General features: G+C 71.1%; 209 protein-coding genes, 1 tRNA gene and 4 pseudogenes (2 of these 214 running past the window's edge). 112 read left to right on the top strand and 102 right to left on the bottom strand.

Annotated features, from left to right (window positions below):
* On the bottom strand, nucleotides 1-358 hold the 5' end (the start) of the coding sequence (locus V1457_RS22795; RefSeq protein WP_200072563.1) for a LysR family substrate-binding domain-containing protein. Its footprint begins 395 nt before the window's first position; the window shows 358 of its 753 coding nt (coding positions 1-358); its start codon is at nucleotides 356-358; the stop codon falls past the left edge of the window.
* A 73-nt stretch (nucleotides 359-431) separates the two neighbouring features.
* On the opposite strand from V1457_RS22795, the gene V1457_RS22790 reads away from it, so the two are divergent.
* Nucleotides 432-833: a DUF5997 family protein gene (locus V1457_RS22790; RefSeq protein ID WP_200072562.1), complete on the top strand. Its 402-nt coding sequence runs from the start codon at nucleotides 432-434 to the stop codon at nucleotides 831-833.
* A 96-nt stretch (nucleotides 834-929) separates the two neighbouring features.
* Here V1457_RS22790 and dctA read toward each other — a convergent pair whose 3' ends face one another.
* Complete coding sequence (gene dctA, locus V1457_RS22785; RefSeq protein ID WP_338596661.1) at nucleotides 930-2384, bottom strand: C4-dicarboxylate transporter DctA; 1455 nt, start codon at nucleotides 2382-2384, stop codon at nucleotides 930-932.
* Nucleotides 2385-2573: 189 nt separating this feature from the next.
* On the opposite strand from dctA, the gene V1457_RS22780 reads away from it, so the two are divergent.
* The 3 genes from V1457_RS22780 to V1457_RS22770 all read left to right on the top strand — a co-directional run bounded on the left by V1457_RS22780 (nucleotide 2574) and on the right by V1457_RS22770 (nucleotide 6863).
* Entirely contained in the window at nucleotides 2574-3497 is a 924-nt protein-coding gene (locus V1457_RS22780) for a LysR family transcriptional regulator (RefSeq protein ID WP_338596659.1), read from the top strand.
* Nucleotides 3498-3584: 87 nt separating this feature from the next.
* A complete protein-coding gene (locus tag V1457_RS22775) occupies nucleotides 3585-4667 on the top strand; it encodes a tartrate dehydrogenase (RefSeq protein WP_200072559.1) in 1083 nt (360 codons plus the stop codon).
* A 198-nt stretch (nucleotides 4668-4865) separates the two neighbouring features.
* Nucleotides 4866-6863: an OPT family oligopeptide transporter gene (locus tag V1457_RS22770; protein WP_338596657.1), complete on the top strand. Its 1998-nt coding sequence runs from the start codon at nucleotides 4866-4868 to the stop codon at nucleotides 6861-6863.
* A 129-nt stretch (nucleotides 6864-6992) separates the two neighbouring features.
* Here V1457_RS22770 and V1457_RS22765 read toward each other — a convergent pair whose 3' ends face one another.
* On the bottom strand, nucleotides 6993-7304 hold the full coding sequence (locus tag V1457_RS22765; RefSeq protein ID WP_200072557.1) for a maleylpyruvate isomerase family mycothiol-dependent enzyme: 312 nt from the start codon (nucleotides 7302-7304) through the stop codon (nucleotides 6993-6995).
* 171 nt (nucleotides 7305-7475) lie between these two features.
* Between V1457_RS22765 and V1457_RS22760 the strand changes: the two genes are divergently transcribed.
* Nucleotides 7476-7940 carry a nitroreductase/quinone reductase family protein gene (locus V1457_RS22760; RefSeq protein ID WP_338596653.1) on the top strand — a complete coding sequence of 155 codons (465 nt, stop codon included), beginning with the start codon at nucleotides 7476-7478 and terminating at the stop codon, nucleotides 7938-7940.
* On the opposite strand, the gene V1457_RS22755 is transcribed toward V1457_RS22760, so the two are convergent.
* Nucleotides 7927-8646, bottom strand: coding sequence for a cyclopropane-fatty-acyl-phospholipid synthase family protein (locus V1457_RS22755; protein WP_200072555.1), 720 nt, complete (start codon nucleotides 8644-8646; stop codon nucleotides 7927-7929). The genes V1457_RS22760 and V1457_RS22755 overlap by 14 nt on opposite strands.
* Nucleotides 8647-8770: 124 nt before the next feature.
* On the opposite strand from V1457_RS22755, the gene V1457_RS22750 reads away from it, so the two are divergent.
* Together V1457_RS22750 and V1457_RS22745 are read left to right on the top strand one after the other, a co-directional pair.
* Complete coding sequence (locus tag V1457_RS22750; RefSeq protein WP_338596651.1) at nucleotides 8771-8980, top strand: hypothetical protein; 210 nt, start codon at nucleotides 8771-8773, stop codon at nucleotides 8978-8980.
* 341 nt (nucleotides 8981-9321) lie between these two features.
* Nucleotides 9322-9993, top strand: coding sequence for a haloacid dehalogenase type II (locus tag V1457_RS22745; protein WP_338596649.1), 672 nt, complete (start codon nucleotides 9322-9324; stop codon nucleotides 9991-9993).
* A 13-nt stretch (nucleotides 9994-10006) separates the two neighbouring features.
* On the opposite strand, the gene V1457_RS22740 is transcribed toward V1457_RS22745, so the two are convergent.
* Entirely contained in the window at nucleotides 10007-10294 is a 288-nt protein-coding gene (locus tag V1457_RS22740; RefSeq protein WP_338596647.1) for a hypothetical protein, read from the bottom strand.
* 266 nt (nucleotides 10295-10560) lie between these two features.
* On the opposite strand from V1457_RS22740, the gene V1457_RS22735 reads away from it, so the two are divergent.
* Entirely contained in the window at nucleotides 10561-12180 is a 1620-nt protein-coding gene (locus tag V1457_RS22735; protein ID WP_338596646.1) for an LCP family protein, read from the top strand.
* 106 nt (nucleotides 12181-12286) lie between these two features.
* On the opposite strand, the gene V1457_RS22730 is transcribed toward V1457_RS22735, so the two are convergent.
* Nucleotides 12287-15109 carry an aconitate hydratase gene (locus V1457_RS22730; RefSeq protein WP_407074712.1) on the bottom strand — a complete coding sequence of 941 codons (2823 nt, stop codon included), beginning with the start codon at nucleotides 15107-15109 and terminating at the stop codon, nucleotides 12287-12289.
* Between the two features lie 434 nt (nucleotides 15110-15543).
* Here V1457_RS22730 and V1457_RS22725 point away from each other — a divergent pair, with 434 nt between their 5' ends.
* Both V1457_RS22725 and V1457_RS22720 read left to right on the top strand, forming a co-directional pair.
* Complete coding sequence (locus V1457_RS22725; protein WP_200072551.1) at nucleotides 15544-16485, top strand: MIP/aquaporin family protein; 942 nt, start codon at nucleotides 15544-15546, stop codon at nucleotides 16483-16485.
* A 60-nt stretch (nucleotides 16486-16545) separates the two neighbouring features.
* A complete protein-coding gene (locus V1457_RS22720) occupies nucleotides 16546-17493 on the top strand; it encodes an EamA family transporter (protein ID WP_338596643.1) in 948 nt (315 codons plus the stop codon).
* Between the two features lie 558 nt (nucleotides 17494-18051).
* On the opposite strand, the gene V1457_RS22715 is transcribed toward V1457_RS22720, so the two are convergent.
* A complete protein-coding gene (locus V1457_RS22715) occupies nucleotides 18052-22545 on the bottom strand; it encodes a cation-translocating P-type ATPase (protein ID WP_338596641.1) in 4494 nt (1497 codons plus the stop codon).
* Nucleotides 22546-22598: 53 nt separating this feature from the next.
* Here V1457_RS22715 and V1457_RS22710 point away from each other — a divergent pair, with 53 nt between their 5' ends.
* Nucleotides 22599-22802: a hypothetical protein gene (locus V1457_RS22710; RefSeq protein WP_338596639.1), complete on the top strand. Its 204-nt coding sequence runs from the start codon at nucleotides 22599-22601 to the stop codon at nucleotides 22800-22802.
* On the opposite strand, the gene V1457_RS22705 is transcribed toward V1457_RS22710, so the two are convergent.
* The gene (locus tag V1457_RS22705; protein WP_200072548.1) at nucleotides 22778-23029 is read right to left on the bottom strand and encodes a hypothetical protein; all 252 of its coding nucleotides are present in this window, start codon (nucleotides 23027-23029) and stop codon (nucleotides 22778-22780) included. The genes V1457_RS22710 and V1457_RS22705 overlap by 25 nt on opposite strands.
* On the opposite strand from V1457_RS22705, the gene V1457_RS22700 reads away from it, so the two are divergent.
* Nucleotides 23010-23357 (top strand): hypothetical protein, encoded by a 348-nt coding sequence (locus tag V1457_RS22700; RefSeq protein WP_200072547.1) that lies wholly within the window; start codon nucleotides 23010-23012, stop codon nucleotides 23355-23357. The two genes, V1457_RS22705 and V1457_RS22700, sit on opposite strands and share 20 nt — an antisense overlap.
* Before the next feature lie 126 nt (nucleotides 23358-23483).
* Here V1457_RS22700 and V1457_RS22695 read toward each other — a convergent pair whose 3' ends face one another.
* From V1457_RS22695 to V1457_RS22670, 6 genes are all read right to left on the bottom strand, one after another.
* Nucleotides 23484-24179 carry a sirohydrochlorin chelatase gene (locus V1457_RS22695; RefSeq protein ID WP_338596636.1) on the bottom strand — a complete coding sequence of 232 codons (696 nt, stop codon included), beginning with the start codon at nucleotides 24177-24179 and terminating at the stop codon, nucleotides 23484-23486.
* A gap of 77 nt (nucleotides 24180-24256) precedes the next feature.
* Nucleotides 24257-24580 (bottom strand): nitrite reductase small subunit NirD, encoded by a 324-nt coding sequence (gene nirD, locus V1457_RS22690; RefSeq protein ID WP_200072545.1) that lies wholly within the window; start codon nucleotides 24578-24580, stop codon nucleotides 24257-24259.
* Entirely contained in the window at nucleotides 24577-27102 is a 2526-nt protein-coding gene (gene nirB / locus V1457_RS22685; protein WP_338596633.1) for a nitrite reductase large subunit NirB, read from the bottom strand. Before nirB ends, nirD begins: the two co-directional genes overlap by 4 nt.
* The gene (locus tag V1457_RS22680; RefSeq protein WP_338596631.1) at nucleotides 27099-28505 is read right to left on the bottom strand and encodes an FAD-dependent oxidoreductase; all 1407 of its coding nucleotides are present in this window, start codon (nucleotides 28503-28505) and stop codon (nucleotides 27099-27101) included. Before V1457_RS22680 ends, nirB begins: the two co-directional genes overlap by 4 nt.
* The gene (locus tag V1457_RS22675) at nucleotides 28502-30610 is read right to left on the bottom strand and encodes a molybdopterin oxidoreductase family protein (RefSeq protein ID WP_338596629.1); all 2109 of its coding nucleotides are present in this window, start codon (nucleotides 30608-30610) and stop codon (nucleotides 28502-28504) included. The genes V1457_RS22680 and V1457_RS22675 overlap by 4 nt, the downstream gene beginning before the upstream one ends.
* A complete protein-coding gene (locus V1457_RS22670) occupies nucleotides 30603-31973 on the bottom strand; it encodes a nitrate/nitrite transporter (protein ID WP_338596627.1) in 1371 nt (456 codons plus the stop codon). Before V1457_RS22670 ends, V1457_RS22675 begins: the two co-directional genes overlap by 8 nt.
* 166 nt (nucleotides 31974-32139) lie before the next feature.
* Between V1457_RS22670 and V1457_RS22665 the strand changes: the two genes are divergently transcribed.
* The 3 genes from V1457_RS22665 to V1457_RS22655 all read left to right on the top strand — a co-directional run bounded on the left by V1457_RS22665 (nucleotide 32140) and on the right by V1457_RS22655 (nucleotide 35158).
* Nucleotides 32140-32964 (top strand): Sir2 family NAD-dependent protein deacetylase, encoded by an 825-nt coding sequence (locus V1457_RS22665; protein ID WP_307850245.1) that lies wholly within the window; start codon nucleotides 32140-32142, stop codon nucleotides 32962-32964.
* A 252-nt stretch (nucleotides 32965-33216) separates the two neighbouring features.
* Nucleotides 33217-34557, top strand: a complete 1341-nt coding sequence (locus V1457_RS22660) for an NlpC/P60 family protein (RefSeq protein WP_338596624.1) — start codon at nucleotides 33217-33219, stop codon at nucleotides 34555-34557.
* A 49-nt stretch (nucleotides 34558-34606) separates the two neighbouring features.
* Complete coding sequence (locus V1457_RS22655; protein ID WP_338596623.1) at nucleotides 34607-35158, top strand: molybdenum cofactor guanylyltransferase; 552 nt, start codon at nucleotides 34607-34609, stop codon at nucleotides 35156-35158.
* An 88-nt stretch (nucleotides 35159-35246) separates the two neighbouring features.
* Here the strand turns inward: V1457_RS22655 and V1457_RS22650 are convergent, their stop codons facing one another.
* Complete coding sequence (locus V1457_RS22650) at nucleotides 35247-36326, bottom strand: MerR family transcriptional regulator (RefSeq protein WP_338596622.1); 1080 nt, start codon at nucleotides 36324-36326, stop codon at nucleotides 35247-35249.
* Nucleotides 36327-36691: 365 nt separating this feature from the next.
* Between V1457_RS22650 and V1457_RS22645 the strand changes: the two genes are divergently transcribed.
* The 5 genes from V1457_RS22645 (at nucleotide 36692) to V1457_RS22625 (ending at nucleotide 41344) form a co-directional block, all read left to right on the top strand.
* Nucleotides 36692-37795 carry a MoxR family ATPase gene (locus V1457_RS22645; RefSeq protein WP_200072537.1) on the top strand — a complete coding sequence of 368 codons (1104 nt, stop codon included), beginning with the start codon at nucleotides 36692-36694 and terminating at the stop codon, nucleotides 37793-37795.
* A 14-nt stretch (nucleotides 37796-37809) separates the two neighbouring features.
* Nucleotides 37810-38793: a DUF58 domain-containing protein gene (locus V1457_RS22640; protein ID WP_338596621.1), complete on the top strand. Its 984-nt coding sequence runs from the start codon at nucleotides 37810-37812 to the stop codon at nucleotides 38791-38793.
* Nucleotides 38793-39773 carry a VWA domain-containing protein gene (locus V1457_RS22635; RefSeq protein ID WP_200072535.1) on the top strand — a complete coding sequence of 327 codons (981 nt, stop codon included), beginning with the start codon at nucleotides 38793-38795 and terminating at the stop codon, nucleotides 39771-39773. Before V1457_RS22640 ends, V1457_RS22635 begins: the two co-directional genes overlap by 1 nt.
* 39 nt (nucleotides 39774-39812) lie before the next feature.
* Nucleotides 39813-40403, top strand: coding sequence for a class I SAM-dependent methyltransferase (locus V1457_RS22630; protein ID WP_200072534.1), 591 nt, complete (start codon nucleotides 39813-39815; stop codon nucleotides 40401-40403).
* A gap of 218 nt (nucleotides 40404-40621) precedes the next feature.
* A complete protein-coding gene (locus V1457_RS22625) occupies nucleotides 40622-41344 on the top strand; it encodes an MgtC/SapB family protein (protein ID WP_200072533.1) in 723 nt (240 codons plus the stop codon).
* A 124-nt stretch (nucleotides 41345-41468) separates the two neighbouring features.
* Here the strand turns inward: V1457_RS22625 and V1457_RS22620 are convergent, their stop codons facing one another.
* Nucleotides 41469-44357 (bottom strand): FAD-linked oxidase C-terminal domain-containing protein, encoded by a 2889-nt coding sequence (locus V1457_RS22620; RefSeq protein ID WP_338596617.1) that lies wholly within the window; start codon nucleotides 44355-44357, stop codon nucleotides 41469-41471.
* Between the two features lie 328 nt (nucleotides 44358-44685).
* On the opposite strand from V1457_RS22620, the gene fabG reads away from it, so the two are divergent.
* From fabG to V1457_RS22605, 3 genes are all read left to right on the top strand, one after another.
* On the top strand, nucleotides 44686-45390 hold the full coding sequence (fabG, locus tag V1457_RS22615) for a 3-oxoacyl-ACP reductase FabG (protein ID WP_200072531.1): 705 nt from the start codon (nucleotides 44686-44688) through the stop codon (nucleotides 45388-45390).
* Between the two features lie 118 nt (nucleotides 45391-45508).
* Nucleotides 45509-46276, top strand: a complete 768-nt coding sequence (fabI, locus tag V1457_RS22610) for an enoyl-ACP reductase FabI (RefSeq protein ID WP_200072530.1) — start codon at nucleotides 45509-45511, stop codon at nucleotides 46274-46276.
* A 69-nt stretch (nucleotides 46277-46345) separates the two neighbouring features.
* Nucleotides 46346-47374: a ferrochelatase gene (locus V1457_RS22605; protein WP_338596615.1), complete on the top strand. Its 1029-nt coding sequence runs from the start codon at nucleotides 46346-46348 to the stop codon at nucleotides 47372-47374.
* Between the two features lie 4 nt (nucleotides 47375-47378).
* Here V1457_RS22605 and V1457_RS22600 read toward each other — a convergent pair whose 3' ends face one another.
* Nucleotides 47379-48005, bottom strand: coding sequence for a TetR/AcrR family transcriptional regulator (locus V1457_RS22600; protein ID WP_338596613.1), 627 nt, complete (start codon nucleotides 48003-48005; stop codon nucleotides 47379-47381).
* Nucleotides 48006-48129: 124 nt separating this feature from the next.
* Between V1457_RS22600 and V1457_RS22595 the strand changes: the two genes are divergently transcribed.
* Entirely contained in the window at nucleotides 48130-48954 is an 825-nt protein-coding gene (locus tag V1457_RS22595; protein WP_200072527.1) for an oxygenase MpaB family protein, read from the top strand.
* A 15-nt stretch (nucleotides 48955-48969) separates the two neighbouring features.
* Here V1457_RS22595 and V1457_RS22590 read toward each other — a convergent pair whose 3' ends face one another.
* Complete coding sequence (locus V1457_RS22590) at nucleotides 48970-49743, bottom strand: hypothetical protein (RefSeq protein ID WP_295148075.1); 774 nt, start codon at nucleotides 49741-49743, stop codon at nucleotides 48970-48972.
* Between the two features lie 147 nt (nucleotides 49744-49890).
* Between V1457_RS22590 and V1457_RS22585 the strand changes: the two genes are divergently transcribed.
* From V1457_RS22585 to V1457_RS22575, 3 genes are all read left to right on the top strand, one after another.
* Nucleotides 49891-50700 (top strand): DUF3097 domain-containing protein, encoded by an 810-nt coding sequence (locus V1457_RS22585; RefSeq protein ID WP_338605079.1) that lies wholly within the window; start codon nucleotides 49891-49893, stop codon nucleotides 50698-50700.
* An 83-nt stretch (nucleotides 50701-50783) separates the two neighbouring features.
* Nucleotides 50784-51212 (top strand): NfeD family protein, encoded by a 429-nt coding sequence (locus V1457_RS22580; protein WP_200072526.1) that lies wholly within the window; start codon nucleotides 50784-50786, stop codon nucleotides 51210-51212.
* A 14-nt stretch (nucleotides 51213-51226) separates the two neighbouring features.
* The gene (locus V1457_RS22575; RefSeq protein WP_200072525.1) at nucleotides 51227-52447 is read left to right on the top strand and encodes an SPFH domain-containing protein; all 1221 of its coding nucleotides are present in this window, start codon (nucleotides 51227-51229) and stop codon (nucleotides 52445-52447) included.
* 276 nt (nucleotides 52448-52723) lie between these two features.
* Here V1457_RS22575 and V1457_RS22570 read toward each other — a convergent pair whose 3' ends face one another.
* Nucleotides 52724-53410, bottom strand: coding sequence for a GntR family transcriptional regulator (locus tag V1457_RS22570; RefSeq protein ID WP_295149781.1), 687 nt, complete (start codon nucleotides 53408-53410; stop codon nucleotides 52724-52726).
* Nucleotides 53411-53503: 93 nt separating this feature from the next.
* Between V1457_RS22570 and V1457_RS22565 the strand changes: the two genes are divergently transcribed.
* Both V1457_RS22565 and V1457_RS22560 read left to right on the top strand, forming a co-directional pair.
* A complete protein-coding gene (locus tag V1457_RS22565) occupies nucleotides 53504-54781 on the top strand; it encodes an MFS transporter (protein WP_338596610.1) in 1278 nt (425 codons plus the stop codon).
* A 189-nt stretch (nucleotides 54782-54970) separates the two neighbouring features.
* Entirely contained in the window at nucleotides 54971-56407 is a 1437-nt protein-coding gene (locus V1457_RS22560) for an aldehyde dehydrogenase family protein (protein WP_200072522.1), read from the top strand.
* Between the two features lie 232 nt (nucleotides 56408-56639).
* On the opposite strand, the gene V1457_RS22555 is transcribed toward V1457_RS22560, so the two are convergent.
* Nucleotides 56640-57536, bottom strand: coding sequence for a LysR family transcriptional regulator (locus tag V1457_RS22555; protein ID WP_200072521.1), 897 nt, complete (start codon nucleotides 57534-57536; stop codon nucleotides 56640-56642).
* 114 nt (nucleotides 57537-57650) lie between these two features.
* On the opposite strand from V1457_RS22555, the gene V1457_RS22550 reads away from it, so the two are divergent.
* On the top strand, nucleotides 57651-58649 hold the full coding sequence (locus V1457_RS22550; RefSeq protein ID WP_338596607.1) for a putative sulfate exporter family transporter: 999 nt from the start codon (nucleotides 57651-57653) through the stop codon (nucleotides 58647-58649).
* A 2-nt stretch (nucleotides 58650-58651) separates the two neighbouring features.
* Here V1457_RS22550 and V1457_RS22545 read toward each other — a convergent pair whose 3' ends face one another.
* Both V1457_RS22545 and V1457_RS22540 read right to left on the bottom strand, forming a co-directional pair.
* On the bottom strand, nucleotides 58652-60088 hold the full coding sequence (locus V1457_RS22545; protein WP_338596605.1) for an amidase: 1437 nt from the start codon (nucleotides 60086-60088) through the stop codon (nucleotides 58652-58654).
* Nucleotides 60085-61092 carry a D-2-hydroxyacid dehydrogenase gene (locus V1457_RS22540; protein WP_338596604.1) on the bottom strand — a complete coding sequence of 336 codons (1008 nt, stop codon included), beginning with the start codon at nucleotides 61090-61092 and terminating at the stop codon, nucleotides 60085-60087. Before V1457_RS22540 ends, V1457_RS22545 begins: the two co-directional genes overlap by 4 nt.
* Before the next feature lie 270 nt (nucleotides 61093-61362).
* Between V1457_RS22540 and V1457_RS22535 the strand changes: the two genes are divergently transcribed.
* From V1457_RS22535 to V1457_RS22520, 4 genes are all read left to right on the top strand, one after another.
* The gene (locus tag V1457_RS22535) at nucleotides 61363-61857 is read left to right on the top strand and encodes a DUF3830 family protein (protein ID WP_338596602.1); all 495 of its coding nucleotides are present in this window, start codon (nucleotides 61363-61365) and stop codon (nucleotides 61855-61857) included.
* Between the two features lie 13 nt (nucleotides 61858-61870).
* On the top strand, nucleotides 61871-62629 hold the full coding sequence (locus V1457_RS22530) for an Asp/Glu racemase (RefSeq protein WP_338596600.1): 759 nt from the start codon (nucleotides 61871-61873) through the stop codon (nucleotides 62627-62629).
* Nucleotides 62630-62773: 144 nt separating this feature from the next.
* Nucleotides 62774-63535 (top strand): maleate cis-trans isomerase, encoded by a 762-nt coding sequence (locus V1457_RS22525; protein WP_338596598.1) that lies wholly within the window; start codon nucleotides 62774-62776, stop codon nucleotides 63533-63535.
* A gap of 19 nt (nucleotides 63536-63554) precedes the next feature.
* On the top strand, nucleotides 63555-64262 hold the full coding sequence (locus tag V1457_RS22520) for a GntR family transcriptional regulator (protein WP_307850244.1): 708 nt from the start codon (nucleotides 63555-63557) through the stop codon (nucleotides 64260-64262).
* 66 nt (nucleotides 64263-64328) lie between these two features.
* On the opposite strand, the gene V1457_RS22515 is transcribed toward V1457_RS22520, so the two are convergent.
* Complete coding sequence (locus tag V1457_RS22515) at nucleotides 64329-65477, bottom strand: glycerol dehydrogenase (protein WP_338596595.1); 1149 nt, start codon at nucleotides 65475-65477, stop codon at nucleotides 64329-64331.
* 264 nt (nucleotides 65478-65741) lie between these two features.
* On the bottom strand, nucleotides 65742-67235 hold the full coding sequence (locus V1457_RS22510) for an NAD-dependent succinate-semialdehyde dehydrogenase (RefSeq protein WP_200072513.1): 1494 nt from the start codon (nucleotides 67233-67235) through the stop codon (nucleotides 65742-65744).
* Nucleotides 67236-67362: 127 nt separating this feature from the next.
* Between V1457_RS22510 and V1457_RS22505 the strand changes: the two genes are divergently transcribed.
* Nucleotides 67363-68619 carry an aminotransferase class III-fold pyridoxal phosphate-dependent enzyme gene (locus tag V1457_RS22505; protein WP_338596593.1) on the top strand — a complete coding sequence of 419 codons (1257 nt, stop codon included), beginning with the start codon at nucleotides 67363-67365 and terminating at the stop codon, nucleotides 68617-68619.
* A 257-nt stretch (nucleotides 68620-68876) separates the two neighbouring features.
* Nucleotides 68877-69989, top strand: a complete 1113-nt coding sequence (locus V1457_RS22500; protein ID WP_200072511.1) for an LCP family protein — start codon at nucleotides 68877-68879, stop codon at nucleotides 69987-69989.
* A gap of 59 nt (nucleotides 69990-70048) precedes the next feature.
* Here the strand turns inward: V1457_RS22500 and V1457_RS22495 are convergent, their stop codons facing one another.
* On the bottom strand, nucleotides 70049-70849 hold the full coding sequence (locus V1457_RS22495; protein WP_407074793.1) for a lysozyme: 801 nt from the start codon (nucleotides 70847-70849) through the stop codon (nucleotides 70049-70051).
* 233 nt (nucleotides 70850-71082) lie between these two features.
* Between V1457_RS22495 and V1457_RS22490 the strand changes: the two genes are divergently transcribed.
* From V1457_RS22490 to V1457_RS22475, 4 genes are all read left to right on the top strand, one after another.
* On the top strand, nucleotides 71083-72861 hold the full coding sequence (locus tag V1457_RS22490; protein ID WP_338596589.1) for an ABC-ATPase domain-containing protein: 1779 nt from the start codon (nucleotides 71083-71085) through the stop codon (nucleotides 72859-72861).
* 74 nt (nucleotides 72862-72935) lie between these two features.
* A complete protein-coding gene (locus tag V1457_RS22485) occupies nucleotides 72936-73613 on the top strand; it encodes a phosphoribosyltransferase (protein WP_200072508.1) in 678 nt (225 codons plus the stop codon).
* A gap of 363 nt (nucleotides 73614-73976) precedes the next feature.
* A complete protein-coding gene (locus V1457_RS22480) occupies nucleotides 73977-74255 on the top strand; it encodes a hypothetical protein (RefSeq protein ID WP_338596586.1) in 279 nt (92 codons plus the stop codon).
* 112 nt (nucleotides 74256-74367) lie between these two features.
* Nucleotides 74368-75546 (top strand): GNAT family N-acetyltransferase, encoded by a 1179-nt coding sequence (locus V1457_RS22475; protein ID WP_338596584.1) that lies wholly within the window; start codon nucleotides 74368-74370, stop codon nucleotides 75544-75546.
* A gap of 78 nt (nucleotides 75547-75624) precedes the next feature.
* On the opposite strand, the gene V1457_RS22470 is transcribed toward V1457_RS22475, so the two are convergent.
* Complete coding sequence (locus V1457_RS22470; RefSeq protein ID WP_338596582.1) at nucleotides 75625-75810, bottom strand: hypothetical protein; 186 nt, start codon at nucleotides 75808-75810, stop codon at nucleotides 75625-75627.
* A gap of 128 nt (nucleotides 75811-75938) precedes the next feature.
* Here V1457_RS22470 and V1457_RS22465 point away from each other — a divergent pair, with 128 nt between their 5' ends.
* From V1457_RS22465 to V1457_RS22415, 11 genes are all read left to right on the top strand, one after another.
* On the top strand, nucleotides 75939-77360 hold the full coding sequence (locus tag V1457_RS22465; RefSeq protein WP_338596580.1) for an MFS transporter: 1422 nt from the start codon (nucleotides 75939-75941) through the stop codon (nucleotides 77358-77360).
* 57 nt (nucleotides 77361-77417) lie between these two features.
* A complete protein-coding gene (locus tag V1457_RS22460) occupies nucleotides 77418-79823 on the top strand; it encodes an ATP-dependent Clp protease ATP-binding subunit (RefSeq protein WP_200072504.1) in 2406 nt (801 codons plus the stop codon).
* A gap of 110 nt (nucleotides 79824-79933) precedes the next feature.
* Nucleotides 79934-80998 (top strand): ATP-NAD kinase family protein, encoded by a 1065-nt coding sequence (locus V1457_RS22455; protein ID WP_200072503.1) that lies wholly within the window; start codon nucleotides 79934-79936, stop codon nucleotides 80996-80998.
* 13 nt (nucleotides 80999-81011) lie between these two features.
* Nucleotides 81012-82007, top strand: a complete 996-nt coding sequence (locus V1457_RS22450) for a thiamine pyrophosphate-dependent dehydrogenase E1 component subunit alpha (RefSeq protein WP_338596577.1) — start codon at nucleotides 81012-81014, stop codon at nucleotides 82005-82007.
* Between the two features lie 13 nt (nucleotides 82008-82020).
* Nucleotides 82021-83043: an alpha-ketoacid dehydrogenase subunit beta gene (locus tag V1457_RS22445; protein WP_200072501.1), complete on the top strand. Its 1023-nt coding sequence runs from the start codon at nucleotides 82021-82023 to the stop codon at nucleotides 83041-83043.
* Nucleotides 83040-84134, top strand: a complete 1095-nt coding sequence (locus tag V1457_RS22440; RefSeq protein WP_200072500.1) for an acetoin dehydrogenase dihydrolipoyllysine-residue acetyltransferase subunit — start codon at nucleotides 83040-83042, stop codon at nucleotides 84132-84134. Before V1457_RS22445 ends, V1457_RS22440 begins: the two co-directional genes overlap by 4 nt.
* Nucleotides 84135-84359: 225 nt before the next feature.
* Nucleotides 84360-85619 carry a GAF domain-containing protein gene (locus tag V1457_RS22435; RefSeq protein WP_307850242.1) on the top strand — a complete coding sequence of 420 codons (1260 nt, stop codon included), beginning with the start codon at nucleotides 84360-84362 and terminating at the stop codon, nucleotides 85617-85619.
* A gap of 149 nt (nucleotides 85620-85768) precedes the next feature.
* Nucleotides 85769-86404: a DUF5701 family protein gene (locus V1457_RS22430; protein WP_338596575.1), complete on the top strand. Its 636-nt coding sequence runs from the start codon at nucleotides 85769-85771 to the stop codon at nucleotides 86402-86404.
* A gap of 102 nt (nucleotides 86405-86506) precedes the next feature.
* The gene (locus V1457_RS22425) at nucleotides 86507-88465 is read left to right on the top strand and encodes an aconitate hydratase (RefSeq protein ID WP_338596574.1); all 1959 of its coding nucleotides are present in this window, start codon (nucleotides 86507-86509) and stop codon (nucleotides 88463-88465) included.
* A 226-nt stretch (nucleotides 88466-88691) separates the two neighbouring features.
* A complete protein-coding gene (locus tag V1457_RS22420; protein WP_295143478.1) occupies nucleotides 88692-89180 on the top strand; it encodes an STAS domain-containing protein in 489 nt (162 codons plus the stop codon).
* 100 nt (nucleotides 89181-89280) lie between these two features.
* Nucleotides 89281-90144 (top strand): SAM-dependent methyltransferase, encoded by an 864-nt coding sequence (locus V1457_RS22415; RefSeq protein ID WP_338596573.1) that lies wholly within the window; start codon nucleotides 89281-89283, stop codon nucleotides 90142-90144.
* Nucleotides 90145-90242: 98 nt separating this feature from the next.
* On the opposite strand, the gene V1457_RS22410 is transcribed toward V1457_RS22415, so the two are convergent.
* A complete protein-coding gene (locus V1457_RS22410) occupies nucleotides 90243-90752 on the bottom strand; it encodes a GNAT family N-acetyltransferase (protein ID WP_295143482.1) in 510 nt (169 codons plus the stop codon).
* Nucleotides 90753-90991: 239 nt separating this feature from the next.
* Between V1457_RS22410 and V1457_RS22405 the strand changes: the two genes are divergently transcribed.
* Complete coding sequence (locus tag V1457_RS22405; protein ID WP_338605077.1) at nucleotides 90992-91495, top strand: gamma carbonic anhydrase family protein; 504 nt, start codon at nucleotides 90992-90994, stop codon at nucleotides 91493-91495.
* Between the two features lie 578 nt (nucleotides 91496-92073).
* On the opposite strand, the gene V1457_RS22400 is transcribed toward V1457_RS22405, so the two are convergent.
* Entirely contained in the window at nucleotides 92074-92337 is a 264-nt protein-coding gene (locus V1457_RS22400) for a Prokaryotic metallothionein (RefSeq protein WP_200072496.1), read from the bottom strand.
* A 180-nt stretch (nucleotides 92338-92517) separates the two neighbouring features.
* Between V1457_RS22400 and V1457_RS22395 the strand changes: the two genes are divergently transcribed.
* A complete protein-coding gene (locus tag V1457_RS22395) occupies nucleotides 92518-95544 on the top strand; it encodes a glycoside hydrolase family 38 C-terminal domain-containing protein (protein WP_338596569.1) in 3027 nt (1008 codons plus the stop codon).
* Here V1457_RS22395 and V1457_RS22390 read toward each other — a convergent pair.
* Both V1457_RS22390 and V1457_RS22385 read right to left on the bottom strand, forming a co-directional pair.
* A complete protein-coding gene (locus V1457_RS22390) occupies nucleotides 95541-96755 on the bottom strand; it encodes an amidohydrolase family protein (RefSeq protein ID WP_338596567.1) in 1215 nt (404 codons plus the stop codon). The two genes, V1457_RS22395 and V1457_RS22390, sit on opposite strands and share 4 nt — an antisense overlap.
* A 418-nt stretch (nucleotides 96756-97173) precedes the next feature.
* Nucleotides 97174-98301 (bottom strand): N-acetylmuramoyl-L-alanine amidase, encoded by a 1128-nt coding sequence (locus V1457_RS22385; protein WP_338596565.1) that lies wholly within the window; start codon nucleotides 98299-98301, stop codon nucleotides 97174-97176.
* 156 nt (nucleotides 98302-98457) lie between these two features.
* Here V1457_RS22385 and V1457_RS22380 point away from each other — a divergent pair, with 156 nt between their 5' ends.
* On the top strand, nucleotides 98458-99261 hold the full coding sequence (locus tag V1457_RS22380; RefSeq protein WP_338596563.1) for an NAD(P)-dependent oxidoreductase: 804 nt from the start codon (nucleotides 98458-98460) through the stop codon (nucleotides 99259-99261).
* Nucleotides 99262-99365: 104 nt separating this feature from the next.
* The gene (locus V1457_RS22375) at nucleotides 99366-99674 is read left to right on the top strand and encodes a DUF6221 family protein (protein ID WP_295145402.1); all 309 of its coding nucleotides are present in this window, start codon (nucleotides 99366-99368) and stop codon (nucleotides 99672-99674) included.
* 7 nt (nucleotides 99675-99681) lie between these two features.
* Here the strand turns inward: V1457_RS22375 and V1457_RS22370 are convergent, their stop codons facing one another.
* A complete protein-coding gene (locus V1457_RS22370; protein WP_295145399.1) occupies nucleotides 99682-99933 on the bottom strand; it encodes a DUF3040 domain-containing protein in 252 nt (83 codons plus the stop codon).
* Between the two features lie 100 nt (nucleotides 99934-100033).
* On the opposite strand from V1457_RS22370, the gene V1457_RS22365 reads away from it, so the two are divergent.
* Complete coding sequence (locus tag V1457_RS22365; RefSeq protein ID WP_338596561.1) at nucleotides 100034-101170, top strand: hypothetical protein; 1137 nt, start codon at nucleotides 100034-100036, stop codon at nucleotides 101168-101170.
* 71 nt (nucleotides 101171-101241) lie between these two features.
* On the opposite strand, the gene V1457_RS22360 is transcribed toward V1457_RS22365, so the two are convergent.
* Entirely contained in the window at nucleotides 101242-102228 is a 987-nt protein-coding gene (locus V1457_RS22360; RefSeq protein WP_200072489.1) for a malate dehydrogenase, read from the bottom strand.
* A 41-nt stretch (nucleotides 102229-102269) separates the two neighbouring features.
* Here V1457_RS22360 and V1457_RS22355 point away from each other — a divergent pair.
* Nucleotides 102270-102761: pseudogene (locus V1457_RS22355) on the top strand (hypothetical protein); the annotation flags it as partial.
* Nucleotides 102762-102849: 88 nt separating this feature from the next.
* Nucleotides 102850-103020, top strand: a complete 171-nt coding sequence (locus tag V1457_RS22350) for a DUF4180 domain-containing protein (RefSeq protein ID WP_338596558.1) — start codon at nucleotides 102850-102852, stop codon at nucleotides 103018-103020.
* A gap of 250 nt (nucleotides 103021-103270) precedes the next feature.
* On the opposite strand, the gene V1457_RS22345 is transcribed toward V1457_RS22350, so the two are convergent.
* Nucleotides 103271-103543 carry a hypothetical protein gene (locus V1457_RS22345; protein ID WP_338596556.1) on the bottom strand — a complete coding sequence of 91 codons (273 nt, stop codon included), beginning with the start codon at nucleotides 103541-103543 and terminating at the stop codon, nucleotides 103271-103273.
* A gap of 39 nt (nucleotides 103544-103582) precedes the next feature.
* A complete protein-coding gene (locus V1457_RS22340; protein ID WP_338596554.1) occupies nucleotides 103583-104182 on the bottom strand; it encodes a TetR/AcrR family transcriptional regulator C-terminal ligand-binding domain-containing protein in 600 nt (199 codons plus the stop codon).
* Between the two features lie 85 nt (nucleotides 104183-104267).
* Between V1457_RS22340 and V1457_RS22335 the strand changes: the two genes are divergently transcribed.
* On the top strand, nucleotides 104268-104801 hold the full coding sequence (locus tag V1457_RS22335) for a pyridoxamine 5'-phosphate oxidase family protein (RefSeq protein ID WP_338596552.1): 534 nt from the start codon (nucleotides 104268-104270) through the stop codon (nucleotides 104799-104801).
* A gap of 48 nt (nucleotides 104802-104849) precedes the next feature.
* Here V1457_RS22335 and V1457_RS22330 read toward each other — a convergent pair whose 3' ends face one another.
* Nucleotides 104850-105056 carry a hypothetical protein gene (locus V1457_RS22330; RefSeq protein WP_338596550.1) on the bottom strand — a complete coding sequence of 69 codons (207 nt, stop codon included), beginning with the start codon at nucleotides 105054-105056 and terminating at the stop codon, nucleotides 104850-104852.
* 221 nt (nucleotides 105057-105277) lie between these two features.
* Between V1457_RS22330 and V1457_RS22325 the strand changes: the two genes are divergently transcribed.
* Nucleotides 105278-106000 carry a 3-keto-5-aminohexanoate cleavage protein gene (locus tag V1457_RS22325; RefSeq protein ID WP_338596548.1) on the top strand — a complete coding sequence of 241 codons (723 nt, stop codon included), beginning with the start codon at nucleotides 105278-105280 and terminating at the stop codon, nucleotides 105998-106000.
* Between the two features lie 5 nt (nucleotides 106001-106005).
* On the opposite strand, the gene V1457_RS22320 is transcribed toward V1457_RS22325, so the two are convergent.
* Nucleotides 106006-106422, bottom strand: coding sequence for a hypothetical protein (locus tag V1457_RS22320; protein ID WP_338596546.1), 417 nt, complete (start codon nucleotides 106420-106422; stop codon nucleotides 106006-106008).
* Nucleotides 106423-107252: 830 nt separating this feature from the next.
* Between V1457_RS22320 and V1457_RS22315 the strand changes: the two genes are divergently transcribed.
* The gene (locus V1457_RS22315) at nucleotides 107253-108179 is read left to right on the top strand and encodes an RNA polymerase sigma-70 factor (protein WP_338596544.1); all 927 of its coding nucleotides are present in this window, start codon (nucleotides 107253-107255) and stop codon (nucleotides 108177-108179) included.
* A 27-nt stretch (nucleotides 108180-108206) separates the two neighbouring features.
* Nucleotides 108207-109319 carry an NAD(P)/FAD-dependent oxidoreductase gene (locus tag V1457_RS22310; RefSeq protein ID WP_200072483.1) on the top strand — a complete coding sequence of 371 codons (1113 nt, stop codon included), beginning with the start codon at nucleotides 108207-108209 and terminating at the stop codon, nucleotides 109317-109319.
* A 112-nt stretch (nucleotides 109320-109431) separates the two neighbouring features.
* On the opposite strand, the gene thrS is transcribed toward V1457_RS22310, so the two are convergent.
* From thrS to V1457_RS22295, 4 genes and pseudogenes are all read right to left on the bottom strand, one after another.
* Entirely contained in the window at nucleotides 109432-110697 is a 1266-nt protein-coding gene (gene thrS, locus V1457_RS22305; protein WP_338596541.1) for a threonine--tRNA ligase, read from the bottom strand.
* 253 nt (nucleotides 110698-110950) lie between these two features.
* Entirely contained in the window at nucleotides 110951-111460 is a 510-nt protein-coding gene (locus tag V1457_RS22300; RefSeq protein ID WP_295151039.1) for a DinB family protein, read from the bottom strand.
* A 172-nt stretch (nucleotides 111461-111632) separates the two neighbouring features.
* A pseudogene (locus V1457_RS30660) lies at nucleotides 111633-111988 on the bottom strand (VOC family protein).
* A 90-nt stretch (nucleotides 111989-112078) separates the two neighbouring features.
* Nucleotides 112079-113173, bottom strand: coding sequence for a questin oxidase family protein (locus V1457_RS22295; protein WP_338596539.1), 1095 nt, complete (start codon nucleotides 113171-113173; stop codon nucleotides 112079-112081).
* Between the two features lie 155 nt (nucleotides 113174-113328).
* Between V1457_RS22295 and V1457_RS22290 the strand changes: the two genes are divergently transcribed.
* Together V1457_RS22290 and V1457_RS22285 are read left to right on the top strand one after the other, a co-directional pair.
* A complete protein-coding gene (locus V1457_RS22290; RefSeq protein ID WP_338596537.1) occupies nucleotides 113329-116535 on the top strand; it encodes a UvrD-helicase domain-containing protein in 3207 nt (1068 codons plus the stop codon).
* Nucleotides 116536-116654: 119 nt separating this feature from the next.
* Nucleotides 116655-117587 carry an MBL fold metallo-hydrolase gene (locus tag V1457_RS22285; RefSeq protein WP_338596535.1) on the top strand — a complete coding sequence of 311 codons (933 nt, stop codon included), beginning with the start codon at nucleotides 116655-116657 and terminating at the stop codon, nucleotides 117585-117587.
* Nucleotides 117588-117657: 70 nt separating this feature from the next.
* Here V1457_RS22285 and V1457_RS22280 read toward each other — a convergent pair whose 3' ends face one another.
* On the bottom strand, nucleotides 117658-118464 hold the full coding sequence (locus V1457_RS22280) for an AraC family transcriptional regulator (RefSeq protein WP_295140444.1): 807 nt from the start codon (nucleotides 118462-118464) through the stop codon (nucleotides 117658-117660).
* Between the two features lie 113 nt (nucleotides 118465-118577).
* Between V1457_RS22280 and V1457_RS22275 the strand changes: the two genes are divergently transcribed.
* On the top strand, nucleotides 118578-118922 hold the full coding sequence (locus V1457_RS22275) for a DUF2000 domain-containing protein (protein WP_338596532.1): 345 nt from the start codon (nucleotides 118578-118580) through the stop codon (nucleotides 118920-118922).
* A 5-nt stretch (nucleotides 118923-118927) separates the two neighbouring features.
* Here the strand turns inward: V1457_RS22275 and V1457_RS22270 are convergent, their stop codons facing one another.
* The 4 genes and pseudogenes from V1457_RS22270 to V1457_RS22255 form a co-directional block, all read right to left on the bottom strand.
* Complete coding sequence (locus V1457_RS22270; RefSeq protein WP_338596530.1) at nucleotides 118928-119986, bottom strand: glycosyltransferase; 1059 nt, start codon at nucleotides 119984-119986, stop codon at nucleotides 118928-118930.
* 79 nt (nucleotides 119987-120065) lie between these two features.
* Nucleotides 120066-120134, bottom strand: a pseudogene (locus V1457_RS22265) (hypothetical protein); the annotation flags it as partial.
* Nucleotides 120135-120171: 37 nt separating this feature from the next.
* Nucleotides 120172-120402, bottom strand: coding sequence for a hypothetical protein (locus tag V1457_RS22260; protein ID WP_338596529.1), 231 nt, complete (start codon nucleotides 120400-120402; stop codon nucleotides 120172-120174).
* Nucleotides 120403-120577: 175 nt separating this feature from the next.
* On the bottom strand, nucleotides 120578-122206 hold the full coding sequence (locus V1457_RS22255; protein WP_338596527.1) for a helix-turn-helix domain-containing protein: 1629 nt from the start codon (nucleotides 122204-122206) through the stop codon (nucleotides 120578-120580).
* Between the two features lie 155 nt (nucleotides 122207-122361).
* On the opposite strand from V1457_RS22255, the gene V1457_RS22250 reads away from it, so the two are divergent.
* Complete coding sequence (locus V1457_RS22250) at nucleotides 122362-123540, top strand: LLM class flavin-dependent oxidoreductase (protein WP_295148712.1); 1179 nt, start codon at nucleotides 122362-122364, stop codon at nucleotides 123538-123540.
* 31 nt (nucleotides 123541-123571) lie between these two features.
* Nucleotides 123572-124621, top strand: a complete 1050-nt coding sequence (locus tag V1457_RS22245) for a 2,3-butanediol dehydrogenase (RefSeq protein ID WP_338596524.1) — start codon at nucleotides 123572-123574, stop codon at nucleotides 124619-124621.
* Nucleotides 124622-124629: 8 nt separating this feature from the next.
* Here the strand turns inward: V1457_RS22245 and V1457_RS22240 are convergent, their stop codons facing one another.
* Nucleotides 124630-125568, bottom strand: coding sequence for an AraC family transcriptional regulator (locus V1457_RS22240; RefSeq protein WP_295150306.1), 939 nt, complete (start codon nucleotides 125566-125568; stop codon nucleotides 124630-124632).
* 82 nt (nucleotides 125569-125650) lie between these two features.
* Here V1457_RS22240 and V1457_RS22235 point away from each other — a divergent pair, with 82 nt between their 5' ends.
* Both V1457_RS22235 and V1457_RS22230 read left to right on the top strand, forming a co-directional pair.
* Nucleotides 125651-126079 carry a pyridoxamine 5'-phosphate oxidase family protein gene (locus tag V1457_RS22235; RefSeq protein WP_338596520.1) on the top strand — a complete coding sequence of 143 codons (429 nt, stop codon included), beginning with the start codon at nucleotides 125651-125653 and terminating at the stop codon, nucleotides 126077-126079.
* Nucleotides 126080-126258: 179 nt separating this feature from the next.
* Complete coding sequence (locus V1457_RS22230; RefSeq protein ID WP_338596518.1) at nucleotides 126259-126783, top strand: GNAT family N-acetyltransferase; 525 nt, start codon at nucleotides 126259-126261, stop codon at nucleotides 126781-126783.
* A 98-nt stretch (nucleotides 126784-126881) separates the two neighbouring features.
* On the opposite strand, the pseudogene V1457_RS22225 reads toward V1457_RS22230, so the two are convergent.
* Both V1457_RS22225 and V1457_RS22220 read right to left on the bottom strand, forming a co-directional pair.
* Nucleotides 126882-127388: pseudogene (locus V1457_RS22225) on the bottom strand (SAM-dependent methyltransferase); the annotation flags it as partial.
* Nucleotides 127389-127426: 38 nt separating this feature from the next.
* A complete protein-coding gene (locus V1457_RS22220; protein ID WP_295138858.1) occupies nucleotides 127427-127822 on the bottom strand; it encodes a PaaI family thioesterase in 396 nt (131 codons plus the stop codon).
* An 89-nt stretch (nucleotides 127823-127911) separates the two neighbouring features.
* On the opposite strand from V1457_RS22220, the gene V1457_RS22215 reads away from it, so the two are divergent.
* Nucleotides 127912-128382: a helix-turn-helix domain-containing protein gene (locus tag V1457_RS22215; RefSeq protein ID WP_338596515.1), complete on the top strand. Its 471-nt coding sequence runs from the start codon at nucleotides 127912-127914 to the stop codon at nucleotides 128380-128382.
* Nucleotides 128379-128564 carry a hypothetical protein gene (locus V1457_RS22210; RefSeq protein ID WP_295138864.1) on the top strand — a complete coding sequence of 62 codons (186 nt, stop codon included), beginning with the start codon at nucleotides 128379-128381 and terminating at the stop codon, nucleotides 128562-128564. The genes V1457_RS22215 and V1457_RS22210 overlap by 4 nt, the downstream gene beginning before the upstream one ends.
* 75 nt (nucleotides 128565-128639) lie before the next feature.
* Here the strand turns inward: V1457_RS22210 and V1457_RS22205 are convergent, their stop codons facing one another.
* Nucleotides 128640-129278 (bottom strand): class I SAM-dependent methyltransferase, encoded by a 639-nt coding sequence (locus V1457_RS22205; protein WP_338596513.1) that lies wholly within the window; start codon nucleotides 129276-129278, stop codon nucleotides 128640-128642.
* Nucleotides 129279-129518: 240 nt separating this feature from the next.
* Between V1457_RS22205 and V1457_RS22200 the strand changes: the two genes are divergently transcribed.
* Both V1457_RS22200 and V1457_RS22195 read left to right on the top strand, forming a co-directional pair.
* Complete coding sequence (locus V1457_RS22200) at nucleotides 129519-129974, top strand: GNAT family N-acetyltransferase (RefSeq protein WP_295150098.1); 456 nt, start codon at nucleotides 129519-129521, stop codon at nucleotides 129972-129974.
* Between the two features lie 121 nt (nucleotides 129975-130095).
* Nucleotides 130096-130860 (top strand): sulfite exporter TauE/SafE family protein, encoded by a 765-nt coding sequence (locus V1457_RS22195; RefSeq protein ID WP_200072463.1) that lies wholly within the window; start codon nucleotides 130096-130098, stop codon nucleotides 130858-130860.
* 49 nt (nucleotides 130861-130909) lie between these two features.
* On the opposite strand, the gene V1457_RS22190 is transcribed toward V1457_RS22195, so the two are convergent.
* Nucleotides 130910-132103 carry a tyrosine-type recombinase/integrase gene (locus V1457_RS22190; RefSeq protein ID WP_200072462.1) on the bottom strand — a complete coding sequence of 398 codons (1194 nt, stop codon included), beginning with the start codon at nucleotides 132101-132103 and terminating at the stop codon, nucleotides 130910-130912.
* A 238-nt stretch (nucleotides 132104-132341) separates the two neighbouring features.
* Between V1457_RS22190 and V1457_RS22185 the strand changes: the two genes are divergently transcribed.
* Nucleotides 132342-133562, top strand: coding sequence for a hypothetical protein (locus tag V1457_RS22185; protein ID WP_338596508.1), 1221 nt, complete (start codon nucleotides 132342-132344; stop codon nucleotides 133560-133562).
* Nucleotides 133563-133780: 218 nt separating this feature from the next.
* On the opposite strand, the gene V1457_RS22180 is transcribed toward V1457_RS22185, so the two are convergent.
* Nucleotides 133781-134728 carry a TIGR03564 family F420-dependent LLM class oxidoreductase gene (locus tag V1457_RS22180; RefSeq protein WP_407074710.1) on the bottom strand — a complete coding sequence of 316 codons (948 nt, stop codon included), beginning with the start codon at nucleotides 134726-134728 and terminating at the stop codon, nucleotides 133781-133783.
* An 82-nt stretch (nucleotides 134729-134810) separates the two neighbouring features.
* Between V1457_RS22180 and V1457_RS22175 the strand changes: the two genes are divergently transcribed.
* A complete protein-coding gene (locus V1457_RS22175; RefSeq protein ID WP_338596506.1) occupies nucleotides 134811-135377 on the top strand; it encodes a helix-turn-helix domain-containing protein in 567 nt (188 codons plus the stop codon).
* Between the two features lie 103 nt (nucleotides 135378-135480).
* Here the strand turns inward: V1457_RS22175 and V1457_RS22170 are convergent, their stop codons facing one another.
* Complete coding sequence (locus tag V1457_RS22170; RefSeq protein WP_338596504.1) at nucleotides 135481-136188, bottom strand: FCD domain-containing protein; 708 nt, start codon at nucleotides 136186-136188, stop codon at nucleotides 135481-135483.
* A gap of 149 nt (nucleotides 136189-136337) precedes the next feature.
* Here V1457_RS22170 and V1457_RS22165 point away from each other — a divergent pair, with 149 nt between their 5' ends.
* Genes V1457_RS22165 through V1457_RS22155 form a run of 3 tightly spaced genes read left to right on the top strand, consistent with a single transcriptional unit; the run spans nucleotide 136338 to nucleotide 139251 of the window.
* Nucleotides 136338-137105, top strand: coding sequence for a (Fe-S)-binding protein (locus V1457_RS22165; protein ID WP_338596502.1), 768 nt, complete (start codon nucleotides 136338-136340; stop codon nucleotides 137103-137105).
* Nucleotides 137102-138628 (top strand): LutB/LldF family L-lactate oxidation iron-sulfur protein, encoded by a 1527-nt coding sequence (locus V1457_RS22160; RefSeq protein ID WP_338596500.1) that lies wholly within the window; start codon nucleotides 137102-137104, stop codon nucleotides 138626-138628. The genes V1457_RS22165 and V1457_RS22160 overlap by 4 nt, the downstream gene beginning before the upstream one ends.
* Nucleotides 138625-139251 carry an LUD domain-containing protein gene (locus V1457_RS22155; RefSeq protein ID WP_200072456.1) on the top strand — a complete coding sequence of 209 codons (627 nt, stop codon included), beginning with the start codon at nucleotides 138625-138627 and terminating at the stop codon, nucleotides 139249-139251. The genes V1457_RS22160 and V1457_RS22155 overlap by 4 nt, the downstream gene beginning before the upstream one ends.
* A 125-nt stretch (nucleotides 139252-139376) precedes the next feature.
* Here the strand turns inward: V1457_RS22155 and V1457_RS22150 are convergent, their stop codons facing one another.
* From V1457_RS22150 to V1457_RS22135, 4 genes are all read right to left on the bottom strand, one after another.
* On the bottom strand, nucleotides 139377-139925 hold the full coding sequence (locus V1457_RS22150; protein ID WP_200072455.1) for a GNAT family N-acetyltransferase: 549 nt from the start codon (nucleotides 139923-139925) through the stop codon (nucleotides 139377-139379).
* Between the two features lie 101 nt (nucleotides 139926-140026).
* Nucleotides 140027-143215, bottom strand: coding sequence for a carboxyl transferase domain-containing protein (locus tag V1457_RS22145; protein ID WP_338596497.1), 3189 nt, complete (start codon nucleotides 143213-143215; stop codon nucleotides 140027-140029).
* Nucleotides 143216-143353: 138 nt separating this feature from the next.
* The gene (locus V1457_RS22140; RefSeq protein WP_338596495.1) at nucleotides 143354-143968 is read right to left on the bottom strand and encodes a TetR/AcrR family transcriptional regulator; all 615 of its coding nucleotides are present in this window, start codon (nucleotides 143966-143968) and stop codon (nucleotides 143354-143356) included.
* Entirely contained in the window at nucleotides 143968-144816 is an 849-nt protein-coding gene (locus tag V1457_RS22135) for an oxidoreductase (protein ID WP_200072452.1), read from the bottom strand. Before V1457_RS22135 ends, V1457_RS22140 begins: the two co-directional genes overlap by 1 nt.
* A 221-nt stretch (nucleotides 144817-145037) precedes the next feature.
* Between V1457_RS22135 and V1457_RS22130 the strand changes: the two genes are divergently transcribed.
* Nucleotides 145038-145676, top strand: coding sequence for an HD domain-containing protein (locus V1457_RS22130; RefSeq protein WP_200072451.1), 639 nt, complete (start codon nucleotides 145038-145040; stop codon nucleotides 145674-145676).
* 18 nt (nucleotides 145677-145694) lie between these two features.
* Here the strand turns inward: V1457_RS22130 and V1457_RS22125 are convergent, their stop codons facing one another.
* Nucleotides 145695-146465: an exonuclease domain-containing protein gene (locus tag V1457_RS22125; protein ID WP_338596492.1), complete on the bottom strand. Its 771-nt coding sequence runs from the start codon at nucleotides 146463-146465 to the stop codon at nucleotides 145695-145697.
* 113 nt (nucleotides 146466-146578) lie between these two features.
* On the bottom strand, nucleotides 146579-147172 hold the full coding sequence (locus V1457_RS22120) for a pyridoxamine 5'-phosphate oxidase family protein (RefSeq protein WP_338596490.1): 594 nt from the start codon (nucleotides 147170-147172) through the stop codon (nucleotides 146579-146581).
* Nucleotides 147173-147302: 130 nt separating this feature from the next.
* On the opposite strand from V1457_RS22120, the gene V1457_RS22115 reads away from it, so the two are divergent.
* A complete protein-coding gene (locus V1457_RS22115; RefSeq protein WP_338596488.1) occupies nucleotides 147303-147950 on the top strand; it encodes a DUF899 domain-containing protein in 648 nt (215 codons plus the stop codon).
* On the opposite strand, the gene V1457_RS22110 is transcribed toward V1457_RS22115, so the two are convergent.
* Complete coding sequence (locus tag V1457_RS22110; protein WP_338596486.1) at nucleotides 147951-148442, bottom strand: DUF1992 domain-containing protein; 492 nt, start codon at nucleotides 148440-148442, stop codon at nucleotides 147951-147953.
* A gap of 227 nt (nucleotides 148443-148669) precedes the next feature.
* Entirely contained in the window at nucleotides 148670-149248 is a 579-nt protein-coding gene (locus V1457_RS22105; RefSeq protein ID WP_200072446.1) for an isochorismatase family protein, read from the bottom strand.
* 438 nt (nucleotides 149249-149686) lie between these two features.
* Here V1457_RS22105 and V1457_RS22100 point away from each other — a divergent pair, with 438 nt between their 5' ends.
* The 6 genes from V1457_RS22100 (at nucleotide 149687) to V1457_RS22075 (ending at nucleotide 154322) form a co-directional block, all read left to right on the top strand.
* A complete protein-coding gene (locus V1457_RS22100; RefSeq protein WP_338596484.1) occupies nucleotides 149687-150259 on the top strand; it encodes a hypothetical protein in 573 nt (190 codons plus the stop codon).
* Between the two features lie 23 nt (nucleotides 150260-150282).
* Nucleotides 150283-151134, top strand: coding sequence for a putative protein N(5)-glutamine methyltransferase (locus tag V1457_RS22095; protein WP_338596483.1), 852 nt, complete (start codon nucleotides 150283-150285; stop codon nucleotides 151132-151134).
* A gap of 151 nt (nucleotides 151135-151285) precedes the next feature.
* Entirely contained in the window at nucleotides 151286-152347 is a 1062-nt protein-coding gene (locus tag V1457_RS22090) for a s-methyl-5-thioribose-1-phosphate isomerase (protein ID WP_338596481.1), read from the top strand.
* Nucleotides 152344-153060: an acireductone synthase gene (gene mtnC, locus V1457_RS22085; RefSeq protein ID WP_338596479.1), complete on the top strand. Its 717-nt coding sequence runs from the start codon at nucleotides 152344-152346 to the stop codon at nucleotides 153058-153060. Before V1457_RS22090 ends, mtnC begins: the two co-directional genes overlap by 4 nt.
* Nucleotides 153057-153698 (top strand): methylthioribulose 1-phosphate dehydratase, encoded by a 642-nt coding sequence (gene mtnB, locus V1457_RS22080; protein ID WP_338596478.1) that lies wholly within the window; start codon nucleotides 153057-153059, stop codon nucleotides 153696-153698. Before mtnC ends, mtnB begins: the two co-directional genes overlap by 4 nt.
* Nucleotides 153699-153746: 48 nt before the next feature.
* Nucleotides 153747-154322, top strand: coding sequence for a cupin (locus tag V1457_RS22075; protein WP_338596476.1), 576 nt, complete (start codon nucleotides 153747-153749; stop codon nucleotides 154320-154322).
* Nucleotides 154323-154506: 184 nt separating this feature from the next.
* Here V1457_RS22075 and V1457_RS22070 read toward each other — a convergent pair whose 3' ends face one another.
* Complete coding sequence (locus tag V1457_RS22070) at nucleotides 154507-155643, bottom strand: NADH:flavin oxidoreductase (RefSeq protein WP_200072442.1); 1137 nt, start codon at nucleotides 155641-155643, stop codon at nucleotides 154507-154509.
* A gap of 177 nt (nucleotides 155644-155820) precedes the next feature.
* Here V1457_RS22070 and V1457_RS22065 point away from each other — a divergent pair, with 177 nt between their 5' ends.
* Nucleotides 155821-156153, top strand: coding sequence for a helix-turn-helix transcriptional regulator (locus V1457_RS22065; RefSeq protein WP_233628138.1), 333 nt, complete (start codon nucleotides 155821-155823; stop codon nucleotides 156151-156153).
* A gap of 287 nt (nucleotides 156154-156440) precedes the next feature.
* On the opposite strand, the gene V1457_RS22060 is transcribed toward V1457_RS22065, so the two are convergent.
* A complete protein-coding gene (locus V1457_RS22060) occupies nucleotides 156441-157622 on the bottom strand; it encodes a macrolide family glycosyltransferase (protein ID WP_338596473.1) in 1182 nt (393 codons plus the stop codon).
* 278 nt (nucleotides 157623-157900) lie between these two features.
* Here V1457_RS22060 and V1457_RS22055 point away from each other — a divergent pair, with 278 nt between their 5' ends.
* The 3 genes from V1457_RS22055 to V1457_RS22045 all read left to right on the top strand — a co-directional run bounded on the left by V1457_RS22055 (nucleotide 157901) and on the right by V1457_RS22045 (nucleotide 160261).
* Nucleotides 157901-158749, top strand: a complete 849-nt coding sequence (locus V1457_RS22055) for an alpha/beta fold hydrolase (RefSeq protein ID WP_200072440.1) — start codon at nucleotides 157901-157903, stop codon at nucleotides 158747-158749.
* Nucleotides 158750-158812: 63 nt separating this feature from the next.
* The gene (locus V1457_RS22050) at nucleotides 158813-159790 is read left to right on the top strand and encodes an NAD-dependent epimerase/dehydratase family protein (protein ID WP_338596471.1); all 978 of its coding nucleotides are present in this window, start codon (nucleotides 158813-158815) and stop codon (nucleotides 159788-159790) included.
* Between the two features lie 303 nt (nucleotides 159791-160093).
* The gene (locus V1457_RS22045) at nucleotides 160094-160261 is read left to right on the top strand and encodes a hypothetical protein (protein WP_338596470.1); all 168 of its coding nucleotides are present in this window, start codon (nucleotides 160094-160096) and stop codon (nucleotides 160259-160261) included.
* On the opposite strand, the gene V1457_RS22040 is transcribed toward V1457_RS22045, so the two are convergent.
* From V1457_RS22040 to V1457_RS22030, 3 genes are all read right to left on the bottom strand, one after another.
* Nucleotides 160258-161115, bottom strand: coding sequence for an SDR family NAD(P)-dependent oxidoreductase (locus V1457_RS22040; protein ID WP_338596469.1), 858 nt, complete (start codon nucleotides 161113-161115; stop codon nucleotides 160258-160260). The genes V1457_RS22045 and V1457_RS22040 overlap by 4 nt on opposite strands.
* Nucleotides 161116-161165: 50 nt before the next feature.
* Nucleotides 161166-162557, bottom strand: coding sequence for a cytochrome P450 (locus V1457_RS22035; RefSeq protein WP_338596468.1), 1392 nt, complete (start codon nucleotides 162555-162557; stop codon nucleotides 161166-161168).
* A 404-nt stretch (nucleotides 162558-162961) separates the two neighbouring features.
* On the bottom strand, nucleotides 162962-163660 hold the full coding sequence (locus V1457_RS22030; protein ID WP_338605071.1) for a class I SAM-dependent methyltransferase: 699 nt from the start codon (nucleotides 163658-163660) through the stop codon (nucleotides 162962-162964).
* Nucleotides 163661-164106: 446 nt separating this feature from the next.
* Between V1457_RS22030 and V1457_RS22025 the strand changes: the two genes are divergently transcribed.
* Entirely contained in the window at nucleotides 164107-164733 is a 627-nt protein-coding gene (locus tag V1457_RS22025) for a TetR/AcrR family transcriptional regulator (protein WP_338596466.1), read from the top strand.
* Nucleotides 164734-164789: 56 nt separating this feature from the next.
* Here V1457_RS22025 and map read toward each other — a convergent pair whose 3' ends face one another.
* The 6 genes from map to V1457_RS21995 all read right to left on the bottom strand — a co-directional run bounded on the left by map (nucleotide 164790) and on the right by V1457_RS21995 (nucleotide 169943).
* Nucleotides 164790-165557 (bottom strand): type I methionyl aminopeptidase, encoded by a 768-nt coding sequence (map, locus tag V1457_RS22020; protein WP_338605069.1) that lies wholly within the window; start codon nucleotides 165555-165557, stop codon nucleotides 164790-164792.
* A 32-nt stretch (nucleotides 165558-165589) separates the two neighbouring features.
* The gene (locus V1457_RS22015) at nucleotides 165590-166777 is read right to left on the bottom strand and encodes an RtcB family protein (protein ID WP_338596464.1); all 1188 of its coding nucleotides are present in this window, start codon (nucleotides 166775-166777) and stop codon (nucleotides 165590-165592) included.
* 255 nt (nucleotides 166778-167032) lie between these two features.
* On the bottom strand, nucleotides 167033-167476 hold the full coding sequence (locus V1457_RS22010) for a DUF6314 family protein (RefSeq protein ID WP_200072431.1): 444 nt from the start codon (nucleotides 167474-167476) through the stop codon (nucleotides 167033-167035).
* Complete coding sequence (locus V1457_RS22005) at nucleotides 167473-168177, bottom strand: histidine phosphatase family protein (RefSeq protein ID WP_338596462.1); 705 nt, start codon at nucleotides 168175-168177, stop codon at nucleotides 167473-167475. Before V1457_RS22005 ends, V1457_RS22010 begins: the two co-directional genes overlap by 4 nt.
* Before the next feature lie 105 nt (nucleotides 168178-168282).
* Nucleotides 168283-169131, bottom strand: coding sequence for an undecaprenyl-diphosphate phosphatase (locus V1457_RS22000; RefSeq protein WP_307850234.1), 849 nt, complete (start codon nucleotides 169129-169131; stop codon nucleotides 168283-168285).
* Between the two features lie 161 nt (nucleotides 169132-169292).
* The gene (locus tag V1457_RS21995; protein ID WP_338596460.1) at nucleotides 169293-169943 is read right to left on the bottom strand and encodes a TRIC cation channel family protein; all 651 of its coding nucleotides are present in this window, start codon (nucleotides 169941-169943) and stop codon (nucleotides 169293-169295) included.
* Nucleotides 169944-170193: 250 nt separating this feature from the next.
* On the opposite strand from V1457_RS21995, the gene V1457_RS21990 reads away from it, so the two are divergent.
* Together V1457_RS21990 and V1457_RS21985 are read left to right on the top strand one after the other, a co-directional pair.
* Entirely contained in the window at nucleotides 170194-171162 is a 969-nt protein-coding gene (locus tag V1457_RS21990; RefSeq protein WP_338596458.1) for a hypothetical protein, read from the top strand.
* Between the two features lie 50 nt (nucleotides 171163-171212).
* Nucleotides 171213-171434 carry a DUF5703 family protein gene (locus V1457_RS21985; protein WP_200072602.1) on the top strand — a complete coding sequence of 74 codons (222 nt, stop codon included), beginning with the start codon at nucleotides 171213-171215 and terminating at the stop codon, nucleotides 171432-171434.
* Nucleotides 171435-171465: 31 nt separating this feature from the next.
* On the opposite strand, the gene V1457_RS21980 is transcribed toward V1457_RS21985, so the two are convergent.
* Complete coding sequence (locus tag V1457_RS21980; RefSeq protein WP_338596456.1) at nucleotides 171466-172512, bottom strand: lipoyl protein ligase domain-containing protein; 1047 nt, start codon at nucleotides 172510-172512, stop codon at nucleotides 171466-171468.
* A 126-nt stretch (nucleotides 172513-172638) separates the two neighbouring features.
* On the opposite strand from V1457_RS21980, the gene V1457_RS21975 reads away from it, so the two are divergent.
* A complete protein-coding gene (locus V1457_RS21975) occupies nucleotides 172639-174192 on the top strand; it encodes a D-aminoacylase (protein ID WP_338596455.1) in 1554 nt (517 codons plus the stop codon).
* A gap of 210 nt (nucleotides 174193-174402) precedes the next feature.
* Nucleotides 174403-174570, top strand: a complete 168-nt coding sequence (locus tag V1457_RS21970; RefSeq protein WP_200072425.1) for a hypothetical protein — start codon at nucleotides 174403-174405, stop codon at nucleotides 174568-174570.
* Nucleotides 174571-174992: 422 nt separating this feature from the next.
* On the opposite strand, the gene V1457_RS21965 is transcribed toward V1457_RS21970, so the two are convergent.
* On the bottom strand, nucleotides 174993-175733 hold the full coding sequence (locus V1457_RS21965; protein WP_200072424.1) for a TetR family transcriptional regulator: 741 nt from the start codon (nucleotides 175731-175733) through the stop codon (nucleotides 174993-174995).
* A gap of 127 nt (nucleotides 175734-175860) precedes the next feature.
* Here V1457_RS21965 and V1457_RS21960 point away from each other — a divergent pair, with 127 nt between their 5' ends.
* Nucleotides 175861-177018 (top strand): acyl-CoA dehydrogenase, encoded by a 1158-nt coding sequence (locus V1457_RS21960; protein WP_200072423.1) that lies wholly within the window; start codon nucleotides 175861-175863, stop codon nucleotides 177016-177018.
* Between the two features lie 153 nt (nucleotides 177019-177171).
* A complete protein-coding gene (locus V1457_RS21955; protein WP_200072422.1) occupies nucleotides 177172-177615 on the top strand; it encodes a DoxX family protein in 444 nt (147 codons plus the stop codon).
* A 51-nt stretch (nucleotides 177616-177666) separates the two neighbouring features.
* Here the strand turns inward: V1457_RS21955 and V1457_RS21950 are convergent, their stop codons facing one another.
* On the bottom strand, nucleotides 177667-178146 hold the full coding sequence (locus V1457_RS21950) for a YkvA family protein (RefSeq protein ID WP_338596452.1): 480 nt from the start codon (nucleotides 178144-178146) through the stop codon (nucleotides 177667-177669).
* Nucleotides 178147-178257: 111 nt separating this feature from the next.
* Here V1457_RS21950 and murJ point away from each other — a divergent pair, with 111 nt between their 5' ends.
* Entirely contained in the window at nucleotides 178258-179886 is a 1629-nt protein-coding gene (murJ, locus tag V1457_RS21945) for a murein biosynthesis integral membrane protein MurJ (RefSeq protein WP_338596450.1), read from the top strand.
* Nucleotides 179887-179898: 12 nt separating this feature from the next.
* Here murJ and V1457_RS21940 read toward each other — a convergent pair whose 3' ends face one another.
* From V1457_RS21940 to V1457_RS21895, 10 genes are all read right to left on the bottom strand, one after another.
* Nucleotides 179899-180606: a glutamine amidotransferase gene (locus V1457_RS21940; protein ID WP_338596448.1), complete on the bottom strand. Its 708-nt coding sequence runs from the start codon at nucleotides 180604-180606 to the stop codon at nucleotides 179899-179901.
* On the bottom strand, nucleotides 180603-182021 hold the full coding sequence (locus V1457_RS21935) for a MurT ligase domain-containing protein (protein ID WP_338596446.1): 1419 nt from the start codon (nucleotides 182019-182021) through the stop codon (nucleotides 180603-180605). Before V1457_RS21935 ends, V1457_RS21940 begins: the two co-directional genes overlap by 4 nt.
* A gap of 53 nt (nucleotides 182022-182074) precedes the next feature.
* On the bottom strand, nucleotides 182075-182272 hold the full coding sequence (locus V1457_RS21930) for a hypothetical protein (RefSeq protein ID WP_200072417.1): 198 nt from the start codon (nucleotides 182270-182272) through the stop codon (nucleotides 182075-182077).
* Nucleotides 182273-182760: 488 nt separating this feature from the next.
* Complete coding sequence (locus V1457_RS21925; RefSeq protein ID WP_338596443.1) at nucleotides 182761-185058, bottom strand: ABC transporter permease; 2298 nt, start codon at nucleotides 185056-185058, stop codon at nucleotides 182761-182763.
* 121 nt (nucleotides 185059-185179) lie between these two features.
* Nucleotides 185180-185869 carry an ABC transporter ATP-binding protein gene (locus V1457_RS21920; RefSeq protein ID WP_200072415.1) on the bottom strand — a complete coding sequence of 230 codons (690 nt, stop codon included), beginning with the start codon at nucleotides 185867-185869 and terminating at the stop codon, nucleotides 185180-185182.
* A 169-nt stretch (nucleotides 185870-186038) separates the two neighbouring features.
* Nucleotides 186039-186218 (bottom strand): hypothetical protein, encoded by a 180-nt coding sequence (locus V1457_RS21915; RefSeq protein ID WP_338596439.1) that lies wholly within the window; start codon nucleotides 186216-186218, stop codon nucleotides 186039-186041.
* Nucleotides 186219-186280: 62 nt separating this feature from the next.
* A complete protein-coding gene (gene nrfD / locus V1457_RS21910) occupies nucleotides 186281-187234 on the bottom strand; it encodes an NrfD/PsrC family molybdoenzyme membrane anchor subunit (protein ID WP_338596437.1) in 954 nt (317 codons plus the stop codon).
* A complete protein-coding gene (locus V1457_RS21905; protein WP_200072414.1) occupies nucleotides 187231-188142 on the bottom strand; it encodes a 4Fe-4S dicluster domain-containing protein in 912 nt (303 codons plus the stop codon). The genes nrfD and V1457_RS21905 overlap by 4 nt, the downstream gene beginning before the upstream one ends.
* A gap of 5 nt (nucleotides 188143-188147) precedes the next feature.
* Nucleotides 188148-191564 (bottom strand): formate dehydrogenase, encoded by a 3417-nt coding sequence (gene fdh / locus V1457_RS21900; RefSeq protein WP_338596433.1) that lies wholly within the window; start codon nucleotides 191562-191564, stop codon nucleotides 188148-188150.
* Between the two features lie 112 nt (nucleotides 191565-191676).
* Entirely contained in the window at nucleotides 191677-193341 is a 1665-nt protein-coding gene (locus V1457_RS21895; protein ID WP_338596431.1) for an MFS transporter, read from the bottom strand.
* A gap of 121 nt (nucleotides 193342-193462) precedes the next feature.
* On the opposite strand from V1457_RS21895, the gene V1457_RS21890 reads away from it, so the two are divergent.
* Nucleotides 193463-194149 carry a TetR family transcriptional regulator gene (locus V1457_RS21890; protein ID WP_338596429.1) on the top strand — a complete coding sequence of 229 codons (687 nt, stop codon included), beginning with the start codon at nucleotides 193463-193465 and terminating at the stop codon, nucleotides 194147-194149.
* Between the two features lie 173 nt (nucleotides 194150-194322).
* Here V1457_RS21890 and selD read toward each other — a convergent pair whose 3' ends face one another.
* Nucleotides 194323-195324 (bottom strand): selenide, water dikinase SelD, encoded by a 1002-nt coding sequence (gene selD, locus V1457_RS21885; RefSeq protein ID WP_338596428.1) that lies wholly within the window; start codon nucleotides 195322-195324, stop codon nucleotides 194323-194325.
* 90 nt (nucleotides 195325-195414) lie between these two features.
* Between selD and V1457_RS21880 the strand changes: the two genes are divergently transcribed.
* Nucleotides 195415-195507 (top strand) — tRNA-Sec (locus V1457_RS21880).
* 37 nt (nucleotides 195508-195544) lie between these two features.
* Here V1457_RS21880 and V1457_RS21875 read toward each other — a convergent pair.
* Both V1457_RS21875 and V1457_RS21870 read right to left on the bottom strand, forming a co-directional pair.
* Nucleotides 195545-196612, bottom strand: coding sequence for a tartrate dehydrogenase (locus V1457_RS21875; RefSeq protein ID WP_338596427.1), 1068 nt, complete (start codon nucleotides 196610-196612; stop codon nucleotides 195545-195547).
* Nucleotides 196613-196682: 70 nt separating this feature from the next.
* On the bottom strand, nucleotides 196683-197597 hold the full coding sequence (locus V1457_RS21870; protein WP_338596426.1) for a LysR family transcriptional regulator: 915 nt from the start codon (nucleotides 197595-197597) through the stop codon (nucleotides 196683-196685).
* A gap of 206 nt (nucleotides 197598-197803) precedes the next feature.
* Between V1457_RS21870 and V1457_RS21865 the strand changes: the two genes are divergently transcribed.
* Nucleotides 197804-199276, top strand: a complete 1473-nt coding sequence (locus tag V1457_RS21865) for a gluconate permease (protein ID WP_338596424.1) — start codon at nucleotides 197804-197806, stop codon at nucleotides 199274-199276.
* 284 nt (nucleotides 199277-199560) lie between these two features.
* On the opposite strand, the gene V1457_RS21860 is transcribed toward V1457_RS21865, so the two are convergent.
* The 5 genes from V1457_RS21860 to V1457_RS21840 form a co-directional block, all read right to left on the bottom strand.
* Entirely contained in the window at nucleotides 199561-199911 is a 351-nt protein-coding gene (locus V1457_RS21860; RefSeq protein ID WP_200073384.1) for a DUF4288 domain-containing protein, read from the bottom strand.
* A gap of 113 nt (nucleotides 199912-200024) precedes the next feature.
* On the bottom strand, nucleotides 200025-200342 hold the full coding sequence (locus V1457_RS21855) for a hypothetical protein (RefSeq protein ID WP_200073383.1): 318 nt from the start codon (nucleotides 200340-200342) through the stop codon (nucleotides 200025-200027).
* Nucleotides 200343-200970: 628 nt separating this feature from the next.
* Nucleotides 200971-201483, bottom strand: coding sequence for an aldehyde dehydrogenase family protein (locus V1457_RS21850; RefSeq protein ID WP_338596422.1), 513 nt, complete (start codon nucleotides 201481-201483; stop codon nucleotides 200971-200973).
* Between the two features lie 31 nt (nucleotides 201484-201514).
* Complete coding sequence (locus V1457_RS21845; protein WP_233628509.1) at nucleotides 201515-202711, bottom strand: amidohydrolase family protein; 1197 nt, start codon at nucleotides 202709-202711, stop codon at nucleotides 201515-201517.
* A gap of 26 nt (nucleotides 202712-202737) precedes the next feature.
* Nucleotides 202738-203814, bottom strand: coding sequence for an MAB_1171c family putative transporter (locus tag V1457_RS21840; protein ID WP_338596420.1), 1077 nt, complete (start codon nucleotides 203812-203814; stop codon nucleotides 202738-202740).
* Between the two features lie 289 nt (nucleotides 203815-204103).
* Here V1457_RS21840 and V1457_RS21835 point away from each other — a divergent pair, with 289 nt between their 5' ends.
* On the top strand, nucleotides 204104-204535 hold the full coding sequence (locus tag V1457_RS21835) for a nitroreductase family deazaflavin-dependent oxidoreductase (protein ID WP_338596419.1): 432 nt from the start codon (nucleotides 204104-204106) through the stop codon (nucleotides 204533-204535).
* 135 nt (nucleotides 204536-204670) lie between these two features.
* Here the strand turns inward: V1457_RS21835 and V1457_RS21830 are convergent, their stop codons facing one another.
* From V1457_RS21830 to V1457_RS21820, 3 genes are all read right to left on the bottom strand, one after another.
* Nucleotides 204671-205531: a dihydrodipicolinate synthase family protein gene (locus tag V1457_RS21830; RefSeq protein ID WP_295138796.1), complete on the bottom strand. Its 861-nt coding sequence runs from the start codon at nucleotides 205529-205531 to the stop codon at nucleotides 204671-204673.
* Nucleotides 205532-205814: 283 nt separating this feature from the next.
* A complete protein-coding gene (locus V1457_RS21825; protein WP_338596418.1) occupies nucleotides 205815-206828 on the bottom strand; it encodes a methyltransferase in 1014 nt (337 codons plus the stop codon).
* Nucleotides 206829-207188: 360 nt separating this feature from the next.
* Nucleotides 207189-209543, bottom strand: coding sequence for an acetyl-CoA acetyltransferase (locus tag V1457_RS21820; protein WP_338596417.1), 2355 nt, complete (start codon nucleotides 209541-209543; stop codon nucleotides 207189-207191).
* Between the two features lie 209 nt (nucleotides 209544-209752).
* Here V1457_RS21820 and V1457_RS21815 point away from each other — a divergent pair, with 209 nt between their 5' ends.
* From V1457_RS21815 to V1457_RS21805, 3 genes are read left to right on the top strand one after another with little or no spacing between them, the layout of a single operon-like run.
* Nucleotides 209753-210391, top strand: coding sequence for an MmpS family transport accessory protein (locus tag V1457_RS21815; protein ID WP_338596415.1), 639 nt, complete (start codon nucleotides 209753-209755; stop codon nucleotides 210389-210391).
* Nucleotides 210298-210978 carry an HAD-IA family hydrolase gene (locus V1457_RS21810; RefSeq protein ID WP_338596413.1) on the top strand — a complete coding sequence of 227 codons (681 nt, stop codon included), beginning with the start codon at nucleotides 210298-210300 and terminating at the stop codon, nucleotides 210976-210978. The genes V1457_RS21815 and V1457_RS21810 overlap by 94 nt, the downstream gene beginning before the upstream one ends.
* Nucleotides 210979-210997: 19 nt before the next feature.
* Nucleotides 210998-211411 (top strand): DUF5313 family protein, encoded by a 414-nt coding sequence (locus V1457_RS21805; RefSeq protein ID WP_200073374.1) that lies wholly within the window; start codon nucleotides 210998-211000, stop codon nucleotides 211409-211411.
* Between the two features lie 52 nt (nucleotides 211412-211463).
* Here the strand turns inward: V1457_RS21805 and V1457_RS21800 are convergent, their stop codons facing one another.
* The 3 genes from V1457_RS21800 to V1457_RS21790 all read right to left on the bottom strand — a co-directional run bounded on the left by V1457_RS21800 (nucleotide 211464) and on the right by V1457_RS21790 (nucleotide 215946).
* Nucleotides 211464-212225 carry an enoyl-CoA hydratase-related protein gene (locus V1457_RS21800; protein WP_295148093.1) on the bottom strand — a complete coding sequence of 254 codons (762 nt, stop codon included), beginning with the start codon at nucleotides 212223-212225 and terminating at the stop codon, nucleotides 211464-211466.
* Nucleotides 212226-212473: 248 nt separating this feature from the next.
* Nucleotides 212474-214156 (bottom strand): hypothetical protein, encoded by a 1683-nt coding sequence (locus tag V1457_RS21795; RefSeq protein WP_338596409.1) that lies wholly within the window; start codon nucleotides 214154-214156, stop codon nucleotides 212474-212476.
* Nucleotides 214153-215946 (bottom strand): NAD(P)/FAD-dependent oxidoreductase, encoded by a 1794-nt coding sequence (locus V1457_RS21790; protein WP_338596407.1) that lies wholly within the window; start codon nucleotides 215944-215946, stop codon nucleotides 214153-214155. The genes V1457_RS21795 and V1457_RS21790 overlap by 4 nt, the downstream gene beginning before the upstream one ends.
* A gap of 436 nt (nucleotides 215947-216382) precedes the next feature.
* Between V1457_RS21790 and V1457_RS21785 the strand changes: the two genes are divergently transcribed.
* From V1457_RS21785 to V1457_RS21775, 3 genes are all read left to right on the top strand, one after another.
* Nucleotides 216383-217306 (top strand): ABC transporter substrate-binding protein, encoded by a 924-nt coding sequence (locus V1457_RS21785; RefSeq protein ID WP_200073371.1) that lies wholly within the window; start codon nucleotides 216383-216385, stop codon nucleotides 217304-217306.
* The gene (locus tag V1457_RS21780; RefSeq protein ID WP_338596406.1) at nucleotides 217303-218097 is read left to right on the top strand and encodes a methyltransferase domain-containing protein; all 795 of its coding nucleotides are present in this window, start codon (nucleotides 217303-217305) and stop codon (nucleotides 218095-218097) included. Before V1457_RS21785 ends, V1457_RS21780 begins: the two co-directional genes overlap by 4 nt.
* A 123-nt stretch (nucleotides 218098-218220) precedes the next feature.
* On the top strand, nucleotides 218221-219006 hold the full coding sequence (locus V1457_RS21775; protein WP_338596404.1) for an alpha/beta fold hydrolase: 786 nt from the start codon (nucleotides 218221-218223) through the stop codon (nucleotides 219004-219006).
* 42 nt (nucleotides 219007-219048) lie between these two features.
* Here V1457_RS21775 and V1457_RS21770 read toward each other — a convergent pair whose 3' ends face one another.
* Together V1457_RS21770 and V1457_RS21765 are read right to left on the bottom strand one after the other, a co-directional pair.
* The gene (locus V1457_RS21770; RefSeq protein WP_338596403.1) at nucleotides 219049-219708 is read right to left on the bottom strand and encodes a response regulator; all 660 of its coding nucleotides are present in this window, start codon (nucleotides 219706-219708) and stop codon (nucleotides 219049-219051) included.
* Nucleotides 219705-221405 (bottom strand): sensor histidine kinase, encoded by a 1701-nt coding sequence (locus tag V1457_RS21765; protein WP_338596401.1) that lies wholly within the window; start codon nucleotides 221403-221405, stop codon nucleotides 219705-219707. The genes V1457_RS21770 and V1457_RS21765 overlap by 4 nt, the downstream gene beginning before the upstream one ends.
* Before the next feature lie 190 nt (nucleotides 221406-221595).
* Between V1457_RS21765 and V1457_RS21760 the strand changes: the two genes are divergently transcribed.
* Nucleotides 221596-222984: a citrate:proton symporter gene (locus V1457_RS21760; protein WP_338596399.1), complete on the top strand. Its 1389-nt coding sequence runs from the start codon at nucleotides 221596-221598 to the stop codon at nucleotides 222982-222984.
* A gap of 78 nt (nucleotides 222985-223062) precedes the next feature.
* On the opposite strand, the gene V1457_RS21755 is transcribed toward V1457_RS21760, so the two are convergent.
* On the bottom strand, nucleotides 223063-223371 hold the full coding sequence (locus V1457_RS21755; protein ID WP_200073366.1) for a hypothetical protein: 309 nt from the start codon (nucleotides 223369-223371) through the stop codon (nucleotides 223063-223065).
* 577 nt (nucleotides 223372-223948) lie between these two features.
* On the opposite strand from V1457_RS21755, the gene V1457_RS21750 reads away from it, so the two are divergent.
* The 3 genes from V1457_RS21750 to V1457_RS21740 all read left to right on the top strand — a co-directional run bounded on the left by V1457_RS21750 (nucleotide 223949) and on the right by V1457_RS21740 (nucleotide 227472).
* Entirely contained in the window at nucleotides 223949-225244 is a 1296-nt protein-coding gene (locus V1457_RS21750) for a hypothetical protein (protein ID WP_200073365.1), read from the top strand.
* Between the two features lie 365 nt (nucleotides 225245-225609).
* Nucleotides 225610-226005, top strand: a complete 396-nt coding sequence (locus tag V1457_RS21745; protein ID WP_200073364.1) for a hypothetical protein — start codon at nucleotides 225610-225612, stop codon at nucleotides 226003-226005.
* A 144-nt stretch (nucleotides 226006-226149) separates the two neighbouring features.
* A complete protein-coding gene (locus V1457_RS21740; RefSeq protein WP_233628487.1) occupies nucleotides 226150-227472 on the top strand; it encodes a hypothetical protein in 1323 nt (440 codons plus the stop codon).
* A 161-nt stretch (nucleotides 227473-227633) separates the two neighbouring features.
* Here the strand turns inward: V1457_RS21740 and V1457_RS21735 are convergent, their stop codons facing one another.
* Nucleotides 227634-228134, bottom strand: partial view of an ATP-dependent Clp protease ATP-binding subunit gene (locus V1457_RS21735; RefSeq protein ID WP_200073363.1) — the end only. 1872 nt of this gene lie beyond the right edge of the window; 501 of the gene's 2373 nt are visible here — the last part of the coding sequence; the start codon falls outside the window, past its right edge; the stop codon is at nucleotides 227634-227636.

The following is a 228134-nucleotide window of genomic DNA, read 5'->3' as shown; positions in this document are numbered from 1 at the left end:
CGGGCCGTCCGGGCGGTTGCTCCCAATCGAGTGTGTCGTCGTGGGGATGCAGCAGGATCTCGTCCGCCAGGTCCGCGGGACCGACCTCGTCGGCCGCGGTCACCACGTGGTCCTTGGGCGTGACCACCACGGTCGTCTCGGTGTAGAGCGGGATCGCGTGCAGGCCGGTCTTGTCGATCGGCAGCCGCAGCAGGACCGCGTCGGCTTCGCGTTCGCGCACCATGCCGTCGGCGCCGGCAGCGGGGACCTGGACGAGGTGCAGCGGCACCCCGGGCACCCGTTCCTGCCACTTGCGCACCCACTTGTCGGGCGTCACGCCCGGAACGTAGGCGAGCGTGAAAGACGCGTCGGCTGCCACACCGCCAGGCTACCGGCCGCCGTCTTCCGGGCGTCGGTGCCGGGGCCGGTCGCCCGGCCGATACCCTGGGGGCATGACGTCGCGCAAGACCAGCCAGACGATGAAGCCCGCCACCGCCGCGAAGAAGCTCAGCGTCTACCTCGAAGCCACGCCCGCGGAGTTCCAGGAGGGCGTGGTCTCGCGCGACGAGCTCAACGCGCTGCAGGCCGACCCGCCCGAGTGGTTGCAGGAACTGCGCCGCGACGGCCCGCACCCGCGGCAGGTCGTGGCGGCGCGGCTGGGCGTTTCGATCGGTGCTCTCGCGCGGGGCGGGATCACCGAGCCGCTGACCACCGAGCAGATCAAGGCGTTGAAGGCGGAAATGCCGGAGTGGCTCGAGCACGAGCGCGCCAACCAGGCCGAGGTCCGCAAGGAAGCCGCCCGCCAGAAGGAGAAGGCCGCCCAGCAGGCGAATCCCGCGCAGCGTCGGCGCTAGCAGTCCTGAGCCGAGCTGATCCCGCGTTGCCGGGCGAAGCGCACTCGCCGCTCGCGGACCACATCGGACGGTCTTGATCAGCAAGCCGCGCGGGTATCAGCGCGCCGCTGCACCGGGGAGTTCCGCCTCCGATTCGCGCGGCGCACCGGGTGCCGGGGCCGCGACCGGCTCCGCGGTGTCCTCGGCGGCCATCGCGTCGGCGCGCTCGGCGGAATTGCGGTCGGCCAGCACGCGCCGCGCGCGATCCAGGTCGAGGTTGCCGTCCCATTTCGCGATGGCCAGCGTCGCGACGGCGTTGCCGTAGAAGTTCACCAGCGCGCGGCACTCGGACATGAACTTGTCGATGCCGAAGATCAGCATGATGCCCGCGGCGGGCACCGTGCCGATGGTGGACAGCGTCGCGGTCAGCGCGATGAAGCCGCCTCCGGCGACGCCCGCGGCGCCTTTGGAGGTCAACAGCATGATCGCGAGCAGGCCGAGCTGCTGGCCGATGCTCAGCGGGGTGTCGGTGGCCTGGGCGATGTAGAGCGTGGCCAGCGACAGGTAGATCGCCGCACCGTCCAGGTTGAAGCTGTACCCGGTGGGCACCACCAGGCCCACGGTCGCGCGTTCGGCGCCCATGAACGTCATCTTGCGCATCAGGCCCGGCAGCGCGGGCTCGGCGGTCGAGGTCCCGAGCACCAGGAAGAACTCGTCCTTGAGGTAGCGCAGCAGCGCGAAGATGTTCAGCCGGACGTAGGCGGCGAGGAACCCGCCGAGCACGACGAGCACGAACACGATCGAAGTTGCGTAGAACAACGCGATCAACGAGCCGAGACTGCTCAAAGTGGACAGTCCGAACGCGCCGACGGCGTAGGCCATCGCGCCGAAAGCGCCCAGCGGCGCGGCTTTCATCACGAAGCTCAGCACCTTGAACACGACTTCGGTGAGCCGGTTGACCCCGGCCACGATCGGCTCGCCGACCGCGCCGACCGCCTTGATCGCGATGCCGAACAGCACCGCCAGGAAGATGATCTGCAGGATGTCGCCCTCGACGAACGCGCCGAAGAAGCTCTCCGGCACGAGCTGGGTGAACACGTCCCACCAGTGCCGGCCTTCGCCCTGCTCGACGTACTGCTGCGCGGTCCCGGAAGCCTGGATCTTGGCGGGATCGGCGTGCACGCCTTCGCCGAGGCGCGCGATGTTGATGGCCACCAGGCCGATCAGCAGCGCGACGATGGTGCCGACCTGGAAGTAGGTGAGCGCTTTCAGACCGGTCATGCCGACCTTGCGCAGATCGGCGACGTTGGCGATGCCGCCGATGATCGTCAGGAACACGATCGGCCCGATGAGCATCTTCATCGCCGCGATGAAGGTGGTGCCGATCGGCTGCATGGCCGAACCGATGTCGGGCCACAGCCAGCCGACCAGGACGCCGATGACGATCGCGGCGAGCACCTGCACGTACAGCTGGCGGTACCAGCGCCTCGGCCCTGGCCGGTGCTGGTCCGTCCGGTGCTGGTCCGGCCGCTGTCGGGCGGGGTCCGGTTCGGCCGGTGCGGTATGCGCCATTGCATTCTCCTGCACGTCGAGGGATCGCGGGTGGCGCGGCGGTTGGCGGCGGGACGACCCCGGGGAAACGTGCGATCACGGTGCAGCCGGGGGCCGCGGCGCGTCCAAGAGTAAGTTGCTAACCGACTCATAGGCTCCGCCGATGAAAGCCGCCGACGAACGCACTGCCAGGGAAAACGGAGGTCGTGCATGGACACCCGGCAGCTGGAGTACTTCCTCGCGGTCGTCGACCACGGCGGATTCGGACGCGCCGCCGAGGCGCTGCACCTGGCGCAACCCTCGCTGTCGCAGGCGATCGCGGGCCTGGAGCGCGAACTCGGCGTGCCGCTGTTCCACCGGGTGGGCCGCGGAGTGGTGATCAGCGACGCCGGGACGGAACTGGTCGGCCCGGCCCGTCAGGTGCTGCGCGACCTGCGCACCGCCCGCTCCGCGGTGGACTCGGTGCGCGGCCTGCTGCGCGGCAGGGTGGAGCTGGCCACCATGCCGTCGCCCGGTGTGGAACCGCTGGGCACGCTGACCCGGTCGTTCTCCCGCGAGCATCCCGGTGTGACCGTCGGCGCCGAGGCCGCGTTCACCCCGGACGAGGTGGTGGCGCAGATCCGCAACGGCGTCTGCGAACTCGGCCTGATCGGCGCGCCCGAGGTGCCGCGGCCGCCCGGGGTGCAGGTGCACGAGCTGGAATCGCAGGAATTCTTCCTCGTCGGTGCCGGTGACGTCGAATTCCCCGAAGGCGACCCGGTTTCGCCGTCCGCGCTGGCCGGCGCGCGCATGATCGTGTCCCCGCCGGGAAGCCTCATGCGGCGGATCGTCGACGACGTGCTCGCCGCGGGCGTGGACCTGCGGATCGCCGCGGAGGTCGCGCACCGCACCTCGGTCCTGCCGCTGGTGCTGCAAGGCGTCGGCCTGGCCGTGCTGCCCGCCGGGTGGGTACCGCTGGCGCGGCGCGCGGGCGCGCGGATCGCCCGCATCGAGCACTCCGCCCAGCTGCACATCGCACTGGTCAGCCGTACGGCTGCGCTGACGCCGACCGCGAGCGCTTTCCTCGCGGTGGCGCGCGGTCATCGCCCGGCGGATTACCTGGCTCAGATCGCCTCGGATAGCCGCTGCCTATGAATCGGATCGCGAACGCGTGTTGGACGCTGCTCGGCTGAGCGGGCTTGACTCGGTGCACCACGAAAACCGGACCCGGGAGCCGCACCGATGTCATCCACCCGCACGTTCCGCATCGCCGCGATCCCCGCCGACGGGGTGGGAGCCGAGGTCGTGGCGGCCGGGCGCACCGTTCTCGACGCGATGGCGCAGGATTCCGGCGGCGCGTTTGCCTTCGATTGGACCGAGTTCGACTGGGGCTGCGAGTACTACACCAGGACCGGCCGGATGATGGCCGAGGACGGTCTGGAGCAGCTGGCCGGCTTTGACGCGATCTACTTCGGCGCGGTCGGCTGGCCGTCGGTGCCGGATCACACCAGTCTGTGGGGGTTGCGGCTGAACATCTGCCAGAACTTCGACCAGTGGGCGAACATCCGTCCGGTCCGGTTCCACCGCGGCATCACGTCGCCGCTGCGCAAGGCCGATGAGTCCGAGTTGGACTGGGTTGTGGTGCGGGAGAACAGCGAGGGCGAGTACGCCGGGCTGGGCGGGCGCAACCTGTCCGGCCGGGGGGCGGGCAACGAGGTTGCGTTGCAGACCGCGTTGTTCACCGAGCGCGGGTGCGAGCGGATCATCCGGTTCGCCTTCGACCTCGCGCGGACCCGTACTCGCAAGAAGGTCTCTTCGGTGACCAAGAGCAATGCCCAGCAGTACGGCATGGTGCTGTGGGACGAGATCTTTGAACGGGTCGCGGGCGATTATCCCGATGTGGAGACCGAGAGCGTGCTGGTCGATGCGATGGCGGCGAAGTTCGTGCTGAATCCGGAAGAACTCTCCGTCGTGGTCGCGTCGAATCTCAACGCGGACATCCTGTCCGACCTCGGTTCGGCGTTGGCGGGCAGTCTCGGTCTGGCCGCGAGCGCGAACCTCAACCCGGACCGCCGGTTCCCGTCGATGTTCGAGCCGGTGCACGGTTCCGCGCCGGACATCGCCGGGCAGGGGCTGGCGAACCCGGCAGGTGCCATCGGCAGCGCCGCGCTCATGCTGGAGCACTTCGGGCTCGCCGCCGAGGCGGCGCGGCTGAACGCGGCGATCGAGGCGACCGCGGCCGCAGGCGTGCGCACGCCCGACGTCGGCGGCACCGCCAAGACCGGCGACGTCACCGGAGCGATCCTGGAACACCTCCGCCGCTGACGGCTGGTTCGAGAAGCCCCCGGCGATTCGGCCGCTTCGTCCGCAATGCCCATATTATGGGAAATCCGCGGGTAACGGCTCGGTGCAAACTCGGTGTGGACCACGCCGCCCGTAGATAGGTTCAGCTCCCGTACAACATCCGAGAGCGGACCGAATGGCGGCAGCATGAAGCCGACGAGTACGGATCACGAACCTTACGTGCCCGCGAGCTCGAGCCCGCGGGAGATCACCGCCAAGGCCGTCGTGCTCGGCATCGTGCTGGCGGCGGTCCTCGCCGGGGCCAACGCCTACCTCGGGCTCAAGGTCGGGCTGACCGTGTCCGCCTCGATCCCGGCGGCGGTGATCTCGATGGCGGTGCTGCGGATGCTGCGCGGCGCCACCGTGGTGGAGAACAACATCGTGCAGACCGCGGCATCGGCCGGTGAGGCGCTGGCCGCGGGAGTGATCTTCACGCTGCCCGCGCTGGTGCTGCTGGGCTACTGGAACGGATTCCCGTTCCTGCCGGTGGCCACGATCGCGTTGTGCGGCGGCGTGCTCGGCGTGCTGTTCACCGTGCCGCTGCGGCGCGCGCTCATCGTCGAGAAACCGTTGCGGTTCCCCGAAGGCGTGGCCACCGCCGAAGTGCTCAAAGCGGGGCAGCGCGGTGGGCGCAGCGCCCGCTACATCACGATCGCCGGTCTCGCGGGCGCGTTGCTGAAGTTCGCGCAGACCGGGCTGGGCATCGCGTCCGGCACCGTCACCGGGGCGGTGAAAGCCGGTGGCGTGGTCATCGGCCTCGGCAGCGAGCTCGGCGTCGCGTTGCTGGGCGTCGGCTACATCGTGGGCCTGAACATCGCCGTTCTCGTCTTCGCGGGCGGTGCGCTGGCCTGGTTCGCGGGAATCCCGCTGTACATGGCGCTGGCGGATCCCGTTGCGCTGCAAGGGGTCGTCGGCGACGCCACCGGTTTCGACGCGGCGGAGGCCGTGTGGGACGAGCAGATCCGGTACCTCGGCGTCGGCGCGATGGCCGTGGGCGGAGTGTGGGCGCTGCTGTCGGTCGTGCGGCCGATGGTGACCAGCATCCGCTCGTCGATCAGCGCGGTCCGCGCCGCGCGCAGCGGCGAAGGCACCGATGTGCCGCGCACCGAACGCGACATCCCGGCGAACTGGCTCGGCTACGGCACGCTCGTGATGGCGGCGCCGGTGCTGCTGGTGTTCCTGTTCGTGGTGGACCGTTCGCGGCTGGAGATCGGCAGCGGCGTGTTCGCCGGGACGCTCGCCTTCGGCCTGGTTTTCGCGCTGCTGGCCGGGTTCGTGTTCTCGTCGGTTTCCGGGTACATGACCGGGCTGGTCGGTTCGTCGAACAATCCAGTGTCCGGCGTGACCGTGCTGACGCTGCTGACGAGTTCGCTGGTGCTGCTGGGCATCCTCGGCACCCAGATCGATTTCGGCGCCGACGAGGCCAAGGCGACCATAGGCGCAGCCACGGCGGTGCTGATCTCCGGCGTGGTCAGCTGCGCGGCGGCGATCGCCGGGGACAACCTGCACGACCTCAAGACCGGGCGGTTGCTCGGCGCGACGCCGTTCAAGCAGCAGATCATGCTGATCGTGGGCGTCGTGGTCTCCGCGCTGTGCATCGCGCCGATCCTGTCGGTGCTCTACGCGGCCTACGGGATGGGCAACTCGTTCCCGCGATCCGGCATGGACCCGTCGCAAGCGTTGCAGGCGCCGCAGGCGGCGCTGATGAGTTCCATCGGCGAGGGCGTTTTCGGCGGCGGGCTGCCCTGGGCGATGATCGCCGGGGGCGGCGTGCTGGCCGTGCTGCTGATCGTGGCCGACCAGGTTCTCCAGCGCCGCGAGGCGTCGTTCCGGATGCCCGTGCTCGCCGTCGCCGTCGGGTTGTACCTGCCGCTGGAGCTGTCGGTGCCGATCTTCGTGGGCGGCGTGATCGCCCATCTCGTCGCTCGCCGCAAGCGTGGCGCGGACAACGGTCCGGGAGTCCTGTTCGCCTCCGGGCTGATCACCGGTGAGGCGCTGGTGGGCATCGTGCTCGCCATTCCGTTCGCCATCGCGCAGAGTTCGGACGTGTTCGCGGTCGCGCCGTCGGCGCTCGGGATGTCCGAGGGTGCGTTCACCGTTCTCACGAACACGTTGGGGATCGCGGCGTTCCTGTTCTTCGTGGTGTGGCTGTACCGCACCGCGCGCAAGGAGGAATAGCCCGCGGGCCCGGCAGAAACCCGCTGTCCATTGAGGACTCGTAGCCCGTGCGCCGGGCTCAGCCCGGCGGAGGCGGGGCAGGACCAGGCCGCGGATCCCGGAAGACGTGGAAGGTGTCGATCACGACGTCTACGGCCTGCGCATCCTGATCGCCGATGACGCCCTCACCCCTGCAGGAACCGCGCGCTGGGCACGGTGAGCTTGGTCGTCGCTGAGCAGGTCGGCTGCCGCAGGGTCCAAGGCACCAGGCGCAACGGTCGCCTCACCGCGCAGAATGCCGGTGAACAAGCGGTGCCCGAGGACCATGTGGTTGACCAAGTCGCGGACCTCCCACTCCGGGCAGGGCGTGGGGTTGTTCCACTCGCCCGGTCCGACGCCGTCGATCAGGTCGGCGACGGTGCCGAGGACGGCTCTGAGGTCTTCGACGGGCACCGCTGTCATCAGAGTCCCTCCACAAGGGCCGGTGAGTCGGGTTGGCCGGACGGTACCGGAACGTCCGCGTGCGTCGGGCGCAGCCGCCGCGCGATCACGGTCCGAATCGGATCGCCCACCGTCGGCACTACCCGGCGCAGTTCGCATTTGGGACATGGGACAGTGGTCGGCATGAAGCCGATGTCCAAAGTGGCCCGGAAGCTCGGCAGGCAACCGTGGTTCGCCGCGCTGGGGAAGAAGCTGGTGCCGCTCGACCTCGCGATGCAGCAGCGCACCGGCGGGCGGGTCAGCCTGGCGAAGCTGGCGGGGCAGTCGTCGCTGGTGCTGAGCACCACCGGCCGCCGCAGCGGGAAGGTCCGGCAGGTGCCGCTGCAGTACGTGCCGCACGGCGACGAGTTCGTGCTGATCGGCTCGAACTGGGGCGGCGAGAAGCACCCCGGCTGGTCGGCGAACCTGCTGGCGAATCCGGAGGCGAGCGTGCGCGTGGACACGCGGGAAATCCCGGTGCGCGCCAGGCTGATCACCGGCGCGGAGCGCGAGCGCCTGTGGCGCGACGTGATCACCGCGGCCTGGCCGGCCTACGACGACTACGCGGCTCGCGCGCCGCACCGCGAGCTGCGGGTGTTCGTGCTCAGCCCGCGCTGACCTTCTTGGCGCCGAGCACGATCGTCCAGCCCAGCTCGCCGCGGTGGCTCAGGTAGTCGTTGCGGAATCGCCGCGAATCGGCCAGCACCGAATCCCGCTCCGGATGCTCCGGGTTGCGCTTCGCCCAGTCGAGCACGTTCTTCCAGTGCTGCGACTCGTAGCGGTCCCAATCGTCGGTGCTGGCCGAGACGAGCCCGGTGACCTCGAAGTCGAGTTCCTCGGCGATGTGCACCAGCTCGGACAGCGAGGGCAACTCGTCGCCGGCGGAGTCGTCCAGCGAATGCAGCTCGCCGATCGCGAGCCTGCCGCCATCGGCCAGCGCGCCCGCCAGCCACTCCAGCGCCTGCCGGTAGCCGCCGAACGCGAAGCTCGCGCCGAGGCAGCTGCCGACCGTGCTCGCGCCCGGCTCCGGCTCGAACTCCGCGGCAGGGCCGAGCACGGTGCGCAGCCGCTGGCGCACCCCGGCGGCCGCCGCGCGCTGTTCGGCGGCCGCGGTGAAATCCGCGTTGATCTCCAGGCCGACGACGTCGGCTCCGAGCTTGGCCAGCTCCACCGCCCAGAAACCGCGCCCGGATCCGACGTCCAGCACCCGGTCGCCCGCGCCGATCTCCAAGTGCTCGGCGACTTCGCCGAGCTTCGCCGGGCTGGTGGGGTTCTGCACCTCGTGCCCGGACTCGGCGATGGCGACGTATTCGGTTTCGTTCATCGGCGATCACTGTAACGGACCGCGCACACCGGTTTTGCGCGATGCCGACCGGATGGCGCCTGGGCGCGGCCGCGCTGCCGCGGAAAAGTTGCGGGCAGCTGTGGTGGACTCGACAGGAGGCCAGATGACCCCTGCGCGCGCACGTCGAAGCGGTGCCGCGAGGAGGTTCCCGCGGACCGGCCGGTTCCGGCCCCCGCCGCGGATGGGCGAATGCCCGCAAGGGGGCGAGCACGTGCTGATGCCGAAGCAAGGCGGCGGGATGGTGTGCATCAAGTGCAACGAAGAATGGGGCTGCGACGGCGAACACGACACCGGCAGGCACGATCCGCCGTGACGGCTTCCGGCGGGAAACAGACCGCGCTGCTCGTTTTTCGCGGACCGATGAGTCGTTCACTCGAATTCCGGGAACCTGATCGGGTTACGAATTCCGCCAAGTGGCGCGAAATCGGTTCGCAACGGCCGACCCCGGTGCGAGCGGGGCGCGGCAGGCCGCCCGAGCACGAGATGACCGAGTTCCCCAGCTCCACACCGGCGGGCACCGCGACCTGATTCCCGAGTCCGCCCGGACTCTGCGAGGCTGCGCGAGGCAACGACGATCCTGCGCCGCCGTAACGACCCTGCGCCGTGCCGACGCGGTAACGGCTCTGGCGGCGATGACATGAAAGGACCCGGGACGTGGCGGACCTGGACTGGGCGGTGTTCGACCTCAACGGCACGCTGCTCGACCCGGCGGCGCTCAGCGCCGCGCTGCCCGCGCCGTGCAACGGCGAACAGGCGGGCCTGGACCTGCTCGACGAGACCGTGCAGCGGGCGATGGTCGACACGCTCGTCGGCCAGTACCTGCCGTTCGCGGACTACCTGCGGTCCGCCGTGACGCGGCGGTTGCAGCTGGCCGGGCTCACCGCCGAATCCGGCGTCGTGCAGGCAGCGGTCGAAACCGCAGGCCGGATGCCGCCCTACCCGGAAGTGCCGGACGCGCTGGCGCTGCTGCGCGAGGCCGGGCTGCGGATCGCCACGGTCACCAACAGCACCACCGCGACCGCCGAAGCCGCGCTGGAAGCCGCCGGGCTGCGCGAGCGCTTCGACGTGGTCACCGGAAGCGACCGGCCGCGTGCCTACAAACCCGCGCCGGAGGTCTACCGAAGCGGTCTGGAAAGGATCGGGACCGATGCGTCCCGTGCGGTGATGATCGCCTCGCACGGTTGGGACCTGCACGGTGCGAAAGCCTCCGGCATGGCCACCGCATGGGTTGCACGCAAGGAGCGGCTGTTCCTCGGCTCGTTGAGCGAACCGGACTTCACCGGCTCCGACGTGCTCGACGCCTGCCGCGCCATCACCCGCGCCTGAACGCGCGAGGCGGTCACTCGCCCGTACCCGCCGGGCACGGCGCTTCGGGCATCCCCACCAGGCAGCGCAGGCACGGCATCCCCCAAGGCCGGTCGGCGACCTCGGCGACGTCGGCCGGGATCACCTGGCCACACGCGGTCGTCCAATATGCGGCGTCGTCGGTGCCGGGCTCGGTCAGCGCCAGGTGAGCTTGCCTGCGCGATTCACCGACCACTCCGGGCTGGTAGCGGACCGCGATCGGCCGCCCCTCCCGCGCGGGCAGCTCTCCGCTGGAGTGAGCATCCTCCGAATCGTCGGACATGGTTCACCTCCGGGGGCTGCGACGCGGCCGGTGACCGCGAGTGACGTGAAATCCGTGATTCCGCTACCGAGCAGGGTAACGACCGCCGCCACTCGCCCGCGGGTGGTCGGGCCGATCGGCGACTTCCACCGCCGAGCGTGACCGCACGCCGCCGATCGTCCCGAATTCGGCCCGATGACCGGCATCGCGGACGCCGGCGGCACACGGCTGAACGGAGCAGTCGCGGCTAGTCTCACCAGCGGTCACCGGGGTCTAGGGGGTGAATCGTGGCGGAGGATCCGCGCGATTACGACGCACCGCAGCTGCCGCGCCGATCACGTGCCGTGATCGCCGGTCGGGTTGGTTTCGCGTTGCTGTCGGTGCTGGTGCTGGCGGTCACCGGGTACGGATGGGCGAACTACGGCGAACTGCGCTGGGCGCTGAGCACCAGTTCCGCCACCGACGGCGCGGCCGCCGACGGGGCCACCGACATCCTGCTGGTCGGGCTGGACAGCCGCACCGACTCGCAGGGCAGGCCGCTGCCGGACGACGTGCTGCGGCGGCTGCGCGCGGGCGACAACCCGGCGAACCTCACCGACACGCTGATGCTGGTGCACATCCCGTCGAACGGCGCGGGCGCCACCGCCATGTCGCTGCCGCGCGACACCTACACCAGCATTCCCGGCCACGGCGAGCACAAGATCAATTCGGCGTACGGGCGCGGCAAGAGCCAGGCCGCGGAGGCGCTCACCGGTGTCGCCGATCCCGCTGAGCGGGAGCGCCGGGCCGCCGACGCAGGCCGCAGGACCCTCACCGACACCGTGCAGCAGTTGACCGGCGTGCAGGTCGACCACTACGCCGAAGTGAACCTGCTCGGCTTCGCCCAGCTCACCGAGGCGATCGGCGGCGTGCCGGTGTGCCTGCGCGAGGCCGTGCACGACCCGTACTCCGGTGCCGACTTCCGCGCCGGGCACCAGCTGATCTCGGGTGCGCAGGCGCTGTCGTTCGTGCGGCAGCGGCACGGACTGCCTCGTGGTGACCTGGACCGGATGGTGCGCCAGCAGGCGTTCCTCGCCGGGTTCGTGCGCACCGCGACCTCCGGTGGGTTGCTGGCCCAGCCCGCCAAGCTCGGCGGGCTGATCGACTCGGCGCGGCGTTCGATCGTGCTGGACCGGGACTGGGACCTGCTCGCGTTCGCGCAGCGGATGCAAGGGCTCGCGGCCGGGGACGTGGCGTTCTCCACGATCCCGATCCAGGACGCCGCCTACGACACCCCGGACGGGGAGGCGGTGCGGGTGGATCCGCTGGAGGTGAGCCGCGCCGTGCACCACGCGGCGCACGGCAGGCCGGCGCCCGCGCAGGAAACAGGGGAGTCCGGCCAGGAAACGGGAGAGACGGCGCAGGAAACGGGAGAGGCCCCCACCGGCGCCGCCGAGACCACCGGCGAAGGCGCGAGTACTCCCGAAACCGGCGAGGGCAGTGCGCCCACGACCGGTGAGACCGGCGGTCGCGAGACGCAAACCGGCGAGCAGGGCACCGCCGAAACCGGAACCGGATCGCCCGGCACTGGCGCACCGGGCACGGCCGAAACCGGATCGGCCGAGACCGGAACCGGCGAAACCACCGGACGCGCCCCCGCGACCAGCGAGCACCCGGCGAGCACGGCGACCGGCCGGACCACGCCCCAGACGACGCCCCGGACGACGTCGGAGTACTCAGCCGAACCGGAGACGAGCGACTCGCAGCAGTCCACCGGCGAAACCTCCGCGCCGCAGCCGCAGACCGAAGCGACGAGCGCCGGGACCGAGCCGACGAGCCCCGATCCGACCAGCCCCGATCCGACCGGCCCAGCACAGCCGGTCCCGCCCGATGCCCTCAACGCGGGCGGCCTCACCTGCGTGAACTGACCGCCCCGACGCAAGAAGCCGGACCGCGGCACGGCGCAAGACGGCCCCGGCGCGCTTGTGGCGCACCGGGGCCGTCGTACGTTACCTGCCGGATCGGCAGGTGCCTTCAGGAGCGGATCATGTTCCGCAGCACGTACTGCAGGATGCCGCCGTTGCGGTAGTAGTCCGCCTCACCGGGGGTGTCGATGCGCACCGGCGCCTCGAACTCCACGGTGGACCCGTCGGCCTTGGTGGCCACGACGTGCACCGCGGCAGGAGTCTCGCCCTCGTTGAGCTTGGTGATGCCGGAGAGGTCGAAGGTCTCGGTACCGTCCAGGCCCAGCGACTTCGCCGTGGAACCGGCCGGGAACTGCAGCGGGATGACGCCCATGCCGATCAGGTTCGAGCGGTGGATCCGCTCGAAGGACTCGGCGATGACCGCCTGCACGCCCAGCAGCCGGGTGCCCTTGGCGGCCCAGTCGCGGGAGGAACCGGAGCCGTACTCCTTGCCGCCCAGCACGACCAGCGGCGTGCCCTCCGCGGCGTAGTTCTGCGCGGCGTCGTAGATGAACGCCTGCGGCCCGCCGTCCTGCGTGAAGTCGCGGGTGTAGCCGCCCTGCACGTCGTCCAGCAGCAGGTTGCGCAGCCGGATGTTGGCGAAGGTCCCGCGGATCATCACCTCGTGGTTGCCGCGGCGCGAGCCGTAGGAGTTGAAGTCCTTGCGGTCGATGCCGTGCTCGCTGAGGTACTTGCCCGCGGGCGAGTCCGGCTTGATCGCACCGGCCGGGGAGATGTGGTCGGTGGTGACCGAGTCGCCCAGCAGCGCCAGCACGCGCGCACCGGAGATGTCCGAGACCGGCTCCGGCTCCATGCCCATGCCCTCGAAGTACGGGGGCTTGCGCACGTAGGTGGATTCGGTGTCCCACTCGAAGGTCTCGCCCTCGGGCGTGGGCAGCGAGCGCCAGCGCTCGTCCCCGGCGAACACGTCGGAGTAGTCCTTGGTGAACATCTCCTGGGTGATCGCGGAGTCCATGACCTCCTGGATCTCCTTGGGCGAGGGCCAGATGTCGCGCAGGAACACCGGCTTGCCCTCGGTGTCGTGGCCCAGCGGGTCGGTCTCGAAGTCGAAGTCCATCGAGCCCGCCAGCGCGTAGGCGATCACCAGCGGCGGCGAGGCCAGGTAGTTCATCTTGACGTCGGGGTTGATCCGGCCCTCGAAGTTGCGGTTGCCGGACAGCACCGAGGTGACCGCGAGGTCGTTCTGCTGGATCGCCGCGGAGATCTCCTCCGGCAGCGGCCCGGAGTTGCCGATGCAGGTGGTGCAGCCGTAGCCGACCAGGTGGTAGCCCAGCTTCTCCAGGTACGGCCAGAGCCCGGCCTTCTCGTAGTAGTCGGTGACGACCTGCGAGCCCGGGGCCATCGAGGTCTTCACCCACGGCTTGCGGGTCAGGCCCTTGTCCACGGCGTTGCGCGCCAGCAGCGCGGCACCCAGCATCACCGACGGGTTCGAGGTGTTCGTGCAGGAGGTGATCGAGGCGATCACCACGGCACCGTGGTCGAGCTCGAACTCGCCCAGCTCGTCCGAGGACACCTTGATCGGGTTGGTGGAGCGGCCGGAGGCGCCGTCGGCGGCCGAGGCCAGCTTCGGCTTGTCGCCTTCGCCGCGGTGGGTCACCGAGACCGGGTCGCTGGCCGGGAAGGACTCCTCGCCGGCTTCGTCCAGCGCGGCGTCATCGGCGTTCTGGACCTGCACGTAGTCGGTCAGCGACTTGCGGAACGACGGCTTGGCGTCGGAGACCTCGATGCGGTCCTGCGGGCGCTTCGGGCCGGCGATCGAGGGCACGACCGACGAGAGGTCCAGCTCCAGCAGCTCGGAGTACTGCGGCTCGTGGTCCGGATCGTGCCAGAGTCCCTGCTCCTTGGCGTAGGACTCGACCAGGTCGACCTGCTCGGCGGGGCGGCCGGTGAGCTTGAGGTAGCGGATCGTCTCCTCGTCGATCGGGAAGATCGCCGCGGTGGAGCCGAACTCCGGGCTCATGTTGCCGATGGTGGCGCGGTTGGCCAGCGGCACCGAGGCCACGCCGGAGCCGTAGAACTCGACGAACTTGCCCACCACGCCGTGCTCGCGCAGCATCTGCGTGATCGTGAGCACCACGTCGGTGGCGGTCGCACCCGGCGGGATCTCGCCGGTGAGCTTGAAGCCCACCACCTTCGGGATGAGCATCGACACCGGCTGGCCCAGCATCGCGGCCTCGGCCTCGATGCCGCCGACGCCCCAGCCCAGCACGCCCAGGCCGTTGACCATCGTGGTGTGCGAGTCGGTGCCCACGCAGGTGTCCGGGTAGGCCTGGCCGTTGCGGCTCATGATCGAGCGGGCCAGGTGCTCGATGTTCACCTGGTGCACGATGCCGGTGCCGGGCGGGACGACCTTGAACTCGTCGAAGGCGCCCTGGCCCCAGCGCAGGAACTGGTAGCGCTCCTTGTTGCGGCCGTACTCGAACTCGACGTTGCGCTCGAAGGCGTCCGGCTTGCCGAACACGTCGATGATCACCGAGTGGTCGATGACCAGTTCCGCGGGCGCCAGCGGGTTCACCTTCGAGGTGTCGCCGCCCAGCTCGGAGACCGCTTCGCGCATGGTGGCGAGGTCGACCACGCAGGGCACGCCGGTGAAGTCCTGCATGATCACCCGCGCGGGGGTGAACTGGATCTCGGTCGAAGGCTCGGCCTCGGGATCCCAGTCCGCGAGCGCGCGCACGTGCTCGGCGGTGATGTTCGCACCGTCCTCGGTGCGCAGCAGGTTCTCCAGCAGGATCTTGAGGCTGTAGGGCAGCCGTTGCGCACCGGCGACCGCGCTGAGCCGGAACACCTCGTAAGAGGCGTCACCGACGTTCAGCGTGCCGCGGGCGCCGAAGCTGTCCTTGCTCGCAGGTGCAGTCACGTTCAACTCCATGTCGCGACGGGCGCAAGTCAGTTCGGGAACGACCGGGAGTCTCGCGCACGTCGGCCGAGCGTGCGCGCAGCCCCTCGGGTCGCGTGCCAGTAACAGTACGCTTGTCCTGTAAATGGCTTCAAGGCCGGGTCGCGGAAGATCGCGGCGATGTGCCGGGTGCGCAAATACCCGCCGTTTTCGCAGGTGTGACCTGTGGCACCGGGGCCAGCGGTCGGGTGCACCGGAGCCGGCGCGCCGCGCCCACCGCGGGAGGGCGCGGTCCTGATCGCACAACTGTTTCCGAAGTTCGCTCACGGCGAATTCCCGCGGCGCCCGTTCGCGGAACCCGGCGGAGGAATCCGCCGCGACCTACAATCCCGGCGGGACCAGCTGCCGAAAAGATCTGCCCGACCTGCGGATGCCGACGAACTCCGCGCCCGGGCTAGGGGGACGGAATGGCTGAGCGGGCGGACGACTCGGTATCCGAAAGCGGTTCGGAAAGCGGCCGATCGGCGCGCGGCGGTTCGGAAAACCGGCGCCGCGGATACGGTTCCGGGCTCAGCGGCGAATTGCTCGCCGAGTTCCTCGGGACTTTCGTGCTGATCCTGCTGGGGTGCGGCGCGGTGGCGGTGGCCGTTGCCGGGCTGCCCGGCTCCGGCAGGCAAGCGGACGCCTTCGGCGCCGCGAACTGGCTGATCGTCGCGTGGGGCTGGGGTTTCGGCGTGGTCTTCGGCGTCTACGTCGCCGGGGGCGTCAGCGGCGCGCACATCAACCCGGCCGTCACCCTGGCCTTCGCCGCACGGCGCGGCTTCCCCTGGCGCAAGGTGGTTCCGTACTGGGTCGCGCAGCTGGTCGGAGCTTTCCTCGCCGCCGCGCTCGTCTACGCCTCCTACAGCTGGGCCATCGACGCGTTCAACGCCAAGGAGGGCCTGCCGCGTGAGCAGTCGCTGGACACGTTCGCCATTTTCGCGACTTTCCCCGCCGAGTACTTCGGTTCCTCGTGGTGGGGTCCGCTGCTGGACCAGATCATCGGCACGGCGATTCTGGTGGGGTTGATCTTCGCGCTCATCGACAAGCGCAACTCCGCGCCGCTGGGGAACATGGGACCATTCCTGATCGGCATGGTCGTCACCGTCATCGGAATGTCGTTCGGTGTGAACGCCGGCTACGCGATCAACCCCGCCCGCGATTTCGGCCCGCGGTTGTGGACGTTCCTGACCGGCTGGGGCGATCTCGCGCTGCCCGGCAGCTACGAGTCGTTCTCCTGGTACTTCTGGATTCCGATCGCCGGGCCGCTGATCGGCGGCGTCGCCGGGGCGCTGATCTACGACTTCTGCATCGGCCGCGTGCTCGACGCCCGCGAGACCGCGCCCGAACCCGGCCGGGCAGGCGACTGAGGCGGCAGCGAACGCGGAAAACCCCGGAACGGTCCCGGGACCGCGTGTTTGGATGCTCGGATGCGCAGCTTCACCCAGCACGCCGGTTCCGCCGGGCTGCTCGCCGCGGTCGCGTCCGCGTTCTGCTTCGGCGGTTCGGGACCGTTCGCGAAACCGCTGATCACCGCGGGTTTCACCCCGCTGCAAGTGGCCTGGATCAGGCTCGCGGGCGGAGCGCTGCTGATGCTGCCGTTCGCGTTCCGGCACGTGTCCGCGCTGCGGCGCGCACCGTGGCTGCTGCTCGGGTACGGCCTGTTCGCCATCGCCGGGGTGCAGACGAGCTACTTCGCGGCCATCGCCTCGATCCCGGTCGCGGTGGCGCTGCTGGTCGAGTTCCTCGGGCCGGTGCTGGTGCTCGGCTGGATCAGGTTCGTGCGGCGGCGCCCGGTGACCCGGCGGGCCGCGGGCGGTATCGGGCTCGCGCTGGCCGGGCTGGCGTGCGTGGTCGAGATCGGCGCGGGGATGCGGTTCGACGCGCTCGGACTGCTGCTCGCGCTCGTGGCCGCAGGCTGCCAGGCCGCTTATTTCCTGTTGTCGGATTCCTCGGCCGAGATCGACCCGCGGGCACTTGCCTCCTACGGGCTGCTGATCGGCGCGGCGGTGGTCACCGTGCTGGCGCGGCCGTGGGAGATGGATTGGGCGCTGCTGGCCGGGTCGGTCGAACTGGCCGGTGCCGCGCTGCCCGCCGCCTTGGCGGCGGCCTGGATGGTCCTGGTGAGCACCGTGCTGGCGTACCTCACCGGCATCGTCGCGGTGCGGAGGTTGTCCCCGCCGGTGGCAGGCGCCGTGGCGTTCCTGGAACCGGTGGTCGCCACGCTGCTCGCGTGGCTGCTGCTCGGGGAGCGGCTCGGGCCGTGGCAGCTGGCCGGGGGAGCGTTGATCCTGGCCGGCGCGTACGTGGCGCAACGTGCGGCGCCGGCGGAGGCGGAAACCCCGCTGGTGCCCGAGAGCGGTTCATCTGCCCGCTGACGCGCCGGTTTCAGCGCCCGCAGCGGGCTCGGTGCTGATCAGCCGTGACCGGTCGGTGCGGCCGCGCTCAGGCCGCCGCGCGGGAGCGGGCCACGCGCGTGAAGGCGTTCTTGGCCAAGTGGACGATGAGACCTTCCAGGAGGGCCACGGCCACCCCGGTCAGCAGGTTCGCCAGGAAGTTCATGGTCAGCGTGCTTTCTGCCGTGTCCAGCTCGTACGCCCCGACGGTGCCGTTCCGGAGTGAGGACGAGGTGGGTGCCGGGTGACGAGCGGGTAAAACGACCGGGAATATTGTCGTTACCGCAGCTCAGCACGCCCTCACGTGGGTGAAGGTGCGGCCGCAGAGCCCCGCGGCCCTGGCGTTCCGATGACGCCCGCCCGCGCAACGGTTGCACCGAGGTGAAGAACCCCTTCGACCAACCTAGCCGGGCGAAGAGGTCCTTCACTCGCAAGCGGCGCTGCACGATGCTCTTGCACCGAGTGCGCACACCACATCCGGGGTGATCACGAACCACCACCGGCGTGGTGATCACTGGTCCGGGCGGGCCGTCGGCGCGCTCACACCCTCGCCGGTTCGCTCGGTTCCACCACGCCTTCCACGACGCGCGGAGACTCGTCCAGGGAGCCCGGTTGCACCACGGACTCCGACGGCGCACCGGGCAGCGCCGGTGCCTGCGAGGCGCCGTCTGCACCGTCGTCCCCGGGCCAGTGCTGCCAAGCCACCACCCCTGCGGTGCTCGCCATCGCCGCCCCGAGCGCGATCAGCCACTGGTGCGGCAGCAGCGGCCTGCTGCCGAAGAACTGGCTCACCCCCGGCACCTGCACGACCCCGAGCAGGATCAGCAGCGAAACCGCGCCGGAGGCCAGCACCAGCGGTGTGCGGCCGCGCACCGCCAGTGTCTGCGCCAGCTGCGCGGACACCAGCGCCACCAGCCCCGTCGTCTGCGCCTGCCCAGGTGTGGAGACCGGGCGGGCCAGCGCCCACGCCAAGCCGGCCGCGGTCGCCGTACCCACCGCCCGCACGTACACGTCGCGGGTCAACGCCTTGCCCAGGGAAGCCTCCGGTCCCTCGGCGAGCAGCTTCTCCGGCGTCGCGTGCGGCGGCGGGCGCACCGCGATGGCGATCGCGGGCAACACGTCGGTGAGCATGTTGACCACCAGCAGCTGCCGCGCGTTGAGCGCGGCACCGGAGCCGAGGAAACCCGATCCCACCGCGTACCCGATCTCGCCGAGGTTGCCGCCGAGCAGCATCGACAGCGCGTCGTGCACCGAGGCCCACATGCCCCGGCCTTCCACGATGCCGTCGGTGATCGTCTCGATCCGGTCGTCGGCCACCACCAGGTCCGCGGACTCCCGCGCCGCCGGGGTGGCCCGCGAGCCCAGCGCGATGCCGACGTGCGCGAGCTTGATCGCGGGCACGTCGTTGGCCCCGTCCCCGGTCATCGCCACGGTGCGCCCGTCGGCGCGCAGCAGCCGCACGATCCGCGCCTTCTGCGCCGGGCTGACCCGCGCGAACACCGAGACCTGCGGCAGCGCGGCCGCGAGCTGCTCGTCGTCGAGCTCGTCGAGCTGCCCGCCGCCGAGCACCCAGCGCTCGCCCAGCATCCCGAGCTCGGCGGCGATCGCCTCCGCGGTGCTCGGGTGATCGCCGGTGATCATGATGACGCCGACGCCCGCCCGTTGCAGCCTGCCGACCGCCTCGGCCGCGGTCGGGTGCACTGGATCGGCGAGTCCCAGCAGTCCGACCAGTTCCAGATCGTCCACATCGGAATCGTCCAATTCGGACCCGGATTCGTCCTGTTCGGACTTCTCGGCGACCGCGAGCAGCCGGTATCCGCGCAGTGCCAGGCGTTCGATCTCGTCCTCGACTTCGGCGCGCGCGGCCACGTCGAACGGCAGGTCCCCGTCCGCGCAGCGCCACCGCGTGCAGCGCTCGAGCACGACTTCGGGCGCGCCCTTGACGTGCAGCGCGGTGCCGTCCCGGCCGCGCGTGCGAGTGGCGTGGTAGCTGCGGGCGGGCTCGAACGGAAGGTCCGCGAGCACGTCGCGCCCGTTCGGATCGATGCCTGCGTTGACCGCACCCTCCAGCACCGCGCGGTCGGTGGGATGCGGCAGCGGCTGGTCCGGATCGGGCTGCGGATTCGCCCGCACCGCGATCTCGACCACGCGGCGCCGGGTTCCGTCCAGCGCGTCCGGAGCGCTGCTGTGCCTGCCGTCCGAGACCTGGCCGAGGCTGATCCGGCCCTGGGTGAGCGTGCCGGTCTTGTCGAAGCACAGCGCGTCCACCCGCCCGAGCGCTTCGATCGTGGCGGGGCTGCGCACCAGCACCCCGCGCTGGGACAACCGGCGTGCAGCGGCGAGTTCGGCGAGCGTGGCCACGAACGGCAAGCCTTCCGGCACCGCGGCCACGGCCAGGCCGACGGCGCGGCCGATGGTCTGCGCGAGCGGGATTCCGCGCAGCAGGTCGGCCACCAGCAGCACGCCGCCCGCGCCGATCGACAGCGGCAGGATCTGCTGCGTCAGCTCGGCCAGCCGTGCCTCCACGCCGCCTGCGCTGCCGACCTCGCCGCCGTTCTCGTGCGTCGTGCGGCCGATCTCGGTGGTGGTCCCGGTCGCGACCACGACCGCGGTGGCGGTACCGGTGGCCACGGTGGTGCCCTGGTAGACCATGCTGGTGCGATCGCCGAGCGCGGCCGCCGTGGTCGCCTCCGGTGTCTTGACCACCAGGTTGGACTCGCCGGTGAGGCTGGATTCGTCGATCTCCAGGAACTCCGCGGACAGCACCCGGCAGTCGGCGGGCACGCCGTCGCCGGATTGCAGCTCGACCACGTCGCCGGGCACCAGCTGGTCGGCGGGCACGGTGGTCGTCTCGCCGTCGCGGTACACCCGCGCGGGCAGCTGCCCGGCGTCGAGCAGCCGCGCCAGCTCGCGGTCGGTGGCCACCCGCTGCACGCCGTCCACGAGCGCGCTGACGCCGAGCACGCCGGCGATCAGCACCGCGTCGATCACCGATCCGAGCCCGGCGGAGACCACCGCGCCGGCGAACAGCACCGGCGTCATCGGGTTCACCAGCCCTTCCAGCGTCGCCGAGAGCACGCCGGTGTCTTCCGGGCCCGCCTCGCGCGGCTGGCCGCGGCGCAACCGGCGGGCCGCGACGGAGCTGAGCCCGTCGACCGAACTCGACAGCATCCCCAGCACCGCCTTGCCCGGCAGCGCGTGCCACGGGGTGCGCTGCCGTGGCGCCGGCGGTGGCCGGTTGCCCGCCTGCAACCCGGCGAGCGTGCCGGTGCCCAGCGCGAAGATCGTGGCGGCCTGCACCGGCATGGACGCGCGCGCCGGGGCGCCCAGCGACGGGCCGAGCGCGCCGAACAGCACGCCCAGGCAGGATCCGCCGACGGACAACGCGGCTGCGTGCTTGCTGGCGGTGCGCGCCTCGGTGACTGCCGAGAGCAGCGCGTGCGCCTCCGCCCGGTTCGGGCACAGCGCGTCCGCGCCCCACGGCGCGGGCCGTTCGGATTCGGGGACACCGATGCCGACGTCGGCGGCGGCGAGTGCGGTGTGCCCGCGGGCGGACAGCAGCGCCACCACGTGCCCGTCCTGCTGCAACCTGCGCACCGACTCTGCGAGCCGGTTGCCGCCGTGCACGGCGTCGTCGACGGCGAGCCGGTGGTCGAGGCGGCTGCCGATGCCCGCCAGCACCACCGAACCCGCGCAACGCCCCGCTTCCACGAGCGCTTCTGCCAGCGGATCCAGTTCGGTGACGACCACGACGACCGCTACCGGCTCCGATTCGTGGCTCAGCATCAACAAGTTCGCTCCGTGCTCGCGGTGTTCGCGCACCGCGTCCCGCAACCGGTCCGGCAGCGAAGGCCGACCGAGCGGGGCGCAGGACCATGCGCCGCGGGTGTGCCGCGCCTTGGGCTGCTCCGGGTCGACGAGTTCACCGGCGCGGGCGAACAGCCGCGTCTGGTCGGCGTCGGTGTCCAGCGGCAGTACCTCTTCGACCACGTGCCGTCCGGTCAGCAGCGCGGGCGCGTCGAGCACGACGGTGTCCACCCGGTCCATCCGGCGCAGCGCCCGCGGCTCCAGCACGACCGTGCCGCGTTCGGAGATGGCGGTGGTGAGCTGCGCTGCGAACGCCTCCCGGCCGGTTCTGGCCGGTCGCGGCACTCCGGCGAGCATCGTCGCCTGCGCGCGCTGGTCGTTGCGGGTGGCGGCCAGCACCGTGCCGTAGCCGCCGAGGGCGAAGGTGCCGGAGAGGTTCGAGACGTGCTCCACCGGACCGTTCGGCAGTTCGGCCGGGCGCGGTTCGAGTTCCAGCGCCTCCGCCTCGTGCACGCCCGGGAGACCGGCATTGGCCTCTTCCCAACGGCGCCACGCCTGACCGCGCGCGATCGTCTCCCGCGAGGTGCAGAACCGGCCGGCCAGGTCGGTGAACACCGACAGCGGATTCTGCGACAGCCCTTGGGTGAGCGCGCCGCCGACGGTGAGCGCGGTTTCGGTGGCGTCCCGGCCGAGCGCGCGCTCGGCCCCGTTGTGCAACCACGGAACCGAGTCGACCAGCGAGACCGCGGTCGGCACCAGCGGTGACGCGGGCCGCAGCGGCAGCATGCCGGCGACCGCCGAATAGCCCAGCCCGAGCACGCTCATGCCCAGTGCGCCCACGTCGCGAACCAGCGCTCCCGCGTCGCCGGGGTGCGCCATGCCGCCGGGGGCGCGCCCGAGCTCGGTGAGGTCGTGCTCGTCCTCGACCTGCGAGACCACTTCGCCGAGGTCGGCGGGATCGATCTCCGGCTCGTGCTGCACGACCACGCGGCCGAGCACGGCGTTCACCTCGACCCCGCGCACTCCGTCCAAATCGGACAGACGGTTGCGCAGCTCGCGGTTGGCCTGCTCGGTTCCTGGCCGGTGCAGCCCGCGCACCTCGAGGTGCGTGCGGTCGGCACCGGAGTACGTTCGCTGGCTCGCCGGAGCGGTACCGAGGGTGCGCACCGCGTCGACCACCTGCCCGGTGGTTTCGGCGGCCAGCGACAGCAGCTTGCCGAACGGCATCGATTGCCTTCCTGGAATGTCGGGAATGAGCGCGCGGCGGCGAAGAATCGCGCGTGAACGTGCGGGCCGCGGAAGGGGTCGCCGGGCTCGTGCTCGCCGTGTGCGGCGCGGGGTCAGCCGGGGTCGGGTGGCGCCACCCGCGCGAAGCGGCCGAGCAGGGGGATTCGTCCGGCGGGATCGCCGGGGCGGGGCGGCCGTCCTGCCGCCCGCGCCTCGGCCGGAATGCGTCCGGTCAGGACCGCTGGGCGCTGCCCTGACCGCCTTGGCCGCTGGTGACGACCGCGGTGCCGACGCCGATGGCCAGCGCGACGGGCCATTCGAGCAGGCTCAGCGCGGTTCCTGCGGCCAGGCCGCCGTAGAACAGCGCCTGCTTCGGCGTGGGCAGTTGCGAACGGACGGTCTCGGCAGCGGAGGCGAAGTCCTCGCGGCCCGGCAGCTGCACGTCCGGCCGGTGGAACTCCGCGGTGACGAAGGGCAGGTTCACGGTCGCGCCGTGCGACTGCGCCGAGCTCGACGCGCCACCGGATCCGCTGCGCGCGGACGTCGAGGTCTGGGTGCCGGTGCGTCCGCTGCCGGACTGGCTGCGCGCCGACGGCGACGAGGTCTGGGTGCGGGAGCGCCCGCTGCCGGTGGTTTGCCCGCGGGTTCGCGTGCTGGAAGCGCTGGAGCTTGACGTTCGTGAAGCGCCCGAACTCGACGTGCCGGTGCGCCGCCCCTGCGTCCCGCTACGGGACGTGCTCCGGCTCGGTGCCGAACGCCCTCCGGAACTGGCTGCGGTGGTCATGAGCCCTCCAGAACGAAGATGTCGTTGAGAAACGTCCAGCGTACGGGAGGTTGAACAAGGAATGAATCGAACAAGGAGTGAAAAGCACGATCGTGTTCTGCCCGGCCGCGCATTGCTGCGCACGGTCACGGCGACGGCGTGCGCGCCGCGGTCGTCAGGCGGCGAAGGAATCCCGGCACGCCGCGCTGTGCCGCCGCACGACGAGGTCGATGACGCGCGGGTGCGCACCGATGGGTTCGGCAACCGCGTGCACCGGTAGTTCGTTGAGCTTGCGGTGGAACAGTCCGGGCGCCAGCAGGTACGGCGCGATGAAACCCGCGCGTCCGTCCGCGCACAGGTCCGCGGTCAGCGGCGCGGCTGTCGTGACGAAACTCGGGTGCAGCCACTGCCCGCACAGCCGCCCGAGCAGGTTCGCCGCGGTACGCACGTCGGCGAGCGCACCTTCGTCGGAGGAGCCCGCGGCGGACAACAGCACCTGTTCGCCCGGGCGCCAACCGGCTCCGAGGAGCCGGTCGAGCATCGCCTCCGCGAGTTCCGGACTCGGACCCAGCGACGCGGTCACCGCGACATCGCCGGTGCGGCCGACCTCGGCGATCTGCGCGGGCAGATCCGTGCGCACGTGGTAGCCGGACGCCAGGAACGCGGGCAGCACCACCACGGGGCCGTGCAGCGCACCCAGCGCCTCGGCCACGGTGGGGCCGATGACGTCGACGTAGGCGACGTGCACCGGAACGCTCGCGCGGTCGGCGACCGCCGCCGCGATGCGTTCGACGACGACGGGACCGGCGGGGTCGCGGGTTCCGTGCGCGACGAGCAGCAGGGGAGGTGTGGCTTTCATGCTTGCGCGCATCCGTGCGCGTCCTTCATCGGTGCCGGCAACCGGCGGGAACCGATGCCGGTCGTAGCCCGGTGCGTTCGTCCGCGCAGTCACGGGACTGCGATCTCCACCATCTCGTCGCGCAGCCGCACCCGGTAGGTCGGCAGCTTCGCCGCGGGCTCGTCCAGGCATTCGCCGGTGCGCAGCGAGTAGACCTGCTTGAGCAGCGGCGAGGCCACCGTCGGTTCGCCGCCGCGGTCACCGACGATGCCGCGGCTGATCACACCCGCTCCGCAGAGCGGATCGACGCCGCCGACCGCGAACAGCTCGTCGTCGGTGGTGCGGAACACCGCGACCGGATAGCCGCCGAGCAGCGCGGGAACACCGCAGGCGGGCGGCACCGCGCTCAACGGGCAGATGGATTGCCAGCTCATGCGGAGACCTCCTCGGCCCCGGCGCGCGCGGACGGCATCGGCAGCGCCACCGGACCGGGCCGGACCCGGCCGCGTTCCTCGGTGAAGCTGATCGTCGGATCCGGCGTTCCGGGGGCGTTGACGAACGAGACGAAGCGGGACAACTTCGCCGGGTCTTGCAGCACCCCGGCCCATTCGTCGGTGTAGCCGGCGACGTGCTCGGCCATCGCGGCCTCCAGTTCCGCGGCGATGCCCAGGGAGTCGCCGACCACCACCGCGCGGAGGTGCTCGATCCCGCCGTCCATGGCCTCGATCCACGCGGCGGTGCGCTGCAACCGGTCGGCGGTGCGCACGTAGAACATCAGGAACCGGTCGACGAACCGCACCAGCGTCTCGTCGTCGAGGTCGGCGGCCAGCAGTCCGGCGTGCCGCGGGGCGAACCCGCCGTTGCCGCCGACGTAGAGGTTCCAGCCGGTTTCGGTGGCGATGACGCCGAAGTCCTTCGAACGCGCCTCCGCGCACTCCCGCGCGCAGCCGGACACCCCGGCCTTGACCTTGTGCGGCGAGCGCAGCCCGCGGTAGCGCAGCTCCAGCCGGATCGCCATCGCCACCGAGTCCTGCACCCCGTAGCGGCACCAGTCGTCGCCGACGCAGGACTTCACCGTGCGCAGCGCCTTGCCGTAGGCGTGCCCGGACTCGAAACCGGCCTCGACCAGCCGCCGCCAGATCTGCGGCAGCTGCTCCACCCGCGCACCGAACAGGTCGATCCGCTGCCCACCGGTGATCTTGGTGTAGAGCCCGAACGCGCGGGCCACCTCGCCGAGCACGATCAGCTTCTCCGGCGTGATCTCCCCGCCGGGCACCCGCGGAACCACCGAGTAGCTGCCGTTGCGCTGCATGTTCGCCAAGAACCGGTCGTTGGTGTCCTGCAGCCCGGCCTGCTCGCCTTCGAGGATGTGCCCGTTGCCGAGGCTGGCCAGGATCGAGGCCACCGCGGGTTTGCAGATGTCGCAGCCGTGCCCGGTGCCGTGCTTGCCGATCAGCTCGGAGAACGTGCCGATGCCGGTGGCGCGGACGATCTCGAACAGTTCGGCGCGGGATCGCCCGAAGTGCTCGCACAGCGCATCGGAGGTCGCCACGCCGCATTCGGCGAGCAGGTTCTTCAGCATCGGCACGCAGGAGCCGCAGCTGGTGCCCGCCTTGGTGCAGCCCTTGACGCCCGCCACATCGGTCAGCGACTCGCCGGTGATGGCGCCGGTGATGTCCGCTTTGGACACGTTGTTGCAGGAGCAGACGAGCGCATCGCCGGGCAGCGCTGCGGCGTCCGCACCCGAGCCCGCGGGCAGCAGCAGTTGCTCCGGCGGAGCCGGTAGTTCCCGCCCGATCAGCGGACGCAGCGCCGCGTACGCGCTCGCATCGCCCACCAGCACCCCGCCGAGCAGCGTCGAGGCGTCGTCGCTGAGCACCAGCTTCGCGTAGGTGCCCGCGGCGTTGTTGGCGTAGACGACCTCCAGCGCGCCCGCGTTGCTCCCGTGCGCGTCGCCGAAGCTGGCCACGTCGACGCCGAGCAGTTTGAGCTTCGTCGACATGTCGGCGCCGGGGAACGGGTCGTCGCCCAGCTCCAGCAGCTGGGCCACGACGACCTCGGCCATGCTGTAGCCGGGCGCGACCAGGCCGTAGCAACGGCCTTCGACCGCCGCGCACTCGCCGACCGCCCAGATGCGCTCGTCGCTGGTGCGGCAGCGGTCGTCGACGAGCACGCCGCCGCGATGGGCGCGGTCCAGCCCGGCCGGCTCGGCGAGTTCGTCGCGCGGGCGGATCCCGGCGGAGAACACGACCAGGTCCGTCTCCACCGAGGTCCCGTCGGACAGCGTCACCCCGGCTACCCGGCCGTCCGGCCCGGCGTCGATGGACTGCGTGGCGACGTCGCAGTGCAACTCGAGCCCGAGGTCCCCGACGAGCTTGGCGAGCACCTGTCCGCCGCCTTCGTCGACCTGCATCGGCATCAGCCGCGGCGCCATCTCCACCACGTGCGGGCGCATGCCCAGCAGCCGCAAGGCGTTGGCCGCTTCCAGCCCGAGCAGACCGCCGCCGATGACCACGCCGGGCCGGTCGGGGACCGCTTCGTCCCGGATGGCGTCCAGATCGTCGAGCGTGCGGTACACGTGGCAGCCGGCCAGCTGGTGCCCGGGCACCGGCGGCACGAACGGGCGCGAGCCGGTGGCCAGCACCAGCGCGTCGTAGCCGAGCTGTGCACCGCCGGTGGTGGTCACCGTCCGCTCCGCGCGGTCGATGCGCGCGGCGCCGCAGTCCAGTCGCAGCTCGACGGCCGGATCGGTGCGGAAGTCCGGCCCGGCCAGGCTCAGGTCCGCGGCGCTCTTGCCGTCCAAGTAGGACGACAGCGCCACCCGGTCATAAGCGGCGTGCGGCTCCTCGGCCAGCACCACCACCCGCCAGGTACCCGCCGCATCGCGGGCGCGCAGGTCTTGCACGAGGCGGTGGCCGACCATTCCGTGGCCGATCACGACAAGGGTCCGGGTCATGCCGCTCCCTCCTGTTCGGTCGAGGTCTCCAGCAAGGCGCCGCAGAGCCGGCGCACCTCGTCGCCGCAGCCGCCGCAGCCGGTGGTCGCCCTGGTCGCCCGCGCGAGCGCGCCGGCGTCGCGAGCACCGTCGTGGAAGGCCCGCACGAGGCGGTTCTTGGTGACGTTGTTGCAGCGGCAGAGCACCGCGTCGTCGGCGAGTTCGGCGGGTGCGGACCGCTCGGGCGCGCCGCCGCCCAGCAGCAGTCCCAGCCGGTCCGCGGGCACGGGCAGGTCGCGCTCGTGCAGCTGGCCGATCGCGGCACCGGCCTGCGGGAACCCGATCAGCACGGCACCGGCGACCCGGTCCCGGCGCAGCGCGAGCTTCGCGTACCGGCCGCGCGCCGGATCGGCCACGGTCACCAGCTCCACATCGGTCCGCGAACCGTCCAAACTGGACGCCGCGCCGATGGCGGACAGGTCGATGCCGCGAGCCTTCAGCCGGGTCACGCTGCCTGCGGGCGCATAACGCGCGTGCCCGCCGGTGAGCACCTGCGCGAGCACGTCCGCCTGCTCCCAAGCGGGCGCGATCAGCCCCGGCACCAGCCCGTCGTGCTCGGCGCAGTCGCCGATCGCGTGCACGTGCGGGTCGGTGGTGCGCATCCGGTCGTCCACGAGCACGCCGCGCCCGACCGCGAGCCCGGCCGTGCCCGCCGTGTCCGTCTCCGGCTGCACCCCGGTGCACAGCACGAGCGCGTCGGCTCGCAGCACCCGGCCGTCGTCGAGCACGAGTTCGCCGGGCCGGTAGGTCACCGCGCGACGGCCCAGCTCGGTGGCCACGCCCATACCTCGCAGGTGCTCCGCGAGCAGTTCGCCACCGGCGGCATCGAGCTGGCGGTCCATCGGATGCGGCTGCGGGTGCACGAGCGTGACGTCGATGCCGCGGCCTTGGAGCCCGCGCGCGGTCTCGACTCCGAGCACTCCGCCGCCGAGCACGACCGCGCGCTGCGCGTCACCGGCGATCCGTTCGCAATCGGCCAGCGTGCGCAGCGTCGTCACGCCGTCCGCGAGTCCGCCGTTCCTGCTCCGCACCCCGGCAATCCCCGGCACGGTCGCCCGCGCTCCGGTGGCCAGCACGAGCTCGTCGTAGCGGTGCACCACGCCGGTGGTGGTGCGCACCAGCCGCCGCGCCGGATCGATGGCGGTGGCGGTCACGCCCAGCCGCACTTGCGCTTCGGACTCCGGCAGCGTGACCGAGTCCGGACTGAGCGTCCCGTCCAGCACCGAGGCCAGCAGCACCCGGTTGTACGCGGGACGCGGCTCCTGGCCCAGCACGGTGATCGGCCCGTGGTGCCCGTGGTGGCGCAGCCGCTCCACCAGTCGGTGCGCGGCCGGACCGTTCCCGATGACCAGCACGTGGCTCACGCGGGCACCTCCTCGGCAGCCGTGATCCCGGGCGGCGGGTGCGGGCCGATCCGCACCGCGGCGACCTTGAACTCCGGCATCCGGCTGCGCGGGTCCAGCGCCGGGTTGGTGAGCAGGTTCGCGCGGCCATCGCCCGGGAAGTGGAACGGCAGGAACACGGTGTCGGTGCGCATCGACGCGACCAGCCGCACGCGCGCAACCACTTCGCCGCGCGCGGAGGTCACCACCGCCAGAGCGCCCGCGCGCAGCCCGGCGCGTTCTGCGGTGTCCGGATGGACCTCGACGAACGCCTCCGGTGCCGCTGCGTCGAGTTCGGCGACCCGGCGGGTCTGCGCACCGGATTGGTACTGCGCCAGCTCGCGGCCGGTGGTGGCCAGCAGCGGGAACTCCGCGCGCACCGACTCGGCCGCGGCGCGGTGCTCGACCGCTGCGAACCGCGCCCGCCCGTCGGGGTGGGCGAAGCCGTGCAGGAACAGCCGCGGCGTGCCGGGATGAGCGGTCCCGTCCGGGCCTTCCGCCGGGCACGGCCAGTACAGCGCCTCGGTGTCGAGGCGTTCGTAGTCGATACCGGAGTAGTCGGCCTTGCCGCCTGCGGAGGCGCGCCGCAGCTCCTCGAACACTTCGCGCGGTGCAGTGGGGTAGCGCTGCGCCGGTTCGCCCAGCCGCCGCGCCAGCCCGTGCAGCACTTCGAGGTCGGAGCGGACGTGCCCGGGCGGGTTCTGCAACCGGCGGCGGCGCAACACGCGGCCTTCGAGGTTGGTCATGGTGCCGTCCTCCTCGGCCCACTGCGTCACCGGCAGCACCACGTCGGCCATCCGCGCGGTCTCCGACGGCACGAAGTCCGCCACCACCAAGAAGTCCAAACTGGACAGACGTGCGGTGATGTGCGCGGCGTGCGGCGCGGAAACGGCCGGGTTCGAGCCGAACACCAGCATCGCGCGGGGGCCGTGCGGGGTGCCGAGCCCGTTGAGCAGCTCGTAGGCGCTGCTGCCCGGTCCCGGCAGGGTCTCCGGCGGCACGCCCCAGATCCGGGAGACGTGTTCGCGAGCGGCCTCGTCGGTGATCATCCGGTAGCCCGGCAGCTGATCGGCCTTCTGCCCGTGTTCCCGGCCGCCCTGCCCGTTGCCCTGTCCGGTCAGGCAGCCGTAGCCGCTGCCTTCGCGGCCCGGCAGGCCCAGCGCCAGGGACAGGTTGATGAATGCGGCGACGGTGTCGGTGCCCTTGCTGTGCTGCTCGGCGCCGCGGCCGGTGAGCACGTAGGCCCGCTCGGCCCGCGCCAGCATCCGCACCGCCGCGCGTTGCGCGCCCACCGGCACGCCGGTGACCCGTTCGACCCGCTCCGGCCACCACGTCATCGCCCGTTGCCGAGCCGCGTCGAAACCGCTGGTGCGCTCGCGTACGTAGCCGTCGTCGTACCAGCCGTCGACGACCGCGATGTGCAGCAGACCCAGCGCCAGCGCGAGATCCGTGCCCGGTGCGGGTTGCAGGTGCAGCGCGGCGCGCTCGGCCGTGGCGGTGCGCCGCGGGTCGATCACGACCAGGTCCGGCCGGGCGAGGTGCTGCATCAGCGGCGGCATCGTCTCCGCCGGGTTCGCACCGGCCAGCAGCACCGCGTCCGCCGCGCCCAGGTCGGTCACCGGGAACGGCAGCCCGCGGTCCAGCCCGAACGCGGCGTTGCCCGCAGCCGCGGCCGAGGACATGCAGAACCGCCCGTTGTAGTCGATCCGGCTGGTGCCCAGCGCCAGCCGGGCGAACTTCCCGAGCAGGTAAGCCTTCTCGTTGGTCAGCCCGCCGCCGCCGAACACGGCCACCGCGTCCGGGCCGTGTTCGGCGCGCAATCCCAGCAGCCGATCGGCGACGGTTCCCAGCGCCGTGTCCCAGTCCGCGGCTACGAGTTCCCCGCCACGGCGGACCATCGGATGCACCAGGCGGTCCGGAATGTCCAACAGGGACGCCGCGGTCCAGCCCTTCTGGCACAACCCGCCCCGATTCACCGGGAAGTCCGTCGGAACCACGGTCACGCCCGCGCGTTCGCGGGTGAGCCGGGTTCCGCACTGCAAGGCGCAATAGGGGCAGTGGGTGGCGACGGTGCGCGGCTCAGGCACTGGTGACCCCTTCGGCGACCGGTTCCCGGCGCGTCGCCACCCGGCCGGGCGCCGGGCGCAGGTACACCGCCCAGGTCAGGACCAGGCACAGCACGTAGAACGCGAGGAACGTCAGCAGCGCGGCGTTCCCGTTGGCCGCGGACCCGCCGAACGAGGCGCGGAAGGTCAGGTTGATGAACACCCCGCCCAGCGCGCCGACCGCACCGGCCACCCCCATCAACGCGCCCGAAAGCCGCCTGGCCTGCGCGAACGCGTCCGGGGTGGCGGAAAGCGCCGCCCGCGCGGTGAAGATCCCCGGGATCATCTTGTACACCGATCCGTTGCCGACCCCGGTCAGCACGAACAGCGCGATGAACGCGGTCAGGTACAGCGGGAACGAACCCGACCCGGAAGCCACCAGCAGCACCCCGGTCGCGACCGCCATGGCCAGGAAGTTCCAGAACGTCACCCGCGCTCCGCCGAAGCGGTCCGACATCCGCCCGCCCAGCGGTCGCGCCAGCGAACCCAGCAGCGGTCCCAGGAACGTCCAGGTCGCCGCCTGCAGCGGGCTGGAACCGAACTCGTTCTGCAGCACCAGCCCGAACGCGAAGCCGTAGCCGATGAACGACCCGAAGGTGCCGACGTACAGCAGCGAGATCCACCAGGCGTGCCGGTCTCGCACCACTTCCAGCTGCGCGCCGGGCGCGGCCACGACCGCGTCGACGTTGTCCATCCGCACTGCCGCCAGCAGGGCGGCCAGCACGATCAGCGGCAGGTACACCCCGGCCACCAGTGCGGGGGAGGTGTTCCCGGCCAGCGCGACCACCAGCAGCCCGACCAGTTGGACGACCGCGACGCCGATGTTGCCGCCGCCCGCGTTCAACCCCAGCGCCCAGCCCTGCGCGCGCTGCGGGAAGAACGCGGTGATGTTGGTCATCGACGAGGCGAAGTTCCCGCCGCCCACGCCGGTCAGCGCGCCCAGCACCAGGAACACCCACAGCTCGGTGCCCGGCTGCTGCACGAAGTAGGCCGTCGACGCCGTCGGCACCAGCAGCGCGGCGGTCGAGACGACCGTCCAATTGCGACCGCCGAACCGCGTCACCGCGTAGCTGTACGGCAGCCGCAGCAGCGCTCCCACCAGCGTCGGCACCGTGGTCAGCAGGAACTTCTCGGAGGCGGTGAATCCCAGTCCGATGGCCGGCGACATGAACAGCACCATGACCGACCAGATGCTCCACACCGAGAATCCGATGTGCTCGGACAGGATCGACAGCCGCAGGTTCCGGCGGGCCACGCGCCTGCCGGTGCGCTCCCAGAAGACCGCGTCCTCGGGATCCCAGCCGTCGATCCACCGGCCGGGTCGGGTGTGCGGGGCGGCGGGCACATCGGCTCCTCTCGTCGGGCTGGCCAGACGTTAGGAAGCCGGTGTTTCACCGCTGCTCTTCGCGAGTTACCACCGGGAAAACGACCTTCGCAGGCCCGCGCGGCCGCAGTGCGCTGCGAATCCGCCCGGCATACGGGTGAGCTGGGACACGTGGCACGGTGGGGATGTGCCAGCACGCGGAAGTTCCGAAGCCCTCGAGCGCGCCCGCGCCCTGTTCGCCGGGGCGCGGCGGATCACCGCGTTGACCGGGGCCGGGCTTTCCACCGCCTCCGGCATCCCGGACTTCCGCGGTCCGAACGGGGTGTGGACGCGGGACCCGGAGGCGCAGCGGCTCAGCGACATCAACTGCTACGTCGCCGATCCGGAGGTGCGCAGGAAGGCGTGGCGCAGCCGCGCCGAGCATCCGGCGTGGAGCGCGGAGCCGAACGCCGCGCACCGCGCGTTCACCGACCTCGCCGCCCAGCAGCGGTTGCGCACGGTGCTGACCCAGAACATCGACGGGCTGCACCAGAGCGCCGGGCTGGACTCCGGTTCGGTGCTGGAACTGCACGGTTCGGTTTTCGGCGTGGTGTGCCTGGATTGCGGCTCGACCGGCACGATGCGCGCCGCGCTGCAACGGGTCGCCGCGGGCGAGCCGGACCCGCCGTGCAACTCCTGCGGCGGCATCCTGAAGTCCAGCACGATCTCCTTCGGGCAAGCCCTGGACGCGGACGTGATCCGGTCCGCGCAGCGGGCGGCGCTGGACTGCGACCTGTTCCTGACCGCGGGCACCTCGCTGACCGTGCAGCCCGCCGCTGGGCTCGCCGAACTGGCCGTGCGGGCCGGGGCGGACTTGGTGGTCTGCAACGCAGAGCCCACTCCCTATGACGAGCTGGCCGCGGCCGTGCTGCGCGAGCCGCTGGTCGAGGTGCTGCCGGAACTGGTCGCCGTCCCCGCCACCGGCTCCGACGAGCCGCTGAGCACTTGGGGCGACCCCGGCACCTGGAGCTGAGCCCGCTCCGCTGCCCGCCCGGGCGGCTCGCCCGCGAAATTTTTGTTGGCAAGTCACGTGCCGGCGATCCGCGCTGCGCACAAGATCATTACCACCGCCGTGGTGTGCATGTTGTGCCGCAAGAGGTGCAAGTTACGAATTGCGAGCTTTGAGGTCGCATCGCAGAGTTGCTTCCGTCCTGTGCGCCGAATGGCGCAATGCCTGCAAGGCCGAACGGTCCAACGAGCCGTCGGCGACAGGAGGTGACGGCTCGTGCGGCGATCCCGACAGCTTTCCGGCGGGCTCCTGCTGGCTGCGCTGGTGGCGGTGAGCTGCCCTCCGGTCGCGGGCAGCACGCCGCCGCCCCCGCGACCGGACGAAGGCGACCTGCAGGCGCAGCGCGAGCTCGCCGGGGACCGGGCCGGCCAGGTGGGTGCGCTGACCCAGCGGCTCGCCGAAGCCGAGACCCGCCTCGACGAACTCGGGGCCGGCGTCGAAGTCGCGATGGAAGAGGCCAACAAGGCCCGCGTCGACATGACCCGCGCCGAACGCGCGCACAGCCGCGCCGAGCAGCTGGCGCACGGCGCCGGGGATCAAGCCACCGCCGCTGCCACCGAGGTCGAGCGCCAGCGGGAGCGGCTCGACCGTTTCGCCGCGGGCAGCTACCGCCAGGGCAGCCGCATCGGCTCGCTGACCGCCTTCGCGGGCGCGCGTGGTCCGGAAGAGCTGCTCAACCGCGCCGAACTGCTGGACATCGTCAGCCGCGATCAGCTCGACGTCCTCGACGACCTCGAACGCGCCCGCATCGAGCGGGTCAACAAGGACTCGCTGGCCCGCCAGGCGTTGCAGGACGCCGCGGCCAAGCGCGCTGCGGCCGACGCCGCGCGCGGCCGGGCCGAAGCCGCGCAGAGCGCCGCCATCGCCGCGCGCGCTGGGCAGGCCGGTAGCGCACAACGGCTCGCAGCCGAACGCGACGGCGCGCAGGCCGAACTGCGGCAGGCCCGCTCCACGGTGCAGGGCATGGAGGGCCAGAAGGACCGCTACCAGGAATGGCTCGACGCCCGCGAGGCCGAGCAGCAGGCGCAGGCGCAAGCCCAGCAGGCCGCACAGGCCGCGCAGGCGGCGTCCCGGCCGGCGCCCACCGGGGACTCCGGTGGCTCGGATGATTCCGACGACTCCGACGACGCGGCGCCAGCCGGGGTCGAGACCGTCGTGCAGCGGGCGATGTCCCAGCTCGGGATGCCGTACGCATGGGGCGGCGGCGACGAGGACGGACCGACGCAAGGCATCCGGGACGGGGGAGTGGCCGACTCCTACGGCGACTACCGCAAGACCGGCTTCGACTGCTCGGGCCTGATGGTCTACGCATTCGCCGCGGCCGGTGTGGAGCTCGACCACTACAGCGGCTACCAGTACAAGGCGGGCGAGCAGGTTTCGCTGTCGTCGATGCAGCGCGGCGACATGCTGTTCTGGCGCAGCAGCGGCAGCGTCCACCACGTGGCGCTGTACCTGGGCAACGGCAAGATGGTGGAAGCGCCGTACTCCGGCTCGCAGGTGCGTGTCGCGCCTGTGCGCTACGACGGGATCGCGCCTTACGCGGTGCGCATGTTCTGAATCCGGGCCGGCCCGGCGGCGGTGGAACCGGTGCGATAAGGATCGCTGCGTGACGAACGGATTCGCTGCGGTGGTGCTCGCGGGCGGCGAGGCCAAGCGGCTCGGCGGCGTGGACAAACTCGCTCTGCGGGTCGGTGGCTGCACGTTGCTGGATCGCACGCTGGCGGCGGTGGGCGGAGCCGAGCCGATCGTCATCGTCGGACCGGAACGGCCGGTGGCGGTGCCGGTCCGATGGGCTCGGGAGGACCCTCCGCGCAGCGGACCGCTGGCCGGTTTGCACGCGGGTCTGCGGGAAGTCCCGCGCGAGGTCGGGCTGGTGGCCGTCGTGGCCGCCGACCACCCCGGCCTGACCGCCTCGACGATCGACCGGCTGCGCGCGGCCGTGCGCGATGCGGGCGCGGTACTGATCGACTCGGACGATCGTCCACAGTGGCTGCTGGGGGTGTGGCGGGCCGAGGCGCTGCGCGAGCACATGCCGGCGGAAGTGGTGAACCGCCCGGTCCGCGACCTGCTGGCCCAGCTCGAACCGGCCCGCGTGCCCGCCACCGGCACCGAAGCATCCGATGTGGACACCCCGGACGACTACCGCCGCCTCACCTAGATCACCGGTGCGCAAGACCCACAGCGACGGCGGCCTGGCCGACTGCGATTCCTCGCAGAGGGGCCGTTCAACGTTGCTCGGCTCCGCGTCACGCGCGGGCAGTCGCGTCGACGACCGAGCAGGAGACGTTGTCCGGCGCCCCCGCCGAACGCACCAGCTCGACCAATCGGTCCGCGGCTTGCTGGGAAGTGCCGTTGCTGCCGAGCGCGCGGGAGATCTCCTGCTCGTCGAGCACGCTGGTGAGCCCGTCCGAGCAGAGCAGGTAGCGATCGCCCGCCCGGGCTTCGCGCAGGTGCATGTCCGGTTCCGCCGTGCCTTCGTGCTCCAACGCGCGCAGCAACATCGCACGTTGCGGATGTGCCGCGGCCTCTTCCACGGTCAGCTTCCCCTCGTCGACAAGCGACTGCACGAAGCTGTGGTCGTGGGTGAGCCGGGTCAGCTCCGCACCCCGCAGCAGGTACGCCCGCGAGTCCCCGACGTGCGCCAGCGCGAAGCGCACGCCTGACCACAGCATCGCCGTCAAGGTCGTACCCGCGCCCTGCGCGGCGATGTCGGACTTGGTGAACTCGCGCACCGCAGCGCGCGCATTGCGCACCGCGTCGCTGAGCGCGCCCAGAGGATCCTCGGCAGGGCCTTGCCGCTCGAGCCGTTCGAGTGCGTCGAGCGCGGCCGAGCTCGCGGCACGGCCCAAGCCCTGCGCGCCGAAACCATCGGCCACCGCGAACAGGCGGTCGCCCGCGAGCACCGCGTCCTGGTTGCTGTCGCGCACCAGTCCGATGTCGGTGCTCGCGGAGCCGCGCACCTCGAGTTCCCGCACTGCGTCCGTCATGGTCGCGTCCTTCCTGGACAGTTGGTCGATGAGGGATGCGGCTGCTTCGCGGCGGGCCGCAGTGTCGGCTTCGACCTGCCGCCAGTACGAAGCGACCTCCGCCGCGGCGGCTTCCGACGGCAGGGCCAGCACCACCCGGATCCGTTCCAGCGGCATCCCCAGCACGCGCAATCGGACGATGAGCTTCGCCGTGGCGAGCTGGCAGCGGTCGTAGGAGCGGTAGCCGGTCCGCGGATCAACGTCGGCCGGGGCCAGCAGGCCCAGGTCGTCGTAGAGCCGCAGCGCTTTCGGGCTCAAACCCGATTCCTGCGCGAACGCACCGATGCTCAACCTGCGCACGATTCCCCTCCGCATCGCGGGCGATCTGCCCGATGACCTCGACGGTGCTCCCTGCCCCGAGGTCAAGGTCAAACCCCATTCCGGAGCCGCGCGCAGCATTTCGATGACTTTGTAACTTCAGTGCCGAGTGAAATTATGCCGAGCCGGCGAAACCACAACGACGCACCGAGCGCCGAGCGCTTCACAACGCTCATACCGGCTGCGAGGTTGACTGGTCGCCGGTGCGGCGCCCCCTCGCGCGGACGTGGCGGGCGCGTGCCAAGATCGGCCGGCGGGCGACGCGGAAACCGGGCTCCCGGTGCCGGTTGGGGAACCGGTGCGCTGCGCGGCCGGTGCGAGGACAAGCGCGAACGGAAGGTGCCGAAGTGACCGAGGCCGGCGAGGGCGGCGCGACCGAGGCAGGGACGCCCGCGGAGCAGGTGAACACCCCGGCCCGGGACGCGCAGCTGCTGGAACGCACCGTCTTCGAGGTCAAGCGGATCATCGTCGGGCAGGACCGGCTCGTGGAGCGGGTGCTGGTCGGCCTGCTCGCCAAGGGCCACATCCTGCTCGAAGGCGTGCCCGGTGTGGCCAAGACGCTCGCGGTGGAGACCTTCGCCAACGTCGTCGGCGGCTCGTTCTCCCGGTTGCAGTTCACCCCCGACCTGGTGCCCGCCGACATCCTCGGCACCCGGATCTACCGGCAGGGCAGCGAGCGGTTCGACGTCGAACTCGGCCCGGTGCTGGCCAACTTCGTGCTCGCCGACGAGATCAACCGCGCGCCCGCGAAGGTGCAGTCGGCGCTGCTGGAGGTCATGGCGGAGCGGCACGTCTCGATCGGTGGGCAGAGCTTCCCGATGCCGCAGCCGTTCCTGGTGCTGGCCACCCAGAACCCGATCGAGAACGAGGGCGTCTACCCGCTGCCGGAGGCGCAGCGCGACCGGTTCCTGTTCAAGCTCCAGGTCGAGTACCCGACCGCGGAGGAGGAACGCGAGATCGTCTACCGGATGGGCGTCGCTTCTCCGGAGCCGAACCCGGTGCTCGACCCGGCCGCGCTGACCCGGTTGCAGGAGGTCGCCGCGCAGGTGTTCGTGCACCACGCGCTGGTGGACTACGTGGTGCGGCTGGTGCTGGCCACGCGGCAGCCGAACGATCACGGGCTGTCCGACATCGCGGGCTGGGTGTCCTACGGGGCCTCGCCGCGCGCCAGCCTCGGCGTGGTGTCGGCGTCGCGGGCGTTGGCGCTGGTGCGCGGGCGGGATTACGTGCTGCCGCAAGATGTGGTGGACGTGGTGCCGGACGTGTTCCGGCACCGGCTGGTGCTGTCCTACGACGCGCTGGCCGACGGCGTGCCGGTCGACCACATCATCAACCGGGTGTTGCAGACGGTGCCGCTGCCGCAAGTCTCGGCCCGTTCGCAGGCAGGCCAGCCGCAGCCGCAGGCGGGCGGTTACGGGCACGCCGCGGCCGGTTCGCCGCAGTACCCGTGACGGGGCAGGACCCGATGACCGAGCAGCCCGGCGTGCCGCAAGGCGAGCGGCGCCCTTCGCGGGATTCCGGCGACGAGCGCCCCTCGTGGGCTCCGCCCGCGCTGGACGAGCCGCGGATGCAGTCCGCGCTGCGTTCGCTGGAGCTGACCGTGCGCGGCCGCCTGGACGGTCTGCTGCAGGGCAATCACCTCGGCCTGGTGCCCGGTCCGGGAACCGAGCCGGGCGAGGCCCGGACCTACCAGCCCGGCGACGACGTGCGCCGGATGGACTGGGCGGTGACCGCGCGGATGGCCGAGCCGCACATCCGCCAGACCGAGGCCGACCGCGAGCTGGAGACCTGGGTGGCGCTGGACCTCTCGGCCAGCTTGGACTTCGGCTCCGCGGCTTGCGACAAGCGGGAACTCGCGATCGCGGCGCTTGCCGCGGTCACCCATCTGACCAGCGGTGGTGGCAACCGGATCGGCACCGTGCTCGACAACGGTTCCGGGCACGTCCGGCTGCCCGCGCGCGGAGGTCTCGCGCATTCGCGGGCGATGCTGAAGAAGGTCGCCGAGACGCCGCGCGCGCAGGCGGGCACGCGCGGGGATCTGAACGCGTTGCTCGAGTCGTTGCGGCGGCCGCCGCGCAGGCGCGGGCTCGCCGTGGTGATCTCGGATTTCGTCGGTGGCCTCGATTGGCAGCGCGCGCTGCGCGGGTTGAGCGCGCGGCACTCGCTGCTGGCGATCGAGGTGCTGGATCCGCGCGACATCGAGTTGCCGGACGTGGGCACGGTGGTGCTGTCGGACCCGGAGACCGGCAAGCAGCGGGAGGTGCGTACGACTCCGGTGCTGCGCAAGGAATTCGCCGCGGCGGCCGCGGCGCATCGCGAGGAGGTGGCCGCGGCGCTGCGGCGCGCGGGTTGCGCGCACCTGGTGCTGCGGACGGATTCGGATTGGATCGCTGACATCGTTCGGTTCGTGATGGCCCGCAAACGCGGCTGGTCCGGGGGAGCGGCCTGATGAGCTTGTGGGGTTTCGCTTCGCCCTGGTGGTTCTTGCTGCTGCTGGTGCTGGCCGCGCTGGTCGCCGGGTACGTGTGGGTGCAGCGGCGTGCGCGCAAGGAGACGTTGCGGTTCAGCAACCTGGAGCTGTTGGACCGGGTGGCGCCGAAGCGGCAGGGCTGGTTCAAGCACGCGCCGCCCGCGTTGCTGGGCGTGGCGGTGCTGGTGCTGACGATCGCGCTGGCGGGGCCGACTTCGGAGCAGCGCATTCCGCGCAATCGCGCGACGGTGATGCTGACCGTGGACGTGTCGCTGTCGATGATGGCCAAGGACGTCGAGCCGAGCCGCTTGGAGGCGGCGAAGATCGCGGCCAAGGAGTTCGCGGACAAGCTCACCCCCGGCATCAACCTGGGCTTGGTGTCGTTCGCGGGCACCGCGACGGTGATGACGATGCCCACGACCGACCGGACCAGCGTGAAGCAGGCGATCGACAACCTGACGCTGTCCGAGGCCACGGCCACCGGCGACGGGATCAACGCCTCGATGTCGGCGATCGACTCGTTCGGCAAGATGGTCGGCGGCCCGGAGGGTGCGCCGCCTGCGCGGATCGTGCTGATGGCCGATGGCGGGCAGACGATCCCGCGGGACCTGGACGCGCCGCGCGGGGCTTACACCAAGGCGGGCGAGGCGAAGAAGGCGAACATCCCGATCACCACGATCTCGTTCGGCACCCGGCACGGCACCATCGACATCGAGGGCCAGCCGCAGCCGGTGGACGTCGACGACGAGGCGATGGAGGAGATCGCGGGCCTGTCCGGCGGGGAGTTCCACAAGGCCGCCAGCGCCGAGCAGTTGCGCCGGGTCTACGCGACGCTGGGCGAGCAGATCGGCTACGAGATCAAGCACACAGACGCCAGCAAGCCGTGGTTGGTGCTGGGTACGCTCACCGCGATCGTCGCGGCCGCGTTGGCGCTGCTGTTCGGCAGGCGGTTGCCGTGAGCCGCGGCGTGCTCCGCAGGTTCGAGCACGGGAGTGGACGTGAGCGTTGCCGCAGGCGCGGGGGAGTTCCTGCGTGAGTTCGTGAAGTCTCCGACCACCACGGCCGCGGTGGGTCCGAGTTCGCGGTACCTGACCCGCGACATGGTCGCGCCGGTGCCTGCGTCGGGTGATCCGGTGGTGGTGGAGCTCGGGCCGGGCACGGGTGCGTTCACCGAGGCGATCCAGCAGCGGTTGGGCGGCCGGGGCAGGCACCTGGCGGTGGAGCTCAACCAGCGGTGGGCGGACTCGCTGGATGCCCGATTCGGCGATGTGGAGGTCGTGCGCGGGGACGCGCGGCAGCTTCCGGAGTTGCTCTCGGAGCGGGGACTGCGGGCGGATGTGGTGGTCAGCGGCCTGCCGTGGGTGGCGCACACGCCGAAGGACGGGGTTCCGCTGATCCGGCTCGTGGCGGATTCGCTGACCGAGCAGGGCGCGTTCACGCAGTTCGCCTACACGTGGACGCAGTGGGCGGCACCGGCACGGCGCCAGCACGCGGATCTGCGGGCGGTGTTCGAGGAGACCGTGGTCAGCCGGACGGTGTGGCGCAACGTCCCGCCCGCGCTGGTGTACTTGGCGCGGCGGCCGAGGTGAGGTCGCGCGGTGTCGAGTTGAGTCGGTCGATTCGGGGTGCGTCGCGGTAGTCCGCTGTCGTCCCGAATGTCGCTGGTGTCTCGAGCACCACTGCGCTCTCAGCACTCGCTCATCTCCCGGTCGCGGCCGTCTGCGCGGAAGTGCGCTGAGAACGGCATAACCGCTGGTAGTCGATCTCACCAATGCCGGGACGGTCCACTGTGCGCTACGTTCGCGGGGTGGCGGACGAGGTGATCACGGGCTTGCGGGAGCTGCCGCTGCTGGTCGAGCTGGGCTCCGCGCTGGTGCTGTCCAGTTTGGTCGGACTCGAACGCGAGCTGCGCGCGAAAAGCGCCGGGCTGCGCACGCACACCCTGGTCGGGGTGGGGGCGGCGCTGTTCATGCTGGTGTCGAAGTACGGCTTCGGGGACGTGCTGGAGTTCGACAAGGTCTCGTTCGACCCGTCCCGGGTGGCCGCGCAGATCGTCTCCGGCATCGGGTTCATCGGTGCCGGTTTGATCTTCGTGCGCCGCGACGTGGTGCGCGGGCTGACCACGGCGGCGACGGTGTGGCTGGTCGCCGCGATCGGCACGGCCTGCGGCAGCGGGTTGCTGCTGCTGGGGACCGCGACGACGGCGGTGCATTTCCTGGTCGCGGTGGGCTATCCGCGGGTGTTGCGACTGATGCGCAGCGCGTTGCGCGAGCCCCAAGTGGTGCGCATCGGCTACCTGGACGGATACGGGGTGCTGCGCAACGTGCTGACGTTGTGCACCAGTCGCGGCTGGAAGGTGCTGGACCTGCAGGTGGAGCGGGAGGACACCGACGCCGACGAGCAGCGAACGGCGGTCGTGGCGGTGCACCTCCAGGGCAAGCAGCCGGTGGCGGACCTGGTCAACGACCTCACCGAACTGGACGGCGTGCTGCACGCCTCGGCCGCGGATTCGGCGGACAGCGGGATCTAGGCGTCGGTCGCGGCCGGAGGCCAGTCGCGGATGGGTGCGGAGATCAGCCGACGTTTTCGCCGTCGGAGGCGACGATCCGGCTCGGGTGGCGCTGGAACGGCCACCCGAGCCGCGAGATCCCGGGTCAGTCGAGCGCTCGGCGGACCAGGGTCGCCAGGTGGACCGGTTCGGTTTCGGTGGCTTGGCGGATCTGCAGGCGGCAGCTGAACCCGTCGGCGACGACCTCGGTCCCCGGTTCGGCCTGCCGCACGGCGGGCAGCAGTGCTTGTTCGGCGCAAGCCATCGACACGTCGTAGTGCCCGCGCTCGAAGCCGAAGTTGCCCGCGAGCCCGCAGCAGCCGGCGTCGAGCACCTGCGCATCGGTGCCGGTGGCGGCCAGCGCCGAGCGGTCGGCGTCGAAGCCGAGTTCGGAGTACTGGTGGCAGTGCTGCTGCACCAGTGCTTTGCCGTCACCGGAACGTTCCCACCGCGACCGCGTGGGTTCGACGTGCTCGGCGAAGGTTTCGGTGGCTTCCGCCAGCGCCCGCACGTCCGGATCCTCTGGTGCGAGTTCGAGCGCGTCGTTGCGCAGGAATGCGGTGCAGCTGGGTTCGAGGCCGACGACCGGCAGGCCGGAGCGGACCTGCGGGCGCAGCAGCCGCGCGGTGCGGCGCACCACGCGGCGGGCGATGTCGAGCTGGCCGGTGGATGCCCACGTCAGTCCACAGCAGACCTGCGAGCGCGGGATTTCCACGGCCGATCCGAGTTTTTCCAGCGCCAGCACCGCATCCCGGCCGATGTGCGGGTCGAAGTGGTTGGTGAAGGTGTCGGGGAACAGCACGACCCGGTCACCGCCCGCGGGCCGGTGTTCGCGTTGCCGCCACCACGAGCGCAGGGTGCGCCCGGCCAGTGCGGGCATGTCGCGTTCGGCCGCGATGCCGCCGATCCGCTTGATCAGCGACGCGATCGGTCCACTGAGGACGCGGTTGGCCGCGCCGGGCGCGTACTGGCCGAGCGCGAGCCACAGCGGCAGGAAACCCATCGAGTAGTGCGCGGCCGGGCGCACGCGCCCGCGGTAGTGCTGGTGCAGGAACTCGGCCTTGTAGGTGGCCATGTCGACGCCGACGGGGCAGTCGGTCTTGCAGCCCTTGCAGGACAGGCACAGGTCGAGTGCGTCGTGCACTTCTTCGGAGCGCCAGCCGCCTTTGATCAGCGAGCCGTTGAGCATCTCGAACAGCAGGTGCGCGCGCCCGCGGGTGGAGTGCTTCTCCTCCTTGGTGGCCCGGTAGCTCGGACACATCACCCCACCTGTGGTGTTGAGGCATTTGCCCATGCCGACGCAGCGCCGCGACGCCGGGGCGAGGTCGCCGTCGTCGGCGTGCAGCGCCAGCGTGGTGCGGGTGGGGATGTTCGGCGGCGCGACCAGCAGCCGCAGGTCGGAGTCCAGCGGCCGGGGCCGCACGATTTGGCCCGGGTTGAGCAGGTCGTCGGGGTCGAAGGCGAACTTGAACCGCTCGAACGCGCCGATCACCTCCGCCGGGTACATCCGCGCCAGCAACTCGGAGCGGGCCTGCCCGTCGCCGTGTTCGCCGGAGACCGAGCCGCCGTGGGAGACGACGAGGTCAGCGGCGGCCTCCATGAACTCCCGGTAGTTCTGCGCACCGCCGCCGGTGAGCAGATCGAAGTCGATGCGCACGTGGATGCAGCCGTCGCCGTAGTGGCCGTAGGTCACGCCCTTGCGCCCGTGGCGCTCCAGCAGCTGGTCGAACTCGCGCAGGTAGCTGCCGAGGTGTTCGGGCGGCACGGCGGCGTCCTCCCAGCCCGACCAGCGTTCGGACCCGTCGGACATGCGGGTGGAATAGCCCGAGCCCTCCTCGCGGATCTTCCACAGCGCGCCCATCCGGGCCGGGTCGGTGTGCACGACCGACTCGGCCCGCGAGCCCATGGCGCTGCGCACCTTCTCGGCGGCGGCTTCGGCTTCGCCGGGCTCGGCGCCGCCGACTTCGACCAGCAGCCAGCTTCGCCCGCCCGGCAGCAGCCGCAGCGCGGGGGATTCCGGGTTGCGGGCGCGGACCACGTCGACCAGCTCGGCGCTGAGCCCTTCGATCGCCAGCGCGCCCAGCCCGCGCAGCCGGGTCACCTGGTCGGCCGCGGCGTAGCTGTCGTCGAACCCGAGCACGATCATCGTGCGCACCGCGGGAGTTTCGGCGAGGTCGACGGTCGCGCCGAGCACCGTGGCGCAGGAGCCTTCGGTGCCGACCAGCGCGCGGGCGAGGTGGAAACCGTTCTCCGGCAGCAGCTGGTCCAGGTTGTAACCGGAGACCCGGCGGGTCAGGTCCGGGAACGAGCCGCGCACCAGCTCACCGGTTTCGTCGCGCAGGTTCCGCAGCTGCTGGTAGAGCCGCCCGACGCGGTCGCCGCGAGCGCAGAGCGCGTCCAGTTCGGCCGGTGCGGTAGGGCCGACTTGCAGCCGCGTCCCGTCGGAGAGCAGCACGTCCAGCGACCGCACGTTGTCGACGGTCTTGCCCCAGGCGACCGAGTGCGTGCCGCAGGAGTTGTTGCCGATCATCCCGCCGAGCGTGCAGCGGCTGTGCGTCGACGGGTCCGGGCCGAACGCCAGCCCGTGCGGTTTCGCCGCAGCCTGCAGGGTGTCGAGCACGACGCCGGGTTCGACCGTGGCGGTGCGGGCCTGCGGGTCGATCTCGGAGATCCGGTTCATGTGCCGGGCGAAGTCCAGCACCAGGCCGGAGCCGCAGGCGTTGCCCGCGATGCTGGTGCCCGCACCGCGGCCGGTGATCGGCACGCCGTGCTCGCGGGCGAGCGCGACCGTGGCGGCGACGTCGTCGGCGTGGCGCGGGTAGACCACGCCGACCGGCACGCGCCGGTAGTTGGAGGCGTCGGTGGAGTACAGCGCGCGGGTTCCGGGGTCGAACCGTGCCTGCCCGTCGAGCGCGCCGCGCAGTTCGGCGGCGAAGTCCTGCGGAAGGTGAGTGGTGGTGGGCTGGGCGGTCGCCCTGTCCGGGGTGGCGGTCATCGCGGGTGCTCCTGGCCGGCTCGGTGGGAACGCGGGTTCGGGATGTCTCCCACGCACCGTAGGTGTTCGCTGCGGCGTGCAGTGTCCGCTGGGCCGCGCGGCGCGCGGTGGCTATGGGCAGCGTCCCGCGCGGTGTCCGTCCGGCAGCGCTGCGCGCGGTGTCATCGGCGGCGCTGCGCGCGGTGTCCATTGTCGGCGCGGCACGAGGAGACGTTCCGTCTTCTGTGCGGAGTGGATGGAGGGGCGCCGGTGGTGAACCGATAATGTCGCGGCCGTTGAGGCGGGCCGCGGCGCCCGCCGGGCGAGGCTTTTCGGGAGGAGATCCACAGTGGGACGGTCCGTACTGGTGACCGGAGGCAACCGCGGCATCGGGCTGGCGATCGCCCGTGCGTTCCAGGCCGCGGGTGACGAGGTGGCGGTCACCCACCGCGGATCGGGTGCGCCGGAGGGTCTGCGCGGGGTGCAGTGCGACGTCACCGACGCCGAGCAGGTCGCGGCGGCCTTCGACGAGGTCGAGCAGGCCCAGGGCAAGGTCGAGGTGCTGGTTTCCAACGCCGGGATCACCGACGACGGGCTGCTGCTGCGGATGGGCGAGGACCAGTTCGGGCGGGTGCTCGACGCGAACCTCGCTGGCTCGTACCGGGTGGCCAAGCGGGCGGCGAGCAGCATGTTGCGGCTGCGCCGCGGCCGGATGATCTTCGTGTCCTCGGTGGTGGGCCTGTCCGGTGGCGCCGGGCAGGCGAACTACGCGGCGAGCAAAGCGGGCCTGGTGGGCCTGGCGCGGTCGGTGGCGCGCGAGCTCGGTTCGCGCTCGATCACCGCGAACGTGGTCGCTCCCGGGTTCGTGACCACCGACATGACCGACGAGCTCTCCGAGGAGCGCAAGAAGGAGATCTTCGCCCAGATCCCGCTGGCCCGGTTCGCCGCCCCGGAGGAGGTCGCCGGTGCGGTGACCTGGCTGGCTTCGGAGTCCGCGGCCTACGTGACCGGCGCGGTCATCCCGGTCGACGGCGGTGCCGGGATGGGGCACTGACCAACGGCGGATTCTTGCCGCCGCGCCCGGGGCTCGGCGGCCGGTTCCCACCCCGCGCCAGCGGGCCACAACCTTCACCGCCCGCGCCAGCGGGCCACAATCATCGCGGAGGAAGCACGTGAGCGGATTGCTCGAAGGCAAGCGGATCCTGATCACCGGCGTGATCACCGACGCGTCGATCGCGTTCCACGCCGCCAAGACCGCCCAGGAACAGGGCGCCGAGGTGGTGCTGACCGGTTTCGGCCGGTTGAGCCTGGTCGAGCGCATCGCGGGCAGGCTGCCGAAGCCCGCCCCGGTGCTGGAGCTCGACGTCACCAACGCCGAACACCTCGACACCCTGGCCGAGCGGGTGCGCGAGCACCTGCCCGCGTTGGACGGGGTGCTGCACTCGATCGCCTACGCGCCGCCGTCCTGCCTGGGCGGGGATTTCCTGGAGGCGCCGTGGGAGGACGTCGCCACCGGTGTGCAGATCTCGGCGTACTCGCTGAAGTCGCTGACCACCGCGACGCTGCCGCTGCTGACCGCGGGCTCCGGGATCGTGGGCATGGACTTCGACGCGCGCGTGGCGTGGCCCGGCTACGACTGGATGGGCGTGGCCAAGGCGGCGCTGGAGTCGACCAACCGCTACCTGGCCCGCGAGGTCGGTCCGCGCGGGGTGCGGGTGAACCTGGTTTCGGCCGGGCCGGTGCGCACGATGGCGGCCAAGTCCATTCCGGACTTCGCCACGCTGGAGGACAAGTGGGGCGAGCGCGCTCCGCTGGGCTGGGACATGACGGACCCGGAGCCGGTCGCGCGCACGATCTGCGCGGCGCTGTCGGACTGGCTGCCGACCACCACCGGCTCGATGATCATGGCCGACGGTGGTTACCACGCTCTCGGCGGCTGAGCCGGTGCCACGCGCGCGCACGCCCCACCCGCGTGCGCGCGCGTTCCGGCGCCGCGCCATCATGGTCGGGTGAGCTTTGATGCGCTGCTGTTCCTGTCGTTCGGCGGGCCGGAGGGCCCGGAAGAGGTCCGCCCGTTCCTCGAGAACGTCACCAGAGGCAGGGGAGTGCCGCCGGAACGGCTCGACGAGGTCGCCGAGCACTACCACCACTTCGGCGGGGTCTCGCCGATCAACCGGCTCAATCGCGAGATGATGGCCGCGCTGCAGGACGAGCTGCGCGCCGAGGGCCGGGACGTGCCGATCTACTGGGGCAACCGCAACTGGCATCCGATGATCGAGGACACCGTCGCGCAGCTGGCCGACGACGGAGTGCGCAGAGCGCTGGTGTTCGCGACCTCGGCGTGGGGCGGGTACTCGGGCTGCAAGCAGTACCACGAGGACATCGCGCGGGCCCGCGAGTCGGTCGGCCAGCGCGCACCCGATCTGGTCAAGATCCGGCAGTTCTTCGACCACCCGCTGTTCATCGAGGCCAACGCCGACGCGGTCCGCCGGGCGCTGGCCGAGCTGGCCGACCCGGACGCGCGACTGGTGTTCACCGCGCACTCGATCCCGCTGCGCGCCGATCACGCGCCCGGCCCGGACGGGCGCCCGGAGTGGTACTCGCGGCAGGTGCACGAGGCCGCCCGGCTGGTCGCCGAGGCCGCGGAGGTGGACGCCTACGACGTGGTGTGGCAGTCGCGGTCCGGGCCGCCGCAGGTGCCGTGGCTGGAGCCGGACGTGGTCGATCACATCGAGGAGTTGCACGGCAAGGGCGTCGGCTCGGTGGTGCTCAGCCCCATCGGATTCGTCTCCGACCACCTCGAAGTGGTCTGGGATCTCGACAACGAGGCCGCGGAGAAGGCCGCCGAGCTGGGCATGGGTTTCCGCCGCGCTGCTACGGCCGGCGACGATCCGCGGTTCGCGAAGATGATCGTGGAGCTGCTGGCCGAGCACGCCGACGAGGTGCGCCCGCGCAAGCTGTCGCTGATGCCCGCCGCGGGTTGCGGTGTCAACGGCGAAACGTGCGCGCCGGGCTGCTGCGTGCCGGAGCCGGCCTGAGCGTTCACGGCTGCTGGGAGCGCGCTCCCAGGGCGAGGAAGATCTCCGTGCAGTGCTCGACGAGTTCCTCGCGGCTCATCGCCAGGGTGCCGTCCAGCCACGTCGTCAGCGTCTGCGCTAGTCCGCCGACGACGAACTGCGTGGACAGTTCCAGGTCGGGGCTGTCAGCCAGCCCGTAGAAGTCCTTCGCCTGCCCGCCGAGCAGGCCGGCGAACAGCGCGGTGGAGTTCTTGCGCCGCTGGGCGAGCGTGGTGCTGGTCTTGGTGTCGAACAGCAGCCTGCCGCGGCGGGGGTCGTCGGCGATGGTGCGCACGATGGTGCTCAACCCGGCGTGCGTTTTGGCCCGCGCGTCCACCGGTGCCGCTGCGACGGCTTCCAGCGCGCTGTCCGCCAGGTCGCGGATGACCTGGTCGTAGACGGCCTCGGCCAGCGCGTCGCGGTCGCTGAAGCTCTCGTAGAAGTAGCGCGCGGCCAGTCCGGCTTGCTTGCACACGCCGCGCACGGTCAGCGCGCCCTCGGCTCCTGGCGTGCCGAGCAGCTCCAGGCCGGCGGCCATGATCTGCTCGCGGCGCTCGGCCTTGCGGTGGTCGCCTTCGACGCCGCCGTAGACCCGCAGGGGAGAGGGGTTCATGCCCGCCATCTTGGCATCGCGGGCGCAGCGGCGGCGCAACCCTTGACAGCGCGGCGGGAGATCGCTTCCATATCTGCTAACGGGCGTTAGCAGAGTTTGCCGCCCGGTCGTCAAGGAGGGACCGATGACAGCTCCCGTCGAATCCCGGGCGCGCGAGGACGAACTGATCCTCGGCGCCGGGCTGCTCGCAGGCGGCGCGAACGTGATCATGCAGCTCGCCCGTCCCGGTGTCGGCTACGGCGTGGTGGAGAGCAAGGTCGAAAGCGGCAACATCTTCAAGCACCCGGTCAAGCGCACCCGCACCACGCTGACCTACCTCGCCGTCGCCACCATGGGCACCGACGAGGAACGCAAGCAGTTCCGCCGCGCGACGAACCGCTCGCACGCGCAGGTGCGCTCCGGCCCGGACAGCCCGGTGAGCTACAACGCCTTCGACAAGAACCTGCAGCTGTGGGTCGCGGCCTGCCTGTACCGGGGCGTGGAGGACACCTACAACCTGCTCATCGGCGAGCTCGCCGACGACGAGATCGACGAGCTCTACCGGCGCGCCATCACGCTGGGCACCACGCTGCAAGTCACCGAGGACATGTGGCCGCCGAACCGGAAGGCGTTCGAGGAGTACTGGAACGACGCCTTGGACCAGGTGCACGTCGACGACACCGTGCGCGCGTACCTGCACCAGATCGCGGTGCTCGGGTTCATGCCGCGCTGGGTGAGCCTGCCGCTGGGCGGGTTCAACAAGTTCATCACCACCGGTTTCCTGCCGCCGCGGTTCCGGGAGGAGATGCGGCTGCCGTGGACCGACCGCGATCAGCGCCGCTTCGAGCGGATGATGCGCCGCCTCGGCGCGGTGGTGCGCAGGCTGCCGCCGGTGCTGCGGAAGTTCCCGTTCAACTACTACCTGTGGGACGTGCGTCGGCGGATCAAGGCCGGAAAACCCCTGGTGTGATCCGGGGAGGTGGTCTCAGTGCTTGTCCGCGCTCTCGGCCACGACCCGCACCATCTCGGCCACCGACGCGCGGCGCGCAGCCCGCACCGAATCGAACAGCGGCTTGAGCGCCTCGGTCCGGGCGCGCGTCGCCGATGCCGACAACGCTCCGCCGGGCGCGTCGTCGGTGGCCACCCACAGGATCGCCTCGACCTCGGACGCCCGCTGCAGGATCCGCAGCGGGCGTTGCGGGACGGTCTGCGGCCAGGGCGGGCTCGGGCGGTCGGCTACGGTCTCGGCGATCTCCTCGCGCACGCCGGGACGGTGCTTGGCGATGTCCAGGTCGACCAGCGTGCTGGCGGCCTCGCGCATCGCCGAGGACATGCCGTGCTCGGCCTCGCCGATCGGCAGGTGCTCGGCCGGGGGCAGCTCGCCGGTCGAGTGCACGCTCCAGCGCAGAATTCCTTCCGCGATCGTTTCCGGGACCAGCCCGAGCCCGACGTCCGGCAGCACCGCGGCTTCCCCGCGCCGTAACGCGTGCTTCGCGAACGCGCTCGCCCCGCCCAGGCCGCGCACGTCACCGGAGACCGGCAGCGCCAGTTCGCCGCCTGCCGCGCCCGCTCTGCGCAACGCCGCGAGCAGCATCGCCGGGCCTGCCGGGACGTCCTGCGGGCCGGGCAGTTCCAGCTGCGCGGCCAGCTCGTCGTCGGCGGCGCGCACTTCCTGCGACTCGCCCCAGATCTGCAAGGCGTCGAGCACGTCGTCCGAGGCGGCCGCACCGTGCAGCCAGGCGGAAGTCCAGACGACCATCGTTGCGCTTGGGCATGGCACGGTATTCAAGATACGAGACCGCGCGGGTTCTCGTGCGGCCCGGGGGAGGCGAATGTGGGCCGCGTCGCCGACATTCCCGGGCGAGTCCGCAGCACCTCGCAGGACCCGATCAGTACGGTGATCGTCGTGCGTTCGGTCAATTACGGCAAGGATGTGCTCGCCGGCGGGCGGAAGCGGCGCGAAGTCCCGCAGATTCCCGCCGAACCCGGCCTCGTGGTCGAGGACCCGGCCAGCGGGTTCTGCGGCGCGGTCATCCGGGCCGACAAGCGCGAGGTGCTGCTGGAGGACCGGCACGGCGCTCGCCGGGTCTTCCCGATGCGCCCGGCCGCTTTCCTGCACGAAGGCAAACCCGCCACGCTCGTACCGGCCCCTTCCGGGCCCGCCGAGGCCGCACCGGCTCGCTCGGCTTCCGGGTCCAGGCGGGTCGAAGGCCTGCGCGCCCGGCAGGCCCGCGGCAGCCGGATCTGGGTGGAAGGGCTGCACGACGCGGAGCTGGTCGAACGGGTGTGGGGCCACGACCTGCGGGTCGAGGGCGTGGTGGTCGAACCGCTGCACGGCGTCGACGATCTGCCCGGGCTGCTGGCCGAGTTCGAGCCCGCCGCGGGCAGGCGGGTCGGGGTGCTGGTGGACCACCTGGTCCCGGGCAGCAAGGAGTCCCGCCTCGTCGAAGGCATCACCGACCCGAACGTGCTGATCACCGGCCATCCGTACGTGGACGTGTGGGAGGCGGTGCAGCCCGCCGCGCTCGGCATCGCGCAGTGGCCGCAGGTGCCGCGCGGGCAGGACTGGAAGCAGGGCGTGTGCGACGCGCTCGGCTGGGGCGAACCCGCCGAAGGCTGGCGCCGGGTGCTCTCCGGTGTCTCCGGATTCCGGGACCTGCAGGCGCCGCTGCTGGGTGCGGTGGAACAGCTGATCGACTTCGTCACCGCCGAGTGAGGGCCGCGACGCGGCGGATCACGCGTTGATCACTTCGGAGTAATCCTGCCACCAGGGCGGTCCGGTTCTGCCACCATGAACGCATGGTCCCGGTGCTGTGGCTGATCGTCGGATTTCTGCTGATCGCCGCGGAAGTGCTGTCCGGGGACTTCGTCCTGGCGATGCTGGGCGCGGCCGCGCTGGGGACGGCGGGCGCCGCGGCGCTGGGAGCTCCGCTGTGGGTCGACGCGCTGGTGTTCGCCGCGCTGTCGGCCGGACTGGTCGCCGGTGTGCGACCGGCGCTGAAGCGCCGCTTCCAGGTCGAGCAGGAGCTGAAGACGAACGTCGAGGCATTGGTCGGCAAACGCGCCACCGTGCTCGAACCGGTCGATCACCAGGGCGGCCGGGTGCGCATCGACGGCGCCGTGTGGTCGGCCCGCACGGCCGAAGACGAGCAGGTGCTGCAGACCGGCGCGACGGTGCTGGTCGTGGAGATCTCCGGGGCCACCGCGGTGGTTTCGGCACAACCTTGAGCTGGAGGATTCAGGTGGGTCCTGGATTGATCGTGCTGGTGGTCGTCGTACTGCTGGTCATCGTGGTGCTGGTGAAGTCGGTGCTGGTGGTGCCGCAGGCGCAGGCGTCGGTGGTCGAGCGGCTCGGCCGGTTCCGGACCGTGGCCGCGCCGGGGCTGAACTTCCTGATGCCGTTCCTGGACCGGGTGCGGGCCCGGATCGATCTGCGCGAGCAGGTGGTGTCGTTCCCGCCGCAGCCGGTGATCACCCAGGACAACCTGACGGTGTCCATCGACACCGTCGTCTACTTCCAGGTCACCGATTCGCGCGCGGCGGTCTACGAGATCTCCAACTACATCGTCGGCGTGGAGCAGCTGACCACCACGACGCTGCGCAACGTCGTCGGCGGGATGAGCCTGGAGGAGACGCTGACCTCCCGCGACCAGATCAACACCCAGCTGCGCGGGGTGCTCGACGAGGAGACCGGGCGCTGGGGCATCCGGGTCGCGCGGGTGGAGCTCAAGGCCATCGACCCGCCGCCGTCGATCAAGGACTCGATGGAGAAGCAGATGCGCGCCGACCGGGAGAAGCGCGCGATGATCCTCAACGCCGAAGGCGAGCGGGAGTCGGCGATCAAGACCGCCGAAGGCCAGAAGCAGTCCCAGATCCTGGCCGCCGAGGGCGCCAAGCAGGCGTCCATCCTGGATGCCGAGGGGGAGCGGCAGTCCAGCATCCTGCGTGCGCAGGGCGATCGGGCCGGTCGCTACCTGCAGGCCCAGGGCCAGGCGAAGTCGATCGAGAAGGTCTTCGCCGCGGTCAAGCGCGGCAAGCCCACTCCGGAACTGCTGGCTTACCAGTACCTGCAGACCCTGCCGCAGATGGCGCAGGGCGACGCGAACAAGGTGTGGGTGGTGCCCAGCGACTTCAACAAGTCGCTGGAGGGCTTCGCGCGGATGCTCGGCGCGCCCGGCGAGGACGGCACCTTCCGCTACGAGCCGCCGGCCGAGGAACCGCCCGCAGGCGCTCCGGAGGACGAGGAGGAGTCGGTGGCCGGCTGGTTCGACACCTCCACGAATCCGGAGGTCGCCGAAGCGGTCCGGGCGGCCGAGGAAGTGGCCCGCAAGGAGGTGCCCAGCGCCTCGGCGCCGGGCAACACCGGGCAGGGCGGCGCGTTGTCCGGTCCGGAGGCCGCGCGGGCGCTGGGCAGGCCCGGTGGTCTCGACGAGCCGCCCGCGGGCGGCAACCCACCCGCCTGACCGGCGTCTCCGGGCTCGGTGCGCATCGGTGATCGAGGTGCGGTGAGCGGCTGAGCAGATTTCGTGGGGGCGGTGCTCGTTCTCGCACCGCCCCCACGCTTTGCACTTTCCAAGTCGAAACATATAGATGTTTCAGTGCAAGCCGAAATTAACACCAGCAATCAGCTCGCGTCGGCCACCTGGTCCAGACAAACCGCTGCAGACCAACGCGACCTGGTGGAGTCCGCCTAAAGACCCTCGGGAAGGGGCGGAGGTGGGCCGATCAGTTGTGTCGGGTCACTGCGGCGGTTCGAGCATGGGTCCGCCCGCCACGCCGAGGACGCGCACGACGTCCAGCAGGTGCTCGCGCAGCCGGGTCTTCGCGGTCTCGGCGTCGCCGTCCCTGATCGCCTCGGCGACCCCGCTGTGCTGGTGCGTGATCAGCGGACGCCGGTCCTGGGTGCGGGCGGTGGCGGTGATCCGCAGCTGCCGGTCGCGCAGCGCGTTGTAGAGGTCGTCGACCACCGGGTTCGCCGCAGCGGCGACCAGCAGGGCGTGGAAGTCGCGGTCCGCCTCGTGCATCTCGGCATCGCTGAGCCCGCGGGCGTCGCAGGCCGGGTGCGTGGTGAGTTCGCGGCCGACCGTGGCCATCGCGTCGAGACCCTGTGCGGCGAGCTTGTCGATCGCGAAGGTCTCCATGGCCAGCCGGGCTTCCAGGAGTGCACGTGCTTCGGTCGGGGTCACCGGCACCACCAGCGCGCCGCGCTTCGGATACAACCGCAGGAACCCCTCGGTCTGCAAGCGCAGGAACGCCTCGCGCACGGGTGTGCGCGACATCGTCAGCGCGGTGGCCACTTCGCCTTCGGACAGCAGATGCCCGTCCGGATAGGAGCCGTCGAGCAGACCGGCTTTGACGTGCTGGTAGGCGCGATCGGCGGCCGGTGTTTCCGCGGCGCCCGCTGCGGCCTGGGTGGTATGGGGCACGGGCTCCTGTGGTGTTGCGCTCGACACGAGGACATCGTACTGATCCCAACTTGTATCTAACATGCATACGAGATTTGGGGAGGTGCGTTACCAGTGACGGCCGAGGTGGTCGAAGACCGAACCGAGCGCTCAGCCGCACCAGCCACGGCGCCGCGTGGCGCATGGCTGGTGTGGGGCGTGGGCGCTGCGTGCTACTTCGTGGCGTTGTTCCACCGGGCGAGCCTGGGGGTGGCCGCACCGGACGCGCTGGTGCGCTTCTCCGCGGGTCCTGCGGTGCTGGCACTGTTCACCGCGCTGCAGCTCGGGGTGTACCTGGTGCTGCAGGTGCCGTCGGGTCTGCTTGCCGACCGTCTCGGGCCGCGTCGAGTGATCACCGGCGGGGTGGTCGCGCTCGCGGTCGGGTCCGCCGTCTTCGCGATCAGCGGCTCGATCGTCGGCGGGATCGCCGGCCGGGTGCTCATCGGCATCGGCGACGCGTTCATGTTCACCAACGTGCTGCGGTTGGCCGCGCAGTGGTTCCCGGCCAACCGCTACGGGCGGATCGCGGCGCTGACCGGGTTGATCGGCGGGCTCGGCCAGGTGGTCTCCACAGTCCCGCTGACTTCGGCGTTGCACGGGCTGGGCTGGCTGACGACGTTCCTCGGTGCTGCGGGTTTGACCGCGGTGCTGGCGGTGGTGGCGGTCGCGGTTATCCGGGATCGGCCGCGTGGCCTGGTCGAGGAGGACGCCGCCAGGCACGAGCGGATCGCAGGCACGTTGCGCGCGGTCGTGGCCCAGCGCGGCACGCGGAACTCGTTCTTCGCGCACTTCGTGCTCATGGGCCAGTTCTTGACGGTGACCACGTTGTGGGGTGCGCCGTGGCTGACCTCGGCGCAGGGCTTTTCCGGCGGTGCGGCCGGACGTCTGCTGTTGCTGTGCGCGGTCGGGTTCATCGTCGGCTCGCTGGTGGCAGGGCAGTGGGTGGCCGGTCGTGATCAGCGCCGTGAGCGGTACACGCTGGCGGTGTCGCTGCTGGTGGCAGTCGCCTGGGCGCTGGTGATCGGGTGGCCCGGTGCGCTGCCGCTGCCGGTGTTGGTGTGCGTGCTGGCCGTGATGGGCTTCTGCGGTGGTGGGGCGATGCTCGCCTTCGACGGCGCGGGATCGGCCAACGCCGCGCATCGCTCGGGCGCTGCCTCCGGCGTGGTGAACATGGGCGGTTTCCTGGCCGCGGTGCTGACCCAGCTGGTGGTCGGCTGGGTGCTGGAGGCGGTCGGATCGCCTGCTGCGACGGCGTACCGCTGGGCGTTCGTGCCGGTGCTGGTGTTGTTGCTGTTGGGCGCTGCCGGGCAGTGGGTGTACCGCGGGCGGTTCGGCGCGATCTCCCGGCGTTGAACGCGCTGTCTCTGAGCTCCTTCTGCGTAGGCGGCCGCTCGCCGGGTTGCGGCGGAAGCGGCTGACACCGCTTGCAAAGCCGGCACCAGAGCCGTTCGTAGGTCCCGAGGCGGGCACTGACACCCCTGGGGCCGCCGGTGCCGGATAGGGTCGCTGGATCGGCCGGCATCGTCGCCCAGGGGAGGTTTCGTGACCACGACGCTGGAACTGCAGAACTTCGTCGGCGGGGAGCGCGTCGGCACGGTTTCGGGTGCGACGTTGCCGCTGGTCGATCCGAGCTCGGGGGAGGAGTACGGCACTTCCCCGTTGACCCGCTGGACCGACGTCGACGAGGTGATGCGCACCGCCGGCGCGGCCGCGCGGAGCTGGACGCAGACCACGCCCGGGCAGCGGCAGCGGATGTTGCTGCGGATCGCGGAGGCCCTCGAGGAGCGGTCCGAGGAACTGGTGGTGGCCGAGTGCCGCAACACCGGCAAACCGTGGGCGGTGGTCCGCGAGCAGGAGTTGCCGCAGGCGATCGACCTGCTGCGGTTCTACGCGGCGGCCGCGCGGGTTCAGGAGGCCGGTGCGGCCGGGGAGTACGAGCCCGGGCACACCTCGTTCGCCAGGCGCGAGCCGATCGGGGTGTGCGCGCAGGTCACGTCGTGGACGCACCCGTTGCTGCTGGCGGTGGCGCGGATCGCTCCCGCGCTTGCTGCGGGTAACACGGTGGTGCTCAAGCCCGCCGAGACCACGCCGGTCAGCGCGTCGCTGCTGGCCGGGATCGCCGGAGAGGTGCTGCCGCCCGGCGTGTTGAACCTGATCTGCGGCGACCGCGACAGCGGCCGGGCGATGGTGGCCCACGAGGCGCCGGGGATGTTCTCGATCACCGGCACGGTCCGCTCCGGCATGGAGGTCGCGGCCTCCGCGGCCGCCGATCTCAAGCGCGCGCACCTGCAGCTGGGCGGCAAGGCCCCGGCGGTGGTGTTCGACGATGCCGATGTCGAGCGCGCGGCGCGGGGCATTGCGCGGGCCGCGTTCGGCGACGCGGGGCAGAGCTGCACCGCTGCGAGCCGGGTGCTGGCCGGGCCTGGTGTGCACGACGAGCTGGTGGCCGCGCTCGCGGAGCAGGCGGCCGCGTTGCGCCCGGGGCCGCCGCAGGACCTCGATGCCGCGTTCGGCCCGCTGAACAGTTCCGGACAGCTGGACCTGGTCGCCGAGCACGTCGAGCGGTTGCCGGAGCACGCCCGGGTGGTCGCAGGCGGCAGGCGCAAGGGCGGTCGCGGCTACTTCCACGAGGCCACCGTCGTGGCCGGGATGCAGCAGGAGGACGAGCTGGTGCAGCACGAGGTGCTGGGCCCGCTGCTGACGGTGCAGCGCTTCACCGATGAGGCCGAGGCGGTGGCGTTGGCCAACGGAGTGCGCTACGGGCTGGTCGCCAGCGTCTGGACGCGGGAGCACGCGCGGGCGATGCGGATGTCGCAGGCGTTGCAGGCGGGCACGGTGTGGATCAACGCGCACCGGCCGCTGGTCGCCGAGATGCCGCACAGCGGGTTCAAGCATTCCGCGTCGGCGCGCGATTTCGGCCGTTTCGGCCTGGAGGAGTACACCCGCATCAAGCACGTGATGTCCCAAGTGGACGAGTGAGGTCCGGCTCGCGGGCATTCCCCGTTCTGTCCGTGCCGCACCGACGCCGACACGTGGAAGTGCATTGCGGATAGTTCTGCTGGCGTCGCGGAACGGGCGCGGCGGGCTGTCGTGCGAGGCTTGCGGGCGGGTCGCGCGATGCGTGGTGGTGGCGATCGTTGCGGGCATGACTCCACCATGCCGCCGTCGAACGCGAGTTCGCATCACTGGATCGAGTGGATCTCGGTGCTCGTCAGCTCCGGTGCAGCGCGACCGACAGCAGGGCCGCCGCGGGGCCGGTGAGCCGCCGCCCGGCCTGCCAGACCGCGTGCAGCGGCCGCGTCAGATCCAGCCCGGTGACCGGTGCTTCCACGACCAGACCCGCGTCGAGGTCGGTGCCCACCGCCATCATGCTGAGCACGGCAGGCCCGGCTCCGGCCACCACGCTGTTGCGGACCGCGGTGGTCGAGTGCAGTTCCAGCAGCGGCTCGGCGGGTGTGACCGAGGCCGTCGCCAGTGCGCGGTCGAGCGTTTCGCGGGTGCCCGAGCCGGTCTCCCGGACGATCAGCGGCGTGCCCGCGAGCTCCGCGGCGTCCAGTGGCCGCCGCAGCCGCGCCCACGGGTGCGACGTCGGAACCACCACGGCCAGCCGGTCCTGGCTGAGGTAGCGCACCGAAACACCCTCGGGCACTTCGGGTGATTCGAGGAAACCGAGGTCGGCGCGCCCGTGCCGGACGGCGTCGGTGACCGCTGCGGAGTTGGCGCTGTCGAGTTCCATGCGCAGTCCGGTGAAGGCGTTGCGCAGTTCGCCGACCCAGCGCGGTGCGAGGTAGTCGGCGATGGTCATGCTCGCGGCGACCCGAAGCCGTTGCTCGTGCTTCGCGTGCAGGGTCCGCACGCCGGTCAGCAGCGCGTCGACGTCGGTGAGCACGTGCCGGGCCCATCCGGCGACGGTGGCTCCGGCGTGGGTGAGGGTGGCACCTCGTTTGGTGCGTTCCAGCAGGTGCAGGCCGAGGCCGCGTTCCAGGCCGCTGAGCCGTTTGCTCGCGGAAGGCTGGCTGATCCGCAATTCGGTGGCGGCGGCGCCGATGCTGCCGAGCTCGTCGACGAGCACCAGCAGCCGCAAGGACGGCAGGTCGGGTTCGGTCATGGTGCCTTCCTGGGTAGCACGGCGCCGAGTTCGCCTCGGTCATGCATTGCGGCTATGACGACCTCTCCTGCTCACGGCTACAGCTGGGGCGCCGCGGGCGCAAGGCTCGTGCCCATGCAGCTTGCGCGAGAAGATCGAACCGGCCGGCCCTGGCAGCAGTTGCTGCCGGGGCTGGCGTTGACCGCCGCGGCGACCGCGCTGTCCTGGATGCTGGCCTCGGCGGTGTCCTGGGTGAGTCCGCTGACCGCGGCGGTGGTGCTCGGTGTTCTGGTGGGGAACGTTCCGGTGCCTGCGTCGGTGCGTCCCGGTCTGCGCTGGGCTACGCGGGTTCTGCTGCGGGTGGGTGTGGTCCTGCTGGGCGTGCAGCTCGCGGTCGGTCAAGTGCTGCACCTGGGGGCGGCGACCTTGGTCGTTGTGGTGGTGGCCGTGGTCGTCACCTACGTGGGAACGGTGGCGTTCGGTCGGCTGCTCGTGGTCTCGCGCGGATTGTCGGTGCTGGTGGCGACCGGGTTTTCGATCTGCGGCGCTTCGGCGATCATGGCTGTGGAAGGAGTCGTGGACCGCGACGACGAGGACGTTGCCACCAGCGTCGCGATGGTGACCGTGTTCGGTGGGGCCGCGATGGCGCTGTTGCCGTCACTGGCGGCGATGCTCGGGTGGGCCCCGGCCGAGTACGGCCGGATCGCCGGCGGCAGCGTGCACGAGGTCGCGCAGGTCGTGGCCGCGGCGTCGCCGGTGGGCACGGCTGCGGTCGCGGTGGCGGTGGTGGTCAAGCTCAGCCGGGTGGTGCTGCTGGCGCCGCTGGTGGCGTTGCTGAGCCAGACCCGGCGAATCCGCGCCCGATCGGGCGAGCGCCCGCCGGTGCTGCCGTGGTTCGTGACCGGATTCCTGCTCGCGATGCTGGTGCGCAGCACCGGCCTGCTGCCCGCCGCTGCGCTCGCGGGAGCGCAGCAGGTCACGACCGTGTTGATGGCCGGTTCGCTGTTCGCGCTCGGCACTTCGATGCGGCTGGCCGCGCTGGCGCGCACCGGCCCGAAGGCGCTGGTGCTGGGCGCGGCCTCGACCGCACTGATCACCGGCGTGACCATCGCCGGGGTGTTGGTGACGGCCTGAGCTCAGCGTCGCGGGCGGCTCCACGGCCGGGCCTGCTCGAACGCCCGCGACGCGCGCAGCACGCGGCCGTCGCCGTGCCGCGGGCCGACGATCTGCAGCCCGATCGGCAGCCCGTCCGAGGTGAACCCGCACGGCACGCTCGAAGCCGGTTGCTGGGTCATGTTGAACGGGTAGGTGAACGGCGTCCACCCGGTCCAGCGCGGCGAGTCCGAACCTGCCGGTGCCTCCAGCCCGGCCTCGAACGGCGGGATTCCGACCGTGGGGGTCAGCAGCAGGTCGTAGGTCTCGTGGAAGGCGCCCATGCGCTGGCCGAGGGCCATGCGCGTGTTGGTGGCTTCCAGGTAGTCCTGGGCGGAGTAGGTGAGCCCTTGTTCGACGATCTCCCGCAGTCCGGGGTCGAGCAGCTGCCGCTGCCGCTCGTCGAGGTGCTCGACGGACTTGGCCGCACCGGCGAACCACAGCACGTGGAAGTCGGCGACCGGGTCGCTGAAGCCGGGGTCGGCACGTTCGACGGTGGCGCCGAGTTCGGTGAACACCTCGGCGGCCCGCGCGACCGCTTCGGCCACCTCCGGGTCGGCGTGGGCGAACCCCAGATCGGGGCTGAAGGCGATCCGCAGTCCCCGCACGCCGTCGTCGAGCCCGTCGAGGAACGACCCGGCCGGCTGCGCCAGCGCGGACCAGTCGCGGCTGTCCGGCCCGGTCAGCACGTCGAGCATCAGCGCGGTCTCGGTGACGGTGGTGGTCATCGGCCCGGCGTGCGCCAGGGTTCCGAACGGGCTGGCCGGGTAGTGCGGGATGAGCCCGTAGGTGGGTTTGATCGTGAAGATGCCGCAGAACGCCGCCGGGATGCGCACCGAGCCGCCGCCGTCGGTGCCGATCGCCAGCGGCGCCATGCCCAGCGCGACCGCCGCGGCCGCGCCGCCGCTGGAACCTCCCGGCGTGCGCGCGGTGTCCCACGGATTGCGGGTGATGCCGCTCAAGGTGTTGTCGGTGACGCCTTTCCAGGCCAGTTCGGGCGTGGTGGTCTTGCCGACGAACACCGCGTTGTGCTCGCGCAGCCGCGCGACGGTGGGCGCGTCGACGGTCCAGCTCTGCGCGGGCTCGACGGTGCGGGAGCCGCGCAGCGTGGGCCAGTCCTTGGTCAGGAAGATGTCCTTGATCGAGGTGGGCACGCCGTCGAGCGCGCCGTCTGGTTCGCCGCGTGCCCAGCGGGCTTCGGAGGCGCGGGCCTGCTGCAGCGCGCGCTCGCGGTCGACGAGGCAGAAGGCGTTGACGGCCTGGTCGGCTTCGGCGATGCGGGCCAGGGTGGCTTCGGTCGCTTCGACGGGGGACAGCTCGCCGGTGTGGAAGCGGGCGAGTAGCTCGGTGGCGGTCAGATCGGCCGCGGAAACCGGGGTGGCGGTTGTCGCTGATGCCGCTGCTTCGGGGGTCGAGGTCATCGATCGCGCTCCGTTCCGCTGGTCTGGCCGCCGGCATTGCCGGGGCCGCTGACATAACCGCGTTGCTTGTCCACCACGTTGCGCAGCGGGCCACCTGCGGCGTAGCTGCGCAGGTTCTCCCGGAACAGCTGCACGAGTTCCTCGGTCCAGCCGACGGTGTCGCCGGACATGTGCGGTGAGACCAGCACGTTCGGCATCTCCCACAGCGGCGAGTCCTGCGGCAGCGGTTCGGTGTCGAACACGTCGAGCGCAGCGCCACCGAGCCGGCCTGCTTCGAGCGCTTCGACGAGGTCGGGTTGCACGACGAGTTCGCCGCGGCCGACGTTGATCAGCCGCGCGGTGGGTTTGCACCGGGCGAGGGCGTCGGCGTCGATGAGCCCGTGGGTCTGTTCGGTCAGCGGCGCGGCCAGCACCAGGTAGTCGACGTCGCCGAGGGCGAGGTCGGCGGAGGCTTGCACGGTGCCGAAGTCGGGGTCGTCGTCGCGGGCCACGCGGCCCGCTCCGGACACGCGCAGCCCCGCGGCGGAGAGCTGGGTGGCGATGGCGCGGCCGATCGGCCCGGTGCCCACGACCAGCGCGTGCTTGCCCGCGATGCGTTCGGTTTCGCGGTGCCGCCATTGCTTGCGGTCTTGCAGCCGGACGCTGGTGTGCAGGTCTTTGGCGAACGACAGCACCGTGGCCAGCACGTATTCGGCCATCGGCTGGTCGAACACGCCGCGGGAGTTGGTCACCGCGACCGCGGACTCCAGCATCTGCGGGAACAGCAGCCGGTCCACTCCGGCGCTGGCGGCGTGCACCCAGCGCAGCGCGTCGGCGCGGGCGAAGGATTCGGCGACCGCGTCGGAGCGGAAGTCCCACACGAACAGCACATCGGCGCCCGGCAGAGCGGCGGGCAGTTCGGGCTCGGTGGCGTAGCGGACCGAGGCGATCTGTTCGATCCGGTCCATCACCGGGGGCGGGGTGCCCCCGTGCAGTACGACGACGGTCGGCGGGTGCTGGGTCATGAGCTGCCTTCGGAGTGGGCGGGGAGTGGGCGGCGCGTCGTCGCAGGCCGGGCCGTGCGGTACCGGGGATTGACACGCTAGAAAGCACTCGTAGGATTGTCAACAATCCGCAGGTACCCCGCCGGGCGGCGCCCGGCTGCGGTGGCACGTCTCCGGCCCGATGCAGGGCACGGCGTGGTCCCCATCGGCGGTGAGCCGAGTCAGGTGGGCGCGAGCCGAGACATGCGGAGACCCATGCACTCGCACCCTCACCGAAACGGAATTTCACCGATGCCCAGGTACCTGTCGATCACGCTGGAAAAGCGTGGCGTGTCCTGCGTCGCGGAGCTGCTGGACAAGGACGCACCCCGCACCTGCGAGGCCGTGTGGCAGGCGTTGCCGCAGGCCGGGCCGGTGCACCACGCGAAGTACGCGCGCAACGAGATCTACACGATGGTCCCGCGCTTCGCCGAGCGGGAGCCGGGCCAGGAGAACCCGACGGTCACGCCGATCCCTGGTGACCTGGTGTACTTCTCCTTCGACAGCGGGATGCTCGACCGCGAGTTCAAGCAGGAGAAGGACATCGACGAGCTGCCCGGCGTGATCGACCTGGCGATCTTCTACGGCCGCAACAACCTGCTGCTCAACGGCGATGTCGGCTGGGTGCCGGGCAACGTCTACGGCGCCATCGTGGAGAACCTGGGGCCGTTCGCGGAGGCGTGCAACGACGTGTGGCGTTCGGGCAGCGTCGGTGAGCGCCTGCGCTACGAACGCCACTCGGCCTGAGGCGGGCGGCCACATGCCGGACGACTTCCTCGGGGCGGTGTCCGGTCCGGCGCCGCAGCGCGGCGTGGGCGTGGTCGCCCCGTTCGACCTGGCGATGGATCGCGAGCTGTGGCGCTGGGTGCCGGACGAGGTCACGTTGTACCTGACGCGCACGGCGTTCGTGCCGGTGCCGATGACGGTGGAGATGGCTTCGCTGATCTCCGACGAGGCAGCGGTGCATTCGGCCACCCGCGACCTGCTCTCACCGGAGCCGGAGGTGGTGGCCTACGCATGTGCATCGGGCAGCTTCGTCGACGGCGCGGCCGGGGAGCGCAATCTGATCACGGTGATGCGTGAGGCCGGTGCGCCCGCCGCGGTGACCACCTCCGGTGCGCTGGTGCAGGCGCTGCACGCGCTGGGCACCCGGCGCATCGCCATCGCCACCCCGTACGTGGAGAACGTGACCGAGCGGCTGGTGGGTTTCCTCGGCGAGCACGACATCGAGGTGGTCACCAGCGTCGGTCTGGGGCTGCTGGGCCAGATCTGGAAGGTCAACTACCGCCAGGTGGTCGACATCGTGCGCTCGGCGGACCGCCCGGAGGCCGATGCGATGTTCATCAGCTGCACGAACCTGCCGACCTACGACATCATCGGGCCCTTGGAGCAGGAGCTGGGCAAGCCGGTGCTCACGGCCAACCAAGTCACGATGTGGGGCGCGTTGCGCGCGATCGGGATGCCCGCGGTCGCTCCGCAGCAGCGCCTGGTGCAGGCCCTGGACGAGTCCGCGGCCTGAAACCGGTTACGAAAGCATTTCCGCTATTGGGAGCGGCATCGGACCGTGCGGTAACATTGTCGACAATCGACCGCAGGTCCGGTGCCGTTTCGGCGGAGGCGGTGCTCGCCGTCCCCGCCGGACGAGTCAAGGAGGGAGCTGCCGGTGCCGATCACCGCAGGGATTCTCTACCCCGGATACAGCGCCGAAGACGACTACCCCGCACTGGAGCGGATCTTCGGTGACCAGGTCCGGTTGCCGCTGGTGCACACGCTGATGCGGGAGGACGCTCACCGGGTGGACGCGCTGCTGGACGTGGGTTCGTCCGAGGTGCTCGCCGAGGGAGCCCGGGAGTTGCTGGCGCACGGGGTGGACGCGGTGATCTGGGCCTGCACCAGCGGCAGTTTCGTCTTCGGCTGGGACGGTGCGCGCGACCAGGTCGAGAAGTTGCAAGCCGTGACCGGCTTGCCGACCTCCAGCACCTCGTTCGCGTTCGTGCACGCCGCGGCGCGGCTCGGGCTGGGGCGGGTCGCGGTCGCGGCGACCTATCCGTCGGATGTCGCCGACCGGTTCGCCGATTTCCTGGCGCACGGCGGCGTCGAGGTGACCCGGCTGTCCAGCCGCGGCATCGTCACCGCCGCCGAGGTGGGCACGCTGGGCCGCGAGCAGGTGCTGGAGTTCGCCGCGGCCAACGACGACCCGACGGCGCAGGCGCTGCTGATGCCGGACACCGCGCTGCACACCGCGGCGTGGCTGGACGAGCTCGAGCAGCGCATCGGCAAGCCGGTGCTGACCGCCAACCAGGTCAGCGCGTGGGAGGTCTTGCGGTTGGCCGGGGACAAAGGACCGCACGAGGGCCTGGGCACCCTGTTCCGGCAGTCCGGGACGACGGCGCAGCAGTGGGGAGCCGGCCCGGTTTCGAGCTGATGCGAGGAGATGATGTGAGGTGCTCGGTGTCGACGAGCAGAACCAGCACGGCGAGTTAGAGCCGGTGCAGCGCAAATCCACTGCCGCGATCGTGGCCGACCAGCTGCGCTCGGCGATCATGTACGGCTCGCTGCCGCCGGGCACGCAGATGGGCGAAGCGGAGCTGTCCTCGCGGCTGGGTGTGAGCCGCGGCCCGCTGCGCGAGGCGATGCAGCGCCTGGTGCAGGAAGGCCTGCTGCACAGCGAGCCGCACCGGGGATTGTTCGTCACGACGTTGGACGCCGACGACGTGGCCGACATCTACCTGGGGCGGCTGGCCGTGGAGCGGGCGGCCTGCGAGCGGATCATCCGCAAGCACCGGGTGGAGGCGGTCGCGGAGCTGACCGCGGCGCAGGCGCGGATCGTCTCGGCCGCCGGGCGCGGCGACGCGATCGAGCTCAGCGACGCCGACCAGGAGTTCCACGAGACGCTGGTGCGCGTGTCCGGCAGCCCGCGGCTGCAGCGGATGGCGCAGACGCTGCTGGTGGAAAAGCGGATGTGCCTGACCGCGCTGCAGGACAAGTACACCGCCGACGCCCAGACCCTGGTCGACGAGCACAAGGGGCTCGTCGACGCGATCGAGGACGGGGACGAGGTGCTGCTGCTGCAGCGGCTGGAGGCGCACATGAACGACGCGCTGGAACGCCTCAACGCCTACACCCCGCACCTGTCCGACGCCGCGCACTGATCCCGCGCGGCCAGGGCCCGACGAGCGGTCGCCGCCCGTCGGCGACCGCTGGCCGCGCGCGGTCGGTCAGTGCTGGTGTGCGACCGGCTCGGGCAGTCCCTTGTCGGCGCGCACGGCGCGGCCGGTGACCTCGACGGCCTTGAGCGCGTCCACGACCTCGGTGACGGTGACCGGGAACGGCAGGTTGTGGATCGTCTCGGCCGGGTCGGTGGCGGCTTCCGCGACGGTGCGCAGCACCGAGTCCTCCGCACCCGCCAGGCCGACCTCGGTCAGCGTCGTCGGCAGGCCCACCCGGGTGGTGAACTCGACGAAGTCGTTGATCTCCGCGGTCGGGCGGCCTTCCAGGATCAGCTGGGTGATCGAGCCGATGTTGACCTTCTGGCCGTGCGCGAGGCCGTGGGTGTGCTCGACGGCGGTGAGCCCGTCGTGCACCGCGTGCGCCGCGGCCAGCCCGCCGGATTCGAACCCGAGCCCGGACAGCAGCGTGTTGGCTTCCACGACCGCCTCCACGGCCGGGGTGACGAGGTTGCTCTGCACCGCGTGCACCGCGGGCAGCGCCGATTCCCACAGGATGTCCCAGGACAGCTTCGCCAGTGCCCGCCCGGCGCCGGTGGCCTGCCCACCGGCCATCGTCGCGGCGTTGGACTGCTCGACCGCGCGCGCCTCGATCCAGGTGGCCAGCGCGTCGCCGATGCCTGCGACGAGGAACCGCGCCGGGGCGTTCGCGGCCAGCTGGGTGTCGACCAGCACCAGCGCGGGGTTGCGGTCGTAGAAGCGGTAGGCCTCGAACGCGCCCTCGGCGGTGTAGACGACCGACAGCGCCGAGCACGGAGCGTCGGTGGAGGCGACCGTGGGCACGCTGACCGTGGGCAGGCCGGTGTCGTCGCCCGCGGCCTTGGCGGTGTCGATCGGTGCGCCGCCGCCGACCCCGACGATCGCGTCGGCGCCCTGCTCGCGCAGCACCTCGGCAACGCGGCGGCTCTCCGCGGCGGTGGGCACACCGTTGAAGCGCTCGAAGACCACCGGCAGCCCGGCCTCGCCGAAGGACTTGGTGATCGTGGTCTCGGTCAGCTCGCGGACGATGTCATCGGCCAGCACCACGGGCCGGTTGCCGAGCTTGGCCACGTTGGCTCCCAGCGATTGCAGTGCGCCGCGGCCTTGCACGTAGCGGCCTGGGGAGATCATCGTGCGCAGCGCCGCCGGTGTCTCGGTCATCGGATCGTCCCTCCTGCGTGGACGCCCCGGGCGGGACCGCGGGGTCCGTCGCGGGGCGGGTGCGCGCCGGGCGGCGGACGAGCCGTCGCGGCCGGGCGCACCTGTATCGGTTGACCCGTCAATTTTGATCGCGCACGCCCATTCGGAGCAATCAGGACTCCACATGCTGACAACGACGGTTGCGCGCACCGCTGTTCGGCCCTCACGACGGTGCCCCGCACGTCGCAACGTGCGGGGCACCGGTTTCTGCGCGGGAAGCGGCGGTCACAGACCGCCGATGGCGATGTACTTGGTCTCCAGGAACTCGTCGATGCCGACCTTGCCGCCTTCGCGGCCCAGCCCGGACGCCTTGACCCCGCCGAACGGTGCCGCCGGGTTGCTGACCATGCCCTGGTTGAGCCCGACCATGCCGGTCTCCAGCTGCTCCGACACGCGCAGCGCGCGCTGGATGTCGCGGGTGTAGAGGTAGGCGACCAGGCCGTACTCGGTGTTGTTGGCCTCGCGCAGCGCGGTCTGCTCGTCGGTGAAGGTGCTGATCGGCGCGACCGGGCCGAAGATCTCCTCGGAGGTCATCCGCGCCTGCAACGGCACGTTCTTGAGCACCGTGGGCTGGTAGAAGTAGCCCTCGCCGTCGCCGCGGGAGGCGCCGAGCTCGACCTGCGCACCGCGGCCGACCGCGTCGCTGACCAGCTCGTCGACCTTGTCCAGCTGGGCGGAGTCGATCAGCGGGCCGACCTCGACGTCGTCGGTGACCCCGCGCCCGATCCGCAGCGCGGCCATCCGGTCGGTGAGCTTGCGGGCGAACTCGTCGGCGACGTCGGCGTGCACGTAGAACCGGTTGGCCGCGGTGCACGCCTCGCCGATGTTGCGCATCTTCGCCAGCATCGCCCCGTCGACCGCGGCGTCGATGTCGGCGTCGTCGAACACCAGGAACGGGGCGTTGCCGCCGAGTTCCATGGACACCTTCAGCACCTGCTCGGCGGACTGCTCGATGAGCTTGCGGCCCACCGAGGTGGAGCCGGTGAACGAGAGCTTGCGGGCGCGGCCGTCGCGGATCATCGGCTCCATCACCGAGCCGGCGCCGCGGGCGGTGACCACGTTGAGCACGCCCTCGGGCAGCCCGGCCTCGTTGAGGATGTCGGCCAGCGCCAGCATCGACAGCGGCGTCTGGTGCGCGGGTTTGATCACCGAGGTGCAGCCGGCCGCGATCGCCGGGCCGATCTTGCGGGTGCCCATCGCCATCGGGAAGTTCCAGGGGGTGATCAGCAGCGCCGGGCCGACCGGCTGGCGGGTGACCAGGAACCGGCCCTTGCCGTTCGGGGCCACCGCGTAGTCGCCGTCGATGCGCACGGCCTCTTCGGCGAACCAGCGGAAGAACTCCGCGGCGTAGGTGATCTCGGCGCGGGACTCGATCAGCGGCTTGCCCATCTCCAGGGTCATCAGCAGCGAGAGGTCCTCGTGCCGCTCGGTGATCAGTTCCCACGCGCGGCGCAGGATCTCGCCGCGTTCGCGCGGCGGGTGGGCGGCCCAGCCGGACTGGGCGTCGTGCGCGGCCGCGAGCGCGGCCAGCCCGTCCTCGGGGGTGGCGTCGGCGACCGAGCACAGCGCCCGGCCGGTGGAGGGATCTTCGACCTCGTAGCTGCGGTCACCGCTGGCCCCGCGCCACTTGCCGCCGATGAGCAGCTGTTTCGGAGCGGCCTCGACGACGCGGGCCTCTCGGGTCTCGGTGCTGGCAGGCGTGCTGCTGGTGGTGCTCATCGCTTCAGCGGACCTTCCATTTCGGCGGGTGGACAGGACGCAGCCGTGATGGTTGCATGTCGAGCTAGATTGTCAACAATCCTACAGTCGGGACATCACAGCCGACACGACAGCTTTGGAGTCGATCATGGCTGAGCTCTCGCCGGTGTTGCAGCAGGCGACACCCGTGCTGGCCGCCCGCGGGGAGGGCGTCTACCTCTACGACGAGGACGACCGCCGCTACCTCGACTTCACCGCGGGGATCGGGGTGACCAGCACCGGGCACTGCCACCCGCGCGTGGTGGAAGCTGCGCAGCGCCAGGTGGGAACCCTGATCCACGGCCAGTACACGACAGTCATGCATCGGCCGCTACTCCAGCTGACCGAGCGGCTCGGCGAGGTGCTGCCCGCCGGGCTGGACCGGATGTTCTACCTCAACTCCGGCAGCGAGGCCGTCGAAGCCTCGGTGCGGCTGGCCCGGCAGGCCACCGGGCGGCAGAACATCATCGCCTTCGAAGGCGGCTTCCACGGCCGCACCATGGGCGCGGGTTCGCTGACCAGCTCCGGGGTGAAGGTGCGCGCCGGGATCGGCCCGATGATGCCGGGCGTGGCGTTCACCCCGTTCCCGGAGACCTACCGGCACGGCTGGTCCGAGTCGGAGGCGGTGGCCTTCGCGCTGCGCGAGCTGGACCAGCTGCTGGTCACCGTGACCTCCCCGAAGGACACCGCCGCGATCATCATCGAGCCGGTGCTCGGCGAAGGCGGTTACATCCCGGCGCCCGCGGAGTTCCTCGAAGGGCTGCGCGAACGCGCCGACCGGCACGGGATCCTGCTGATCGCCGACGAGGTGCAGACCGGGGTGGGCCGCACCGGGAAGTTCTGGGGACACCAGCACTCCACCATCGAACCCGACGTGCTGATCACCGCCAAGGGGTTGGCCAGCGGTTTCCCGCTCTCGGGCATCGCGGCCTCCGCGGAGCTGATGAGCAAGGCGTGGCCGGGTTCGCAGGGCGGCACCTACGGCGGCAACGCGGTGGCCGCGGCCGCGGCGATCGCCACCCTCGACGTGGTGCGCGAGAACGACCTCGTCGGCAACGCCGCCGAGCAGGGCGCCCGGTTGCAGGAAGGGCTGCGCAAGGTCGCCGCCGAGCACCCGGTGATCGGCGAGGTGCGCGGGCGCGGGCTCATGGTCGGCAACGAGTTCACCACCTCCGACGGGGCCCCGGACACCGCGACCGCCACGCGGGCGCACGCCGCCGCGGCCGAGCGCGGGCTGCTGTTGCTGACCTGCGGCCCGCGCGGCAACGTCGTGCGGATGATCCCGCCGCTGATCGTCAATTCCGAACAGGTCGACGAGGCGGTGCGACTGTGGTCGGAGGCGGTCTCGGCGGCGGTTTCCGGCTGAACGGACCGGTTGCGAACGGGGTGCGGCAGTCTCGCCGCACCCCGTTTTCGCGTCCCGGCGCCGCTGTTGGAGCGGGAAAACCCGACCATCGGCTGGCCGCCGTGCGTGTCGGCTCGGTAACTGCGCCGGTGCGCAGCAGAGTGGTTTCCATACCGTTCCGATAGCGGTGTGCCACGCCCGTGCGGGCTTCTGGGATGCTGCACGGCGAAGGTCGGCACCGAGCGTGCCGGTGAGTCGACTCCGCAGGTGTGAAGGTCATGAGTGATTGGTCGGCGAATCCAGGCCGGCGACCGCAGCAAGGCGGTTACGACTACTACCGGGGTGCCCGCAACCGGCAGGGCGGTGCCGCGCCTCCGCAGCCGCCGCGGCCTCCCGAAGGCGGGCGTCCGGCCGGTCCGCCACCGCCGCGGCGCAAACGGGCGAACTGGCCCCGGCGCATCGGCATCACGCTGCTGGTGCTGGTGCTGATCGTGGTCGGCTTCGGCATCTACGTCGACAGCGTGCTGCAGCGCACGCCCGCGCTGGACTATCCGAACCGGATCGCCGACACGCCCGGCACGAACTGGCTGCTGGTGGGCTCGGACAGCCGCGAAGGGCTCGACGAATCGCAGCGCGAGGAACTCTCGGCCGGTGACGCGGCCGGGCGCCGCACCGACTCGATGATGCTGGTGCACATCCCCTCCGGCGGCGGCAAACCGGCGCTGATCAGCCTGCCCCGCGACTCCTACGTGTCGATCCCCGGGCACGGCAAGGACAAGCTCAACGCCGCGTTCTCCGAGGGCGGGCCGAAGCTGCTGGCCCAGACCGTGGAGACGGCCACCGACGTGCACATCGACCACTACGCCGAGATCGGTTTCGGCGGGTTCTCCGAGCTGGTCGACGCCGTCGGCGGGGTCGACATGAACCTGGAAAAGCCGATGGACGACGAGAAGGCCAACGCGCACCTTCCCGCCGGGCCGCAGGAACTCAACGGTGCGCAGGCGCTGGCGTTCGTGCGGGCCCGCTACTCGCTGTCCGGTGGTGACCTGGAACGCGCGGAGAACCAGCGCAAGCTGCTGGGCGCGCTGGTGGACAAGGCGATGGGGCCGGGCACGCTGCTCAACCCGTTCCGGTTGGTGCCGCTGGCCAACGCCGCGGGCACCACGTTCCTGCTCGACGAGGGCGGCCACGTCTGGCACCTGTTCTGGCTGACCAAGGCGCTCGGCGACGTCAGCAGCGGTGAGGGCATCACCACGAGCGTGCCCTTCGGTGACTTCGGCAGGTCCTCCAGCGGCCAGTCGGTGATCAAGTGGGACTCCGAGGACGCCTCGCGGATGTTCGAGGCCATCGCCAAGAGCGAACCGATCCCGCCGGACCTCATCGAGAAGTGAGCCGAACATGCGACGGGGGGACCGGTTTTCCGGTCCCCCCGTTCGTCGTTGCGCTGCTGTCAGAGGGTGAAGCGCTCCAGCTGGGCCGCGTCACCGTTGAACGAGTTCTGATCGCCGGGGAAGATCCCGGAGTTGGCGAACTGCCAGATCGCCTGGAAGTCCCAACCGGCCGGCAGCGGTCCCATCTCCGGGGCGAACCGCGCGAGCCACAGCGGGTTGTTCGCGCCGAAGTCCGGGTTCGCGCCGGTGCAGCGGTCCCACCAGCGGGTCGTGGTGTAGATCGCGGGGTAGCGGCCGGTGCGCAGCTTGTAGGTGTTGCTGAACTCGGCGATCCAGTCCGACATCTGCTGCGGCGCCATGCCGTAGCAGATCTCGCCGTAGGGGTTGTCCTCGATGTCCAGCGCGCCGGGCAGGGTGCGCCCGTCGGGCAGCCACCCGCCGCCGTGGTCGATGAAGTAGTTCGCCTGCGCCGCGCCGCTGGCGCGGTCCGGCAGCGCGAAGTGGTAGGCGCCGCGGTCCATGCCCACCGACGCCGCACCGTCGTACTGCTGACTGAAGGAGTCGCTGATGAACCCGGTTCCTTCGGTCGCTTTGACGTAGCTGAACCGGGCGCCGTCGGCCCACGCCTTCGCCCAGTCCACCGCGCCCTGGTGCCCGCTGACGTCCATCCCGGCCACGCCTCCGGCACGGGGCGCTGCGCTGCGCGGCACGCCTTCGGTGGCCGAGCGGCCGATGCTGTAGCCGGCCCACGCGCCTTCGCGGCCGGGGTCGGGGTGGTTCGCCGGGCGAGCCGCGGCGGTTCCGGGGACAGTGGTCAACACGGCTGCGCTGAGCAGAGTCACCAGGCCGTGGGAGAGCAGTGCCGTGGTTCGGGGCCGGCGGCTGCGGGGGACTGGCACGACGGTTCGCCTCCTTGACACTGGCGGCTTTGCACCTTCGGTGGTCGTGTGCACATAGCGTGCGAGATCATGCGCGCAGGGAGAATAACCGCGTGATCGGTTGCATGCCCGAGCGCGATTGCACATCGATGTGCACGGCTCGCATCGCGGCCCCGAGTTGGATAATCCCGATGCCTTCGGGTACGTCTCGGGACATGGCACAACGAACGAGCGGACCGGGCGGGCCGCGGCGCCGCCCCGATCAAGCCCCGGGCAGGAGGGGCGAGCAAGGCCCGAAACGCGGCGGTCCCGCTGGGCACAAGGGACCGCGCGATGCCGGTGGGCTCCGCTCGGCGTTGCGGGACATGCACGGCGCCAGCTACGGGCGGTACAAATCGCTGTCCGGGCAGTGGCGCTTCGACGGGTTCACCCTGGAGATCCAGAAGGTCCAGCCGGACCCGTACGCGCCGGCCAGCCGCTGCGAAGTGCGAGTGGACGCCGAGACCGCGGAGCTTCCCAAGGAGCTGTGGCGCACGCCGGTGCGCGCCCGCGCGCTGGCCGGTTTCCTGGTGCGCGCGGCGCACCGCAGGCTGCGCGACAGCGGCCTGCGCGTCGACGCCGGTCGCCAGCAGGTCCTCGATCGCAGCTCCTGCCAGGTCGTCGACGGTGCGGTGCGGCTGCGCCTGGGCATCGACCTGCCCGGCAAGGGCCGCAGCATCGACGGCCGCGCTGCGGAGAAGTCGCTGTGCGAGGACCTGCCGGACATGGTCGAGCACGCGCTGCGCCATGCCACCGCCGATCGGGCGCGGATGACCGAGTTCGTCGAGTCGGTCGAGGACACCGACGCGCTGCGGGAGGCACTGCCCGCGCGCGGACTGGTCGCCTTCGTCGCCGACGGCGCGATCCTGCCGCGGCGCAGCGGCGTCGACGAGCGCCCGCTGTCGGATGCCGTGGCCTTCGAGTCACCGGCGTCGATGCGGGTCGACATCGAGGTCCCCAACCGCGGTGTCGTGTCCGGCATGGGCATCCCGGACGGGATCACGCTCATCGTCGGCGGCGGGTTCCACGGCAAGTCGACGCTGTTGCGGGCGCTGGAGAACGGCATCTACGACCACGTGCCCGGTGACGGTCGCGAGCTCGTGGTCTGCCGGGAGGACACGGTCAAGGTCCGCGCCGAGGACGGTCGCCGGGTGCACCGGGTGGATGTGAGCCCGTTCGTCAGCCACTTGCCCACCGGCGCCGACACCACGGACTTCTCCACCGACAACGCCTCGGGATCGACCTCGCAGGCGGCGTCGATCGTGGAATCGGTGGAGGCCGGTGCCGGGGTGCTGCTGCTGGACGAGGACACCGCGGCGACGAACCTGATGATCCGCGATGCGCGGATGCAGGCGCTGGTGGCCAAGGAGTCCGAGCCGCTGACGCCGTTCCTGGATTTGATCCGGCCGCTCTCGCGCGAGCGGGGTGTGTCGACGGTGCTGGTCATGGGCGGTTCCGGGGACTACATGGACGTCGCCGACCAGGTGTTGATGATGGACGCCTACCGGGCTCGGGAGGTCACCGGCCAGGCCAAGGCGCTGGCGGCGAATCCGACCGGCCGCAACCGGGAGGCCGAGGGGTTCCCGGCGGTGCGCCGGCGCGTGCCGGATCCGCGGTCGATCCCGGTGGACCGGCCGAAGGTGCGCTCCCGCGGCACCGATGCGCTCACGCTGGGCGATTCCACTGTGGAGCTGCGCGCGGTGGAGCAGATCGTCGACCCCGCGCAGGTCACCGGGATCGGGTTGGCGCTGGTGACCTGCGCGCGTTCCGGATTGCTGGACGGCTCGCGCACGGTGGCCGAGGTGCTCGACGGTTACAGCGCCGAGGTCGTCGAGCGGGGCGTGGCCGCCGTCGACGAGCGCTACGTCGGCGACTTCGCGGTGCCGCGGCGCTTCGAACTCGCCGCGGCGTTGAACCGGCTGCGCGCGCTGCGGGTGGGCGCGTTCCGCGACTGATCCGCCAGGTTTGTCCCGGCCCGGCTCGGGGGCACCTTGTGGGTGAGCGGAGTCTCGTCGCGAGGAGGCCCACGATGCCGGGCATCGGCGCGCGGACCGAGAGCTACCGGGACCGCAGGCACGCCGGCCGGGTGCTGGCCGGGAAGGTGACCGAGCGGAACCTGGCCGATCCGGTGGTGCTGGGGCTGGCCCGCGGCGGCGTACCGGTCGCCGCTGAAGTGGCGCGTGCGCTGGCGGCACCGCTGCGGGTCACCGTGGCCCGCAAGATCGGCGCGCCGGGCCAGCCGGAGCTGGCGCTGGGCGCGGTGACCGCGCACGGCCCGGCCACCTACGACGAGCGGTTGCTGCGCACCTTCCACCTGGAGCAGGCCGAGCTGGCGCAGGACCGCGAGCGGGAGCGCGCCGAGGCCCGAAGCCGCGAGGAACGGTTCGGCCAAGGTGCGCCACCGCGGCTGACCGGCCGGGACGTGGTGCTGGTCGACGACGGTCTGGCCACCGGCGCGACCGCCCGTGCGGCGCTGCGCATGATCCGGGAGTCGGACCCGCGCAGCATCCTGCTGGCCGTGCCGGTCGGCGCCCCGGACGCGGTCAAGGCGTTGCGCCAGGAGGCCGACGAGGTGCTGTGCGTGCTGCAGCCGGTGGATTTCGCCGCGGTGGGGCAGTGGTACGGCACTTTCCGGGAGACCACTGACGAGGAGATCCTGCGGATCCTCGGCGAGGTGGATGCCGGGCGGGGAACGTCCGGCGGCTAGGCCGCTGAAGAACCCGAGGGACAAGTTCGTCGACTCGCGTTTCTAACTGTTAATTGCCTCGCTGATTTCAGTGTCGCCCGAAATCAAGCCTCCGGCATCACGCCCGACTTCGAACCTCACGAGAAAAAGCAACGAAGCGAGAGTGCGCAATGCGCAACGGAGTGGGGAGGTTGTGCGGGAATCGGGTGTTCTTGACCACCGCTCGGCGATCTTCTACCTCGATCGTGTGGCCCACACCGCCCGAGTCGGGTTGGCTGAGCGGTTATGAGCCGCTCCGATGACGCCGCTGCGCAGTCCGCTCCACCGCGGCCTTCCACGGCCGATCGATCACGCGGCACCGATGGCGGTGCCTACACCGCGGAGGTGGCCGAGCAAGTGGGGCAAGCGGCGCTGCAACTCGGCGCGCGGCTGCGCGATCCGGGCGTACCGCACTCCGTCTCCGAGATCGAACAGGTCACCCGCGGCTTCGCCACCACCGTCGACGGGATGGCCGAAGGACTGGCGGGCGTCAACGACTGGCTGCGAGCGGCCGGGCACGCGGGTGCGCTGACCGGGCACGCCGGCGCGGTCGGCGACCGCCTGGCGCACGTCGGCCGGGAACTGGCTCGGCTGGCCGAAGCGGTCGCCGCCGCTGAGCGGTGAGCCGGCGAAAAATCGATCGCGGCGCAGCGGCGGGTGCACTACACAGTGCCCGGTGCGCGAACCGTATCCGCTGCGCCCGGTGACCGAGGCCGAATTCGCCCCGTGAACGCGCATGATCGCCGACACCTACGGCGCCGACCGCTGCGAGCAGGAGATCACCGGCCAGCGCGCCGCCACCGAACTGGACCGCACGCTGGCCGCGTTCGACTCCGGGACGCCGATCGCGGGTGCCTCGATCTACCGGCGCGCGCTGACCGGGCCCGGTGCGGTGCTGCCGGTGGCCGGGATCGCCTCGGTCGGTGTGGCACCCACTCATCGTCGTCGGGGCATTCTGACCTCGATCATGCGGAGGCAGTTCACTGAACTGCACGAGCAGCGGCGGGAGCCGGTCGCCGTGCTGCGGCCGTCCGAAGCCGGCATCTACGGGCGCTACGGCTACGGGCCCGCGACGCGCGGCGATCAGATCCGTTGCCTGCGGCGTTCGATGGTGTTCCGGGACGGGGTGGATTCCGGGTGCGGTCAGGTCCGGTTGTGCCATCGCGAGCAGGCCCGAGCCCGGATCGAAGAGGTCTACGAGCGGGCGAGCGCCGCTACGGTCGGCTGGCCGCGAAGGACCCGGGCGCATTGGGACGTCCGGCTCTTCGACCAGCCGCAGGCCCGCGCCGCTGCGAGCACCCTTCGGTTCGCGCTGCATCACGAGCCGGACGGCGAGGTCAGCGGATATGTCCTCTACCGGCACGCCGTTGATCCGGACGCATCCGCGGTGGTGCAGGTGGTGGAGCTCGCGGCGGTCTCGCGGCAGGCGCACGCCGCGTTGTGGCGATTCCTCGCCGGGATCGATCTGGTGCGCTGGATCGACTGCGAGGTCGCGGTGGACGACCCGCTGCCGCACCTGCTGGTGGATCCGCGGGCCGTGGTTTCCGCGCCGGTCGATCGGTTGTGGGTCCGGCTCGTCGACGTCGATCGCGCTCTCGGCGCGCGCCGGTATGCGGTGCCGCTGGATGTGGTGCTGGAGGTGACCGACCGGTTCTGCCCGTGGAACGAGGGGCGGTACCGGCTGCGGGCCGGGACGGACGGGGTCGCGTGCACGCGCACCGAAGATCCGGCCGACCTGCGGATGAGCAGCGCCGAGCTGGCCGCGGCGTTCCTTGGTGGCACCAGACTGGTTTCGCTCGGTGCCGCCGGACTGGTCGAAGAGCGCAGCCCTGGTGCGTTGCGGCTCACCTCGGCTGCTTTCGCCTGGGACCGGGAGCCGTTCTATCCGGGCGGTTGGGCCTTCCCGCTGTACTGAGGCCGTCTGCTGCGATCTCGTTCCGGAAAGGCACCGGGATCGCGCCCACCCGCGTGGATGGGCGCGATCCCGGCTCTCTCAGCCCGGTTCGTCGCCGGGTTCGGGTGGTTCGGGGCGCAGCGACTCCCGATCGTCGTCGGCGGGCGGTTCGGCGTCGAGCGCCTCTTCGGCACGAGTGGGGTGATCCCCCTGCAGCAGGCCCTGCATCTCCTTCTCCAAGGCGTCGTCCTGCCCGGGCCCGTGCTTGTCGCTGCCGCGTTGCATCGGTCCTCCTTTCCGGGGGTGTGCCCGGCCCCTACCCGCACGAGGCTGCGTTGAATCACGGGCGGCCGTGGTCCGCGATCCCGAGCGATTTTGAAGTTAGCGAATCTAACGAACTAGGCTGAGCGGATGTGACCTCCGTCCGCAGCTCCACCACCCAGCGCCTGCCCCGGGCGTTCGTGTTCACCATCGCGTTCGGTTCGGTGCTGCAGGCGCTCAACGCCTCCACGATGGCCGTGGCGATGGTCGACATCCGCGACGACTTCGACGCCGGAGCGGCGGCTTCCTGGCTGATCTCCGGGTTGTACCTGGCCACCGCGGTCGGCTCGCCCACGGCTGGCCGGCTGGCCGACCGGGCCGGGCCGCGGCGGGTTTTCCTGGTGTCGCTGGCGATCACCGTGCTCACCTCGCTGCTGGCGCCGCTGGCGCCGGACCTGGGCTGGCTGATCGCGTTCCGGATGCTGCTGGGGCTGGGCACGTGCGCGGCGTTCCCGTCCGGGGTGGCGATGCTGCGGGCCGAGGCGGATCGCCGCGGCATGGCGCTGCCCGCCGATGCGCTCAGCGCGCTGGCCATCGCCGGGCAGGTGATGATCGCGTTCGGACCGGTGTTCGGCGGGGTGCTGGTGTCGTGGTGGGGCTGGCAGGCGATCTTCCTGGTGAACGTGCCGCTGGGGCTCGCGGTGGCCGTGCTGGCGTGGATTCACCTGCCCGCCGACCAGCCGCGGGAGGCCACCGCGGAATCTCCGCGCGCGGTGCTGCGCAGCTTGGACCTGCCGGGGGCGGGGCTGTTCATCGGCTGCATCGCGGTGCTGATGGTGTTCTTGCTGTCGCTGGCCGGCAGCCCCACCTGGTGGTTGCTGGGAGTGCTGGCGGTGCTGGCGACCGGGTTCGCGGTGCTGGAGTCGCGCGTGGCGCGGCCGTTCGTGGACGTGCGGATGCTGGCGCGGAATCGCCCGTTGACCCGCACCTATCTGCGCACGGCGCTGACCTATGTCGCGTTCTACGTGGTCTTCTACGGCTATCCGATGTGGTTGCAGGGCGCGCGGGGGTTCAGCGCGGATCAGGCCGGGCTGGTGGTGCTGCCGATCGCGCTGGTGGCGATGGCCTCGGTCGCACTGGCCGGACGGATGATCGGCGGCTCCGGCTATCGGCCGGTGCTGGTGATCGGTTCGGTGGCGCTGGCGGCAGGCGGGGCGGGCCTGGCCGTGACGCAGTCGAGCAGCGGTCTGGTGCTGCTGCTGGCGGTCGCGGCGGTGCTGGGGGTGCCGAACGGGTTCAACAACATCGGCAACCAGGCCGCGATGTACCGCCAGGCCGAGGCCGGGGACGCGGGCATGGCCTCCGGGCTGTACCGCACGTCGCAGTACGTGGGGGCGAACATCGCCGCGGCCGTGATCGAACTCGGCTTCGCCGGGCCTGCGGCTGATGCCGGGCTGCACCGGCTGGGTACGGTCGTGGTCGTGATCAGCGCGGCGCTGCTGGTGGGCGCGCTGCTGGAATGGCTGGCCGGTCGTCGCCGCGGCGGGCGCATGCCGCATGCTGGAGAGTGTTGATCACAATGACGGTTTGACGCGGGCACGGCCGATGCCCGCCGGTGTGGAGGTGAGCCGGTGGACCGGGGCAGTGTCGGTGATTCCTCCGCCGCCTTCGATTCGCTGCTCAACAGCCTGGTCGAGGGCGGTGGGGCGCAGCGGCAGGCCGGTGCGGGCTCGCCGGGGCTGGGCCTGTCGAACCTGCTGGATCCCGAGGCGCACGACGTGGTCTCGAAGGCGATCCGGGCGACGGTGGACTGGGGCAGCCGCGAGCTCGACAGCACGCACCTGCTGTGGGCGGTCACGCAGGTGCGCCCGACCGCGGAGATGCTGGCGGATTCGGGCGTGCGGGTCGAGGACCTGGCGACCGGGGTGCGCACGGTGGCGGGCACCGTCGACGCCGTCGCCGGCGGGTCGCGCCGGTCGCCGGTGCTGTCGTCGTCGGCGCGGCGGGCGCTGCTGGGGGCGCACCAGGCCGCGCTGGGGGAGGGCGTGGAGGTCGTCGGTGCCCGGCACGTGCTGCTGGGGCTGGCGAAGGAACCGGAGTCGGTGGCCGGGCGCGCGCTGGCGCGGGCGATGGAGCAGGGCGAGCGGCCGCGGGGCCGCGCGCCGGTGCTGGGCGCGACGCCGAAGCTCGACGAGTTCGGGCTGGACATGACCGAACTGGCCCGCGACGGCAGGCTCGACCCGGTCATCGGCCGCGGCGAGGAGATCGACCAGGCCGTGGAGGTGCTGGGGCGGCGCTCGAAGAACAATCCGGTGTTCGTCGGCGACCCGGGCGTGGGCAAGACGGCGCTGGTGGAGGGCCTGGCGCAGCGCATCGTGGATCGGCAGGTGCCGTGGCCGCTGGCGGGCAAGCGGCTGGTGTCGCTGGATCTGGCGGGCATGGTCGCGGGCGCGAAGTTCCGCGGGGAGTTCGAGCAGCGGTTCCGCGACGTGCTCACCGAGCTGCGCACGCACCGCGACGAGGTCGTGGTGTTCATCGACGAGCTGCACAGCATCGTCGGCGCCGGTGCCGGTGAGGGTTCGATGGACGCGGGCACCATGCTCAAGCCCGCGCTGGCCCGCGGTGAGCTGCACCTGATCGGTGCGACCACGGTGGAGGAGTACCGCAAGCACGTGGACAAGGACCCGGCGCTGGAGCGCCGGTTCCAGCCGATCGCGGTGCCGGAGCCGTCGGTGCCGGAGACGGTCGCGGTGCTGCGCGGTGTCTCGCGCAAGTACCAGCACCATCACCGGGTGCGGGTCGCAGAGGAGGCGCTGGAGGCGGCCGCGCAGCTTTCGGACCGCTACCTGACCGAGCGGTTCCTGCCGGACAAGGCGGTGGATCTGCTGGATCAGGCGTGCTCGCGGGTGCGGATGCAGCGTGGCACGCACAAGGGGGCGGACTCGCACAAAGGGGCGGGCGCAGGCAAGGCGACGGGCTGGTCACCGGAGCCGCTGGTGGCTGCCGCCGACGTGGCCGAGGTGGTCGCGCGGCGCACCGGCATCCCGGTCGCGGACGTGTCGGTGGCCGACCGGCGCAGGCTGCTGGATCTGGAGCAGCGGCTGCGGGAGCGGGTCGTCGGCCAGGACGCGGCGGTGCGGTCGGTGGCCGAGGCGGTGCGCCGCGCCCGCGCGGGACTGGCCGACCCGGAGCGGCCGATCGGGAGCTTCCTGTTCCTGGGCCCGACCGGGGTGGGCAAGACCGAGTTGGCGCGGGCGCTGGCGCGGGCGTTGTTCGGCGATGCCGAGCGGATGGTGCGCTTCGACATGGGGGAGTTCCAGGACAAGCACACCGTCTCGCGGCTGATCGGCGCGCCGCCCGGTTATGTCGGCTACGGCGAGGCGGGGCAGTTGACCGAGCGGGTTCGGCGCCAGCCGTATTCGGTGGTGCTGCTCGACGAGGTGGAAAAGGCCCATCCGGACGTGTTCAACACGTTGCTGCAGGTGCTGGATGCGGGCCGGTTGACCGATTCACAGGGCCGCGCGGTGGATTTCCGGCACACCGTGCTCATCATGACCTCGAACCTGGGTTCCGAGCGGGTGCTCGACGCGGGCGGGGACGCCGCGGAGGTCGCTGCTGCGTTGCAGGAGGAGTTGCGCGGGTTCTTCCGCCCGGAGTTCCTCAACCGGGTCGACGAGGTGACGGTGTTCCGCGGGCTGGGCGAGGCGGAGTTGTCCGAGATCGCCTCGTTGCTGCTGGAGCGCACTTCGGCGCAGCTGGCCGCGCAAGGGGTGCGGCTGGAGGTGAGCCCGTCGGCGGTGTCGTGGCTGTGCGAGCGCGGTTCGGCGCGGGAGTTCGGGGCGCGGCCGCTGCGGCGGGTGATCCAGCGCGAACTCGACACCCGGCTGGCCTCGCTGCTGCTGGAGGGCTCGCTCTCGGAGGGCAGCGAGGTGCTGGTGGAGGTCCTCGGCGGCGAGTTGTCGCTGCACGTGTCCTCGGCGCGGGACGGCGCGGCCGGCGGCCGCCACGCCGCACCTGCGCAGCGCACCCCGGGGTGACCGCCTGAACGGGTGAGAGGGGTGCTGCAACCCCTTGCAACCCTTCCTTCGCGACCGCCCGCGGCCGGACAGTGGTTCGCGTCACGCCGTGCGGTTCGAGGAGGAACGCGGTGGCCGACGCGGTCGCAGGCATCGTCGCCAACCCGCTGTCCGGGCGGGATGTTCGCCGGTTGGTGGCGCGCGCGTCGGTGTTCCCGACCGCGGAGAAGGCGAACATGGTGCAGCGCTTGCTCTCGGCGTTGCATTCGGCCGGGGTGGATCGTGCGCTGGTTTCGACCGATCTCGGCGGTATTTCCGCTGAGGTGCTGCGCGCGGGGCGCCGGTTGCGGCCGGGCCGGGACGCGCCGTGGCCGGATGTGCGGTTCTGCGAGCAGGATCGGCTCACCGAGACCGCCGCGGACACCGTCACCGCCGTGCGGGCGATGGTCGAGGCCGGTGCCGGGGTCGTGATCTGCCTGGGCGGGGACGGTACGGCGCGGGTCGCCGCCGGGGCGTGCGGGCAGGTTCCGCTGCTGGCGTTGTCGACCGGCACCAACAACGTGTTCCCGCAGTTGCGCGAGGCGACGGTCGCGGGCTTGGCGGCGGGACTGGTCGCCACCGGCGCGGTCGATGCCGAGGCGGTGACCCGAAGGGCGAGTGTGCTGCGGGTGCGGGCCGGGAACCGTTGTGAGCCTGCGCTGGTGGATGTGGCGGTCTCGCAGGCCGGGCGGGTGGGGGCTCGTGCGGTGTGGGATCCCGCGGAGCTCTCGGAGTTGTTCTGCACCTTCGCCGAACCGGACGCGGTGGGTCTGTCCAGTGTGGCCGGGTTGCTGGCGCCGAGCGCCCGCTCGGATCCGGACGGGGTGGCGTTGCGGCTGGATCCCGCGGCCGAGTGCGTGGTGCGGGCGCCGCTGGCGCCGGGCCTGGTGCGCGAGGTCGGCGTGGCCTCCTGCCGTCGGCTGGCCGAGGGCGAGACGGTGCCGATCACCGCCTCGCGCGGGGTGATCGCGGTGGACGGGGAACGGGAAGTGGAGTTCGGCCCGCGCACCGCGCCGACGGTGACGTTGAGCGCGGACGGGCCGCGGTGCGTGGACGTGCGCGCGGTGCTGGCGCGCGCGTCGGCCGAGGGGTTGCTGCGCGGTGGCGCGGCCAAGGATTCCGGGACGCGCCCGGTCGCGGGCGCGCACGAGTTGTGAAGGAGATGCGGCGATGACCGACACCATGGCCGAACCCGCTCCGGACGCGTTGGACGAAGCGGGGCTGCTGCGGGCGTATCGCACGATGCGCACCATCCGCGCGTTCGAGGATCGGGTGCACGACGAGTTCGCGACCGGCGACATCCCGGGTTTCGTGCACCTCTACGCCGGTGAGGAGGCTTCGGCGACCGGGGTGTGCAGCCACCTCGACGACCGGGACTCGATCGCCAGCACGCACCGCGGGCACGGGCACTGCATCGCCAAGGGCGTGGACCCGAAGTCGATGATGGCCGAGATCTTCGGCCGCTCCACCGGCACGTGCAACGGCAAGGGCGGCTCGATGCACATCGCGGACCTGAGCAAGGGAATGCTCGGGGCCAACGGCATCGTCGGCGGCGGCCCGCCGCTGATCTGCGGCACCGCGCTGGCGGGCAAGCTGGCCGGCAACGGCGCGGTCAGCGTCGCGTTCTTCGGTGACGGCGCCAGCAACCAGGGCACCACGCTGGAGGCGATGAACCTCGCGTCGGTGTGGAACCTGCCCGCGCTGTTCGTGGCCGAGAACAACGGCTACGCCGAGGCGACCGCCAGTGGCTGGTCGGTGTCCTCGGACAACATCGCCGATCGCGCCGCCGGGTTCGGGATGCCCGGGGTGATCGTGGACGGGTTCGACTTCTTCGCGGTGCACGAGGCCGCCGCCGAGGCCGTGGCGCGGGCGCGCGAGGGCGGCGGGCCGACGCTGCTGGAAGTGAAGTTCACCCGCTACTACGGGCACTTCGAAGGCGACGGGCAGGCGTACCGGGCCGGTGAGGTCGCCGAGGCGAAGAAGCACTCCGACTGCCTGCTGCGGTTCCGCGAGCACGTGCTCGGCCAGGCCCTGCTGGCCGGATCGGAACTTGACGCGGTGGATTCCGAGGTGGCGGCCCTGATCGAGGACTCGGTCACCGCGGCCCGCTCGGCGCCGAAACCGACCGCGGCGGAGCTGACCACCGACGTCTACGTCTCGTTCTGAAGGAGGCCCGGGCATGGCACGCACGATCAACTACCGCGAAGCGATCAGCGAGGCGTTGCTGCAGGAGATGCGCCGCGACGAGCGGGTCGTGGTGATGGGCGAGGACAACGCAGGTGGCGCGGGCGCGCCGGGCGCCGACGACGCCTGGGGCGGAGTGATGGGGGTGACCAAGGGGCTGTTCGACCAGTTCCCCGGCCGGGTGCTGGACACCCCGATCACCGAGTCGGCGTTCGTCGGTGCCGCGATCGGCGCGGCCACCCGCGGGCTGCGGCCGGTGGCGGAGCTGATGTTCATCGACTTCCTGGGCGTGTGCTTCGACCAGATCTACAACCAGGCGGCGAAGTTCCGCTACATGTTCGGCGGCAAGGCGGTCACGCCGGTGACCATCCGCACCATGTACGGCGCCGGGCTGCGCGCGGCGGCGCAGCACTCCCAGGCGCTGTACTCGATCTTCACCCACATCCCGGGGTTGAAGGTGGCGGTGCCGTCCTCGCCGTACGACGCCAAGGGGTTGATGACCGCGGCGATCCGCGACGACGACCCGGTGATCTTCTGCGAGCACAAGGCGATGTACGAGGTCTCCGGTGAGGTGCCGGAGGACAGCTACGCGCTGCCGTTCGGCGAAGCGAACGTCGTGCGCGAGGGCGAGGACGTCACGGTGGTGGCGATCGGGCGGATGGTGCAGGTCGCCGAGCAGGCCGCCGACCAGCTCGCGGGCGACGGCATCTCCTGCGACGTGCTGGATCCGCGCACGATCAGCCCGCTGGACACCGACACGATCTTAGAGAGCGTGGAGTCCACCGGCCGGCTGGTGGTGGTCGACGAGGCCACGCCGCGCTGCAGCGTGGCCGCCGACATCTCCGCGACGGTGGCCAAGGAGGCGTTCGGGGCGTTGCGGGCGCCGATCGAGATGGTCACCGCCCCGCACACGCCGGTGCCGTTCAGCGACGCGCTGGAAGACCTCTACGTCCCGGACGCGCAGCGGGTCGCCAACGCCGTCAAAACCACCGCGAGCTACGAGGGGAGCCGTGCATGAGCGAGATCCAGCGGGTGGTCATGCCCAAGTGGGGCCTGTCGATGAGCCAGGGCAAGATCACCGAGTGGCTGGTGGCCGAGGGCGATTCGGTCCGCGACGGCATGGACCTCGCCGAGATCGAAACCGACAAGATCGCAGGCACTTTGGAGTCCACTCAGGACGGTGTGCTGCGCGCGATCGTGGCCGAGGCCGGCCAGGACGTGCCGGTCAGCGGCACGATCGCGATCGTGGCCCCGGCCGAGGTCGGCGCCGAGGAGATCGACGCGGCGGTCACCGAGGCGCGTGAGCAGCTGGCGTCCGGGGAGGTCGCCGAGGAGACCGGGCCGCGCATCGACACCGTCGAGGTCGGCGGCCGCAAGATCGCCGCGGCCGTGCTCGGGGACGCACCCGAGCCGGTGGTGCTGGTGCACGGCTACGGCGGCGACAAGAACTCGTGGCTGTTCGTGCAGGAGCCGCTCTCGGCGCGGGCCACGGTGCACGCGATCGACCTGCCCGGGCACGGCGAGTCGGTCAAGGACGTCGGCGATGCCGGGCTGTCCACGCTGGCCGATGTGGTGCTGGGCTACCTGGACGCGCGCGGCATCGGCAGTGCGCACGTGGTCGGGCATTCGCTCGGCGGGGCGGTGGCCGCGCAGCTCGCGGCCACCGCGGGGCAGCGGGTCAGTTCGCTGACACTGGTCGCCCCGGCCGGGTTCACCGCCGGCATCGACGCGGAGTTCCTGCGCTCGTTCGCGGCGGCCAACTCGCGGCGCGAGCTCAAACCGCAGGTGGCGAAGCTGTTCGCGGACCCGGAGCAGGTCACCCGGCGGCTGGTCGACGACCTGCTGAAGTACAAGCGCCTCGACGGGGTCACCGCGGCGCTGGAGGCGCTGCAGGCCACGCTGCTCGACGGTGACAGCCAGGCCATCGACACCGCCGGGCTGCTGGCTTCGGTGCAGGCACCGGTCACGGTGCTGTGGGGCCGCGACGACGCGATCCTGCCGGTGCCGCAACAGGATTCGGTGCGGGTGGTCGACGCGGCCGGGCACATGCTGCACATGGAAAACCCGGGCGAAGTCCGCGACGCCGTGCTGGCGCACCTGCCGGGCTGAGCAATCCGCACTCGGGGCCCGGCCGCTTCCCCGCGGCCGGGCCCCGCTGCTGCGCGGCCGGGAACACGTCGACAACGCGAAACACCAGCCGACGCGCTCAAGGCCACGCGCACCGGCTGGTTCGGTGCGTAGCCGGGCGACCGGGCACCGAAGTGAAAGCCCGCGCACGGTTTACCGCCGCGGTGTGGCGCAGCACACTGGGGCGAATGCGTGAGGAGCGAACCCGTGCGCACTGACGAGAGCACCGACGCCTTGGAAACCGCCGTCCCGGCAGGTGCCGACCCCCGGGGCTATGCCCGCGAACTAGCTCGGATGCACGCCGACGCGTTCTCCGGCAGCCGCCCGCGACGCCGCCCCCGCCGGGTGATCGGCAATTCCTGGAAGCGGCTGCTGGGCGCGGGCATGGACCCCGACCGTGCGCGGCAGGTGCGGCTGCTCGACGAAGGCGAGCTGACCCTGCGCCGCGAACGGTTCCGGCTGCCGGAGCTGCTGGAAACGCTGCGGGCGAGTCTGGCCGCGATCGCCGAGCAGTCGGCCACGATCATGGTGCTGGCCGACGGCGACGGGCGGGTGCTGTGGCGCGAGGGCAGCCCGCAGGTGCGCAAGCAGGCCGACCGGCTCGGCTTCGTGCCCGGCTCGGACTGGGCCGAGCGCACCGTGGGCACCAACGCGATCGGCACCGCGCTGGTGGTGCGCCACCCGGTGCAGGTGTATTCGGCCGAGCACTTCCTGCGCAGCCACCACCCGTGGACGTGTGCGGCCGCGCCGGTGCGCGATCCGCGCGACGGCGGTGTGCTGGGGGTGGTGGACCTGAGCGGCCCGATCCGCACGGTGCACCCGAGCACGCTGGCGCTGGCCACGACGGCGGCGAAGCTGGCCGAGTCCGAACTCGGCCGGGCCCACCGCGCCGAGCTGGAGCGGTTGCGCGCGGTGGCGGTGCCCGCGCTGGCCGGGGCGGGCGGTAAAGCTCTGGTCACCGACCCGCACGGGTGGGTCGCGGCCGCCGGCGGCGTCGCCCCGGTGGAGCGGGTGCTGCTGCCGAACGACCCGGGGCAGCGCACCTGGCTGCCCGCGTTCGGCGCGTGCGCGTGCGAACCGGTGCCCGGTGGCTGGCTGATCCGCCTGGAACCGGACGCCGCGGCCGGCCCCGCGGAGGCGAAGCTTGATCTGCGCGCACCGCACCGGCCGCTGCTGCGGCTCGACGGCCCGAGCGGCAGCTGGGACCAGCCGCTGACGCCGCGCCACGCCGAGATCCTCTACCTGCTGGCGCGGCATCCGCGGGGCCGGTCGGCGGCCGAGCTGGCCGCGGACCTGTTCGGCGACGCCGAGCGCACCGTGACGATCCGCGCGGAGATGTCCCGGCTGCGGCGGCACTTCGCGGGCGTGCTGGCGCACCGGCCGTACCGGTTCACCGTCGAGGTGCAGGTGCTGCTGCCCGATGACGGGGTGGCGCTGCCTGGGTCGGTGGCACCGGGATTGCGCTGAGGCGCTCTGCGGCAGGATCCGGGCCACATGACTCGGGGGCGCAAGGGCTCGGCGGTAGTGGGGTGGGCGCTGCAAATCCGTTCTGCGGGGAACTCGGTCGCGCGCCGGTTCGTTGTCGCCCAGTCCGGCCGTCCACGGAGGTGTGCCCAGTGCCCGAAGTGTACCCAGTGCCCGAGCTGCCCGATCTCGCCCGCCAAGCCGACCGGTTGATCGACTTCGGCGTGCACGAACTCGCCGGCGTGTCCGCAGCACGACTACGCGCAGCCGCCGCGCCCGAAGTGCCCGGTTCGCTGCTGGTGCTGCCCGCCGCACCGATCTCCAAGCTGGCGCCGCTGGTGGAACTCGGCGGCAAGCACGGCTTCGTGGTCACCGACATGTCCGATGTGGACGAATTCGCCCCGATCCCCTCGGTGCGGCTGCCCGACTCGCCCGCCTACCGCATCGAAACCCCCGACCGCGGCGACGACCTGGCCGAATACAGCCCGAACGAGGCGTTGCCGATGATCGAAGCCGCGGGCCGCACACCACTCACGCTGGCGGAAGGCCTGCACTGGCTGCTGCAGTGCCCGGACGTGCTCGAACGCAACCACTGCTTCATGACCATCGCCTCGCGCAAGCACCGACTCCGCGGTTCGCCGGACGCGCGGACCCCGGCGATCTGGATCAGCAACGGCACTGGCCGCGACGGTGCGGCCAACCGCGACGCGCCGAAGGTCGGGTGGTGCTGGGCCGGCAACCGGCACACCTGGCTCGGCTTCGCCAGCGCCGCGGGCCGCAGCGGCTGACCCGCCGCCGCGGCACAGATCGTTTCGAGCCACCACGGCCGGGGTAGGCCGCAGGCGACCGCCGGTTAGGGAAACGCACCCGGTCGTGAAGGAGGTCCGGCGATGCCGCGGACGCTGGCGCACAAGCTGATCGCCTCGCACCTGCTCGACGGCGAGATGACCCCGGGTTCGGAGATCGCGCTGCGCATCGATCAGACGCTGACCCAGGACGCCACGGGCACGCTGGTGATGCAGGAGCTGGAGTCGCTCGGGCTCACGCGGGCGCGAACCGAGGTCAGCGTCCAGTACGTCGATCACAACCTGCTCCAAGCCGACGAGAAGAACGCCGAGGACCACGAGTTCCTGCGCTCGGCTTGCCGCCGCTACGGGTTGTGGTTCTCGAAACCGGGCAACGGGGTGTCGCACCCGACGCACATGCAGCGCTTCGGCGAACCCGGCAAGACGATGGTCGGGTCCGATTCGCACACGTGCGCGGCCGGGTCGCTGGGGATGCTAGCGATCGGTGTGGGCGGTCTGGAGGTGGCGATGGCCATCGCCGGTGAGCCGCTGCGGGTGCGGATGCCCGAGGTCTGGGGTGTGCGGCTGACCGGCGAACTGCCGCCGTGGGTTTCGGCCAAGGACGTGGTGCTGGAGATGCTGCGGCGGCACTCGGTCTCCGGCGGCGCGGGCCGCATCATCGAGTACCACGGTCCCGGCCTCGCGGATCTTTCGGCGATGGACCGGCACGTCATCGCGAACATGGGCGCCGAGCTGGGTGCCACGACCACGGTGTTCCCGGCCGATGAGGCGGTGCGGAAGTTCCTGCGCGGCGAGGACCGCGAGCACGCCTTCACCGAGTGGCGGGCCGACGAGGGCGCGGACTACGACGTCACCGACGAGATCGACCTCTCGGCGCTGGAACCGCTGATCGCGCGCCCGTCCGCGCCGGACAACGTGGTGCCGGTGCGCGAGGTCGCGGGCACCGACGTGCGCCAGGTGGTGATCGGCTCGTCGGCGAATCCGGGGCTGCGGGACTTCGCGATCGCCGCGCGCATGGTGCAGGGGCGCCAGACCCGCCCGGAGGTCAGCTTCGACGTGAATCCGACTTCGCGGGAGATCCTGGAGGATCTGACCCGCATCGGCGGCACCTTCGAGTTGATCTCCTCGGGCGCGCGGATCCACCAGTCCGGGTGCATGGGTTGCATCGGCATGGGCCAGGCCCCGGCGGTGGGGCAGAACTCGCTGCGCACGTTCCCGCGCAACTTCCCCGGCCGATCCGGCACGCGGGAGGATTCGGTGTGGTTGTGCTCGCCGGAGACCGCGGCCGCGGCCGCGCTGGAGGGGGCGATCACCGATCCGCGGGAGCTGGCCGCGCGGCTCGGGCTGGACCCGAAGGTCGAGTTGCCCGAGCACGCGTCGGTGAACACCTCGATGCTGGTGGAACCGCCGCCGCAGCAGGAGGCCGAGCAGGTCGAGCCGGTGAAGGGCCCGAACATCTCCGCGCTGCCGCAACTGGATCCGCTGCCGCAGCGGATCGCGGCGCCGGTGCTGCTGGTGGCCGGGGACAACGTCTCCACCGACGAGATCTCCCCGGCCGGGGCGCGGGCGCTGCCGTTGCGCTCGAACATCCCGGCGCTTTCGGAGTTCACCTTCACCCGCCTCGACGAGACCTATCCGCAGCGGGCCGCCGAGACGGGCACGCACGTGGTGGTCGGCGGCGACAACTACGGGCAGGGTTCTTCGCGCGAGCACGCCGCGATCACGCCGCGCCATCTCGGGCTGCGGGTGGTGCTGGCGAAGTCGTTCGCGCGGATCCACTGGCAGAACCTGATCAATTTCGGGATCTTGCCGCTGCGGTTCGCCGACCCCGGCGACTACGACTCGATCTGCGCAGGCGACGTGCTGGTGCTCGAGGACCTGCCGGGGCAGCTGCGCGGCGGCGGCGACATCACCATCGGTAACGACACTCGCGGTAACACGATCACCGCACGTCATAGCCTGTCCGAGCGACAAGTGCAGGCCGTACTTGCCGGGGGAGTCATCTCCATGCTCGCCGACTCGCCCTCCGTCGTCACACGTTAGTGGCAACGCTTGTAGCGCTCGGACTAGCGCTCCTACGGTAGGTACCGCGGCCCGGCAGCCGGCCGCGGACGCACCCGTGACCAGCATCGACGGTCTCGAGCAGGGTTGCTTCCGCGCCCACGGCCGACCGCCCTCACGGCTTCGTCCAGGCCCATCCGGCCCGGTCACCCGGTGCTGCCCGGGTGAGCGCGCCGCGACGGCACAAGCGCCCAGGGAGGCAACGTTGATGCGCACTGACAGCGGCAACAGCGAGCTTGCCGGCGACCAGCGGCGCGTTCGGTCCACGGCCGCCCAGCGAGGCGCCATCGTCGCACCGCGGGAAGCGAGCGAGCCGATCACCGGGTCTCCCGCGCACACCCGGGCGCTGCGGCTGAGCGTGCTGCGCCCCGACCCGGGAGTGGTGGTCGTGCGGATGCGCGGGGAGATCGACCTGGCCGCCGTGCCGCGCCTGACCGAGCTGATCCGGCAACGGCTGACCGCGGCGGTGCTGCGGGCGATCGTGCTGGACCTCTCGGAGGTGACCTTCTTCAACACCGCCGGGCTGGACATGCTGCTGCACGCCCAGCGCCGCACCGAATGCAAGCAGATCCCGATGTTCGTGGTCCCGGGCACCGGCCCGGTGGCGCGGATGATGCGCCTGACCGGCCTGACCGACCGGTTCATCTCCCGCGAGACCACCGCCGAAGCCGTCACCGAACTCCGCCGCAGGTGCTGAACCAGCCCTCGCGGCTGAACCTGAACTTTCGGTTCGATCGTGCACGTGGCGTGGCCGAGTTCACGATGACCGCGCCGGGGTCCCGAGTAGGTTCGTCAGCATGGACGACGAGGGGCCCAGCCGGACAGCGCTCGCGACCGCTTACGCCCGTGCTTTTCACCAGATCGCCGACCGGCCCCGCATCCTCACCGACCCGCTCGCGGCGCGTCTGCTCGGCGTGACCGCCGATGAGCTGGCCGAGCTGCCCGAGCCCACCGAGGATCGCCCCGGTAGCGGCGCGATCTACCGGCCGCGCCGCTTGTTCTTCGCCGCTCGCGCCCGCTTCGCCGAAGACCGGGTGGCCGCGGCCGTGGCTGCGGGCGTGCGGCAGGTCGTGATCCTCGGCGCCGGCCTGGACACCTTCGCCTACCGCAATCCGCACCCGGGCCTGCGCGTGTTCGAGGTGGACCACCCGGCCACCCAAGCGTGGAAACGCCAACGCCTCGCGGCGGCCGGCATCGACCACCCCGGGACGTTGACCTTCGCGCCGGTCGACTTCGAAACCCAAGCGCTGGCAACGGAATTGGACGCCGCCGGATTCAGCCGGTCCGATGCGGCCGTGTTCGTGTGGCTCGGTGTGGTCTTCTACCTGACCCCGGAGACCGCTCGCGCCACCCTCGAATACATCGCCGGGCAGGCCCGTCCGGCCGAGGTGGTTTTCGATTACCTGCAGCCGGCAAGCACCGACGAGGACGGCGCGCAGCTGCGGGAGCGGGCGAATCGATCGGCCGCTGCCGGCGAACCCTGGTTCAGCTACTTCACACCAGACGGCATCGCCGCGCAGTTGCGTTCCCTCGGCCTCACCGAGGTCCATGATCACTCCGCCGCAGAACTCATCACCGGTTACCTCGATGGCTCCGCGGAATTCGTGGGCGAACCGCCCCAGGCGCTGCGCGCCAGCCGCATACTGCGGGCGAGCCACTGAGACTTCCCCAGCGGCACACCTGGGTTGGGCAGCGCGCTGGCCTTCGCATCGCCGCGGAGGCGCGAACGATTCCGCCGTGCTGCTTTCCGGTCGGCGCATCAGTGCAACGCACGACGCATCGCCACCCGCCGCTCCGCGGCGAGTCCGCGCCGCGCCTCCTCCCGCGTCAGCTCGGCGAGACCGGCGGTGCACCGCGATGCGGGCAGCTCCCGGAATCCCAGCCGTGCGTAGTACGGCGCGTTCCACGGGACGTCCCCGAACGTCGTCAAGGTCAGCGCGGCTGCGCCTTGGGCGCGGGCTGCTTCGGCGACGTGCTCGATCAGCGCCGCGCCGATGCGCCGCCGCGCGTGCGCGGGGTGCACGCTGATCTGCTCGATGTGCACGGCGTCGTCGAGCGGCGCGGTCACCACGAACGCCACCGGTGCCGCGGCGGCGGCCACCCGCACATCGCCGCGGTGGTGTGCGGCCGTCAACCGGGGCAGCGGCAGCGGGTCGTCGTCGGCGACCCAGGCCATGCCGATCTCGCGGAAGCACTCCCCGGAAGCGATCTCGATACCCGGCAGCAGCGCCAGCTCGTCGGCGTGTGCCCGGCGGATGTCGATGTCCACGGTGCCAGTGTCGCTGATCGCGCCGGGGCAGGTCTTCAGGATTTCTCGCAGGCACCGCGAAGTTCGCGGTCACCCGCGGGAGCAGCTGGGCTCGCGCACCGGCGGTGGCGATCTTCGCTGCGCGTGCGGATACGGTGCTGCGGGAAACGACCGGCGCGGGTGTCCGCGCCAGCTTGGGAGGTGCCGTGAACCCGCCAGCATCCACCGGCGACGCCGCCGGCGAGGTCCGCATCGTCGCCATGGAGGGCCATCGGCCCGAGATCGCCGAGGACGCGTGGGCCGCGCCGGGCAGCACGCTGATCGGCCGCGTGCGGCTGCACGCCGGAGCGAACGTCTGGTACGGCGCGGTGCTGCGCGGTGACAACGAGGACATCACCGTCGGCGATGGCAGCAACGTCCAGGACGGCTGCGTCGTGCACGCCGATCCGGGCTTTCCGGCCACGGTCGGTGCGGGCGTGACGGTCGGGCATCGCGCGGTGCTGCACGGCTGCACGGTCGGTGATCACAGCCTGGTCGGCATGGGTTCGGTGGTGCTCAACGGCGCCGTGATCGGCGAGAACAGCCTGATCGCGGCGGGGGCGGTGGTGCTGGAAGGCACCGAGGTTCCGCCGGGCTCGCTAGTGGCGGGCACGCCGGGCAAGGTGCGCCGGGAGCTGACCGATGACGAGAAGGCGGGGCTGCGCCTGTCGGCCGAGCACTACCTCGGCAACGCCGCGCGACACCGCGAGGCGCTGGAAGGCTGAGCGCGGCGAACGCGGGCCTGTGCGGCAAGGCTCTGTGAAAACCGAAGTGCCGTGGCCCCGCTGCGGGGACCACGGCACATTCAGCAAGCCCGTTGTAATGGAGCCCGGGTCTTACTTGGGGTGGCGTCAGACCGTGCTCGCCGGCGCTCGAACCGCCGCAAGCGGTCGGTGGCCGGTCCGCGACCCGGTTTGTTGCGCCACGTTCAGTCGTTGTGGACTGACGAACAGAGCCTTCAGCTCTGACCGCGACGGGCGGCCGAGCTCATGCTCGCGGAGTGCGGGTGCCGCATCACGGTGCGGGCCCGACCCATCTCGCGATTCATGCCACCCAGCCAACGAACCAGACCTGCCATTTCGGCATCCCTTCACTACGTAGTGGTCCAGCCGCCACACCTGCCGATCCCCTTGCGGACCGGCGTGTCCAAGGGGTCAACGAGGTGTGCCACTTGGGTAATCGCCACTGGTCGGGGCGTTATTTCACCGACTACGTCACACCTCGATAACGAACACGGTCTGCGGTTTGATCCGGCGGCGAAACCACGGGTGAAACGATGCAATCTAGACAGCGGGTAGTTCCGTCATGACACTGGGTGCGCACCGACGGCGTCCCGGATTTCGCTGACCATCGACATGCCCGACTCCCGCGCGCAGTGCGCGCAGCAGAAGAACCGGCCGTTGACCTCCGCACCGTGTCCGAGGATCCGGCACCCGCAGTGCTCGCATTGCGGCGCCAACCGCTGCGCGGCGCACTCGAACGAGTCGAAGGTGTGCACGCCGCCGCCGACGGTGTGCACCTCGAAGCTCATCCAGTAGTCGTTACCGCAGGTCTCGCAGGTCGCCATTGCTTCCTCCGCATGTCGTTCACCTCTGGGGAAGGCACCAGGATGCGGGCGCGCCCATCCCCCGGCAACCCGGCGCAGAACGTCGTGACCTGCACTGACGGGCCGGTTGCGCGATCGGTGGATCCCGCGAGCACCGGCGCTGTGCGAGGCTGATCGACACTGCCGACCGGAGGGGATCGCATGTACGACGATCGCGCCGTGGTGCAACGACGCTTCGAGCGGGTGCTGGTCGAGCGGCTGCGCCCGGCGATCCACCCCCGTTCGGTGCCGCTGGATGCCGCGGTCTGGCACGTGCCGGGGGAGCCGGTGGCGGTCGAGGAGGCGTTGCGCGCCGATTACGCCCCCGCCGCGGTCGGGCAGCCGTGGGGACCGCCGTGGAGCACGACGTGGTTTCGGTTGTCCGGCACCGTCCCGCAGGCCTGGGCCGGTGCCGCGGTCGAGGCGGTGGTCGACCTCGGTTTCGACATCGACCGGCCCGGTTTCCAGTGCGAAGGGCTCGTGCACACCGCCGAGGGCGTGCCGATCAAGGGTCTCAACCCGCGCAACGCCCACATCCCGCTGCGCGGCGAGCAGGCCGGGCACCGGCAGGTGTGGTTCGTCGAGGCCGCCGCGAACCCGCTGATCCTCGGCGATCACGACTTCCGCCCGACCGGGCTCGGTGATCCGCCGCCGTGGCTGGGCGGGCGCGCGGACGGTGCCGCGCTGTACCGGCTGGCGCGGGCGGACCTGGCGGTGCGCGACGAGGCGGTGGCCGGGCTGGTGGCCGATGCGGAAGTGCTCGATCAGCTCATGCGGCAGTTGCCCGCGGATTCCCCGCGGCGCGGCGAGATACTGCGCGCCTTGGAGCGGATGCTCGACCGGCTCGACCTGCACGACGTCGCCGCTACCGCACCGGCCGCGCGCGGCGAGCTCGCCGAGGTGCTGGCCCGGCCCGCGCACGCCAGCGCGCACGTGATCTCCGCGGTCGGGCACGCCCACATCGACTCGGCGTGGCTGTGGCCGTTGCGGGAAACGGTCCGCAAGATCGCCCGCACCGTCGCCAACGTCACCGACCTGATGCGCGAGCACCCGCAGTTGCGCTTCGCCATGTCGCAGGCCCAGCAGCTGGCGTGGCTGGAAACCCATCAGCCCGCGCTGTTCGAGCGGGTGCGCGAGCAGGTGCGGGCCGGACGGTTCGTGCCGGTCGGCGGCATGTGGGTGGAGTCGGACACCAACATGCCCGGCGGGGAGGCGCTGGCGCGGCAGTTCGCCCACGGCAAGCGGTTCTTCCTGGAGAAGTTCGGGGTGGAGACCGAGGAGGTGTGGCTGCCGGATTCGTTCGGCTACAGCGCGGCGCTGCCGCAGCTGGTGCGGCTGTCGGGCTCGCGGTGGTTTCTGACCCAGAAGATCTCCTGGAACCAGACCAACAAGTTCCCGCACCACACCTTCTGGTGGGAAGGCATCGACGGCACGCGGGTGTTCACCCACTTCCCGCCCGCCGACACCTACAACGCCGAGCTTTCCGGCGCCGAACTCGCCCACGCCAGCAGCAACTTCGCCGAGCACGGTTTCGCCACCCGCTCGCTGGTGCCGTTCGGGCACGGTGACGGCGGGGGCGGGCCGACCCGGGAGATGATCGAGCGCGCCTACCGCACCGCCGAGCTGGAAGGTTCCCCGAAGGTGCGGCTGGAATCCCCTGCGGAGTTCTTCACCGCCGCCGAAGCCGACCACCGCGGCCCCGCGGTGTGGTCCGGCGAGCTGTACCTGGAGCTGCACCGCGGCACCTACACCTCGCAGGCCCGCACCAAGCAGGGCAACCGGCGCTGCGAGCACCTGCTGCGCGAGGCCGAGCTGTGGTGCGCGACCGCGGCGATCCGCCTGGGCAGCGACCACCCGTACGAACGGCTCGACGAGTTGTGGAAGACGGTGCTGCTGCACCAGTTCCACGACATCCTGCCGGGCTCGTCGATCGCGTGGGTGCACCGCGAGGCCGAGGCGACCTATCAGCGGGTGATCGGCGAGCTGACCGAGCTGATCACCGCCGCGCAGCGGGAACTGGCCGCGGGCGGCGGGGGAGAAGTGGTGTTCAACGCCGCCCCGCACGAACGCGACGGGGTGCCCGCGCTCGGCGCAGGCCCGGTCGACGGGCGCGCGGCCAGCACCGCCACCGAACGACCGGACGGTGCGCTGGTGCTGGACAACGGTCTGCTGCGGGTCACGCTCGACGAGCGCGGACTGCTGAGCTCGGTGCTGGATCTGGAATCCGGCCGGGAAGCGCTGGCCGCGGGCGCGGCAGGCAACCTGCTGCAGCTGCACCCGGATCACCCCAATGCCTGGGACGCGTGGGACGTCGACGAGTTCTACCGGCACCGGGTCCGCGACCTCACCGAGGTCGACCGCGTCGAACTCGACGGCACCACGGCAGTGGTGGCCCGCAGTTTCGGGGACTCCGCGGTGATCCAGCGGGTGAGCCTGCGGGGACGCACCGTCGAGGTGGACACCGACGTGGACTGGCACGAATCCGAGAAGCTGCTCAAAGCGGCCTTCCCGCTGGACGTGCACGCCGATCGCTCGGCCGCCGAGACGCAGTTCGGGCACGTGCACCGGCCCACGCACGCCAACACCTCGTGGGACGCGGCGAAGTTCGAGATCTGCGCGCACCGGTGGCTGCACGTCGGCGAAACCGGCTACGGGCACGCCGTGGTCAACGACTCCACCTACGGCCACGAAGCCACCCGATCGACCGGGCCGGAGGCAGCCACGACGACCACGGTGCGGCTGTCACTGCTGCGGGCGCCGCGGTTCCCGGACCCGGAAACCGACCACGGACGGCATCGGCTGCGCTACGGGCTCGTGGTGGGCGCGGACATCGCCGAGGCGGTGCGGGAGGGCTACCGCATCAACCTGCCCGCGCGGGCCGTGGCGGGCGGGAACAGCGTGCCACCGCTGGTGACGGTGGACTCCGCGGCAGTGGTGATCGAATCGGTGAAGCTGGCCGATGACCGCTCCGGCGACGTGCTGGTGCGGATGTACGAGTCCCTGGGCGGGCGCGCGGCGGCCACGGTGCGCCCGTCGTTCCCGGTGGCTTCGGCAACGCGCACCGACCTGCTGGAACGACCGCTGCAGGACGCCGGCCCGGAAGACCTGCTGTCCGGCCCGCTGCGGCTGCGGCCGTTCGAGATCGTCACCGTGCGGCTCACCCCGGCCGCCGACCGGCGAGAACGCTAGCCGCGCACGAGCACCCCGTGCTGCACGACGGTGCGGATGTTGTCCGGGTCGGCCAGCACCCCGATGTCGGCCAATGGGTCACCGTCGAGCACCACCAGATCGGCCAGCGCTCCCGCGCGCAGCGTCCCGAGCCGCCCGGGCATGCCGATCAGCTCGGCGGCGGTGCTGGTGGCCGAACGGATGATCTCCAGCGGCGGCTGGACCTCGCCGCGAATCCGGAATTCCTGGTTCTGGTGCCGGTGCATCCCGCCGAGCAGATCGGTCCCGTAGGCGATCCGCACGCCACCGCGGTGCGCCAGCTCCAGCGCCGCCAGACCGGCGTCGAGGACCTCGTCGACTTTCCGCCAGCTCTGCTGCGGCAGGCCGAAATCGCGGCCTTCGGCCTGCAACGCCCAGTAGGTCACCAGGGTCGGCACCAGGAACGCCTCGTGCTCGAGGAATTCGGCGATGTTGTCCGCACCGATGAGGTTGCCGTGCTCGATGGAACGGATGCCCGCTTGCAGGGCGCGGCTGACCGACCGGCCGGTGTAGGCGTGCGCTGCGACGTAGCGGTTCGCGGCTGCGGCTTCCTCGGCGATGGCGCGCAGCTCGCCGGTCGAATACTGGGTGGAGTCGATGCGGTCGGTCGGCGAGGCCACTCCGCCGCCCGCCATCACTTTGATGTGGTGCGCGCCCTTGCGCAGCTCGTCGCGGGCCGCGGCGCGCACCGCGTCCACGCCGTCGGCGATCCGCCCGAGCCCGGCGCAGCACGAGTGCCCGTCGTGCACCCGGGTGCCGCGCGGGCGGGTGTCGCCGTGCCCGCCGGTCTGGCTCAGCGCCTTGCCGCAGAACATCAGCCGCGGCCCGCGGACCAGACCTTCTGCCTGCGCATCGGCCAGCCCGAAATCGGCGCCCGAAGCGTCCCGGACGGTGGTGAAGCCGCGGTCGAGCATCCGCCCCATGATCTGCGCGGCGTGCGCGGCGGCGTAGGACGGCGACCATGACGGCAGCGCACCGAGATCGGCGGTGGCGGCGGTGACGTGCACGTGTGCGTCGATCAGCCCGGGCAGGACGGTCGCGCCGGCCAGGTCCACGACCCGCGCGCCCTCCGGCGCGGTCAGGCCGCGGCCGGTTTCGGCGATGCGGCCGTCCGCGCACAGCAGGTCGCCTTCGGTGTAGTCGCCGGATTCGACGTCGAGCAGGTTGCCGCAGCGCAGGAGCAGGTCGGTCACGGGTTCGCATCCCTCCGGAGGTCTCGAGATGCCGGGGGAGTCCGGCCCGGTGCGTCCGCATCGTGGTGCGACGCCGTCCGACCATGCCCGATCGCGCCCTGCCGCGTCCAAGCAGCCGCATAGCTGATCGGGCAGCGCCGCGAGAACGGAATGCGCAATTCCGCCTTTCCGGCTTTTCGCGGTAGCCCCGGTTTCAGCCCGAAGAGCTATTGTCGCGGTCCGATTCCGGAATGAATGATGGGTCCCGTTCTTGGGGGGCGCTGAAACACCTGGGGATGCGGTTCAAGGACACCCACTACGGTTTCGTCCGCGACGACCTGCTCTCGGACCGGGGGAGCTACACCCCCTGCTGAGGCGCTGGAACGCACCGCGCGGTGCTGCCCGGGCCGACTCGCCCGGGCGGCACCGCCGCGTGCGATCACTGCAACAACCGCAGCCACGTCGCCTCATCGAGCACTCCATCGGCCGGGAGCCCGTGCGCGGCCTGCACATCCCGCACCGTTGCGCGCGTGCGAGCACCGAACCGCGTTTCCTGCCCGGTGTGGTGACCTTGCGCGGTCAGCAGCACCTGCGCGGCACGCACCGCCTGCCCAGAACTGTCGACCGCCAACACCGGCGCCAGCGCCGCCCAAGCCGTGCCACCGAACACACCGTGCTCGGCCACACGGGTGCCCGAGCACGCAGCACCGGTCAAACCGCGGTCGCGCAGGAACCGCGCGGCGGCCTGCTGAGTCGCAGCGCCGAACACCCCGTCCACCGGAACGTCCCCGGCACCGCGAGCGCGCAGCAGCAGTTGCGCGGCGGTGACTCGCGGCCCGGCCGCGCCAGGTTGCAGCAACGGCCACACCAGCGGCGCCACCGCGGGACGCCCCGTGCGCGCGGCCACGGCGCTGCGCAGCTCGGGCAGTTTGGCGTAGAGCTCGTCACCGGGGCAGTCGGTGGACATGAAGTCCCGGTGCCCGTAGATCTCACCGGCCTCGATGCCGTACTGCGCGACCATGTAGGCGCACAGCTCGGTCAACGATTCGAACAACGCACCCGGCACCGACGCGCTGGTGTAGGTGCCCTCGTTCTCGATGCCCAGCGCCACCGAATTCTGCTCACCGGCGTGCGCACCCACCACGTGCTGATCACCGGCCTGCAGCGCCGCGAGGCTCTTGTGCCTGCCCTCGAGCCGATGACCGCCGCGGGTGTTGGTGAAGTTCTGCCCGGTGTCGCTCCACCCGTTGGAATCCATGTGGAAGTCCTGGATCTGGCGGGCCAGCTCGAAAGCGTGCGACTGCGAGGTGTCGGAACTGTTGGCGGTCGCGGTGTGATGCACGATGATCTTGTTCGGCTTGCTGTCGAGGACCTCGATGCTCCCGTCGGCCGAGCGGGCGTCCCAATCCGACGTTCCCGAGATCGACGGAGCCGCCACCGGCAACCCCGCCCCAGCAGCAGGCGGCTCGTTAGCGGACAGCGCGGTAGCGGGCAGGGCAGTGCTAGCGGTAACGGCCAACGTCCCGGTCAGCAGGGTGCGCCGGGGCACAGCGGGGATGCGTGGCATGGTGTTCCCTCCCAGTGGACGCCGCGATCGGCGAAGATCGCGGCTGAACCTAGGAAGCAGAGCCTGCCCGCCAGAACCCCGCCCACGTGAATTCCTGGCTAAAACCCGCCAGCTCCAAATTGCGACATCACCGGGGAAGCACCTGCGGAGGAACCCATGCTCATCGCGATCACCGGAGCGAACGGAGTGGTGGGCCGCGCGGTCACCCGCGAACTCGCCCACGCCGGCCACCACGTGCGCGCCATCGACAAAACCCCCGGCACCGCCACCGTGCTCGCCGACGCCTGCGACCACGACGACCTGTCCGCGGCCGTGGACGGCGCCGACGCCATCGTGCACCTGGCCGGCCTGCGCTCCCCGCACGTCGCCGACCCGGCCACCGTGCACCACACCAACGTCGTGGCCAGCTACAACGCCCTGACCATCGCGGCCGAACACGGCATCACCAAGATCTGCACCGCCTCCAGCATCAACGCCGTCGGCGGCGCCTACAGCCGCCGCGCCCACTACGACTACTTCCCGGTCGACGAGCGGCACCCGACCTACAACGAAGACCCCTACAGCCTGTCGAAATGGATCGCCGAAGCCCAAGCCGACAGCCTCGCCCGCCGCCACCCCGAACTGAGCATCGCCAGCCTGCGCCTGCACGGCGTGACCACCGACCGCCGCAGCGCCATCGCCGACCGCCCCGGCCCCGACATGGTCATCAACCACCTCTGGGGCTACGTCCGCGGCGACGCCGTCGGACAAGCCGTCCTCGCCGCACTGCACCCCGACTGGCACGGCCACGAGATCATCAACATCGTCGCCGCCGACACCATCTCCGAAACACCCTCGGCACAACTGGCCGCCCAGCACTGGCCACACGTACCGCTGCGCACCGACCTGCCCGGCAACCGCGGCTTCTACGACTGCGGCAAAGCCCACCGGCTGCTCGGCTGGAGCCACCCCGAACCGTGAACCCGAACCGTGCGCACCGCGTCACGAACCGAGCACACAGCGGTCCCAGCCAGGACAGGCCGCAACACCGCGGCACCGGCGAAAAGCACCGTGGCGGGGGCAGGATGAACCGCTTCGCCGAATTCCTCCGGCGACAGATCAACATCGATCTGGAACTGCTGCGCTGGAAGCGCGAAGACGAGGAATCCGGAACCGCGAAACGCTGCGACCTCAGCGTCCACCGCGGCTTCCGCGAATGCGAACTCAAAACCCGCCTGCTGCGGGTGCACCAGCAATGCGGCTCCGGCGACGGACCCTGCGACCAACTCGGACAGGTCTACCCGCCCGAAGACGAACGCGGCTGCGCCACCCGCGCCCTGCTCGGCCTGCCCTACGCCGACCGCCCCGGATACCGCCCCCGCTGGCGCCCGTGAACCGCACTCACGCCACCAGCCGCCACCCGCGCAAACTCAGCAACAACGCCGCCAACACCCCGGTGAGCAGGAAACCCGCCACCTCACCGAGCAACATGCACAACACCGCGAGCACCGCCGAAACGATCCCCAGCACCAGCCGAACCCGCGACCGCCCAGGCAGCTCCGCCTGCCGCAACCGATCCGCGAATTCGGGGTCCTGCATGCTCAACCCCTTCTCGATCTGCTCGATGCGGCGACGCTCGTCCCTGGGCAGCATCGCTTACCTCCTCACCTCGTTTCGGCCGCACCACGGCTACCCGGCCGCCGCAGATCCCTACACCGCAAAAACCACTCGCGCCGCCGGATAGCGTGCAGCCATGAGCGACGAATCCGTGCTCGTCAACTTCGTCTACTGCCACCCGGTCGGCCACGCCGTCGAAGCACTCCAGTACTGCCTCGGCTACCGCCGGGCCGACCCGCAACGCCGCATCGGCCTCGTACTCAGCGCCGACACCGCCGTCGACCTCGCACACCGGTGCAGCCACATCGACGAGCTGTACACAGTGGACCTCGACGTGTTCACCCCACCCGCAGCCGGAATCGCCGCACACATCCCGCGCGACTGGGACTGGGTCATCGACGACCCCCGCGGACACCAAACCTGGCAGCACGAACTGTTCCCCGGCCTGCGCGAGTACTACCGGCAAAGCAGCGAGCACTTCCGCGCCCGCAACGCGCACACCGTCATCGGCGCACCACAACCGGCCTACCAACCCGGAAACCGGCTGCACCTCAACCCGTCCGCCGACGCGCACGACTGGGCCCGCCACCAACTCCCCGAAATCGACGAACCCACCATCGCCGTACTGCCCGGCGGCAGCGCCCAACGCTGGCGCTACCCAACGACGACCGCATGGCGACGCATCCTGCGCACCCTCACCGACAGGTGGCCACACGCCCGCATCTGCCTACTGGGCAAACACACCGAAGACGGCCGCAGCACCACCGGATTCAGCACCGCCGAATACGACGCCCTCGCCGCCGAAGCACCCAGCACCACCTGGGCCGTCGACGTCGGACTCGACCGGCAACTGGCCGCACTGCAACGCTGCGACCTGCTGCTGTCGCCGCACACCGGATTCGGATTCGCCGCCATGGCCGCCGGAACACCCTGGCTCGTCCTGGCAGGCAACGACTGGGCCGAGTACTACTTCAACCCCGGCGTCCCGTTCTACTCCGTACTACCCGACATCGACCGCTACCCCTGCTACCTCATGCTCGGCAACCAGCCCGACCCCGTCGACGACGAAGGACCCCGCGCACCCTCGATGTGCGCCGACCGCATCACCGAAGACCTACCCGAACTGCTCCGCGGCGCCGAATGGCTCTGCAGCGGCCACGCCGACTTCGACACCGCCATGCGCCACCACGTCACCCGCGCCGCCGAACTGTTCGGACACCGCCACGAACTCATGTTCTCCGTCGACGACCTGCACGTGCCCTACCTGCCCTGAACACCCACCGCACACAAAAGGGGCCGCGTCCCCGCAAGGACACGGCCCCTCCTGGAGCGAAAACCGCGAACTCAGACCAAACCGAGACCGCGCACCGTCTCGCGCTCCTCGGACAGCTCCGCCACCGAAGCGTCGATCCGCTCGCGGGAGAACTCGTCGATCTCCAAGCCCTGCACGATCTCGAACCGGCCACCCCGCGCGGTCACCGGGAACGACGAGATCAACCCCTCCGGCACGCCATAAGACCCGTCGGAGACCACACCCGCCGACGTCCAGTCACCCTCGGCGGTCCCGTTGACCCACGTGTGCACGTGATCGATCGCCGCGTTCGCCGCCGACGCCGCCGACGACGCACCCCGCGCCTCGATGATCGCCGCACCCCGCTTGGCCACCGTCGGAATGAACTCGTCCGCCAACCACGCGCGCTCCACCTGCTCAGCGGCGATCTTGCCGCCCACCTCGGCGTGGAACAGATCCGGGTACTGCGTCGCGGAGTGGTTGCCCCACACCGCCAGCCTGCGGATATCGGTCACCGACGTGCCCAGCTTCTTCGCCAGCTGCGTCAACGCCCGGTTGTGATCCAGCCGCATCATCGCCGTGAACCGCTCGGCGGGCACGTCCGGCGCGTGCGACTGCGCGATCAGCGCATTGGTGTTGGCCGGGTTGCCCACCACCAGCACCTTCACGTCATCAGCGGCACCCGCGTTGATCGCCTCGCCCTGCGGCTTGAAGATGCCGCCGTTGGCCTCCAGCAGGTCACCGCGCTCCATGCCCTTCGTGCGCGGCCGCGCACCGACCAGCAGGCCCACGTTCGTGCCCTGGAACGCGGCCTTGGCGTCATCGAAGACGTCCACGCTCTGCAGCAGCGGGAACGCGCAGTCGTCGAGTTCCATCGCGGTGCCCTCGGCGGCCTGCACCGCCTGCGGGATCTCCAGCAAGCGCAGCTTGATCGGGGTGTCGGACCCGATGAGCTGCCCCGAAGCGATCCGGAACAGCAGCGCGTAGCCGATCTGGCCAGCGGCACCGGTGACGGTGACGGTGACGGGCGCGTTGGTCATAGGAGGTGTCTTTCCTGCTCGCCGGACGATTACCGACCGCGATGCTATCCGGCACCCGAGCCACCGCACGCGAGCCCGCCACGGATCACAACCCGCACCCCGCCGGACCGATTCAGCCCAGCCCCCGCGACCACCGGCCCCGAGCACGCCCGGCCGAGCCGTCCGCGACCGGAAGCGCATCGAGACCGCCTCTCCGGAAACTGCGCACCCGGCACCCGCTCGCACGCACGCGCCAACGTCTCCGACGAACCACCCGCCGCGCGCACCCGACCCAGCCCCCGAAGCCAAGCGGGCCGAGCGGAGGCGAGCCACCGAATTTCAGGCGACCTCGGGAACCGACGAAAAAGCGACTGCACCGGCCGCCTGCGCCGATCTACCGTGAACCGCCACGGCAACAACGCACCTGCTCCGGGAAGGCACCGACGATGTCCGACACGTTGCAAGAACGCTCCGGTGCCCAGGTGCTCGTCTGCGACCCGGCCGGACCACCGGTGACCACCGAACAAGACGCGCTCGACCTCATCGGCGCGACCTACTTCGGCGGCGACACCGTGGCCGTGCCCGCCCAGCGCCTCGACGAACGCTTTCTTCACCCTGGAAACCGGCCTCGCCGGCGCCATCATGCAGAAGTTCACCAGCTACGGAGTGCGCCTGGCGATCATCGGCGACATCACCCCGCACCTGGCGGCCAGCTCCGCCCTGCGCGCCCTCGTCCGCGAATCCAACCGCGCCAGGCACGTGTGGTTCCTCCCGGACCTCGACGCGCTCGACGAGCGCCTGCAGGCGAACTGAACCCGGGCAGGGGGAGTGCGGTCCCGTCTCGACCTCAAAGTCCACTATGGACTTGCCGTGCAGCAGCGCCGAAGCACCGAGCTGCACACCGACGACGTTGGCAGACATGCTCCCAGCGCTCACCAGACCAACAGCACGGGAACTCGCGGCGGACCCAGCGGCACGCGCGGCGATCACAGACGGCAGAACCCACCAACCAGCCTCGCTGAGCCGTTCCCAGCAGCTCGCAGATCACCCGCCCGCCGCGATGTCAGCGCTCCCGCCCGGCCAAATACGCCGCGCCATGCTCGGACAACCGATACGACTGACCCGAGCGCTGCACCAACCCCAACTCCGCCAGCCCCCAGGCCTGCGACTTCACGCGCGAGACCGGACGACCCACCTCACGCGCCAGCTCGGCGGCCCGCACCCCGGGACGGTCACGCACCGACTCCAGCAGCCACCGCGTCCACGGCCCGCGCGCCGAATCCACGTCCCAACTCGCCAACTGCCGGTCGATCCGCACCCGTTCCCGCTGCTGCACACGCCCACGCTAACCCCGCCCGCAGCACCCGAGGACGCTTTACCGCCCGGCACCACGTACCGAGGCGCCGGTCAAAAGGCTCTCCGCCAACCGCTCGGCCACCGTCCGGTCCAACGGGGAATGCCCGATCAGAAGCCGATACCACAACATCCCGTACGCCTGATCAACGACAAGATCCAGGTCCGCGTCTGCGACGAGCTCGCCGCGCCGCCTGCCCCGCTCCAGCAACGTCCCTAACTCGGCACGCCGCCTCGCCGTGAACTCCGCAACCGCCACTTCGAGGTGCGGATCATCCTGCGCATCGGCCATGACCCGCTGCAACACGCGCCGGTTCGGCGGCTCGGCCGCTGCCTGGAAAGTGTCAGCCAGGAACACCGCCAGGTCCGCACGGACGGAGCCGGTGTCGGGAATGTGTGCCAGGGATTCCGCCTGCTGCGCCAGCGCCTCGGCCAACACCGCCCCCCTGGACGGCCACCAGCGGTAGATCGTCTGCTTACCAACCCCCGCAGCCTGCGCGATCGCGCCCATGCCGAACTGCTCACCACGCTCAACAAGGGCAAGAGCCGCGCGCAAGATCGCGGCGCGGGCCGCCTCATTGCGTCGACGCCCCGTGTGCGGGCGAGCGCGCTGATCCTCCACCGTCCAACCATAAGACATTGACGAGACTACTCGTCTCGATATGCTCAACCGCACGGCTCGACATCGACGGGGAGAGGAACACCGGATGGCGAACTGGTCGCACAACGTGGACGATATCTTCGCCGGTGACCAAGCCACCGCACTCGCATACGCGACGCCCGCAGGCGGTGTCGTATGCACGCCGGTGACGAACTTCGGCCAACGCGACCGCAGCACGGCAACGATCATCGTCAATAGCTCGATCGGCATGCCGGGCAAACTCGAACGAATCCGGCGGAACCCGAAGGTCGCCCTCGCCTTCCACACCCGGGCCCACGGATTCAGCGACCGCGTGGAATACGTGCTCGTGCAGGGGACCGCCTCGCTGTCACCTCCCATACCCGACTATCCGTCCACACTGGACAGCTGGGAGGACTTCGACGGACCACGGCCCACCGCACCACTCTGGAAGCACTGGCTGCGCGTGTACTACACACGAGTGGAAATCCGGATCGCCGTGGAACGCATCGCGGTGTGGCCGGACCTCAATTGCACCGGCGAGCCCCAGATTCACGGCACACCCACGCCAGCCGAACGACCACCCGCGCAACGACCGCCCGCCAACGGGACCCGGCCCTGAGTCGACCACCGGAAAACCGCCCGGAACGCCGCTGGACTACCCAACGTTTTACTGGGCTGGATCGACGCGGACGAGTACCCCTTCGTCGTCCCCGCGGGCATCACAGGCACCGATCACGCAGGAATCCTGCTGACCACCCCGGAAGGCACGGTCCCGCCAGGAGGACGCCGCGCCGGACTCACCGCGCACTCCTTCACCCGCCACGTCCTCGGTCAGCACCAGCAGATCAACACCGGCTGGCTCCAAACCGAACACGACACGGTCCGCTACGCACCGCACACCCGATCCGGACATCGGATTCCGCCCTCGCCGCTGCTGTACCGCCTCGCAGTCGGATACGGGACTCGACGCGGACTGCGCGCACAGAAGAAGCAACAACCCACCGACCGGCAGCGATGATCACGACACGCCACCGGCACGGCAACGACCCGGCGCACCGAATACCCCGCACCGACCGATCACGCCACAATCGGGACATGCTGCAGGCCTGCCTCAACGGCGCCCGATCCCCGCGCGAGCACCACCACCTGCCGGTGCGCCCCGAACAACTCGCCACCGCCGCGGCGGCCTCCATCGGCGCCGGAGCCACCGACCTGCACCTGCATCCCAAACACCCGGACGGCACCGACACCGTCGAACCGCACATCGTCGCCGCAGCCCTGCGCGCCGTCCGCGCCGCGGTGCCCGGCACCACGCTGGGCGTGCCCACCGGCGCTTGGACCGCGCCCGACCCGCGCGACCGGATCGCCGCCATCAACGGCTGGACCGTGCTTCCCGACCACGCCTCGGTCAACTGGCACGAAGCCGGTGCCGACGACATCGCCCGCGCGCTGCTCGATCGCGGAATCGCCGTCGAAGCGGGCATCTTCTCCGGCACCGACGCGCACGAGAACTTCAACCGCTCACCACTGCGCGATCGCGTGCTGCGCGTGCTGGCCATCGTCACCGACCCCACCCACCGCGGCGCCCGCAAGACCGCCACCGCACTGCTCGAACGCATCGGGAACCCGCAGGCGCCGGTCCTGCTGCACGGCTCGGCGGCAGGCACCTGGCCGGTGCTCAACCTCGCCGTCGAACGTGGTCTCGACACCCGCATCGGCCTCGAAGACACGCTGCAACTTCCGGACGGCGAGATCACTTCGGACAACGCGGCACTGGTCACCGCTGCGGTCGCGCTGCGCAACGCCCGCCGACGCTGAACCAGTCATCCGCTGCCTGGACCCGACTGGATCCCACCCGGTTCGCGGGCAGGGGAGAGGGCGTTGAAAACGCGCTCGCGGAGCAGCTCGTAGTGCTCGTTCATCCGTTTCAGCGGACCGCGGGTGATCGTCGTACCGGGGCCGACGATCTCGTGCGCCGCGAACTGCTCGCGGGTCAGGTCGAGTTCGACGCCGCCGGGCAGCAAGTTCCACCAGTGGTAGTCGACCCATTCGCCGTTGATGCGCACCTCACCACGCATGAGATGACCGCTGAACAAGTCGTGCAACACCAGTGCGGTCACGCCGCATTGGCCGCGCGCGGGGTTGGCGGGGGACCAATGCGGCAGGTCTTCGGGAGCGCAGGTGTCCGCACCCCATGCCGCTCGGACCCGCTGTTCCACGTCGATCAACGTCCACGTCATGTGCCATGTGTACTCCGGCTCACCGACAGCGGTGCCGGCAGCGAGCGGTAGTGGCAGCCGGGGAAGCGGGTGCGGCGACCCGCGATAACTCTTACTTAACATAATGTAGATTATCGGCGTTTTGCCGACCTGCGAGAACATGGCGAGAGGGGCTGCGAACGGCCGTTCGGGACGGGCTGAACGTTCGCGTGCGCGGCGGGCCGGTGCACCGAGCGGCGCGCGAGCACGAGCGCTCGTGCGGATGGGCTCGGTCGGCGCAGCGGCCGCACGCCGTGCGGCGGCCGGTGAGCATGTCCGCGGCAGGCCCGCTCCATGCGGCCTGCGACGCTTCCGGCGTTCGAGCGGTCGGCGCTCTCCTTGCGGCGAGGCCGCCACCTCTCCCTAATAACGTCACCGTGACGGTATTACGAAGACGGAGACTCGCAGCTCAACGAGGCGATGGACACCCACAGCTCGAAGTCGATCTTGCCGGCCGGACGATGCCGGCTTCGAGCACGAGCTGCGCACCGGGCCGCAACTGCCGCGGGACGAGCGCCGACGAGCCGATCCGGGCGAACCGATGCCGCCGACGCGCCATCCCCTGGCACTGAGGCGCCGGCAACCGGAACCGTTTCCCCATTTGATGGATAATGAACGTTATCCATCAAACTGAGCTCTTCCGCGCGGCCGCGGCGATCAGCGGCACTGCCCGGAACGTCGCTACGACGGACCGAGGCCGAGGCCGCTCAACCGCGCACCTATACCTCGCACTGCCAGGCGCCCGGCGTGGCTTCGACCACTACCCCGCTACCAGCGTCGACGCCCCGGCTCGACGATGACAAATTTGCCGAATGAGTCAGGACGACCCGGTCGCCGAGTTCTCCGCGCACCGCGCACGCCTGTTCGGCCTGGCGTACCGGTTGCTCGGTTCGGCGGCCGATGCCGAGGACATCGTGCAGGAGGCGTTCCTGCGCTGGTCAGGCGCCGATCGCGCGGTGATCGCGGCACCTGGCGCGTGGTTGGCCAAGGCGGTGACGAACCTGTGCCTGAACCAGCTGAGCTCGGCGCGGGTCCGGCGCGAGCAGTACGTGGGCCCGTGGTTGCCGGAGCCGGTGAGCGTCGCCGATGGTTCGCTCGGCCCGATGGAGTCGGTGCAGCAGCGCGAGTCCGTGTCGATGGCGTTCTTGGCGCTGCTCGAACAGCTCACGCCGATGGAGCGGGCGGTGTTCGTGCTGCGCGAAGCGTTCGGTTACGACCACCGCTCGATCGCGGAGACGTTGGAGTGTTCGCAGGCCAATTCGCGGCAGGTGCATCGCAGAGCCGCGCTGCGGCTGCAGGACTCACGTGCGCGTTTCGAGCCGGACCGCGCCGCGCAGCAGCGGTTGGTCGAACGGTTCTTGGCGGCGGCGCGGGACGGTGACCTCGCGAGGTTGGAGCGGTTGCTCGCCGCGGACGTGGTGTCCTGGTCCGATGGTGGCGGCAAGGCCAGTGCCGCGCGGCATCCGGTCGCCGGTGGCGCGCGGGTCGCGAGGCTGATTGCCGGGCTGTTGCGGAAAGCGCCCGACGAGGTCGCGGTCCGGGTGCGCGAGGTCAACGGCGGGCCCGCGTTGGTGGTGTGCTCCGGCGCCGATCTGCTGCTGGTGATGCTGCCGCAGGTGACCGGTGGGCGGATCAGCGCGCTGCGGAGCATCACCAATCCCGACAAGCTCCGGTTCCTCGACCGCCAGCTCGCGGCCGCGGTGTCACACCACGGCGGCCTGTCCGGTCTGAGCGGGTGAGGACCCCATCGACCGGGAAGGAGCACCATGAGCGCGAAGGTGGTCATCATCGGAGCCGGCTACGCGGGGGTGAGCGCGGCCAAGCGGCTGGCTCGCAGCAGTGCGCAGGTCACGATCGTCAATCCCCGTGCGGAGTTCGTCGAGCGGATCCGCCTGCACCAGCTGCTGGCGGGTAACCGGGCCGCGACGCTGCCGTTGGCGCGGTTGCTGCCCGGTTCGACGACGTTCGTGCGGGATTCGGCGGAGTCGATCGACGCCGAGCAGCGCACGGTGACGCTCGGCAGCGGGCGGGTGCTCGATTTCGACTACCTCGTCCACGCGGTCGGCAGCCGCAGTCCGCTCGAGGTCATTCCCGGGGCGGCGGAGCACGCGGTGGGCGTGGGCGAGCTGGAGGACGTGGTCGACGCGCGGCGGCGGTTGCAGGCGTTGTCCGGCGGTTCGTCGATCAGCGTCGTCGGTGGCGGGTTGACCGGTGTCGAGGTGGCGGCCGAGCTCGCCGAGTCCGGTGCGCACGCGGTGCGGCTGATCACTGACGAACCGCTCGCGGCGAGCGTCAGCGGCAAGGGGCGCGATTACCTCCGCGCGCACCTCGGGCGGCTCGGCGTCGAGGTCGTGGAGAACACGGCGGTGAACGCGGTTCGCGCGTCGGAGGTGGAGCTGGCGGGAGGTCGCGTCCTCGGCAGCGATCTGACGGTGGTCGCGGCGATGTTCGTTGCTCCCCCGCTTGCTCGGGACAGCGGCCTGGACACCGATCACGACGGCGCGCTACGGGTGGACCGGTCGTTGGTCAGCACCGGCAGCCGCGCTGTGGTGGGTGCCGGTGACGCATCCCGGATCACTGCTGCGCCGCTGCGGATGAGCTGCCAGGCGGCGATTCCGCTCGGCGTACATGCCGCGGAAACGGTGCTGCATTCGATCCACGGGACGGTGCCGAGGCCGGTGCGCCCCAAGTTCACCGGGCAGTGCATCAGCTTGGGGCGGCACGCGGCGTTGTGGCAGCAGGCGAGCCTGTCGGACGTTCCGGTGCCGACGATCGTGACGGGGAAGGCGGCTGCGGTCGTCAAGGAGAGGATTTGCGCGTCCACGGTGCGGCTCGGGTTGAATCCGCGGATCAAGCCCACCTACAGCTGGTCGTGGTGAGGATCGGGGTTTCCGGTCGTTACGGCCGGCCGCGACGTGCGGGGCTGTGATCGAGGGTTCCGGTCATCGCCGAGTCCGAGTTTGGGGCTGGGTTACCGAGTTTGGGGCTGGGTTACGAAGCCTGCGGTCGCGGCCAGTTCACGATCGGGGTGCGGTCGCGGTGGCTGCTTCGGAGCGCTTCGACGAACCGGTCCCGGCTGACCGGTCCGTCGAAGCCGGAGCGGATGTCGGTGACCTGGACCTGGTGGCGGTCGGCTTCGGTCGCGCCGAGCACGGCCATGACGCTGTCGCGGCGTTGCCTGCTGGCGCGGATGCGCGCTCCTAGTGATCCTTCGGGTTCCAGGCGGGGGCGGAGTCCGGCCGCGGTGAGGGCGTCGACCAGTTCTCGGGCGGCGCTGTCCTGGGCGGGTCCTACCGGCATGACGCATGCCTGCACCGGAGCCAGCCACAGCGGCAGCCGGCCCTGGTGGCGTTCCAGCAGTGCGGCGACCACGCGTTCCATGGAGCCGACGGTGCCGCGGTGGATCATCAGGACTGGTTGTCGCGATCCGTCTGCGGCGTCGTAGGTGAGGTCGAAGCGGCCGGGCTGGTTGAAGTCGAGCTGCACGGTGGCGATGGTGTCGTCGTGTCCGTGTCCGTTGCGGACTTGCAGGTCGAGTTTCGGGCCGTAGAAGGCCGCTTCGCCTTCGACCTCGATCAGGTCGAGGCCGTGGCTGGGGAGGTCGACCGCGTGGGCGGCTTCGCGCAGCGATTGCTCGGCGTGCTGCCATTGCTCGGTTTCGCCGAGGAACGCCGGGGTGGCGTCTCGCCGGGACAGGCGCACGTAGTCGACTCGCAGTCCCATGATTTCTTGGGCGCGCAGCGCGGATCGCAGCGCGCGGGCTGCTTCGGCCGCGACTTGGTCGGGGCGGCAGAAGACGTGGGTGTCGTCGAGGTTGATCTGGCGCACCCGGCCGAGTCCGGACAGCACGCCGGTTCGTTCGGCGCGGAACATCGGGGCGAGTTCGTTGTACCGGATCGGTAGCTGCCGGTAGGAGTGCCGGGAGGCGGCGTAGATGAGCGCGTGGTGGGGGCAGTTCGCCGGTCGCAGCACGAGTTCGTCGCCGCCGACGCGCATCGGCGGGAACATGTCGTCGGCGAACTTTCCCCAGTGTCCGGACCTCTCGAACAAGGAGCGTTTGGCCAGGACCGGTGAGTGGACGCCTTGGCATCCGTCCGCTTGTGCGATGTCGCGGGCGAGGCGTTCGAGTTCGTCCCGGATGGCCGAGCCGTTGGGAAGCCACAACGGGAGTCCGGCGCCGATTTCCGGGTCGGTGGTGAAGATGTCCAGGTGCCGGTTGAGGTCGCGGTGATCCGGTGCGGCGTCTTGCTGGTTCACGGAGGTCTCCTGGTTCGGAGTACCCGGAGTCGTGAACCGGGATATGACGGAGCCCCGGAGCACAGCTCCGGGGCTCGTTGTCGTTGTCGATGCGACTCGTCAGCGCCGGAGTGGATCCGGCGTGGTCGTGTGCTGGGCAAGTCGCATGTGGGCAGTGTAGAGCATGTTGTGCGCGGGCTGGTGGCGCTCGGCAGTGCGTGGAGGGTCGGTGATCAGTGGTTTCGGCCTGTTACCGGCCAAGGGCCGTTCTTGCTCAGGCGCCCACGCGCCCGTCCACGCCCTCGCGCAGAAGATCCGCGTGGCCGTTGTGGCGGCCGTACTCCAGGAGCACGTGCACCAGCACCATCCGCAGCGAGACGTTCTCGCCCCATCTCGGCTGATATCCGGCATCGTCCAGGGACGCCGCCTCGCGCTCGATGCGGCGTGAGTTCTCGACCTCGGCTTCCCAGGCCGAGAACGCCTCGTGCCTGGTCGACTCACTGGCGTCGTAGGCCGCCTGGAAGTCGATCTCGGTGCTCCAAACCATCGGCGCGTTGTTGTCGTCGAACACTCGGCGGAACCACGCGCGCTCGACCTCCGCCATGTGGCGCACCAAGCTGAGCAGCGAAAGCGTCGATGGTGGCATCGACTGCTGCCGCAGTTCCTCATCGGTGAGCCCGTCGCACTTCATCCCGAGGGTGGCACGGTGGTAGTCGAGGAACGCCCGCAGCGTGTCGCGTTCACTGCCTGTCTTGGGCGGCCCGATGCGGTTGTCGCTGGTCACTTGCCCGTACTCCTCGTCTGTGCCTGGTGAACGGCCAGTATCAGCTTCGGTGGCGAAGATATCCAGGTGCCGGTTGTGGTCACGGTGATCCGGTCCAGAGCATGGCGTGCGCGGGCTGGTGCGATTCGGCCGAGCAGTGCGGGCGAGCTCGGTGATCAGCAGCTTCTGCTTGTTACCGGGCCGGTAGCAAGCAGAACTCGTTGCCAGACGGGTCGGTGTGGATGCGCCACGGTAGTTCTCCCCGAGCGGGGCGGAATTCGCGGCCGCCGCGTTCGGCGATTTCTGCCGCGAGTTCGTCGGGGTCGTCTGCGGTTTCGAGTCGGATGTCGATGTGCAGCCGGGGCGGCTGCATGGCGGTTCGGGGACGCGCTGGAAGCACAGGTCGAGCACCGGCCCGTCCTCGACGGCGAGCTGGGTTTCGAAGCAGTCGGGCTCGTCGGTGAGCCGCTGACCGCCGATCACCGCCTCCCAGAACCGGCCGAGCCGCTGCGGATCGACGGCGTCGGTGACCAGGTTTTCCAGGTACATGGCCACACCGTAGGTCTCGGCAGAGGGCAGTCACACTTCCTTTTTGTTGCTTTGCGGCCGGTCGTGGCGAATCGCGGTCGCCGGTTCGGTTCAGCGGTTGAGGCGGGGTATGCGCTGTTGGGCGGCGTGCACGGCGGCCGGGTAGCGCGGGTCGGGCCGCAGTGCGTGTTCGCGGGCGGCGGCTTCGGTGAACTTGATGACGTGGTCGTCGCCGTGCTCGACGGCGCGGGCGATGAGTTCGTCCAAGGGTGGTGGATCGCTGTCGATGGCGGTGTTCAGCGCGGTGTCCTCGCCGCGCCGGTCGATGGTGAAGGCGAGGAGCATGGCGACGTTGGCCTGCCACAGCGCTTCGACGGTGGCCGGGTGGTGGTCGGCGGGAAGGTGCGGCAGGACGAGCCGCACGGCGGCGGGCGCGGTCACGGCGTGCACCAGCGGGATAGGCATGACTTCTGGGTGGGCTTGGTAGATCCCGGCGAATTCGGTGGTCATTTCGGTGATCAGCCGGTGCGGGTCGCCGGTGTGCAGTGCGCTCAGCGCGGGCAGGTAGCCGGGTAGTGCGTCGGGGTGTTGCAGCCGGTCGCGGGTGGCGTCGGTCCAGGGTGTCCGGTCGTCGGGTTCGAGCCAGGTGCGCGGTAGTGCGGCGACGGCGGTGGCGACGTCGGAGTGGCCGCCCAGCCGGGCGGTGCCGGGCAGTGCGGTGAACCGGGATGCCCACATGGCCAGTGCGCGGGCCAGTTCGGTCAGCTGGGTCTGGCCGGTTCCGGTGGTGCTGGCCAGGCTGCGCACTGCGTGGGCGGTGCGGATGAGTCCGTGGGTGACGCGGGTGAACAGGCCGGGAAGGAGTCGGGGCCACCAGCGTGCGAGCACGTCCTGCCAGGGTGCTTCGGTGAGTTCGCGGTGGAACAGCCCTTCCCAGTCCCCCAGCTTGTTGCGGTCGCCGAGTGCGGGGCGCCAGGAGGTTTCGTCGTTGCCGTCGAGGTCGAAGGTGACCGGGGGTGCTTGGTGGAAGGGTCGCGATGCGCGCCAGGTCTGCACCCAGGTGCCGACTTCGGCGCCGTGGCCGAGTGCGGCCAGGGCTTCGGCGGCCATCGGGCCGTGATTGACCAGTTCGGCTTCGCCGATCTCGGGGCCGAGGCCGTCGAGGCGGTCGAGCGCTTCGTGCATCGCGTCGGTGTAGGGGATCATTCGCGCACCTCGGGGTGGTGTCGGGAGGTCGGGCTGGGTTCATGTTCGGATTTCGAGTGCGCTTGAAGTCAATGTCCGGTGCCGGCGGTTGCGGCGGGGCCGGTGGCGGGCTCCCCCTGCGGTCGGCGTGATCGCGGGGCTGGCAAGATCGCCGGGTGCGTTTTCATGCCGACCTGCACATCCATTCCAAATACTCCCGCGCGTGCAGCAAGGACTGCGACATCGAGCATTTGACGTGGTGGGCCAGGCGCAAGGGCATCACGTTGGCGGGTACCGGGGATTTCACGCACCCGGCGTGGTTCGCGCATCTGCGGGAGGTGCTCGAGGAGGCCGAGCCGGGGTTGCTGCGGTTGCGTCCGGAGCGCGATCGGGAGATGTCGGCTGGGATGCCGCCGAACTGCACCGGTGAGGTGCGGTTCATGCTGTCGGTGGAGATCTCGACGATCTACAAGTACGGCGAGCGCACGCGCAAGGTGCACCACCTGTGCTACGTGCCGGACTTCGCGGCGGCGGAGGAGTTCACGCGCCGGTTGGGCAGGATCGGGAACCTGGCTTCGGACGGGCGGCCGATCCTGGGGCTGGATTCGCGGGACTTGCTGGAGATCACGCTGGAAAGCGGCGGTTATCTGGTTCCTGCGCACGTGTGGACGCCGTGGTTCGCGGTGCTGGGGTCGAAGGCGGGGTTCGATTCGATCGAGGAGGCTTACCGGGATCTGTCGGGGCACATCTTCGCGTTGGAGACGGGGCTTTCCAGCGATCCGGAGATGAACTGGCGGGTGTCCGGTTTGGACGGTTACACGCTGGTGAGCCATTCGGATGCGCATTCGCCGCCGATGCTGGGGCGGGAGGCGACGGCCTTCGACACCGAGCTGGACTACTTCGCGGTCAAGCGCGCGCTGGAGACGCGTCGTGGTTTCGAGGGCACGGTGGAGTTCTTCCCGGAGGAGGGCAAGTACCACCTGGACGGGCATCGGAAGTGTTCGGTGCGGATGGATCCGTCCGACACCCGTGCTCATGACGGCCGGTGCCCGGGGTGCGGGAAGCCGTTGACGGTCGGGGTGCTGCACCGGGTGGATGCGCTGGCGGATCGGGATGCGGGTGTGCGCCCGGATGGTGCGGCGGGTTTTCGCAGTTTGATCCCGTTGCCGGAGATCGTCGGCGAGGTCCGGGGCGTGGGGCCGAAGAGCAAGAAGGTCTTCGATGCGGTGAGTGCGTTGACGGCCGCGCACGGCCCGGAGTTGTCGATCTTGCAGGATGTGCCGGTCGAGGAGCTGCGGCGCAGTGATCCCGCGGTTGCCGAGGCGGTCGAGCGGTTGCGGCGCGGCGCGGTGGTGCGCGAGGCGGGTTTCGACGGCGAGTACGGCACGATCCGGGTGTTCGATCCGGCGGAGTTGTCTCGGGTGCGGAATGCGGGTGCGTTCGCGTTGTTCGACGACGAGTCGCTCTCCCCTGCCCCACCGGCTGATTCCGAACGTTCCGCGGTGCCGGGGCCTGCTGCGGTGCCGGAGTCTCCGGCTGGTGATGCCGCGGTTGAGCGGGTTTCGCCGCGCGAGGTGTCGGTGCCGGTCGAGGATGTCGCGGATTCGGGTGTGCTGGCCGGGCTGGATCCGGATCAGCGGGCGGCTGCGGCGGTGCCGTCGGGTCCGTTGTTGATCGTGGCGGGGCCGGGTACGGGCAAGACGCGCACGGTGACGCACCGGCTGGCGCACCTGGTGCTGGAGCGGGAGGTGCCTGCCAGGGAGTGCTTGGCGATCACGTTCACGCGGCGCGCGGCGCAGGAGCTGAGTGAGCGGCTGCACGGCCTGATCGGTGCCGCTGCGGGTGAGATGACCGTGGGCACGTTCCATTCGTTCGGTTTGCAGGTGTTGCGGGAGCAGCACGAGCGGGTCGGGTTGCCGGCGGAGTTCTCGGTGGCCGATGCCGATCGGCGGGTGGCGGTGCTGGCCGAGGTCACCGGTGATGAGCGTGGCGCGCGGGCGAAGTTGGCGAAGTTGTCGCGGCTGCGCCGCTGCGGCGAGGCGGACTCGGCGCAGGCTGAGGACTACGAGCAGGCTGGGGCTTCCGAGCAGCTCGGGAGCTCCGAACTCGTCGCGGTCGCCGAGCGGTATCGGCGGCGGCTGCGGGAGCTGGACCTGGTGGATTTCGACGATCTGGTGGCGCTTCCGGTGTGGCTGCTGGAGCAGGATCCGGACCTGGCCGAGTCGTACCGCGAGCGGTTCCGCTGGATCACGGTCGACGAGTACCAGGACGTCGACGATGCGCAGTACCGGTTGTTGCAGGCGTTGGCCCCGGCGGAGGCGAATCTGACCGCGATCGGTGATCCGGATCAGGCGATCTATTCGTTCCGGGGCGCGGACGTGGGGTTCTTCCTGCGTTTCGAGCAGGATCATCCGGCCGCTCCGGTGTTGTCGTTGACGCGGAATTACCGCTCCGGGGCGCACATCGTGGATGCGGCGTTGCGCGGTATCGGGCCTTCGACGCTGGTTCCGGGCCGCGAGTTGCACGCGGCCGGGCAGCGGGCGGCGCATCGGGTGGTGCGGCACGAGGCTGCGGATGAGCGTGCGGAGGCGGCGTTCGTGGCGCGCGCGGTCGATGAGTTGCTGGGTGGTTCGTCGTTCCATTCGCTCGACAGCGGCCGGGTCGCCGGTGATGGGCATGGTGGTGTGGGCTTCGGTGACATCGCGGTGCTGTATCGCACGGATGCGCAGTCGCGGGTGTTGATCGAGGAGTTCGCGCGCTGCGGGTTGCCGGTGCAGAAGCGTTCGCACGATCTGCTTTCGGCCCGTCCGGGCGTGGAGTTGCTGATGCGGGAGCTGGCGCATGTCGCCGACCGGGAGGGGTCGGTGCTGGAGCGGTTGCGCGCGGCGGCGACGGCGGTGGTGTTCAGCGTTCCGGACGATGTGCAGGACGAGGTGCACAGCGGTCTGGAGGTGCTCACGCCGCTGGCGCTGCGATGCGGCGATGATCTGGAGCGGTTCCGCTCGGAGGTGCGGCTCGGTGCGGAGGTCGACACGTTGGATCCGCGCGCGGAGGCGGTGTCGCTGTTGTCGTTGCACGCGGCGAAGGGCTTGGAGTTCCCGGTGGTGTTCCTGGTCGGCTGCGAGGACGGGTTGTTGCCGTTGCGCTGGCCGGGTTCGGAGTCCGCACGGGACGAAGTGGCCGAGGAGCGGCGGTTGTTCTTCGTGGGGATGACGCGCGCGCAGGATCAGTTGTGGTTGACCCACGCCGCGCGGCGCAGCAGGCACGGTCAGGTGCGGGAACGGGTGGCCTCGCCGTTCTTGTCCGGGCTCGGCGATGGTGTGGTGCGCAGTGAACCGGCTGCGCCGCGCAAACCTCGGGCGACGCAGTTGAGTTTGCTGTGAGCGGTCCCGACTCGTGCGTCCGGTTCGGGGCGGTGTGTCGGTCGGGGCGCTGACTCGAGCTCGTTCGACACTCGCATCGAACCGGCCGCTCCCCTCGTCCCGCTGCGGAAGGACTCATGATGATCGACGTGACCCGGCCGGGCCACCCTCGGCTGCAAGAAGTCGCCGACGGCGTGTACGCCTACATCCAGCCCGACGGCACGTGGTGGATCAACAACACCGGCTTCGCGGTCGGACCGCAGGGCGTCGTCGCGATCGACTCCTGTTCCACCGAGCAGCGCACCCGCGCGTTCCTCGACGCGATCGCCTCGGTGACCGCGGCGCCGGTGCGCACGCTGGTGAACACCCACCACCACGGCGACCACACCTTCGGCAACGCCCTGTTCCCCGGCGCTACGATCGTGGCGCACGAGCGGACCCGCACCGAGGCGATCGCGTTCGGTCCCGCGCGCGAGCTGCCGTGGTGGCAGAACCCGCAGTGGGGCGAGTTGCCGCTGGACCCGCCGTTTCTGACCTTCACCGACCGCATCGGGCTGTGGGTCGGCGAGCAGCGCGCCGAGGTGCGCCACGTCGGCTTCCCCGCGCACACCACGAACGATTCGCTGGTGTGGTTCCCGGACTCGGCGACGGTGTTCTGCGGCGACCTGGTCTTCAACGGCGGCACGCCGTTCTTGCTGATGGGTTCGGTGACCGGCTGCGCCGGGGTGCTGGCGAACGTGCTACGCCCGCTGCAGGCGGCGACCGTGGTTCCCGGGCACGGTCCGGTTTTCCACGACGATGAACCGGTGGCCGCGAACCTGGACTACCTGCGGTTCGTGGCCGAGCTCGCCGAACGCGGCCACGCCGAGGGAATCACTCCGCTGCAGGCGGCACGGGACACCGACCTCGGGCGCTTCGCCGACTGGCCCGACGCCGAACGGATCGTCGGGAACCTGCACCGCGCCTACGCCGAACTCGACGGCACCCCGCCCGGTGGCCCCATCGACACCGCTGCCGCGCTCGCCGACATGGTCACCTACAACGGCGGCGAACCACTGACCTGCCTGGCCTGAACGGTCGGATCCGGTAGGCGGGGCGAACCGCGCCCAACCTCGCGCGACGCAGCGGAGTTCGCTGTGCGGATCAGCGTGCTTGTGCCGCGCGGTAGCGCCCCGGGGTGGTGCCGAGCAGGCGCCGGTAGTGGCGGGTGAGGTGGGGCTGATCGTGGAACCCGGCCGCGGACGCGGCTTCGGCGATGGGCATACCGTCGAGCAGCAGGTGGCGTGCCCGTTCGACGCGCCGTCCGGTCAGGTACCGGTGCGGCGGCAGCCCGTAGGCGCGGGTGAACGCGCGCACCAGGTGGGCCGGGTGCGTCGAGAGCAGCGCTGCGGCGTGCTCGAGAGTGATTCCCTCGACGAGGTGCGCATCGAGCAGATCGCGGAGTCGGCGAGCGGGCGCGGGATCGGTCCGCTCGGTGCCGGCCCGCCCGGCGAGGTGGGTGCGGAGCCGCTGGGTCACCAGGACGAGCCGGGTCTCGGCGGCCAGTTCTTCTCCTGGCTGGGCGAGCAGATCGTGCAGTCCCGCGATGCTGGAGCACAGGGCGGGATCGTTCAGGCCGGGGTGGTCGACCGCTTTGTCCGCCAGCTGCGAACCGACGGTGTGCTCGTCGAGGTAGAGCACCCTTTTGCGGAACCCACCGGAGGTGGCGGGGCGCCCATCGTGCGGGATCCGGGGCGGCAGGAGCGTGACCTGGCCGCTCAGCGCGTGCCTGGCGTGGCGGTCGATCTCGTAGGACACCGCGCCTTCGTCGAGGATCAGCAGGGTCCACGTCTGGTGCGTGTGCAGCGGGTAGGCGTGGGTGGTGAAGCGCGCGTGGAACACCTCGGAGACCCCCGGTACCCGCGGCCGCCACGCCGCGACGCCGGTGCGCTCCGCGGCCTGGCCCGTCATGCGAAAAACGTACAAGACCGTGCGGGGATCAGCGGTGAGGGTGGTGGTCATGCGCTTCGACACGAAACGCCGTACTGCTGCGGGAGGATCTGGCGACCTGGCAGCGGCTCAACGTGACCGCGTTCCTGACCGGCGGTATCACCGCCGGTGATCCGGAGTTGGTCGGCGAGCCCTACCTCGACGCCGACGACACCCGGTATCTGCCGATGCTGCGCCAGCCGGTGCTGGTGTTCGAAGCGGGCAAAGAGCTGTTGACCACTGCGCACGCCAAGGCCGTCGCGCGCGAGCTGCCCACGGCGATCTTCACCGCCGATCTGTTCTCCACCGGCCATGACGAAGCCAACCGCGCCGCGGTCCGCGCCGTGCCCCGCGATGCTCTCGACCTCGTGGGCCTGGCGCTGCGCGGCCCGCGAAACGCCGTCGACAAGATCGTCAAGGGTGCGCACATGCATCCCTGATCGGTTCACCGTCCGCCTGCGATCAGGTGTCGTGCGGCGACCGTGGTGCCGTCGGTGCGGATCGCGGGGGCGAGCGCGCGGGCGCGGGTGGTGACCGCGGAGGTCGTGGCCTTGTCGAGCGCGGCGGTCAGCGAGTCGGCGCTGGGCATTCCCGGCGGGTGCGCGACTCCGATCCCGAGGTGGTCGACGCGTTCGGCCCAGTAGTGCTGATCGTAGACCTGCGGGATCAGCACTTGGGGCGTTCCTGCCCGCGCCGCGGTAGTAATGGTTCCCGCGCCGCCGTGGTGCACGACGGCGGCGACCCGCTCGAACAGCGCTTGGTGGTTGGTCTCGCCGATCACGAGGCATTCCGAGTCGCTGTCGGCGGCCGTCAAGCCCGCCCATCCGGCGGTAATGATCGTCCGCCGCCCGAGTGCGCGGGCGGCCGTGGTCAGGACCTGGCCGAGGTCGTGCCCGGGTGCGGGCATACTGCCCAGACCGAAATGGACCGGGGCTGCGCCGGCGGCCAGGAACGATTCCAGCTCGTCCGGCAGCGGTCGCTGATCGGGCAGCATCCACGCGCCGGTCTGGAACACGGTGGGGTCCGCCGCATCGAGCCAGGGGCCGAGCGCGGGGTCGGCGGCCAGCCACGGCCGGTCGGTGACGACGTGGCTGCGCACGTTCTCGACCGGGGCGAGTCCGGCGGTGGTGCGGTGCTCGTTGAGCGGGCTCGCCCAGGTGTCGTTCCAGCGCTGCGTTTCCCGTTGCCACAGCTGGTCGTTGGTGCCGGTGTCGTGCTGCGGCCAGCCCGGCCAGGGGGCCGGCGGGTGGTGCGCGGAAGCCAGGGTGGCCGGGCAGTAGTGGGCGTGCAGGTAGTCGATGCCCACCATTTCGGCAGCTGACCGGGCCGCGACCATGACGGTCCCGGTCGCTAGCAGGACGTCGCATCCTTCGGCGGCTTCCGGGAGCGTGGTGAACTGCGCGGCCACGGCGTCCTTGGCCGCTCGCCGCCGGCCTTCGGGTGTGGACAGGTCCCACGTCGCGGAGCCGGGCGCGGGGCGCATCGATGGCCCGAGGGGCGACACCGGGATCCCGAGTTCCTCGATCCAGGTGGCGAAGTCTGGGGGGCGCGCACACCCGGACTTCCTGCGCGAGCTCTTGCAATCGCCGAGCCAGGGCCACGACCGGTTGCACTTCGCCGCGCGATCCGATGGTCGCCAGCAGTGCCCGCATTCCGCCCTCCACAGTGGTTCGAATCGTCGTCTTGCCGTCAGCTGAGGTGGTTGTGAGTGCGTCGACCCCGGGCCGGGCCGTCGCAGCGTTGCAGTGCCGTGCTGCAGGTGGCGGCGCTTGCGCGGATGTCGTCGTCGGCGGCGACCGCCTCCACGGTCTCGCGCAGCAGCTTCGGGGTCAGGTCGGTCCGCGCCAGTCTGCGCCCGGCGGCGAGTTCTTCGACTCGTGCGGCGAGGGCTTCCTTCTCGGGATCTCGAGCGACGGCCACCAGCGGCACACCGTGATACAGCGACTCCGTGCGTTGACGAACACGAAGTGTCGGTTCATGAATCCTCGATCAGCAGGCTCGGGGACGCGGTCGACGGATCATCGCACCCGCGAGCTCCGAACTTGCGCTGAACGTCGGCTTTTCCCACCTGTGCTGGGCGACAAGGCCGGAAGTGTCAGATCCGGTAGGCGCGGAGTTTCGCGTACAGGGTCGGCCGGGACAGTCCCAGCCGGCGCGCCGCTGCGGCCTTGTTGCCGCCGGAGGCGGCGAGCACCTCGGTGATGACGTCGGCCTCGGCTTGTTCGAGCAGGCTCAGCCGCCGGTCGCCCGCGGCGGCGCGCACCGAGCCGGGCAGGTGCTCGAGGCCGATGACGCTGCCGGTGGCCGACGCGGCGGCGGTGCGCACCGCGAGTTTCAGCTCGGCGATGTTGCCCGGCCAGGTGTGTTCGTGCAAGGCGGCCATGGCCCGCTCCGACCAGCGGATACCGGCCGGTGTCACAGCGGTGACCAGCTGGTCGAGTTCGTCGCCGCGCAGTTGCAGCGGCGGCAGTTCCAGCACCGTGGCTTCGAGCGCGTCGAGCAGGCGGGTCAGGTGTGCGGTGTCGTCGGCGCGTTCGGCGGTGATGGTGCCGAGCACCGGCGCGGCCGAGCCGGCCAGCGCGGCGGTGAGCGCGTCGGCCTGTTCCGCCGAGAGCGCTTGCAGGTGGGTCAGCACCAGTGCACGTCCGGTCTCGGCCGCCCGGCGCACACCGGCGGGCAGTTCCCGGAAGGTGGCGGTTGCGCAGTCGAGCACGTCGTACGGGTGCCCGGCGGTGATCAGCCGGCCGGTGAGCACGTACTGCTTGCCGGTCCCGGCCGCGCCGCGCACGACCACGGCGCCGGGTTCACAGAGCAGCCGTCCTACCGCGGCGGCAACGCGCTGCTGCGCGGTCGCGGCGGCCGATGGCCGGTGCTTGTGCTGGTCGAGCACCAGCACCGCACCGGAGATCCGCGAGCCTTCGGCGATCGTTTTGAGCTGGGCGGTGCGGGCGTCGAGTTCGGGGATGTGCAGCGGGCCGCCCTGCTCGGCCGCGTCCAGGACGCGCTGCCACAGCCGGTGGTGGTCGACGTCGATGCCGGCTGCGGCGTCGTTCTTGATGAGCATCTCCGGGCCGAGGGTGATCACCGGTGTGGTTGCCCGTGCGTGCTGCAGGAACGCGTCGAACAGTGCGCGCTCGCGGTTGCCCGCGGCGTGCAGGAGCGCTTGCTGCACTTCGCGGGCGAGTGCGAGCAGCGCCGGTTGCAGCCGTTCGTTGGCGTCGGCGGCGCGGCAGGTGATGTTGACCCCGCCGACGACGCGGCGGGTCAGCGGGTGCGTGACCGGTGCGGCGACGCAGGTGAAGCGGTGGAACGGTGCCTTGAAGTGCTCCCCGCCGCGCACGGTGGTGACCCGGCGGCTTTCCAGCGAGGTGCCCAGGCCGTTGGTGCCGGCGTGTTCCTCGCCGAAGCTGAAACCTTCGACGATGGCCATCTCGTCGAGTTCGCGCCGCAACGCGCGGTCGGAGACGCAGCGCCACAGCACTTGGCCACCCGAGTCGGTGATCACCAGTGAGGTGCCGGTGCCGACGAGCAGATCGGCCAGGCGGGTCAGCACCGGAATGGCCGACCGGGCGAAGCGGGTGTCCACGGCCGGTTGCTGCCACGGCAGATCCACGTGCTCGGGGTCGACGCCGGACAGCTGTGATCGTCGCCAGGAGGTGAGGATTTCCGGGCGGACCCCTGCCGACTCCTCCCCCTGCTGGAACTGCTCCCAGGCGGTGCGCATCGGGCGATGTCCTTCCGTCCGGCGCCGTTGCCGACCGGCCCGGGCGCACCGGCCACACCAGGTAGCCGTCAAATTTTTGAACACCGGGGCCGGGCGTGACGCAGCTTACGTTCGCAGGTGGCTCGGACACCACAGCCTGATTGAGGAGGCACGACATGGACCGGCTGCGCTTCGGCACTTTCCTGGCCCCGTTCCACCCGGCCGGGCAGAACCCGACGCTGGCGCTGCAGCGGGATCTGGAACTCATCGAGCACCTCGACCGGTGCGGCTACGACGAGGCGTGGATCGGTGAGCACCATTCGGCGGGCACCGAGCTGATCGCCTCGCCGGAGATCTTCATCGCCGCGGCGGCCGAACGCACCCGGCGGATCAAGCTCGGCACCGGCGTCACGTCGATCTCGTACCACAACCCGCTGTGGGTGGCCGAGCGGATGGTGCTGCTGGACCACCTCACCCGGGGCCGCACGATGCTCGGCTGCGGGCCGGGATCGCTGCCGACCGACTCGATGATGCTCGGGCTGACCCCGACCGACACGCGCGAACTGCTCGAAGTCGACCTGGACATCATCATGCGGCTGCTGCGCGGCGAAACGGTCACCGAACGCACCCGCACCCACGAGCTGGTCGATGCGAAGCTGCACCTGCGGCCCTACACCGAACCGTGCTTCGACGTGGCCGTGGCCGGAGTCGCCTCCCCCACCGGGCCGCGCATGGCCGGCAGCCACGGCGTGGGGCTGCTCTCGATCGGGGCGACGCTGAGCAAGGACGGGTTCGACGCGCTGGCGCACCACTGGAACGTCGTCGAAGAACGCGCCGCGCACTACGGGCAGCAGGTCTCGCGGCAGGACTGGCGGCTGGTCGGGCTGATGCACATCGCCGAAACTCGCGAGCAGGCCTACAAAGACGTCGAGTACGGCATCGAGAGCTGGTTCCACTACTTCCAGAAGACCGCCGCGTTCCCGCAGATGGCCGCGGAAGGCGGCGACCTGCGGGAGATGATCGACTTCATCAACGAGGCCGGTGTCGGCGCCATCGGCACCGTCGAAGACGCCCGCGCGCAGGTGCAGCGGTTGTGGGACCAGTCCGGCGGTTTCGGCTGCATGCTGCTGCTCGGGCACGAGTGGGCCAACCCCGAGGCCACCAAGCGTTCCTGGGAGCTGATCGCGCAGCACGTCATGCCGCACTTCCAAGGCGGAGCGCGCTCGCACGCGCAGCAGACGCTCGACGCGAAGGAACGCGCCCGCGACAAGCGCGAGGACTACGCGGCCGCGCAGATGCAGGCGGTGGCGACCATGACCGAACGCTACGAGCAGGAGAAGACCGGCCAGCAGTGACCGGGACCGCCCGGCCGGGAAGGAGACCGCCATGCGTGCCGCCGTGTACCGCGGAAGCCACGACATCGCCGTGCTCGACGTGCCCGAACCGCCCTGCCCGCCGGGGGCGGTGAAGATCCAGGTCGCGCACAACGGCATCTGCGGCAGCGACCTGCACGAGTACTTCGCCGGGCCGATCTTCTGCCCGGTCGAGCCGCACCCGCTGACCGGGGCGCAGCTGCCGCTCACGCTCGGCCACGAGTTCGCGGGCCGCGTCGTCGAGGTCGGCGACGGCGTGCGGGCGGCGTCGGTGGGCGACCGGGTCGCGGTCGAAGCGCTCTACCGCTGCGACGAGTGCCCCGCCTGCCGGATGGGCAACTACAACACCTGCCGGCAGATCGGTTTCCACGGGCTGATGTCCGATGGCGGCATGGCCGAGCGCACCGTGGTGCCCGAGCGGATGGTGCACGTGCTGCCCGATTCGGTCAGCGACGAGCTGGGCGCGCTGGTCGAGCCGATGGCGGTGGCGTACCACGCGGCCAAGCTCGGTGAGGTCCCGCCGGGTGGCTCCGCGGTCGTGTTCGGCGCGGGCCCGGTCGGCATCGGATTGTGGTTCGCGCTGCGCGGACTCGGCATCGACGACATCACCGTCGTGGAACCGGCACCGGCCCGGCGTGCGGCGCTGCGCGGACTCGGCGCGCAGCACGTGATCGACCCGGCCGAGACCGATCCCGCCGAGCACGTCCAGCAGCACACCGGCGGCCGCGGCGCCGACGCCGTCTACGACGCGGCGGGCGCGCAAGCCGCGGTGGAGTCCGGGTTGTCGTGCTTGGGCACGCGCAAGCCGATGGTGTCGGTGGCGATCTACGAGCACCCGTTCCCCGTCACGCTGCTCAAGCTCGTCATGAGCGAGGCTCTCGTGCGCGGATCGCTGGCCTACACCGCCGAGGACTACCGCGCGGTGATCGACCTGATGGCCCGCGGGCACTACGACACCACCGGCTGGGTCTCGCACATCCCTATCGGGCAAGTCGTCGATGAGGGCTTCGACGCGCTGCGGGCGGGCCGGAAGATGAAGGTGCTGGTGGACCCGGCGGGCTAGCAGGCGAGTCAGGCGGTGGTCGCGGTGCGCCGGAACTCGCTCGGGTTGAGGCCCTGGACCCGTTTGAACGCGGCGCTGAAACCGAACGGGTCGGAGTAGCCCACGGTGCGGGCGATGTCCGCGATGGTCGCGGCCTCCCGCTCGGCCAGCAGGTCCGCGGCGAGCGTCATGCGCCAGCGGGTGAGGTAGGTCAGCGGCGGTTCACCGACCAGCTCGGTGAACCGCTTGGCCAGCGTGGAGCGCGACACCCCGGTGCGTTCGGCCAGCGCGGCGACCGTCCACGACGCCGCCGGCTCGGCGTGCAGCAGGCGCAGCGCGTCGCCGACCACCGGGTCGCGCTGCGCGGTCCACCAGGCCGGAGGTTCGCCGCCGGGACGGTCGAACCACTCGCGCAGCGTGCAGACCAGCATCCAGTCCAGCAGCCGGTCGAGCACCACCTGCTGGCCCGGTTTGTCGACGGCGACCTCGGCGGCGAGGTGCTCCAGCACGGGGTCGCCCGTGTCCCCGGAGTCCACGCGCAGCACCGCCGGCAGTGCCTCCAGCAGCCGGTCGCTGGTAGCACCCCGCACCGGATATGCGCCGACGATCAGTGTCGTCGCACCGTCGTCGACGTCGTGGCCGCGGTCGTTCCAGCCGCGCCGGTGCCTGGTCCCGCCCTGCTCCGGAGTCGCGCAGTGCGCGCCGCACGCTATCGGTTCGGCCCGGGTGCCGACCTCGTCGACGAAGGTGAACGTCGCAGGGCCGCGCACCACGATCGTCTCACCGGCGGACAGCGGTTCGGGTGGATGCTTCTCCGGCACGATCCAGCCCCCGCCGGTCAGCACGGTGCACAAGGTCAGCGGGGCGCCGTCGGCGAAGTGCAGCGCCCAAGGCGGGGAAAGGGTCGAACTGCCGAACAACGAGCCGTGAGCCCGTATGCCGCGGAACAGGTCACCGAACGCATCCACCGCACCGAGTCTAGACGAATGCACAGGTAACCCGGTTCCTCACCCATGTGCTCGTCCGAGCAGGCGGTGTTGAATCGGACTCATGAGCACCAGCACAAGTCCCCTGACCACCCAGGACCTCGAATTTCTCGGACGCCCCCTGCACGGGTTGCTGTCCACGGCCGCGGGGCCACTGCCGCCGCAGCCGCGGCCGGTGTGGTTCGAGGCCACCGCCGAGGGCACGATCGAGCTGTTCACCGAGTCGGACTCGCTGAAAGTACGGCGTCTGCACCGCGACCCGCGCGCCTTGATCACCGTTGTCGCCCCGGTCGGTGAACGCGAGCAATGGGTGTCGGTCGTCGGCCGCACCACGATCGAATCCGGCGGAGCCAACGACCTGTGCAGCCGCCTGGCCCCGCGCTACTGGGACCTCGAGGACCCGGTCCGTGCCGAGGACCTCGCCGGGATGCTGGCCATGGACCTGGTGCGCGTCGTCATTCACCCGGAAACCGTCCGCCGCTTCACGTACTGATCCGCAGCACCGCTGCTTACTCCGGGCTAGGCAAGCTACGACGCCGCAGGCAAGGCAACGGTCACTGCCCTGATCTTGACCGGAGGACCCATCGTGCGGCGCCTCGCGCAGCGGGTTCACCGGCTCGTCGGCTCCCGGTGCGTTGAACCGCGAGCGGGCGACCACGAGGATCGTCGTTGATGAGCGATGACGTGATCCGCAGCGACCGCCTCGACCTGACCGTGCTCACCCCGAAGCTGCTGCAGCTGGTCCTGCGCGGCGATGCCGCCGAGCTGCAGCGTGCGCTGGGCGTGCACGTGCCTGCCGGGTGGTGCTCGGGAGTTCCGGCGCGGCGGCGGCTGGCGCAACTGGCCGACGACCGGAATGAACAACCATGGCTCGTGCGGGCCGTGGTGCACCGCGACCAGCAGGAAGTCGTCGGCCACATCGGATTCCACGCGCCACCGCGCGGCGGGCGGGTCGAGATCGGCTACGAGATCATGCCCGGTCATCGGCGCAAGGGCTATGCCATCGAAGCAGCGCGGGCACTGACCGGCTGGGCGCACGGCACCGGCCGAGCCATGATCTGCGTGGCCTGCATCCGCCCCGACAACACCGCATCGCTCGCACTGGCCGCCGCACTCGGCTTCCACCGGGTCGGCGCCCGCAACGACGCCGCCGACGGCCTCGAACTGATCCACGAACGCACGCTGCCGGTGGCCTGACCGCCACGCCCTTGGCGAATCACCACTGCCGCGATCGAAGCGGGGCTCACCGGTCCGATGCGCCACCGGGCACATCGGCGACGCCGAGCACGCTCATGTCACTGCTCATCTCGGCCGGGCAGGCGGGTCGTGCAGTAGTCGCTGTGGGCGGCGAACCAGTCGTCGGCTTCCGCAGGCAGCGCGCGCAGGTGGCGCTCGGCGAGTTCGCGGCCGGTGACCAGCGCGGGAGTCTGCCAGCCGTGGGCCGGGAACCAAGTCGCCACCTGCGGGCGTGCGGACTCGACGTGCCGCAGCGCGCTCGGGTCGAGCCCGAAATGCGCGAAGAAGCGCTGCAACTGCGGATGCCACGACTCGTCCCGGGTCTCGTTCACACCCAACCGGCTGCCCGGCGCGGACAATTCGGTGATGCGGGCGAACAGTTCCCGCACAGCCGCCCCGGGCAGATACCGCAGGAGGCCTTCGGCCAGCCACGCCGTCGGGGCGGCCGGGTCGAACCCGGCCGCGCGCAGGGCGGCAGGCCAGTCTTCGCGCAGATCGACCGGCACGGTGATCCGCTCGCAGCCGGGCTGCGCCCGCAGCACGTGATCCTTGAACTCCAGCACGCGCGGCTGGTCGAGACCGCAGCATTTCGGGGTTCAAGAGCTCAACCGGCGTCGATGTTCTGCAGGCGGACCTGGCCGCGGGCGACGAGCTTGCCGTCGTCCTGCCGTCGCATCTCGACCTGCCAGAGCTGCTGGCTGCGCCCCTGGTTGATCGCGGTGGCCACCACGTCGAGCCGCCCGCTGCGGTGCGGGCGCAGGAAATCGGTCATGTTCGACACGCCGACCGCTTGCCGGCCCTGGTCCTTGACCGCCTCGTAGGCACCGGTCGTCGCGAACGACTCGATCACCGTGGTGTAGAGCCCGCCGTGCACGAGCCCCCAGGGCTGGTGGTGGCGCTCGTCGGCGGCCACCGACCCGCGCACCGTGCTCGCGGTGGTCTCGTCGAACGAGATGCCCAGCAGTTCCATGAACGCGGACGGGGCGGCGAGTTCCGGCATCGAATGCTCCTCGGACGCAGAGAGTTCCAAGACGGAACCGACCCTATGCAGATTGCGTTCCATGACGCAACTGACTACGGTCGCCCGGGATGCAGCACAAAAGCTTCTCCGAGATGCACTGCTCGATCGCGCAGTGCCTGGAGATCGTGGGGGAACGCTGGTCGCTGCTGATCGTGCGCGACGTGTTCCTCGGCGCCACCCGCTTCGACGAGATCCAGCAGCGCCTCGGGATCTCCCGCAACATCCTCAACCAGCGCCTCGCCCGGCTCGTCGAGCACGGTGTAGTCGAAAAGGCCCCCTACTCGCAGCACCCGCCGCGGTTCGACTACCGGCTCACCGCCAAAGGCCGCGATCTGTGGCCGATCATCACCGCCATGCGGCAATGGGGCGACGAGTACGCCGCACCCGACGGGCCACCCCTGCAACTGATCCACCGCGACTGCGGCGAGATCGCCGACGCGCACCTGATCTGCTCGGCCTGCGGCGAAGCGATCGGCGCGGGCAACGTCAAGTCGGTTCCCGGCCCCGGAGCGGCCGATGCCCGCACCGGGTCGGCGTGAACGCCGAGTTCACCGACATCTTCGACGACCGCGACTTCGCCGCCGCGATGGCGGCGGGGTGGCACACGGGATTGCAGCGACTCGAAGACTTCCTGGACGGTCGGACTGCGACCCGAGGAGCACCGACACACGACGAAGCCGCATGGCAGTTGCGAAACACCTACACGGAGGCGTTCGGCTGAGTGCCGGACCCGGGCCTTCCCAACGCCCGCCAAACCGCGGCGCTGCCGGATCGATGCTTCGAGGCTCGCTCCGCCTCACCGGCTCCGCGCGGCTGAGCTGCGGCGGAGTTTGAGGGTGGTGTCCTGCCGCGCCCCGATGTAGCCGTCCGGTCCGTGTTGGGCGCGTTCGTGCTCGCCGCAGACCAGCACCTCCCACTCCTCGCCGAGGCCCAAGGTTTCCAGCAGTTCCCGCGAACTCGGCAGGTGCACATCATGATCGTGGTACTGCGGCGGGGCCCAATCGGGAATGTTGGCGTGGCCTTCGATCAGCAGCACCCCGCCCGGTACGACCGCGGCCGCTGCGGTGCGCAGGATCTCCTCGCGCGGCAGCTCCACCTCGGAGTGCAGGAACTGCGCGGAGATCAGGTCGAACTCGCCGCGCGGGAACTCACTCGCCAGATCCATTCGGCGCCAGTCGATGCGCCCGGCCGCTCCCGCGTCCTCGGCCGCCTGCCGCAACGCCTCACCGGAGACATCCACGGCGGTGACCTGCCAGCCCCGCTCGGTCAGCCAGATCGCATCGGCCCCCTCGCCGCAGCCGAGGTCGAGCGCGCGTCCCGGGGGGAGCTGCGCGACGTGTTCGACCAGGGCGGTGTTCGGGTTCCCGCTCCAGAACTGCTCGTGCTCGCCGTAACGCGCGTCCCAGTGCTCGGCGGTGCCGTTCGCGTCGGTCATCGCGGTCCCTTCCTCGCCGATTCCCATACCCGACACCGTCCACTCCCGGCGCCGGAAACGACAAACATCGTTGCCGGTTCCGCAAAAACCTTCGCGACGAGGACCGGCGGCGCGGCTCGCGCGAGGTCGCCGATCGTGCGCAACAGGACGAGGTCGTCGCGGCCGCGCCGGCGCGTGCGATTCGCGCTCAGCATTCGCTGTGCGGGCACAAGGCCCCCGGCCGGTCAGTATCCTGCGGTAGTGGATTTCGACGTGCAGGTACGGTCGGCCGGACCCGAGGAACACGCCGTTCTCTTGGGCATCTGGCGGCGTTCGGTTGAAGCGACGCATCATTTCCTGACCGGGGAAGACATCGACTTCTACGAGTCGGCCGTCTCCGGATACCTGCCCGCCATGGGGGACTTGCGCGTGGCCGACCAGCAGGGACACGGGCCGCTGGGGTTCATCGCGCACAAAGACGGCGAGATTCACATGCTGTTCGTCGATCCGGCGGCGCAGGGCCGCGGAATCGGAACTCGGCTGCTCGACGACATCGGGCGGCGATTCGACGTGCTTCATGTCGATGTCAACGAGGCCAACGACAGCGGCCGCCACTTCTACGAAGCAAAAGGGTTCGAGCGAATCGACCGATCGGAACTCGACGGCGAGGGCAGGCCGTTCCCGCTGCTGCACCTGCGCCGGACCGGTTCGCACTAGCCGCTGCCGCGCCGGGCGTCTCCGGAGCCGGTTTAAGTGATCGCGCTCGGGCCTGCGGACGCAGCGGTGGTGTTACGGTCAGCGCCGCTCGCGCTACCCCATCAGGAGGACGACCGCGGTCATGGCCGGACTTTCCACACCTGTGCTGGTGCTGCTGGGCCTGTTCGGCTTGGTCGGCGGTGTCGGCATCACCGCCCTCGGGCCTGGCGGCGTGCTGCCGACCATCGGGCTGTTCGCGCTGACCGGGCTGAGCTCGGCCGAGGTCGCAGGCACCGCGATCGTCACGCACGTGGCCACGGGCGCGCTGGCCACCGCCGCCTACACCCGCTCCGGGCAGCTGCGCGATCCCGAGACGCGGCGCAGCGCGCTGATCCTGTGCGCGACCGCGCTGGCCGGGACCCCGCTGGGCGTGCTGATCAACACGGTGGTGTCCAAGCGGGTGTTCGGGCTGGTGCTGGCGGTGTTCGTGACGCTGGTGGCGGTGCTGGTGTGGCTGCGCGAGCACCGCGAACCCGCCGGAACCGCCGCGCACCCTCTGATGGCGCTGGTCGGTGGCACCGGGTTCGCGGTGGCCGTGGCCTCGGGCATCGTCGGCATCGGCGGTCCGATGCTGACCGTGCCGCTGCTGATCGCCTTCGGCGTGCCGGTGCTGGAGTCGCTGGCGGCCGCGCAAGCGCAGTCCATCGTGATCGCCGCGGTCGGCACCGTCGGCTACCTCGCCCACGGCGCGATCAACTGGCCGCTGGCCGCGCTGGTGGGCATCCCCGAACTCGCCGGGGTGCTGCTGGGCTGGAAGATCGCGCACGCCGTGCCGACCCGCGGGCTCAAGTACGCGCTGGTGGCGGCATTGCTGGCCGTGGCGCCCTACCTGGCGCTGCACGGCTGACGAAATCGTCACCGTGACCGAAACCGCTGCCGTTCCCGGACGCGGCTGATCATCCGTTTCGGGTCGACAGCCAGCCCCGGTGCAGCGCCGGGGCGAGCTCGTGGGCGGCGGACTGGGCCAGCTCCTCGGCGTCGTGCAGATAGCCCTCGGTCGTCGACAACGCGGCATGACCGAGGTCGTGCTGAACCTGCCGGGGCTCGGCGCCGCGCGTGATCGCGTGCGTGGCGTAGGAATGCCGCGCCGAGTGCGGATGGATGGTCTCCCGCAACGGACCCAGGTGCTGCGCGATCACCGCGGCCTGCTCGGTGGCCAGCAGGTCCCTGAGCCACCGCGCCCGCGGCGCAGGCGCGTCCGGTGCGGGCGCGAACGTCGCGCACAACCTCCGCAGCACCGCCTGCACGTGCGTGACGTGCACCCGGGCTCCGGTGCGGGTCACGAACAACGGCTGCGCGACCCGGTTGCCGACCTGCCCGGCAACGGCGGGCACCGCCGGAGTGCTGCGCACCGCCAGGTAGTCCTCGATCGCATCGGCCACCGGCGCGGCCAACGCCACCCGGCGATCTTTCCCGCCTTTGCCGTGCACCCGCAGCGCGGCAGGCCCGCCCGGTGCGGGCCGCTGATAGCCGTCCAGATCGACCCCGACCAGTTCCTCCGCGCGGACTCCGGTGCCGATGAGCACCTCGACCATCGCCCGGTCGCGAAGTCCGTCCCGGCGACCGGGCGCGAGCAGGTGCGCGGCGTGCAGCAGCGCCCGGCACGCCTCGAACGACCACATCGCCGTGGTCGACGGGGTTGCTGCGGAGCGGTTGAGGTGCTGGTTTGAGCGGTCGACCAGCGCGGCCGGGTTGTGCTCGGCCAAGCCCTCCCGCAGCAGGTACTTGCGGTAGAACGCCGAGACCGCCGAGAGCATCCGCGCCCGCGTGGCGTCGCGGTAACCGGCGTCGGCGAGTTCTTCCAGCCACTGCTCGACGTGCTGCACCCGCACGTCGGCGAAAGAGCCGAACCCGCTGCGCACACACCAGTTGAGCCATTCCAGCCCGGTCGGCTCGGTCCGCCGCGCCCGGCCGCGGCGGCGCTGCGGATCCGGCGGTTGGTAGCCGGGCACCCATTCCAGCGGGATGCCCAGGTCGGTGGCGTAGGCGATGCGGGTGTTCAACGAGGTGTAGATCCGCAGGAACTCCGCGAATCGCTCCCGGCTGGTCTTGCCGCCCGGCTCCTCGATCGCGGCCACGGCGTGGGTCATCGCTGTGCGGCCCTCCCCTTCTCGCCTCGCGGTGGCCCCCGCTCGCCGCGGCGGGCCGCCTCCGAACCTCACCACGAGATCATATCCATAATCCTGGTTATCCATATGACGCTGGTCCGACATCTTCGCTGTGTCAGTTATCGATTAGAACTCGATCAACCATGTTAAAGTTCTTGAACTAGAACTCGACGATGATCGTTCACGCAGGCATGCGGGCTACCGGGAGGGCACAAGAACCGTGGCGGGCCAGGACACGACCCAGGACGAGCAGGACGACGGGACGCACCGAAAGCCGCCCGCTCCGGCGCGGCGGGCGAGCCGCGAGCAGCGCCGCGAAACCACGCTGCAGAAGCTGACCGCGGGCGAGCAGGCCCACTGCGCCTACTGCGGTGAGCCGCTACCGCCACTGCCCTCGCGTGGCGGACGGCCCACCCCGTACTGCCCGGCCGACGCGGACCGCTACGGCCAGTGGGGCGCGAAGACGATCAGCTGCGCGATGCTCGACGAGCACCGCGAGATCTGGGTCCAGGTCTACGGCGAACAGCAGCCCATGACCCCGTTCGACCTCACAGCGCTGCAACAGCACCTCGACCGGCTCAACGCGGCGGTCGATCCCGTGCGCACCGAGGTCGCCGCGCTGCACTCGCACGCCTCCGATCAGCTCGAAGCCGCGCTCGCCGCGCGTGAGACCGCCGAACGCGAACGCGACGAGGCGCTGGAAGCGGCCCGCACCGCCACCGCCGAACGCGACCAGGCCACCGACGACGCCGAGCAGGCCCGCGAACAGGCCCAAGCCGCACGTGCCGGGCAACAGGACGCCGAGCGGACCGCGGCCCGAGCCACCGAGGACGCCGAAAGCGCCCGGGACGAGGCAGCGAAGGCCACCGACGACCGGGCGCACGCCCTCGAACAACTCAACACCGCCAACCAGCGGCTGGCCGAAACCCAGCAGACCCTCGCCGACGAGCGCGCCTCGGCGCTGGAACAGCTCGACCAGGCGCGGCAGAGCCTGCGCACGGCGCTGCGCGAGGAGCACGACCAGCAGATCCGCGCCCAGAGCGAGGATTTCGAGGCTCGCCTCAAAGCCAGCCAGGACCACGCCGATGAGCGCATCGCCGCGCTGACCCAGCAGCTGACCGACGCCACCCGCGGCTACGCGGACAGCCTCGTCCCGCTGCACGACAAGATCGAGGAGTTGCGCGGGCAGTTGGACGGGCAGACCAGCGCGGCTGCGGCCGAACGGGCACGTTTCGAGCAGCTGCACGAGACACTCGCCCGATCCCTCGACCGGATCCCCGACGACGGGCAGCCCGACCACGACCTGCGGCGCGACCTGCGTACCGCGCTGGACGGCGCGAGCCCGCACGGCCCGGACTCGGCGGCGGCAACTGATGCCTCGCGGTCAAGCCCCGCAGACGGGGCGGCCTCAACGCGAACGCAGGAGTCCGGGTTCGAGTAGCAGCGGTCAGCGCTGAACCGGTGGAGCGGTTCAGCACGGGGCAACGCCGCTGGTCGAGATCGGCCGCTCGGCGCCTCGGGTTGATCATGTGCGGTCGGGGTTCCCCGGAGCCACGGCGGGCCGGGAGTCGTGCAGAACCGGCACCGCGGCAACGGCCGGGACGGCGGCGTTGCCCGCCCCGACCGCGAGCCGGCCGAGGTTTCGCATCCGGACTGCCGTCACAGACACCGGGCGAGTGCCCAGGTGCGTGCGCGTGCGCGTTCGCCGAGCAGCTCGGTATGGCTGATCATGATCTCGGTGGCCCCGGCGTCGACGTAGCGGCGCAGGCCGGCGGCGACGGTGTCCTCGTCTCCGGCGAGCAGCAGGTCGGCCGCGCTCGACAGGCCCTCAGCAGCGATGACCTTCCGGTAGGAGGGGATGTCGTCGTAGAAGCCGAGGACCTCCGCCGCGTGGGCGCGGGCGGCGGCGACGTCGTCGGTGACCACCGCGGGCACGCCGGCCACGATCTGCGGTGCCTGCCGCCCGGCCGCGGCGGCGGCTTCGGTGATGCCCGGGACGATCCGCTCGTCGAGCGCGCGCGGCCCCGCGAGGTACGTCGCCGTTCCGTCGGTGAGCTCACCGGCAGCCGCGAGCGCGCGTGGCCCCATCGCGGCGGCCAGGATCGGGATCGCCGGTGCGGCTCCGGCGACCGCGGTCGGCGTGACCGGGCGCGACGCGAGGGTCGCGCCCTCGAACGCGGAGTCGTCCCCGTCGAGCAGCGGACGCAGCGCGGCGAGGTACTCGCGCAGGTGCCGGATCTGCGGCGGGTACGGCAGGCCGAACTGCGGCTCGAGCAGGTTCCGCGCGCCGAGCCCGACGCCGAGCCGGAACCGCCCGCTGGTGGCGGCCTGCGCGGTCTTCGCCGCCGCGGCGACGAGCAGGGGATGACGCGGGTACATCGGCACCGTCGACGTGCCGACGTGGATCCCGGGCTCGGCCCGGCCCACGTGCGCGGCCAACTGGATCGCATCGAAGTCCACCGCCTGCCCGAACCAGAGCGTGTGCACACCCGCGTCCGCCGCCTCGCGGGCCAGCTCGACGGCCCGGTCGACGATGTTGCCCATGCCCGGCTCTTGCGCGAACGTTCCGCCCAGGAACACTCCGATCCGGGTTCCCGCGTAGGTCATCTCGGACCCCTTCAGCTGATTGCAGAGACTGCACTCAGCCTACGCGTTGATTGCAGTCTCTGTAATCGCCTAGGCTGGTGTGATGGGACGATGGCCGGGCGGGGCGCAGGAACGGCTGCAGAGCGCTGCGATCGAGTTGTTCTCCGAACGCGGCTACGAGCGCACCACCGTCGCCGAGATCGCGAAGAACGCCGGACTGACCGAGCGCACCTTCTACAACCACTTCGCCGACAAGCGCGACGTGCTCTTCCCCGCTCAGGACCGGTTCATCGCCGAGGTCGTCGAAGCGGTGGGCGCCGCACCCGCGGACCGGTCGCCGCTCGACGCGGTCGCCGCGGCCCTCACCGTCGACACCGAGTGGTTCGACCAGCGCCGGGACGCCGCACAGCGCCGCAAGCGGATTCTCGACACGCGTGCCGAACTGCGAGAGCGCGAACTGGCCAAGATGGCCGCGCTCGACACGGCGATCAGCGCAGCTCTGCGCGCGCGGGGAGGCTCCGCCACCTCGGCAGCCGTGACCGCTGCCGCCGCGGTGGCCGCCTACCGGCTCGGCACGGACAACTGGCTGGCCGACTCCCGCCGACGCACGTTGCGGCACCACCTGCGCTCGACCTTCGAAGAGCTGCGCAGGACGGCGGAGGACTGGTGACGCGCCAGGCGGCGCAGCGGCCGCCGTGGGCATGGGCGGGCGATACCGCGCACACGGCCCCGGTGAACGGCCGCGCTCGCCGCGGCTTCACCGACGCAGGCCGCTACAGCCGCAGGCCGCTGTCGGCGTAGTAGCCCTTGATGTGTTCGGTGACGCGAGTGCGGGCGAGCTCGGCCGCGCCGTCCCGAACCGCCTGCACCAGCGCCCGGTGCTCGGCGCGGAGTCGTTGCGCGGTGCCGCTCCAGGACTCCAGCCGCGGGACGGCTTCGCGGGTGTAGGTCTCGATGGAGTCCCGCAGGCCGGACATCATCGCCGCGACCACCTCGTTGCCCGCGGCTTGGGCCAGGCCCAGGTGCAGCTGGGCGTCCAGGGCCAGGAACGTCTCCGGGTCGAGATCGGGCGCGTCCATCGCGTCGAGCAGCTCGTCGGTCTCGGTCAGGTCGACCGCTCCCGGGCGCGCGGCGAGTTCGGCGACCGCAGAACCTTCCAGCACCAGGCGGGTCCGCACCACGTCGGCGACCGGAAAACCCTGCCCGGCGACCTGCAGCCGCATCAGCGCGCTCATCCCGCCGGTCGGCCGCGCGAGGATGACCGCTCCCGCGTCCGGGCCGGAGCCGGTCTGCGCGCGCAGCAGGCCGAGGGCTTCGAGCACGCGCATCGCCTCGCGCACCGACGAGCGCCCGACGTTGAGCTCGACCGCCAGCGCGCGTTCGCCGGGCAGCCGCTGGCCCGGGGCGAGCCTGCCGCCCAGCAGCTCGGCTTCGACGTGCGAGAGCACCCGTTCCCAGGCGCGCGCAGCAGGAGTCGCCATGCGCCTGAGCCTATCGGCGCCGCACCGGGCGCGGTTGCGCTGCTGCCGCACGTGCGGCGGGGGCACGATGCTCGTGGCCACCGGGGCGGGTTCATACCTGCGCACCGATGACCTACGGTGTGGTCTGACCACAGTTGGGAGGGGTTGGTATGCGGGTCGCGCTGTTCGCCACCTGCCTCGGGGACACCTTGTTCCCCGACGCCGTCAAAGCCACCGCGATCCTGTTGAGCAGGCTCGGCGTGGACGTGGTGTTCCCGCCGGGGCAGACCTGCTGCGGGCAGATGCACGTCAACACCGGCTACCAGCCCGATTCGCTGCCGCTGGTGGGCAACTACGCGGAAGAGTTCGCCGACGAGTCCATCGACGCCGTGGTCGCACCGTCGGGTTCGTGCGTGGGCTCGATCCGCCACCAGCACGAGATCGTCGCCGAGCGCTACGGCACGCCCGCGCAGCGCGAGCAGGTCGCCCGCAGCAGCGCGAAGACCTACGAACTCGCCGAATTCCTCGTCGACGTACTCGGCGTCGTCGACGTCGGCGCGTACTTCCCGCACCGGGTGACCTACCACCCCACCTGCCATTCGCTGCGGATGCTGCGGGTCGGCGACAAGCCGCTGCGGCTGCTGCGCGCGGTGCGCGCGATCGACCTGGCCGAGCTGCCCGAAGCCGACCAGTGCTGCGGGTTCGGCGGCACGTTCGCGCTGAAGAACGCCGAGACCTCCACCGCGATGCTCGCCGACAAGATGCGCAACATCACCGGCACCGACGCCGAGTTCTGCAGCGCAGGCGACTCCTCGTGCCTGATGCACATCGGCGGCGGGCTCTCGCGGCTGCGCACCGGCATCGGCACCGTGCACCTGGCCGAGATCCTGGCCTCCACCGAGAAGTCCGTCCGACCCAAACAGGGGGCACCGGCATGAGCCGCACGTTCCTGGGCCTGCCCGCAGCGCCGCCGCGCGCGCCGCGCAGCACCGGCAACCTGCGCGGCAGCGAACCGTTCCCGGCCGCCGCGCACACCGAGCTGGGCAACACCCAGCTGCGCCGCAACGTCGGCAAGGCCACTCGCACGATCCGCGACAAGCGCCTGGCGGTGACCGGCGAACTGCCCGACTGGGAAGAACTGCGCTCGGCCGGAGCCGCGGTCAAAGCCGACGTGCTCGCCCGGCTGCCCGAGCTGCTGGAGCAGTTCGAAGCAGCCGTGACCGCCCGCGGCGGCACGGTGCACTGGGCCCGCGATGCCGCCGAGGCCAACGAAATCGTCACCGGACTGGTCCGCGCGACCGGCTCCGACGAGGCGTTGAAGGTCAAATCGATGGCCACCCAGGAGATCGGGCTCAACGAGCACCTGGAGTCCGAGGGCATCGCCGCGGTCGAGACCGACCTCGCCGAGCTGATCGTCCAATTGGGACACGACCGGCCCTCGCACATCCTGGTGCCCGCGATCCACCGCAACCGCGCCGAGATCCGCGAGATCTTCCAGCGCGAGATGCCGGGCGTCGACCCGGACCTCGACGACGACCCCGAGCAGCTCGCCGCCGCGGCGCGCACGTTCCTGCGCGAGAAGTTCATGCGCTGCCCGGTGGCGATCTCGGGTGCGAACTTCGGCGTCGCCGAGACCGGCACGCTCTCGGTCGTCGAATCCGAAGGCAACGGCCGGATGTGCCTGACCATGCCGGAAACGCTGATCAGCGTGATGGGCATCGAGAAGCTCATCCCCGCCTTCGCCGACCTGGAGGTGTTCCTGCAGCTGCTGCCGCGCTCGTCCACCGGGGAGCGGATGAACCCCTACACCTCGATGTGGACCGGGGTCACCGACGGCGACGGGCCGCAGGAGTTCCACCTGGTGCTGCTGGACAACGGCCGCACCGCCGCGCTGGCCGACAAGGTGGGCCGCGAGGCGCTGCACTGCATCCGCTGCTCGGCTTGCCTGAACGTGTGCCCGGTGTACGAACGCACCGGCGGGCACGCCTACGGCTCGACCTATCCCGGGCCGATCGGGGCGGTGCTGACCCCGCAGCTGGCCGGGATGCACGAGCAGTCGCACGACCCGAACGCTTCCCTGCCGTACGCCTCGAGCCTGTGCGGGGCGTGCTACGACGCCTGCCCGGTCAAGATCGACATTCCGTCGCTGCTGGTGGAACTGCGCCACCAGCACGTCGAGCAGGCCCCGCCGCGCGGGGAGGCTGCGGTGATGAAGGCCGCGTCGCTGGCGATGTCCTCGGCGAAGCGGTTCACCACCGCGCAACGCGCCGCCCGGCTGGGACGGGTGCTCGGCGGTGCGGACGGGCGGATCAGCAGCCTGCCGCCGCCGTTGAACGCCTGGACCGGTTCGCGCGATCTGCCCGCCCCGCCGCGGCAGACCTTCCGCGAGTGGTGGGACTCCGCCGAGGGCCGCGGCACGATCGACGAGGCCCGCCGCGAGTCGCGGGGAGGTGCCCAGTGAATTCCCGCGAAACCGTGCTCAGCCGGATCCGCGGCGCGCTCGAGCTGGCGCCGGCCGAACCGGTCGAGGTCCCCCGCGACTACCGGCGCGGCCGCAGCTTGCCCGTCGAGCAGCGGCTGGAGCTGCTCGAGGACCGGCTCGTCGACTACAAGGCCGCGGTGCACCGCTGCACCGCGGACGAGACAGCCGCGACCATCGCGGCCGCACTGCACGCGCGCGGTGCCGGTCGCGTCGGAATCCCGGCCGGGCTGGCGCGTTCGTGGCTGGCCGAGTTCGCCGGCGAGGTCGAAGTCGACACCTCCGGGCCTGCGGCGCAGCTCAACCGGTTCGACGGGGTCGTGACGTCCTCGGCGGTGACCTGCGCGGAAACCGGCACGATCTTCCTGGACGGCACGGCCGAGCAGGGGCGCCGCGCGCTGAGCCTCGTGCCGGACCTGCACGTGTGCGTCGTCGACGCGTCCTCGGTGGTGGCCGGGGTGCCCGAAGCGGTCGCGCTGCTGGTGCCGGAACGTCCGACGACGCTGATCAGCGGCCCGTCGGCCACCTCGGACATCGAACTCGACCGGGTCGAAGGCGTGCACGGCCCGCGCACCCTGGAGGTCGTGATCCGCACCGACGTCTGAGGAGTTCTCCCGCTCGACCTGCCTCTCGCGGACCGCCTGGCGCGAGCCCACCGGCGGTGCGGAAAATCGGCTCGGCCGGTCGGCTCCGGCCGAGCCGACTCCGGGTCCACCGGTTTCGACGTCGATCATCGAGTGGCGAACTTCGCCGGGTCGAATGCGAACACCCGGTAGTCGCTGCCGCGGTGGTCGAACCGCCCGATCTCGCTCATGCCGTAGTGGCGGTGCACCGCGAGCGACTTCTCGTTCGCCGCCTGTACGAACGCCACACCTCGATCGAACCGGCCGGAGAGTTCCCGGCTGAGCCCGGCCAGCAGCATCGTCAGCACCCCGCGCCCCTGGAAACGCCGGTCCACCGCGGCCGGACCGTACAGGAAGAACCGCGTCGAGGCCGCCAGGTTCTGCCGGGCCGTGGCCACGGTCGGCACCGGCGGGCCACCGGTGACCACGTCCGGTTCGGTGGTCATGGCGAAACCGGCGAGCACGCCGCCGTCCTCGGCGACGAACACGCCGAGATCGGCCTGGAACCGGGCGAGCAGCTGCTCGTCCAAGGTGCCCTGCACGAAACCGCGCTCGGCCCGCTGCGCTGCAGACAGCTCGTCGCCGCGGGCGGCGTCCAGCAGCGAAAGGATCGCCGGGCGGTCGGCAGGGCCGGATCGGCGGACCGTGATCGTCATGGCGTTGCCCCTCCCGACGCTGATTCTGGACTTGTCCGGTGGAGCCGACCGGAAAGGGGTGGGTGCTCAGGTCGCACGCTGACGCATCCACCGCCGGACGGTCACCACGTGTCCACGCACGACCGGGTGCCGCCGTGTCCGCGCTCGGCGGTGAGCAGCGCGGTGATCCAGCGGCGCGACTCGGCCGGGTCGATGACGTCGTCGATCTCGAACGCGGACGCCACGTTGGTGGCCTTGCCGCGCTCGTACTCGGCGGCGACCATCTCGGCGAACCGCTGCTTGCGCGCCTCGGGATCGGTGATCGCGTCCAGTTCCTTGCGGTAGCCGAGCCGGACCGCGCCTTCCAGCCCCATCGGGCCGAACTCGCCGGTCGGCCACGCCACGATGAACCGCGGCCGCCCGAATCCGCCCGCGGCCATCGCCTGCGCGCCGAGCCCGTAGCCCTTGCGCAGCACGATGGTCCCGAACGGCACCGCCAGGTTCGCGGCGTTGACGAAGATCCGGCTGACGTGGCGCACCGCGGCGGTCTTCTCGACTTCCGGGCCGACCATGAAACCCGGCGTGTCGCACAGCGACAGCACCGGCAACCCGTAGGCGTCGCACAGCTGCAGGAACCGGGCGATCTTGTCCGCGGCCGGGGAGTCGATCGCGCCGCCGAGGTGGGCGGGGTTGCTGGCGATCACGCCCAGCGGGCGCCCCTCGACCCGGGCCAGCGCGGTGATCGCGCCGTGGCCGAAGTCGCCGCGCAGCTCCAGCACCGAGTCCACATCGGCCAGCCCGTGCACGACCTGACGCATGTCGTAGACCCGCAGCCGGTTCTGCGGTATCGCGTGGCGCAGCGCGCGCTGGTCCGGCGCCTCCCAGTCGGCGAGGTCGCCTTGGAAGTAGGACAGGTATGTGCGTGCCAGCGCGACCGCGTCCGCGTCGTCGGCGGCCGCAACGTCGATCACTCCGTTGGCGCGCTGCACCTCGGCCGGGCCGACCTCGTCCGGGGAGAACTCGCCGAGCCCGCCGCCTTCGATCATCGCCGGGCCGCCCATCCCGATCGAGGATTCCGGTGTCGCGATCACCACGTCGCAGCAGCCCAGCAGCGCGGCGTTGCCCGCGAAGCAGCGGCCCGAGGCGATGCCCACCAGCGGAACCGTGCCGCTGAGCTGCGCGTACAGCGCGAACGCCGAGCTGTCGAGCCCGGTCACCCCGGCGCCGTCGGTGTCGCCGGGACGGCCACCGCCGCCTTCGGCGAACAGCACCACCGGCAGCCGCGAGCGCTCGGCCAGCTCGAACAGCCGGTCCTTCTTGGCGTGCCCGCGCTGGCCCTGGGTTCCGGCCAGCACCAGGTAGTCGTAGGACATCGCCACGACGCGGGAGCTCTCGCCGAACTCGTTGCCGCCGACCCTGCCCACTCCGGCGATCAGCCCGTCGGCCGGGGTGCGCTGCACCAGGTCCTCAACCGGGCGGCGAGTGCGTTGCGCGGCGATCGCCAACGCGCCGTACTCGACGAAACTGCCTTCGTCGCAGAGGTCGTCGATGTTCTCGCGGGCGGTGCGGCGCCCGGCCGCGTGCCGCCGCGCGACGGCTTCCGGGCGCGCGGCGTCCGCGGTGAACGCGCGGCGCTGCTGCAGTTCGGCGAGGTCCGGGCGCGGCCGGTCGAGATCCACCTCCGGCCCGGCGGTGTCCGGCCCGGTTTTCACCGCGCCCGGTGACAGCAGTGCCACCAATCGGCCCGCAGCGACCACGTCGCCGACCGCGACCAGCACGTCGGCCACGGTCCCGTCGGCGGTCGCGGGCACCGGGTGCTGCATCTTCATCGCTTCCAGTACCAGCAGCACCGTTCCTTCGGTGACCTGCTCGCCGGGTGCGCGGGTGAGCTCGGCGACCGTGCCCGAGATCGGCGCCGCCACCTCGAGTCCTTGCGCGGCAACGGTTCCCGGGCCCCGCCGCACACCGTCCAATTCGGACAGGACTTCGTCGACGAACGTGGTGTGCACCGGTCCCGCCAGGACCTCCTCGCGGGAGAGCAGGCTGCGCAGCAGCGCCCGGTTGGTGGCCACGCCGTCGATGTGGAACTCCCCCAGCGCCCGGTGCGCCTTGCGCATCGCCGCGGCCGGGTCGGTGTCGGAGGCGATGACCTTGGCCAGCGTCGAGTCGTAGCGCGGACCGATGCGGGCACCGGTGCAGCCGCAGCCGTCCACCCGCAAGCCCGGCCCGCCGGGCGGCTCGTAAGCGGTGAGCGTGCCGGTCGCGGGCAAGGCCTCGCCTCCCGCGGTGAGTTCTTCGGTGTTGACCCGCGCCTGCACGGCGCAGCCCCGCGGTTCGGGAGTGCGCACCAGCCCGACCTCGGCCAGCCGCGCACCGGCCGCGATGCGCAGCGCCACCTTGACCAGGTCGGTGCCGGTGACCTGCTCGGTGACGGTGTGCTCGACCTGCAGCCGCGGGTTGGCCTCCATGAAGTGCCAAGACCCGTCCGCGGCGATGAGGAACTCGAAGGTGCCCAGCCCGCGGTATCCGGCCTCGGCGGCCAGCGTCGCGGCGGCCTCGGAGAGCTCGTCGCGGACCCGTTCGGGCAGGTCGGGCGCCGGAGCGATCTCCACGAGCTTCTGCCTGCGCCGCTGCAGGCTGCAGTCGCGATCTCCGAGCACCACGACCGCACCGTCGCAGTCGGCGAGCACCTGCACCTCGACGTGCCGGGCGCGCGGCAGCAGCCTCTCGACGAACACCTCGCCGTCGCCGAACGCGGCGAGGGCCTCCGCACCGGCCTGCTCGAGCGCCGCGGCAAGGTCCTCGCCCGGTTCGACGACCCGCATCCCGCGCCCGCCGCCACCGGCGACGGCCTTGACCAGGACCGCCGAACCGGCGGGCAGGCCCGCGCGGAACCGTTCGGCTTCGCCTGCCGGGCAGCCGGGCGGCACCGGGATGCCGAGCGTCTCGGCGAGCCGCCTGGCGCGGGTCTTGTCGCCGAGCAGCTCCAGCGTCTCCGGTGCAGGACCGACCCAGGTCAGGCCCGCCCGCAGGCAGGCGCGGGCGAAATCGGCGTTCTCGGCGAGGAATCCGTAACCGGGGTGCACCGCGTCGCAGCCGGTGCGCCGCGCCGCCTCGAGCACCGCCGCGGCATCGAGGTACCCGGGCGGGCCGCTTCCCGGCAGCGGCACCGAGCGGGCTGCCATGCGCACGTGCAACGCCTCGGCATCGTCGGCGGCGTGCACGGCGACCGTGTCGAGCCCCGCCTCATCGGCCGCGCGCAGCACGCGCACGGCGACCTCACCGCGATTGGCGACCAGCAACCTGTCCATCGACACCTTCCCACCACCCTGTGAGACCGACTGGTCGGTATGCGCGCGACGTTATGATCCGCGCCCCGCAAGGTCAACAGCCGCGCCGCAGTGCCCCACGGGGTTCGGTTCCATGCCGAACCGTCCGCCGCAGCCGCCTCAGCTGATCAGCCCGGCGCAGGTAAGCCAGATGTGTTCGCACGTCTCGGATGCCTTTTGCAGTTCCTCGCGGGATTCCTGCGAGGCGTGGTAAAAGGTCCGCTCGATCATCCAGCACAGGGCGCGCGCCATCGCTGAGGCTTGTTCGGGTTCGCTGCCGGCCTGGACGCCGGCCCGTTCCAGTGCGGCGGTGATGGCCGTGATGAACAAGTCTGCCGTGTGGCTCCACAGCTCGCCGATCTCCGGCACGGTCAACGACAGGTCGATCGCCGTGCGCATGACCAGGCCGTGCTCGTTCCACAGCTCGACGGTGCGCTGCATGGCCGCTGCGATGGCCTGGCGCGGGTCGTCGGCTTCGGCGGTGGCCCGGGACCGCTCCCACAGGTGCGCAACGGTCCGGACCACGAGTGCCGTGACCACTTCTGGCTTGGAGCCGAAGTAGAAGTACAGGGCGCCGCGTGTGATGCCGGCGCCCTGGGCGATATCGCCGACGGTCATGGCGTCGTAGCCCTTTTGCGCCAGCAGAGCTTCGCAGGTGTCCAGAATGGCCCGCTCCCGGACATCGCCCTTGCGTTCGGTGCTGCGCCGACTCCGCGCGGGGTGCTGGCCGGGCATCAGAGCGCAGCGCCCTCGGCGAAGTCGGTCGTACGGGAGAGCGTCTCCCATGCGCGGATGTCCTCATCCACGGCCGTGCGCGCGTCGGCGACCAGCCGCAGCGCGTCCGAGCCCAGGACCAGGTGGGCCGGCGGCTGCTCGACCGAAGCGATGTGCACGACGGCGTCCCCGGCTTTGGCCGGGTTGCCCAGCTGCTTCCCGCTCGCCTTCCGCCGCGCTTGCCGGATGGGGGTGAACAGCTCGTCGTAGTCGTCGACGGACTGCGCGGCGCGTGTCATGGACCGTCCGGCCCAGTCGGTGCGGAAGGAGCCGGGCTCGATCGCCGTCACCTGGATCCCGAACTGCGCGACCTCCTTGCCCAGTGCCTCGATGATGCCTTCCAGGGCGAACTTGCTGCCGCAGTAAGCGGACATGCCGGGCACTGCCATGAGCCCGCCCATGGAGGTGACGGCCATCAGGTGTCCACGGCGTCGCCGGCGCATGTGGGGCAGTGCCGCCTGCAGGGTCGCCACCGCCCCGAAGACGTTGACCTCGAACTGCCGCCGCACCTCGGCCAGTGGGGTTTCCTCGAAAACGCCCTCCAGGCCGTAGCCGGCGTTGGCGACGACGACATCCAACGGGCCGACGCTCTGCTCCACCTCCGCGACCAGGCTCGAGACGGCGTCGCCGTCGGTCACGTCCAGGATCCGGCCGTGCGCGCACCCGGGTTCGAGCCCTTCGAAAGCCTGCAGGTCCTGCTCGGAGCGGACCGTTCCGACGACGATGTGACCGGCGGCCAAGGCGGCCTCGGCGAACGCGCGCCCCAGGCCGGTGCTCACGCCGGTGATGAGCCACTTCTGCTTCTGCATCACTTCTCCACGGATGAGTCGGAAGGAACCGGACCGCTCCCTCACCGCAAACTCTACACCGCGTCGATTTTTATCGTCGCCATGCAGATTATGGTGGTCGGCACGGGCTGCTGCGGCCGGTTCTCCGGAGCCGCGTGGTTGCCGCCCGCGTCGGGGTGGGAACAGTGGTGGTGCAGGTCGGCGGCCTGCCGACGCGGACACGACGCAGACGAGGTGGCGCGATGAGCGAAACGATCGCGGGCGTGCAGATCCCGGACAGCGACTTGGCGCGGGAAGCGACCGAGCTGGTGCGCGAGTCCGCTGCGCCGCTGCTGTTCGACCACTCCCGGCGCGTGTTCCTGTGGGGATCGCTGCGCGGCGAGCAGCAGGGCCTGGGCTACGACCCGGAGCTGCTCTACGTCGGGGCGATGTTCCACGACCTCGGGCTGACCGAGCGGTTCCGGCGCACCGACCAGCGCTTCGAGATCGACGGCGCCGACCAGGCGCACCGTTTCCTGCGGGCGCACGGCATCGCCGACGAGCGGGCCGACCGGGTCTGGACCGGCATCGCCCTGCACACCACACCGGAGATACCGCTGCACATGGCCGCCGAGATCGCGCTGGTGACCCAAGGCGTGGAACTGGACGTGCTGGGCGTGGGCTACCACGCGGTCTCCGAGCAGCAACGCGAAGCCGTCGTGGCGGCTCACCCGCGCCCGGACTTCAAAAACCGCATCCTGGCCGCGTTCACCGAAGGCATCAAGGACCGCCCGGACACGACCTTCGGCAACGTCAAGGCCGACGTGCTCGAGCATTGCCTGCCCGGGTTCGAGCGCGGTGATTTCGTCGAAGTCATCAAAGGCTCCGACTGGCCGGAGTGACCGCGGCGATCATCCGGCTCAGCGCAGGGCGCCCACGCTGACTCGCAGCGGCCAGAAGTCGGCCTCGGCGCGGATCCCGGCCGCGCGGGTGCGCAACTGCTCGGCCTCGGCGGCGTCGGTGGCGCGTCCGGCCAGCCGCTCCAGGTAGCCGGCGAAGTCCTGCTGCTGGTCGCGGTACCAGCCGATCTGCTGCTCGTGCAGCACGTCCGGGGCCAGCGTGCCGATGCGCTCCGGGTAGCTCTTGGCCAGCCGCCACGCCAACCGCGCGGCCCCGAGCGCGTCCCCGGCCGAGTCGTGCGCCTGCTCCAGTCGCACCTGGTAGTGCTCGCACAACGCCGCCAGCGTGCGCTTGCCCTTGCGGTACCGGTCGAGGTGCTTGTCCAGGCACATCGGGTCGACCACCGGGCCGGGCAGGGCGAACTCGCGGCCGTGGTGCCGCAACAGCTCGGCCGCCAGCAGCGACAGGTCGAACGAGGCGTTGAACGCGCACAGCGGCGTGCCCGCCGACCACACCTCGTCGAGGTGCTCGGCGATCTCGGCGACCACCTGCTCGGCCGGAACCCCCTTGTCGCGGGCGTGTTCGGTGCTGATGCCGTGCACCTCGGTCGCCGCAGGCGGGATCTCGACGCCGGGATCGGCCAGCCAGTCGCGCGACACCGGTTTCCGGCCGGGCGTGATCGTCACGACCGTGGCGGTCACGATCCGGTCGTTGGCGATGTCGGTGCCGGTGGTTTCCAGGTCGTAGGCCAGCAGCGGCCCGTCGGCCCACGACGGCGCAGGAGCGATCATCCGCGCACGGTATCGATCACGACCGTCGAAGTGGTGCGCGACCGGCCGGGATCAGCCCACTCGGCGCAGTGCCGGGGGCCTGGTTCGGGTGCGAATCCCCCGGTGGCGCAGCGCTATTCGGTGCGCGGAAGCGGTGGCAATGGCAGCGGCAATCCCGGCAGACCGTCGATGCTGGTTGCGATGTGCTCCTTCTTCTGGAAGTAGGTGTCGAGTGACTCGTCGTCGTCGCGCGCGAAGCGCGACGAGTGCAGCGTGCGGTCCTGGTCATAGGTCATGAACGGGACGGCGAACCCGCAGGTGTCGCGGATCTTCTCTGCGGTCACGACGATGATCGCGCGCAGGCCGTGCACGGTGGCGTCGATGTCCGGGAAATACCCCATCAGTTCCGCCCATCGCACGTCATCGCGGAATACCGGCTCTCCGCGGCCGTGCACGCGCACGATGTTGGGCGGACCGTCGAAGGCGCACCACATCAGGGTGATGCGGCCGTTCTCGCGCAGGTGGGCGATCGTCTCGGCGTTGCTGCCTGCGAAATCGAGGTAGGCGATGGTGCGTTCGTCGAGCACGGCGAACGAGCCGCTCAAACCTTTCGGAGAGATGTTGACGGTGCCGTTGCCGTCCAGGGGCGCAGTCGCGGTGAAGAAGATGTGCTGGGCCTCGATGAAGGTACGAACTTTACCGTCTATTCGCTCGTAGCTTTTTCCCATGGCTCGATTATCACGAGTCTTCGGTCCCGCTCCAATGCGATACGAGGCGGCGATCGCGCACCGAGGCGCCCGCGATGAGTTTCGCCCGCGACCGCGGTCCTTCCCGTGGGCCTGCAGGGAGGAGAACACGATGAGACAGATCGTTGCCGCCGAGCAGTGGCGCGCCGCGCACGAACGGCTGCTGACCGAGGAGAAGGCCGCCACCCGCGCCCGGGACGCGCTGGCCGCCCGGCGCCGCCGGATGCCGATGCTCGAGGTGACCAAGCAGTACCGGCTGCGCGGCCCGGCGGGCATCGTGGGGCTGCCGGAGCTGTTCGACGGGCGGCGGCAGCTGATCGTCTACCGGCACATGCTGCAACCGGGCGATCCCGACCCGTGCTCGGGCTGCTCGATGTTCGCCGACAACATCGGCCACCTCGCGCACCTGCACGCCCGGGACACCTCGCTGGTGCTGGTCTCGGCCGCACCGTTCGACGAGATCGAGCGGTTCCGGACGCGGATGGGCTGGGAGCTGCCGTGGTATTCGGCCGCCGGCAGCGACTTCGAAGCCGATTTCGACGTCGCCGACGGGTTCGGGCTCAACGTGTTCCTGCGCGAGGGCGAGCGGATCTTCCGCACCTACTTCACCAGCGGCCGCGGGGTGGAGGCGGTCGGCAGCACCTGGACGTTGCTGGATCTGACCCCGCTGGGCAGGCAGGAGACCTGGGAGGACGCCCCGGAAGGGACGCCGCAGACGCCGCCGTACGAGTGGTGGCGGCTGCACGACGAATACGAGTGATCAGCGCTTTCCGCTCAACAGGCGGGTGAATCGGCGCCACCGGCTCATCGGGCGCGCGGGAGCGGGCTCGGTGGCCGGGGGCGGCGGGGTGCTGCGCTCGCCGCGCCAGCGCTCGACGACGTCGTCGACGCGGACCGTGCTCAGCGGCACCCGCGGCCCGGACGGGCTGCGCAGCCACTCCACGATGCGCCGGTTGAGGTCGCTGACCGTCTCGCGCACGGCCTGTTCGGTGGGCAGCTGCTGCACGGTCTCCGGCAACCGTTCGATCTCCTTGCGCAGCTGCAGCGGCGTCGGCAGCAGCGCCTCGCCGGAGAGCCCTTCGCGGTCGATGTAGCCCTTGACCCACCACTGCTCCTCGAGCGGTTTGCCCGCGCCGGGCAGCGGTTCACCCGCGCCGTCGAGGTCGTCGAACTCGCCGCGCTCGTGTGCGACGCGGATCTGCCGGTCGATCCACGACTCGAAGGTCATGCCGAGCGGTTTGCGTTCGGTCACAGCACGCTCCCCCCGGGCGAGGCGGTGCGGCCCGTCGCGAGCAAGGCGCGGGCCCGGGCACTCCGAGGATAGCCGCCCGCCTGGTTCCGCGGACCCGGTGCGCGCCGTGTTTCGAGCCGGCCGCGCTCGGCCCGCGGGCAGCGCCTCGGTGCTGTTTCGCCAAGCGGCGGAGCCGCTCGCTGGTGGGCACCTGAGCGACCGGCTCCGCAACGCTTCCTGCCGGCCGCTCAGCCGCGGGTGCTTGCCAGCAGCTCGATGACCTCGGCGGTGGTGCCGGTTTCGCCGAGCTTCGGGAAGATCCGCCCGACGCTGTTGTCGTGCGCATCCGCGGCGAAGTCGGACATGGCGTCGGTGGCCAGCGTGACGTGGTAGCCGTGCTCGTGCGCGGCGCGGGCGGTGGATTCCACGCCCATGCTGGTGGCGATCCCGCCCAGCACGATCTGGGTGACGCCGCGGCGGCGCAGCTGCACGTCGAGGTCGGTGCCGTGGAACGCGCCCCAGTTGTGCTTGGTCACCACGATGTCCTCGGGGTTGCCCGCCACCTCATCGACGAGCACGTCCCAGCCCTCCGGCGCCGGGTGGGCGGCTCCTTCGGTGCGGCCCGGGGGCGCGTCGGCCCCGTCGGCGGCGAAGCTGACCCGCACCAGCACGACGGGCAGCCGGTTGGCGCGGAAGGCATCGGCGAGTTCGACGGAGCGGGCCACCACCTGCGCCGAGGTGTGCGGCTCGGCGGATCCGCCGACGATGCCGTGCTGCAGGTCGATCAGCACCAGCGCGGTGCGCTGGTCGAGCGTGCTCAAAGCCATGGATATCGCCTTTCTCGCCGGATCGCCGGTGATCGTGCACCCGCGGGGTGCCGCCCGGCGCCGCGGGGGGCACGTTGCGGGTCTGCCCTGCGGCGCCGGACGCGCGCACGGTTCGGCGGCCGGAACTGCGAAAGTGATCTCCGCCCGGTACTACGGGTGATCGCGGGCGGGCCGCGCGGCCGGTGATCCGCGCCTGTTGATCGTCACCGTCGGCGACCGGGCTCCGGGTGTGTCCGGGAACGCATCCCGCTTCCGGAGGCTTCCCAAGCGGTGATCGTCCCTGTTGAGGGCGCTGATGGTGACGGTGCGCGGTGAGTCGGCCACGTGCCAGGCCCAGCAGGGTGGTGCTTTACCGGTCCGTTACCGGTAGGGTCTGCTCCGCTGGTGGGGTCACCCACTGGTGAAAGTGGCCGTTTGCTCCCCGCAGAGTCGATACGGATGACGATTCAAGACGATCTTGTTCGCCCTTGGTTCCAGCCGGCGGTGCCGCCCGAGCAGCAGCCGGGCCGTCCGCGCCCCGACGCCGGGCCGGTGACCACTCGCTTCGCCGGTGAGCTGCCCCTGGACGCGGCACCGCGCCCGGACACCGGACTCGGGCGAGCCGGTCCGCCCGCACCTGCCGATCGGGTGGAAGTGACCCAGCCCTACATCCCCGCGATCCGCGAGGAACGGCCCGAGTTCGCCAAGCGGCTCAACCCGGACCCGTCCCCCGCACCGGCGCCCGGCGGCACCCCGCCCGCCCCGCACCGGCCCGAGGCCCCGGCCACCGGCGGCACCCCGGCCGCCGGTGGCACCGTCGCCGACCTGGCCCCGGTCTCCCCGCCGCAGCAGCCGGTGCGCCCGGAACAGCCCGCCATGCCCGCACCGGCTCCCCAGCAGGGGCCGTCCACGCAGCGTGATCCGTCCACGCAGCGGGCTCCGGCGAAGCGCCGCAGCTTGGCCCGCCGCGTGGTGCGCCGCATCATCGGCCCGGACCTGCTGCGCAAGGACCCGCCGAAGAAGAAGGGCTGACCCGGCCCGGATACCGTCTTCGCGTGCCGAACCCCGACGCCGGGCGGCCCGCGGACGGCGTGCTGCCGCGCTCCGAGGTCGTCTCCCGCCTGCGCGCGGCCGGGTGCGTCTTCGCCGAGCAGGAGGCGGAGCTGTTGTGCTCCGCGGCAGGCGGCGCAGCCGAGCTCGCCGACCTGCTGCAGCGCCGCGTGGCCGGATTGCCGCTGGAGCACCTGCTGGGCCATGCGCACTTCGCCGGGCGGCGGGTGGTGGTGCGCCCCGGGGTGTTCGTGCCGCGGCGGCGCACCGAGCTGCCTGCCACCCGCGCGCTGGAATTGGCCGGGCAGGCCGGGCAGCACCCGGTCGTGGTCGAGTTGTGCTGCGGCGCCGCGGCGGTGGCGGCCGTGGTCGCGGCGGGCGCACCGCACGCGCTGGTGCACGCGGCCGACATCGACGATGCCGCCGTGCGCTGTGCGCGGGAGAACCTCCCGGGCGGTCACGTGCACCGCGGCGACCTCTACGCCGCACTGCCCGACGGTTTGCGCGGCCGGATCGACGTGCTGGTGGCCAACGCGCCCTACGTGCCGACCGAGCGGATCGCGACCATGCCGCCCGAGGCCCGCGAGCACGAGCCGCGGGGGGCTCTCGACGGCGGCGCCGACGGGCTGTCGGTGCAGCGCCGCGTGGTGGCCGGCGCGCCGGAATGGTTGGCGCCCGGCGGGCACCTGCTCATCGAGACCAGCAGGCACCAGGCACCGCGCACCGCCGAATGCTGCACCGCGCACGGCCTGCACCCCAGCATCGAACAGTGCGACGAGCTCGACGCCACCATGGTGCTCGGCCGCGCCCAGGCAGCGTCCGCGCGCTCCCACCGGACCCGCCTACGCTGGCCCTGACAGGCGAAAACATGCGCATATCCGGGTCTCGCGATCTGGAAGGTGTTGCGGCAACGCAGGCGATGGCGCCTAGCCTGGCCGCAGCGCGAATCCGATCTTGGCGCGGGCCTGTCCCGCGCCGCCCGAACCATCCCTTTGCCGAAGGACACCGATGCCGCTGACCACCCGATCTCCCGCAGCCCCGCTGCTGGCCGACAGCGTGCGACCGGCCGAGGACGGGGTACACCTGCTGGACCGGCGGGTGTTCCCGTTCGAGCACCGGTGGGTGCACGCCCGCGACCTCGAGCAGGTCGCCTGCGCGATCGAGCAAATGGTCACCCAGTCCAGCGGCCCGTACTTCGCCGCGCTGTGGGGCATGGTGCTGGCCGCCCGCGACGCCGCCGAGCACCGTCCCGGCGAGTTCTCCCAGCGCCTGTCCGCCGCAGCCGACCGGCTCATCGCCACCCGGCCCACCAACGACCACCAGCGGCTGGCGGTGGCGTGGGTGCTCGGCGAGGTCGACGCGGCCCGCGCCAGGGGCGAGGACTCGCCTGCCGAGCTGGCCGCGGCCGCGCTCGCCGGGGCGCGGGCCGGTGACGCCGACTACCGCGACCGCAGCCGCGCGATGGGCGAGGCGGCCGCGGCGCTGCTGCCCGACGACGGCGCGGTGCTCACGCACTGCTGGGGCGATCTGTACTTGACCGAGACGGTCGCCGCGGCTCAGCGGGCGGGCAAGCAGCTGCGGTTCTTCTGCACCGAAACCCGCCCGTACCTGCAGGGCGCGCGGCTGACCGCCGAGACGCTGGCCGAGATGGGCGTGGCGGCCACGCTGGTCACCGACGGGATGGGCGCGGCGCTGTTCAGCCAGGGCGAGGTCGATGCGCTGGTGACCGCCAGCGACCGGATCACCCTGGACGGCCACGTGATCAACAAGGTGGGTACGTTGCAGCTGGCGGTGGCCGCGCACGCCTTCGGGGTGCCGTTCCACGCGCTGTGCCACGGCCCGGACCCCGCGGCGGCCACGGCCGCCGACGTGCCGATCGAGCACCGCGACGGCGACGAGGTGCTGCACACCCTCGGGCAGCGCACGGCGAGCCGGCGGGTGCGCGGGCACTACCCGGCGTTCGACGTGACGCCGCCGCGGTTCGTGTCCACCGTGGTCACCGACCGCGGCCCGTTCGCCCCCGGTGAGCTGGCCGCCTACGCCGCGCAGGATCGACAGGAGGTTGTGTGAGCTCGCCGGTACCGGCCCGCTGGGTTGTGCTCGACATCGAAGGCACGCTGACCGCGACCAGCCAGGTCCACGAGGTGCTCTACGACTACGCCCGGCCGCGGCTGGGGCCGTGGATCGACGCGCACCCGCAGGACCCGCAGGTGTCCTCGGCGGTGGCCCAGGTGCGCGACGAGGCCGGGCTCGCCGCCGACGCGGGCACGTCGCAGGTCGTGGCGGTGCTGCACGAGTGGATGGACGCCGACCGCAAAGCCACCCCGCTGAAGACGCTGCAAGGGCTGATCTGGCAGCGCGGCTACGCCGACAAGGAACTGCGCACCGAGCTGTTCGCGGACGTGCCGGGGGCGCTGCTGCACTACCGCGAGCAGGGCGCGGGCCTGGCGGTGTTCTCGTCGGGTTCGGTGGCCGCGCAGGTCGCGTCGTTCTCCAACACCGATCACGGGGATCTGCGGGAGTTGTTCACCCACCACTTCGACACCGCCAACGCGGGCCCGAAACGCGAAGCCGCCTCGTACCGGGCGATGAGCGACGTGCTCGGCGAGCCGAAGCAGGTGCTGTTCGCCTCCGACGTGCCCGCCGAACTGGACGCGGCCGCCGAAGCCGGGTGGCGCACGGTCGGCCTGGCACGGCCCGGCGAGCCCTACGCCGCGGCCGATTTCGGCACGCATCCGGCGGTGGCGACGTTCGGCGACATCAGCATCGAGGTGCCCGCATGAGCCAGGCGACCGCTGCCTCGCAGGTGAGCGCGGCCGAGCTGCACCGCGCCGGGCAGGCGCTGGCCGCCGAGTCGGCCAGGTTCGCCGCGCTGGGCTGGATGCGCGGCACCTCCGGGAACCTGTCGGTGCGGCTGCGCGACGACCCGCTTCGGCTGGCGGTGACGACCAGCGGCCGGGACAAGGGCGAGCTCGGCGCCGAGGACGTGGTCGTGGTCGATCAGGCCGGTGCGGCCGTGCCGGACCAGCCGCGCCCGGACGTGCGCCCCTCGGCCGAAGCCGGGCTGCACGCGCGCATCGCGGCGCGTTCCGGCGCGGGCGCGGTGGTGCACGTGCACGTGCTGGCGCCGGTGCTGGCGGCCGAGCGCTGGCCGGACGGGGTGGTGCTGCGGGACCTGGAGATGCTCAAAGGACTCGGCCGCGCCGCCCACGACGACGAAATGCGGGTGCCGGTGGTGCCCAACAGCCAGGACATGGGCGTATTGGGCGCGGCGTTCGAGGCCGGTTTCGACGCGGCGACCCCGGCGTTGATCGTGGCCCGCCACGGGCTGTACGTGTGGGGCGGCGACCTCGCCGAGGCGCGGCACCGCACCGAATGCCTGGAATGGCTGGTCTCGTTCGCGCTGGCCGCGGATCGTTGAGCGGCGACGAACGCCGAGCAGACCGGACCGATCGAAGGGAGAGCCGCGATGACGTTGCTGACCGTCTGGAACGACACCGACCCGCAGCAGGAGACCTTGCGCACCGAGGACGCCGGTGAGATCGCCGATGTGCTCAAGCAGCTCGGCGTGCGGTTCAACCGCTGGCAGCTGCAGGACCTGCCCGAACTGCCGTCCTCCGAACAGGTCCTGGACGCCTACCGCGCCGAGGTGGACCGGGTCATCGACGCGGAGGGCTACATCAAGGTCGACGCGATCTCGATGAAACCCGAAGACACCCAGGAATGGCGGGACAAGGCCCGCGCCGCGCGGGAGAAGTTCCTGTCCGAGCACACCCACGACGATGACGAGGACCGGTTCTTCGCCCGCGGAGCAGGGGTCTTCTACCTGCACGTCGAGGGCAAGGTCTACGCGGTGCTGTGCGAGGCGGGCGATCTGCTCAGCGTGCCCGCGTACACCACGCACTGGTTCGACATGGGCACCAGCCCGGACTTCGTCTCGATCCGGTTCTTCCACGACGACGACGGCTGGATCGGCGAATTCCTCAACACCGACACCGCCGAGAAGTTCCCCAGCTTCGACGAGCTGATGGCCTCCCGCGGCTGACACCCCGGGTTCGCCGGTGGCCGCACCCGCGGGTGCGGCCACCTTTTCGCGGGTGTTCGCGTCGCCCGCTACGCCATCGGCAGCCGGTCGCTGCTGGCCGAACCGTCGCGCGCAGCTCGGGATACGGGCAGGGCGGGCTGTGATCGACCGCGCCACCCGGAGACGATCCGGGGCGTACGACGGGTCAGCGTGCTGATTCGTCGAGGGCGAGCAGGGATTCCGCGTCGAGTTCCCAGTCCTCGACGTCGGCGAGCCCGCCGTCGAGTGGGACGAAGCGGTCGTCGAGCGGTGCGCCGGCGCGCACCCGCTCCGGCCAGTTGCGGTTGGCCAGCCCCGACTGTCCGAGCGCGACGAGGTCGGCCGGGCCCTGCTCGAGCAGGACGCCCGCTTCGTCGGGGGTGTCGATGTGGCCGTTGGCGATGACGGTGGCGTCGGTGAACTGGCCGGCCAGCGCCGCCAGCGGCCGCGGATCGTCGGCGAACGCCGGTGCCGAGGCGATGTGCTCGGTGGTGTGGACGTAGTCGAGCCCGGCCCCGTCCAGCTCGGTGAAGATCGCCTCGGCCTCGTCGGCTCCGCCGGCCCACTTGTGCGCGGAGTCGCTGACCTTGCCCTGCGAGATGCGCACGCCGACGACGAAGTCCGCGCCCACGGCCTCGCGGACGGCCCGGCAGACCTCGGCGGTGAGCCGCACCCGGTTGCGCGGCGAGCCGCCGTACTCGTCGTCGCGGTCGTTGAGGTAGTCGGTGAGGAACGCGTCCAGGAGGTAGCCGTTGGCGCCGTGCAGCTCCACGCCGTCGAAGCCGGCCTCGCGGGCGCGCAGCGCCGAGTCGACGAAGGCCTGGCGGACCTCGCCGATGTCGGCGATGGTCATCGCGGACGGGACGGGGAAAGGCCCGGATCCGCGGTAGAACGGCAGCTGTTCGCCGCGCGCGGGCTTGTCGGTGGGGCCGAGCGGCCCCAGTCCGAATGCGTTGCCCTGGACCTGCGGTCCGGCATGCATGAGCTGGGCGATGATGGTCGACCCCTCGCCGCGCACGGCCTCGGTGACCGGGCGCCACGACTGCACGTGCGCGTCGGTGGCGATGCCGGGCTGGCCGAAGTAGCCGGCGCTGTGCGCGGTGTCGATGTAGAGCCCCTCGGTGATCAGCGCGGCGAACCCGCCGGCCGCGAAGATGCGGTAGTACTCCCGGATGCGGTCGGAGACCGTGCCGTCCGGTGCTGCGCTCACCCGCGTCATGGGGGCCAGCGCGGTGCGGTTGCGCAGTTCGACGCTGCCGAGCTGGTAAGGCTCGAACAGCCGCGCACGGGTGCTGGTCGACATACCGCCTGCTGTCTCCTTCCCGGGAGGTTCGGGGCCGTCCTGCGGAGCAGGCGCGGACTGGGCATCGTTCGCTTCAGTTCGGCAAAACGCGCCAGCCGCGCCGAGTTGTACGATCGCTGTCGTACCAACCGCGCAACGACGGGACGGCTTGTACGAATTCCGTCGTACAATGTGGGCATGGTCACCACGCGGCACCAGCGCGGCGCTCGAAAGATGCTGCCCCGTCCGGATCTGGGCGAGGTTCGGGTGGATCAGGTGCTGCGCGCGCTCGGCGAACCGGTCCGGTTGGAGATCGTCCGCGCGCTGGCGCGCGCGGAGCAGCCGATGAGCTGCGGGGCTTTCGGGCTCACCGTGTCCAAGTCGACCTCGACGCACCACTTCAAAGTGCTGCGCGACAGCGGCATCATCGCCCAGTACGACGAGGGCACGGCGCGCTACAGCGAACTGCGCACCGCCGAGCTGCAACGACACTTCCCCGGCCTGCTGACTGCCGTGCTCGCGGCCGAGTAGCGCTGCCGGGCGCCGAGACGCCCCGGCAGGCTGCCGCGAACGCACGACCTCGGCTCAGCAACAGACGAGTTCACACGCGCGATGACCGGCATCAACGATCTCGCTGATCCGTTCTCGATCGGCAGCGCCGAGGGCCCACCGGATCGCGCCATGTTCGACGCCGCGAACGCGGCGAACCGGCCGACCGGCGCAGTCGTGCTCGCTGTCGGCCGGCACCGGGCGCCTGCGTCGCCGGTAACCTCGCCCGGGCAGGTCGCGGCGGGACCTGCTGCCGACAAGACCCTCGGTCAGGCGGCTTGGTTCTCGATGATGTCGGCGCCTGCGATGGGGCCGCCCGCGCCGCGCACGTGTTCGCGCATCTCGGCGAGGTTGTCGCGGACCTGCTCGTCGGCGGCGATCTGCTCGACGGCCGCGCGCAGCCGGTCGGCGTCGAGCTGATTCTCGTCCAGGCGCTTGCCGAGGCCGAGTTCGGCGACGCGGTCGGCGTTGGCCTCCTGCTCGGGCATTTGCGGCAGCCCGAGCTGCGGCACCCCGTAGTACAGCGCCTCCATCGTCGAGCCCATCCCGTTGTGCGTGATGAACGCCGAAGCGCGCCGCAGCACCCCGGGCTGCGGGAACGACGGGCGGATGTCGATGTTGCCGGGGATGGTGCCCAGCTCGGAGACATCGACGGTGCCGCCGATGGACATCGCCACCTGCCAGCGGCTGTCGGCGAACGCCTCCAGGCACAGCCGGTAGAAGTCCGGCCGGTGGTTGAACGCGGTGCCCAGCGAGACGAACAGCAGCGGGGCCTGCTCGTCGGCCGGGTGGTAGTCCTGCTCGGCGCGGCGGCCCAGGCAGGGGCCGATGAAGTGGTAGCGCTCGTCGAAGGTTTCGGCGGCCGGTTGCAGGCGGTTCGGCAGGAACACCAGGTTCACCGGCGCGGGCTCGCTGCGCATCGACATCAGCTCGGTGCGGACCCCGAAGCGCTCGCCCAGCGCGGCGAACTCCTGCTGGCTCTGCTGCATCCGCGGATCGGTGAAGTCGACGTGCTGGGCCATCCGGTCGTGCAAGTCGAAGTGCTCGTTGGCGGCGAAGCTGGGCAGCAGCGCCACGTCGCGGGTGCCGAGCTTGTCGGCGAGCATCCGCCCGACCACGCTCATCATGTCGGTGCAGATCACCTCCGGCGGGTCGGCGCGGAAGTGCTCCTGAAGCACCGGGAACGCGTCGGTGACCTGGTCGCGCATGAAGCTCATCATCGACAGCAGCGTCTCGATCGACATCGCGCGGTTCTGCACCAGCGAGACGTCCGGCATCTGCGAAGGCATCCGCACCGGCGCGGCACCGGCGGCCTCGACGGTCTCCAGCATGCTCTCGCCGGTGGCGTAGCTGACCCGGTGCCCGCGCCGGGTGAGTTCGTCGACCAGCGGCAGCGTCGGGTTGATGTGCCCGTGGGCCGGGACCGAGACCATGGCGATGTGCTTTTTCACGACTCCCCTTCGCGCTGTCGATGCGGGACTGCCCTGCCGTGATTCTGCCCGCCGCGCGGGACGCGGTGTGTCCGCGACCCGGTTTTGCGGCGATGCTCACGATCGCGCTGCGGCACTCGACGCACGCGCGGAGCTGCCCTCTCGACGACGCCCTGATCGCAGCGACGGCACCAGTTCGGGCACAAAGTCCCGAGTCACCACCCGGCCGGGGCGGGAACGCCCGGTGGCGCAGGCGAGACGTTCGCCTGCGGACGCCCGAGGCAGGAAGGACTCCGACCATGCCGATGATCACCACCCGCGACGGAACCGGCATCTTCTACAAGGACTGGGGAGCCGGCCCGCCGGTCGTGTTCAGCCACGGCTGGCCGCTCAACGCCGACGCGTGGGACGAGCAGCTGAACCTGGTCGCCTCGCACGGATTCCGCGCCATCGCGCACGACCGGCGCGGGCACGGGCGTTCCGGGCAGCCGTGGCGCGGCCACGACATGGACACCTACGCCGACGATCTCTCCGCGCTGCTGGACTCGCTGGATCTGCGGGAAGCGGTGCTGGTCGGGCATTCCACCGGCGGCGGCGAGATCGCCCGCTACATCGGCAGGCACGGCGGTTCCCGGGTGGCCAAGGCGGTGCTGCTGGGTGCGGTGCCGCCGCTGATGCTGCGCACGCCGAACAACCCGGAGGGCACGCCGATGGAGGTCTTCGACGACATCCGCAAGAGCGTGCGCGGGGACCGTTCGCAGTTCCTCTGGGACTTCTCCGCGTCCTTCTACGGCGCCGACCGGGCGGGTTCGACGATCACCCACGGGGCGCGCAGCGCGTTCTGGCTGATGGGGATGCAGGTCGCGATCAACGCGGCGCTGGAGTGCGTGGCGGCGTTCTCCGAGACCGACTTCACCGACGATCTGCGCCGCTTCGAGATGCCCACGCTGGTCGCGCACGGCGACGACGACCAGATCGTGCCGATCCAGGCCGCGGCGAACAAGTCCGCCCAGTTGATCCCGCATGCGACGTTGCAGGTGTATTCCGGGGCGCCGCACGGGCTGGCGGGGTCGTACCGGGACGCGTTCGAGCGGGACCTGCTGAGCTTTCTGACCTCCCGCGTCGCGGAACCGGCCACCACCGGCTGAGCCCGTTGTGCCGTCGGTGAACGCCCACCGGTGCCGCGCGCGTGCCGTGGCAGGGTCGGTTCCATGCGAGTTCTGGTGCTGGGCGGCACGCGGTTCCTCGGCCGCCGGGTGACCGAGCGGCTGCACGCGCGGGGGGACGAGGTGCTGCTGGTGCACCGCGGCAGGCACGAACCGCACCCGTGGCTACCGGTGGCGCACTTGCGCACCGATCGCCGCGAGCTGGCCGGGCACGCCGAGCGGGTGCGCGAGTTCGCCCCACAGGCCGTGGTGGACACCAGCGCGCTGACCGGGTCCGATGTGGACGCGGTGCTGCCGGTGCTGCCGCGGGTTCCGGCGGTGGTGCTCTCCAGCCAGGACGTCTACGAAGCGTTCGCGGCGTTGCGGGCCGGTCGCCACCACAGCGACGGGCCGTTGACCGAGGACTCGCCGGTGCGCGCCGAGCGCTACCCGTACCGCGGTCTCGGGTACGACTCGGTGCCCGAGGACTACGAGAAGCTGGATGTGGAACAGCGGTGGCTGGCCCGCGGCGCGGTGGTGCTGCGGTTGCCGTTGAGCTACGGCCCGCACGATTGGCAGCGCCGCGAGGACGCCGTGCTGCGGCGGCTGCGGGCCGGTCGCCGCAGCATTCCGGTGGGTCCGGGTGAGTTGCTGTGGACGCGAGGTCACGTCGAGGACCTGGCGACCGGTGTGCTCGCGGCGCTGGATCGGCGCGCCGCGGACGGGATGGTGCTCAACCTCGGCGAGACCGGCACGCCGCCGCTGCGGCAGTGGTTCGAGCAGATCGTGGCCGCGGCAGGCTCGGACGCCCGGCTGGTGCGCGTCGCCGACGAGGTGTTGCCGCCGGATGTGGCGCTGACCGCGCAGCAGCCGCAACACCTGCTCGTCTCGGTCGAACGCGCCCGCGCCGTGCTGGGCTGGAACCCGGGTGAACCGGCGACGCGGGTCGCCGAGTCGGTGCGCTGGCACCTGGCGCACCCGCCCGACACGACCTGGACCGACGCCGACACCGCTGCCGACGAGGCCGCGCTGGCGCACCGCTGATCCCGGTTCGGCCCGGAGACGCCAACTCATTAGAAACGCCCCGAGGCGCGGATCAAGATCGTCTCAAATCGAAATCCCCGATGGGCGCTTCGGGCGACGCCGGGCGGCCTGTCGGTCGAGGTGCTCGGCGTCGACGATCCTCGGCGATTTCCTGCAGCAGCTGCACGAGCTGTCCCTGCCCGGTGCCGCCGGAGCGCCACCGGTCGTGCCGGTTCCGCCCGCCTCGCGGGACTGGGGAGGTTCCCTGGGCGAGGAGCAGCGGATCAGCGTGCAGTGCAACGACAGCAGCAACCCCCGCGACCCGTGGGCGTGTCGGACTACGCGCGGCGGGCCGACGGGGTCGGGCACGGCGCTCGCGGTCACAGCGCCTGCATCGACGGGGCGTTGAACGTCTACTCCAGCGACGGCGCACTGCCCGCCGAGGGCACGGTCTGCGAGCCGGACCGGGGCCCGTTCGACCCGATGCCCTAGGCGGATTGCCGTTCGCCGCCGGTGTTTTCGGCGTCGCTGGTCCGCTTCATCGACCGGGTCAACGCACTGGTCAACGCCTGGTACCCGACCGGGCTCAGCCGGGCGAGCGCGTCGCCGAGGTAGGCGTCGGCTCCGACCAGCACCCTGCCGCGGTCCTTGCGGACCGCGCGCACGACCTTGTCGGCGACCTGCTCCGGGGTGGTGCGCACCCACCGGTCGACGACGTCGCCGAGCGCGGCCGCGTCACCGTCCCCGGCGGCCTGGCCGGAGCGCACGAAGTCGGTGCGCACGAATCCGGGGTGGACCACGGTCGCACCGACGCGGTGCCCGGCCACGCGCATCTCCTGGCGGACCGATTCGGTCAGCGCGCGCACGTAAGCCTTGCCCGCGCAGTAGGCCGATTGGGCCGGTACTCCCAGCAGTCCGAACAGGCTGGAGATGTTGACCAGGTGCCCGTCGCCGGAGTCGACCAGTTCCGGCAGGAACGCCCGGGTGCCGTGCAGCACCCCGTTGACGTTGATGCCGTGGATCCAGTCCAGCTGCTGCCACGACAGGTCGACGAGGTCGCCGATCGCGGCCACCCCGGCATTGTTGATCATGACGTTGGCCGGGCCCAGGTCGGACCGCACCTGCCGCGCGTGCTCGGCGACCGCGTCGCGGTCGGTCACGTCCAGCGCGTAGCAGCGCGCGCCGTCCTCGCCGCACGCCTGCCGGGCGGTCTCCCGGGCGGCCGCGGGGTCCACATCGGACAGCGCGAGCACCGCGCCCGCCGCGGCGAACCGCTGCGCCAGCGCGCGGCCGATGCCGCCGCCCGCTCCGGTGATCACGACTACTTTGCCGGTCAGTTGCCGCACGATTCTCGTCGCCTCCTGGTCAGTGGGATGGGTGGGAAAGATCGGGGAGGTCAGGCCGGGGTGCTCGCGCGCTCGCGGCGGCGCAGCGCGACCGGTGCGCCGTCGGTCGGGAACGGCAGCGAGTTGTAGTTCAGCGGCATCTCGTAGGCGGGGTCCACGGTCCAGCTGAACCGGCGCAGCAGCTGCGTCATGATCGCCTTGACCTCCATGGTCCCGAAGTGCATGCCGATGCACTTGTGCACGCCGCCGCCGAAGGGCTGCCAGGCGAAGCGGTGGTTGCGGTCCTCCCGCCGCGGTTCGGCGAACCGGTCCGGGTCGAACCGCTCCGGGTCGGTCCAGACCTGCGGATCGTGGTGGACCTGGTGGGAGGCGACCGCGACCGGAGTCCCCGCGGGCAGGTGGTGCCCGCAGACCTCGGTGTCGGCCACGGTCTGGCGCATCAGCGACGGGACCGGCGTCACCAGCCGCAGCGACTCCTTCATCACCAGGTCCAGCGCTTCGAGCCCGTCGAGTTCCTCGCGGCTGGGCTTTTCCGCGCTCAGCGCGTCGGCCTCGGCGCGGCAGCGCTGCTGCCACTCCGGGTTCCTGCCGAGGAAGCTGACCATGCTGGTCGCGGTGATCGTGGAGGTGTCGTGCGCGGCCATCAGCAGGAACACCATGTGGTCGACGACCTCGTCGTCGGTGAACCGCGCCCCGTCGTCGTCGGAGGCGGTGCACAGCTGCGAGAACAGGTCCTCGCCCGCCGAGTCCTCGGCGCGGCGCCGGGCGACCTGCGGGCGCAGCACCTGTTCCAGCAGCGCCCGCCCGCGCAGGCCGCGCCGCCACCGGGTGCCCGGCAGCGGCAGGCGCACCAGCGAGGTAGCGGCCTGCACGCAGCCGATGAACGCCTGGTTGACCTCCTGCTTGCGCCGTCCGAAGTCGACTCCGCCCATGAAGATGTCGCTGGCGAGGTCGAGCGTGAGCGCTTTCAGCGCGGTGTAGACGGGGAAGTCCGCGCGCGGTGACCACTGCTCGATCCCGCAGGCGATGGCGCCGTGCAGTTCGGCGAGGTAGCTGCGCAGCCGGTCGTTGGTGAACGCCTGCTGCAGGATGCGCCGGTGCGCGAGGTGGTCGTCGAAGTCGCGCAGCATCAGCCCGCCGTCGAAGAACGGCCCGATCAGCCGGCGCCAGCCGGGACCGTTGGCGAAGGCCTTGTCCCGGTTCTGCAGCGCGGTGCCGGTCGCCTCCGGACCGAGCAGCAGCACCGTGCGGGTGCCGAACGCGCTGAACCAGGACACCGGGCCGTACTGCTCGTAGCGCTTGCGGTGGAACGCCAACGGGTCGCTGGTCGCCTGGAGCGCGTAGCCGAGCACGGGTGGTCCCGCATCACCGCGCACGGGTCGCAACCCGGCATCCGCGCGGTCCGCGGGCACCGTGTCGAGCACGCTGCTTCGTCGCTGCATGGCGAGCACCTCTCGTCGTCTTTGACAAGGTGGCTGACAACGTACGTTGTCAAAAATGGGTGCGGCAAGAGCGATCGTTCGGCCGGAGCAGTCCCGGCCCGTCTCCCGGCGGCGGTCGCGATGTTCGTACCCGGAACCCGCGGAACCGTTGCGCCTGCCGGCTCGCAGCTTCCGGCCGCGGCGGCGACCTTTCCCTCGAATATGTCGCGCAGTGCGCCCGAAAAAGGTCGCATTCATGGTCCTGCACGACATGCCCGTCATTCCGCAAGCGATCCGCGAAATGGCGCGCGCACTCGAATGCGGTTCGCCGCCGCGAGGCGGAGCCCGTTGTTCCTGCACCTGCGCTGCCGCCTCGCCGGGCAACGATAGCGATCAGCGAAGCTCCGGGTCGCTGACGCGAGGGATCACTCCGCAGATCCGTTTTTCCGGCCGGTGACGAGCGCGAAGGTCAGCAGTTCGCCACGGTCGGTGTCGAGCATGGGGATCTCCGCGCGGGAGTGCTGCCTGACGAGCTCGTCGGGAGAGTGTTCGGCACAGACCTCGCACCACAGCTTCCAGTCGAGCCAACCATCGGATTGCGCCCGGCTTGCAATGACCTCGACAAGTCCGGTCTGCTCCCACTCGAAGCGCCACCACTCGGGTGTGTGAAAGGCCAGGACCTCCCAGCCCACCCCGGTTCGCAGATGCGCCGGGGCGCCACCGAGTTCGCGCAATTCGCGGTGCAGTGACGGCACGGCGATCGACAGCTGACCGCCCGGCTTGAGGAACCGGCTGAGGTAGCCGAGGTAGAGATCATCGGTGCCGAAGTAGTGGTAGCTGTCCACGGACAGGACCGCATCGAACTGTTCCGGTTCGAACGGCAGGTCGTGCGCTTCGGCACGCACGGCGTGGACCTGGTCGCCGACGCCTGCCCGAGCGAATCGCGCGGCGTTGTCCTCGGCCGGGAGCCACAGTTCCGAGGCCCACACTTCGACGCCGTACTCGCGCGCCAGGAAGATCGAGGTCATGCCCGTTCCGCACCCGAGATCGAGGACCTTCATCCCGGGCCGGAAGGTGCAGTCCCGGCTGAGGTCCTCGAGCAGCCACAGCGGATTCGGACCCATGCAGTTGTCGACCATCCACTGCGGATCGTAGGTCGCCGCACGCGGGTACTTGTCAGGCATGACGAGTGCATCCAGCGAAGTCACCGCGTCTTCGTAGCAGCCCGCCGAACGACCCGACAACGGAATTTCCCGGGCAGGACACGGCAACGCGTTCGGCTGGGCGAGATGGGGTGTGCGGCCGCGACTCGTTCACCGCCTGCAGCGAATGGCAAGCTGCGCGGCTTTCACCGAACTGTTCTCCCGCTGTCGGGCGGGCAGTTTCTCACGACTTTTCCCCAGCCCGACGAGGAATTCGTTCTTCCTGCACCCGCGCTGCCGGTTGGCGGTCGATGCTCGCCGACCGTGCAGCCGAGCGCCGTTTCGATCCGCGCCGGTGCACCGCCACCTCGCGCTCGCCGCCCCCGGGCGGTCACGCCGCTGCGGCCGCTGTCGGGGAGACTCTGCCCATGAGCACCCAGCGGGTTTGGAAAGGTGAAAGCGTTGCGCAGCGGCGCGCCGACCGGCGCAGCCGCCTGCTGGCCGCGGGTACCAGACTGCTCGGTTCCGGCGGCGGATCGGCCGTGACCGTGCGGGCGGTGTGCCGGGAAGCGGGCCTGACCGAGCGCTACTTCTACGAGGCCTTCACCGACCGCGACGAACTCGTCGTCACCGTCTACGACCGGGTCGCCGCGCAAACCCGCGAAGTCGTCGCCCGAGCCGTCGCCGACGAACGCGGCGACCTCGAAACCCGCGCCCGCGCCACGGTCCAGGCGCTGGTGGACTTCCTGGCCGAGGACCCGCACCGCGCCCGGATCCTGGTGGCCGAAGCCCTCGTCGACCCGGTGCTGACCCGCGAAGGCATCCGGGTCGCACCCGAGCTGTTCGGCCTGCTCGTCGACGAAGTGCTGCCCGCGCGGACCGCGGACGCGCGCGACCGCACGCTGCTGGCCACCTCGCTGGCCGGTGGCATCGGCGCCACGATCCTGGCCTGGTGCGCCGGCGAACTCGACATCGGCCGCGACCGCATAGTCGAGCACGCCGTGACGTTGATCAGCACGATGGTCCGCGGCTCCGCGGCCGGCGAGCCTTCCTGACCGGCCCCCTGGCCGTACCGGGTCCCCGGCGGTGCGGCCGGGACCGCGGGCAGTGCTCACGCGGCCGTGAGCACCACCGGCCCGTCCGCGGTGATCGCCACGGTGTGCTCGACGTGCGCGGCGCGGCTGCCGTCACCGGTGCGCACGGTCCAACCGTCGTCTCCGGTGTCGATGTCGTCGCGCCCACCGGCCAGCAGCATCGGTTCCAGCGCCAGCACCAGCCCGGGCCGCAGCGGCACACCACGCCCCGGTTTGCCTTCGTTGGGCACGAACGGCGCCTCGTGCATGTCCCGCCCCACGCCGTGACCGCCGAGCGGGCCGGGCAGCCCATACCCGCCGCCGCGGCCGAGCACGCCGATGGCCGCCGAGACGTCCCCGAGCCGCCCGCCCGGCTGAGCAGCGGCGATCCCGTCCTCCAAGGCCGCCGTCGTGTCCCGCACCAACTGCTCATCCGCCGGGTCGGCCTCGCCGACCGGGAAGGTGATCGCCGCGTCCCCGCACCAGCCGTCCAGGCGCGCCCCGCAGTCCACGCTGAGCAAATCCCCGCGCGCGAGGCGCTGATCACCCGGGATGCCATGCACGATGGCGTCGTTGACCGACGCGCAGATCGCACCGGGGAACGGGCTCGGCGCCCAGTTCGGGTGATAGCCGTCGAACACCGGCGCGGCGCCGCACTCGGCGATGACCGCGCGGGCGACCTCGTCGAGCTCACGCAGCCGCACCCCGACCGCGGCGTGCTCGCGCACCGCGCTCAACGCTGCGGCGGTGATGCGTCCGGCTTCCCGCATCACGTCGAGTTCGCCGCGGGACTTCAACTCGATCACGTCGACCTCTCCGCTGCCCGCTCCAGCAGCCATCAGCCCTTCACGCACACCACCTGCTTGAGGTGCGCGACGACCTCGACCAGGTCCGACTGGGCGCGCAGCACCGCGTCGAGATCCTTGTAGGCCGCCGGGATCTCGTCGACCACCCCGGCGTCCTTGCGGCACTCGACCCCTGCGGTCTGCGCGGCCAGGTCCGCCGCGGTGAACGCCTTGCGGGCCTTGTTCCGCGACATCCGCCGACCGGCCCCGTGCGAGGCGGAGGTGAACGATTCCTCGTTACCGAGCCCGCGCACGATGAACGAGCCGGTGCCCATGCTGCCCGGGATGATCCCCAGCTCGCCGCTGCCCGCGCGGATCGCGCCCTTGCGGGTCACCAGCACCTCCACCCCGCCGTAGGACTCCTCGGCGACGTAGTTGTGGTGGCACGAGATCGGCTCGTCGAACCGCGTTCCCGGCACCACCGACGACAACGCCCGCCGCACCAGCCCGACCATCACCGCCCGGTTGCGGCGGGCGTACTCCTGCGCCCAGAACAGGTCGTGGCGGTAGGCGGCCATCTGCGGCGTGCCGGAGACGAACACGGCCAGGTCCCGATCGGGCAGATCAGCGTTGTGCGGCAACGACTTCGCCACCTCGATGTGCCGCTCGGCGAGCTCCTTGCCGATGTTGCGCGAACCGGAGTGCAGCATCAGCCACACCCGGCCCGCGTCCGCACCGCCCTGCTCCAGGCACACCTCGATGAAGTGGTTCCCGCCGCCGAGGCTGCCCAGCTGCCGCAGCGCCCGATCGCGCCTGTCCCGCACCCCCTCGTGCAGCTCGTCGAAGCGCCGCCAGAACCGGTCGAAACCGGGTTCACCGGCGACCGAGGTGTCCACCGGGTCGCCGTGCATCGCGAAACCCACCGGCACCGCCTGCTCGATCCGCCGCCGCAACCGGCCCAGATCGTCCGGCAGGTCCGCCGCCGACAGCGACGTGCGCACCGCGCTCATCCCGCAGCCGATGTCCACGCCCACCGCCGAAGGCGAAACCGCATCCCGCATCGCGATCACGCTGCCGACCGTCGCGCCCTTGCCCAGGTGCACGTCCGGCATCACCGCCAGCCCGTGCACCCACGGCAGGTCCGCGATGTTGCGCAGCTGCGCCATCGCGGCGTCCTCGACCTCGCGCGGGTCCGCCCACATCCGGATGGGCACACCGGCGCCCTCGAGAAGCCGCTGCATGGGGACCACCTCCTCACCACGCGGCGCAGGCCCCCAACCGTGCACCGCGCGACGGCGAAACGCCCGCACCGGCAAACCAGCCTGCACGCACGGGCGTTCATCGACGAGTCCGGCACGTCAGCGCACCGGACGGGACGGGCCGTCATCACCGGTGGCGCGGCGCACCCGCCCGCGACCCTCGGCGCTCCCCCGAGCGCGGCCCGACCCAACGATCATGACCGGCGCCCGGCCACCCGGGCAACGGGATTTCCGCGGCTACGGCGATCGCCGGAACCGGGTGGTCAACGTGTGCGCCTTCGCAGGACCCGAGACCCGCCAGCACTGCCACCACCGATCCGGACCCTCGACGCCGAACTCGCCGCGGTAGAGGTCGTCCCGGCAAGGATGGCTCGCCTGCCAACGACCCGTGCGCAGATCCAGGTCGTGGAAGAAATCGCCGTAGTCGAACCACACCTGCGCCTGCCCCGGCCCGATCACCTGGTAGTGCAGCGTGCGCTGCGCAGGCCCGCGATGCGCACCCAGTTCGAGCACCCCGTCCTCGCGGTAGACCAGCAGATCGCCGGGCTCCGCGGTGAACTCCGCCCGGCCGCTGAACTCCCCCAGCCGCCCACCGGCATCATCGGTGATCTCCCGGTGCAGCTCCCACCGGCCACCGAAGTAGGCGGCCACATCGGTGACCGCGAACCCCGGCTCGGTCACGCCGCACCGCCCGGGGCGCCCGTGGAACCGCCGACCACGGCATCCGAGGACTGCTGCTCGGACTCCTTCGGCGGCAGCAACGCCGACACGTCCGAACCGGTGTCGTTGATCTTCACCACGAACGGCCGCGTCTCGGTGTAGCGCACGACGCTCAACGAGCACGGATCCACCACGATCCGCTGGAAACCGTCCAGGTGCAGCCCCAACGCATCGGCCAGCACCGCCTTGATCACGTCCCCGTGCGAGCACGCCACCCACACCGCGTTCGGCCCGTGCTCGGCCGAGACCCGCGCGTCGTGCTCGCGCACCGCGGCCACCGCGCGGGCCTGCACCTGCGCGAGCCCCTCACCGCCCGGGAACACCGCCGCCGACGGGTGCTGCTGCACCACCGACCACAACTTCTCCTGGGTCAGCTCGGAAACCTTCCGGTTCGTCCAATCCCCGTAGTCCACTTCGGACAAGCCAGGTTCGGCGACCGGCGTCAATTCGCGCTCGCCCGCCAGCGCCCGCACGGTGTCCTGGCAGCGCTGCAAGGGCGAAGCCACGATCGACGAGATCGGCACCTCGGCCAACCGCTTCGACAGCCCCGCGACCTGCGCGCTGCCCGCATCGTCCAAACCGACCCCGGGACTGCGCCCGGCCAGGATCCCGGAACCGTTCGCCGCCGACCGCGCGTGCCTGAGCAGGATGAGAGTCGCCACGAACGCCGAGGGTAAGCCCCGCCGCACCGACCCCGGCACGACGGCCCCGGCAGCAGAACGGCCCGGCGCCGAAAAGGCACCGGGCCGTTCTGCAGGAGACCGCGATCAGGGCTGCATCACGCCGAACCCCAGCAGCGCGAACACCGCCAGCCCCAGCACGATCCGGTACCACACGAACAAGTACACGCTGTGCCGCTCCACGAACCGCAGCAGCCACGCGATGCAGGCGTAACCGATCACACCCGCCACCAGCGTCGCCACGATCATCTGCGCACCCGTGGGCTGCAACCCCGGACCGCCGCTTTCGAACACCTCCGGGATCTCCGAGAGCCCCGCCGCGAACACCGCCGGAATCGCCAGCAGGAACGAGAACCGCACCGCGGTCGGCCGGGTCAACCCCAGCGCCAGCCCCGCAGTGATCGTCCCTCCGGAACGCGACACCCCGGGCACCAGCGCCAACGACTGCGCCAAGCCCATCAGCGCACCATCCCGCAACGTCAACCGGTCCTGCGCGCGCTGCTGGCGCCCGAGCCACTCGGCCAGCCCCAGCAAAATCCCGAACAGCACCAGCGTCGCCCCGGTCACCCACAGGCTCCGCAACGCGCCCCGGATGTAGTCCTGGAACAGCACCCCGAGCACCCCGATCGGAAGGCTGCCCACGATCACGTACCAAGCCAGCCGGTAATCCTGCGTCCGGCGCACCTCGGCATCGACCAGACCGCGGAACCACGTCGCGATCAACCGCACGATGTCGGTGAAGAAATAGATCACCACGGCCAGCTCGGTACCGATCTGGGTCACCGCGGTGAACGACGCACCAGCGTCATCCCCGAAGAACAACTGCGACACGATCCGCAGATGCCCGGACGACGAAATCGGCAGGAACTCCGTGAGCCCCTGCACAACGGCCAACACCATGGCCTGCAACCACGACAACGAAATCCACTCCAGCACGTCGAGAGGTGATCCGGTGCAGCGGCGGCACCGGCGCCTGGCTCCCCCTGTGACCGGAGATCTTGCAGCATCGCCAACCCCCGAACGGTGGCCCCCCGCGCAGTCGCCCCGCGTTCACCACGACGCCGCCGAATCGTGATCAACATCCGCCGCGGAACCGCTCACACCTCCGGATCGGACCGCCGATGCGGACCCCTCGGCGGCTCCGGCGCGTTGAGCCCATAACGCACACCGAGCATCCGGATCGCGAAGCACACCGCCGCAGCCCCCAACGCCACACCGATCCCATAAACACCGGTGCGCACCGCCAGCACCGTCAACCCCGCCGCCACCATCGCCGGAATCGCATACAACTCACTGCGCAGCACACTCGGAATCCGGCGGATCAGCACATCCCGGATCGTGCCGCCCCCGACCGCCGTGATCACCCCAAGCAGCACCGCCTGCACACCACCGAACCCCAACTGCAGCGCCTTGCTCGCCCCCAGCACCGCGAACACGCTCAACCCCACCGCATCCAACACCGTGATCAACGGCAACAACCGGTGCAGCGGCTTGCTCAACCCGAACGCCAACAACCCGCCGCACGCCGCCACCAGCAGGTACCAGCCATCGACGAACGTGGCCGGCGGCAACGAATCCAGGAACACGTCGCGCACCGTCCCGCCACCCATCCCGGTGATCATCCCCAGCGTGACCACCCCGACGATGTCCAGCCGAGTCGCCCGCACCGCCGTCAACGCCCCATTCACCGCGAACGCGAACGTGCCGGTCAGGTCCAACGCGAGCAACAGCGGCGATTCGGCGGCCATGCCCCATGCATACACAACGACCACCGGGCCGCACGGAGCCGGGACGCACCCGCGTCACCAGCATGATCACCACCGGCCGCGGCGCCGAAGGGAAACGACGCGCACCGCCACCCTGGCCCGCCCCCACCGACCGGTGACATGCTGGACGTTTCCCCATTCCACCAGGGGTGGCCGGTCCGGCAGCCGGAGACATCAGGAATCCTGGAGCGGTCACCGCCCGACAGCGGGCGCACGCACAAGGAGGTCCTCGTTGCGCCGACTGGTCGCCGTCTGCATCGCCGCCACCGCCGCGCTCACCGGCTGCGGCTCGGTCGGCACCGGCGACCCGCTGCAAGTCACCGACAAACTCGTCGCGGCAGGCCCCGCCGACTCACCACCGCCGACGACCGCACCGGCAGGCACCGTGCTGCCCGCACCCGCCGGCACCCACACCACCTTCGTGCCCGGCACGCTGGCCACCGTCCACGAGCGCACCGTGGAACTGCGCGACGCGCGCCAACCCGACCGGCCGCCCCGCACCGTCGAACTGCCCGCGCCGCCCGCCTCCCTGCAACCCACGCCCGACGGCAAACTGCTGGCCGCCGTACCCGACGCGGACCTCGTCGCACGCATCGACCCGGCCACCGCCACCGCCGAACGGCTGCACTACCCCGGCGGCCCCATCGACGCCACCACCGCACCCGGCGGCGGACTCGCCGTGGCCCTGCGCAACAGCGTCCTGCTACCCGGCGGAGCCCGCGCCGACGGCTTCCAATCCCCCGCCCAACTGGTCACCACCGGCGGCCAACTCCACGTGCTCGACACCCTCAGCACCTCGCTGACCCCGCTCGACCCCGCCACCGGCGAAAAACAACCCGCCCTGCGCGCAGGAACCGGCGCCACCCGCGCCGTCGCCGACCGCTACGGGCGAGTGCTCTCGCTGGACACCCGCGGCCAAGAACTGCTGGCCTTCTCCACCAGCCCGCTGATCCTCAAACAGCGCTACCCCGTGCCCGGCGCCCCCTACGGCCTGGCCTACGACCCGCACCGCGACCTGGCCTGGGTCACCCTGACCGCCACCAACGAACTCGTCGGCTACGACATCGCAGGCGGCGAACCGCAAGAGAAGCTGCGCCTGCCCACCGTCGACCAACCCGACTCCGTAGCCGTCGACCCCACCAGCGGAAACGTCTTCGTCGCCTCGGCGACCGGAGCAGGAATACAGGTGGTGAAGCCATGATCGAAAGCACCGACCCGGAAAGCGATCCCCGCCGCGCCCGGGCGCGGCAAGTGGCCACCGAAGGCGAATGGCACCGCGAAGGCGACTGGGAATACCGCCCGCTGCGCCTGCCGCCCGGGATCACCCGCCCGAGCGCGACCACCCAGCTGAGCATCCACGCCGAATTCGCCGGATGGGAACTGTCCCGCGTGCTGCTCTACTCCGACGGCACCCGCAAGGTCTGGCTGCGCCGCCGCACCACCACCCCCGGCGTGCCAGGCCTGCTGACCTGACCCGGCACGCCGCCGAAACGCCCGCGCCCGCTCACGGCACCCGGTGCGTCCAGCCCGGAGTGGCGAACTTCGACTCGATCAACCGCTGCGCCGCCGCCTCCTCGTCCTCGGTCACCGCACCGCCGGACAACCCGAACCGGCGCCGGAACCCGCCGGACAACCGCTCGATCACCGTCTCCCGCGCCAGCCCCGTCTGCCTGCGCAGCGGATCCACTCGCCGCACCGCACTGGTGATCCCCTTGTCCGAAAGCTTCTCCTGCCCCGTGCGCAGCACCTCGCCCAACTTCGCCGCATCGACGTCGTAGGACATCGTCACGTGGTGCAGCACCGCACCGGCAACCCGCTTCTGCGCCGCACCACCGATCTTCCCGCCATCCGAGGCGATGTCGTTCAACGGCTCGTACCACACGTTCAAGCCCAACTCGCCCAGCACACCCAGCACCCAGTCGTCCAAGAAGGCGTAGGAATCCGCGAACGACATCCCAGCCACCAACGACTCCGGCACGTACAGCGAATACGTCACGGTGTTGCCCGGCTCCACGAACATCGCCCCACCGCCGGTGATCCGCCGCACCACCTGCACCCCGTGCCGATCCGCCCCGGCCAGATCCACCTCGTTGCGCACCGACTGGAAACTCCCGATGATCACCGCCGGATCCGACCACTCCCAGAACCGCAGCGTCGGCGACCGCCTGCCCGCAGCGACCTCCCCGGCCAACACCTCGTCCAACGCCATGTGCTGCAACGGCGTACGCGGACCGTCCCGCACCAGCCACCACTCGTGATCGAGCCAATCGCTCGCCCGAGTCACCGCCCGGCGCACCGCGACACCCACCGCCTCCGGCCCGAAACCGACCATCCGAGCCTCCGCGGGCAAACCGGCGCGCACCGCCACCGCCAGCTGCTCGGCATCGGCCTCCGCGGGCATCCCGGTCAGCGCAGCGTTGATCTCCTCCAACGCCTCATCCGGCTCCAGGAAGAAATCCCCGCTGATCCGGACCTTCACCAACCGTCCGGCCGCAACGTCCACATCGGCCACGACCAGCTTCCCGCCGGGGACCTTGTACTCACCGTGCACCGCGCACTCCCTTCCACACCCGTGCGAACACCGGCCGCCACGACCTATTCCCACCAGCAGGGGCATCGCCGCCACACCCCCGCACCGGGCAGGATGATCCCCGGACACCCGACACCGGGAGACCCCGTGACCCCCAACAGCCAGCTGCTCACCGGAGCGCAGCTCGCCGACGGCACCGGCAGCGCCCTGCGCCGAGCCGACGTCCTGATCAGCGACGGCACCATCGCCGCCGTCGAACCACCCGGCACACTGTCGCACCGCCTCGGACGCGACCTCACCGGCCTCGTGCTCGCCCCCGGATTCATCGACGCGCACTCGCACGCCGACAACGCCCCGCTGCTCGACGAACCCGACACCACCAAGATCCGGCAAGGCGTCACCACCGAAGTCGTCGGCAACTGCGGCTTCAGCCTCGCCCCGCGCAGCACCGAACACGCCGACACCCTGCCCGCTTTCCTGGAACGGCTGTTCCCGCCGATCAGCTACACCTGGACGAACTTCCACGAGCTGTTCGCCCGCACCGACGCCGCAGGACACGTCACCAACCACTGCCCGCTGGTCGGCCACGGCACGCTGCGCATCGCCGCGATGGGCATGGCCGGGCGAACCGCCGACGACACCGCGCTCGCCGCGATGCGCGCCGCCCTCGACGAAGGCATGGCGGCAGGCGCCTTCGGCCTCTCCAGCGGGCTGATCTACCCGCCCGCGCTGTTCGCCGGCACCGCCGAACTGCGCTCGCTGGCCGAAGTCCTCGGCGGCGACGGCATCTACGCCACGCACCTGCGCGACGAAGGCGACCACCTGCTCGAATCCATCGACGAGGCACTGCGCATCGGCCAGGTCGCCGGCCGCACGCACGTCTCGCACCTGAAAGCCGCAGGCGTTGCCAACTGGGGCAAGATCGGCGACGCGTTGACCCGCATCGCCCGGGCGCGACACCTCGGAACGCCCGCTGCGCAGGACGTCTACCCCTACACCGCCTCCTCGACCATGCTGACCTCGGTGCTGCCCGCCGACTTCCTCGGCGCGGGCGCCGAAACCCTGATCGCGCGGCTGGGCAGCCCCGCGGGCCGCGCCGAGCTGCGCGCCGAGCTCGGCGGCCGGGACGACTGGGACGACATCCGCATCGCCACCACCGCGAGCCACCGGCACGAAGGCAGCACGCTGCACGAGATCGCCGAGTGCACCGGCAGCGAACCGGTCGACGCGCTCGCCGACGTCCTCGTGCAAGAACGCCTGCGGGTGGCGATGGTGCACTTCTCGATGCGCGAAGCCGACCTGGAACTGGCGCTGGCCGACGACCACACGATGATCGGCTCCGACGGGTTGCCTCCCGGAACCGGCGGCAAGCCGCACCCGCGGCTGTACGGGACGTTCCCGCGAGTGCTCGGCCGCTACACCCGCGAACGCGGCCTGCTGCACCTGCCCGACGCGGTCCGCCGGATGACTGCACTGCCCGCCCGTACCTTCCGCATCCCCGGACGCGGCGTGATCGCCCCCGGAAACGCGGCCGACCTGGTCGCGTTCGACCCGGCCGGAGTGCGCGACGTGGGCGACTACGAATCCCCGGCCCGGCGCCCGGAAGGCGTGCGATGGGTCTGCCTCGCCGGACGGACCGTCGTCGAAGACGGCAACTACCTCGGCGGCAAGCACGGTCGGCGGCTCACCCCTTCTCCTTGAGTTCTTGGGTGCCGTACGAGCTTGTGCGGGACTGAACGGTTAATTTCGGTCAACACTGAACACTTCGAGGTAATTGACTGATGACCTGGGCGGACGCGCTCGTTCCGGGTGACTGGATGTATCAACCGGGTGGCGCGAGTGCGATCTAAGCCACTCCCCAGCATCATCGGCCGTACCCTCCCGACACCCGATACGACAAAGGAGATGACTTTGGAACGCGCAGACCACGATCCGGACGAGGGCCAGTCCGCGACGGTCAGCACCCTGTCCCCCGATGCGGAGATCCCCGCGCAGCACCGCTACCCGCGCAGCATCGCGCCCGGGTTCGACGGATTCGACATGGACGACGAAAGCCACCTGATTCGCGGCTACGACTGACCCGTCGCCCGCAACCGCAAGAACTCCGGACGCGGTAGCTCCGGAAACGCCGTTTCGATGCAGCACATCCCAGCTCGTCGCCCGCGACAGCACGGGGTCGCCGCGGAACTCGGCCCATCGGCCGAACTGCCGTCCGCGTGCCCGGAAGCCCAGCCGGACCTGATCGGTCCCGCAGCGGCCGTCGCGGGCATCGGTGCCCCCACCGCGCGCCCTCGACGCAGTCGGTGAACGCCGCGGCTTCCCCTATCGGGCCGCACGCCCTTCCGCCAGGCAAGCTCCACTCGCATCCGAGCGAGATCTGTGCAGCGAGTGTCGGAACCGCGATGGGTTCGAGAAATTTCGCTCGTCGCTGAAACGGCGAATATTTTTAAAACGGCAGTTCGGCACCGGTTCGGTGACACTCAGTGCCGCAGAAGGTGCGTTCAGGCGTGCGGAGATTCGCCCGGAAGATCGCGCAGTGCGGTTTCGAGCTGCTTGAACACGGTCGCCGCGGGCGCCCCGGTGCGCACCACGCCGACGACCACGTCCTCCTGCTCGCCCGCACCACCGGCCCACGACTCGGACAGGCCCCGGCGCACCACGCGCAGCGCCGCGCGCAGGCGGTGCATGGCGTCGATCTCGGCACCGCTGCGCAGCCAGTCCCGCAGCACGTGGTTGTGCGCGGCCACGACCGCCGCGGCCGCCACCGCCGCCTGCAGGCCGCCCTCGTCCTGCTCCCGGTAGCGCTCGCGCAGGTAGCGGGCGAACACCCGCTGGTAGCCGTCGATGCTGGCGATCTCCTTGTCCCGCAGCGAGGAAACCTGCCTGGTCAGGGCGAACCGCTGCAGCGAGACCGCGGGCTCGGCCAGGTACGCCGACAGCACGGTTTCGGCGACCCGGCACACCACCAGCAGCGGATCCTCGGCCGGATCGGCTTCCTCCAGCCGTTCGACCACGTCGGCCAGCCGTTCCTCGTGATCGCCGAACACGGCGTCCTCCTTGGACCGGAAGTACCGGAAGAAGGTGCGCCTGCCGACTCCGGCGGCCTCGGCGATCTGATCCACCGTCGTCGCCTCGAAACCCTGCGCGGCGAACAGGTCCAGCGCCGCCAACGACACGGTCCCGCGGACCCTGCGGCGACCCTGCGCGGTGCGGCCTTCGCGCGGCCTCGGCTGCTCGGGCATGGCCGAAATATACCCGGCCGATTGCCGGTGGCACTCCGTGCCGTTAGGATTCTCCGCGACGTGCGCAGCCGGGTCCGTCCGCGGCCGCACCTACCTGGCGATCACGACGAGAAACGGGAGGCACGCGGTGAACCCGGACTTCGACACCTACCGGCTGGCCGACGAGCACGACGCGCTGCGGGAAGCCGTCCGCGCGCTGGCCGAGAAGGAAATCGCACCGCACGCCGCCGAGGTCGACGAGCAGGAGCGCTACCCGCGAGAAGCGCTCGATGCGCTGGTGAAGTCCGGCTTCGCCGCGGTGCACGTGCCCGAGCAGTACGGCGGCGAAGGGGCCGACTCGGTCGCCACCTGCATCGTGATCGAAGAGGTCGCGCGGGTGTGCGCCTCGTCCTCGCTGATCCCGGCGGTGAACAAGCTCGGCACCATGCCGATCCTGCTGTCCGGCTCGGAGGACCTCAAGAGCAAGGTGCTCGGTTCGATCGCCTCCGGCGAGACCACCGCCTCCTACGCGCTGTCCGAACGCGAAGCCGGCTCCGACGCGGGCTCGATGAAGACCCGCGCGCACCGCGACGGCGACGACTGGGTGCTCAACGGCACCAAGTGCTGGATCACCAACGGCGGCGAGTCGAGCTGGTACACCGTCATGGCCGTCACCGACCCGGACCAGGGCGCCAACGGCATCAGCGCGTTCGTGGTGCACAAGGACGACCCGGGATTCGTGGTCGGGCCGAAGGAGAAGAAGCTCGGGATCAAGGGCTCGCCCACGGTGGAGCTGTACTTCGAGGACTGCACCATCCCCGGCGACCGGATCATCGGCGAGCCCGGCACCGGGTTCAAGACCGCGCTCGCCACGCTGGACCACACCCGCCCGACGATCGGCGCGCAGGCCGTGGGCATCGCGCAGGGCGCGCTGGACTCCGCGATCGACTACGTCAAGGAACGCAAGCAGTTCGGCAAGGCCATCTCGGACTTCCAGGGCGTGCAGTTCATGCTCGCCGACATGGCCATGAAGATCGAGGCCGCCAGGCACATGGTCTACGTGTCCGCGGCGCGCGCCGAGCGCGGTGAGGGCAAGCTCGGGTTCATCTCGGCGGCCGCCAAGTGCTACGCCTCCGACGTGGCCATGGAGGTCACCACCGACGCGGTGCAGCTGTTCGGCGGCGCCGGCTACACCAGGGACTTCCCGGTCGAGCGGATGATGCGCGACGCCAAGATCACCCAGATCTACGAGGGCACCAACCAGATCCAGCGCATGGTGATGGCCCGCGCGCTGCTCAAGGGCTAAAAGCCCGCACGCAGCTCCGGCCCGTGGGCCCCCGGTCGCGCGCACCGGGGGCCCACGGCGTTCCGGCCGGGATGCCCCGCACCGGCCGCGCCCGCACACTGGCCGCACCTCCCCCGACGCCGCAACAGCCGCCGCGAACACCGGGAGAGCGACATGCGTCACCTGCGGGACCTGCTCACCTTCATCGCCCGCCTCGCGATCGGCATCGTGCTGATCGCGCACGGTGCGCAGAAGGTCTTCGGGATCGGCATGCCCACCGTCGTGGACGCTTTCCGGCAGATCGGCATCCCGCTGCCCTCGGTGGCCGCCTGGTTCACCGCGATGGTCGAGCTCGTCGGCGGCTTGCTGCTGATCCTCGGGTTGCTGCTGCCGCTGGTGGGCATCTGCATCGCGATCGTGATGGCCGGAGCGATCTTCTTCGTGCACGCTCCCTACGGGCTGTTCTCCCCGCAGGGGTACGAACTCGTGCTGGTCATCGGGGTTTCCGCGCTGATGCTCGGCTTCAACGGCGGGCGCTGGGCGATCGACCACGGCCTGTTCTCGCAGTACCGCAAGCGCAAGGTCCGCGTGGCCGAGCAGCCGACCACGTCGGAATGACCGCCGAGCGCCCGAGTCGCTCGCTGCGCCGCCGCGCCCGGAGCCGGGTGGTCAGTCTTCGACGGCGTCGCCGGACCGCTCCCCCTGCCGGGCCAGGTGGTTGCCCGCTTCGGCGTACAGGCTGGTCAGCAACCACGCGCCGACCCCGATGTCGTCGGTGAAGCCCAGCAGCGGCAACAGGTCAGGTACGAAATCGACCGGCCACACGATGTAGATCAACGCCAGCAGCCACAGCACCGTCTGATATCGCGGGACCGCCGCACCGGACCCGCGCCACGGCGCGGCGACCATCGCCGGGACCGCCCGCGCGCGGCTGATCGGGCCACCGCTTCCGGGCGCCGACGTCGCCGCTTTCTTCGCCGCCCGCAGCGGTGCCAGCCTGCGGCGCACGGCCGCGACGACTCCGGCGATCAGCACGCCGATGCCCGCCGCGATCAGACCGCTCGGCAGCAACCACTGCGAGCCGGTCCAGTCCCCGGACACGGCGGTGATCACTCCGGCCACCACGAGCAGCACACCGACGACGAGCACGAACGCCTCCTCCGCTGAGCACGACCAGCCTGCCACGGTCCGGTTTCGGCAACGCAACCCCCGGCCATCCGTGACACAGTCGCCGAGGACGGCGCACGAGGGGGCATTGAGTTGGTCGAACAGGCCGAACCGACAGCACACCGGCCCTCACTTGCCCGCGCCAGCGGCACGATGGCCGTGGCCACCATCGTCAGCCGCATCACCGGCCTGGGGGCCAAGGTGCTGCTGGTCGGCGTGCTCGGGCTCGGCATGGTCAACGACTCCTACACCGTCGCCAACACGCTGCCCACGGTCATCAACGAGCTGCTGCTCGGCGGGGTGCTCACCAGTGTCGCGGTGCCGCTGCTGGTTCGGGCGCAACAGGAGAGCCATCGCAACGGCGAGTCCTACGCGCAGTGGCTCATCACCACAGGCGGGGTGCTCATGGCCGCGGCCATGCTGGTGTCGGTCGCCTCCGCCCCGCTGCTGACCAACCTCTACCTGGGCTCCAACAGCAGGGCAAACACCGAGCTGACCACCGCGTTCGCCTACCTGCTGCTGCCCGCGATCCTGTTCTACGGCCTCTCGGCGCTGCTCTCGGCAGTGCTCAACGCGCGGCACGTGTTCGGTCCGCCTGCATGGGCTCCGGTGGTGAACAACCTCGTGGTCATCGCCACCACAGGTGTGTTCGCGCTGCTGCCCGGGACGATCTCGCTCGACCCGGTCCGGATGGGCCAGCCGAAGCTGCTGGTGCTCGGCATCGGCACCGCCCTCGGCATCGTGGCGCAAAGCCTCGTGGTCGCGGTGGCGTTGCGCCGCGTGGGTTTCCGGTTCCGCTGGCGGTGGGGCTGGGACCGCAACCTCGGCGAGTTCGCCGCACTCGCGGGCTGGGTCGTGCTCTACACCGGGATCAGCCAGACCGGCATGATCGTCACCACCCGGGTCAGCGCGCAAGGCACCGAAGGCAGCGTCGCCACCTTCACCTACGCCTGGCTGCTGTCCCAGGTGCCCTACGGCGTGCTCGGGGTCTCCCTGCTGACCGCGCTGATGCCGCGGATCAGCCGCGCCGCCACCGAGCACGACTCAGCGAACTTCGTCGCGGACCTGTCGCTCGGCACCCGGATGAGCGCGGTGCTGCTGCTGCCGATCAGCGCGCTGATGCTGGTCGCGGGCGGTTCGCTGGGTGTCGCGTTCTTCTCGCTGGGCAACAACGGGGTCGCCGCCGCCGACCGGCTCGGCGCCACCATCGGGGTCTGCGCGGCGGGAATCGTGCCGTTCGCGATCACCATGCTGCAGCTTCGCGCGTTCTACGCGATGAAGGACGCGCGCACGCCGACGGTGATCAACGTCGTGATGGTCGGGGTGCGGGCCACGTTGTGCTACCTGTTCCTGGCCACCGCCGACCCGCGCGACCTGGTGGTCGGTGTCGCGCTGGCGATGTCGCTGAGCTTCGTGGTCGGCGCGCTGCTCGGGCAGGTGTGGTTGCGCGCCCGCGTCGGCGGGATGCGCAGCGGGCGCATCGGAGTGAGCCTGCTGCGCGCCGTCGTGGTCACCGCGCTCGCCTGCGGTGTCGCGCTCGCCGCGGACGCGGTGCTCAGCGGTGTGTTCGCCGCGGTCGGCGTGGTGGCCGGGGCGTGGCTGCGACTGGCCGTGGACGGACTGCTGATCCTGCTGATCAGCTTCGGCGGTCTGCTGCTGGCCCGCGCTCCCGAGCTCGACCCGGTGCGCGCGGTGCTGCGGCGGCGGTTCGCCCGGCGCTGAGCGCCGGGCTGGTCACTTCGCCGCGCGGCTCCGGCTGGTGCGCAGCTGCTCCAGCTCCGGCGGCTCGGCGACCCGCGGCAGCTCGGCACCGATCGCCCACTCCAGCAACAAGTCCGCCAGCCGCGGGTTGCGCGCCAAGATCGGCCCGTGCAGGTAGGTGCACACGACGTGCCCGTGCACCGCGCCTTCGGCCCGGTCGTGCCCGTTGCCGGTGCCGCGGGACACCCGGCCGAGCGGCCGGCCCGTCGCGCCGAGCCGGGTCCGGCCGAGGTGGTTCTCGAAGCCCGTCAGCATCCCCACTCCGGGCAGTGCGGCATCCGCGACGACCTCGCCGATCGCCCGCTCAGCACCCGGCTCGGTGACCGCGTCGACCAACCCCAGTCCCTCGTGGCGCACCCCGTCCCCGGTGGTGAAAGCGGTGCCCAGCAGTTGCAGGCCGCCGCAGATGCCCAGCACCGCAGCGCCGCGCGCAGCCGCCCGCTGCAACCCCGGTGAACGGGCCAACACGCGCATCGCCGCGGTCTGGGCGACGTCCTCTCCCCCGCCGAGCAGGTACACGTCGCAGGACTCCGGCACCGCGGCCGAGGACGACAGCACTGTGACCGACTCGCACGCGATGTCGCGCCAGCGCAGCCGCTGCTCCAAGACCAGCATGTTCCCGCGGTCCCCGTAGGTGCCCAGCAGGTCCGGCAGCAGCAGCGCGATCCGCACGGCGCTCATCGCGGCACGCTCCGGACCAGCAGGTCCCGGAACGCCGTGTAGTTGGCGATCACGTCGGGCTCCTCCCCCGCGTTCGGCAGTGCGTCGCGGACCGTGGGCACGACCTCGCAGCCCACGTCCGCGTAGCGCAGCCGCACCGCCAGGTCCAGACCGCGCTCACCGGTGACGGTGACCGCGCGGCCGCGCAACGACTCGAAGTCCACGTCCCACAGCCAGGACACGTCGTGGCCGTCGGGCTCCCTGCTGTTCACCGCCAGCACCAGGTGCCGGTCGTGCGCAGCGACGAGGTCCAGCATTTCCAGCCAGCTCGCCGGGTTCTTCGCCAGCAGCAACCGCACGGCCCACCCGTCCAGCCGAACCGCGGAGTAGCGGCCGCTGGCGTGGCGCATCGCGGAGATCCGGCGCAGCACCGCGTCCGCGTCGCAGCCGAGTTCGGTGGCCGCGGCCACCGCGAACGCGGCGTTGATGCGGTTGACCTGGCCCGGCAACTGCACGGCGAGCCGGCGGTCCAGCCCGTCCGGGCCGGTGAGCCCGGCACCGGTGACGGTCCAATCAGCCGGTGGGCGGGCCAGCCCGCACCCGCAACGCCACTCCCCCTCGACGTCGTCCAGGAAGGAACCGCAGCGCGGGCAGTTGAGCGCGTCCCTGGTCCAGCGCGCGCCACCGGAAACCCAGGTCACCGCGGGGTGATCGGCGGCGACGGACACGACGTTCGGATCGTCGCGGTTGGCCACGACGCGGGTCTGCGGCGCGCGCGCCAGCGCCCGGCGCAAGCTCTGCTGCACGGTGCGGACCTCGCCGACCCGGTCGAGCTGGTCGCGGCTGAGGTTCAGCAGCACCACCACGGCCGGGGTGAACTCCGTGACGACCCGGTCCAGGTGCAGCTCATCGACCTCCAACGCCGCGAACGGCGCGGACAGGTCGGTCATCAGCGCCGCGACGTGCCCGTCGAGCATGTTCGCGCCGGTGACGTTGCTGGTGGCAGCGCCGCGGCTGCGCAGCGCCTCGGCAACCAGCGCGGTCGTGGTGGTCTTTCCGTTGGTGCCGGTGATCAGCACGATCCGGCGGCCGGTGGCGAGGGTGCCCAGCAGGCCCGGCTGCAGGCTCTGCGCCAACCTGCCGCCGATCATCCCGCCGCTGCCGAGCCGCAACCGGCGGGACATGCCGGCCACCGCGCGGCCGGCACCGACCGCGAACGAGGTGCGCAGCGGACGTCGGGCGGGTTCGACCGGCGGAGCCACGACGCGCCACGGCGCGGTCACCGGGTTCCCGCGCGCCACCGCGCTCGTCTCGTCGGACCGGGCATCGGGTTCGTGCTCGGCGCCCGGCCGCGGCTGCGCCGCGTCGTCGATCTCAGTACCGTCCCGGCCGTCCGGGCGCGCGGCCCGGTCGCCGTCTTTCCTGGTGCCGGTCATTCGCCACTCCCCCTGGACGAATCACGGTGTGCCGCCTGTCCGCCCGGCGGGCGCTACTGCCGCGGGAACAGCGCGCTGATCTGCGGTCCGCTGCGCATCGGCCGCGCCCGCCGCCGCTTCGCCAGTGTGGCCCGGGCACGGCGATACAGCGCGACGAACCCGAGCAGGCCACCGGCCGCCAAGGTCGTCACACCGACCCACCCCTGAGTGGTCGCCGCCTCCGCCAGCACGGCGTGCTGCACGAGGAACATGGCTGCGCACCACCTCCTTCCTGCTGCCTGCGAAGACGCCAGGGAGATCCGGCCATGGTCGGGGCCGCAGCGGCGCACGGGAGAACGGACATGCCGACGCATCACCCGGCAGGGCGGCGTCGCCGAGCGGCACCGGAGATCACGAAGCAATCGCGCCGCCCGGCGATCAGCGCTCGCGGCACTAGGCTTCGAGGAGTCCGTTCCGGTACCGAGCCGGCGCCGACACCGGACCGTGCGCAACGCGGGAGCCCTGCCATGACCGAATCCGTCGTCCTGTTGCTGCTGGGCGTGCTCGCCATCGGCGGTGTCGCTTGGACGTTGTGGGACATCGGCACGGAACTGCGCCGTCGGAAGCTGAAGTAGCCACTCGCCTTCGCGATCTTCGCCCGCACGTGATCGCTAAGGTTGATTTCGATCGACGCTGAAGTGATCGTGACAACGATAATGCAGAGGTGCGAGCGGGCCGCCCCGACGATCGAGGCGGGAGTTCAGCCCGTGCGCAGCTCCTCCGGGCGCAGGACCCGGGAGATCGTGGACGCCGTCAACGCGGTGACCACCAGCACCAGCACCACGGCCACGCCGATCACCAGCCCCATCCCGGGCAGGTCGATCGCGAGGTCACCGCCCATCGCCCCCGAGGTGATCCAGCCGAGCACCAGGCCGGACGGGACCGCCAATCCGATCGCCAGTGCCAGCGGCACCGCGTTCTGCAGGAACGCCGACCACATCAAGGTGCTGCGCGGTGCACCGACCGCCCCCAGCACAGCCATCGGCCGGGCACCGTCCTGGATCTGCTCGACCGCGCTGACCAGCAGACTGCTGCCGACCAGCAGGACGGTGAGCAGCCCGCCCAGCAAGCTCGCGTAGCGGACGAGGTTCTGGGCCAGCTCTTCGCCGGAAACGCTGCCGTAGGTGTGATAAGCGGTGCTCTCGTCGAACCAGGCCGCGGCGATGGTGCGCACCTGCTCGATCACCTGCGGTGGCGCGTCGGCGGCGACGTCGACGTCGATGTTCGCACTGCGCGAGTGCTGCGGTACGTCGGCCGCGGCCGCCGGAGTGGCCAGCAGCGCCGAGCCCGAGGCCAAATTGCGATCCGCGCCGTCCGGCAGCTCGCGCATCGGCCCGAGCGTCCACCTGCCCTCCGGTGCACCCACCGCCGAGTCGCTGACGTCCCAGCTGGTGCCCGGGGCAAGCGCGGCGTCGCGCTCGCCCCGGACGACGAACAGGTCACCGTCACGGCAGTCCCGTACCGGGCTGAGCCGCTCGATCCGCGCGCAATCGGCCACGCTCACCGACACGTTGTCGCCGCCGCGCAGCAGGAAGGACTGCCCGCCGCCCGCGGATTCGACACCGGGCAACGAGGTGATCTCGCCGATCGCGGCCGCCATCGCGGACGGTCCCGATTCCCGCTGCTGCCCGCTGACGCTGAGATCCCGGCGATCGCCGTCGCGCGTCGCAAACCCGCTCACCCCGGGAGCCAGCATTGTCTGCAGTGCGACGACCCCGGTGACCACGACCGCGACCGTGCTGACCGAACGCGCCGCGGCGCCGCCGTTGGCCTGGAGCCTGCGCAGCGCCAGTTGCCACGCGACCGGCCCGCCGGTGGCCTTGCCGCCGGTGATCTCCACCAGCCACGGCAACAGCAGCGGGACCGTCAACAAGGACAGCGCCATGGAACAGCCCAGCAGCACCGTGTAATACACCGAGTCCACCGAGGTGCTGCTGAGCGCACCGGACGCGATGATCCCGGCCACGCCGACGACCGGTGGGACCAAGCGCCACCACAGTCGCCTGCGCTTCGACGGACGGCCGCGCACCACTCCGAGCGGGTCCATGACCGTGCTCCGCAGCGACAGCAGCACGATGCCCACCGTCACCACCGGCACCCCGAGCGTGACCAGCAGCGCGCTCCACCACACCGGTTGCAGGTCGGACGGGAAGTACGTCCCGGTGATCGGCGTGTACCGCACGAGCATGTCGCGGGCGAGCAGGTAGGTCGTCCAGCCGAACAGCACACCCATGACCGCGCCGACCAGGTTCTCGCCGGCCGCGATGCGGCGGACCTGCCGCTTTCCCGCCCCGATCAACCGCAGCGCGGCGAGCCTGCGCTGCCGGGCGACCTCGGCCAGCCGTGCGGTGCTCAGCACGAACACCACGACCGGCAGCAGCAGCACGCAAACGCCAAGCGATATCAGTACCCAGGTGGCATGGGACGCGTCACTGCGGTCCGGCTGCTCGCCGAAGTGGTCGGTGATCGCCTTGACCGAGCCGTTCGGGCTGATCCGGTCGGTCCCGGAGTAGTAGAGCAGCTCCTGCTCGCCGCCCAGTCCCTCCGGGCCGATCACGCCGACCACGTGTCCCGGCATCCGCGCTCGCAGCGAGGCACCTTCGGGGCTTTCCAGGATGTGCCGCAGTGCCGGGGACACGACCAGCTCGCCGGGCGCCGGGATCCGGTCCACGCCGGGTGGCGCCGGAGCGTCCGGGCGCAGCTGTTGCAGCTTCGTGCCGGTGACCGATTCGTCGTAGAAGTTCTCCTGGACGGTCTCCCCCAGCATCGAGACCGACCCCGGCGAACGGTCCCCCAACGCGGGCATCTGCCTGCCCGAGACGCGTTCGTGCAAGGTGGACACCGCATTGGGCACCGTGATGCCTCCCAGCAGCACCGCGGTCCCGAGGGCGATCCCCACCGCCATCAGCACCAGCCGGCCCCACGGCGCGTCGCGGTCGCCGAGGACCAGGCGGACCCCCAGCACGAAATCGGCTGCCCGGTTGCGCAGCCCGCTCATCAGCACGTCCCCTCGACGTCGCCGCTTCCGCTGCTTCCGGGCGGCTCGTTGTCACCTGCCGTTGTCCGGCCGCCGGTCACCTTAGCGATCTGCGGTGCGCCGCGGGGCGCGGGCGGGCGGCTCATCCGTCGACGGCGGTGCTGCCGTCGTGGATGGTGACCTCGCGGTCGGCGTAGGCGGCCACCGCCGACTGGTGGGTGACCAGCAGCACCGCGCTGCCCGATTCGCGTGCCGCGGCGGTGAGCAGGCTCATCACGTGCTTGCCGCCGGCGGAGTCCAGCGCGCCGGTCGGCTCGTCGGCGAAGATCACCGCGGGGTCGGCGACCAGCGCGCGGGCCAGCGCCGCCCGCTGGCTCTGGCCGCCGGAGATCTCCCCGGGCCGCTTCTGCCGCTCGCCCGCGACCTCCAGCCGGTCGATCCACTCCAGCGCGCGGGCGTGCGCGCGGCGCCGGGAGACGCCGTTGAGCCGCAGCGGCAGCGCCACGTTCTCCAGCACGCTCAGCTCCGGGACCAGCTGGCCGAACTGGAACACGAACCCGAACTCGGTGCGCCGCAGCGCGCTGCGCTCGTCGTCGGACATCGCGGTGAGCTCGTTGCCGCGGTAGCGCACCTGCCCGGACTCCGGCAGCACGACCCCGGCCAGGCAGTGCAGCAACGTGGACTTCCCGGAGCCGGAAGCGCCGACAACGGCGACCAGCTCGCCGGAATCGACGGTCAGCTCCGCGCCGCGCAACGCCGGGGTCGGGCCGAACGAGCAGACCAGCTCGGTTCCGCTGAGCAACGCTTCGGTGCCGGATCGCGGCGCGGTCATGCGGGCAAACCTCCACTTCGAGCACGTCGCCGGGCGACCGTGCGGCGTGCTCCCGCCGGTCTTGCCCGGGCTCGGCCGTGCGCGGGTCGCCCCTGCGGCCGATCGGCACGCGGGAACCATACCCAGCGCGATCATGGAAAGTTCGACGGGGACCGCGGTCGCGCCCGGATCACCGCGCGGCGGGCGGTTGCGGACGACGTCCGGTCGCGAGCCGCTGCGCACCGGAAACCACCTCGTGCAAGGACGAGGTGTCGATGTCGGCGAGCACCGGGCTCAGTGCGAGCTCGCTCGCCAGCGCGCGGCCGATGCCGCCGGCCGCTCCCGTCACGACCGCCGTGGTGCCGTTCACGGGCATGTACCGCCTCAACCGCGAAGAAACCTCCGCACATTTGGCACGGGCGGCCCGCGTGATCAGCCGGAATTCTGCGCGTCCTGTTCCTTTTCGGCGAGCCGTTGCCGTTGCGGGACGACCGTGTAGCGGGGGTCGCGCGCCGAGACGCGGCCGGCCTCGAAGATGCCGTAGCGGGTGGCCGCGCTCGCCGCGCTCAGGCACAGCCCGGCGACGGCGCCGATCGCCCGGTGCCGCCCGGCGAAGACCGACGCCGCGGCTCCGGCCCAGGTCAGCGCTCGTGCGGCGCGCAGCACCCGGCCGGGGCGGCCGGTGCGGTAGACCTCGCCGATCATGCCCGCGGTGTGCTCCATGCGGCGTTCGGCGGCCAGTTCCAGTGCCGAACCCGCGATCGCCATCCGCCGCGCCGGGGCGGTCTGCCCGGTCGGAGTCGTCAGCATCGCCACCGCGCCCGCGCTGGAGACCGCGCTGCCCGCGAACACGAACGGCAGCTCGCGGTACACCTCGTGCCAGCCCGGAACGGCGGTGTCGGCCAGCAGCACGGCGGTGTAGGTCGTCATCGCCGGGGCGAGGACCCCGGCCGCGCCCGCGCTGAGCCTGCCCAGCAGCGGGTACCAGCCGGTGAGCGCGCTCGCCGCGGACGCACCGGTCAGACCCGAGAACGGGGCGAGGATCCAGGAACCCACGCTCAGCGGCGAAGTCGGCTTGAACACCCGCAGCATGTTCAGGAACCGCATCGGGCGGCCGAGGTCGTGGATCAGTGCTACCACGCTGGCGGTGGACCCGGCCGCGGCGGCGATCCGGCCGTTGCGGGCGAGCTCCGGGCGATCGGTCAGCTCCGCCAGCACCGCCATCGTGGCCGAGGCGCCCGCCATGCCGCCGAGGTAGAGGTAAGCGGGGACGTCCGGGACCTTCCAGGTCGGTTCCTTGATCACCGGTTGGCCGTAGTAGGAGCGGAACTCCTCCGGCGCCTGCCCGTTCGGCGCCTGCTCGTTCGACACTGCGCCGGCGCTCACCGCGACCTCCTGCCCGCGAAGCAGGCCGCGATCACCGCTGCGGCGGTGCCCGCCGCGGCCGCAGCGTGCTTCCACATGGACGGCAGGTCGCGGGTGGTCACCACCGGGTCCGGCGGCAGGCCGTAGACCTCGGGCTCGTCCAGCAGCAGAAAGAACGCGCCGTCGCCGCCGACCCCGTCGTCGGGTTCGTGGCCGTAGAGCCGGGCCTCCGGCACGCCCTGGGCGTGCAGTTCGTCGACCCGCATGGCGGCCCGCTCGCGCAGTTCGTCGAGCGGGCCGTACTGGATGGACTCGGTCGGGCAAGCCGTGGCGCAGGCGGGTGCGAGCCCGGAGCCGAGCCGGTCCTGGCACAGCGTGCACTTGAACGCCCGCCCGTCCCCGGGCCGGATGTCGATCACCCCGTACGGGCAGGCGGGCACGCAGTAGCCGCAGCCGTTGCACACGTCGTCCTGCACCAGCACCGTGCCGTGCTCGGTGCGGATCAGCGCGCCGGTCGGGCACACGTCGAGGCAGGCGGCGTGGGTGCAGTGCTTGCACACGTCCGAGGACATCAGCCAGCGCACGGTGCCGTCGCTGGTCGGCGTGCTCTGCCCGCCGGGCGGTGCCATGCCGGGCATTCCGAGGTCGACCTCGGCGGCGCTGCGTTCCACGTGCTGCTCGATGAACGCCACGTGCCGCCAGGTGCTCGCGCCGAGGTCGCCGGTGTTGTCGTAGGACATGCCGGTCAGTTCCAGGCCGTCCTCGGGCAGCAGGTTCCATTCCTTGCAGGCGACCTCGCACGCCTTGCAGCCGATGCACACGCTGGTGTCGGTGAAGAACCCGACCCGCTCGGGGTGCTCGGCGTAACCCGCTTCGCCCGCCGGGTCGGCCAGCGGGCCGCTGAGCCGGTTGGCCGGTTCGTCGGCCACGGGTGTCACTCCCCTCGTCCTTGCTCGTCGCCCCTGCTTTCCTGGTCCGGGCTGCTTTCCTGGTCCGGGCTGCGTTCCTCGTCCCCGCTGCGCCGCGGATCGTCGGCGTGCTCGGTGCCGGTGAGCTCGGTGATGCCCGCCCGCCGCCGGTACTCGGCCACGTAGACGGCCAGCGAAGGGCCGCGCGGGCGCCTGCCGGGATTGATGTCGCAGGTCCCGGCCTTGGTCTCCATGATGTGCACGTTCGGGTCCAGCGCGACGCCGATCAGCTCGTTGGCCGCGTCGCCGGTGCTGAGCCCGTTCGGCCCCCAATGCCACGGGAGGCCGATCTGGTGGATCGTGCGGTCGCCGGACCGCAGCGGCCGCATCCGGCCGGTCACCAGCACGCGGGCCTCGATGGCGTTGCGGGCGGTGACGATGGTGGCCCAGCCGAGGTGCTCCAGCTTCCGCTCGGCGGCCAGTTCCGGCGAGACCTCCACGAACATCGCGGGTGCGAGTTCGGACAGGTGGTGCAGCCAGCGGCTCATGCCGCCCGCGGTGTGGTGCTCGGTGAGCCGGAACGTGGTGAACACGTACGGATAGACCTCGGCGCCGCTCTCGTAGCCGCTGGGCTGGTAGCGGTTCTCCGGGCGCGCGAAGACCTGCCGCGCCGGATTGCGCTGCTGATGGTCGTGCAGCGCGTTGGCCAGCGGCGATTCCTGCGGCTCGTAGTGCGCGGGCAGCGGCCCGTCCACCAGCCCGGCCGGGACGTAGAGCCAGCCGCGGCCGTCGCTTTGCATGATGAACGGGTCGGTGCCCGCGATGCCCGCGGGCCCGGTCGCGTCCGGGTGCGGTTCGTAGTCGGGCCGCTTCGCCTTGTCGAAGTCCGGGATGTCGTGGCCGGTCCACTCGGCCGCGTCCGCGTCCCACCACACGTAAGCCTTGCGCTCGCTCCACGGGCGGCCCTGCGGGTCGGCCGATGCGCGGTTGTAGAGGGTGCGCCGGTTCATCGGCCAGGCCCAGCCCCATTCCGGCGCTACCCAGGTCTGCTCGCTGCCGGGTTTGCGGCGGGCGGCCTGGTTGATCTCCTCGGCGTAGACGCCGCAGTAGATCCAGCAGCCGCACGAGGTGGAACCGTCGGAGCGGAGCTTCGAGTAGCCGGGCAGCGCGGCGCCGTGCTCGTCGCTGCCGTTGATCTCGCGAAGCACGGCGTCCGCGCTGGGCTCAGCGATCTCGCCATGGGTCGGGTAGTCCCAGGTCAGCTCGAGCAGGGCGCGGTCGTTCTCGCGCTGCTGCGCCGTGCGTTCGGTTTGCCGCGCGGCGAGCTTCTCCCGCAGCTTGCGGCCCAGGTGGTAGTAGAACCACAGGTCGCTGCGCTGGTCCTCGCGCGGTTCGACGGCCTTGTGGTGCCACTGCAGCAGCCGCTGGGTGTTGGTGAAGGTGCCGTCCTTCTCGGTGTGCGCGGCGGCGGGCAGGAAGAAGACCTCGGTGCCGATGTCCTCGGTGGCCAGCTCGCCGCTTTCGATCTCGGGGCCGTCCTTCCAGAAGGTGGCCGTCTCGATCATGTTGAGGTCGCGGACCACGAGCCAGTCCAGGTTCGCCAGCCCCATCCGCTGCTGGCGGGCGTTGGCGGTACCAACCGCGGGGTTCTCGCCGACCACGAAGTAGCCCTTCACCAGCCCGTCGATCTGGTCGGCGACGGTCTGGAAGCTGCCGTGATCGCCGGTGAGCCGCGGCAGTCGCCCGAAGCCGTAGTCGTTGTCGGCGGTGGCGTGCTCGCCCCACCACGACTTGAGCAGGCTGACGATGTAGGAGCGCATGTTGCCCCAGTAGCCGCGGGCGTACTCGTCCTGGGCGACGAACGAGTCCAAGTCGGCGTCGGTGTGCGCGTGCGGCATCGGAATGTAGCCGGGCAGCAGGTTGAACAGCGTCGGGATGTCGGTCGAGCCCTGGATGCTGGCGTGCCCGCGCAACGCCAGGATGCCCGCGCCCGGCCTGCCCACGTTGCCCAGCAGCAACTGCAAGATCGATGCCGCGCGGATGTACTGCACGCCGACGGTGTGGTGAGTCCAGCCCACGGCGTAGGCGATCGTGCTGGTGCGTTCCCGGCCGGAGTTGGCGACCAGCGCGTCGGCTACCCGCCGGAAGTCCTCCTGCGGCACACCGCAGACCTGCTCGACCATCTCGGGGGTGTAGCGGGCGTAGTGCCGTTTGAGGATCTGGAACACGCAGCGCGGGTGCTGCAACGTCGGGTCGGTCTCGGCCTTGCCGTGGTACACGGGACCGCCGGAACCGCTGCGTTCGGGTTTGCTCGCCGCGCGCTCGCGGCCGTGCCTGGTCGAGTTCCCGTCGACGTCGGAGTTGTCCTCCGGGCCGCCCACGTGGTCGCTGGTGGCATCTTCCGGGCCGTGCCCGCCGACCGACGGCACCGCTTCGGTGCCCTCGTACTGCCACGTGCTCGTGTCGTAGCTGCCCTCTTCGGGATCGAATCCGGAGAAGATGCCCGCCAGATCCTCGGTGTCGGCGAACTCCTCGCCCACGATCATCGCGGCGTTCGTGTAGTTGACCACGTAGTCGTGGAAGTAAGCGTCGTTGGCCAGCACGTGGTGGATCAGCCCGCCCAGGAATCCGATGTCCGAACCCGCGCGCAGCGCCACGTGCTGGTCGGCCATCGCCGAGGTGCGGGTGAACCGCGGGTCCGCGTGGATCACCGTGGCGCCGCGGCGCTTGGCCTCCATCACCCACTGGAATCCGACCGGATGCGCCTCGGCCATGTTCGAGCCCTGGATGAGGATGCAGTCGGCGTTCGCCAGATCCTGCTGGAAGGTCGTGGCCCCTCCGCGCCCGAAGGAGGTCCCCAGACCGGGAACCGTGGAGGAGTGTCAAATGCGGGCCTGGTTCTCCACCTGGATCGCGCCCATGGCGGTGTAGAGCTTCTTCATGAGGTAGTTCTCCTCGTTGTCGAGGGTCGCTCCTCCGAGGCTCGCGATGCCCATGGTGCGGTGCAGCAGCCTGCCCTGATCGTCGGACTGCTGCCAGGTGGTGTCGCGCGTGTCCAGCACGCGCTCGGTGATCATGTCGAGTGCGGTCTCGAGGTCGAGGTCCTCCCACTCGGTGCCGTGCGGGCGGCGGTAGCGGACCTTGCGCTGACGTCCGTCGGAGGTCACCAGCTCCCTGCTGGCCGAGCCCTTCGGGCACAACCGCCCGCGGCTGATCGGTGAGTCCGGGTCGCCTTCGATCTGGGTGACCTCGCCGTCGCGGACGAAGACCTGCTGCCCGCAGCCGACCGCGCAGTACGGGCAGATCGAGCGCACCACCTCGTCGGCCTGCTCGGTGCGGGCCTGGATGGCGTCGGTGCCCCGCGAGCGCGCGGCCGCGCCGCGGCCCAGCGGATCGCGGCCGGTGAGCTGCCGCAGGACGGGCCAGCTGAGCCATTGGGGCATCGCAGACCTCCTCGTGCGGCGGGCTTCGGCTCCCACCCGGTACCCGCGATGCGATCACTTGAAACGGGGCGGGGCAAATCTTTCGCCCCGCCCCGGATCCGCGAACTCGCGATCAGGTGTTCTGCGCCTGCGCCTCCTGCTGCTCGGGCTGCGCCTGCGGCTCGGCCGAGGCGGTCGTGCGCGGCAGCCACACCCAGGCGACCACCGCGGCCAGCAGGATCAGCCCGGCACCGGCGAGGTTCGCCACGTGCATGCCACTCATCCACGAGGTCAGCACCTGCTGGGCGAACCCGGCGCCCTGCGGGCCGAGCTGGGCGGCGGCCATCAGCCCACCGGGCAGCGACTCCTTGGCCATCCCGGCCAGCTGCTCCGGCAGCTGCTGCACCGCCGGGTCCAGGTAGCCCGCGTAGGCGCTGCCCAGCACGCTGCCGAGCACCGCGACGCCGAGCGAAGCACCGACCTCGCGGGTGACGTCGTTGGTGGCCGAGCCCATCCCGGCCCGCTCACGCGGCACGTTGGCCATCAGCTGGTCGGTGGCCGGTGCCATCGCCAGCGACATGCCGCCCGAGGTCAGCGCCAGCGGGAGCAGGAAGTGCAGGTAGCCGGAGTCGGCGGTCAGCGTGCTCAGACCGGCCATGCCCGCCGCGGCCAGCACCAGCCCGGACGCGATGGTCGCGCGCGGCCCGAACCGCCCGACGATGCCCGCGACCTGCGGTGCGATCAGCACCATCATCACCGACATCGGCAGCATCGCCACCGACGAGCCCAGCGGCGAGTAGCCGAATACCAGGATCAGCGTCTGGCTCAGCGAGAAGAACACGCCGATCATCGCGAAGAACACCAGCGTCAGCGCGACCGCCGAGGCCGCGAACCCGCGGTTGCGGAACAGGCCCACGTCCAGCATCGGGTCCTTCGCGCGCCGCTCCCAGAGCACGAACAGCGCCACCACGACCAGCCCGATCGCCACCAGGATCCAGGTGCGTGCCGCGGTCCAGCCGACGTGCTGGGCGTCGATCAGCGCGTAGACGACCAGGGTGATACCGACGGTGGACAGCACCGCGCCGAGGATGTCGATGCCGCCGTGACCGCCTTCGCCGGTGTCGGCGGCGGAAGCCTGCTGCGGCACGTACCGGATGCTCGCCAGCACGCCGACGATCACGACCGGGATGTTGATCGCGAACACCGCGTGCCAGGAGAAGTACTCCAGCAGCAGTCCGGCCAGCACCGGCCCGAGCGAAGTGCCCGCGCCGGAGACCGCGGCCCAGATGCCGACCGCCCTGGTCCGCTCGGCGCTGGGGAACACGCTGGTCAGGATGGACAGCGTCACCGGCATGATCATGGCGCCGCCGAGGCCGAGCAGTCCGCGCGCGGCGATCAGCTCCGCGTTCGAGTCCACCAGCACCCACACGTAGGCCGAGACCACCCCGAACAGCACCAGCCCGGCCTGCAGCATCGCCTTGCGCCCGTAGCGGTCGGCGATCGTCGAGGTGGTGAACAGCAAGCCCGCGAACACCAGCGCGTAGGCGTTGCTGAACCACTGCTGGTCCGACAGCGAGGAACCGAGTTCCTGCGACAGGAACGGCAGCGCGACGCCGAGCGAGGTGTTGGCCAGCATCGTCGCCGACAGCGCCAGGCACAGCACCACCAGCGTCGCCCAGCGGCGGCGGTAGACCGGTAGCGCGATGCCCTCGGCCGCGGCGCGGCGTTCACCTTCCGTGCGGGTTTGGCCGTCAGCGTGCGGCAGGCCGCCACCCGCAGCTTTCCCGGTGTCCGACACCGCGTCTCCTCACTTCCCCGTCGTGCGCATCCACCCACCAGGTTATGTCAGCACTGCCAATTGTCACTCGTGACACCTGCCACCGTTGACGTTCCGGTGCGCTGCGACGAACCTGGAGCGCATGACCGCCGCTACCGTGCGTGGGGACTCCGGGTCCCGGGGAACCGGGACCGCTTCCGGCGGCCGTCCGGGTGAGCCGGCGGACCGCAGGCGCCGGCGCACCGCGCGGACCCGGGCGAGCATCGAGGAAGCCGCGTTGAAGCTGTTCACCGAGCAGGGCTTCGACGCCACCACGGTCGAGCAGATCGCCGAGGCCGCCGACGTCGCGCCGCGCACGTTCTTCCGCCACTTCCCCAGCAAGGACGCCGTGCTGTTCGGCGACACCACGCACGAGACCGAACGGATGCGGCAGGTGCTGCATTCCCGGCCGGTCGGCGAGCATCCGATGCGATCGCTGACCGCGGTGCTGCTGGACACCGCAGAGCGGGTGGAGCTGGACCGCCAGCAGCACCTGCTGCGCGCGCGGCTGCTGGAGTCGCTGGAAGCGACCGGGGACTACGAGTTCCACATGCTGCACCGGCGGTGGGTGCACGACGTCGTCGACGAGCTGATCCAGCACTGCGATGCGGCGGACGGAGCCGATCCGCGGCTCTACACCTGGGCGATCGTGCTGATGAGCTGCTTCGGCTCGGCGATGCGGACGTGGCTGGCGTGCACCGACGGCACGCCGCTGCGCGAGGTGTTCACCACGCTGCTCGACGAAACCGCGTCCGGGCTGGGCGGGGCGGCCGAACTCGCGGGCGGATGAGTGCGCGGGAGCCGCAAGAGCGCGGCGGCTGAGCCCGGCGGCCGCCGGGTCGCTTCCCGCCGGGATGGTCGCCGACCGGGACTGGTGTGCCGGGAATGTGGCCGAGATGCCGGGGCCGGGCCGTCGGCGGCCGAAGCGGCGGGAGAGCGCCAGCCGCCGGCTCGATCCGCCGCTCAGCGCACGGTGATGAGGTGTTCCTCGCGCGGGGCGAGCTCGCCGATGACCGGTGCGCCCGGGACCTCTCCGGCCAGCAGCAAGCCCCCGGAGGTCTGCGCGTCGGCCAGCAGCAGCGCCTCGTCCTCGGAGATCGCCGAGAGGTCGGCGTGCGGCCGCACCCAGTCCAGGTTGCGCTTGGTGCCGCCGCTGACGAAGCCGTCCCGCAACGCCTCCCTCGATCCGTCCAAATAGGACACCGCTGCCGGGTCGAGGTGCGCGGAGACTCCGCTCGCGCGGACCAGCTTGAGCAGGTGACCGAGCAGGCCGAAACCGGTCACGTCGGTGGCGCACCCGATCCCGGCCCGCACCGCAGCGTCGGCGGCGCCCGCGTTGAGCTCGGTCATCGCCGCCACCGCCTGCGGGAAGACCTCGCCGGTGGCCTTGTGCCGGGTGTTGAGCACCCCGATGCCCAGCGGCTTGGTCAGCGACAGCGGCAGGCCGGCGCGCCCGGAGTCGTTGCGCAGCAAGGTATCCGGCGAGCCGACGCCGGTGACGGCCATGCCGTACTTCGGTTCCGGGTCGTCCACGCTGTGCCCGCCCGCGACCGGGCAGGCCGCCTGCCTGCCGACGTCCATTCCGCCGCGCAGCACCTCGCCGGCCAGTTCCACCGGCAGCAGCTCGCGCGGCCAGCACAGCAGATTCACCGCCACGACCGGCCGTCCACCCATTGCGTACACATCGGACAGTGCGTTGGCCGCGGCGATCCGGCCCCAGTCGTAGGCGTCGTCCACGACCGGGGTGAAGAAGTCCGCCGTGCTGATCACCGCACTGCCGCCGTCCAGGCGCACCGCGGCCGCGTCGTCGCCGTCGTCGAGCCCGACGATCAGCTCGCCGCCGGTGCTGCCGTGCAGGCCCGCGACCATGGATTCCAGTTCGCCCGGCGGGATTTTGCACGCGCAGCCCCCTCCGTGCGCGTACTGGGTCAGGCGGTGGGCGGAATTCGTCCGAAGCTCGGTCACCCCTGCGAGCGTAGGTCACCGAGCAATGACCGGCCGCCCGCGCGGCGCGGCATCCCCGGTGCGTAATGTTGTTCCGCGCCGTGCGGCGAGGGAGGCGTATGGGTGCCTGGTGGCCCCCGCGGTCTTCAAAACCGACGTGGCCGAGCACCTCGGCCAGGCGGGTTCGATTCCCGTCCGCCTCCGCCGGCCGGTCAAGGCGCCCGGCCGCACTGCTCGCGGTTCATCGGTGACGTGCGAAGTTCCCGAGCACGAGTTCGGTGAACTCGTTGGTCGTCGCGTTCCCACCGAGGTCCGGGGTGCGCGCGTCGTTCGTGGCCAGCGCGCTGGTGAAGGCGTCCGACACTTCCGCAGCCGCTTCCGGATGGCCGAGGTGGTCGAGCATCATCGCGGCCGACCAGATGGCGCCGAGCGGATTGGCGATGCCCCGCCCGGCGATGTCGGGGGCGGAACCGTGCACCGGCTCGAACATGGACGGGAAGTTGCGGTCGGGGTCGAGGTTCGCGGCGGGAGCGATGCCGATGCTGCCCGACACCGCGGCGGCGAGGTCGCTGAGGATGTCCCCGAACAGGTTCGATCCGACGATGACGTCGAACCGGGCCGGGTCGAGCACCACCTTGGCGACGAGGGCGTCGATGTGCTCCTGCCGCCACGTCACGCCCGGATACCGGGCGCCGACTTCCTCGGCGATCTCGTCCCAGAACGGCATCGTGTGCACGATGCCGTTCGACTTCGTCGCCGAGACCAGGTGTCCGCGCCGCTGCTGAGCGGCGTCGAAGGCGTACTGCAGGATGCGCTCGGTGCCCGCTCGGGTGAAGACCGCTTCCTGCACGGCCATCTCCTCGGGGAAGCCCCGGTTGAGCCGGCCTCCGATCTCGGAGTACTCGCCCTCGACGTTCTCCCGGACGACGACGAAGTCGATGTCGCTCGTCGCCTTGGCGACGGGGCTCGGCACGCCGTCTAGGACCTTGATCGGTCGCAAGTTCACGTACTGCCGGAACCGGCGCCGGATGGGGATGAGAAGTCCCCACAGCGACACGTGGTCCGGCACCCCCGTCCAGCCGACGGCGCCGAGAAGGATCGCGTCGTGGTCGCGGATGCGGTCCAACCCGTCGGGCGGCATCATCGCGCCTTCGTCCAGGTACCGGCGGCAGGACCAGTCGAAGACGTCGTAGCCGAAGGCGAGGCCGTGCCGGCGGCCGACCGCGTCGAGAACGGCGCAGGCGGGCGGCAGCACCTCGGTGCCGATGCCGTCGCCGGGGATGAGTGCGATGCGGTAGCTGGTCGTCATGCCGTTAATGGAACGAGGCGACGACCGTTAGCGTCCAAGACGAGTTTGCAGGCCGGTCGATAGGCGTTGCTTATCTGGGAGCGGCGGACGTCCCGCTCGCCGGCCCGTCCGTTCCACCGGCCACCGCTACGAATGCCGCAGGCGCCGGGCCGAGCCGGTGGCGCTGCCACACGAGCGCAACGTCGAGCCGGTCCTCCACCGCCAGGCGGCGCGCCTGCAGACCGACGGCATCGGCCAGCGGGCGCCACGAGTCGGCGACGACCGCGACTCCGACTCCGCTCAGCACCAGCGGGAGCAGCCCCTCGCGGTGCTCGATCTCCACGGCGATGCGGCAGTCGGTGGCGGCCACGATCGCGTCGGCGACCCGCCGCATGCCGGTGCCCGGCTGACCTGCGATCAGCGGCAGCCCCCGCAGATCGCTCATGCGCAGATCGTCAGGACCGGGAGGGAGCAGGGCGTCGTCGCGGGCGACCAGCACGAAGGACTGGACCTCCAGCGGCAGCCGGTCGAGGTCGGCCAGCGCTTCCGCCGTCCCGCCCGTAGCGACGACGCCGATCTCGGCATCCCCGCGGCGCAGGGCCTCCCGCACGTCATCCGGGCGGGCCGCGGCGCGGACACCGACCTGCACACCGGGATACCGGTCCACGAACGCCGCCAGGAGCCCGGTCAGCGGGCTGACCACCTGCGACGGCATGGACGCGATGCTCAATCTGCCGCCTCGCAGCCCGTCGACGGCGACGACGGTCTCCCGTGCCACGTCGAGGGATCGCAGGACCTCCCGAGCCGGCCCGACCAGCGCCGTCCCCGAGGAGCTCAGCACGAGCCCGCGTCCTCGCCGGAGGAAAAGCTCCGTGCCCAGCTCGGCTTCGAGCCTGCGGATGGTCTGGGTCACCGACGGTTGAGCCACGAACAGGCACTCGGCCGCCCGATGAACGCTGCCGTGGTCCACCACCGCCAGAAAGTGGCGCAGCTGCCGGACATCCACGAAGACCCCGCTTTCCGCGACGATCGGCGCACGGTGCCCCTTTCCGAATAGCGCAGACCGCGTGCACCGACGCGAAGAAGATAGCTGAAGCCTATCGATCAGCCTGCAAACACATCTTGGACACAGCAGGGGTGATCGACGTCACGATGAGTCGGTACGAGCACCGGGTGGCCGCCCCGGGCTACCGCCTCTCATCTGGAGCCGCCGTGAGCGACCAAGTCCTCCTGCTAGCCAACACCGCGGTCGCCATCGCGGGCATCGTCCTGGCGATCGTCCGGCTGAAGTTCCCCCCGGTCTTCGCGCTGCTGTTCGGCACCCTCTACCTCGGACTCACCACCAAGGTCGGCGCCGCGGGCACCGTTGAGGCGGTGTCCGACGGGTTCGCGGACGTGATGGGCGACATCGGCATCCTCGTTGCGCTGGGCGTCATCCTCGGTTCGCTGCTGACCGTCACCGACACGATGCAGCGCCTGGTCGAAGCCACGCTGAAGCTGTTCGGCGAACGCAGCGTCCCGTACGTGTTCGCCGCAGCGCTGAGCTCGCTGTTCACGTCGATCTACTCCGATGTGCTGCTGGTCCTATCGGCGCCACTGGCCCGGCGCCTCGGACCCCGGCTGGGACCTCGCGGACGCGCGGTCATGGGCGGCGCGCTCACCGCAGGCATCGAGGTCGGTCTGGTCTTCGTGGCTCCCGGAGTGGCCGCCGTCGCCATCGCGGGCATCCTCCGAGTTCCGCTGGGCCAGATGTTCCTGCTGGGCCTCACCGTCGGCCTGCCCACCGCGCTGCTCACGATGTTCGCCTACGCCGGTCTCCTGCGTGTCATGAAGTGGACCCCCGAGCTCGACGAGCTGGCCGACGACGAGCCGGTCGACAGCGGAACCCTCGCTCACGACGACCCGTCCGAACAGCCCAGCACCGGGTCCGCCGCTTCCCGCAGCCCGAACCGCGAGCCGGTCACCGGTGAGTCCGGCGCGAGCGGGACTCGAACCAGCACGCAGCAAGCGGTGCGGCAGGAGGCCGGTGCCACGCGGCGCGAACCAGCGCTGTTCGTGTCGGTCACTCCCGTCCTGGTCAGCCTGCTGCTCATCGCCGCAGGGGCTGCCGCCGAGGCGCTGTCGATCAAGTCCGCCACCGTGACCTTGCTGACCGACCCGGTCATCGCGCTGTTCCTGGGCGCCGGCCTCGCCTATGCCCTGGCCAGCCGGGTCCGCCCGCGCGAGGAGATCAGCGCCGCCGTCGGCACCGCGCTGAGCCAGTGCGGCCCCATCCTGGTGCTCAGCGGCATCAGCGGCTCGCTCGGATCCATCATCGAGGGCTCCGGGATGGCCGACGTCCTCGGCAAGGCGTTCTCCACCGGCTTCCTGCCACCGCTGCTGCTCGTCTGGCTCGTCGCAGCCGTGCTGCACATCGCACTGGGATCCATCTCCGTCGCGGGCATCACCGCGGCCGGAATCCTGGCACCCATCGCCGGCAGCCTCGACACGCCCGTGGTGCTCGTCGCGCTCGCGGCAGGCTCCGGTGCGCTTTTCGTTCCACACGTGAGCAGCAACTTCTTCTGGATGTTCCAGTCGCTGCTCGGCTTCACCACCCGGGGAACGGTCAAGACGCACGCCATCCCGATGACCCTCGCCTCGGTGATCTCGCTGCCGATCATCCTCGTGATGTCGCTGTTCGCGTGACGAGGTCGCTCGATCAGCACCGAGCCGGCTCGACGAGTTCGACCACAGTGGACAGACCACGTTCGTCTCGCGTGGTCTCGCGCGCAGGTGGAGCACTGCCGTTGGTGTCAGGACCAGGTCACGGCCGGGCGGTCGCCGTGCGCGGTCACCCGGTTCCGTCCCTCGTCAACGTCGCCGGTGGCTCGCCGCTACTGGTCGTCGGACACCGTGGCAGCGGTGGGTTCAGCTGCACCACGCGGACTCCCAGGTTCTGGTTATAGAGACCGAAAGATGAGCGCCGGCCCTCATTCGATCGAGCCGGACAGGAAGGGTTCGAAACTCCGATAAGCCTGGTAATCGCGGAAGTGCCGGGAATGCAGGTCCGCGTCCACGCCCAGGTCGGCCTCGAGCGCGGAAGTGACGTCGATGATGTGCTTGAGCTTCCACGTGATGGTCTCACCGGCGCGGTTGCGATAGCTGGTCTCGGCCAGCTCGCCCCGCTGCTCGGCTCGCCGCGTCGCCGCTTCCGGATTCGCCGCCCACAGCAGGACGACGTCCTCCCGGTAGAGCGGCACGTAGTCACTCGCGTCGCTCGCGGACTCGTAGAGCAGAATCGCGATGTACGGTTCGTTCCTCGCTTCTTCGTCCGGCGCCATTGCGACCCTTCTTCGGAGACGAGCAGCCATTTCCGGAGTTCGACCACTTCCGGGGCAGGACGTGCGCGGGATCGACTCCGCCGTCCCCGCGCACGTCGCGTGCGAGCGTGATGCTACTTCATGAAACGGCCGTCGTTCAGCAGCTTCCAGGCCGTCTTGTCGGCCTTCGACTGGCCGCGCTGGATGTCGCCGAGGCGCTGGGAGTAATGCGTACCGGGGAACTCCCGGTGAATGCTGCCCTTGCGGCACCGCTCGATGAAGCTCATGGCGATGTCCTCCGGGTTGTTCTTCGCCACGCAGTCCTTCGCGATCCCGGGCGCGGAAAGCGGTGCGGCTTCCACGCGCTCGATCGCGCCGGCCGCCGGAGCTGCACCGCCGAGCGCGAGCAGCACGATCATGGTCGACACGATCCAGTTGACTGGCTTCTGCATTCGAAACTCCAATGTGGAAAGCGACGGCATTGCCGACCGCTCACGCTAAGAGTCCGGAAGCAGCCGCGGAATCTTTCCGCCGGGCCTTGGCAGTCACCCGTCAGTGCTGGCAGTCGATCTGACAAAGGCTGAATGCAGTCTCGGCACGTCCGTGACGCTCGACGGCCGGCCCAGCACGGCTGGTGGGGCCGGGTCCGCGCGGCCGAGCTCCTGCCGCTGCTGCTTGGACAAGCCAACCGCCCGGTCTTCCTCGGCCACCGCATCACCACCTGACCGGTGACCGCACTCGCCGACACCCCATGCCCCATGCCGATCCCCGACGACGCCCCATGACCGGCTGGAGCTGCCCGCCGGGACCCGCTGATCCCCTTGGCCCGGCGGGGCTGCCACGTTCGACGCGGGCCCGTCGAGCAGCGCGGGCAGTTGCACATGGAGAACGGAGTCCGGGCGTGGAGAACCAGGAGGGCGGCAGGACCGCCGTCGGCGCAACGACGTGCGGCCCTGCCCGAGTTCCTGCACCACTACGAGCACCACCGACACCCACGGGCCGCCGGCCGCGTACCGGACATCGCAGGCCGACAACCAATTGCCGGACTTGATGGCGCTCCTCGTGGCCCCACGGGTGCGTCTACTTCTTGGTCGTGGAAGTCCGGCGCAGCCGGGTGTTGACGAACTCGCCCATTCCCCAGCGGCCGAGCTCGCGCCCGAAGCCGGACCGCTTCACACCACCGAAGGGCAGGCCGGGAAGGGTGGTGCCGTGCTCGTTGATGTAGGCCATGCCCACCTCGAGCCGGTCGGCGATCTCCTGGGCGCGCTCGATGTCGCTGCCCCACACCGAACCGCTGAGCCCGAAGCCCACGTCATTGGCCAACGCGACGGCCTCGTCGGACGAATCGACGCCGTGGATCACGGCCACCGGTCCGAAGATCTCCTCGGAGTAGGCGTCCACGTCCTTGGTGACGCCGGTCAGGACGGCCGGACGCACCGCCGCCTGCATCGCCTTGCCCATCTCGGTCGAGATGAGCTTGGCCAGCTCCTCCCGGCGAGCGTCGTAGGCATCGGCAACCCGAATCAGCAGCCGCGCACGCTCGCTCGCCGGTGTCGCACGCCAACCGGCGAACGCGGCGTCCGTATCGGACACCCCACCGCGTGATCAGAAAACATCATTGGTGTCACTGCGGTGTCCGCCCTCGCGCGAGCACCAGCCGGCGGTGCCGGAGTGCGTCCAGGGATTCCGTCGGGTCGCCGTCGACGATGAGCAGGTCGGCGGCCAGGCCGGGAACGAGCGCGCCGGTGACCTCGCCGAGGCCGATGGCGGCGGCGCTGCGGACCGTGGCCATGTTCAGCACATGAGCCGGTGACATGCCGATCCGGTGGGTGTAGAGCTCAAGCGCGTCCGCGGGTTCGGCCCCGGCGGGTGAACGGATCACCCCGGTGTCGGTCCCGGCGATGAGTTCAACCCCGAACTCCGCGGTACGCGCGATGTTGCCCGTGGAGCGGGCCGCGATGTCCGGGCCGAGCGCCTGCACCAGCGCGGGCCAGTCCGAGGGCCAGGCCGGGCAGGCGCGGATGCCGCGAGCGGCCATGCGCTCGGCGATGTCCGGGTGCTCGTCGAGACCGCCTTGGCCGTCCAGGCGCATCCAAGTGCAGTGCTCGACCGTGTCGACCCCGGCGTCCACCGCCGAGCGGATGATCGCGGTGCCGTGCGCGTGCGCGGCTACCGGAAGCCCGCGCCGGTGGGCCTCGTCGACGATGAACCGCAGGTCCTCGTCGCTGAACTGGGCCTCCCACGGCTTGGGCGAATCGGGCGTGACGTGCCCGCCGGAAGCCATCACCTTGATCAGGTCGACGCCCTGCTCGGCCTGGCGGCGAATGTGCTCGCGGATCTCCGCGCGCCCCGCGACCGCGCCCCCGAGGAACCAGCAATGCCCTCCCGGAGTCGTCAACGGGGCACCGGCGGACAGGATGCGCGGACCGAACCGGTCGCCGCCGGCGATGGCCGAGCGCAGCCGCAGCGCCAACCCCGACCGGTCCCCGAGGTCGCGCACGGTGGTCGTACCGGTCGCTGCGATGCGGCGCGCGCGATCGGCCATCTCGGCCAGCAGCTGCTCGTCACCGACCTGCTGCAACGACTCGACGACCTCGGCCGTCCCGTCGAAGGCGAGGTGGACGTGCGCGTCGATGAGGCCCGGCAGGATCGTGCCGTCCGGGAAGTCCTCGCGGTCGATTCCGGGCCCGGCTCGCCGGGCCACCTCGTCCGTCGGCCCGGCGGCGACCACGGTGTCCCCGTCGATCAGCACGGCACCTTCGTCGATGCGGTCCTCGACTGGTCCGCGCAGCAGGGTTCGGGCGGTGAGCAGGCGTTGCAAGGAAGGGAACCTCGGAGTCGGGGACGTCAGCGGGCGAGGGACAGCGACAGTTGGCGCAGTTGTTCGGCGTCGGCTTCGGCGTCCTCGCCTTCCGCCGGCGCGGCGACGAGGACCGCGCTCGTCGAGCTCGGCACCACACCGTCCTTGCGCAGTTGGAGAGCCTCCAGCAGCTGCTCGGACGTGATGCGGCCCGGCTGCTGCGGATCCAACCCGACATCGACCAGGTGCGGGGAGAGCTGCACCAGCCCGTCCCGGCATTCGATCAGCCGCCGCCAGTAACGACGATGCAAGCCGGCGGGCGAGATCCGGTCGAACCACGGCGCCGGGCGCCGGTGCGTGTCGAGCGCGTCCGCCGGAAACGCCTCGTGCAAGACCTGCCACAACGGCTGCAGATCGTTGTAGACCCGGCGGTGCCGCCACCACACCCAGGCGGCGGCGAGCCGGGCCACCGCACCGGCCACGCACACCCCGAGCACGAACAGCCACAGCGACGGGCCGATCAGCTTGTTCACGACACCGGACGACGCAGGCGCGTGCGGGAACACGATCAGCACGGCCCGCAACCCGGACAGCGCTGCGAAAGCGGCCAGACCTGCCGAAGCCAGTCGCAATCCGAAACGGGTCCTGCGGGTGGATTCGCGGGCATAACGCACCGCCCACATCGCCGCCGCGCCGGTGGCATAGGCGAAGTAGGCGTTGCCGAGCACGTAGAAGACCAGCACCGTCGGATAGCGGGCGGAGGCCAGCGCAGGGCCGGTCGGGTAAACCGCATCCGGGTTCGGAGTGAGCACCACCGCCAGCGTCAGCACGCCCAGTACGGCCGCGAGGATCGCCGCCTCCCGCGCTGCCCTGCGCGCACCGGCACCGGCGGCGAACAGGAAGAACAGCAGCAAGCAACACCAGCTGCCGGCCAGCGCGTAATTCTTGATCAGCTTCTCGACCGCGGGAGCGAGGTGGAAGGCGTCGCGGAGGGCGGCCATGACCGCGGGGCTGTCCGCGGCCCGCAGGATCAGGCAGGCCACCACCGCTCGCAGCGCCGCACTGCCCGGGTCGCGCACCAGCCGGTAGATGAACCAGGCGGGCACCAGGACGAATGCGAACAACGAAGTCAGGCTCATACCCAGGTTTCCCGCTGGTCTCCCGAAAGGTGCTGCACACGGCCTGCAGCCGGTGGTGCTGGTGATGGGGCGACGGCTGCTTCGCGTCAGGGTAGTCATGACGATCTCGGTCCCGCACCGGTTTCGCGCGAAGCGTCCGGCTGGTCACCGGTGACGGCTGGACAGCAGCAGCGGCACCGCGGGGGCGGACTGCACCGACCGCTGCCTGCGCCCGCCCGATTCCCGACCGCGGATCCGCGGAATAACGGCGGCTCCGCGGTTGTTGATCTCCCACATGTCGAACGAGACCGTGGAGTTCAACCCCACCGACTGGGTGCGAGAACAGACGAAGAAGATCGTCGAAACCGGGACCACCGAGGGCCTCGACGTCCAAGGGTCACCGATCGTGCTGCTCACCCTGCGCGGCGCGAAGAGCGGCAAGCTGCGCTACACCCCCGTGATGCGGGTCGAGCACAACGGCAGCTACGCGGTGATCGCGTCCAAGGGCGGCGCTCCCGAGCACCCCAGCTGGTACTACAACATCAAGGCACACCCCGAGTTCCCGCTGCAGGACGGCACCGTGACCAAGGACTACGTGGCACGCGAGGTCGAAGGCGCGGAACGAGCCGAGTGGTGGGACCGGGCCGTCGCGGCCTACCCGTCCTACGCCGACTACCAGGAAAAGACCGACCGGCACATCCCGGTGTTCGTGCTCGACCCGAAATGACGAGCGTGCCGGCGGCATCCGTGCCGCCGGCTTCGCTGCGCCGACCACAGCGGACCTCCCGGCGCCGCGGGGAGAACGCCCGGACTGCGAGGCACGACCAGCACTTCGCAGCTACCGGCACGCCCCTCGCGGGAGTCACCTCAGCGCGGCGATCGCGCGCTCCAGCTCGGCACGTCCCTCGGCGTCGACCGAGTCGAGCGCCATCCGGCTCGTTCCGGCGGCGACGCCCTGCAATGCCAAGCCGGCCTTCATCCGCTCCGGATCACCGCGCACGGCATCGACGGCGATGTCCACCGCCGCCTGCAACCGGGATGCCGCCTCGTCGTCGTGCGCGCCCGCGGCGGCCTCGACGAACGGCTTGGGGAACACCGAGGCCACCCCGGACACGACACCGTCGACACCATGCGCTGCCGCCCTGGCGACGTCCCGGTCGCCACCGGTGAACAGCTGGAAGCCGGGCGGAACCGCCTCCCGGTACGCGGCGACCGCCTCGATCGTCTCGCCGCTGATCTTGGCGCCGACGACGTTCGGCAACGCCGCGATCCGGGTGAGCAGCTCGGGTCCGACGGTGTTCCCGGTGCGTGCGGTGAACAGGTAGGCGTAGACCTCGAGGTCGTCGGCCGCGGCGGTCACCGACCGGTAGAACTCCACGATCGCGTCGTCCCCGGCGGGCAGGTAGTACGGGGTGATCACCGCGACCGCGCTCGCGCCCAGCTCGCGCACGTCCGCGATCAGCGAGCGGACCTGGAAAGCGCTTGGCGCGCCGACGTGCACCACTACCCGCTTGCCGCGCAGCACCTGGAGGCTGAGCTTCGCGAGTTCGTGCCGCTCCTGCCTGCTCAGGCTCGGGAACTCGCCGGTGGTGCCGAGCACGAACGCCCCGTCGGTGCCGGAATCCGCGATGAACTCGAGGATGCGGCGCGAGGCCGCCAGGTCGACGGAGCCGTCCGGGGCGAAGCCGACGGGTGCGGCGGTCAGGACGATGGGCGCGGTCATCTCGTTCCTTCCGGGCCGATTTCGTCGGCGTGCGGCCGCGGCCGGCGAACCCCGCGGCTCGGGTGCCGACTCGGCGAGTCCGATCGAACCGGCGGCTTCCAGCGGCCGCCAGCCGCGGCTGGAAGAACGCGGCGTTCAGCGCACCCACGACCGCCCGCACTGGCGACGCGTTTCGGCGACCGTAGACGGTGCACGAAGTCGACCACAAGAGAGCCCCGCGCCGGGGACGGTCGAGCGCGGCTGAGCCGGTAGGGCGACGGCGCATCCACTCCTGCCGCGGCGGCTATCCCGACTCCCGCTCGCCTTCCACGATCGACAGCGGTGTGGATGTGGGGATCACGCGCGTCACGGACAGCCCGGCACCTGCGAACACCGCTTCGAACTCCGCCTTGGTCCGCTCCTTGCCCGACAGCGACGTCATGAGCAGCATGTCCAGCGCTTTTCCCGGATGCGGCTCATTTCCCGCCGGGATGACCGCATCGATCACGAGGACGCGGGCGTCCGGGTCCATCGCCTCGCGGCACCGCGCGAGAATGCGCGTGCTTTCCTCGTCGTCCCAGTCGTGCAGGATTCGCTTGAGGACGTAGGCATCGGCACCGGATGGCACCGCGCTGAAGAAGTCACCGATGACCGCTTCGCAGCCGCCGGAATGTCGGACTTCGCCGAGTCGATGTTGCGCGAGGACGTGCTCCTCATCGAAGAGCACGCCGTGCAGGTTCGGCGACTTCCGGAGGACTTCCACCAGGAAACCGCCCTGGCCACCACCGACGTCGACCAGCTTCGAGCAGCCGGAGAAATCATAGTCCGCCGCGATCCGCCGGTTCTCCGAATCGGACATCGCAGCCATGCCGAAGTGGAAAGCATCGCCCGCTTGCTCGTCCTGGGCCAGCCAGTCGAAGAACGGCGCGGGAAAGACCTCCTCGAACCGCGTGGCGCCCGCGCGCACCGTCTCGTCGAGCAGTTCTGCGGGCTTCCAGAAAACCTGGTCGGTCAGCATCAGCACGGCCGAGCGCATCGAACGCGGCGCGTCGGTGCGCAGCAACTCCGCCGATGGAGTCAGGTGGAACCTGCCCGCGTCGTCTTCGGCGAACACGTCCCGGGTGGCCAGGAAGCGAAGGAGCCGATGCAGGTACGGCCCGTGCACCCCCGCCGATTCGGCCAGTTCGTCCGGCTTTTTGGCCGATCCCGCGAGGTGGTCCGCGATGTTCAGCAGCGCGGCGGCGCGCAGCGCGGCCGAGTAGAAGTAGCCGACGCTCTGCTCGAGCAGCTGGAATTCCGGAGGTTGGGCACCGGACATACATTCTCCTCAGCGCCGACGAACACGACCGTCCATTTCCCGCGTTCATCTTCGCGAGCATCCGGACTGCACGTCAATGACACCTTGCACGACCGGACGGCGTCAGCAGCACCTTCTCGCACGCCAAAACCATCCACCAACTGCTCGGTATAATCCAAAACAAATATTCCCATCCGAAAATCCGCACAACTGCGCGCAGCGAACACATCGGTGGCGAAAGCCGGCTGCATCGCACGGAGTGGGCGGCGGCGAGTTCGCGGATGAGCGCACCCGCTCCGCGCAGCTCGGCGAACGAACCGACGACCTCGCCGCATGGTTCCCTCCGTTGCTGGGCCGGGTCCGGTGCCGGAGCACGAGCGATCAGCGGTTGCGCCAGCGAGGACGGCGCTTCTCGGCGAACGCGGTGACGCCTTCGACGCTGTCCTCGCTGACCATCAGCTCGTCCAACGCGGGTGACGGGTGCGCGACCGCGTCGACGGTGTCGGCGATGCCCGCGGTCTCGTTCATGATCTGCAACGAGACGCGGACCGAGGTGGGTGAGCCGTCCAGGATCTCGGCGGCCAGCGCGCGAGCGCCCTCCAGCGCGGCGCCCGGGCCGACGACGCGATTGACCAAGCCGTGCTGCTGAGCTTCGGCCGCGGTGAGCCGCTTGCCGGTCAGGATCATCTCGTTGGCCAGCTTCGGCGGCACCGCGCGCGGCAGCCTGACGAGACCGCCGGATCCCGCGACGAGTCCGACCTTGACCTCGGACAGCGCGAAGTGCGCGGTCTCGTCGGCCACCACCAGCTGGCAGGCCAGCGCGATCTCGCAGCCGCCGCCCATCGCGTATCCGTTGACCGCGGCGATCACCGGTTTGGTCATGTCCCGGCGGCCGGTCAGCCCCGCGAATCCGTTCTTGGGCACCCACATCGGCTTGCCGGATGCGGAGTAGTGCAGGTCGTTGCCCGCGGAGAACGCCTTGTCCCCGGCGCCGGTCAGGATCGCCACCCACAGCTCGGGGTCGGCGAAGAAGGCGTCGAAGACCTCGTCCAGTTCCTCGTTGGCCTGCGGGTGCAGGCTGTTGCGCGCCTCCGGGCGGTTGATCGTGACCTCGAGCAGGTGCCCGTCGCGGCGCACCAGCACGTGTTCGTAGTCCTCGCGCAGCACCTTCGGGCGCGGCGGGAACAGCGCGTCCATCCGCTGCTCGGTGGTGGTGACGCGGTTGCCGAAACCGAACGAGCGCGCGTAGACGCGGGCGCCGATGGGCTCACCGGTCGAGAGCAGGTCGAGGGTTTCGGCGTCTTCGGTCGTGGCGATGAACCGCCGGTCGTCGCCTTCCAGCCGTCCGATCACGATGCCGGTGCGGTGGCCGTCCTTGCCGTGCTTGACGGTGCAGGTCTCGACGGTGGCCCACCCGTCGGCCTGCAGCTCCTCCTCCGGCGCGGGCCAGGCGTCGATCTCGGCCTGCAACTGCGCGCTGCGGTCGCCGCGCCAGCCGGCGGGCGTGGTCGAGTACACCCCGGCCGAGTACTTGCTCAGCGACCCGCCGTTCGCCCCGACGAGCGCGTACGTGCCGGGCTCGGCGCGCAGGCGGGCGACTGCTTCGGCTATCGCGTGCATCGAGTAGTTGTTGCCCGCACCGCCGAAGAACGGCAGCCCACCGGTGAGCGTGAGCCCGCGCGCATCGCCCGGGTCCAGCCCCAGCCCGTCACAGATGTTGAACACCGCGATCGGGAAGCAGCTGTAGAGGTCCAAAGTGGACACGTCAGCGATGCCGATCCCCGCGACATCCAGCGCGTGCCGCACCGCGAGCACCGAAGCGGGGCTGCTCGACAGATCGGCCCGCTCCATGAGCTCCCGCTCGCGCAGATCCGCGGTGCCGTGCAAGAACACCCACTTGTCTTCCGGTACGCCGAGCCGCCGGGCGGCGGCGATCGACATCAGCAGCACGGCAGCGCCTTGGTTCACCTGGTCGCGCGCGACCAGGAACCTCGGGTACGGATCCGCGATCACGCGGTTGCGCTCGCTGGGCGTGGCCAGCTCGGCCGCGTCGCGTTCGACCGGCGCGGCCGCGTGCGGGTTCGCCGCGGCGACCTTCGTGAACGGGGCGAACAGTTCGCCCATCGCGCGGGCGTACTCGTCGCGAGATTCCTTCCGCCGCGCGCGGCGGGCGTTGTCGAACAACGCGTACTGGCTCGGTGCGTCGGTGAGCCCGTGGGCGGCAAGGTGCCGGGTCATCAGCCCTTTCAGGCCGTAACCGCGGTCTTCGAGGTCACCGTCGACGTGCTCGGTGAAGTCCGGCTTGTCCTCGGCTCGGGCCAGGTGGCGGCTCGTGGAGATCGCCTCCGAGCCGAACACGAGCGCGACCTCGGACTCCCCCGCCGCGATCGTCCCGGCCAGCTCCGTGACCAGGTGCTGCGGCGACTGCCCGCCCACCACTTCGAGGATCGCGCGGCGCGGGGCGGCACCGATGCGGCCCGCCACCGAGCGCGGATAGTTGTCGGACTTGCCCAGCGGCACGGGCGCGCCCGGCGTGGAGATCTCGAACTGGCGCACCCCGGCGACCGTGTCGACCGCCGCGGCCAGGCCGTCCGCTTGCGCGTCGCCCAGCGCCGCAGCGGCAGCCTCCGCAGCAAGCTCTACCGGCGACATGCCCCGGTAGCCGGGCTCGTCGACGCGCTCCGAAGCTTGCCCTGCGCCGACGAGCACCGGAGTGCGTGGATCGAGTTCCCTCATGGATTCTCCTTGTTCCGCAGGCGAATTCGGTGCCCGCTCCGGCCGCTGCACGCTGCCACGTGACCACGACATCCTGCCTCGACGGTCTCACCGGCCACCTCGTCGACTTCTTGCTCGCCCGCAGCCGCGGGTGAGCACCGCGACTACAAAACGGATTTGACCATGTGTATAGAGTGATCAACCGAGGAAACCTGGCAGAGGGGGACGGTTTGACCTATCCGCAAGCACCGCAGCAGTACCCGCCCGCGCAGGCACCGGCGCAGGAGAAGTTCCGAGGCTTGGCCTGGGCGGGACTGATCCTCGGCATCGTCGGGGTCTGCGGCTCGATCCTGCCGATCTTCAACAACCTGACGGCCGTGGCCGCGTTCGTCGGCTTGATCCTGGCCGTCATCGCCGTTTTCGGGACCAAGAAGGTCGTCGCCGCGATCGGCGCGGCGCTGTGCGTGCTGGCCATCGTGCTGACCGTGGTCGTGCAAGCGGTGCTGGTCCAGCAGCTGGACAAGACGATCAACGGAGCCGGGACCGGCGCACCGAACCCGATCGACACCGAACCCGCGGCACAAGGCGCTTCGGGGACGGTTCGGTACGAAGTCACCGGGAGCGGCGACGCGATGAGCCTCTCGTACGGCGCCGGCAGCGGGCGGTCCGAGGAGAGTTCGCCCGAGTTGCCGTGGTTCAAGGAGCAGGCCGCGTCGGACGGCTTCGACGTCTACATGTTGACCGTGCAGAACGGCAGCGGCGGCGGGGACATCAAGTGCAGGCTCACCATCGACGGCGAGGTCGTCGCGGAGAACACCAGCACCGGCCCCTTCACGTTCGCGTCCTGCACGGGCAACTCGGGGCTCTGACACCGGGGACCGGCGAGATCAGGCCCGTTTCTCCGGCGGTGAAATCGGCGAATTCCGACGCAACAGCGAGTCCCGCGCCGATCGGCCTCCGGTGCGACTGCGCGGTTCCGGCGAGCAGCCGGCACACCCCGTCCCGGATCGTCGACCGGGCAGCCGATCGACCAAGCTGTGCGCCGGACACGGGAGGTGGACATGGCAGCACCGTTAGAGGTCTGACCAGGACCCGCGCGGCCGGAGTACGGCTGGTGATCCTGTCCAACACCGACCGGGACCTCATCTCGCACAGCCTTCGGCACCTGCGGGTGCCGTTCGACGACGTGATAACCGCCGAGGACTGCGGCACCTACAAGCCCGACCCCGAGTTCTTCCGGCAAGCGCTCGAACGCATCGGGGTGACCCCGGAGCGGATCCGGCACGTGGCGTTCGGCTTCAAGTACGACAACGCGCCCGCCAAGCGGTTCGGGATGCGCACCGCCTGGATCAACCGGCACGACGAGCCGCAGCAGGCCGGTGAACCCGCCGATCACACCTGGCGCGACCTGTGGGGACTGGCCGGACTGGCGGACGGGTGGCCGGTGCCGGACTGAGCTCGCTTAACATGTCGTGGTGGCGATCGACCGTCCGAATCCGCTGCTGTGGCTGTACTACCAGTACGGCGGCACGCTGCCGGAGCGCTACCGCGACTGGGTCCTGCACGACGCCACCTGCCGCACGTGGGTGCTGCGGGTGTGCGTGCGCGGGATGTTGTTCATCGCTCCCCTGGCCGCGGTCCTGCTGATCGCGCTGTACTGGATGAGCGGGTCGTGGGCGCTGGCGCTGGGTCCGGTGCTGCTGGGACTGCTCGTGGTGCTGCGCATCGTGCTGACGAGTTCGGTGGAGAGCGTGGACGCGCGGTTGAACAGGCACGGCTTTCCGCCCGGGCACGGCTCGGCGGTCCGCGGCCGGATGGATGAGCAGGCCGCCGAGCGCTACCGGGCGATCTACCGCGCCGATCCCGGCTCCGGCACCGATTCGCGGTAGCAGCCGCCGCGCTCCGCGTCCTGCCAGCCGCGAACCGGTGTCCACTGAGGACTCAGGTCACCGGCCCGGGACCGCTCCACCGCGGCGCGCGCTTCTCCGCGAACGCCGCCAGGCCTTCCTGGTAGTCCGGCCCGGACTCGATGCGCTCCTGCGCCCGCGCGGTCGCCGCCCAGCCGGTGTCGTCCGCCTCGGCCCACTGCTCCTCGAGCGCTTGCAGGGTCGCGCGGACGGCGGCCGGTGAGGCCGCGCAGATCTCCTCGGCCATCGCGAGCGCGGACTCCACCGCCGCGCCCTGGTCGGCGAGCCGGTTGACGAACCCGATGTCGTAGGCACGGCGGGCATCCAGTCGCGCACCGGTGATCAGCAGTTCCCGCGCGACGTTCAGCGGCAGGCAACGCATCGCGCGCAGCAGCGCGCCGGAGGTGGCGACCAAGCCGCGCATCGTCTCCGGCAGCCCGAAGGACGCCGCATCCGAGGCGACCACCAGATCGCACGCCATCGCGACCTCGAAACCGCCTCCGAGCGCGAGCCCCTCGACCGCCGCGATCAGCGGTTTCGTCCGGCTGCGGCGGACGAGGCCGTACTTCCCGCCGCGTTCGGTGGGCCCACCTGAGCCGGAAACTATGTCCGTGCCCGCGCAGAACAACTCCGGCGTGCCGGTCAGCACGCCCACCCAGATCTCGTCGTCGTCCTCGAACCGGTTCAGCGCTTCGTCGAGTTCGCGGGTGGTCACGGCGTCGATGGCGTTGCGCTTCTCGGGCCGGTCGATGCGGATCACCGCGACCCGGCCGCGGGTTTCGGTGCGCACGTTCATCGGCCGGACTCGTTCAGCAGCGCTTTCTGCGACACGTTCTGCTCCTTGCTCGAGAGGTGGGTCGGGACACGCGGAGCTGCGCAACCCCAATCAGACACCGCGCAACCCCAATCAAACACCGGGCAACCCCATCAGACACCGGCTGTCGGCAGAAGACCGCGGTCCTGCCGAACAGCCCGCATGCGCACGCGTGCCACGATCAGAACCCGAACACGGGAGGCGCAGCCGATGACCACAGGTGACGGGGCTCAGGCCGTTGGCGGCGGCCGCAGCCTCAGCACGCTTCCTTCGCCGTTGGCCGCGACGAGCACCGAGCCGTCCGGCGCGACCGCGAGATCGGCGAACGCGGGCGGCCGGTAGGTCATCCCGCCGCCGTCGGGCGGTTCGGCCCCGCCGAGTGGCAGGCCCACCGCCAAGTCCTCGGCCTCGATCGTGCTCGCGCCCGTGCGCAGGCAGATCCGGCGCAACCACCGATGCTCGACCTCGATCACCAGCAGTTCGTCGCCGAGCACGGCGATCCCCTGCGGCTCGCCCAGCCCGTCGGCCACGACGACCGGCTCGTCGTCGAGGCGCAGCACCTGCCCGCGGCGGTCGTCGCCGACGTAGCAGGCACCGGCATCGTCGACGGCCACGCCCACGGGATGATCGAGCCCGTCGGCGAGCACCTGCACCTCGTCCGACTCGTCGAGGCGCAGGACCCGGCCGGAGCCCGATGCGGCCACGACGACCTCGCCGCCCGGCCCGACCGCGATCCCCGTGAGCTCGCCCAGACCCGAGGCCCTCCGCCGCGTGGACCTGCGCTGCGGGTCGTAGGCGTGCACCTCGCCCGTCACCGTGCTCAGCGCGAGCCCGTCGCCGTCCGCGGCGGCACAACGCGCGAACGTGGGCATTCCGCCGCCGACGACGTCCACCGAAGCGACGGCGCCGGAATCGGTCGTGCGCGCCAAGCTGAAGTGGTCGACCGCGTAAACGGTGCCGCCGCGGCCCGCGGCGATCCCGTACGGGCCGTTCAGGCCGCGCCGGACGATCTCCCGGCTGCGCCCGTCCTGCTGCACCTGCATGACTCCGCCGTGCGCGAAGCTGGACACGAACATCCGGTTCTCGTCGTCGAACGCGGCGTTGTCCAGCCCGCCGATCCCGGTCACGACCTCGGTCCGGTTCCCGGAAGCCAGGTCGATGCGGGTGATCAGCCCGGCCGGTCCGGTGGAGAGCACCACCAGCGTGCCCGCGCGGTCGAACCGCACCGCGACCGGTGAACCGACCTCCGCGGCCAGTTCGGGAACGCCGCCGTCCGGAGCGATCCGCCAGACCTGGCCGGTGCGCATGTGCGGGTAGTACAGCTTCCCGTCCGGGCCGATCTGCATCGCGTTGCCCATCGCCAGGCCGCCGGTCAGCAGCGCGGGTTCGGCACCGGATCCGAACAGCTCGACCAGCTCTCCGTCCGGGCGCATCTCGTTGACGAACAGCCGGTCGCCGAGGCAGGTGATGCCGTTGGGCAACCGGACCGAACTCGCCACGAGATCCAGCTCGCCCGCCGCGTCGCGCCGCCACACCCTGCCCGGCGCGATGTCGGCGATGTACATCTCGCCGCCCGCGCCGAACGCGACGTCGTCGGGCGTGCGAACCGGGCCGTCCTGCCCGACCACGACCTCCACATCGCCCGAAGTCGTGTCCACCGCGCTGATCTGTCCACCCAGGACCTGCGCCACGTGCAACCGCCCGTCGGGGCCGAATGCGATGCCGTTGGCGCCCCAGAGCCGGTTCGGCTCGGTCAGCCTGGCCACGTCCCAGCGGGTACTGCGCGGTGTCGAACTTCCGGCAGTGCCGAAGCGGGAAACTGTGCCGAAGCGGGCAGCGGGACCGGAGCGGGAAGTGGCGCCGAATCCTGCGGCGGCACCGGAATCGGTCGCCGGGGTGAACTCGCTCGTCATTCCGGCAGCACCTCCGCCAGGCCGGAACCCGCTCGCCAACTCCGCATCAACTCCGCGAACTCGAGGGCGTCGCCGGTGTACGACTCGCGCACCGGCGGCGGTTTGCCTTCGTTGTTGTAGTAGCCCGGGGTGCACTCCGCCTGCACCTTGTTCGGGCGCGCGGACCGCCGGATCGACTCGGTCCACTCGCGCTCCGCCGCCGCGCTGGGCTCGACGTAGGGCGCCTGACGCCTTTCCGCCTCCGCGATCATCGCGCCGATGTGCGCGGCCTGGTCGTCCAGGACGTGCGCGAAGTTCACCGCCACCGCGTTGTGCGAGAGCCCCATGCAGAACAGGTTCGGGAAGCCGTGGCTGGTGAAGCCGTGCAGCGTGCGAATCCCACCGCGGAAGTGCTCGGCGAGCGTGCGCCCGCCCCGCCCGCGGATCGGCGGACCGGAGAACGCCGGGTGCGCGCGGCCGATCTCGAAGCCCGTCGCGAAGATCAAGCAGTCCAGCTCGTACTCGACACCGCCGCTGACCGCGCCGTTCGCGGTGATGCGTTCGACACCACGCCCCTCGGTGTCCACGAGGGTCACATTGGGCCGGTTGAACGCGGGCAGGTACTCGTCGCTGTAGGTAGGCCGTTTGCAGTCGTGCCGGTACCACGGCTGCAGCGCCCGCGCGGTCGCATCGTCGTCCACGATGGACTCCACGCGGGCGCGGATGTCGTTCATCTTGCGGAAATCGGCGATCTCCCTGGCGAGCTCGCGCCGCTGCGGATCGTCGATCTCCCGGTCGTCCAGCTTGGCCAGCTCGGCCTGGAAGTGCCGGGTGAGATCGCCCCACCGGTCGCCCACCAGGTCCGCGTCCGCCCGGCCCGCGACGACGGCGAGGAAGTTGTCCCGGCGCCGCCGGTGCCATCCCGGGCGCAGCGCGCCGGCCCACTCCGGATCGGTGGGACGGTTGCCGCGCTCGTCCACAACGGACGGTGTGCGTTGGAAGACGTACAGCCGCTCGGCGTCGGTCGCCAGGTGGGGCACGCACTGGATGGCCGTGGCACCGGTGCCGATGACCGCGACCCGCTTGTCCGCGAGCCGGTGCATCCCGCCGGTCTGGTCGCCGCCGGTGTAGGCGTAGTCCCAGCGGCTGGTGTGGAAGGTGTGCCCGCGGAAGCCGTCGATGCCGGGAATCCCGGGCAGCTTCGGGCGGCCGAAGACTCCGCAGGCGAACACGACGTAGCGGGCCGTCATGCGGTCGCCGCGGTCGGTGGTGACCGTCCAGCGACCCCGTTCGGAGTCCCACTCCGCACCGGTGACCTCGGTCTGCAAGCAGGCTTCGCGGTAGAGGTCGAAGGTCTCCGCGATGGCTTGGGCGTGCCGGTGGATCTCCGCGCCGCAGGTGTACTTCTCGGTCGGCACATAGCCGACCTCCTCCAGCAGCGGCAGGTAGATGTAGGACTCGATGTCGCAGCGAACGCCCGGGTAGCGGTTCCAGTACCAGGTGCCGCCCACGTCGCTGCCGCGCTCCACGATCCGGATCGAGCCGAGCCCGGCCTGGCGCAGCCGCGCGCCCGCGATCAGGCCGCCGAATCCGCCGCCGACCACCACCGCGTCCACGTCGTCGACACAGGGCTGCCTGGTGAACTCCACCGCGTGCGGATCGTCGACGTAGTAGCCGAAGTCGCCGGTCGGCTCGATGTACTGCGCCGAGCCGTCCGGGCGCAGCCGCCGGTCGCGTTCGGCGCGGTACCGCGCGCGCAGCTCCTCCGGGTCGAAGCCGAGCCCGGTGCAGGCGTCCGGCTGGTCGGTCATGCGACTGCCTCTTCTCTCCTCGATCCGCCACACCGGCCGGGCCGCGCTGGATGGCGCAGGACGCGTCCGCTGGTGCTCGCCGCCCATTCCAGACCTACCGGACAACAGGTTTTAAGTCAACCGACTGATTTAATATTTCGAAACGTGTCGATTCGTGCACGCAATGCGATAAACTGCCGGCGGCAGCCGGCCGCGGCGAAACTTCCGCGCGAACGGCGGGAGAACATTTCCGCCGTTCGCGCCTGAATCCCACCGGCGCAAGAAACGGCAAGCGGGCCGGCCGCGGCCCGCGAATGCGGCAAGTTCGGGCAAGGCCGCCGACGTGAAATCTGTCATGTTTCCCAGCGCCGCCGTAACGTGGCATTCTCGGCACCCGATGAGCGCGAACCGACCCAGCCGCCGAACGTTGTTGGCCGGCACTCTCGGCGCATTCGCCATGACTGGCTGTGCCACCTCGCTGGGCAGCACCCGAAGCGGCACGGTTCCGCGCACCGAGGGCATCGAGCAACCGGAACTGCTGGTGGGGGCGCTGCCGATCGTGGGCGCAGCGCCGCTGCACCTCGCCGCCCAGGAAGGCCTTTTCCAGCAAGCCGGACTGAACGTCCGGCTGCAACAAGTCGCCAGCGGCGCATTCGCGGTCCCCGAGCTGCTGTCCGGGAAACTCGATATCACGTTCAGCAACTACCCGTCGCTGATCCAGAATTTCGCGGGCGGCGGCCCCGCCCGGATCATCGCCGAAGGCAGCCGGGCCGCGCCGGACAACTTCGCGGTGGTGGCCGAATCCGATTCCGGGCTGAACGAGGCGGCGGATCTTGCGGGCAAGACCGTGGGCGTCAACGCATTCGACAACGTCGCCACGCTGACCACGAATGCCCAGCTGCAAACCGCGGGAATACGCCCGGATCAGGTCCGCTACGTGCAGCGCGGGTTCCCGAAGATGACCGACGCCCTGCTGTCCGGCGACGTCGACGCGGCGTTCCTTCCCGAACCGTTCCTGTCCGCGGCCGAAGTGCAGCACGGCGTGAAACGCCTGGTCGACCCCACCGCGGGCGCCGCTGCGCAGATCCCGATCGACGGATACGGCGCGCTGGCGCCGCTGATCGAGAAGTGCCCGAACACGCTGCGCGCGTTCCGCTCCGCCCTGCGCGAGGCGCAACGCCGCTGCCAGAACCCGTCGACGCTGCGCACCGTGCTGCAACGGGACCTGAAGATCGACGAGCGGATCTCCGCCGTGCTCTCCCCCAGCCGATACCCCCTCAGCACCGACGTCACGAGCCTGCAGCGCGTGGCGACGCTGATGGAGCTGTTCGGCAACCTGCAAGCACCCCTCGACATCGGACCCATGGTGATAGCCGCATGACCGCCGGATTCGACCTGCACACCGGATTCCGCGCGCCCGAGCGGGGCAGCGCCGACACGCTCGCGCAGTTCCTGCACACCGTCGACCGGCTGCCCGGGATCCAGCGGATCCACCGGGCGATGCGCGAGGCGATGGACCTGCGTGACGGCGAGGTCCTGGTCGACTCCGGCTGCGGGCTGGGCATCGAGACCGGCAGGCTGGCCACCGACCACCCGGACGTCGCGGTGCGCGGCACGGACCGCAACGAGAAGCTGCTGACGCAGGCGCAGGAGCGGTTGTCGACGCGGAACCTGAGCTGGCACGTGCACGACCTCACCGAACCCGGCGAGCTCGCAGGCTCCGCGGACGTGGTGCGCACCGAGCGGGTGCTGATCTACCAGGACGATCTCGGGGCGGCGGCCGAGAAGCTGCTGCGGCTGCTGCGCCCGGGCGGGCGCTTGGTCAGCTTCGAGCTCGACTACGGCGCCATGCTGCTCCCGACGGGACCGTTCCGCCCGAGCCTGGTGGACGAGATCGTCGAGATCATGCGGGACTCGCTGCCCCAGGCGTGGGCGGGCCGCCGGTTGCCCGCGCTGCTGGCCGAGCGCGGTCTCGCGGTCACCTCCGAGCCGTTCAGCTTCGGGGTCAACCAGCAGGTGTGGCAGCGCATCGTCGGGGACACGTTGCGCACCCACGCCGCGGACCGGCCGGAGATCAAGGAGTGGCTGCACCACCACGAGACCTCCGGCGAGGTGGAGCTCTCGGCCGCGTTCACCGGCGTGCTCACCAGCGCCCGGCTCGAAACCCGCTGACGCTGGGCGACTGCGTTGATCGCTCCGGGCCCCTGAAGAGCTGTCCGGGCCTCTGAAAAAGCTGTCCGGGTCTTTTGAAAAGCTGACGGGCGCCACGACGAGACGTCCGCCGGAGGGGATCCGATGCCAGCCGCAGACCAGGTGCGCGCGCACGACGGAACCGCACTTGCCCACCAACGCCAGGGCACCGGTTACCCACTGGTCCTGCTGGCCGGTCAGGCGAACGACCACCGCTGGTGGGACGGCGTCCGCGAGGACTTCCACCCCGCGCACAGCACGATCACGGTCGACTACCGCGGAACCGGCGGCAGCGGGAAACCGGACGAGCCTTATTCCACGCGGGGCTTCGCCGCGGACGTGGTCGCGGTGCTCGACGAGCTCGGCGTCGAACGCGCCGACGTCTACGGCACGTCGATGGGCGGGCGCGTCGCGCAATGGCTCGCCGCGCTGCATCCCGGGCGGGTGCGGCGGCTGGTGCTGGGCTGCACCTCGCCCGGCGGTCCACACGCGACGGAGCGGGACGCGGACGTGCGGCGCGCGCTGGCCCAGCCGGATCCCGGTGCCGCGCGGCAGGCCTTGGTGGAGTTGATGTTCACGCCGTCCTGGCCCGCCGAAGATCCCCGCACGGACCAGGTTCTCGGCGACCCGGACATGCCCGCGCACGCCAAGCGCAGGCACCTGGTGGCCAGCAACGAGCACGACGCCTGGGAGGTGCTGCCGCGGATCACCGCGCCGACGCTGGTCCTGCACGGCGAACAGGACCGGCTCACCCCGCCGGACAACGCCCCGCTGCTGGCCGAACGCATCCCGGACGCCCGGCTGCACCTGCTGCCGGACGCGCGCCACGCCTACTTCCTGCAGCGCCGCCCGTCGGCGACCGACCTGGTGCGGGATTTCCTGGCCGAATAGGGAATGCCGGGCGCCGCAACGGAAATCCCGCGGGAGATCGGCTCACTCGATGAGCGCGTACTGGTGCTCCGGACGACCGCTGGCGCCGTAGCGCAAGGTCATGTCCACCTTGCCGTCCTGGGCGAGCCCCGCGAGGTAGCGCTGCGCCGTCGCGCGCGCCACGCCGAGCTGCTCGGCCACCTCGGCGGCCGAACACGGGCCTTCGGCGCCGCGCAACGCATCCACGATCAGCCGGGTGGTGATCGTCGAGCGGCCCTTCGGCGTGCCGGGCTGGTCGCCCTCGTGCAGCAGCCGCATCGCGCGGTCGATCTCGGCCTGGTCGACCTTGCCGCCTTCGGCGGGCAGCCGCGCGTGGTAGTGCGCGTAGGCGGTCAAGCGCTGCTGCAACTGGTCCGCGGTGAACGGTTTGACCAGGTAGTTCAACGCCCCGGCGGCCAGCGCCGCGCGCACCGACGCCGGGTCGGCCGCCGCGGTGAGCATGATCGCGTCCACGTCCAGCTCGCCGAGCAGCGCTATCCCGGAGCGGTCCGGCAGGTAGTTGTCCAGCAGCAGCAGGTCCGGGTACCGCTCGTCGACGAGCTCGCGGGCCTGCGCGGCGGAATGCGCGATGCCGACGGTGCGAAAGCCAGCCACCTGGTCGGTGAACTCGGCGTGCACCCGGGCGACGCGGAAGTCGTCCTCGACGACGAGGACCCGGATCATCGGTTCGCCTCCTGCTCCTCGGGAGGTTCGGCGTCGGCCGCGCCGCCTTCGTCCCTCGTGGCATTGCTGTCCATTGTGGACTCCGAGTCCTCGGGGGCTGCACCGGCCCGCCGCGGCTCCAACGCGCCCGGCAGCCGTGCGACGAACACCGCCCCGTGCTCGGCTCCGCCGGGATCGGTCAGCCGCACTTCGCCGCCGAGGCTGCCCGCCGCCTGCCGGGTGAGCGCGAGGCCGAGACCGCGCCCCTGACCCTCCTTGGTGGACACACCTTCGGCGAAGACGCCGTCGCGCGCCTCGGCAGGAATCCCGTCGCCGGTGTCGGCGACCGACACGTGCAAGGTCGTGCCGTCGGAGAGCAGGTCCACCTCCACGCGCGCGGGCCGCCGCGCTCCGGCGCGCGCGGCCTCGCCCGCGTTGTCGACCAGGTTGCCGACGACCGTGGTGACCTCCACCGGCGCGGCGACACCGGTCGCGACCCAGCTGGTCTCCCCGAGTTCCAACGACACGCCCTTCTCCCCCAGCGCGGCCTTCTTCGCCGACAGCAGCGAGACCAGGTAGGAATCGCGCACCGCGGCGGCGGCCGGGCCGAGTCCGGCGACCGAGCCCGCGGACAGCACTTGCAGGTACTCCACCGCGTCCTCGTGATGCCCGGTCTGCAGCAGCCCCGACAGCGCGTGCAGCCGGTTGGTGAACTCGTGGCGTTGCGCGCGCAGCACGTCGGCCGTGCCGCGCACCGCCTCCAGCTCCCGGGTCAGCTTCTCCAGATCCGTGCGGTCGCGCAGCGTCACCACACCGCCGAGGTCGGTGCCGCCGCGGCGCACCGGCCGGTACCGGGCGAGCAGCACGCGATCCTCGGTGACGGTGAGCAGATCCTCGGCCCGCTGCTCCAGCAGCGCCGCGCGCAGCCGCGGCGGCAGGTCGAGCGCCCGGACCGGGGTGCCCGGCTCGACGCTGATCCGCAGCAGGCGCTGGGCCTCGGCGTTGACCACCGAAACCCGGCCGGCGGCGTCGACCGCGAGCACGCCCTCCCCGATGCCGTAGAGCACCGCTTCGCGCTGGCGCAGCAGGCCGGTCAGCTCGTGCGGCTCCAATCCCAGCGTGCGCCGCTTGAGCAGCCGCGTCAGCAACGTCGAACCGGCCACGCCGACGACCAGCGCCCCACCGGTCAGCAGCGCCGAGGTGCTCATCAGCCGCAGGAAGGTGCTGTCGATCTCCTGGGCGTCGAAGCCGACGCTGACCTGGCCGAGCACCCGCCCCGACGGGTCCCGCAGCGGCACCTTCCCGCGCGCCGAGGGGCCGAGCGTGCCGCGCCGCACGTTGACGACTTCCCCGCCGGCGAGCACCCGCGACGGGTCGGTGCTCACCGGCCGGCCGATCCGGACCGGATCCGGGTGCGAGAGCCGGATGCCGCGTTCGTCGGTGACCACGATGAACAGCGCGCCGGTCGCTCGCCGGGCACGCTCGGCCCGCTCGGCGACCAGCGGTCGCGAAGCGGGGTCGGCGACGTTCGCCGCCAGCTCGGCGTCGGCGGCGACCGCGCGAGCCACGCCCAGCGCGCGCTGCCCGTACTGGTGCACCAGGCTGCGCTCGAGCAACGAGCCGGCGAGTGCGAAACCGACGCCTGCGACGAGCACGATCAGCCCGATCTGCAGCGCGAGCACCTGCCGGGCGAACCGCATGGGTCGGCGGCGGGACATGGCACCCGACCCTACCGAGGGAGCAAAACGCGCAGAACGCCGTGAACGCGGAATAGGCGGACAACGTCGGCAACACTCCCCCGCCCCGGCATCGAGCCCCTACGGTTCCGCCGGTTGGAACAACGGTGTTGCCCGGGCCACGTCGTGGTTACCCCCGGCCACGCCGAGGTCACGGAAAGGGGGTAGTGCGTTGATCGCATTGCTCGGCTTGGCGATGGTGGGGATCTTCCTCTACCTGGTGATGAGCAAGCGGCTCGCGCCGATGGTCGCGCTGATCGTGGTCCCGGCCGCGTTCGCGGTGCTCGCCGGGTTCGCGCCCGACCTCGGCGACATGGTCACCGAGGGGATCACCTCGCTGGCCCCCACGGCGGCGATGCTGATGTTCGCCATCCTCTACTTCGGCATCATGATCGACGCCGGGCTGTTCGACCCGATCGCCCGCGTGGTGGTCAAGCTGACCGGCGACGACCCCCTGAAGCTGATCATGGGCACGGTCGCGCTGGTCGCGGTGGTCTCGCTGGACGGTGACGGCACCACCACGTTCATGATCACCGTTTCGGCGCTGCTGCCGATCTACCGCAAGCTCGGTGTGAGCCCGGTGCTGATGACCGGCCTGGCCTGCATGACCAACGCGATCCTGAACATCGTGCCCTGGGGCGGCCCGGCCGCGCGGGCGGCGAGCGTGCTGCAGCTGGACCCGCAGGAGATGTTCGTGCCGATGATCCCGGCGCTGGGCGCCGGACTGGTGACGGTGTTCGGCATCGCCTACGTGCTCGGCGTGCGGGAGCGGGCGAAGTCGCGGACCCGGTCGGCGGAGCTGGTCACCGCCGGTGGCGGCGGTGTCGCCACCGGCCCAGCGGCCGGCGCCGGATCTTCGGCGGACACCGGCGCTTCGGCAGATTCGGGCACTCCGGCGGACTCGGGCGAATTCGACGTGCTGGCGCCGGAACGCGACAGCCTGCGCCCGAAGCTGATCTGGTTCAACGCGGCGCTGACCGCCGCACTGCTGGTCGCGCTGATCACCGGTGTGCTGCCGATCGCGGTGCTGTTCATGATCGGTACCGGCGTGGCGCTGATCGTGAACTACCCGACGGTCAAGCAGCAGCGCGAGCGGCTCGCTGCGCACGCCGACAGCGTCGTCGCGGTGGTTTCGATGGTCTTCGCCGCCGCGGTGTTCACCGGTGTGCTCTCCGGCACCGGGATGATCGAGCAGATGGCGCAGTACCTGCTGCACGGGATGCCGGATGCGCTGTTCCCGTACTTCAGCATCGTGGTCGCGGTGCTGAGCGTGCCGTTCACCTTCTTCATGAGCAACGACGCGTTCTACTTCGGCGTCGTGCCGATCCTGGCCGAGACCGCCGCGCAGCACGGCATCCCCGCGATGGAGATCGCCCGCGCGTCGCTGCTGGGCCAGCCGATCCACATGCTCAGCCCGCTGGTGCCCGCGATGTACGTGCTGATCGGGCTGTCCAGGGTGGATCTCGGTGACCAGCACCGGTTCGCGATCAAGTGGGCGCTGCTGGTCTCCGCGGTGGTCATCGCGGCCGGCTTCGCGCTCGGGCTGGTCTCGGTGCATTGATGCGGGTGCGTTGAATTCGGGCTGATGCGGAGGTGGGCCGGTCGCGCGACCGGCCCACCTCGCAGCTCCCGGCGCCGGTCACCAGACGTTGCCACCGCCCGGGCCGCCCACACCAGGGGCGCCGATGCCGTTGCCGCCGATGCCATTGCCGCCGAATCCGCCCGGCCCGCCGCTGACGCCGCCGTTGCCGTCGCCACCATCGCCACCGTCACCGCCGCCGTTGCCGCCGCCGCCACTGCTGCCGTCGCCGCCGTCGCCGCCGTTGACGACCCCCGGTCCGCCTCCCCGCGCGAGCGGCAAGGTCGTCATGACCGTGCGTGCGGGCAGGAACTCCACGCGCTCGTCTTCCAGCTCGGCGTAGCTGAGCGGTTCAGTCGCATAGAACACTTGGTCCTCCTTCGTCGAAGGGGTTGGCGGAATTCCCCGGAGATCGATGCCCGGCCCGGATCCCCCATCCCAACGCCCCAGTTCGTTGGTAGCAGCTCGAAGGTAGGGGTTCGGCCACTCCCGCGCACTGCGGAATGCGGCTGCGGCCGAGCGTTCCACGGAACAATCGACCGACTCCCACCGGAACCGGTCCGCTGTGACGCTGCTGTGACGGAACATGGCAATAATGCTGCTAGCAGCCATGATCACCTTCGGAAATGACCTTGCAGGCCAATCCGGAGCGCCGCTCCGGCGAACTAACGTGATCGACCAGGAAAGCGCGCCTCGGATCCCTTCTGAGATATTGATAATGCGTGCCTGAATTTCTTTGAAAGTGCCGTTTCCACACTTCGGACGCGTTCTCCAATCGTCGTGCGGCGACAATCCACCGCGCCGCCGAGGCACCCCACCGATCAGGTGAAAGCGGCCGGGAGTGATCCGACACCACTCTTTCGATTCCGGCGGGCCCAGGCCCGTTCAGCCTAAGATCTTCGACTGTTCGGCCCAAAAAGATCACGTTGAGTGAGGAGTTGTGTCGATGACCCATCGACGGCATCCGGAACTCTCGCCCCAAGACCCGGCCCCGCCTGCCGCGCACCCGGGCACCGGAACTTCCCTCCGGAACCTGTGGGCGCTGCCCGGCGCGAGCGTGCTCGCCGTGGCCTTCGGCCTCGCCTCCGTGCCTGCCGCGCACGCCGACCCGGCATCGTGCACCCGCACCTCCAACGGCTCCGGCGACGACATCGTCTGCGACCGCGGGGTACCCGAAGGCGAGACCCTCCGAGGCACCCCCGGCAACGACCGGATCGTGCTGCGCGGAGCCGTCGCGGGCACGGTCGAAGCCGGTGACGGCGACGACGAGATCATCGTCACCGGCCGCAGCGGCGGCAACGGCGGCGACGGCGGCAACGGCTTCCTCGGCCCCGACGGCGACTACGGCAAGGCCCGCAACGGCAAGAACGGCAAGAACGCCGACGGAACCCCCGCAGCCACGCGCGCCACCCCGCGCGACGGCGGCAGCGCGGGCGCGGGCGGCAGCGGCGGCAACGGCGGCGCCGGAGTCACCGAGTCCGGCGTCATCGACGCGGGCACCGGCGACGACACGGTCGACGTGACCGGCGGTCCGGGCGGCAACGGCGGCCAAGGCGGCAAGGGCGGCCCGGGCAGCACCGATCCCGCCGACTCGCGCGGCGGTGACGGCGGCAACGCGGGTAGCGGCGGCGCGGGCAACCTGGGCCGGATCTACAGCGGCGACGGAACCGACGAGATCACCGTCACCGGCGGCGACAGCGGAACCGGCGGTGTCGGCGGCACGGGCGGCGACGGAACCGCCTCCACCCGCAGCGGCAACGGCGGCAACGGCGGAGGCGGCACGGACGCCGACAATGGTCGCGCCGGACCCGGCAACGGTCCGAGCGGCACCATCATCAGCACCGGGCCGGACGTCGTCGACCTCCGCGGCGGCGCGGGCGGCGCGGGTGGCATCGGTGGCGTGGGCGGCGACGCCGGTACCGAGAACGCCCGCGCGCAGGACCTGCCCCGCGGTTACGAGCGGGAAGGCGACGGCGGAACCGGAGGCACCGGCGGACACGGCGGCCTGCCGAACGCGGGCACCCTCTCGCATCAGGGCGGCAGCACGATCAAGGTGACCAACGGCGCCGGCGGCAACGGCGGCGACGGCGGAACCGGTGGTGACGGCGAAGGGATCGGCAGCACCGGAGGGCTGCAGGGCCTGCGCGGGCTGGACGGCGTCCAGGACTTCGGCGGCGCCGGTGGCCAAGGCGGTGCGGGCGGTGTCGCCGGGCTCGCCGACATCGCGCAGCGGAATCACTGAGCACGGTGAGGCCGTGGCCGCCGGGACGAGCGCTTCCCGGCGGCCACGACACAGCGGAACCGATCTCCGAGGATTGCGCGCATCCGCCACGGCCGGTTTTGCGCGAGTTGCGGCGTACCAGCCGTCCCACTCGAGCATTGGCAAACTTGCCAAGGTTGATCGGCGGGTGAGTACCACGCGCGGACCCGCTCCGCGAACGGGCGTCGGCGGCCGCCCGCCGGGGGAGTGAGTCGGCCTGCGCGGCCGTTCCGGCGCTTCTAACGTTCGGCCCGATTCACCAGAACGGACCGCCGGCGAGGAATCAGGGGCATCCTCGGTCCGCAATTCCCGGAGTTCGTTGTGTTTCACGCGAAAGGAGTTTTCTGATGTCTGAAACCTTTCCGCTGCTGAGCTCCGTGGAATTGGAAGATCAGCGCGTGGAGTTGCTGCCCGCCCGCTCGGTCATGACGACGCTCGCCTTCCCCACGCCCGGAGGCAGCGACGTGACCGTGGTGCACACCCCGCCGCACGGCACCGAAGGGGTGGACGCGGACGTCTCGCAGGAGCACTCCGGCGACCCCACGACGGGTGATGTCACCGGCGGCGACGGCGGCCAGGGCGGCGGCAACGGCGGTGGCCAGGGTGGCGGCAACGGCGGCGCCGGTGGTGACGGCGGTGCCGGTGGCGATGGCGGCGACGGCGGCGACGGCGGCGACGGCGTCGGCGGCGACGGAATCGGTGGCGACGGTGTCGGCGGTGACGGCGGCGGCAACGTCGGCTGATCGCGCGCCCTGAACCCCGCGGCGGGCCGGCGACCAGGTTGCCGGCCCGCCGCGGTCGTTCAATATTCGACGCGGCAGCACCGAACCGGCCGGTCTCCGGAGCCGCCGGGGCCACGCGGAACTTTTCCAACGCCTGGGGGCGAATTGGACACCACGCCAGCGCCGGGTGATCCCGCCGCCGAATCGGACGTCGCGGATCACGCGGTACCCGCGCTCATGCCCGGCACCGAGTTGATCGGCGAGTACCAGGGATCCGGGCACCGCGAACCGCCGTACCTCGTCCGCCGCCCCGACGGCCAGGTCCTGCAGGTGTCCCGGCTGCTGTACCTGCTCGCGGCGCAGCTCGACGGGCACCGCAGCTTCTCGCAGGTCGCTACCGACCTCGGCGACACGGTGGGCCGCGAGATCACCGCCGAGCAGGTCTCCTTCCTCATCGACAACAGGCTGCACAAGGCCGGGATGGTCGCGGCGGGCGCGGACCGTCCTGAGCAGCCGCTGCCGAAGGGGCGGGACCGGCTGCTGGCACTCCGGTTCCGGGTCGCGCTGCTGCCCGAGCGCGTCGTGTCGGCCATCGCCGGCGTGTTCATGCCCCTGTTCTGGCCACCCGTCGTGGTGCTCGTCGTGGCGGGGTTCGCGGCCGCCGACATCTGGCTGGCCACCAACGGTGCGGCGGGACGGCTCGTCGCAGGCGCGCAATCACTGATCGAGCGGCCGGAGCAGATCCTGCTGGTGCTGGGGCTGCTGACCGGCGCCGGGTTGTTCCACGAGTTCGGCCATGTCGCGGCCTGCCGCTACGGCGGCGCCCGGCCCGGCACCATGGGTGTGGGCATCTACCTGGTCTGGCCGGCGATGTACAGCACCGTGACCGACTCCTACCGGCTCAGCCGCGGTGGCAGGCTGCGCACCGACCTCGGCGGGATCTACTTCAACGCGCTCGCCATCCTGATCATGATCGCCTGTTACGCCCGCACGGACTCGGCGTGGCTGCTGGCCGCGCTGGTGGCCTGGCAAGCGACGACGGTCTGGCAGTTCCTGCCGTCGATCCGGCTCGACGGGTACTACATCCTGAGCGATCTCGTCGGCGTGCCCGACCTGTTCGACCGGATGGGGCCGACGCTGCGCAGCATGGTGCCCGGCCGGGAGCCGCATCCGCGGGTGCGCGAGCTCAAGCCGTGGACTCGGCGGGTGATCGCGGTGTGGGTCGTGCTGGTGATCCCGTGCCTGGCTTACTGGATCATCGGATTCCTGGCGCTCGCGCCCTACGTGCTGCCCGGGCTGTGGCAAGCATTGCTCGACCAGGCCCGCGGCGTCGGCGAGTTCGCGCGAGCCGGGGGCATCGCCGGAACCGCGGTCGGCCTCGTCCGGATCTTCATGCTGCTGCTGCCGTGGGCAGGAATGACGTTGGTCCTGGTGAACTTGACCCGGTCATTCCTGCGTTTCCTGCGCAACCGGCGCGCGGCCAGGTAGGCGATGCACCGGTGCGGGCACCGGTCATCCCGCCACGACTCCTCCGGTCAGCGACGGCTGAGTTTCCGCCACCGGACCGGCGTCCATCTCATCCGGGCCGGATAGCAGAAGCCGCCGCACCGGAAGGTTCCGGTGCGGCGGCGGTCATCGGTTCTGCGGCGTCAGCCGGCGGAGCCGGCCAAGTCGGCCGGTGCGACGTCCGGCGCCGGCGACGGCTTGGTCTCGCCGCGGAAGGTGAACTGCGCCTGGTCGTCGGAGCCTTCGCCGTCCCAGCCTTCGACGTCCACGATCACGATCTGGCCGGCCTCGACCTCGCCGAACAGGATCTTCTCGGACAGCCGGTCCTCCACCTCGCGCTGGATCGTGCGGCGCAGCGGCCGCGCACCCAGCACCGGGTCGAACCCGCGCTTGGCCAGCAGCTTCTTCGCCGTCGAGGTCAGCTCCAAGGACATGTCCTTGCCCTTGAGCGCCTTCTCCACCCGGCCGGTGAGCAGGTCCACCATCTGCACGATCTCGTTCTCGGTCAGCTGGTGGAACACGATCACGTCGTCGATGCGGTTCAGGAACTCCGGCCGGAAGTGCTTCTTCATCTCCTCGTTGACCTTGGACTTCATCCGCTCGTAGTTGGACTCCGCCGAGTTCCCCGCGGAGAAGCCCAGGCC

The sequence above is a fragment of the Saccharopolyspora sp. SCSIO 74807 genome (assembly GCF_037023755.1).
In the GTDB taxonomy this organism is placed as follows: domain Bacteria; phylum Actinomycetota; class Actinomycetes; order Mycobacteriales; family Pseudonocardiaceae; genus Saccharopolyspora_C; species Saccharopolyspora_C galaxeae.
Note: the sequence above shows the minus strand (reverse complement) of the source record. Positions and strands in the feature narration are given on the sequence as shown.

Excerpts from the sequence above, each read along its gene's own strand:
- V1457_RS22790 (WP_200072562.1), top strand. The coding sequence starts at position 432 with ATGACGTCGCGCAAGACCAGCCAGACGATGAAGCCCGCCACCGCCGCG.
- dctA (WP_338596661.1), bottom strand. The coding sequence starts at position 2,384 with ATGGCGCATACCGCACCGGCCGAACCGGACCCCGCCCGACAGCGGCCG.
- V1457_RS22780 (WP_338596659.1), top strand. The coding sequence starts at position 2,574 with ATGGACACCCGGCAGCTGGAGTACTTCCTCGCGGTCGTCGACCACGGC.
- V1457_RS22775 (WP_200072559.1), top strand. The coding sequence starts at position 3,585 with ATGTCATCCACCCGCACGTTCCGCATCGCCGCGATCCCCGCCGACGGG.
- V1457_RS22765 (WP_200072557.1), bottom strand. The coding sequence starts at position 7,304 with ATGACAGCGGTGCCCGTCGAAGACCTCAGAGCCGTCCTCGGCACCGTC.
- V1457_RS22760 (WP_338596653.1), top strand. The coding sequence starts at position 7,476 with ATGTCCAAAGTGGCCCGGAAGCTCGGCAGGCAACCGTGGTTCGCCGCG.
- V1457_RS22755 (WP_200072555.1), bottom strand. The coding sequence starts at position 8,646 with ATGAACGAAACCGAATACGTCGCCATCGCCGAGTCCGGGCACGAGGTG.
- V1457_RS22750 (WP_338596651.1), top strand. The coding sequence starts at position 8,771 with ATGACCCCTGCGCGCGCACGTCGAAGCGGTGCCGCGAGGAGGTTCCCG.
- V1457_RS22740 (WP_338596647.1), bottom strand. The coding sequence starts at position 10,294 with ATGTCCGACGATTCGGAGGATGCTCACTCCAGCGGAGAGCTGCCCGCG.
- V1457_RS22730 (WP_407074712.1), bottom strand. The coding sequence starts at position 15,109 with ATGGAGTTGAACGTGACTGCACCTGCGAGCAAGGACAGCTTCGGCGCC.
- V1457_RS22725 (WP_200072551.1), top strand. The coding sequence starts at position 15,544 with ATGGCTGAGCGGGCGGACGACTCGGTATCCGAAAGCGGTTCGGAAAGC.
- V1457_RS22720 (WP_338596643.1), top strand. The coding sequence starts at position 16,546 with ATGCGCAGCTTCACCCAGCACGCCGGTTCCGCCGGGCTGCTCGCCGCG.
- V1457_RS22715 (WP_338596641.1), bottom strand. The coding sequence starts at position 22,545 with ATGCCGTTCGGCAAGCTGCTGTCGCTGGCCGCCGAAACCACCGGGCAG.
- V1457_RS22695 (WP_338596636.1), bottom strand. The coding sequence starts at position 24,179 with ATGCGCGCAAGCATGAAAGCCACACCTCCCCTGCTGCTCGTCGCGCAC.
- nirD (WP_200072545.1), bottom strand. The coding sequence starts at position 24,580 with ATGAGCTGGCAATCCATCTGCCCGTTGAGCGCGGTGCCGCCCGCCTGC.
- nirB (WP_338596633.1), bottom strand. The coding sequence starts at position 27,102 with ATGACCCGGACCCTTGTCGTGATCGGCCACGGAATGGTCGGCCACCGC.
- V1457_RS22640 (WP_338596621.1), top strand. The coding sequence starts at position 37,810 with ATGACCGAGCAGCCCGGCGTGCCGCAAGGCGAGCGGCGCCCTTCGCGG.
- V1457_RS22635 (WP_200072535.1), top strand. The coding sequence starts at position 38,793 with ATGAGCTTGTGGGGTTTCGCTTCGCCCTGGTGGTTCTTGCTGCTGCTG.
- V1457_RS22620 (WP_338596617.1), bottom strand. The coding sequence starts at position 44,357 with ATGACCGCCACCCCGGACAGGGCGACCGCCCAGCCCACCACCACTCAC.
- V1457_RS22600 (WP_338596613.1), bottom strand. The coding sequence starts at position 48,005 with ATGAACCCCTCTCCCCTGCGGGTCTACGGCGGCGTCGAAGGCGACCAC.
- V1457_RS22595 (WP_200072527.1), top strand. The coding sequence starts at position 48,130 with ATGACAGCTCCCGTCGAATCCCGGGCGCGCGAGGACGAACTGATCCTC.
- V1457_RS22590 (WP_295148075.1), bottom strand. The coding sequence starts at position 49,743 with ATGGTCGTCTGGACTTCCGCCTGGCTGCACGGTGCGGCCGCCTCGGAC.
- V1457_RS22580 (WP_200072526.1), top strand. The coding sequence starts at position 50,784 with ATGGTCCCGGTGCTGTGGCTGATCGTCGGATTTCTGCTGATCGCCGCG.
- V1457_RS22555 (WP_200072521.1), bottom strand. The coding sequence starts at position 57,536 with ATGACCGAACCCGACCTGCCGTCCTTGCGGCTGCTGGTGCTCGTCGAC.
- V1457_RS22550 (WP_338596607.1), top strand. The coding sequence starts at position 57,651 with ATGCAGCTTGCGCGAGAAGATCGAACCGGCCGGCCCTGGCAGCAGTTG.
- V1457_RS22545 (WP_338596605.1), bottom strand. The coding sequence starts at position 60,088 with ATGACCTCGACCCCCGAAGCAGCGGCATCAGCGACAACCGCCACCCCG.
- V1457_RS22540 (WP_338596604.1), bottom strand. The coding sequence starts at position 61,092 with ATGACCCAGCACCCGCCGACCGTCGTCGTACTGCACGGGGGCACCCCG.
- V1457_RS22535 (WP_338596602.1), top strand. The coding sequence starts at position 61,363 with ATGCCCAGGTACCTGTCGATCACGCTGGAAAAGCGTGGCGTGTCCTGC.
- V1457_RS22530 (WP_338596600.1), top strand. The coding sequence starts at position 61,871 with ATGCCGGACGACTTCCTCGGGGCGGTGTCCGGTCCGGCGCCGCAGCGC.
- V1457_RS22515 (WP_338596595.1), bottom strand. The coding sequence starts at position 65,477 with ATGACCGAGACACCGGCGGCGCTGCGCACGATGATCTCCCCAGGCCGC.
- V1457_RS22510 (WP_200072513.1), bottom strand. The coding sequence starts at position 67,235 with ATGAGCACCACCAGCAGCACGCCTGCCAGCACCGAGACCCGAGAGGCC.
- V1457_RS22505 (WP_338596593.1), top strand. The coding sequence starts at position 67,363 with ATGGCTGAGCTCTCGCCGGTGTTGCAGCAGGCGACACCCGTGCTGGCC.
- V1457_RS22500 (WP_200072511.1), top strand. The coding sequence starts at position 68,877 with ATGAGTGATTGGTCGGCGAATCCAGGCCGGCGACCGCAGCAAGGCGGT.
- V1457_RS22490 (WP_338596589.1), top strand. The coding sequence starts at position 71,083 with ATGGCACAACGAACGAGCGGACCGGGCGGGCCGCGGCGCCGCCCCGAT.
- V1457_RS22485 (WP_200072508.1), top strand. The coding sequence starts at position 72,936 with ATGCCGGGCATCGGCGCGCGGACCGAGAGCTACCGGGACCGCAGGCAC.
- V1457_RS22475 (WP_338596584.1), top strand. The coding sequence starts at position 74,368 with ATGATCGCCGACACCTACGGCGCCGACCGCTGCGAGCAGGAGATCACC.
- V1457_RS22470 (WP_338596582.1), bottom strand. The coding sequence starts at position 75,810 with ATGCAACGCGGCAGCGACAAGCACGGGCCCGGGCAGGACGACGCCTTG.
- V1457_RS22450 (WP_338596577.1), top strand. The coding sequence starts at position 81,012 with ATGACCGACACCATGGCCGAACCCGCTCCGGACGCGTTGGACGAAGCG.
- V1457_RS22445 (WP_200072501.1), top strand. The coding sequence starts at position 82,021 with ATGGCACGCACGATCAACTACCGCGAAGCGATCAGCGAGGCGTTGCTG.
- V1457_RS22440 (WP_200072500.1), top strand. The coding sequence starts at position 83,040 with ATGAGCGAGATCCAGCGGGTGGTCATGCCCAAGTGGGGCCTGTCGATG.
- V1457_RS22425 (WP_338596574.1), top strand. The coding sequence starts at position 86,507 with ATGCCGCGGACGCTGGCGCACAAGCTGATCGCCTCGCACCTGCTCGAC.
- V1457_RS22420 (WP_295143478.1), top strand. The coding sequence starts at position 88,692 with ATGCGCACTGACAGCGGCAACAGCGAGCTTGCCGGCGACCAGCGGCGC.
- V1457_RS22415 (WP_338596573.1), top strand. The coding sequence starts at position 89,281 with ATGGACGACGAGGGGCCCAGCCGGACAGCGCTCGCGACCGCTTACGCC.
- V1457_RS22405 (WP_338605077.1), top strand. The coding sequence starts at position 90,992 with ATGGAGGGCCATCGGCCCGAGATCGCCGAGGACGCGTGGGCCGCGCCG.
- V1457_RS22400 (WP_200072496.1), bottom strand. The coding sequence starts at position 92,337 with ATGGCGACCTGCGAGACCTGCGGTAACGACTACTGGATGAGCTTCGAG.
- V1457_RS22395 (WP_338596569.1), top strand. The coding sequence starts at position 92,518 with ATGTACGACGATCGCGCCGTGGTGCAACGACGCTTCGAGCGGGTGCTG.
- V1457_RS22385 (WP_338596565.1), bottom strand. The coding sequence starts at position 98,301 with ATGCCACGCATCCCCGCTGTGCCCCGGCGCACCCTGCTGACCGGGACG.
- V1457_RS22380 (WP_338596563.1), top strand. The coding sequence starts at position 98,458 with ATGCTCATCGCGATCACCGGAGCGAACGGAGTGGTGGGCCGCGCGGTC.
- V1457_RS22375 (WP_295145402.1), top strand. The coding sequence starts at position 99,366 with ATGAACCGCTTCGCCGAATTCCTCCGGCGACAGATCAACATCGATCTG.
- V1457_RS22370 (WP_295145399.1), bottom strand. The coding sequence starts at position 99,933 with ATGCTGCCCAGGGACGAGCGTCGCCGCATCGAGCAGATCGAGAAGGGG.
- V1457_RS22365 (WP_338596561.1), top strand. The coding sequence starts at position 100,034 with ATGAGCGACGAATCCGTGCTCGTCAACTTCGTCTACTGCCACCCGGTC.
- V1457_RS22360 (WP_200072489.1), bottom strand. The coding sequence starts at position 102,228 with ATGACCAACGCGCCCGTCACCGTCACCGTCACCGGTGCCGCTGGCCAG.
- V1457_RS22350 (WP_338596558.1), top strand. The coding sequence starts at position 102,850 with ATGCAGAAGTTCACCAGCTACGGAGTGCGCCTGGCGATCATCGGCGAC.
- V1457_RS22335 (WP_338596552.1), top strand. The coding sequence starts at position 104,268 with ATGGCGAACTGGTCGCACAACGTGGACGATATCTTCGCCGGTGACCAA.
- V1457_RS22325 (WP_338596548.1), top strand. The coding sequence starts at position 105,278 with ATGCTGCAGGCCTGCCTCAACGGCGCCCGATCCCCGCGCGAGCACCAC.
- V1457_RS22320 (WP_338596546.1), bottom strand. The coding sequence starts at position 106,422 with ATGACGTGGACGTTGATCGACGTGGAACAGCGGGTCCGAGCGGCATGG.
- V1457_RS22315 (WP_338596544.1), top strand. The coding sequence starts at position 107,253 with ATGAGTCAGGACGACCCGGTCGCCGAGTTCTCCGCGCACCGCGCACGC.
- V1457_RS22310 (WP_200072483.1), top strand. The coding sequence starts at position 108,207 with ATGAGCGCGAAGGTGGTCATCATCGGAGCCGGCTACGCGGGGGTGAGC.
- V1457_RS22295 (WP_338596539.1), bottom strand. The coding sequence starts at position 113,173 with ATGATCCCCTACACCGACGCGATGCACGAAGCGCTCGACCGCCTCGAC.
- V1457_RS22285 (WP_338596535.1), top strand. The coding sequence starts at position 116,655 with ATGATCGACGTGACCCGGCCGGGCCACCCTCGGCTGCAAGAAGTCGCC.
- V1457_RS22280 (WP_295140444.1), bottom strand. The coding sequence starts at position 118,464 with ATGACGGGCCAGGCCGCGGAGCGCACCGGCGTCGCGGCGTGGCGGCCG.
- V1457_RS22255 (WP_338596527.1), bottom strand. The coding sequence starts at position 122,206 with ATGCGCACCGCCTGGGAGCAGTTCCAGCAGGGGGAGGAGTCGGCAGGG.
- V1457_RS22250 (WP_295148712.1), top strand. The coding sequence starts at position 122,362 with ATGGACCGGCTGCGCTTCGGCACTTTCCTGGCCCCGTTCCACCCGGCC.
- V1457_RS22245 (WP_338596524.1), top strand. The coding sequence starts at position 123,572 with ATGCGTGCCGCCGTGTACCGCGGAAGCCACGACATCGCCGTGCTCGAC.
- V1457_RS22235 (WP_338596520.1), top strand. The coding sequence starts at position 125,651 with ATGAGCACCAGCACAAGTCCCCTGACCACCCAGGACCTCGAATTTCTC.
- V1457_RS22230 (WP_338596518.1), top strand. The coding sequence starts at position 126,259 with ATGAGCGATGACGTGATCCGCAGCGACCGCCTCGACCTGACCGTGCTC.
- V1457_RS22220 (WP_295138858.1), bottom strand. The coding sequence starts at position 127,822 with ATGCCGGAACTCGCCGCCCCGTCCGCGTTCATGGAACTGCTGGGCATC.
- V1457_RS22215 (WP_338596515.1), top strand. The coding sequence starts at position 127,912 with ATGCAGCACAAAAGCTTCTCCGAGATGCACTGCTCGATCGCGCAGTGC.
- V1457_RS22205 (WP_338596513.1), bottom strand. The coding sequence starts at position 129,278 with ATGACCGACGCGAACGGCACCGCCGAGCACTGGGACGCGCGTTACGGC.
- V1457_RS22195 (WP_200072463.1), top strand. The coding sequence starts at position 130,096 with ATGGCCGGACTTTCCACACCTGTGCTGGTGCTGCTGGGCCTGTTCGGC.
- V1457_RS22190 (WP_200072462.1), bottom strand. The coding sequence starts at position 132,103 with ATGACCCACGCCGTGGCCGCGATCGAGGAGCCGGGCGGCAAGACCAGC.
- V1457_RS22180 (WP_407074710.1), bottom strand. The coding sequence starts at position 134,728 with ATGACCTACGCGGGAACCCGGATCGGAGTGTTCCTGGGCGGAACGTTC.
- V1457_RS22175 (WP_338596506.1), top strand. The coding sequence starts at position 134,811 with ATGGGACGATGGCCGGGCGGGGCGCAGGAACGGCTGCAGAGCGCTGCG.
- V1457_RS22170 (WP_338596504.1), bottom strand. The coding sequence starts at position 136,188 with ATGGCGACTCCTGCTGCGCGCGCCTGGGAACGGGTGCTCTCGCACGTC.
- V1457_RS22165 (WP_338596502.1), top strand. The coding sequence starts at position 136,338 with ATGCGGGTCGCGCTGTTCGCCACCTGCCTCGGGGACACCTTGTTCCCC.
- V1457_RS22160 (WP_338596500.1), top strand. The coding sequence starts at position 137,102 with ATGAGCCGCACGTTCCTGGGCCTGCCCGCAGCGCCGCCGCGCGCGCCG.
- V1457_RS22150 (WP_200072455.1), bottom strand. The coding sequence starts at position 139,925 with ATGACGATCACGGTCCGCCGATCCGGCCCTGCCGACCGCCCGGCGATC.
- V1457_RS22145 (WP_338596497.1), bottom strand. The coding sequence starts at position 143,215 with ATGGACAGGTTGCTGGTCGCCAATCGCGGTGAGGTCGCCGTGCGCGTG.
- V1457_RS22140 (WP_338596495.1), bottom strand. The coding sequence starts at position 143,968 with ATGCCCGGCCAGCACCCCGCGCGGAGTCGGCGCAGCACCGAACGCAAG.
- V1457_RS22135 (WP_200072452.1), bottom strand. The coding sequence starts at position 144,816 with ATGCAGAAGCAGAAGTGGCTCATCACCGGCGTGAGCACCGGCCTGGGG.
- V1457_RS22130 (WP_200072451.1), top strand. The coding sequence starts at position 145,038 with ATGAGCGAAACGATCGCGGGCGTGCAGATCCCGGACAGCGACTTGGCG.
- V1457_RS22125 (WP_338596492.1), bottom strand. The coding sequence starts at position 146,465 with ATGATCGCTCCTGCGCCGTCGTGGGCCGACGGGCCGCTGCTGGCCTAC.
- V1457_RS22120 (WP_338596490.1), bottom strand. The coding sequence starts at position 147,172 with ATGGGAAAAAGCTACGAGCGAATAGACGGTAAAGTTCGTACCTTCATC.
- V1457_RS22115 (WP_338596488.1), top strand. The coding sequence starts at position 147,303 with ATGAGACAGATCGTTGCCGCCGAGCAGTGGCGCGCCGCGCACGAACGG.
- V1457_RS22105 (WP_200072446.1), bottom strand. The coding sequence starts at position 149,248 with ATGGCTTTGAGCACGCTCGACCAGCGCACCGCGCTGGTGCTGATCGAC.
- V1457_RS22100 (WP_338596484.1), top strand. The coding sequence starts at position 149,687 with ATGACGATTCAAGACGATCTTGTTCGCCCTTGGTTCCAGCCGGCGGTG.
- V1457_RS22090 (WP_338596481.1), top strand. The coding sequence starts at position 151,286 with ATGCCGCTGACCACCCGATCTCCCGCAGCCCCGCTGCTGGCCGACAGC.
- mtnB (WP_338596478.1), top strand. The coding sequence starts at position 153,057 with ATGAGCCAGGCGACCGCTGCCTCGCAGGTGAGCGCGGCCGAGCTGCAC.
- V1457_RS22075 (WP_338596476.1), top strand. The coding sequence starts at position 153,747 with ATGACGTTGCTGACCGTCTGGAACGACACCGACCCGCAGCAGGAGACC.
- V1457_RS22070 (WP_200072442.1), bottom strand. The coding sequence starts at position 155,643 with ATGTCGACCAGCACCCGTGCGCGGCTGTTCGAGCCTTACCAGCTCGGC.
- V1457_RS22065 (WP_233628138.1), top strand. The coding sequence starts at position 155,821 with ATGGTCACCACGCGGCACCAGCGCGGCGCTCGAAAGATGCTGCCCCGT.
- V1457_RS22055 (WP_200072440.1), top strand. The coding sequence starts at position 157,901 with ATGCCGATGATCACCACCCGCGACGGAACCGGCATCTTCTACAAGGAC.
- V1457_RS22050 (WP_338596471.1), top strand. The coding sequence starts at position 158,813 with ATGCGAGTTCTGGTGCTGGGCGGCACGCGGTTCCTCGGCCGCCGGGTG.
- V1457_RS22035 (WP_338596468.1), bottom strand. The coding sequence starts at position 162,557 with ATGCAGCGACGAAGCAGCGTGCTCGACACGGTGCCCGCGGACCGCGCG.
- V1457_RS22030 (WP_338605071.1), bottom strand. The coding sequence starts at position 163,660 with ATGGGTCCGAATCCGCTGTGGCTGCTCGAGGACCTCAGCCGGGACTGC.
- V1457_RS22025 (WP_338596466.1), top strand. The coding sequence starts at position 164,107 with ATGAGCACCCAGCGGGTTTGGAAAGGTGAAAGCGTTGCGCAGCGGCGC.
- V1457_RS22015 (WP_338596464.1), bottom strand. The coding sequence starts at position 166,777 with ATGCAGCGGCTTCTCGAGGGCGCCGGTGTGCCCATCCGGATGTGGGCG.
- V1457_RS21995 (WP_338596460.1), bottom strand. The coding sequence starts at position 169,943 with ATGGCCGCCGAATCGCCGCTGTTGCTCGCGTTGGACCTGACCGGCACG.
- V1457_RS21965 (WP_200072424.1), bottom strand. The coding sequence starts at position 175,733 with ATGCCCGAGCAGCCGAGGCCGCGCGAAGGCCGCACCGCGCAGGGTCGC.
- V1457_RS21955 (WP_200072422.1), top strand. The coding sequence starts at position 177,172 with ATGCGTCACCTGCGGGACCTGCTCACCTTCATCGCCCGCCTCGCGATC.
- V1457_RS21940 (WP_338596448.1), bottom strand. The coding sequence starts at position 180,606 with ATGAGCGCCGTGCGGATCGCGCTGCTGCTGCCGGACCTGCTGGGCACC.
- V1457_RS21935 (WP_338596446.1), bottom strand. The coding sequence starts at position 182,021 with ATGACCGGCACCAGGAAAGACGGCGACCGGGCCGCGCGCCCGGACGGC.
- V1457_RS21930 (WP_200072417.1), bottom strand. The coding sequence starts at position 182,272 with ATGTTCCTCGTGCAGCACGCCGTGCTGGCGGAGGCGGCGACCACTCAG.
- V1457_RS21925 (WP_338596443.1), bottom strand. The coding sequence starts at position 185,058 with ATGAGCGGGCTGCGCAACCGGGCAGCCGATTTCGTGCTGGGGGTCCGC.
- V1457_RS21920 (WP_200072415.1), bottom strand. The coding sequence starts at position 185,869 with ATGACCGCGCCGCGATCCGGCACCGAAGCGTTGCTCAGCGGAACCGAG.
- V1457_RS21890 (WP_338596429.1), top strand. The coding sequence starts at position 193,463 with ATGACCGCCGCTACCGTGCGTGGGGACTCCGGGTCCCGGGGAACCGGG.
- V1457_RS21875 (WP_338596427.1), bottom strand. The coding sequence starts at position 196,612 with ATGACGACCAGCTACCGCATCGCACTCATCCCCGGCGACGGCATCGGC.
- V1457_RS21860 (WP_200073384.1), bottom strand. The coding sequence starts at position 199,911 with ATGGCGCCGGACGAAGAAGCGAGGAACGAACCGTACATCGCGATTCTG.
- V1457_RS21855 (WP_200073383.1), bottom strand. The coding sequence starts at position 200,342 with ATGCAGAAGCCAGTCAACTGGATCGTGTCGACCATGATCGTGCTGCTC.
- V1457_RS21835 (WP_338596419.1), top strand. The coding sequence starts at position 204,104 with ATGTCGAACGAGACCGTGGAGTTCAACCCCACCGACTGGGTGCGAGAA.
- V1457_RS21830 (WP_295138796.1), bottom strand. The coding sequence starts at position 205,531 with ATGACCGCGCCCATCGTCCTGACCGCCGCACCCGTCGGCTTCGCCCCG.
- V1457_RS21825 (WP_338596418.1), bottom strand. The coding sequence starts at position 206,828 with ATGTCCGGTGCCCAACCTCCGGAATTCCAGCTGCTCGAGCAGAGCGTC.
- V1457_RS21820 (WP_338596417.1), bottom strand. The coding sequence starts at position 209,543 with ATGAGGGAACTCGATCCACGCACTCCGGTGCTCGTCGGCGCAGGGCAA.
- V1457_RS21800 (WP_295148093.1), bottom strand. The coding sequence starts at position 212,225 with ATGAACGTGCGCACCGAAACCCGCGGCCGGGTCGCGGTGATCCGCATC.
- V1457_RS21795 (WP_338596409.1), bottom strand. The coding sequence starts at position 214,156 with ATGACGAGCGAGTTCACCCCGGCGACCGATTCCGGTGCCGCCGCAGGA.
- V1457_RS21790 (WP_338596407.1), bottom strand. The coding sequence starts at position 215,946 with ATGACCGACCAGCCGGACGCCTGCACCGGGCTCGGCTTCGACCCGGAG.
- V1457_RS21785 (WP_200073371.1), top strand. The coding sequence starts at position 216,383 with ATGACTGGCTGTGCCACCTCGCTGGGCAGCACCCGAAGCGGCACGGTT.
- V1457_RS21780 (WP_338596406.1), top strand. The coding sequence starts at position 217,303 with ATGACCGCCGGATTCGACCTGCACACCGGATTCCGCGCGCCCGAGCGG.
- V1457_RS21775 (WP_338596404.1), top strand. The coding sequence starts at position 218,221 with ATGCCAGCCGCAGACCAGGTGCGCGCGCACGACGGAACCGCACTTGCC.
- V1457_RS21770 (WP_338596403.1), bottom strand. The coding sequence starts at position 219,708 with ATGATCCGGGTCCTCGTCGTCGAGGACGACTTCCGCGTCGCCCGGGTG.
- V1457_RS21765 (WP_338596401.1), bottom strand. The coding sequence starts at position 221,405 with ATGTCCCGCCGCCGACCCATGCGGTTCGCCCGGCAGGTGCTCGCGCTG.
- V1457_RS21750 (WP_200073365.1), top strand. The coding sequence starts at position 223,949 with ATGACCCATCGACGGCATCCGGAACTCTCGCCCCAAGACCCGGCCCCG.
- V1457_RS21745 (WP_200073364.1), top strand. The coding sequence starts at position 225,610 with ATGTCTGAAACCTTTCCGCTGCTGAGCTCCGTGGAATTGGAAGATCAG.